Raw genomic sequence first — 230,686 nt, 5'->3', positions numbered from 1 at the left:
TTGTAGGCGCACTGACAAACAGTGGTATTAAAGTTTTTAACAAAGATGCCTCTCAAAATCAGGAGCTACAAGCAGGGCAACTGATAGTTATAGTTAAAGGTAAATTTAAGGGTTTATACGATTTTGATCTAAGAACTTTTTATCAAACGAGTGACCTGGTTCAGGGACTAGATCTGACTCTAAAATATGGTGTACCAAATTCAGATCCGGCGATCGCCAGCGTTCAAGCTGAAACTGCTGCTGCTGTTGCGGCACAGTCGCCAGTTAATGGTCAAGGAGTCGTTGAAAACCCATCTTTTGTAAAGCTAACGACTACTTTCCCAAGTTCACCCAATAACAACATTATTAGAGATGAATCCCCAGTTGACACCTTGCTGGAAACAGGACAAGTCCTATCCAATACTGGTGAACAGTCTGGCAATAGAGATAGAAGAAATCCTAATCCAAACCCTCGCAACGACAGTGGTTCTGGTCAACCTCCATTAGATGACAAAAAACCTGTTCAAGAACAACCACCATCTAATCCACCGACAACCACACCACCATCTAATTCACCACCATCCAATCCAGCAAGCTCCTCGTCATCGCCAGAGACGAGCTCTTCACCAACGGTAACACAGCCTAATCCCGCAGTTCCGTCACAGCCATCTAGTGAGCCAGCACCTTCTAGTCCTCCAACTACCTCACAGCCAACAGTGACAACACCAACAGGCACAACATCACCTACTCCGGCTAACCCGTCAACACCACCAACAACTAGTCAACCTTCACAGGAAACGCCGGTCAAACCAAGTACTTAAGTTCCTTTAAGAGATATGAGTTGTCATATTATGTCCGGTTAAATAACCTTAATAAATTCGTAGTGAGGACAAGAGTCCTCTTGCTCTTTGAAAGCAAGGACTCTTGTCCTTACTACAAACAAGTTTTATTATGGGTAATTTCCCGAACATGATATCACTTATCCTCTGTTCACTGATTTGGTCACTTTTATTTAGAAACAAAAAAACGCGGGGAATTAAGTATTCTCCGCATTTTTTATTTTCAACGACCTCGCCCTACTTGGTTGAGGGAGGGAAATCCTTGCGGTCTTTTATTAAATTTTTATAATGAGATGGCAGTATAGAACCCATTTGAGATCTTTTTGCTAGCTAGCAGCTAATCGTTTGAGCATCAATCGGATAAAACAAAGTTTGAGCTTGGCATTGGCACGAGCGAGTGTGCGGTCAAAGTTTTTGACTAAACTTTTACATCGCTCTACCCAAGCATTGGATCTCTCTATCACCCATCTAGCAGCCACCGGAACAAATCCGGATTGTCCTTTGGCTTGCTTTTCAGCTTTTGATGGCTTGGCAGAGAGTTCAAATTGGATTTTGGTCATGATCTGGGGATAAATTTGCTCTAAGGCCGGGATAATTTTTTCAGGATGATAGCCATGATCTACCAAGATAGTTGTTTTGGGCAATTCCAGTGGTTTAGATTGGAAATAATCGATATTTTGTGAGAGCATTTCAATCAACCCCTGGTCATCAGATACGTTGGCGGTGGTGCAGTGAGTGAAGAAAGGGAAACCCAATATATCCACTGCTAGATGTCTTTTAATCCCGTTGGTTGCTTTGTAAAAACAAAACCCTTTCGACTCAACACTGGCATTACAAGTATTTTTGACCGCTTGTGAATCAATCAGGATCAGGGTTGTCCAGTGTGGTTTTTTTTTACTTGTTCACGCACTCCCTGATGTAAATTAGCCATAATTGAGTCCAGGATGCCATCTTCACACCACTGCTTGTAATGCCAGAACACAGTAGAATAGGGCGGCAAATCTCTGGGTAAGTCTGCCCAGTTGCAACCATTCTTAAGTTGATAAAATATCCCGTTCAATATTTGCCTCTTTGTCCACACAGGAGGTCTTGTTTTCTTCTTGGTCGGCAATAACGGCTCGATAATTTCCCATTCCAAGTCTGTCACGTCGCTTGAATATCCCATTTTTCGCCCTGACCTGATTCTATTCCACTGTTTGTGCCGATTTTACTTCTTCACCTCAAAGATCTCAAATGGGTTCTATAGATGTGGAAGAAGTTGAGTGTGCAGTGTTTTCAGATATTCCTGTCCAAGGTGTGGTGGGAATGTCCGACTCTTCTAAAGAAATCTGGAGTGATGAGTCATCCTCCAGCAAAGTTTGTGTATTGTCAGAACCAGCTAACTCTTGCAGCGCCTCAAGAGCAGCAGATGCAGATTGGTAACGTTCTTGGAAGTCTTCCCGCACCATTTTACTAAGAATCTTTGATAAAGAGTGGCTCACGTCTGCCTTGTCAATCCATTTCAACTCTCCATTAGCATCTCTTTCTATTTCGTGGGGTGCCATGCCTGTCAAAGCTTTTATGCCAATCATACCGACCGCATAGATATCACTACTATATTGTGGACGTCCGTAGCACTGTTCGCTTGGTGCATAACCCCTAGTCCCAATCCCAATAGTGAAGGCAGTTTGCTCTAAATTGTCAAGCACCTGTGTAGTGACTTCTTTAACAGCTCCAAAGTCAATCAGTACCAGCTTGCTGTCTGAACTTCGTCGTATGATATTGCTGGGTTTGATGTCTCGATGAATGACGCTATTATTATGGACAAATACTAATGTTTGCAATAAGTCACGTAAAATCTCAATGACTGCTGTTTCAGTGAGCTGTTTATCTGGAGGCATTTCCAGGCTTAGAGCATGACCAACTATATATTCTTGAACTAAATAAAATTCTTCTTCCTCTTCAAAAGAAGCTAAAAGCTGTGGTATCTGTTTGTGAATTCCGAGTTTTTGGAGCGTTTGAGCTTCTGAACTAAATAAACGTCTGGCAACCGCTAACTGGTCTGGTTTCGTGTTGGCTGGTTTTAGTTGCTTGACAACACACAAAGGATTGCCTGGAAGTTTGGTATCTTCAGCAATATAAGTTTCGCTGAATCCACCTGCACCGAGAACTTTAACAATTTTATAGCGCCCATCCAAAATTTTTCCTGATATTGCCATCTCCCGTTGCTGTAGCAAGTCTTTCAGGTCATCCTGCTGGCTGAGAATTTCTTGGACAACACGGTGAGAGGAATATTTTTGAAAAATATCCAGCAACTGGCTTTTTCTGATAATCTCCCTAGCCACTTCTGTTCCCAGATAACAGAGTCCGATAGTGGCGATCGCCACCACAGGTATAGCAGTAGGTAAGATGAGCAAACCGGAGACAAAGGTGAGATAGCTGATTCCTCCCCAAGTCATAGCAAGGGCGATACTAAAGAACAACCTAGTCATACCTCTTTTTTTTGAGGCAACTATCAGCGCACATCCACTCACTAAGCAAAGCACAAATAAACCGCGCCCTTGTGGACTTGGAATTGCTTGCGCGATTGCTTTATCTTGCATTAAAGTTGCGATCGCGTTGGCGTGAATTTCCACCCCTGACATTCGCTCTGAATGCAACCAGCTGCTCATAGAGGCTACTGGATGATAATCATCTCCCTGATCTGACTTAGCTGTTGCACCAATCAGCACAATTTTGTCTTTGAAAAACTTTCCCTGCTCCAAATAGTTGTTCCAGTTTTCTGGGTCGAGAACGTACCAAAAGGGAATTTGCTCAAATGTCCCTGCTGCTCCGTAAAAATGTATGCGATCGCCTTTTGGTGGTGGATAATTCACTTGGGCTGCTCTCAAAGCTGCTTCATCAAAAGAAAGCATCTTCACCGTTAAAGCATCTTCTTCACCTATAACCTTGGAAAACTCACCAGCCAGGTTGTGAATCCTGCCATCCACCTCTAGGGGAAAATTGACAGAACCAATTGCTACAGATCCAGTACGAAACATCTGCTGAGGCTGGGTCAATTGTAGAAAAACGCCTTGATGTGTCTCAAAATCTTCATAGAGCGCAGCTAGGGTCACTTGGCTGCCATAGCGTTGCAATGAATGGCGCAACTTTTGATCATCTTCAACTCCATAACTACTTGGTGTATCAAAAACTATATCCAAAGCCACAGAACGTGCCCCTGCCTTGATCAGCTTCTCAATAACCTGGGCATATGCAGCACGTTTAAAGGGAAAAGCTTGCAGTGGTTCCAAATAGGCATACTCTTTTGGATCTGTTTTATAGTACTGCTCGCCAACTGATATCGACTGTTCGTCTATTGCCAAAATCACGATGTCTTTTGGAGGAGCTACTGGTCCGCGTAGTAGATAAAATGTGCTTTGGGCTTGATTTTCCATAAATTTAGCCAAGTTCACACTAGAAGTAGCCAACAGTGCTGCACTCACTACTGAAACACCAGCGAGGAGATGACCCAAGCGAGCCAATAGTTTTGACCGACGTGCCGATCCCGTCAAAGTTACTTTTGTAGAGTTCTTTGACAGTCGATTGGCAGCAGAGACGTTTTTTTTGGTTAATGTAGATGTAGATTCTTCTGCCATATCGTATTGCTGATTAATTTATGTACAACGTCTTTATTTCTTCACACACTCTTTAAGTGCTACACACTTGAAATTAGACTTAAATGAAAATCCTATACATTTGTAAACTAGTCTGTATTCCTCCCCAATTGTTTGTAAGTGAAGCTGTCCCCGTACGCGGTAGTTGTTGCGGTAAATGCACCGAAGGCGGCTCCTCTTAGGTGGGAGTTCACAATAGTTTAGATTTGCTCATTGTTTCCCGTAAACGGGATGAACAATTTCCTACAGATAAAAAATCTTGCAAGTATCATTTGGAGAGCGTCTAATTGTAGAATCTCTTATTGTCATCAAACCCGTAGACAGCACGGACGCTTTCCAAGGGCGGAGTTTCCCGCAGCACGGAAGCGTCCTCCAGAGGGTTGCTTCCCAAAGGGGAGATTAGGCTAGGACATAGGAGGTACGCAACAACAGACACTGCCTAACCTCTTGCCTGACTTACTTAACTCATAATAGTTATTATTTCACGGACAAAGAGGTTGCGGCTAGTAGATTCTACCACCATAAGTGCGCTGTTATTTTACCTAACAGGTACGCTTTTTTTCAAAAGCTGATCGCTCTCTGGGGCTGGCTACTTTGCACAATAGCTCGCAACACGGTTCGGTTAACCAAAAGCCTCAACTTTTGGAATGCTGAAAAGTCAATTGTTTGGCTTAACTATTGAGAATAATGTCAATTGTCAAATATACGAATCGTATTGCAATATCTCCCAAAATAGCGTAAATCCTCAGAGGACGTCTTCCCGTAGACACCCGTAGGGCGGCTTCTTGTAGAGTAGGGTAGAGTAGGGTAGAGTAGGGTAGAGTAGGCTCGCCGAAGCCGGCTTTGAAGAATTCTTGTGGAACTCTAGGAAAGGCTCTTTGTACAACATTTACGAATGCTCTGTTGCATCATACTGTTGATAACAAAATCTATAAATGTGCGATCGCCCTTGGCGGGGCTTTGCCCATCGCGAAGCGGGCGCTCTGCGCCATCGCCGAAGGCGGATGCTCCGTACCATCGCTTGACCCTAGCCTTGACCTATTCCATACCTCTTTAGGAGTAAACTTGACTGGTACGGAGTTAAGAATAGTGTTACTTAGTCAATTTTATTGGTAGATTTTGATCACGGGGGCATTAGACCGAGCTAAAAGAGAAAAAAGTTAGTACTACTAGAGGGAGGAGAGAACTACTACTCTAATGTTTCAGTTAATTTTCTAATATGCCAGAGGTTAGAGAAAAGCTATATATGACAATATAATTTATAGATGTTAGCAAAAATATTATTTTATAATTGCTATAATCTATTGTTCAATCTAAATTCTTTTATATTATTAGGTGTAACTTTACTATGGGTTCTACGATGAATCGTCTGTCTATTTTTGTAGACGGAAACAATATGTTCTATGCTCAACAAAAAAATGGCTGGTTCTTTGATCCGCGAAGAGTCTTAGAATATTTTAGACACGAACAATCAGACACAATCTTAATCAATGCTTTCTGGTACACTGGCTTAAAAGACCCACAGGATCAGAGAGGATTTAGAGATGCTCTAATTAGTCTAGGATATACAGTCAGAACTAAAATATTAAAAGAATATTATGATGATTCATCTGGTCGTTACTCGCAAAAAGCTAATTTAGATATAGAAATTGTTGTAGATATGTTTAATACAGTAGATCAGTACGACCGCGTCGTTTTATTTAGTGGAGATGGAGATTTTGAAAGAGCAATAGAACTGTTACGGTCAAAAAGTACCAATATTACAGTAGTATCAACAGAAGGAATGATAGCCAGAGAACTACGTAATGTTACTGATAGATATATAGATTTGAATGATATTCGAGATCAAATAGAAAAAGTAGATTCTCAGTAATCTTAGCAATTATTTACATAATTAGTAGCAAAAAAACTAAGGTAGAAGGTATTTTAAGTCACAAGTTAAAACTCAACAACAAGCCGCAAATGAATACCAAATCACAGAGAGTAATTATCTTTGACACTACACTTCGAGACGGGGAGCAGAGTCCGGGAGCGACACTGAATATAGACGAAAAACTCACTATCGCCAAGCAACTAGCGCGTCTGGGTGTAGATGTTATTGAGGCAGGTTTTGCTTTTGCTAGCCCTGGAGATTTTGCAGCCGTTACTAAGATTGCCCAAATTGTGGGCATAGAAGATGGTCCAGTTATTTGCTCTTTGGCAAGAGCGCGACAAGAAGATATTAAAGCAGCAGCCCAAGCAATTAAGCCAGCCGCAAAAAGTAGAATTCATACCTTTATTGCGACAAGCGATATTCACCTCAAGTACAAGCTGAAAAAGACAAAATCAGAGGTTTTGGCAATTGCTGAAGAAATGGTAGCTTACGCCAAAACATTCACTGATGATGTAGAATTTTCTCCTGAAGATGCAGGACGCTCTGATCCAGAATTTCTCTATCAAGTTTTAGAACGAGTTATTGCCGCAGGCGCAACAACAGTTAATATTCCTGATACTGTGGGTTACACCACACCAAGTGAATTTGGGAAGCTTATCAAAGGCATTAAAGAGAACGTTAGTAACATTGATAAAGCAATTATTTCTGTTCACGGACATGATGATTTAGGTTTAGCAGTTGCTAACTTCTTAGAGGCTGTGAAAAATGGAGCAAGGCAGTTAGAATGTACGATCAATGGTATTGGTGAACGTGCAGGAAATGCAGCTTTAGAAGAGTTGGTCATGGCTTTGCATGTCCGGCGGCAATATTTTAACCCCTTCTTAGGACGGCCAGTTGATTCGGAAGAACCTTTAACAAATATTGACACCAGACAAATTTACAAAACATCCCGCCTAGTTTCCAACTTGACAGGAATGCTAGTGCAGCCCAATAAAGCAATTGTCGGCACGAATGCTTTTGCTCACGAGTCTGGAATTCATCAAGATGGTGTGCTGAAAAATAAGCTCACCTATGAAATTATGGATGCCCAATTAATTGGATTGACAGAAAATCAAATTGTCTTGGGCAAACATTCAGGAAGAAATGCTTTCCGTAGTCGCTTAAAAGAATTGGGATATGAACTGACAGAAACTGAATTAAATAAAGCATTTGTTAGATTCAAAGAAATAGCTGATAAAAAGAAAGAAATTTCTGATTGGGATTTGGAAGCAATTGTTAATGATGAAATTCAACAAGCTCCCGATTTGTTCCGTTTAGAATTAGTACAAGTTTCCTGCGGTAGTAACGCCCGTCCCACTGCAACGGTCACACTCCGTACTCCAGAAGGAGAAGAATTAATCGATGCAGCGATTGGTACAGGACCAGTGGATGCGGTTTACAAAGCCATCAACCGTGTCGTTAACGTATCAAACCAGTTGATTGAGTTTTCCGTGCAATCGGTCACAGCAGGTATTGATGCAATTGGGGAAGTCACCATCCGTCTCAAGTACGAAGATAGAGTCTTTTCCGGTCATGCGGCAAACACAGATATCATCGTGGCATCAGCTCAAGCTTACGTAAATGCACTGAATAGGTTGTATGCAGCTTTGCAAAATCAACAACAGCAACAGCAAGTACATGTAAATAATTAATAATTCGTAATGACTTATTAGACTTCTTGCAAAAGTCTGTATTTAATATTTAGAATCACCGATGGACACAGATAATTTATCTGTATTGATCTGTGGTTTCATTTTCATAGCAATTGACTTTTACAAGAGGTTTATTCCTTACGAATTACTAATTATTATTAATTATCTTGCTCCGGCTGTCTCAAAATCAGTACTTGCTGCTAATTGCTCCCAAGCATCTAACTCAGCAGTTAAGGACTCAATCTTCTTGCGAAACTTACTATAAGCATACTTTCCAAGCACCAAACGTAGTGGTGGATTGTCGGAATTCACAACTTGAATTAGGGCTTGTGCAGCTTTGTCTGGATCTCCTGGTTGGCTTCCATTAATCTTGTCAAGAAACTGGAGGAACTTGCCGACGGTTTCTTGGTATTCATCCATACTGTGTTCGGCTCGGTCTAGGGAACGCCCGATAAAATCAGTACGGAAAGGACCAGGCTCAACAATTGTCACTTTGATACCGAGAGGTGCAACTTCACCATACAATGCTTCGGAAACCCCTTCTAGAGCGAACTTAGCCCCACCGTAGATAGAAAAGCCGAGTTCGTTAGAAAATCCTGCAATTGCAGACATATTGACAATATGTCCTGATTTCTGTTGGCGCATAACTGGCAGGACAGTCCGTATCATGTTGATTGCACCGAAAAGGTTAGTCTCAAAATTACGCCGGATCTGCTCATCGCTGACTTCCTCCAGTGCGCCAATCAAACCATATCCAGCATTGTTGACAAGGACATCAATGCGTCCAAAAGCTTGTATGGCGGTATCCACGGCTGCTTGGACTTCCGTTTGGTTGGTAACATTCAGGCGGACAGCTTTGGCAGTTTCTGGGTATTGGTTGACAAGCTCGTTCAATTGTTCAGGCTTGCGGGCTGTGGCGACGAGGGAATCACCATGCTTGAGGACGGCTTCTGCTAAAGCGCGTCCAAACCCGGTGGAACTCCCTGTAATCAACCAGACTTTTGGGTTGCTATTAGACATTGTAAACCTCTTCCTCTTTGTTCTGTGCGTTTTTTGTAGTTCATTAAATTTATTTCTTGCAAAAATCCCATTTCCCATTTAAGGATAATTGGAACCGCAGATGCACGCAGATAAACGCAGATAAATTATCTGTGTCCATCTGTGTCCATCTGTGGTTTTTTTTCAAAAAAATTGACTTTTGCAAGAGATATATTTAACAATAAATCTGGTATCAATCAGCAAACAATTCCTTAAGCCCTGTAAAAGGAACGAGGGGAAGGACTTCGCACTGCAACACTCCAGCTTGCACCATTGGCAACTGTGCGATCGCCTCATTCACCGCTTCCACACTTGTAGCTTCAAACAGAAGCACTGCACCGCTGTGATCAGCAATGTAGTGTACCGTGCGAACTAGATCCGCTGCAACGTACTCCCAAACTTTAGCGGCTTCAGGTTTTATAAGAGGTAAAATCTTCTCTCTTGCAGTACCTGCAACGATTCGTGCAATGACCAAAACTTGCATAAAATCCTCCTTCACTTCATAAAAAAAGGTGGGTTCTGCCCACCTGTGTAATAAATTACCAAGGAATTGGCTTGCGAGAATTAAAGAAACCACCCGTTGGGCCATCTTCTGGCAATGTGGCAAGTCACACAGGAGTGTCAGCACCTTCCTCTACTGTTCCTGGTGCATCTGCACTACCCATGTCTGTTTGCACCCAACCGGGACAAGCAGAATTAACTTTAATTGGCGTATTAGCCAGTTCTTTGGCAAACTGGGCTGTGATTTCATTTAGCGCCGCTTTAGACGCTTGATATGACAGCCCTTTAAACTCGAAATAGTGTGAGTTTGGATCAAGCGTGTCGGTTAGGGAACCAAGCGTACTCGACATATTCACAATGCGACCTGCATTGCTCTTGCGAATTAGGGGTAGCATTGCCTTTAGTACTGCAAAAGCACCGAATAAATTTGTCTCGAATGTCTGTTTTAAAACATTTAACTCAAGGTCGCTCGGATTCACACCCCAGTCAAGTATGATACCTGCATTATTGACTAAAATATCGAGCTTACCGAAACGCTCCTCAATCTTTTTGCCTGCTGTTTCAATGGTAGAAGTATCTGTCACATCAAGTTTGATGGATTGCACATCCAGCCCTTCAGCCTGTAATTTCTCTGCCGCTTCAGCGCCTTTAGATTCATCACGAGCACCTATCAGCACGGTAATTTCTTGTTTTGCTAGTTGGCGGCTGATTTCAAAACCAAGTCCTTTGTTTGCACCTGTGACTAAAGCAATTTTTTTGTCATTACTTTGCATAGTTCTGTCCTAATTTTCCTGTTCAGATATTTATGCGTTATTTAGAAATTGATGAAGAATTTGTCATAACAATCCTCCATGTTTGGGAAGCGTGAGTATTTTACGTAATCTCAGCTACTGGAGTCTTGCATATTCTTGCGAAATCTATTCCATTCTTGTTCGCATCTCATTGCAGATGATTTTTACAACCTTCATATTTGTGAATTTAAACGAGTCGTATCGTCTGAATATTAACTAGCTCCCATCTGCTACTACTTTCTACTCATCTGTTGAGGATTTGAGATATCCTACAAATGCTCTCAACTAGGTGCTGCTCTGTCAGTTCACCGTAACCAAAGATAAACTCACCTTGAGAATGCGGTCTGAGATAATGAGGTGCAGCAGACATCATCCCGACACCAACCAAAGCAGCACGCTGCATAATCTCTTCATCACTAAAAGGGGTGTGTAATCTCACCATCACATGGATTCCTGCCTTTTCCCCTAAAATTGTTGCTTTCTCTCCAAAATGAACGTTTAACGCCTTTACAAGAGCCTGACGACGCCTATCGTAGAGCGATCGCATTTTTCTAATATGACGTTCTAAATGCCCTTCCTCGATAAAGTCTGCAAGCACCTGTTGTTCTAGAATTGGTAAGTGGCGATGGCGCAGAGCGCCCACCTTCGGTGATCGCTCAACCACTTCGCACGAGCAAAAGCAGAAACCAAATTTTTTGGCAGTACCAAATAGCCAATCCGTAGCGAAGGAAACAGAACTTTTGAAAATGTACCGATATAAAGTACAGAATCGCTGCGATCCAATCCTTGCAAAGCCGGAATTGGTCTGTCACCATAACGGTATTCGCTGAGATTTTAGATGAAGGGTTGATCTGTCATGTGGGATTTATTGTAGATAATCAGCCGTTTGTGATTCCAACTGCTTACGGTCGCGTGGAAGACAGACTATATATTCACGGTTCGCCAGCAAGTCGGATGTTGCGTTCTCTGCTTACTGGTATTGAAGTTTGCTTGACAGTCACTTTGCTAGATGGTTTAGTACTGGCACGGTCAGCTTTTCACCACTCTATGAATTATCGTTCTGTGGTGATATTTGGTACAGCTACCCTAGTGCAAGACGCTGGAGAAAAGCTAGAAGCACTGCGAGCTTTTACTGAGCATATTGTACCAGAAAGATGGGCAGAGGTGCGATCGCCTAATCGTCAGGAATTACAAGCAACTTTGGTGCTTTCCCTACCAATAACTGAAGCATCTGCCAAAGTGCGGACAGGTCCACCACTGGATGATGAGGAAGACTATAGTTTGCCTGTGTGGGCAGGTGTTCTACCTTTGCAAGTGGTTGCTGGTGAAGCAGTTGCTGACCCGCGTTTAAACACAGGGATTTCTTTACCAGATTATGTATGCAAGTACACCCGTGTCTGTTGAAATAAACAAACCGCATAGACACGAAGTGGCGTGCTGAAGGCTAGGACGCAAAGAACGCAAAGAAAAGAAAAAAGCTGGACGATAATACTGATAAAATCACTGAGCCAGTAGCGCAAAAGCAGAGGATATATTCAGTATCACCCCTATCTGTTATGGCTCATGAATCACTCTGCAACAACATCTTGGAATGAAGTCCGCGCTGCATTTCAAAAAATTTGGGGTTATGAAGATTTCCGTCCACCCCAGGGGGAAATCGTCCAGAGTTTGTTGGCAAAAAAAGATACGCTGATTATTATGCCTACAGGTGGGGGAAAGTCGATTTGCTTTCAACTTCCAGCACTGTTACAAACTGGATTAACGCTCGTTATTTCGCCTTTGGTGGCGCTGATGGAAAACCAAGTGCAAGAACTCCGGGAACGTCATTTACCCGCTGCACTTTTGCATAGTGAGTTGCCGTCTCACGAACGGCGTAAAACTTTGCAAGCGTTGGAACGACAACAGCTAAGATTACTTTACCTGTCTCCAGAAACTCTCCTCAGCAAACCCGTGTGGGAGAGGTTGTGTCAGCCGCAGCTTGTAATTAATGGCTTGATACTCGATGAGGCGCATTGTTTGGTACAGTGGGGAGAGACTTTTAGACCAGCTTATCGAAGATTAGGGACGGTGCGACCAGCGCTACTCAAATCAAAACCACCGGGAACAAATATAGCGCTAGCCGCTTTTACCGCCACCGCTGACCCCCTAGCCCAAAAAAAAATTCGAGAAGTTCTTCAGCTACGGCAACCAGAAGTTTTTTGCATCAATCCTTACCGATCTAATATTAATCCTTTTGTGCGTATAGCTTGGACACCAACAGGCAGAAAGCAACAATTATTAAAATTTCTTAAAGATAAGCCAAAACAAACTGGGTTAGTTTACGTTCGGACAAGACGAGACAGCGAAGATTTGGCTGCATGGCTGCAAGAAATGGGTTACGCCACAGATGCATACCATGCGGGGTTGGGTGCAGAGGAACGCCGCGCTATAGAAGCACAATGGCTGAGTGGAAAAATGCAGTTTGTCGTTTGTACTTGTGCTTTTGGGATGGGGATAAATAAGCCAGATGTGCGGTGGGTGGTTCATTTTCACCCATCGTTGTTAATTTCAGAGTACGTGCAAGAAATTGGACGCGCTGGACGAGATGGGAAACCAGCCGAGGCGCTGATGTTAATCAGTGAACCTACCGGGTGGTTAGATCCACAGGATAAGCAAAGACAAAAGTTTTTTGAGGAGAAGTTGCAGCAGCAACAACTATCTGCACAGCAAGTTCTGAAAAAATTGCCCAAAACAGGGGAAGTGAACTCTGTAGTGCGAGAATTTCCTGATGGTGCGATCGCCCTTTCTCTACTACACAGCAGCGGACAACTCCAGTGGCTTGACCCTTTCCATTACACTATCGTATCGGGTGCGAAAACTGAGCAAGTTACACAATTGCACGCTACGAAGCAGATGAATCAGTATCTTACGACGAAGCAGTGTCGTTGGGGTTTTTTATTGAGTGCGTTTGGTTTTGAGGAAGAAGTCAAAAACTGGCGTTGTGGTCACTGCGATAATTGTTCTCAAAAATAGCTTTTTATTTTTTTTACCGCAGATGAACGCAGATGCACGCAGATCATCATCTGCGTTCATCTGCGGTTCCAATTTCTTAAAACTGCCGCAGAAAGCGTAGGTCACTAGCATATAGGCGGCGAATATCATCAATTTGGTGTAAAACCATTGCGAAGCGTTCTACACCAAAGCCGGCGGCAAACCCTGTGTAAACTTCTGGATCGTAACCTACGGCTTTGAGGACATTTGGATCGACCATTCCGCAACCCATCACTTCCAGCCAGCGCCCATTCCACTGTAAATCAACTTCAGCGGAAGGTTCTGTAAACGGGAAATAACTCGCGCGGAAGCGAATGGGCAAGTCGCCAAACATTGCTTGTAAAAACACTTTAATGGTGCCTTTAAGGTCAGTAAACGTCAGTCCCTCGTCAATTGCTAAAAGTTCTATTTGGTGGAAAACCGCTGAGTGAGTGGCATCTACGTTATCTCTCCGGTAAACTCGCCCTGGCGCAATGACGCGGATGGGTGGTTCCTCGGTTTCCATGTAACGAATTTGTACCGAAGAGGTATGAGTTCGCAACAGATTCCCGTCTGGTAGGTAGAAAGTATCCTGCATATCACGGGCAGGGTGGTCGGGCGGGGTGTTCAGAGCCTCGAAGTTATAGTAATCTGTTTCCATCTCTGGACCTTGAGCTACGGTGTAGCCCAAACCGACAAAGATATCTAGCGCTTTATCGATGATGTTATTGAGGGGATGGACGCGACCTTGAGGACGGTAAATTCCTGGCATTGTCACATCCAAAGCTTCAGTCTCTAGCTGTGCCTGAATTTTCGCGCCTTCCAAGGCTGCGCGTTGCTGGTCTAGGCTGTTTTGCAGGGCTTCTTTGACTGTATTGGCGATCGCCCCAATTTTCGGTCGTTCCTCTGCACTTAGTTGCCCCATACTCCGCAACAGCGCCCCCAGCTGCCCCTTTTTACCGAGGTAGCCGACTCTAAGTTCCTCCAGCCGTTCTAGCGTATCAGCGGCGGCGATCGCTTTTTCTCCTTGCTCTCGCAGTTCTAAAAGTTGAGCCTCTAAACTGTTAGTCATTAGTTATTAGTTATTAGTCATTAGTCATTAGTCATTAGTCACGGGCCCAAACTTTTGGACTACTGGACAAATAACATCTAGTAATATGCCATTGATTTGTCAAGGACAATAGTATAACCCGAACTTCTTTCTACCAGTTTAGCCGCTTCGCAAGGAAGGCAGAAGGAGGATAATTGTTTACCAACAAAGAACTCAGGAGTCAGAACTCAGTCGTCAGAATATTAAACGCGCTCTTCGAGCATGAATTAAGAGTTCTGGTTTTGAGTTTTGGCTCTATTGCCCCCGAATTGATCCGTGGAGACCAAGAAAGTCTTTCCTTATTAAATCAAGAGGATTCTATCCGTGGGGATATTCTGATGACTGTGTTCTGTGTTCTGCGTTCTTCTTAACTGTGACCTCTCCTCTTGACTGTTGGCTCTTAACTCTTAACTATTAACTATTGACTACTAACTAATGTTTATGAAAATACTGATTAGCAACGATGATGGTATTTCTGCTCTAGGTATTCGCACCTTAGCAAACACTTTAGCTCAAGCAGGTTATGATGTCACTGTGGTTTGCCCAGATCGGGAGCGTTCGGCAACTGGGCATGGATTAACGATGCATCAACCAATTCGCGCCGAAATGGTCGAGTCGATTTTTGATCCCGCTGTCAAAGCTTGGGCTTGTGATGGGACTCCCTCAGACTGTGTTAAGTTGGCGCTGTGGGCTTTGTTAGATTCTCCACCAGATTTAGTTCTGTCTGGCATTAATCAAGGTGCTAATTTAGGAACTGAAATTCTCTACTCTGGTACTGTCTCTGCAGCAATGGAAGGTTTAATTGAAGGCATTCCCAGTGTAGCGCTGAGTCTGACCAGTCATATAAATAAGGATTTTCAACCTGCTGCCAACTTTGCCAAAATCTTGGTGGGACAACTGGCGAAAAACCCTCTACCAGACTTGATGTTACTTAATATAAATATCCCTGCTGTTAAATGGGAAGAAATTGCAGGAGTTGCTATCACCCGTCAGGGAGTACGGCGTTACGTAGATGTCTTTGATCAGCGAGTCGATCCCCGTGGTAAAACTTACTACTGGTTAACGGGAGAAGTTCTAGAAGATGTGGAACCTCCAGTTGGTTTAAACCTACCTCAAAATATACCTATAGATGTGCATATTATCCGTAAAAACTACATCAGTATAACGCCACTGCAATACAATCTTACTTATGCAAATGGATTGAATCAATTATCTCAATGGAACTTTGAGTTTCCGTAAAGTGTTTTTTGTATGAAGGCAACTGTATCACGCTCAATCAATGCATTGTAGGAAAATATAAGTTATAAAGTAGAAGCGTCACTGAAGAAAAACTATACGCAAACCTTCGGAAAATATGAGACTGACCTCTTGAAATTTTTCATTTATGAAAACAAAAGCAACCTTAAACGAGGTATGCTGTTTTACCAAGAAATCCCTCCTCCACCAAAAGCCGTGAGACAGAATAAACTTAACAAAATAAGTAATCCTTTTTTGTATTGATCGCCCGTTCAGATCAGCAAGCAACACCCATGTATAGGATAGAGAATCAATTTACTGTGCATTTTTGGGGCGTTCGCGGCAGTATCCCCTGTCCGGGAACACACACCGTTCGTTATGGCGGTAACACCCCTTGCGTTGAAATGCAAGTGGGTGGCAAACGCTTAATTTTTGATGGAGGCACGGGACTGCACGTTTTAGGGCAATCTCTGTTGGCTAAAATGCCAACAGAGGCTCATATTTTCTTCACCCACTCCCACTGGGATCATATGCAGGGGTTCCCTTTCTTTTCCCCAGGGTTTATTAAGGGAAATATCTTTCATATTTACGGTGCGATCGCCCCTGATGGTTCCACCATAGAACAGCGTCTCAATGACCAGATGCTGCACCCAAATTTTCCTGTGCCCTTGCAGATTATGCAAGCAGATTTAGATTTTTACGACGTTATACCGGGGCAAGCAATACACATTCATGACGTTACTGTAGAAACAGCTCTACTGAAACATCCAGGTGAAGCTATAGGGTATAGAGTTAACTGGCGTGGTGGCGCTGCTGCTTACATTACCGATACCGAGCATTATCCTGACAGGCTAGATGAAAATGTCCTATGGTTAGCTCGTAACGCCGACATTCTCATCTACGATTGTACCTACACTGATGAAGAATATCATTCTCCAACTAGACCTAAAATTGGTTGGGGGCATTCTACATGGCAAGAAGCTGTGAAGATAGCTAAAGCCGCTAATGTCAAAACTCTGGTCATTTTTCACCACGACCCATCCCACGACGATGAGTTTTTGGATCGTATAGGACAAAAAGCCGCCGAGAAATTTCCTGGTGCTATTATGGCACGAGAAGGAATGGTACTCCAGGTTCCTGTACCAGTCCCTTTATCAGAATCTTTTCCTGTTAGTAGATTTTCTGCTTATAGGTTGCAGTCGGAGCAACTTTAGATTTTCGATTAGATTGGTGATTAGGAGCTTTTAGCAGTCAGCTTACAGGAAGTTCTGAGCAATGAGGAGCTTTTTGCCTGCGGAGGTGTCCTCCGTTGTAAATGTCCTCGTGGCGGCTTCCCTTAGGGTTGGCTGATAGCTTAAAAAATCTTAAATCCCAGAATCGACGTGCTAAATTTGTCTCAAAATGGGTGTTCTGTGTGGGTTACTTCTTCGACCGAATTGGCTCGAACTCCAACTTGTGTTGCTCTTGGCAAATTTGACGGCGTACATCGTGGTCATCAAAGAGTTATTCAACCTATATTGCCCCCCGCTGGGCATGAGGGAGTGGGGGGAGATGAGAGAGCAAATTCCTCCTTGTCTGTCTTGTCCTCCCCGTCCTCACACATTTACTCGACGGTTGTCACCTTTAATCCTCATCCACAAGAATTTTTTACTGGGCGACCCCGTACTTGGTTAACACCATTGGATGAAAAAATCCATTCCTTGCGATCGCTAGGAGTAGAACAACTGGTACTACTGCCCTTTGATAAAGAATTATCTGCTTTAACTCCTGAACAGTTTGTAGAAAAGATTCTGGTGGAACAACTGCAAGCTGCACGAATTAGCGTCGGGCAAGATTTTTGCTTTGGTTCCAACCGGAGTGGTACTGCTGAGGATTTGCAATTACTCGCCGCCAAGTACGGCATTCCTGTTACCATTGTTCCTCTAGAAACTTGTGGATGTCATGAATCCACAGATAGCCGTGAAGCTAGCCTTTCGAGCCAGGAAGCTCGCATTAGCACTTCATTGATCCGGCAAGTATTACAAAGTGGCGACATCCAAAAAGCAAACCAACTGTTAGGACGTGCATACACGCTTATCGGTACTGTCATCCAAGGTCAACAACTGGGCAGAACTATTGGCTTTCCCACAGCCAATCTACAATTACCACCAGACAAGTTTTTGCCCCGTCATGGTGTTTACGCTGTTCGTATTTTTACCTTGGGAGAGACACTAGAGACTCCTGACAATACTTATTTGGGCGTGATGAATATAGGTCATCGTCCAACGGTAAACGGTACATATGAATCTGTAGAAGTCCATCTGCTTGATTGGTCTGGTGATTTGTATGGCAAAAAGCTGGTAGTGCAGATAGAAAGCTTTTTGCGACCAGAACAAAAATTTCCTTCTCTAGAAGCTCTGAAAACACAAATTCAACAAGATTGCGCTGTCGCTAGAGCTTTTTTTAGTGCCGAGTGTTAGTTTAGCTCTGCTGAGGGAAGACTAATTAAGGGAATGGGGAATGTCTAAGGGAAAAGCTATTCCCTATTCCCTATTCCCTTTCCCCTAATTAATGAGTGCATGAGAGAAAAAATTGACACTCTGACACAAAACCTGGGTCTTACCATTGTTGGCAAAAGCGAGGCAATACGCTTAGTGCTAGTCGCAGTGCTAGCTGGCGGTCATGCTTTACTAGAAGATGTTCCTGGGGTTGGCAAAACTCTCCTTGCTAAATCTTTGGCTCGTTCCATTGATGGAAAGTTTCAACGGCTACAATGCACCCCTGATTTACTGCCAACTGACATCACTGGTACCAACATTTGGAACCCCAAAAGCGGTGAATTTAACTTTCTCCCAGGTCCGGTCTTTGCCAACGTTGTGCTAGCAGACGAAATCAACCGTGCTACACCCCGGACTCAGTCGGCTTTGCTGGAAGTTATGGAAGAGCAGCAGGTTACAGTAGATGGCGTCTCTCGTACTGTTCCCACGCCCTTCTTTGTGATTGCTACTCAAAACCCCGTTGAGTACCAAGGCACCTTTCCCCTGCCAGAGGCGCAGATGGATCGATTCATGTTGTCATTGAGCTTGGGCTACCCCACTGAAGCTGAAGAACTCCAGATGCTGCAACGCCACCAAAAACCCCGTTTCTTTGAGAAATCAGGTTTGTTGGCATCTGATTTACAGCCCTGCATTACTTTGGCAGAAGTACAGGAATTGCGCCAAATCTGCGCCAAGGTAAAAGTAAATACATCGTTGCAACAGTACATACTCGACTTGGTACGGGCAACACGGCATGATGAAGAAATCACTCTTGGCGTTAGTCCTCGCGGCACCGTAGCATTACAACGGGCAAGTCAAGCTCTAGCTTTTCTTATAGGGCGTGATTACGCCATTCCTGATGATGTCAAATTTCTTGCTCCTCATGTTCTTTGCCATCGCCTCATTCCAACAGGAGGTCGAAGGGCAAGAACTGTGATGGAGCGGTTACTACGGGCAGTGCCTATTCCCTAAACGCCACATATACAAAAAGCCAGCAGTCGGATTTGAACCGACGACCTTCCGATTACAAGTCGGATGCACTACCACTGTGCTATGCTGGCATACTTCACTTTTCTACGATAAGGATTTCCTTATCGTTTTTTAGCTTCGCACTAATTTATAATTCTACCATAAGCAAGCTAATTTACAACATTAAGTGCAAAGTGTTATATCCGCCCAATAGCGCTGCAAAGACCTGGTGTTTGTCAGATCACGCGTTCCAAGTGTAATGAAATTACAACAAATTCCTGACTTTTTTCACTGCTGATATTGATAAACTAAATCATAGACCAAAGCCACCTTTGGGTACACCGAACAGAAAAACAAAAGTGTTCTTTGCACAACAAGCATGGCAGAGTTGAGCGGACGAGATTTATTAAGTCTGGCGGACCTCAGTCCAACAGAAGTTCTAGAACTTCTGCAAATGGCATCACAGCTAAAATCACAAAAACTGAGGTTGCGGTGTCATAAAGTGTTAGGGCTGTTGTTCTCCAAGGCTTCCACTCGGACACGAGTGAGTTTTACTGTAGCAATGTACCAACTGGGTGGACAGGTGATTGACCTCAATCCCAATGTTACTCAAGTGAGTCGTGGGGAACCATTGCAGGATACAGCGAGGGTTCTGGATAGATACCTAGATGTTTTGGCTATTCGTACCTTTGCCCAGCAGGAATTGGAAATTTTTGCCAACTATGCCAAGATTCCCGTCATTAATGCTCTCACTGATTTAGAGCATCCTTGTCAGGTACTGGCTGATTTAATGACTGTTCAAGAATGCTTTGGCTCTTTTTCTGGCTTGACTTTAACTTATGTAGGGGATGGGAATAATGTTGCTAATTCCCTGTTGTTAGGCTGTGCTTTGGTGGGAATGAATGTGAGAATTGCTACACCTAGTGGATTTGAAGCAAATGCAGCAATTATAGAAACAGCACGTTCCATTGCAGGCGATAAAACCGAAGTCCTCTTAACTCATGACCCCGAAGTCGCAACAAAGGGTACCAATGTCATTTATACTGATGTTTGGGCAAGTATGGGGCAAGAATCAGAAGCAGACGACAGAATGCCAATTTTCCAACCTTATCAAGTCAATGAACAGCTGATAAGCCTTGCTGACCCAGAGACAATTGTTTTACACTGTTTACCAGCACATCGTGGTGAAGAAATTACCGACGAGGTTATGGAAGGTTCTCACTCACGCATTTGGGATCAGGCAGAAAATCGGATGCACGCCCAAAAAGCTTTACTTGCAAGTATTTTAGGGGCAGAGGAAGTTTAAGTTATGAGTTGTCAATTATAAGTCGCTAAGTATTTACTCGTCACTCCTCACTCCTTTTTTCTAAATTTATTAAATTAAAAATCGAAAATACTCAAAATATATAGTGCATTGGGAGGTTTTTTGTAGTACTAATGTTCTATGAACATTTGTATTTACTTCCCTACAAATTTATGGAACGTTTAACAGAAGCTCAAAGAGAACTTTACGAATGGTTGGCAGAATACATACGAGTACACCAGCATTCGCCTTCTATTCGACAAATGATGCAGGCTATGAATTTAAAATCGCCTGCACCAATTCAAAGTCGTTTGGAACATTTACGTACTAAAGGGTATATTGAATGGAGTGAAGGCAAGGCACGGACAATTAGAGTTCTGCGACCTTTAAAGCAAGGTGTACCAGTTTTAGGTACGATCGCCGCTGGTGGATTAATAGAACCCTTCACGGAAGCTGTAGAAAATATAGACTTAGCAAATCTGTCGTTACCTCCCCAAACATATGCTTTGCGGGTGACTGGTGATAGCATGATTGAAGATTCTATTGTGGACGGAGATTTAGTATTTCTGCGCCCAGTACCAGAACCAGATCAGATAAGAAATGGTACTATCGTCGCCGCTAGAGTGGATGGTATTGGTAATACATTGAAGCGGTTTTATCGATTAGGCGATCGCGTCACCCTCAAACCTGCAAACCCTAAATATAATCCCATAGAAGTGGAAGCTTTGCAGGTGCAGGTGCAAGGTTCCCTTGTCGCTATTTGGCGTAATTACAACTGATAAATAGGGAATGGGGAATGGGGAGTAGGGAAGAGGTAGTGGATAGTGAAACAACAACTCACAAATGTAGAGACGCGCCATGGCGCGTCTCTACAACCAACAACTAACTACTAACAACTAACTACTAACAATTCCCACTCCCCACTCACCACTCCTCGGACGTTATTGCCTTTGTATGTATTTGCTACGAAACCAAGTTAAGCAACCACCCACATTCAAACTAAGATTACCTTTTGTAGGCGAAAGTAGGGGCGCTTATCAGACACAACCATTACCAGGATGCCCTAGAATGCCACCATCTCTGCAATTGCGGGGATATCAGCGACAAGCCGTTAATAACTGGTTTGGCAACAACGGCAGAGGTACCCTGAAAATGGCAACTGGTAGTGGGAAGACAATTACCGCGCTGGCTATTACCAGCGAATTATACAAGCAAATAAACTTGCAAGTCTTACTGGTAGTTTGTCCTTACCGACATCTCGTCACTCAATGGGCGCGAGAATGTGAAAAATTTAATTTGCAGCCTATCTTAGCTTTTGAAAACGTACGCAATTGGCAGAGCCAACTTTCCACACAACTTTATAATGTACGTTCTGGTTCTCAACGTTTTCTCACGGTTATTACTAGCAACTCTACCTTAATTGGAGATGGCTTCCAATCTCAACTTAAGTATTTTCCGGAAAAAACTTTAATTATTGGAGACGAGGCACATAACTTAGGCGCACCCAAGTTAGAAGAAAGTTTACCACGTCGTGTTGGGTTGCGACTCGCTTTATCTGCTACGCCAGAAAGGTATTTTGATGAAGGCGGAACCCAATCTTTATTTGATTATTTTGGTCCTGTTCTCCAACCAGAATTTACTTTAAGAGATGCTATTAATCAAGGTGCTTTAGTACATTATCTTTATTATCCCATCTTAGTAGAATTAACAGAAATAGAAAGTCGTGCTTATGCTAAATTAACGCAAAAAATTGGACGGGCGCTGCTGTATCGGGAACGAGAAAATGTTGAATTGGGAAACATCGAAGATAACGAAGATTTAAAGGCGTTATTAATGCAGAGGGCGAGGTTAATCGGTGCCGCAGAAAATAAGTTAAATGCTTTACGTGAGTTAATGTCAACTCGTCGAGAAACAACTCATACACTTTTCTATTGTAGTGACGGTTCACAAGACGTGGAACAGCCTTCTAGCTTGCACCAACTAAAAGCCGTCGCCAAAATTTTGGGAGTAGAACTAGGTTACAAGGTAAGCACCTACACTGCCCAAACATCTTTAGAAGAAAGAGAAGTTTTGCGTCGTCAATTTGAAAGCGGAGAATTGCAAGGTTTAGTAGCAATTCGCTGTTTAGATGAAGGGGTAGATATTCCAGCAATTCAGACGGCTGTAATTTTGGCAAGTTCTGCTAATCCCCGCCAGTTCATTCAACGGCGTGGAAGAGTTTTGCGTCCTCACCCAACAAAGGAACGTGCAACGATATTTGACATGATTGTTTTGCCACCCGATTTAGACAGGAAAACTTTAGAAGTTGAGCGCAATTTACTGCGAAAGGAATTACTGAGATTTGTTGAGTTTGCTGATTTAGCTGATAATGCTGGTGAAGCTAGGATGAAGTTATTGAACTTACAGAAGCGATACGGATTACTGGATATTTGATTTGTGAGTATTAGGCAAAGACACCAAGAAAAACTTTAGTTAATTTGATGAAAATGGAACCACAGATACACACAGATGCACACAGATGACTTATCTGTGTTTATCGGTGTGCATCTGTGGTTCTAAATACCTTAAAACTCGATTTTTGCAAGAAATCTATTGTATGTTGTTGCAAACGAAACGAAGTGAAGTGAAGCAATGCCACATACCTGCGATTGTTTTGCTATGCCTGCGGCACGCTACCCGAAGGCTCACAAGGACACTATTCAATCGGATTTCATACGAAATAATATTACCATCAGTTCATCAAAGTTTTATGATATTTTCAAATTTTGATGAAATCTTATCACCAGTGTGTGTACTGATGATTGTGAAACCATATAATATGAAAATCAAAAAAAATATTTAAAAAGCAAGATGACAAAGGAAACCAATATTGATTATGTTCAAGAGCCAATTACCAGTGCTCCGCCAGAAGTGCGGCAAATTATTGATCGCGTATGGCAATTAGAAAAAAGCCGACTAGATAAGAAAATTAACAGCCATATTAATGATGATATTCTGGCGATTGTGAAGGAAGCGGTGCGATGAAGCTGACTTCAATTAAGCTTTGCAACTTTCGCTCTTTTTATGGCAAGACGCCGGAAATAATTCTTGCGGGAGGAGAAACTCGCAACACAACGATAATTCACGGCAATAATGGTTCGGGAAAAACCAGTCTCTTGAATGCGTTTACTTGGGTGCTGTATGAGAAATTTAGTGCAGCTTTTGCATCAGTTGAACAGTTGGTGAATAAGCGGGCGATCGCCGAAGCAAAACCAGGGCAAGCTGTAGAATGTTGGGTAGAGTTGGAGTGGGAACATGAAGGCAAACGCTACAACGTGAAACGCGTGTGTCGGGTTTATAAAAATGAAACCGACGTCAACGTTACCAAAACAGAATTGCGTATGCAGGTAGCTGGAGATGATGGACGCTGGTATTTTCCACCTCAGCAACCAGAGGACGTGATAGCGCAAATTTTACCTGTTAGTTTACATCAATATTTCTTCTTTGACGGCGAGCGCATTGAAGAGATAGTCCGTTCTGATAAGAAAGCGGAAATTGCTGAAGCCACGAAGATTTTCTTAGGTGTGGAAGTCATTAACCGTTCCATCACTCACCTCAAGGAAGCTAAAAAAAGTTTGGAAAATGAGTTAAAGGCAATTGGTGATTCAGAAATTAAACAGCTTTTGAAACAGCAGGACAATCTAGAACAGGAAATTGAGCGAATCAGCAAGCGACAAACAGAAATTAAACAAGAGTCGGAATATCAAGAAACTTTTAAAAAAGAGACAAGCAACCTTTTAAGAGAACTCAGTGCTGCCAAGGAATTGCAAGAAAGACGGCAAGAGTTAGAAAAACAAAAAGCATCAAATCAGGAAAACCTGAGAGAAAGTAAGGAAGCCATAAAAAAAGCGATTTCTGCACGCGGTTACACTGTGTTGCTAACAGAAACGACAGCCCAATTTCGGGAAATCGTGAATGAGTTGAAGCAGCGAGGCGAGTTAACCTCTGGAATTTCGCGGGAATTTGTGAATGAATTACTTGACTCTCAACGTTGTATTTGTGGTGCAGACTTATGCGAAGGAAGTCACTCGCATGAGAATGTAAGACAATTATTGGATAAAGCGGGTTCTTCTGTGGTGGAAGAAACAGCTATCCGCATGAGCGCTCAAGTCGATGAAATTGACAAGCAAGCAGTCAGCTTTTGGGAAGAAGTTGACAGAGAACAAGCAAGGATTAATCAGTTAAGGCAAACTATCTCGCAAATTGAAGGTGATTTAGATAATATTCAAGAACGGTTACGGAAAGATGCCAATGAAGAAATTAGCAGTTTACAAAAGCGGTTAGATGAGATTGAAGAGAAAATAAGAGATTTAATATTAGAACAGGGTGCCAATCAGCAGCAAATTGCTAACCTTAAAACTGAGTTGGAAGTTTTGAGAAAACAAATCGCCAAGCAAAAACTGAATGAGGAAAGGCAAGCACTGGCGCAGCGACGCATAGCCGCTACTCAAGATGCAATTGAACGTTTCACGGAAGTCAGAAACCGTCAAGAAAAGCAGTTTCGTTGGCAACTAGAAAAGCGGGTACAAGAAATATTCAGCGAAATTTCATTTACACCATATATTCCCAAAATCAGCGATAAATATGAACTGACGTTGGTAGAAAATACTGCTGGTTTAGAAATGCCAGTTGCAGCTTCTACAGGAGAGAATCAAATTCTCAGTTTATCTTTTATTGCCAGCATTATCGATATGGTACGGGAATGGAGTGAAAAGAAAAAAATGTTGCTGGTTCCTGATAGTAGTACTTTCCCGATTGTCATGGATTCACCCTTTGGCAGTTTAGATGAAATTTCTCGGCGACAAATTGCAAAGACTATTCCTAAATTGGCAAATCAGTTGATTGTGTTGGTGAGTAAAACGCAGTGGCGGGGTGAAGTAGAAGAAGAGATGGCACAAAGAATTGGTAGGGAATATGTGCTGACTTACTATTCTTCTAAGCCTGATTGTGAACAGGATTATATTCAGTTGGGTGGGGAACGGTATCCTTTGGTTAGGCAAAGTCCAAATGAGTTTGAGTATACGGAGATTGTTGAGGTGAACCGCGAGGGGTAGGGTTATGGTTGCGAGTCCAGACAGAAAATACATGACACCCCAGGAGTACCTGGAATGGGAAGAACGCCAAGACACCAAATATGAGTACGTCAACGGCGAAGTCTTTGCCATGACTGGGGGTACTATTCCCCATAATGATATAGCCCTAAATCTGGCTACAGCATTAAAAAGCTACCTCCGGGGTAGTGGCTGTCGTGTCAATATGGCGGACGCGAAAGTAGGCGTATCTGAAAAGGGACCATTTCATTACCCAGATGTTGTGGTGAGTTGTGATCAACGAGATAGACAAGCTATTAAATTCATTCAGTATCCTTGTCTAATTGTCGAAGTCCTTTCGCCTGGTACAGAAGCCTACGATAGAGGCGGTAAATTTTACCAGTACCGTCGCATCCAAACTTTGAAAGAATACGTTCTCATCGATGCTGAAAAAATCAGTGTGGAGTGCTTTCGGCTGAATAATACAGGTTTCTGGGAGTTACATCCCTACGAGGATGGGGATGAAGTTCACTTAACCAGTGTTGATTTTCACTTTCCCATATCCCTTGTTTACGAAGATGTTCAGTTTGCGAGGTAGGAGAAATGAACCGCCAAGACGCCAAGGACGCAGAGGGAAGAGAGGGCGATCGCTTGTCGCTTAGTATCAAATAGTGCGTTCTGGAGTGCGATCGCTCTATCTCCGAGTTAAGATTGTCACAAAGTAGATTTAAGTAAGATGGCTGCAAACAGAATCAAAATTGCTAAAGATAAGGCTGAGTTGGTGAAAGCTTTAGTAGCATCAAAAGAGACAACTGGACCTTTTCAAACTTATGTTGATGCAATGGTATTTGCGGCAGCATTGGGCGTGAAATATAAAAAGCGTGTTCCTTTAGGAGAAACCGTGAAAAGAGAACCTTCTCCAATTCCCCAAGAGAATTTTGCGTCAATGGGACATGACTGGATAATAAAATTATTAGCAATTAATGAGACACATGATATCAAAATACTCTCCTCCAGAGAAGAAGAATATGAGGATAAACGTACTCAAATATTTGAAGAGTATGCTAATGGAGGTCTTGAAATATTGCAAAATGAATTGCGGGGAGCCGTTGACTATTCAGAGCGACTTCTATTAGTTCTCATTTCTGAAATAGATAAACAAGAAAAGTCAAATAATGAATTTGATTTAAGCCGATTTTTAACTTAAATCATATGTGAATAAAAATAGTTTTTTCTCAAATGTAAATATTTTAAAAATAGCCTATATATATATTCAAAATGAAAAATATATTCTACTACTGCCAAAGGTTTTCTGCTCTAAATGTGAGCAGCAGCCAGAAACGTGGTAACGCTCATTACAAACCGCTTTTGCTCTTATCTGTAATTGATTTGATTGCACGAAATATAATTACTAATAATGAAATTATGGTTTCAAACGCACTTATTGAAACATTTGAAAGGTACTGGAATTTAATAGGCTCCAAGTCTTACAAAGGTGGTTTGCACTATCCATTCTTCCATCTGCAAAGTGAGGGTTTTTGGCACTTGCAGTTTAAACCTGAATTTAATGGTTTACAGCCTAAAACAACTAACAAGCTAAAAGAAGCTGTTGAATACGCATATTTGGATAGCGAACTATTTAGTTTATTACAAGATGAACTTACCAGAAAAGAATTAATTGATGCACTTGTGGCAGCTTTCTTTTCTGACAATGAACGTGAAATTGAAGAAATTTTACAAATAAATCAAAATTTTCAAGATTCGTCCTTAGAAATAGAATCATTAAATTTAGAGACAAATCCAAGATGGAGATTTAATAAAACAGTTATTAGAAATGCTTTTTTCAGAAAAGCTATTATACATATTTATGATTACAAATGTGCATTTTGTGGTCTAAAAGTAAATAAGTCTTTCCGTCAAAATATAGTGGACGGCGCACACATAAAACCATTTTCACAATTTTATGACAGTAGAATTAATAACGGAATATCGCTATGCAAAAATCATCACTGGGCATTTGATAGTGGTTGGTTCACTGTAGATAAACAATACAAAATTATAATTAGCAGGGATTTACAAGAGGAATCTCCACACGCTACACCTATGAAGGATTTTCATGGTGAAAAGCTCATACTGCCAAATTCAGAGAAATACTTTCCAGACAGTGAAGCACTTCAGTGGCATCATCAAAATTTATTTCAGGAATAAGGCAACATTTGATATTATTCACTAATTCGGATTTGTTAAACTGTATTAACCTGAGCTATAGTTTTGCTAGTTCAGAATATATGGAAGTCCTACTGCTTTAGGTTCAACAAATTTGCCATCAAAACCTATTGTTTTATTTTCAACAGTTCTAGCTTTAGCCAAATCCTTGCGAAGTTCTGCACGTTCCATCTGATCCTGAATCCCACCCAAGATGTAAATAAATAACTTCGCCGCCAAATCCCGTCCAGCAACCTGCACCCGCTTTTTGTTTGGGTCATACAAAATACCGTACCAGAGAGATTGCGGGTACTCCATACCGCTAAAGCCACCGGAACGGTCGAACTTTTGCAGCTTCTTAAAAATGTCTGCTAGCGAAAGCCCTTTCTTAAAAACCAGAATACCTAAAGCTTGCGCTAAAGCCACTTGACCAACAGGACGAAAAAGCATATTTCCTTCGCCCCCATCCTTTTCAAAGCTGAACCGTCGCAATGCAGGCGTACCCTCATCTTCAAGAAGCTTATAACTTGGAAGGCTTGCTAAACAATCGAATAACTTGTGAAACTCCTGTATCCCCTCCTCAAGTTCCTCATCCTCTGGACGCATGGGAATTAAACCTTTATCCAAAGGTTTCCAGTGAGAGTACTTTTGCCCCAAGTATCGTTCAGACATTTCTTTGACAGCTTGCAGCGTCGTCAAAACCGTTGAGTTCGCCGCAACTGTCGCACTATTCCAATTAACGCGAGGCTTTCGCGTTTCCTGTTGTTCCAAAAGCGGATGGTTGACAGCGATTTTTCTAGCAACAATCGAAAAACCATCATCCTCATTCAGCTGTGCTAACTGACCTTTACTCAAGGGCGCAGCCATCAGGTTAACATGAACAAAGATGGATCTCACCCGTCGCCTTGCTTCTTCGCGGGTTTCGCCAGCCGCAACCGCACAAATGAACTCAATACCAATTTTTTCCTTGGGCAAGCTTTGCAGGTAACTTGGTTCGACACGATATTGTTCTACCAAGTCAGCCAGCGTAATGAAAGTTTCGTAAGCAGTTTTATCCTTTCTGTATCGCTGGAGTTTGCCAGTTTTGATTAACTCCATCAAACCCTGCACCCCCATTAATCGGTGTTGACCATCCAAAGCATAAATGGTCACATTTTCCTCAGAAAGATTTAGCAGACCGACTTTATCATCTTTATCCAGTGGAGTGAATTCGGTGGTAGATTTTGTGGCGCGTCCCTGACTATCCCACTCAGCAGCTTTGGGATTATCCACCCACGGTTGGTTAATTACCACGAGAACTGGCGGAAACTTATGATTTTTCCGGGCTGCTAAATACTGCACTAGGGGTGCTTGACGTGACCAATCAAGGGGACGCTGTTGAATTTCATCAATGCTATCCGCGTCAATTTCGATGTTATCAGTCTCTGGATTGTACTTTTTTTGCAGCAGTGGTAAGCCAGACGCGAAGTGAACGCGACCCGCAAACCATTCTAGGGTGACAGAACCAACATAAGCCTCGGTACCACCCATCTCGGTTTTCTGAACGAGAATGCGATCTTTCCTCCCAAGAAACTTCTCTAGAAGTAAAGCGAGTAGCTGTTGGTCTTTGATTTCCCGTTGCAAGTACTCGCTAGCGATGTCAGTGGTTGGGTCAGATGCACTGTCCTTCATGGTAATTTTTAAAAACTGGGGGTTTGGTACAAATTAATTCTCTATAAAATTCGGTTAATATGAACAAGTTTTTAAAAACTTTACGTTCTACAATACTAGGGTTGCGTTGGCACGGAGTGCCCGCCTTTCCTGCGGAACGCTACGCGAACGGCGTATGCACTACGTATTAAGAAGGGTGACTAACGTCCGTGTTTAGACAGGGAAGGAGAAATGGCTACAGCACAACACTCAGAAAATCAAAGTCAGCAAGCCCGTACTGTGGCAGAGTTAGTCGATTATATCCAATCGCTCACCACTGAAGTACAAGAATTATACTGTCTGGATGCCATTCCTTGGGTCGTTGGATACTCTGGTGGTAAAGATTCAACAGCTACTTTGCAGTTAATTTGGAATGCGATCGCAGCACTCCCACCCGAAAAACGGATTAAGCCAATCCATGTCATTACAACAGATACAGGGGTAGAAAATCCCTATGTTTCTGCTTGGGTACGCAATTCCTTAGAGCAGATGAAAGTAGCTGCTCAAGAGCAACGAATGCCAATTGAACCTCATTTACTGCAACCAGAAATTAAACAGACCTACTGGGTGGGCTTAATTGGCAAAGGTTATCCAGCACCCCGCCATAAATTTCGCTGGTGTACTGGACGCTTGAAGATTGAACCATCTAGCCGTTTCATTCGTGATGTTGTGCGAGCCAGTGGTGAAACAATTGTTATCTTGGGAACTCGCAAAACTGAAAGCACCAATCGCGCTCTTATTATGAAGAAGCGCGAAGTAGGTAGGGTGCGTGATCGCCTCAGTCCTCATCCCGATCTAGTGAACTCTCTCCTTTACACACCTATAGAAGATTGGCGAACTGACGAAGTTTGGCTCTATCTGATGCAATGGCAGAACCCTTGGGGATACAGCAATAAAGATTTATTCGCCATGTATCGAGGTGCAACAGCAGATAATGACTGTCCGCTAGTTGTTGATACTTCTACTCCTAGTTGTGGCAGTTCTCGTTTTGGATGCTGGGTCTGCACATTGGTTAATAGCGATAAATCCATGCAGGCAATGATTCAAAATGATGAAGAGAAAGAATGGTTGCAACCTCTGGTAGATGTTCGCCTGGAATTAGATATTGAAAATGACCGCGATAAGAGAGACTTCCGTCGTATTTGGGGCGATGTCCAACTTTTTGAACGCAATGTGGATGGTGAAATTTCTGTTGAACCAATTCCTGGTCCTTATACAAAATATTGGCGGGAGTATTGGTTAACACGAGTCTTAAAAGCGCAAACACAAATCCGGCGCACAGCGCCAGAAAATATGCGCGACATAACCCTAATTTCCCTAGAAGAATTGAGCGAAATTCGTCGCATTTGGCTAGAAGAAAAACACGAATTTGATGATAGTTTACCCCGCATTTATATGGAAGTTACAGGCGAACCTTTCATCGACCCCCGCCCTGGCGCTGGCTATAGTCTGCTAGGTAGTGATGAATGGGCGGTGCTAGAAGAAATCTGTGAAGGTGATGCGATGCACTTGGAACTGATGGCGAAACTGTTGGACACAGAACGCCAGTTTCGCAAGATGGCGCGTCGCGTGGGAATATACGATGCACTAGAAAACTGTTTTAAAACAAGTTCCCGTTCCCAAGATGAAGCGATTAAAAATGCCCATTTGAAAAGGGATTTGAAAGAGGCTGTTGATAAAGGCGATGTTGCAACAGTTAAACAATTAACTTTGGGGGATGTTGCTGTTGGTGAAAATGTAGAACCAGCTAAACCGCCAGGTTGGGCAAACATTAAATTTAAAAAAAGCGAATAGAAACCAGAATAGAAACCAGGCGAATAAAATTCGCGGCTACACAAACGAAACCCGCCTACGCGGGTTTAAGAAATATGAGGTCACATTTTACGCAGTTGTATTTACATTATGTTTGGGCCACTTGGGATAGATTGCCCTTAATTACACCTGAGATTCAGAAGCTACTTTATGCAGCAATTATTAAAGAGTGTGAACACTTAAAATGTACAGTAATTGCCATTAATGGCGTTGAAGACCATGTTCATCTCCTCACAGGTTTTCCACCTACCCTAAGCGTATCTGAGCTAATCAAACAAATTAAAGGAAGTTCCTCTCATTTTATGACTCACGAAGTAAAGCCAGGTGAATTTTTCAAATGGCAAGGTAGCTATGGGGCATTTACAGTTAGTCATGATGCCATAGATAACGTAGCTAATTACATCAGGAACCAGGCTACACATCATAGCCAAAAATCAATCATTTCTACCTAGGAACCCAACTAACTGATAAATTCTACATTTAGTCCGCGTAGGCGGTGAGACAGCGCTGCAGGAGGGTCTCCCTCCGTAGGCGACTGCGAATCCGAAGGGACTTTGCCTGTGTAGCCGCGAATTTTATTCGCCCAGTCTATTAATTATCAAGACAATATATCCAGAAAATGATATTTCTTGAACTCGTTCTACAAAACTTTGGTCCCTACTTTGGGAAACAAATAATCAATCTTGATCCAAAAATTGATCAAGACAATTCTCACCCAATCATCCTTTTGGGGGGAATGAATGGTGGGGGAAAAACTACGCTGATGGACGCCATTCGCCTCGCGCTTTATGGATCTCGCGCCCAATGTTCGACCCGTGGAAATCTTAGCTACGGCGATTTTCTCACCCAATGTGTTAACAGCCACGCGCCGACAAATGAAAAAACCCGGATTGAATTGCTTTTTGAACACATTGAAAATGACAAGCTAGTCAAATATCGTATTGTGAGAACTTGGGAAAAAAATCCGAAAGATGGTAAAGACCATTTAGGAATTTTGGAATTAGACATTACTAGACAAAATGACTGGTTAAGAGAAGAATTAGTGAATACTTGGGACGATTACATCGAAAATTTGCTACCTTTGGGAATTTCTAACTTATTTCTGTTTGATGGAGAACAGGTTAAGGAACTTGCAGAACAGGAAATACCACCACCAATTGTAGTTGATGCAATTCGCGGACTTTTAGGGCTAGAATTGGCAGAACGTTTAGCAGTGGATATAGAAATTTTAGCTAACCGCAAACGCAAGGAAATAGCTAATACTAAAGATTTGGCAAACCTAGAAGAAATTGAAGAAAGACTCAGTCAACAACAAGCAGAATACGAAAAAAATAATCATCAGTTAGAAGAATTAAATATAGAATCACAAAAATCAGAAAAAGACAAGCAAGAAGCGTTCGATAAATTTGTTTCTGAAGGTGGTAAAATAGCGGCAGAACGAAATCAGTTAGAACTACAGCATAAAGAAAAGATTGCTGAGGTAGAACAAGCACGTCAGGGAATGTGTGAATTAGCATCTCATGTTCTACCACTCGCCTTGATTGAACCTCTCCTGAGTCAAGCACAACACCAAGGAGAAAAAGAATTTCGTATTCAACAGGCGCAAATCGCAAGGGATATATTATTTGAGAGAGATAAACGTTTACTCAATTGGATGACTCAAGTAGGTATCTCAGAAGAACAATTTGAAAAAATACAAACATTTCTACAACAAGATGAAGAGACATTACGAGCAAATTTGCTCCAAGCGGAAGAATCCTGGTTATTAGCTGACGCTGAAACTTTGAGTCAATTGGGTAATATTCTCTACTACTTGCAAAATTACAAGAATATCGCCAAGCAGCAAATCGGAATCCTTAAAAATAAGGAAGAAGAAATTATCACCCTGGAAAGACAAATACAGACAGCAGCAGAACCAGAAGCTTATAAAAAATTAGTTGATGCACTAGAATCAGCACAAAATAAAGTTTCAAAAACGAAAGCAGCCAGCGAAATAACAAAACGCCGCTGTGATGAATTAGAGGCTGAAATAAAAAATATTAAGAAGGACTTACAAGAATATACTAAGCAAAATATTGATCGCAAAAACTACGAACATATTATTGACTCTGCGACGAAAGTCCAAGAAACCCTCAAAATTTTCCGTGAAAAATTAACCCTAAGAAAACTCAACAAACTCGAAGTCGAAGTTACCGAGTGCTTCCGCTATCTCCTGCACAAATCAGATTTAGTGCATCGCGTGGCAATCGACACTCACACCTTTAGCCTCTCACTGTATGATTTGCAGGGGAAACCCGTTCCCAAACATCGCCTATCTGCTGGAGAGAAGCAACTCCTCGCGATCGCCTTCCTTTGGGGATTAGCCCGTGTTTCCGGAAGGCGCTTACCAGTTGCAATTGATACACCATTAGGACGCTTAGACTCTTCTCACCGCAGTAACTTAGTTGAACGTTACTTTCCATCAGCTAGCCATCAAGTCATTCTCCTTTCCACCGACACCGAAATCGGACAAAAGGAAGTGCAAGCCTTGCGGGAAAATGAGGCGATCGCCCGCGAATACCTCCTCAAATACGACTCATCCACCCGCCAAACAACTGTAGAACCAGCCTATTTCTGGTAACCCTCTTATTTCTCCTCTTCCTCTGCGTTCTCTGCGCCTCTGCGGTTCATTTTCCTAAAAATCATGGAACCACCAATCGACCGTATAAAACTCTCCCAAACAGCCAAAGACCAACTCCTCAAACTCAGACGCAACACCAAAATCGATCAATGGAACATCCTATGCCGTTGGGCATTTTGTCGTTCCCTAGCCGAACCAACCCCACCCTCACCCGTGCCAATTCCTCAAGATAGCAACGTCGAGATGACATGGCGCGTTTTTGGCGGTGAAATATCCGATATTTTGCTACTCGCCCTCAAGCAACGCTGCTACAACGACGGCTTCGGAACTGACAAAGAAACCCTCGCCACGCAATTTCGCCTCCACTTGCATCGCGGTATTGGTTATTTAGCAGGCGATCCAAATATCAAGAAGATTGAAGATTTGATAGAACTGGCGACGAACAAGATATAAGAATTAATAAACCACAGATGGACACAGATGGACACAGATAAAAAACATCTGTGTTCATCTGTACGGCAGTTTGCACGCTCGGGGGAACCTCGCCGTCGCCTGCGGAGGAGACAGTACTGTTGGCGTAGCCTAGCCTGCCCTGGGGCTTAGGCGGGTTTCCCGCCGTAGGTAACTGTCGTTGGAAACCCTCCAAAGAGCGCTGCTCCCAACGCACTGCCTTGTTTATCTGTGGTTCTTCTTAATATTATTATGTCGTTAGAGAGCTACGTAGAAATAGAACGCCATAGAGCCGCGATCGTTCGCACTGACTTATCAAGACCTGTGCGATTGGCAATAGAATGGGTAATTATAAATAAAGATACCACGTTTTTTGACTACGGATGCGGACATGGCGGCGATGTGCAGCGAGTGGCAAACTTGGGCTACAGCAGTGCAGGTTGGGACCCATACTACTACCCCGATGTTCCGCCCATTCGGGCTGATGTCGTCAACTTGGGCTTTGTCCTGAACGTGATTGAAGACCCGGAGGAACGCCGCCACGCTCTTTGCCAAGCATGGGAACTCACCCGCAAGGTCTTAATTGTTGCGGCACAAGTGCTGATAAATGCTCCTAGCAAGGCTCAACTCGCTTACGGCGATGGCATCGTCACTAGCCGTAATACCTTTCAGAAATATTACGAACAAGAAGAACTGAAAAAATACATTGATGAAGCCCTAAATGTAGATGCGGTACCAGTGGCGCTGGGTATCTATTTTGTTTTTCGAGATGAAGCCGAAAAAGAAGGATTTAAAGCGATACGCTTTTTCTCCAGAACCTCAACGCCAAGAGTACGCATTCCTACGAAACGGTTTGAGGACTACAAAGAGAAGCTGGAACCACTGATGGAATTTTTTACCAAGCGTGGGAGGCTTCCGGTAAAAGGCGAATTGGAAACCGAACAGGAATTACTCAGCGAATTTGGCAACTTCCGCCGTGCTTTTGCTGTGATTTTGCAAGCTACAGATGAAGCAGAATGGGATGCGATCGCCTACCGTCGTTCTCTTGATATCCAAGTTTATCTTGCCCTCACCCACTTCGATCAGCGCCCTGCATGGCAAAAACTCTCACCAGAAATGCGCCACGACATCAAAGCCTTTTTTGGTAGCTACGAGGAAGTTTGCCAAGTTGCTGATACCAAGCTTTTCAGTTTAGGGAAACCGGAAGTCGTTAAAAGAGCTTGTGAAAAAAGTAAAATTGGCAAACACACTCGTAGCGCCCTTTATGTTCATGTTTGCGCCCTTCAAGAACTCGATCCCTTGCTGCGAATTTACGAAGGCTGTGCTAGCCGCACCATTGGGCGTGTCGATGGCGCAACATTGATCAAGTTTTGTACAGATGAACCGCGAATCTCCTACCTGTTCTACCCCGAATTCGACACTGATCCCCATCCAGCATTGAAGGCAAGTATCACGATTGACTTAAAAACTTTGTACATAACTCACCGAGACTATGAACAAAGGGCAAATCCGCCAATTCTCCATCGTAAAGAAACATTTGTAACAAGCGACTACCCACTCTACGAGGAATTCGCTCAACTTACCCAACAAGAACAGGAATTAGGACTACTCAAGTACAAAAGCGATATCGGAACTCGTGAAGGTTGGGCAAAATGTCTCGCAGAACACGGAGTAGAAATCAGAGGTCATCAAATTCATTACTTTTAACAATTTTTATTGGTCGCAATTCATCTCACCGTTAAGGCGAAGCCTGTAACGGTGAGATGAATTGCGACATCCAAGATAGACGACAATATGGCGCATGACGCATTCCTTTACCATGCTTTTCTAGCTACGAGTGGAAATACATCTTCAAAAAACTGTAATGACTGGTTGCTCAATCCTTTCCTGTTGACCTAAGGCAGGATCTCGGCTTATCAGCCGCTCAGATTGAGAAGGTTGAAACTGTATTCAGACGTTCAAATATATGAAAAACGCTGTAAGCATTATTTCATCCTAATTTCATTTCTCAATGCAAGACTAAGAGGTGTGTGCATATTCAGCGCCTACAAACATAAATACGCTATCGCAACTTCTTTCCTCGAGTACTCAAGGACTTTTTAAGCGCGATGCTAAACTCTCTGCGTTCCCAACAACTTACAGCAATTCGTTGTGTTTCTGGTACACTCGTAAGCCTGCTGTTATTAGCTAATTCCTCAACTGTTTTAGCTCACGGCGGACATGGAAACGAATTTCAAGGAGGAAGTGAAGCTTCTCAAAATACTGGTTCTATTCAAGTTGATGCCCAAACCGCAAAACGTTTAGGAATTAAAATCGAGCCAGTGAAACGTCAGCGGCGAGCTGTTGGTATTAAAACCACTGGTCAAATTGAAACCCTGCCTAGTCAAAAAGTGGAAGTGACTACCCCAATTTCTGGGGCGAAAGTGGTTGAGTTGTTGGTAGAACCTGGTGCAGTCGTGAAAAAAGGTCAACCAGTTGCTGTTGTAACCAGTCCTGACTTGGTGGAACTACGGGTGAACTCTCAGGAAAAACTCGCTGAAGGTCAGGCTGATTTGCAGCAAGCGCAAGCTGACTTACAACTAGCACAACAAAACTATGAGAAATATCAGCAAATAGCCGCAGCTGAAATAGCCGAAGCCCAGAGCCAAGTCGCATTTGCTCAAGAAAAGTCTGACAAAGATAGGCAGTTAGCTGATAATGGCGCTCTCCCCCGTCGCGATGCCTTGGAATCCCAAACCCAACTAGCACAAGCTAAGGCAGAACTCACCAAAGCTTCGAGCCGCCGAGACGTTATTGATGCTGAAAATAAACTCAAACGTGCTGAATCAGCAGTTGAGGTAGCAAAAAAACGTATTCAACTTAGTAATGCCACTTATCAAACTCGATTGCAACAACTGGGAAACAGCGCCAATGCTAAGGGACTGGTGACGGTGACTGCTCCGATTTCTGGGAAAGTTGCTGATAGGGAAGTTACAATTGGTCAATCCTTTGAGGATGCGGGTGGCAAATTGATGACGATCGCCAACGACAGTCGAGTTTATGCTACTGCAAATATCTATGAAAAAGATTTGGGCAAGGTCAAGACGGGTCAACAAGTAAACTTGAAGGTAGCTTCTGTGCCTAATCGCACCTTCACCGGACGAATTGCCGTAGTTGGGTCAGTGGTGGAAGATGAAACGCGGGTTGTTCCTGTGAAAGCCGAAATAAATAACCTCGATGGAGTTCTCAAGCCAGGGATGTTTGCAGAACTAGAAGTTTTGACAGACCAAACATCGACAGCTATATTAGCTATTCCTAATTCAGCTGTGGTTGAGGCGAACGGTAAGAAACAGGTTTACGTGCAAAATGGGAACGCCTATCAGCCTGTTGAACTTACCTTAGGTCAAACTTCCGGGGACATGGTTGAGGTCAAGACTGGCTTATTTGAAGGGGATTTGATAGTGACTCAGCGATCGCCTCAACTTTATGCTCAGTCCTTGCGAGGTGGGGGAAAAGCAGAGGAGCATGGGAGCACAGGAGCAGGGGAGAAAGATGCAACTCCTCACTCAGGAGTGACGACTCAAACCTCAGCACTTCCTTGGTGGGTTGCAGCAGGAGGAGGAACTGCGGTAGCTGCTGTCGCTTTTGTGGCTGGTGCTTATTGGTCTGGTCGTTCCACAAAACCTCAGCTTCAGCTATCGACAGAAGATACCTATGTACTAGACGAAACTCCCACTCAATCACCAAGCTGGGATGACAACCACCGCGTCACCCATGAGGAGTCAAAAGTCACTAATGAGAAATAATAATAATCAATAAAAATGCTGAGTGCCATCATTAAATGGGCGATCGCCCGTCGTTGGCTAGTCATCCTGGGTGCAATTGTCGTCACCATTTGGATATTTCGTACAATTATCCAAATGCCCTTAGATGTTTTCCCCAGTTTTGCACCACCGCAGGTCGAAATTCAAACCGAAGCCCCTGGACTTGCTCCCGAAGAAGTTGAATCCCTAGTAACTTTACCAATTGAAAGTTCCATTAACGGGACTCCAGGAGTGACAGCAGTACGCTCTTCGAGTGCGTCGGGACTCTCGGTTGTTAAAGTCATTTTTAACTGGGAAACCGATATCTATCAAGCTCGCCAACTGATAACCGAGCGATTGCAACAGAGCTTTAGTAAACTGCCCCAAGCGGTAGAAACGCCGCAAATTTCTCCTACCACTTCTCCCATCGGTACTGTATTGCAATACGCTTTTACTTCTGAAACGACTCCTTTAATAGAAGTACGGCGTATAGTTGATTGGCAAGTGACAAACCGCCTTTTAGCTGTTCCTGGTGTGAGTCAGGTTATAGCGTATGGTGGCGATGTTCGCCAATATCAAGTATTAGTTGATCACCAGAAGTTGAAAGCATTTAATGTCACTTTAGAAGACGTAGTTGAAGCAACATCTGCTGCCAATGTCAATGCTCCTGGTGGCTATTTAATAACCTCTGACCGTGAAAAGTTAATTCGGGGTATTGGACGGATTGAATCTATAGAAGAATTACAGCAATCAGTGATTACTGCTCGCAACGGCACCCCTGTCAAAATATCGGATATTGCTGATGTACAAATTGGTGCATCTATTAAACGAGGTGATGGCACCTTTAATGGTCAACAAGCCATTATCGTCATGATAAATAAACAGCCTCAAGCTGATACTCCTACTGTTACTCGTGCCATAGAAGCAGCGATGGAAGAGATTAAAGCAAGCTTGCCGAAAGACATTAAGGTACAAGCTACCTTCCGTCAGGAAAACTATATCGATTCTTCGATTGAAAATGTTAGGGAAGCTTTAGTTGAAGGCAGTATTATTGTTGCGCTTATTCTCATTCCATTTTTAATGAATTGGCGCAACCTGGCTATTTGTTTAACAGCCCTTCCATTATCTTTATTAGTAGGAGTGCTACTACTTAATTGGGTGGGACAAGGTTTAAATACAATGACTTTGGGAGGTTTAGCAGTCGCAATTGGTTCTGCGGTTGATGATGCGATTGTCGATGCTGAAAATGTCTACCGCAACCTGCGAGAGAATAAGCACTCCCTCAACCCGCGTCCCATTTTAGATGTGGTATTTGACGGTTGTCAGGAGGTACGAGATTCGGTATTTGGAGCTACCATCATTACCATAGTTGTTTTCTCCCCAGTTTTTGCCTTGACAGGTGTAGAAGGTAACATTTTTATTCCTATGGGATTGGGCTATATGGCAGCAGTTATTGCTTCTAGTGTGACGGCATTAACTGTAACTCCAGCTTTATGTGCAATTCTACTACCTCATGGTAATTTACCAGAAACAGAGCCTTGGGTTGCAAGATTTTTTAAGGGACTGTATCGTCCTTTATTAACTTTTTCGATGCGCCATTCTGGAATTATCTTAGCCCTAGCTGCTGCCAGTCTGATTGCAGTAATTGTGATTGTTCCCTCTTTTGGAAGAGTGTTTTTACCAGAGTTTCAAGAGCAAACTTTAGTGAATACTTTAACGCTTTATCCGGGTGTGTCTCTTGAGGCGACAAATAGTGCAGGATTTGCTCTTCAAGATGCCCTAAAAAATGACCCCAGATTTCCTTATGTGCAATTACGTTCTGGACGTGCGCCTGGTGATGCGGATGCAGCAGGTGTGAACTTGGCACATTTGGATATCGAGTTAAGCGATGAGGGGATGAAAGACCGTGAGGGGACTATTAAGAAGCTGCGAGAAGAATTTAACAAATTACCAGGAGTTGCACCAAATATTGGTGGTTTTATTTCTCACCGGATGGATGAAGTTTTGTCTGGAGTTAGGAGTGCGATCGCTGTCAAAATTTTCGGTCCTGACTTAGAACAACTCCGCACCATCGGGAGTCAAGTTAATGAGGTAATGAAAACTGTTGATGGTATTGTCGATTTACAACTTGAACCCCAGGTTCCAGTAGAACAAATACAAATTAAGTTCAATAGACCTGCTGCTGCGAGATATGGTTTAACAGTAGGAAAACTTTCCGAAATCATTGAAACTGCACTCAATGGAAGAGTGGTATCTCAAGTTTTGGAGAACCAACAAACCTTCGACTTAGTTGTTTGGTTGAAACCAGAAGCACGTCAAAATCTGGATACCATTCGCGATTTGTTAGTAGATACTTCTGGCGGTAATAAGATTCCTTTGGCACAAGTTGCCACAATTGACAATGGCACTGGTCCCAACACTATTAACAGAGAGAATGTCTCTCGTTTAATTGTCGTTTCTGCTAATGCTAGCGGTAGAGATTTGCGCTCTATCGTTGATGAAATTCGAGACAAAGTGAATCAGCAGGTACATCCACCTAATGGGTACTATATTCAGTACGCAGGTCAATTTGAGGCACAAGAAAGAGCAACTCAGAATATCTTAATTTTCAGTATCATTGCCTTTGTTGTCATCACTGTCATTATGTATCTTTCCGTCAAATCTATTCCTTCTACTGGCATGATTATGATTAACTTACCTTTGGCATTGGTGGGGGGAGTATTTTCAGTGGCTTTGACTGGCGGCGTTATTTCTATCGCTTCTTTGGTTGGATTTGTCACTTTATTTGGAGTTGCTACTCGTAATGGTTTGTTGTTGGTAGATAATTACAACACCAAATACGCTGAAGGAATGCCACTTAAGGAACTGTTAATGAAAGGTTCAATGGAACGGCTTAACGCCATTTTGATGACAGCTTTTACATCAGCTTTGGGATTAGCACCCTTAGTTGTTGAAAGTTGTCCTGGCAAAGAAATTTTGCAACCACTTTCGATAGTGGTGTTGGGTGGTTTGTTTACTTCTACAGCATTAACTTTGGTGGTGTTACCCGCGTTGTATGCCAAATTTGGTAAGTTCTTGTTCCCGAAGCGAACTACGCAATTTGTAGACAATGGAAAGGCAGTTAGAGCAGTCATTGAGCGATAATTCCTAACTAGAAAATTGTGCTACCTTTTATTGTCCCAATTATTAAAGAATTACTAAGGAGTAAATCAATGAAATCGTTCAAATCAGGTCTTATTGTTCTAGGAACTATGGGGCTGCTTTTCTTAGGAGCTTGTAGTAACGGGGAGCAAGCAGGTAATACAGAAACTAGTCAAACAACTACTACCTCAACCACTCAGTCTCCAGCATCTTCAGCTTCAGTATCTGCGAAAACAGAGGGGCAGCATGGTGAATCTCATGGGGGTCAAGTTGTGGAGACAGGAGCTTATCACTTAGAGTTTGTCCCAGAAAAGGAAGCAAATGTAACGCACATGGATTTTTATTTACAAAGAGGGGACAATCACTCTGCGATACCGAATGCTAAAGTGACGGCTCAAGTTCAGTCGCCCGATGGGAAACAACAAACTGTTCCATTTACCTATGATCCAAAAGATAAACATTACACAGGTTTGCTATCTCAAACAGCAACTGGTCAATATCAAGTGAAAATTACTGCTAATGTTGATGGTCAAAAGGTAGACGGGCGTTTTAACTTTAATCGATAATTGTCTTAGATAACAGCGAGGCAGGCGTACTGAAAAAGTTTTGTGGGAAATGCTCCCTTTATCGCTGACAGGTTAATTCTATGAGAGTGCTGCTAGTCGAGGATGAACCAGATTTAGGTACTGCTATTAAGCGAACTCTTACCCACCAGAAGTACTTGGTTGACTGGGTGATGAATGGAACTGATGCATGGGCATATCTAGAAAATAGCTGGACGCAATATACGCTGGCTATTATTGATTGGATGTTGCCAGGAATGTCAGGCTTGGAGTTGTGCCAACGGTTACGTAATAAAAAAAATCCTCTGCCTGTGTTGATGCTGACAGCTAAAGACACAATGGAAGATAAAGTGACTGGGCTGGATGCAGGTGCAGATGACTACTTAGTAAAGCCATTTGGCATGGCGGAATTACTGGCGCGGTTACGGGCATTACAGAGGCGAGCCTCCTACGGAGGAGCTTCGCTAACGCCTCACTTCCAACCCCAAGAACTAACGGTTGGCAACCTGACTCTAGATTACGGCAGTAGCACCGTTGTGAGTCACAACGCTACGGGGGATAGACAGGTCATCCCCCTAACTAACAAAGAATTTCAGCTACTGGAGTATTTTATGAGGCACCCGAACCAAATTGTTACCACTGAACAGATTCGCAATCAGCTTTGGGAAGTGAGTGCAGAACCTATGAGTAATGTGGTGGCGGCTCAAATGCGTTTGCTTCGCCGCAAACTAGCCAATAGTGGCTGTGTCAATCCTATTGAAACACTGCATGGTATGGGATACCGTCTTATCTCGCGCCATGAATCAAAATAAACTATTTAGGCTAACCCGCTTGCGTTTGGCTTCGTGGTACGCGCTTGTCATGGCTCTTATCTTAAGCCTGTGCGGATTTGGCGTTTACCAAGCAGTATCCCATGCTCATTGGGTAACCTTAGACCGGGAGTTGGAATCCGTTGCAGGAACTCTGCATGACAGTATTGAACTAAAACTACAGCAACCCGGACGCTTGGAACCAGTTTTAAAGCAGCTTCTACCAAATATCTGTGTTGTTGGAGACAGGTGCATTCAAGAGCAATTAACTTTCAAACGCCATACGGAGAGCGCAATCAACCAAGGCTACTATTATGTACGTTTTTTCGATAACTCAGGACGCCTGTTTGCTATAGCAGGCTCTTATCCAGAAGGGCTGTCCCCAGTCTTGAACAAAGAACTTTGGCAAACTCTGAAAGACAGCAAAGGCAACCTTTACCATCAAATTTCCTTTGTGCTGCACACCCAAGACAATCGGGATTGGGGATATATCCAAGTGGGGCGAAGTCTCGAAGACTTTAGTAGTTATCTAAATGCTGTGAAATTGATTTTAGTGTTCGGATTGCCAGTGGCAATGGGTTTGGTAGGTATTGCTAGCTGGTGGTTAGCAGGATTAGCGATGCAACCGATTTATCAATCCTACAGACAAATTCAACAATTTACAGCGGATGTAGCACACGAATTACGGACACCTTTGGCTGCAACACGAGCAACAGTAGAATCAGCGCTTATGATGCCGCAACTGGATGAAACAGAAGCGCGGGACATTTTGCAAACTGTAGAACGTCAAAATCTGCGACTCACGACTTTGGTTGCTGACTTGCTGCTTTTATCCCGCCTAGATCGACAACCCATGCCAATGCGACGTGAACCTTGTTGCTTGAATGAGATTGTCAGCGACTTAATTGAAGAATTTGCAGCGATGGCATCCTCAGCACAAGTGAAACTGGCATCTTCAATACGAGTGCATCAACCTTTGAATATTACAGGCAATTGTGAGCAGCTTTATCGTCTGATTTCCAACTTAATTGTCAATGCTATCCAATACACTAGAGTGGGTGGTCAAGTAATAGTTGTTTTAGACCGTAATGGCACTCATGCTGTGATTTCGGTTCAGGATACAGGCATTGGTATTCCACAGCAGGAACTGAAGAGGATTTTTGACCGCTTCTATCGGGTGATGGGCGATCGCTCTCGTAGCACTGGCGGTTCTGGATTAGGGTTGGCGATCGCTCAAGCAATTGTTAAGGCACATTACGGCAGTTTAAATGTACAAAGTGAGCTAGGTAAAGGGAGCACTTTTACTATTCAATTGCCCTTCGATATCACCTCATTTGAAGGTGTTCGTTCTATCTACCAATTTAAAGGGTTGTATCGTTGCTTACGTAAATATCTTCGTCTTGTTGCCAGATGGGAAAGTCGGAAAGTTTATTATGAATTTTTTACCTACTGCTAGGTAAAATTGTGGAACTTTGCGTTATGTATTGGCATCTTTGCCTGACATTACACACTAAGTGTGGCAAGATATCGGAAATTCATCCTGGTCAGGAGAATTATATAAAACAGTGAAAACAATTTCATCGCTACTGCAAGTTTTTCAAAGCCGGAAGATGGCGGCTTTGTTGTTGTTAGGCTTTTCATCAGGTTTGCCGTTCTTTTTAACGGGTAATACCTTAAAGGCTTGGATGACAGTAGAGAAAGTGGATTTAACAGCTATTGGGTTGTTTAGCTTAGTGGCTGTGCCATATTCCTTTAAGTTTATTTGGGCACCTTTATTAGATAGATTTACACTGCCATTTTTGGGACGGCGGCGGGGTTGGCTAATTGGGATAGAAGTGGCGTTGTTGATTGCGATCGCCTTCATGGCTTTGCAACAACCCAAGCAAGCATTACAACTTTTAGCCATTAATGCCGTAGTGATTGCCTTTTTCAGTGCGACTCAAGATATCGTCGCCGATGCCTATCGTACTGATGTTCTTCACGAACTGGAGATGGGAGCTGGTGCAGCGGTTTTCGTTTTAGGTTATCGAATGGCGCTGTTGCTCACAGGTTCCTTGGCGCTCATACTTGCTGATAGAATACCGTGGTCATCGGTTTACTTGTTAATGGCAGCAACCATGGCAATTGGGATTTTTGGCACCCTATTAGCACCAGAACCAAAGCAAATTAGCCCACCACAGTCGTTAGCAGATGCGGTCATACTACCATTTGGGGAATTTTTCCAGCGCCAAGGCTTACTCCAAGCCTTCTTGGTTTTGGTGTTCATCCTTTTCTATAAACTGGGCGATGCTTTTCTTAGTAGTATGGCAACGACCTTTTTGCTGCAAACAGGGTTCACCCTAACTGACATTGGTGCGATTCAGACTGGTATGGGACTCATTGCTTCCATTGTAGGTGCTCTCGTAGGGGGAGTGGTTTTGAGTAAAATCGGTATTAATCGCTCGCTTTGGGTGTTTGGCATTCTGCAAGCAGTGAGTAATTTAGCTTACTTTGTTCTGGCTCAACTCGGTAAAAACTACCAGTTTTTAGTGCTTACAATCAACGTAGAAAACTTCTGTGGTGGGTTGGGAACAACAGCGTTCGCTGCCTTTATGATGAGTCAGTGTAACCCGCGTTTTTCTGCCACTCAATTTGCTTTACTATCAAGCATTATGGCTGTCAGCCGAGACATTTTGGTTGCCCCATCTGGCAGTTTGGCAAAAACTACGGGTTGGTCTATGTTTTTCTTAATTAGTATAGTCGCTGCTTTGCCGGGGTTATTTCTGTTGCCATTCTTTGCCCCTTGGAACCAACAGCCAGTGGCAATATCCAGACCAGGACTCGACGATGAGGAAGGAGATTTATGGGGCAGAAACTAATTATTGTTATTGCAACAGCTATTCTCTTAATTACTGGTGTCTTGCTTGGCTACGTGCTCTCCCAGTTAGTTCTGGGATTCCTGACGGCTAACTTACTAACTCTTCTAGGAACATTTAGTCTCATTGTCATTTTTGGTACACTTTATTACGTTTTATTTTGGGAGTTTAGAAGACAGCAGTCACAGACAGGACCAGGAAGAACTCGAGTCTCCCGAAGAGATGAGCGTGGACCTGATACACATCTCAAAAACAGGCTGATCTCTTTAGCTGGTGATGTTACTATCGCTGAACGTCTGGTAGATCGGGTAAAGCAAGACTTCCCAGCTATGCCAGAGAATTGGTATTGGGAAAAAGCAATTGCTGACTTGGAACGCGACCGTCCCTAGCCCCAGCGATGTTCCGTAAGCGCTATGGACTTCCTAGCCTCCAGCCTTAGAAAAACTAGGGGTGTAAGGGTGTAAGGGGGTGAGGGGGTAAGCGAAAGAATTCTTTAGCCGAAGGCAAGATGGGGTACTTCACAAGCACCTAAAACTCGCTAAAATAAACCAAGAAAGTTTTACAAATCTTAAGCTACCTTTTCATAGAAGAACCCTGTTCGTTGCAAACCACAATAATGGCTATATTTCGTCAGTACATCGCCCCGTTTATCGTGGTGTTGATATTCATCATTGCCCTTGTAGCAGTGAGCGCCCGCATCTTTTTACCCTCAGATATGGCTGCACCCGCACCTATTGAAGAGAATAGGGGAGTAGGGGAAGTGCGAGGAGTAAATACCCCCACTTCCAGCTTGTCCACCTTGTCTCCTTGATTAAGTGTAAGTGTCTGAGGAACTACTACCGGGTTACTGTATTCGCCGTGGCTCTACCTTGGATAAGGCGTTACTGGTGAAGTTCATGCAGCGAACCTATCAAGAAGCTTTTCCTCAGCAAGATTTCTCCCATTTAGCGCGAACAGTCGAGCAATACTTCTCCAAGGAAACCCCGGTGTGGTGGGTAGATTTTGTGCGAGTGGAGGAAGGGAGGAGTGGAGGTGTAAGCAAGAGTCATTCTCCCTTTCCCCCGCCCCCCCCGTCCTCATCTTCCCCCATCGCCTGTCTCTGGGTGGGAAATGCCATAGATCAAGTACGTGGCGATCGCCATGTTCACATCTTTTTACTCTACGTTTTGCCAGAACATCGGCGGCGGGGTATTGGGACAGCTTTGATGCGATATATAGAAGATTGGGCAAGGAGTAGAGGGGATCACCAGATTGGATTGCAAGTTTTTCAAACTAACACAGCCGCATTCAATCTTTACAATCAGCTACATTATCAAACCCATTCCTTGTGGATGATAAAATCTCTGGATGATATAGGGAAATAGGGATGTAGAAAAATTTCTGAATTTTGAATGCGTGAATTTTGAATGAATTTCTCCTACCGCCCTAGTTGAAAAATAAACTAATATTAAGAGTTTGACTTATTGACACGGGGGGTTATATGTTAATCCCTATCAGGGATTGAAACTATGTATGACGAAGACGACCTAAGCCTACTTGATGTCGAAGCAGAGCTAGAAAGCCCACTGGATCATATGGGAGCGCTCACTGCCGAAACAGAGACGCCTAAGCCCAATCCAGAGCATATGCTGGCATTATTGGAAGATCCTCAGCCGCAGCAAAGGATGCTAGCGGCTCGTGCTTTTTGCGACATAGAAGATGCTAGAGCTACCCCCCATTTGATTCGCCTGTTAACTGATACCTGTCCCTTAGTGCGGGTGAGTGCGGCATATGGTATTGGAAGAAACCCAAGTTCAGATGCGGTTGAACCGTTGATTACCCAGTTAAACCGAGATTGGAATGGCTACGTGCGTAAAGGAGCCGTTTGGGCATTGGGCAACTGTGGCGATCGCCGTTGCCTAGCACCTCTAGCAGATGCTTTGAGAACCGATATTTCCGCAGTGCGTTTGTGGGCAGCCAGCGCCTTGGCACAAATGGCAGTTGTGGGATACGAGGCAGTTGTGGGAGCAATACCACCGTTAATTGAAGCCTTGGTGCAAGACCCCGTAGCAGCGGTGCGAAGTAATTGCGCTTGGGCAATTGGACAACTCTGTCGCGAACTGCCTTCTAACGTGGTTTATGCCACCGCTATTGATGCGTTAATTCAAGCATTTGCCGAAGACCAAGATTTGGGAGTGCGGGAAGATACCAAAGCCGCCATTTTGGGAGTAGGCGACCCCCGTGGACTTCAATTGATTGAAACACTCGAACAGGAAGGATGGTTTTAGGGGATGAGTAGTTGTTAGTTGGTAGTACACAATTTTACCTCAACCGTTGATAATCTGTTCTACACAAACGGAAACATCAGGGAATGCAAGCGGTTGAATTGTTCCCGCAGTCAGTGTGAGTTTTGCAGCGTACTCTCCGTCTAAAGGTTCTCGGAACACCACCAAGTGTAGCTTTTTGAGGTTGACAACCCAATATTCCGGGATACCGACTTCTGCATAGATTTTGCTTTTTGTCTCTAAATCTTTCTCTAAACTGGAGTTCGCATATTCAATTAACCAGAAGATATTTTCTGGATAGGGGTGATGCTCTCGATACTCGCGCCCCAAGCGTTGGACAATAGCAATATCTGGTTCGGGTTCCGAGTCGTTTGGTAGTGTAATTGGTTTAGCATGACGAACTTTGGCACGTTCAGCCAATAAAGAAGCTAGATACTCTCCTGCTTCATCACTAGAATAAGCATGGGGTTCTCCTTCCGGCGACATTTCTACTATTTCTCCCTTAAGCAGTTCAAGTTTGCGATCGCCCAAAATGCCGGCGGCTATCATGCTGTGATATTCGTCAATCGTCCACTTAGCTGTGATAACAGTCATGGCGATTGATTCCTCCCAATGATTCTTTGTATTTTCTCATCTTAAAACCACTGCAACTCATTGCACTCTCGACTTAGCACCCGTTGTCCATTTGCCGATAGTTGATAATTGATAATTGTCAAAAAATAACTATTCACTACCCAGTACCCACTACCCACTAACCCCCCGTATACTGAATCCGATAAATCCGGTTATTCGCTTCCTCTGTGAGTAAAAGGCTACCGTCAGGTAAGACGAGCAAGCCTACAGGACGCCCCCAAGTAGTCGCTTCAGTAGGGTTTATCAGAAATCCTGTCAGAAAGTCTTCATAGTAACCTTGAGATCTCCCCTTGGCATCAAATGGGACAAAAACGACTTTGTAGCCAGTGCCGCGATCTCGGTTCCACGAACCACGAAAGGCAACAAAAGCACCATTACGATATTTTTCAGGGAACGTCCGACCGTCATAAAACTGCAATCCCAACGCGGCTGAGTGTGCTTGGAAGAGAACATCTGGGGTACGGGTGCGACCTACTAAGTCAGGCCGTTTACTGACCTCACCCGTCTTCTGACGTGGGTCGAGGTTTTTAGGTGCGAGGTAGGCATAGGGCCAACCGTAGAATTCTCCCTGTTGAATGCGTGTCAGGTAATCTGGTACTAGGTCATCACCTATACCATCGCGTTCATTGACAGTGGCATAAAGTTCCTTAGTCACAGGATGAAAGTCCAGACCAACTGGGTTACGCAAGCCAGAAGCAAAAGTCTGCTGCCCAGATCCATCCAAGTTCATGACCTGCACCGAAGCCCGTGGTAATGCTTCTTCATCTACATTGGATTCAGAACCAACGGAAACGTATAGCTTTTTCCCATCGGGTGATGCTACCACATTGCGAGTCCAGTGCTGATTGTAACCACCACCAGGAAGGTTAGCAATTTTTTGACCTGTACCAGTGAGTTGCTGTTGACCTTTTTTATAAGGAAATCGCCGTACAGCATTCGTATTGCCAAGAAAGAAGGAATCACCCGCAAAAGCCATACCAAAAGGAATATTAAGTCCATTGGCTTGAGTTGCAAATGTCTGTTTGACATCAGCCACACCATCACCGTTAGTATCGCGCAGTAAACGAATACGGTTTTGTCTGGTTTCTGTCACCAACACTTCCCCGTTAGGAGTTAAAGCTAACCAACGTGGAGCTTCCAAACCATCAGCAAAAACGTTGACCACAAAACCAAGAGGTACACGCAGAGTGGGCTTATCTGGAATTGGTACTACCTGAGGTGGGTTTGAGGCACTTTCAGTAGCAAAGGGTTGTGGCAAATTACGTACATTAATGCGGATGGGTGTGGGCGAAAGTGGTTCCGTACGAATGGTATTTTTTGGTTGTGTGCGATTCTGTGCTAGTTGAGCAGAAGCTGGAGAAGATTCGGGTGTAGGTTCTTCTAGGGAGGCGCGAGTCTGGTCACAGGCTGCTGCTGTAGTCATTAGCAGAAAAAGCAGCAAGCAACGCAGATATTTCATAGTTGCAATTTAAATAATTATTGATGCACAGCCCTTAAAATTTAAACTAGATGTGCTAAAAATATCACCCGTCTAAAGTCCGATTTTTCCTTTTGTTGAGGAACTGACCCTTGACTCTTGACTCAACTACACGGAAGCACCACCTGCACAACTGTTTTTTCTCCTAGTTTACTGTGAATAGTGAGTTCCCCTCCATGTAATTCAGCCGTACGTTTAGCGATGATTAAACCCAAACCCGAACCTTGTTGTTCGTAGAGTTGGCGCTCAAATTGCCGATATGCTCCCAATTCAGCAATTTGAGCGGCTGTCATACCTCGCCCGTGGTCGGTGACTGATATAGTAAGTAGATTGCTAACCAAAGTACTTATAATATGAATTATTGTTCCTGATTCTGAAAACTTAAAGGCATTATCAATTAATTCTTCAACAATTTTATAAAGTCTTGATTCACAAATTTGTAGACAACAAGGGGTTTTTAAATTTAGTTGTAAATCTGCTTCACGTCCCGCTTTTTTAGCTTTTTCGATAATTGTTTTTTTCAATGAAATTGTAGGAAAAATGGTTTTATAGCTTTGCAACTGCTTAATTCGCTCTGGATCTGTTGCTATAAGTTCGAGTTCTACATATAGTAAAAAGTTCTGAATCAATCTGTATAAACGTTCGCCCGACTTATGAATACCTTCTGCCATCTCACGGATTTCATCCCGAGAAAGGGTATCGACTTCTTTCATTAAAAGTTCTGAAAAACCCAAAATACCATTCAGTGGTGTCCTCATTTCGTGAGGAAGGGACATAGTAATACTACTACGCAAATCATCTAGCCTTTTTTGTGAGTGCTGATTAATAGTAACTTTTTTGTCTAATCGGGAGGAAATTGCAGCTAGTAATTCTGCGCGAGTAAAAGGCTTTGTTAAATAATCATCAGCTCCCAACTCCATTCCTTGACGAAAGTCAGTTTTGTCACTTTTAGCTGTCAAAAAAATCAACGGAATCGCTGCTGTTGTGGGTTGTTGACGTAATGTATTCAAAACACCATGACCATCTAGTTCTGGCATCATCACATCACAAATAATCAGGTCGGGAATTTCCTCTTGAGCTAACTGCACGCCGATGCGACCATTTTCTGCAGCAATCACATTGAAATCCTCATAGGTTAGTAATTCCAAAAGATTCTGTCGTACGCTTGTCTCATCTTCTATGACTAAAATTTTATGCATAATCCAAAAATATTAATTATATAAATTTTTTATTATATTTTTTTTTGAATAGACTACTAATGATTTGAATTAAATTGGTTATTAGTAGCGTTTAAGCATTGACTACAAAGCATTATCAGACTTATACATTCAATCGTTTGTTAGCAACCAAAATCTTTTCAAATTCTGCTACTGGTAACGGACGGCTAAAGAGAAAACCTTGCATAGCATCACATTTGTATTGACGCAAAAAAGCAAGTTCTTGTTCTGTTTCCACACCTTCAGCAATTGTCTGAACATTGAGATTATGTGCCATTTGAATCAATGCTGTTGTAATTGCTGATTTTTGGGAGTCGTTTGTAATATCTTTAATAAAGTAACGGTCTATTTTTAAGGTATGAATTGGTAATTGCTTCAAATAAATTAAAGACGAATAACCAGTACCAAAATCATCAATAGCAATTTTTACACCAAAAGAATGCACTTCCTTCATAGTGGCAATAGCGCTGTTGACGTCTTGCATGATCATACTTTCTGTTAACTCTAGTTCTAAGTAACCTGGTCTCAAATCATTAGCTAATAAAAACTTAAGTATTTTTTCACTAAAATTAGGTTGAATTAGTTGATGTACAGATAAGTTAACAGCGACACGCAACTCAGGAAATCCTGCATTGTGCCAGAGTTTAATTTGTTGACAAACATTTTTTAAGACCCACTCACCAATAGGGACAATTAAACCAGTGGATTCTGCCAAAGGAATCAATTCTGTAGGAGCAACCATCCCCAATTCAGGATGCTGCCAACGCAATAAACTTTCAGCAGCGATGATTTTACCAGAATGAAGATCGACTATAGGTTGATAATAAACCTGAAATTGTTGAAAGTCTCTCTGTTCTAAAGTACGGCGTAAATAACCTTCTATCATTTGTACTTTGGGAGAGATGGTCTGAGCCTCAAATCTTGTACATATTTGCTTTGCCAAATTCGCTTGTCTTGTCAAGCGGCTTGCGATCGCACTTAATAATTCAGTACGAGTAAATGGTTTAGTGAGATAGTCATCAGCGCCCAAATTCATCCCTTGACGAAAATCAGCCCTAGCAGATCTGGCTGTGAGAAAAATAAAGGGAATACTTGCTGTTATTGGTTCTTCACGTAATGCTGTCAGTACGCCATAACCATCAATTTCTGGCATCATCAAGTCGCATAAAATTAAATCGGGAACTTCAGAAAGTGCCAATTTTACTCCAATGCGTCCATTGGCAGCAGCAATAGTATCGAAATTTTCTGCTTCCAGCAGATCTAAAAGATTTTCTCGTACTGATTCTTCATCTTCAATGACTAGAATTTTGGTCATGGCTTGCTTATGGTTTAATGTGATTATTTAATGGCAGAGTTACAGTAAATATTGTTCCCACTCCGACCTCACTTTTCACTGTGATTTCACCATCATGGACATCCACGCACTTTTTTACAATTGCTAATCCTAACCCCGTGCCTTGGATGTTGCCCACATTTGTAGCTCGATGAAAAGACTCAAACAAGTGGGGTAAGTCTTCTGATGGAATGCCTATCCCATGGTCTTGAATTGTAAATACTGCTAACCCGTCTTTAAACGTAAGAGTAAATCTAACAGTGCTACCACTTGAAGAATACTTAATCGCATTTGAAAGTAAATTACTCAGGATATGTCCTAGCAATTTTTCATCCATACAGCACGGCATGGATTTATATTGACTGTTAAAGTTGATTGCATGTTGATTGTTAACATTCAGTTGTAATTCTTCCACAAGATAATGGCAATATTCGACTAAATCGAAAGGCTTCGGGATAAAACTTAATTTTCCTGCCTCTGCCTTGCCAATGACCAACACATTGTTTAACATCTCAGTCATATGTTGGACAGCAGTTTGAATGCGATGCAGGTGAGACAGTTGTTTTTCCTCTGTCCACTTATGGCGGTAGTGTTCTAGCAACTCCGACGAAGAAAGAATAGTACTTAAAGGCGTACGGAACTCGTGGGAAGTCATTGAGACGAAGCGAGATTTGAGTTCATTGAGTTCTTTTTCTTTGTGCAACGCAGCTTTTAGTTCTTCTTCTAGTTGCTTGCGTTCGGTGATATCTAACCAGTAACCGACAATTTCCAATGGATTACCAGCATCATCCTGCACTAGCTTTGCTTGGTCGTACATCCACTGGTAAGTGCCATTTTTGTGTAAAAAACGGTACTCGTGGCTATATTGTCCTTGTTCAAGAAGTTTTGATGCCGCAGCAAAAACCTGCTGTAGGTCTTCTGGGTGAACATGACTAGCCCAAAAGCTTGGGTTTTCCATAAATTCCTGTGCTTCATACCCCAACATGGCGATAACGTTTTCGCTCATAAAGGTAATGCCATAATCACTGTAAATTTTGCAGCTATAAATCACACCAGGACTAGAAGAAAGTAAATATTGTAGCTGCTCTTGCGATATTAAGAGCGCCACCTCTGCTTGTTTGCGCTCTGAAATATCATTTTGAATACCAATGGAATGAGTGTATTTACCATTGATGTCATACACCGGAGAAATACTGATCTCATTCCAAAACAAAGCGCCATTTTTACGGTAGTTACGTACAACCACGGTGCAGCTTTTTCCTTGGGCAATAGCATCATGTAGTACGGTTATAGCTGGTTGATTGATATCAGCGCCATGGAGAAAACAGCAGTTTTTCCCAATCACTTCCGCTACGGAATAACCAGTGATTTGCTCCAATGCCGGATTAGCATATATGATTGGTGAATTTGGCATTGTGACATCAGCAATCATAATGCCATTGCTACTAGCTGTGATCGCGCGATCGCGCAGTCGTAAACTTTCTTCTGCCTGCTTACGTTCGGTAATATCTCGGTCAATGCCACGATAACCCCGAAATTTACCTTCAGCATCGAATATGGGTACCCCACTGCCTTCGAGAATAACTAAATGTCCATCTTTGTGAATGACAGCAAATTCCAGACATTTGAATGGTTGTTGTACGGCAGCAATTGAGCCAAGTCTATTAGCAAAACGCTTAGCTTCTTCTGGTAGCATCAACTCAAAAAGGGTTTTGCCCAACACTTCTTGTGGCTGGTAACCCAAAATCTCGCATACTTTTGGACTCACATAAGTGTGAACAGCGTGTTCATCAATTTCCCAAACTAAATCGCTGCTCATTTCGACTAAATTGCGGAAACGCTCTTGGCTGCGTTGCAGCGCTTCTTCTGCTTGCTTGCGGTCGTGAATGTCTGTATTTGTCCCAAACCAGCTTAAAATTTGTCCTTGCTTATCGCGCAGGGGTAAGGCGCGTGCCAAGTGCCAGCGGTAACCTTGGTCAACTATCCCAAACAGGCGAAATTCTACTTCAAAAGTTTCGCCTGTTGCCAGTGATCTCATCCACAGGTCAAGACACCTTGGCAAATCTTCAGGATGTATCCATTGCTCCCATTTCCAGCCTTCAACCTCCTCGTGGGTGCAGCCGTGGTATTCGAGCGCTCGCTGGTTAACGTACTCAAGGTGACCATCCGCTCGGGCGAACCATACTTGTTGGGGTATGGATTCAACCAAGAAGCGAAAACGCTCTTCACTTTTTTCCAGCGCCTCCTGCGCCTGCTTGCGATCAGTTATGTCTTCAAAAGTGCCCAGAACCCCCATCACATTGCCTTCAGCATCATGAAGTGGGATTTTACTTGCTTCCAGCCAAACTTGTTTGCCATCGTTTCGTTGGTGTGCAAAGATGAGGCGATATTCTGGCGTATCGGTCTGCATCACCCTGAGGTCAGATTCAGTGTAGAGGTCTGCCTCCTCTTTGTTAGTCACTAAATCATACTCAGTCTTGCCCACAACATCTTCTGAACTCTCAAGACCAACTGTTTTAGCAAAGTTGCGATTGCTACCCAAGTACACGCACGCTGTGTCTTTCCAGAAAATACTCTGGGGGATGTTGTCCATAATTAACTGGAGCATTTCCTGCGATTGCCGCAGTTGCTCTTCTATGTATAGGCGATCGGTCATTTCAAAAATGATCTGCCGATTCATTTCTTTGACAACCCTTGTCCGCTCCTCAACTCGGGTTTCTAGCTCTGCGTTTGCCTGCTTCAACTCTGCCTGCGCCTGCTGCAGTGCTGCTTCTGCCTGTACGCGTTCGGTGATATCTGTAGAGCAGCCAATGTAACCGATCAAGTTACCGTCAGATGCAAATCTTGGAACTCCAATGTTGATCAGCCATCGATACTCTCCATCTGCATGCAAATAACGACAAACATACTGGAAACGCTGATGGTTTTTGAATGCTGATAGGTACATATCAAAATAGGGCTGCCTATCTTCAGGATGAATTCCTTCTACCCAACCTATACCGAGTAATTCTTCTAAAGGTCGTCCTGTAAACTCTACGCAAGATTTGTTGCAAAATGTATTTAAGCCATCAGTATTACTCATCCAAATCAGTACTGGTACCTCGTCCGCCAGTGTCCGGAACCGCTGTTCACTCTCGCGTAATGCCTCAGTCGCTCTTTTACGCTCGGTAATATCCTCGCTTATCCCAAAGATGCGGAAAACTTCTCCCAATTCATTTTTTAAAGGAACGGCGCGCGTCCAAATCCAGCGTTCCTCACCGTCAGGGCGGATAATGCGATATTCTTCGCTGTAAAGATGACCCAATTCCTGAGTCAATATCGCAGCTATGACGCGATCACGATCCAGTGGATGGATAGCTTCTAAAAAGTCAAAAGACTTTTCGTAGAGACGAGCGCGGCTGCGTCCCCAAATTTCTTCATAGGCTGGATTTACATAAATAATTTGGTCCTGCTTGGTGTCTCGCACAAACAAAACTTGGCGAATGTTTTCTGCTGTTTGTCTGAAGAGTTCTTCGCTCCACCGTAGCGCTTCTTCTGCCAATTTGCAATCAGAAATATCCCGGTGTATTGCCACAAAATGAGTGGTTTTGCCCTCTGAACTGGCAATTGGGGATATGCTGACCTCAACCCAGTAAGTGGAGCCATTTTTGTGGTAATTGATAAATTCTGTTCTCATTGACGTGCCATCTCCAAGCGTGACGCGAATTCTATCTATCTCGCTCTCGGAGGTTTTCTCACCATATAAAATAGGCAGCGTTTTACCAATGACTTCATCAGCTGACCAACCACTCATGCAGGTAAACGCTTCGTTCACATACACGATACGCCCACCTAATGGATCATCTGATGCATCATTCGCTTCAAAAATGACAATGGCATCGTTGGCATTGACAACAGCTGCCTCTAGTAACCGTTGTTGTGCCTCATTTTCTGATATAATAGGGTTATTCGATAAGTTGCTATTCTCTTGGAAGCGCACCCCCAAACCCTCCCCGTTTACGAGAAGGGATGTTCCAGGCGGGGAGGCTTCTTCGGAGAGAGGCCTAAACGGACTTGATATGATTTCCCCTCCCTGTTCCAAAACTTGACAAATACTTTCGTAACTAACTAATCCAACGAGTTGACCTTGTTCATCAACTATTGGTATAAAAAACAGACGATGCTGACGTAGAAATGACAGTAGCAATTTTATACTAGAAACTTCAGAAAGTTTGAGGGTAAGCACTGAAGTCTCCATCACTTCAGATATCTTAGCTTTTTGTATGTCTAAGTCTGAGTATAAAAGCCCCAATGCATCATGCTCTGTGAACCACCCCACTATGTGCAAATTCTCAACTATCAACACACAGCTGGCTTGCGGTTGACTCTTCCTCATCAGAGAAACGACTTCTGACAATGGTGTGTCGGGCGCAACCTTTAGGGGAGAAAAGTCAATTGCAGAATCAACAGATGGTAGTGAGATAAACTGAGCAAAGGCGTGCATAAATGATTGCAATAGCTATTAGCACAAAATTGTTCTCTATCTATCAAGTAATGTATTTAACTATCTTCTATTATTTTTGCTTTGTCTATAAGTAATTTCTTGCGTAAGATTCCCTAAAACTCTGTAAAAATTATACTAATTTTTACCCTATTGCATATTAAAAGGAAGTGGGCGAGAAATGACTTCCCCATCTCCCTCATCCCCATTTTCCCATCAATCTTTAGGGGTGCAACTGTACCCGTTCTCCGTAACGCAATAACTTTTCTATAGCAGCGAGACGATTTTCCCAAGCTCTAACTTGATATGGATTGTCAAGGGCTTGTAAACGCATCCACTCTCTAAATTGAGACTGCAACCTTACAAGCGAAGTTCTTGCTGTTAGTAACTTACTGTTATTTGGGTCAGTCGCCAGCTGCTTTAAAGCATTTTGCACAACTTCTGCTTGGGAGTTAAAAGTTGAAAACGTTGTGGAAGGTATTCTCAACTTGTTGTTTTGCACTGCCAACTTCCACTCACTTTGTAGAGCAGTGTAACGGACGGCAGCAGATTGAAAAGGTTGGCGGTGTGGAATGGGTTCTTTTTGTGCGCGTTGAACGCTACCTTGAGTATTACTAAAGACTTTGTTGAGGTCATTGCTAAAATTCTCTGCGGCAAACAGGGCGTAACCACTAACAGGTAAGTCTCTAAGCAGTTGAATTTGATCAAATGCTCCGACTGTTTGCAAAGAAAGCAGACGAATTCCTGGCACTAACAAAGAAGAACCTACTTGTGTAGATCTGTTTATCCAAGGTTGTGCCAGTCGCTCAAAGCGTGGAGTATCTTGAGCATAAGTCATGGGGACGATTAAATCGATATCACCACGCCTTGCCCAAACCTCCCAGTGTTGCTGTATTTTCTGAATGCGTTCTTGTTCTAGAAGGGGAAAGACAGCAACCGAAAAAATCAAATTGGGTCGCTTTTTTCGCAGTTGCTGTGACACTTGAGCAACAAAACTATCAATTTGCTGAGTACGGAATTCTGTCCACCTTTGCCATAGTTGCCTTTCCCTGGGGGAGATTTTCACTGGATCTACACCAGTCAGCTGCTGAAACTGCTCTCTGGCTGCCTTACCATAGCCATAAGTCCGGTTAGCGGCTGGGTCTTGGAAGGGATAGCGAATGTAGTCTAGTTGTAGACCATCCACGTTATAGCGGCTAACAATTTCCTCGTACAAGCTGAACAAGTACTGCCGCACTTGAGGATTAGCTGGGTCAAAGAATGGTTTGCTTTGTCCAGAAGGAACCATTTGACCACGATTATCGTATCCTGCCCAATCAGGATGAGCAGCAAGCACAGGTCCTGGGTAGTTAGGGTCTATGTTGAGCAGTTCATTATGCCGTCGATTGCCAGCAGCAAAAGCCCAAACCCAAGCGTGTAATTCTATACCTCGATCGTGCGCTAACTTAACAGCAGATGCTAGTGGATCCCAACCACGCACTAAAGGGTTTTGCTGGGGCACAATTTTGCTGGGATAAATAGTGTAGCCAGCATTTACCGTTTCAAAAAATATAGTATTAATTCCAGCTTGCGCCATCCGATCAAAAATCAGAGCAAGTCCCTGCTCGTTCCTCGCTCGGATAATCGTTCCTCGGTCGAGCCATATCGCCCTGATTTCTGGTTGCGCCAGCCTCCGATTCAGAGGAAATTGATTCCACAAATTTGCTCTTGTCGCCAACCATTGCTGACGAGCCTGAACGTAGTTTTTTTGTGCAATCAATTGGGGCAAGTTTTTCACAACTTGGCGAGCAGCATCTATAGCTTGCTCTGGGCTAAGAAGTGCTGTCCCTGGTCTTGTTGATGCCACCTGCGCGGACTGCGCCTTTGCTAGTTGAGGGTTATCGGCATTTTCAGAGATAGCTTGTGCTGCTAGATTGGCACTCTCAACTCTACCAATAAGATTTTCTAGCTCGTTCTGGAAAGCTAGCGCTTCAGTTTGGCTAATTGGTGCTTGTGAGTTAGGTGCAACATCAAACCGCACCGCTGTTTCGAGTTGGTCAATAGCCTCGTCTGATTTTGGGGGTGTGACACTAGGAAGAGGTCTGGGTTGAGGAGCGGTGGCGGTTTTGAGGGGAGTTGAGGAAGATGGGGAAGATGGGGAAGATGGGGAAGATTTTTCTCCCCTTACTCCCCCTGCTCTTGCTTGTCCGCTCCCCGTTGCTGGCGCTTTAGCCACAGTAGTAGAGCAGGTTGGAGAACCTCCAGCTACTTTATTTGGGGCAGTCGTAGGGTTTTTTACATAACGGTTGATGGTAGCTTGTAACCAAGCATTATCTAACTGTGCTGGTGAAGCAGAATCTACACCCCAGCGCCAGCCAAAAAAGGTGGAACGCTCATTAGCGACCACTGCTGCTGGATTATCTTTGCCAGCCCAAACAGCAGCAGCTTGAGATGTGATGTTGTCAGGGATCACGACGCCACCCCGTACCTCGCCAAAAAGTCCGTTTTGGTTTGCCCATTCTAGGAACTTTGCTTTTGGTGCTGGTTGCAGCTTTTGTGGTCTATCGAGGCTGAAGCCCCAATAACCCCCTAGTAGAGTTCGCAGTAGCTGCCGCACTCCCGGCGCTGACACACTCCCCACAGGACCGCTCGCAATTAAGCGTCCTCCCTTGCTCATCCACTCTTCGAGGGCAATAGCTTGTGCTGGCGTTAATAACTCTACATTTGGCAAAAATAAAACCACGCGATCGCCCCAATCTGCTGCATTCTTCACACTCGATAAAGGAATCACGCAGTACTTCACCCCAGCCGCCTGCAAGCGATTTGTTATCCCCGGCCACTGATTTGCATTCTCTTCGCTATGGACTATGCTCAATATTGGTTCTGAAGTCGTCGCGGTGGCAGGTAAAACATTTAGTAAATTAAATATTATGAAATTAAAATTTAAAATTAATAAACCCGCCTTTTGAATTTTCAATTCTATCTTTCTACTTCGTCTTTTTTGATTGATCACTCTACACTCCTCACCTTAAGTTTTTCAAAATTAAAAGTTTAAAATTAAACAAATTAGTGATTAGTTTTTGACTTAGGACTACAGACTCTTAACTATTGCTTCCGTTAAATGGTTTGATGCAGATTTGAATGAATTCTTCAACTCCCGCCACGGGAAATATTTTTGTATCCAACTTGCGAGCCACATCCTCAACACTTATATCATCTAAAAATATCAATTCGCCATGCTTGAGCATGACACTTGGCAGCAAAATTCCGTCTCCCAAATTCTGCCCCTGTAACTTCAAAAGCAAATCATGACCAGTCAGCAAGCCAGTAACAGTAATACTTTGTCCCCAATAATCGCTATTTAAAGCACGCATATTCACTTCTAGACCCTCGACCGAGTTCAACTGCTTCAGAATTGGCTGAAATGCTTGTTCTACAGCGTTGCCAACGACCCAAGTTAGTTTTCTCTGTGGAATTTTTGGCGGTAGCAACTTGTCTGCTGCTTGTGTAAATTGTTTGAGAAATAAACGAATAGAACCGACACCGTTATCTATTTGAGGATAATCTTTGTATTCTGCTTCAGTTGGCAATTCCTCACCAGCAATCAAAAACCATTCATCAGCCAGCCAAACGCAGCTTTGTCGAAATTTCTGACGAAATTCCTGCTGTAGCAATCGCACTTGGGAAATGACTTCCCGCGCTTTTTCTCTAGTGACAGGTGTGAGTTCATCTTGTTCTGGACGAAACCGCGTCAAACCGACTGGTACGACTGCCACAGAGGCAACAGCAGGGACTTCTCCCGTATGAAAAGAAGCTAAATCTCGTAATGTCTGTTCCAGGTGGATGCCATCATTGATATCAGGACAGACCACGACTTGTGCGTGAATTTGCAGTCTTGTTTTTTGGAACCACTTAATTTGCTCCAGGATTTGTCCTGCACGGGTATTTTTCAGCAGTCTAATTCTAACTTCGGGTTCAGTCGCATGGACAGACACGTACAAAGGAGATAGCCGCATTTTTTCAATTCGCTGCCATTCTCGTTCTGTTAAATTGGTAAGAGTTAAGTAAGACCCATACAAAAAGCTCAGGCGATAATCATCGTCTTTCAGGTACAAGCTTGAACGCTTACCTGGCGGTTGCTGGTCAATAAAGCAAAACGGGCAACGGTTATTGCACTGAATCAAACCATCAAATAGAGCCGTTTCAAACTCCAGCCCTAAGTCTTCATCATAGTCTTTTTCAATTTCAATAGAATGAGTTTTGCCAGTAGCGTCTAAAACTTCTAGTTCCAATACCTCATCAGCACACAAAAACTGATAATCTATCAAATCGCGAGGAGATGTACCGTTAATGCTAACAATTGCATCTCCTGGTTCAAATCCAATTTCTGCGGCGATGGAATCTGGTAGTACTTTAGTAATTCGGACAGGACGAATAGTAGTCATAAGTTATAAGTTATTGATTAAAATTGAATTATTAATAGTTTATGAAATTGTCATGCTTTGTTAGCTGATTGTTTATTCTTACTGAATTTTATTGTAGCTAAAAAAATATAATTTATAAGTTAGTAAAAGAGTGCCAGTAACTCGGACAATCACATTAAGGTAGTAGTCAATACTCCATAGTCATGAGATTGTGGACTATTGACTATTGACCATCAAATATTTTGCAAAACGCCCGTTCCAATTGCCACAAGTATAACTACACCAAACATCAGCTTATACCACAATACGGTTCAGTTAATGGGTATTTGTAATAATTTCATGCGTGTAGAGACGTGCCATGGCACGTCTCTACATTAAGAGTCGCACCTAAAAAAATCTTATCTGAATCGTATTGGTCTATACCAGATAAATACACCAGATAAATACCCAGGTGCTTGGCGTTTTCAAAAAGCGCAACAACCCGGCGATCACTATATAAGAAAACACCGCAAAACAAACTATTCCTGCATTCCCTAAATCTTGTCCTAAAACATCTTTCACTCGACTAATCCAGCGAGGGTAAAGGAATATGCAGCTTAAATGTGTTTTAAATGACTAAGTATTTTTTAATACCCCAGCCGCGATCGCACCCAGAATTGTAGCCCCAAATGCCAAGCGATACCAGATAAAGACCCAGTTGTTATGGGTTTGAAGATACCGCAGCAACCAAGCAATGGATATATAAGAAAATACAAAAGCTGAAAGTACCCCGACGCTCACCAATACCAAATCAATTTTGCCTAATGCCTCTTTTAAAAACTCATATAAAGTAGCAATTGTCAAGGATGGAATACCCAAAAGAAACGAAAATTTTGCCGCTGTTTGCCTTTGGAGTCCCAAAAACAAGGCAGTCGTTAAAGTCGAACCAGAACGGGACACACCAGGCGCTAAAGCCAGCATTTGACCCAACCCTATCAGCAGTCCATCTTGCATCTTCAAAGCGCTAAAATCCCGCTTGCGGCTACCAAATTTTTCTGCTGCTCCTAACAAAATTGCTAGCACAATTGAATCAATGGCAATGGTGGTCATGCTGTTAATCACGGAGTTTTCGTCATTAAGGGCATCCTTAAGCAAAAAGCCCACTACTAAAATCGGCAATGTGCCTATTGCTATACCCACTAGCAATTGCCATTCATCTCGCCGCCAGTCTTTTTGTTGGAAAGCGGCCCAGCTTCCACTCAAAATTTGACTGATGTCTTTGCGAAAATACAACAAGACAGCAATGACGCTGCCAAATTGAATCGTCGCTACAAATGACTTTTGTCCCAAAAGTTCCCAGCCGAATGCTTTGGTAAAAACTTCCAAATGAGCAGTACTACTAATGGGTAGAAATTCTGTTATGCCTTGGATGATCCCTAAGATAAATGCCTGAATGAGTTGCTGGATAAGGTTGGCTTCACCACTCGCTGTAGCGTTTTGAATTTCTCCCACCTGTGCCAGTTGTGCCCACACAGGATACAACAACCCGTACCACTGTGTACTACCCGCTTCTAATATTGTTGCCATAACTCGGATTCCCAATATACCTACGTGATTGTACTGGATTATCCAAATTTACGCTGTTTTTGTTGGTCTTTCCGGGCGGTATATAGGCTAATGGGCATTTCATTGACTCTTTTAGGCGATCGCATTGCCGAAGAAGCAAATTTGCGGATGTGGCATATGAGATTGGTAGAAAGTTTTGTCGCTGTCACAGGCAACTACGTACACGAGAAACCGACAGCAGAACGCTTTGCTGAAACAACATTAAACAACATTACCCCGTCAATTCTGATGGGTAATTTTGGGAAAAACCTTTGATATATCTAAGGACAAATCAGGAAAACACGGTAGATTAACTGATTCGTTAGGCAGGAAAAGTAACTTTCTCCGATAACCAAATTTACCTTGCAAATCTTGATAAGGTTCGCTGTAGTTTTCCAGATAATTGTCTACTAAATTAAATATCCAATAATGAGAAATACCCGCTTCAGCATAAATTGGTAATTTAACTTCTTGGTCATATTTTAAAGAGGAATCAGAAATCTCAATTAAAAGTAATATGTCATCTGGATGGGGATGAGTGCTGAGATAATCGTCTTCTCGATTTTTTACAATCACCCTATCTGGTTCAGGTTCGTTGTACTCAGGAATAATAATTGGTTGTTGTCCTCGTAGAGTTGCACGTTCCCCCACAAGCTTATATAACTCTCGTTCTAAGCGGGTTTCGCAAACAGAATGCGGTTTACCTTTCGATACCATTGGGATAATTTCTCCGTTGATCAGCTCGACTCGGTCATCCTCACGAAAGAAACCAAGTTCTGCTAAACGGTCAAATTCAGCTATAGTAAAGCGTTTAGCGGTGGTTATGCTCATAGCATTTTAGGAAGTGCAGGGCTATTTGAATCTTAATATTTAACAATGCAAAAACAGCCCAACCAAGACAAACCATGCTGGCACTTTGGGCTGATTTTGACTGATGATGAAATTACCCAGATAGATAAGCTTATCTATCTTTAGGTGAAACTAAATGCCAGAAGTCAGGAACTCATGACTCATGACTCATGAATAACACCTAAGAAGCTGTTTCTCTAGCTGCACTGGAACCTAGCTTTTTTGGAGACATGGAAGTCTCCCGGCGCCCTGTCCGCAATTTGGGCTTGGGAGTGCGTTTGTCTCCTTCTGTCGCGCTGGCGTCTGATGAGACCCAAGCGGAACGAGTGCGTTCACCAGAAAATTCGCCGCGACGGTTTGACCGCAGTCTGGGTTTGGGAGTTGGCTGCATGATCTCTTCTTCTGGAAGGTCAAGTTCTGATTGCAGCCAAGCAGGACGAGTTTGGTCGTAAGCGATTTGCAACGCCGCCGCAGCGATCGCCTGAGCATCGTATTCTTCACTCAACTTGCTGACAATCGGTAAAAATGAAGCCAAACGCTCACCAGCTAAGGCTTCTCTTACCTGAGTTTGTAGTTTATCTATATGCCGTGCTTCAATTTGTGTCCGTGTCGGAATCGACAGCAGTTGCCAACTTTGCCGGATATGGCGTTCAAACAGTTGCTGCTTGCGTCGCTCAAAGGGCTGCACTAGAGAAATTGCTGTGCCTTCTTTACCTGCTCGACCAGTACGACCAATGCGGTGGACGTAGGTTTCTGCGCTATCTGGTAAGTCGAAGTTAATGACGTGAGACAATTGGTCAACGTCCAAACCCCGTGCCGCAATATCGGTGGCTACCACCCAGCGTACTTGACGATTGCGGAACCTTGTCAGTAAGCGTTCTCGCGCTTGTTGTGACAAATCACCGTGGTATTCATCGACACTGTGACCTGCTGCTTGCAGTTGATTGGTGAGTTCTGCTGCTGTACGTCTGGTGCGGACAAAGATTAAAGCTGATTCTGGGTCTTCCATTTCCAGGATGGGCTGTAATGCTTTGGCTTTCGTCCAGTGGCGCGGGACAAGATAAGCGACTTGATTGATTTTGTTAGGAGCGGCTTTTGGCTGCTCAACGGTGACTGTGACTGGCGATCGCAAGAACTTATTCACCAATTGGCGAATCGAAGGTGGCATTGTTGCTGAGAATAAAGCTGTCTGACGCTCTTGTGGTGCTTGGGAGAGAATTTTGTCTACATCGTCGATAAAGCCCATGCTCAACATTTCATCGGCTTCATCTAAGACCAACCACTTCACCTTATCCAGCTTCAAACTACCTCTTTCCAGGAGGTCTATAACTCGCCCTGGCGTACCGACCACCATGTGAACGCCGCGTTTGAGTTGTGACATTTGGCGCTCAATCGATTGACCACCGTAGATTGCTAAAACCCGCAATCCTTGGTTTCCAATGAAGGTGCTGATAGCATCGTGAACTTGGATAGCTAACTCACGAGTCGGCGTCAGAACCACAGCTTGGACAACTTTTTGATTCACATCCAGCTGATCTACAATCGGCAGGGAAAATGCCGCCGTTTTTCCTGTTCCCGTGTGGGATTGACCTACGACATCACGACCTGCTAGTAGGTGGGGAATTGCTTGCGCTTGAATGTTTGTTGGTGCGGTAAAGCCTAGTGTTTCTAATTGCTGAACACGCTCTTGTGAAATTCCTAATTCTAGAAAAGAAAGATTCATCAACTCTCCTAATGTTTTAATTTGGTTTTTTTTGGATTGGTGATTCGTGAGTGGTTAGTGGGTAGTGGCGAGAACAACTAACGACTAACAACTCAGTTGCTGACAACTTGACCAAAAAGGTCGTATGCATCGGCTGTTTGGATAACTACTGGCACGATTGTTCCTAACCGTGCTTCCCCATCAACAAGAACCTGCCCATCGACTTCTGGGGAAAATCTACCAGAACGACCAATGAATTCTCCTGTTACGGGGTTTTCTTGTTCAATCAGAACACCGACCACTTTGCCAACTTCCTGCTGATTTTTCTTTAAAGAAATCGGCTGTTGGAGTTCCATCAATGCGTTTCGCCGCTCATTCATGACGAATTGGGGCAGTTGATTTGGCAGGTTATAGGCGGGCGTTCCTTCTTCTGGTGAAAAGGTGAACACACCTACATGGTCGAATTCATGACGCTGGACGAACTGCAACAGATGCTCAAAATGTTCCTCAGTTTCTCCTGGAAAACCGACAATAAATGTCGTTCGCAGCACAGCTTCTGGTAGCGCCTCTTTAATGCGTTCGATAATCCCATCATTCACCTGTCCTTGCCAGGGACGATTCATGGCGCGGAGAATGTCTGGATGGGAATGTTGTAAGGGTAAATCCAGGTAAGGTAAGACATTGGGTGTCTCCTGAATTGCCGCTATCACATCTGGGGTCAGTCCGGTGGGATAGGCATAGTGCATACGAATCCACGGCACATCAACTTTCCCCAAAGCACGGAGTAATTCGGCTAACTTTGGCTTGCCGTAAATATCAATACCGTAATTGGTGGTAATTTGGGAAATCAGAATAATTTCCTGTACCCCTTGAGTTGCTAACTGCTCTGCTTCGGTAACTATTGATTCAATGGTACGCGATCGCTGGTTTCCCCGCAGGTGAGGAATAATGCAAAAAGCACATCGGTAATCACAACCTTCGGCAACACGCAGGTAAGCCACGCCTTCTGTTGTGGTGCGGTAACGAGGTGTGGTTTCATCAGCAATGTAGGTTGGTTGTGAACTGACAAGCTTAACCCGCTTGCCTTGGTCTACCTGCTGAATGACATCTACTATTTTGTGATAATCCCCGGTTCCTACCACTGCTACTGCTTCGGGCAATTCTTCCAATAACTGTTCTTGGAAGTGCTGCGCCATACAGCCTGTGATAACGATTTTTTTATTTGCCTCTGCCAGTTCCACTAAAGTCCTGACAGATTCTTCTCTTGCTGCTTGAATAAAACTGCATGTATTAACTATAACATAATCTGCTAACTCTTCATTACAATCTACGCTATAGCCTGCTTTTACCAGCAGTCCTAACATATGTTCTGTATCAACTCGATTTTTCTCGCAGCCTAGGTGAGAAATTGCAATTGTTGGCTTGTCACCCATATTCAGAAAAAGTCTTTAGGTTTTCTCATGTACTTCAAGGTCTAGCGTTAGATTGTCGCTTTAGACACCTAATTTTAGAGGTCAAAACCTCTTGATCTGAGCAATGTCTCCAAGAGTCATACACACCCTGAGGGAACTACAACCATGATTATTATGGAGTTCATGCTATGATAGCTTTACTAATCTTTTTTTCAGGGAAAAATAGATAGATTTTAGATAAATTCGACACTAAGTAGTTAATCTTTGATTTAAGAAATTCCCTCTTGGTATTTTACATTACCGCAACGTGTATGTTGCTAATCAACATACTGGGAAGCCACTCTCTAAATGACACTGGTGAAGGACATAAGCGGAGCCATCCATCTCGCCGAAACCAAGTGTGTGTGGCGCATTTGAGAAGTCGCTACCCTTAAGGAAAATAGCGCGTGACTACGCCTGTAAGCGCGGTAATGCTACCCTTTTGCTCAGGCAAGACCTGTAAGTGTGGCAGGCGCGATGCCTTCTCCACGGGAAGCTGCCTCGCGTCTTGTGAGTGGCAAACTCCTGTTGTATCCAGATATTATCTTAACATATCTTATGGAAAGTGTTACGCCACATTCCATCCGAAGGTGGAGGCAAGTTATTCAAGATTGAAAATACAACAAACAAGTGCTAGCAAGCATCCTAACGACTTAATGGATGCCAAACAAATGCGTGAGAACAAGGTAAAGCAAAACGTAAGAAAAAGCAAATTTAATGAATTAGTCATGAGTCATGAGTAAATAGTCAATAGTCACCAGTGATAATAACTAAAGACTAAGGACTCTTTGGGTGATGCCTCCGGCACGCCTGACAGCGTTCGCCCAGCGTGTTCCAAAGGGACTCACGCGAGTGCGTGCGGTTTGCGCGAGAGTGTGCGCGCAACGCTTACAGAACTGGTCTCACTAAGGACTGAAGACTCCGCAAAGCGGGTTAAAGACGTGGACTTATATCAGCTATTTAAAACCCGAACACCAATTATTGGCGTAGTTCACCTACTACCGTTACCAACCTCGCCCCGTTGGGGAGGTAGCCTCAAAGCAGTGATTGACCGTGCCGAACAAGAAGCAACAGCCCTAGCAAGTGGAGGGGTTGACGGCATTATGGTAGAGAATTTTTTCGATGCGCCGTTTACCAAAAACCAGGTTGACCCGGCGGTTGTGAGTGCCATGACCGTCGTGGTACAGCGGATACAGAATTTGGTGATGCTCCCTGTGGGGATAAATGTTTTACGGAACGACGCCAGAAGCGCTATGGCGATCGCCACCTGCGTTAGAGCGCAATTTATCCGCGTTAATGTACTCACAGGTGTGATGGCAACCGACCAGGGCATAATTGAGGGAGAAGCTTATCAACTCCTGCGCTATCGGCGAGAGTTAGGCAGCGATGTGAAAATTTTTGCCGATGTGTTGGTCAAGCACGCTCGTCCGTTGAGTGCTGTCAATCTCACCACCGCAGTGCAAGACACAATCGAGCGTGGTTTAGCAGATGCGGTAATTATGTCTGGCTGGTCTACTGGTGATCCTCCAAACTTAGAAGATTTGGAATTAGCAACTGCTGCTGCTAACGGGACTCCAGTGTTTATTGGCAGTGGAGCAAGTTGGGAAAACATTGCTACACTCATGCAGGCGGCAGATGGTGTCATTGTTTCCAGTGCTTTGAAACGCCACGGTCGCCGCGAGCAACCTATAGATCCAAATCGGGTCAGTCAGTTTGTGGAAGCTGCACGCAAAAGTTGGAACTCTAAAGGTGAAACACAATCAATTCCTTCTGTAAAGCTACACTCGTAGGTACGGAATAGGTAATGGGGGATGGGTAGTGGTTAGTGGTTAGTAGAAAAAACAACCAACAACCAACAACTAACCAATTCCTAGTTCCCAATTCTCAGTTCCTAATTCTCAATCTCCTATTGCAGTTTATGAATCGCCGCCGTTCTACCCCCTGGATTCATAGATGGTCGCGGATATTAATTGCCGCGATCGCATCTGTTGGTGCATTAACAACGGGTTATCTTACCGTAGTTAAGTTCACACAAGGCTCTGCCGCTTGCCCCACCAATAGCTGTGATTTAGTCCTTGCTAGCGACTATGCTACAGTTTTCGGGCTGCCTTTAGCCTTGTTTGGCTTTTTAGCTTATGGCAGCATGGCTACCTTCGCCTTGGCGCCTTTAGCAGTTGACCCAGTACAAAATAAAGATACCCGGACAAAGCTGGAAAATTGGACGTGGTTGCTGCTTTTAGCAGGTGCGATCGCCATGACTGTTTTCAGTGGTTACTTAATGTACCTACTGTTTTTCAAAATCAAATCCCTTTGTATCTACTGTCTTGCTTCGGCTATCTTCTCCACCAGCCTCTTAGTACTGACAATTATCGGTCGCATATGGGAAGATATTGGGCAAATCTTCTTTACCGCTATTGTTGTAGGTATGGTAACTTTAATTGGTACTTTAGGCGTCTATGCCAATGTGAATAACCCTGAAGCTGCTAATGGTCCTACCTTAAGACCAAATGGAGATCCCACACAGGGCGTTGGCTGGGAAATCACCACCACCTCTGGTGAGGCAGAGATTCAGTTGGCACGCCACCTAACCAAAATAGGTGCTAAGGAATACATTGCTTGGTGGTGTCCTCATTGCCATGAACAAAAGCAACTGTTTGGTAAAGAGGCGTATCAAGAAATTAAGAAAATTGAGTGCGACCCGCAGGGCAAAGATGCCCAGCCAGATTTGTGCAAAGCAGCTGGCATTCAAGGCTATCCTACTTGGGAAATTAACGGTCAACTTTATCCGAACGTCCAATCATTAGAGAAATTGGCTCAAGTTTCTAGTTACCAAGGTCCTCGCAACTTTAAGAATTTTCCTGACGCTTTCAAGTAGTCTTCAAAAGCAGCATAACTTAACAAAAAAAGTCGGCTGGAAGAATGCATCACTCATGCACTACCAGTTGACTTTTTTGTTTTATAACGCGAAAGCAACTGTTGCCGTTTTAGGAAATGATGAGTAACTTATATCAGAGACATCTGAGATTTTCTTTAACAACTTCAAAAGTGGATAAAACGCTTATAAAGCATTAAGGCTAGCATATGAATTGCATTCGCCAGATAGTTAATAATTACGAAAATATAAAAATATTTCTCCCAACCGGGTTATGGGAATAAGTAAGCAGCTATGCCAGCCTCTGATGAGGTTACTGTTTGCTCTGCAACAATCACTTCATCAACGACGTAGGGAAATTTTTACCGCCTCTAGCGTAGCAGTCTGTATTCTCTTGCTACGCTCTTTTGGATTGATGCAATCTTCAGAATGGGCAGCCTTGGATTACCTTTTTCAGTTGCGTCCACAGGAGCCACCAGAAGAACGTATTACAATTGTAGCGATTGACGAAGCTTCTTTAGACCAAATCGGTTCATGGCCAATTCCAGACTACTATATTGCTCAACTGTTGCAAAAATTAAAAGATAACCAACCTCGAGCTATTGGCTTAGATATCTACCGTAATTTGCCAGTAGAACCGGGTTATCAGGATTTGGTTTATGCTTATAAGTCCACACCAAATTTGGTTGGTATTCAACTCCTATCCAATAATAAAAATGTCAGTGTTCCACCACCACCCCTATTGAATCAGCGGCACCAAGTAGGTTTTAACAATGTGGTGTACGATGCTGATGGCAAAGTACGTCGCAGCTTGTTGTACTGGCATGTTGATAATCAAGCACACGAAAGTTTTGCCTTGAAGCTGGCTTTACTGTATTTAAAAGCAAAGGGGATTACTCCCAAGAGAGCAAAAAGTAATCCTGAGTATTTGCGCTTAGGTAAGGCTGAGTTTCATCGTTTTCAGCCTAATTATGGTGGATACATAGGTGCAGATAACAAAGGATACCAAATGTTGTCCAATTTCCGCAAAGTTGACAGCAGAAACTCAACAGTGGAAGGTTATAGCTTCCGCAGGGTATCTTTGCGAGATGTGCTCAACGGTCAGGTTCAACCAAGCTGGATTAAAGACCGCATTGTGCTTATTGGTTCCACCGCTAGCAGTCTCCAGGATTTTGTGTTCTTCCCATATTCCAGCCGTCTGATTGGTACAGTCAAGCCTGTGGCTGGTATTGAACTACAAGCTTATTTTATCAGTGAGATTATTTCAGCCGCCCTTGAAGGAAGACCTTTACTCAAAGTTTGGTCTGATCCCATAGAATGGTTTTGGATTTGTGCTTGGGCTTATGTGGGAGCAGTCGTCAGCAAGCAAATAAAACGTCCTGGCATAAGCTGCCTAAGCATTCTACTATTTTGCTTTGTACTTACTGGAAGTGCCTACCTTGCTTTGTTATTTGCGTGGTGGATACCAATTGTACCTGCGTTGCTAACCTTTAATGGTTCAGCTATTGCAATCATTTATCAAGTTGCCTATCGTCAGGAAGAGTTGAAACGCTCCAAAGAGTTTTTGCACCAAGTCATTAATACAATTCCTGACCCAATTTTTGTCAAAAATGAAAAACATCAGTGGATTGTTTTAAATGAGGCATATTGTCAATTCATTGGTTATCCTGAAAATGTGTTAATAGAAAGGTCTGATTATGACTTTTTCCCCCAGCATGAAGCAGATATTTTTCGCGCCTCAGATGAGTTAGTTTTCCAAAGTCAGCAACCTCATGAAAACGAAGAAGAATTTACAGACTCTCATGGGATGACTCATGTGATTGCTACAAAGCGATCGCTTCATAAAGATGCTGCTGGCAATTTCTTCTTAGTTGGGGTGATCCGAGATATTACCATGCGTAAGCGGATGGAAGACGAACTCAGACGCGCTGCTGCTGACTTGTCGCGCATAAACCAAGAATTAAAAATAAAAGAAGACCACTTACGTTATCTTGCTTATCACGACCCTCTGACCGGTCTACCTAATCGTAAATTTTTTGCAGAACAACTTCAAGAGTCGCTTCTGTGGGCACAGGAGCATAATTTGTTGATTGGTCTGCTATTTATTGACCTAGATGGCTTTAAACAGGTTAATGATACCCTTGGGCATGAGATGGGCGATCGCCTCTTAGTCACCATTGCCCGACGCCTCACTCACTGCTTACGTAGCAGTGATACTGTTTCTCGCTTGGGTGGTGATGAGTTCACCGTCATTTTACGGGCAATTCCCAAGGTACCAGTTGCTGCTAGAGTCGCTGAAAAAATTCTAGCAACTATTACTGAGCCGATTCTTCTAGAAGGACATTTGACTATCATCTCTGCCAGTATTGGTATCAGTGTCTACCCAAGGAACAGCCAAGACAGTGAAATCTTGATTAAGCTGGCGGATAACGCTATGTACCGTGCCAAGCACCTCGGCAAAAATTGCTATGAGTTTGCCTAATAAGTCATTACTGGTTCCGTGCTCAAGTACTGCCTGAAAAGGGTGCGTTAACATAGCGTAACAAACTCCACTACATAACGTCGTATCTCGTCTTACAGCAATTTTCGGGTAAATAGACCACATTGTAGAGACGCGCCATGGCGCGTCTCTACAGAGATTGAAATGAGTGCAGATGTGGTTCATTGATTTGAAAACCGCTGTAAAATTAAGATTCTGTTAAGTGAAGCCTAGGATACAAATTCAGCCCTTTTAATCTAGTACAGGAAGTCCCTCTTAAGGTAGATGTGAATAGTTGTCTGTGAATAATAAAACTTAACTTAAGATAGAAAGTAGCAAAAATAGCATCGTCGTTAAGCTACTAGATATTACCGAAGGTTGCGAAAGTTAAGTGCTTATGCGGTTGACAGAGCTAATGTTAAGAAATATTAAGCAATACATACTTTTGTAAAGTATAAAAAAAACAAAATTAAAGCAACAACAAAGGGAATCTACATAGGGATATGAGAACTAGCTTGAGACTCACTAGCGTTGCGATATTATTTATCGGAGCTTGTCTGATAACTTCCAAAAAGGTTGATACTGCGGTTGCGATGGGTTTTAACACCAGACACAATTATGGCTTGATAAATCTCCAGCTTGATTCTCAATCAAAGCAAGTTATTTCGAGTGATAACTCTGAGAGTGAGTACGAGCCCCCAAATTATGGTGGTCCTGATAGCCAGCATGGTAGCGGGACTCGATAGACGATTCAAAATATGCTTTACGGGTACGCTACAAGTTCTTAATCAACAATGGGAGATTTCCACCAATTGGTTTGTTGTACAAGTGTGTGGACTTGCCAGTTAGGGTCTAGCTGAGGATAATCTAAGCGGTAGTGTCCTCCCCGGCTTTCGGTTCTAAAAGCAGCACTTTTTAGAATTAAATAAGCGACATCCAGTAAGTTGCGAGTTTCTGCCCATAGTCGCAATTGCCGTTCAACATTAGGTAAATCTAAACGAGCTGATTCTGTAGGACGTAAAGACAATAAGAATTGACTGACAGGCAAACCAGCAAAATCTTGCTGCCAAGATTCAATAGTTGCGATCGCACCTTCCAACCCTGATTGCTCCCGGCAAATACCTGCACTTTGCCAAACCAGACGCGGTATTTTCTGCCGTAGTAATTCTAAGTGTTCTTGCTGATTTTGCCATTCGTCTACATCGGCGCGAAATTCCTGCACAGGAACTGGCAAATCTGCTTGTGTACTGGCATCTTTAATCTGAAGATAAGCCATTTGAGCGCCAAATACAATACATTCCAGCAAGGAATTACTTGCAAGGCGATTTGCTCCATGCACTCCAGTACTTGCAGTTTCTCCCACTGCGTATAAACCGGGAATATTTGTCTGGTTCATTAAATCGCTAACAATACCACCCATCCAGTAATGGGCAGCAGGGGCAACGGGAATTGGTTGTGAGAAGACATCCACACCCCAGTGCTGGCAAACTTGGATGATATTAGGAAAGCGATGGCGAATCTTTTCGGCAGGGATGGGACGCATATCTAACCATACATGAGCAGTTGCTGGGTCAACGCAAGTGTGTTGCAAGTGCATAAAAATTGCACGACTAACCACATCTCTGGGAGCAAGTTCACCCGCAGGGTGATAGTCAAAAGTGAAACGCCGCCCTTCATCATCGACAAGGTGTGCGCCCTCGCCACGTACAGCTTCACTAATGAGAAAGCGGTCAGCACCGGGTTTAGTCAAAGCCGTGGGGTGAAATTGCACAAATTCCAAATCCCGGAGAATAGCCCCAGCACGCCATGCCATCGCTACCCCATCACCTGTACTAACCGCAGGGTTTGTGCTTTGGGCAAACACTTGACCGCCACCACCTGTTGCCAGAACCACGGCATTTGCTCTGATCCATCTGACTTGACCTTGATAAAACAGGCTAATTCCTTGACAACACTGTTTTTCTGGTTCTAGCCATAAACTTAACGCCAAAGCTTGTTGAATAACTTGAATGTTTTGGCGTCGTAGGACTTGGGCAGTCAGAGTCGTGATCACTTCCCTACCTGTGGTGTCTGCGGCGTGGAGAACGCGGTGGCGAGAATGAGCAGCTTCTAAGGTTAAAGCCAACTGGCTGCCATGACGGTCAAAGGCTACTCCCAATTTTACGAGGGATTGAATGCAGCTAGGAGCTTGTTTGGCAAGGAATTCTACAGCTTTTGCGTCGCACAAGCCAACACCTGCGTGTATTGTATCTTCAATATGTAGAGAAGGAGAATCTTGTGGGGCGATCGCTGCGGCAATGCCACCCTGCGCCCAATCACTAGCAGAAAGAGAAACTGTTTCTTTGGTAATCAAGCCGACTTGCAACTCGGCAGGTATGCATAGTGCTGTGTATAGTCCAGCAGCACCAGCACCGACAACGATGACATCAAATTGGCTAGGAATATCTATCACCAGGCAAGGCAGGGTGTGGGGTGTGGGGAGGGAGAGGGATGTATAGGAAGTAGGGGGAGTGGAGGAAGATGGGGAAGTGGGAGAATAGGGAGAAGTATTTTCTCCCTCTACTGCCCTTACTCCCCCCTACTACCCCTACTCTTACTTGCCCTCTTCCTGAATAAACTAATTCCCACTCCTAGAAAGGAGTGGGGGAAGTGCGGCTTAATCAGCTGCAAGTAGGATTACCTGTAGATACCGTTGTTGAAGCGGTCGTCACCTTCAGTGAAAACAGATTCCACTTCTGACACAGTAAAGTGATCTAAGTTACCTTGCAGAACTTGTTTCTGATGTTCACTCAATCCTGCAATTTCCAACACATCCTCGACTTTTTGGTAAGGAGCATTCTTAATGAGTGTCCTTGCGAGGGTTGGATACAGTCCCGGGTACTTTTGAAAAGCTCGCACGTTGGTATTATTCAAATCAATTTTTTTACCGTAAACCTCGGCCAGTTTAGCGTCTGCACGGTTGCGGAGGGTTTGAGTTCCCTCAACTGCTAGAACTGGAATTGAACGAAAAGCAATTGAGTTGAAGTCAGATGCTTGAGCTATCTGAGGAGTTCCCAGCCATCCCCAACATCCTAACAACAGACTAAACACTGTTAATAAACGCACCAATCGTTTCACTATTTTTTACCTCTTTCCATCCACTCTAATTGAAATTAAAGCCTTAAGCTAAAAGCAGTCAGTGCAAAGAAAGTGCTGAGCAATAAGTGCTAATTGTTGAGTATATTGACTCATTATCCCACTCTTTACTGTGTACTTTTTATGCTTTGACTGATAACTGATAGCTTAATCAACACAGCAGTATCAGAAACTAATATACAGCGTATTAATATCCACAAGACTTACCGCTACTAGGTTTGACCATAGTTTTGCCAAAAATTCTTCGTAAACACTGCTGTGGAGCTTAATAAACGCTAAAGCAGAAGAATTGCCCAATCCGGACTTTGGGTATCTGAAAATCTTTGAGGTAAAGTGAGGCGCTCTGAAAATGAGCCATGATTTTGCTAGACCTACATCAAACTTAGGCTTTTAATAAGATTTTTGTTTGGTTTGTTTGGTAAGAGGAGCCTACTAGATGTTGCGGTCGTTCACGCTAGAGCTGCAGCCAGTAAAAACAGGCAGTCTACCAAAATAGTACTTAAAACTGCTCCACTAAAAGCGTACCAGTGCCGCTGCTTCTTGGGTAAAGGCAAAATCCCGACCGTCAATAGGATTGTAGCGAGAATGAGCGCCCAGCCTTGTCCCCAAGGCGTTTGTACTTGCGCTACAGCACTTTGCAAAATTGATGTCACCTCAGCTGTTGATTCTACCTGCATAATTTGCTGCCAATAAGGAATTAAATCTACCAGGTAGAAATACACATCGGTCAACGCTGTACCAAGTAATGAACCTAAATAAAACCAGTGACCTATTTTGCCCCAGTTACGACTTAGACACCACAAAGCAAATGGCAAACCTATAGACTCCACAGGTAGATGCCATAAAGGTTCCCAGCGCAACCAGCCCCAATAAATTGAGCCTGCTAACCAACTCCAACTGAACCCTAAGAGCAAATCTCCCCACGTATAAGTGGAGGGATGCGACATTAATTTAAAACTTAGCCAGACCCAACCTACTGTTAGGGCTAAACTTAGCCACGGAAGCGATCGCACTAGTGGTGCTTCAATAAACACAGGCACAGACACCAGAAACACCGCCGCCGCAAATACTAACCATGCTGGTTGGGAGGCGACTTTCCACATCAAAGGAATTTCAGCGCTTTTCGTGGGCTGAACTTGTTGGATCGTAGAAGTAGAAGCAGCGTAAGAGGACAATGTATTGTTAACCAATGTTTTTAATATTTGTTACTTATCTTTATTTTATTTAAGATATCACAACATTAATCCCCCCTAGGGGCATTTTGATTTTAGCTTAATTTGAGATTTCATTTAGCCAATATGGTGGGAGCCAGCCCATAGAGAAATTCCACGATCATAGATAAAATGGGCATGAATCGGAGGCTGTAGCGCTCTACCCTTGTGTCATGCTACTTTTGGCAAAATCTGGGAAAGCAAGTAGACCAAACAAATTGGGTCTTCTGTCTTGCGATGGCGAAATGCTATTAAAAAAGGGATTTTACGATCCTGAAACTGACGATACAGATCCAGCAAAACCTCTACGTTGTCTGCTTCAATATGACTAATTGCCGCTTTCGAGTGTATTAAGCTGGGCAGAAACAACTGACAGACTTGTAGAAACAGGGGGTCTAGCGCGGGAGAGATAAATTCTCGGGGTGGCTATGCTTGATAAAAGACATCGGGCAAAGTGATTATCTCTTCAAGTCGCGAGCGAACATTTCAAAAGGGGTTTATAAAGTATGCTGGTTGATGTTTTAGCGACTGGAAGTTACACGGCTATCACACAGCAGTTGTTAAGAAAGCGGATGTATAGCCGCGATTTTAATCGCCTGGTACTTTATAAACAAGCTCCTAAACTTAAATTAACTGAGATAGAAATTATCGAATTTGGAAAGGGGATGAACGATGCGACTGTCACAAATGTTATTCGTCACACTTAGGGATGACCCAGCAGATGCGGAGATTCCCAGTCATAAACTCTTACTCCGCGCAGGCTACATTCGTCGCATCGGTAGCGGTGTATATGCTTATCTTCCGCTCATGTGGCGGGTACTGCAAAAAGTTTCTCAAATTGTTCGCCAAGAAATGAACGCCGCTGGTGGACAAGAATGTCTCTTACCCCAACTCCAACCTGCTGATTTATGGAAAGAGTCTGGACGCTGGGACACTTACACCAAAGCTGAGGGGATCATGTTCGCCCTCAAAGACCGTCGCGACCAAGAACAAGCGCTAGGACCCACTCACGAGGAAGTCATCACGGCAATTGCTCGTGATATGATTCGCTCCTACCGTCAGCTACCACAGTTGCTCTACCAAATTCAAACTAAGTTCCGCGATGAAATCCGTCCCCGTTTTGGTTTGATGCGTGGACGAGAATTCATCATGAAGGATGCTTACTCCTTCAATATAGATGAAGAAAGTCTGGAAAAAAGTTATCAGGATATGCACACCGCTTACTGTAATATACTACGGCGGTCTGGCTTGGCTTTTCGTGCCGTGCAAGCTGACTCTGGGGCAATAGGTGGTTCTGCTTCTCAAGAATTTATGGTGCTGGCGGAAGCTGGCGAAGATGAAGTCCTCTACACTGAAGATGGGCAATACGCGGCTAACGTGGAAAAGGCGGTTTCTTTACCACCTGAGGTGGAACCTTCGCCGTTTACCAGTTATGAAAAACGGGAGACACCAGAGAGCCAGACAATTGAGAAACTCTGTCAATTCTTGAAATGTTCCCCCACCCAAGTTGTGAAAAACGTCCTTTACCAAACAATTTTTGATAATGGGACAACAGTGTTGGTGCTGGTGAGCATCCGAGGCGACCAGGAAGTTAATGAGGTCAAATTACAAAATGAGTTGACGAAATTAGCTCCTAAGTACGGTGCTAAGACGGTGATCAAAGTTGCAGTACCAGATGCAGAAGACCTGAAAAAATTGGCAGTTGAGTCTTTGCCTTTAGGTTATATTGCTCCTGATATTGCAATTTCAATCCGTGATCGGGATTCAGACACAACAACCGCTACTATAGATACGATACCAGATTCAGTAACACGTAGTGTATTCGACTCAAATGAAAACCCCCATAAGTCCGCTAAGGATGTTGCCCCTCGCTTTTTATGTTTGGTAGATAAAACAGCAGTTGATTTAAAAAACTTTGTGACGGGTGCAAACGAATCTGGTTATCACGTCGTTGGGGCAAATTGGGGAGAGCAATTTCAGTTACCAGAACTGGCGGTAGATGTACGGAAGGCAAAATTAGGCGATCGCGCTATCCATAATCCCGAGCAAACTTTACAAAGTGCCCGAGGAATTGAGGTGGGTCACATTTTCCAATTAGGCATTAAGTATTCCATCGCAATGGGTGCAACTTATACCAATGAACAGGGTGAAGAGAAACCTCTATTTATGGGTTGCTATGGTGTAGGCGTGTCACGCTTGGCTCAAGCTGCTGTAGAGCAATCTTATGATCAAGATGGAATTATTTGGCCCGTAGCGATCGCACCCTATCACGCGATTGTTACAATTCCTAATATTAACGATACCCAACAAGTGGAAATAGCAGAAAAACTCTACGCCCAACTTAATCAAGCGGGAGTTGAAACCTTGCTTGATGACCGTAATGAACGGGCGGGAGTGAAATTCAAAGATGCGGATTTGATTGGGATTCCTTACCGAATTGTCACTGGGCGAGCAATTGCCAATGGCAAAGTTGAAGTTGTTGAACGAAAAAGCCGCAAATCACACGAAATTGCGATTGCTGAAGTTGTATCTACATTAAAGCAGTGGATGAATGAGGCAATGTCGTGAGTTTGTAGTAGGCGCTACCATCGCCTACTACAAACTATTTCCTAATCCAATAATTATGGACAAATGGAATTTTTCACACTCCTTGTATCTGGCTTATTGGGTTTAGTGACCCCGGTAGGACTGGTGGTAGATCGAACTGCTGAAAGTGCTATCCGTTCCCAGTTGGAGCAGGTTGAACAATTGCAAGTGCGAGTTGACAATGCCCCAACTCATCAATTGCTGCAAGGCAAGGTGGAAAGGGTGCGTGTTGCAGGACGTTCTTTGCAACTCAAGTGGCAAGAAATTCGCATCGCGGCTTTAGAATTAGAAACCGATGCAATTGAATTAGAACTGGGTAGTCTTGGGCAAAAACGACCTAAATTCAAACGACCTTTACAAGCTGGTGTCCGTTTGGTGTTAACTCAGCAAGATATCAATCAACTCTTACAATCACCAGAATTCATGACCTTGTTGCAAAAGCTAAAAATTAACACAGACGATTCGTCAAAGACAGGGGATAAGTCCGGATATAATTTTGCTAATCCAAATGTAAAATTTTTTGCAAACAACCGCTTTGGTTTCCAAGTAGAATTACAGGAGAAAGGTCTGGAGAAACCCTTGTTAATCAGGGTGGAATCAGGATTGCGTATTGTTGGTGGGAAGAATATCCAGCTAGTTGAGCCAGTTGTGACAGCCAATGGTGAACAGGTTCCACCTCAATTTGTCAATGCAATTGTGGACAATATCAACAAACGATTAGATTTAGGAAATTTGGAAGATGACGGTCTACAAGTGCGGCTTCTAAAATTGAATATAAGACCAGAAGAATTAGAGACTGCCGCATTTTTACGAATAGAGCCATCCTCTAGGTTTTTGGAAACCCCCGGCTCATGAGTATCGTCGTTAACCAGGCTTCTCCTCATAAAAATACTATTTCAGCCCAAAGGAAGGTTTTCAATATGAAAGAACAGCAAGGATCTCATCGTATTTCTCCAGGTGTTATTGCATCTGTTTCAGCAGCAGTGATTGCCGTGAGTAGTGGTGTTGCTTATTTTACGTGGAAATCCGCTAATAATCCTCCAGCACCAATCCCTGCTCCAGGAGAAACTCAACCTCCGCGCTCAACCAACCAGTTTGGTATTGAGCGAAATGCTGAAGTCTTTTGGCTGCAAGACACTGGCACTGGTTTTAAATTGGTTCCGCAAACAGTTCAAGTTAAAGCAGGTGGGAATTCGCCTAACCAAGTTTTAGAAGGAGCTTTCCAACAATTATTAGCAGGACCGACAGAAGGAACGGAGTCTACCACGATTCCAAAAGGAACCAAGCTGCTGGGTGTTAAGGTGGCAAATGATGGTATCCACGTTAATTTATCGGAAGAATTTACCAGTGGAGGTGGTAGTTCTTCAATGATGGGTCGCGTGGGGCAAGTTGTCTACACTGCTACAGCCTTAAACAATAATGCTAAAGTCTACATTGAGGTAAATGGCAAAACTTTGGACGTTTTAGGTGGTGAAGGTCTGGAGTTGGAACAGCCACTGACCCGTGAAAGCTTTGAGAAAAATTATTCACTTTAGTTATTAGTGAGTGGTGAGTGGTTAGTTCTAACCACTCACCACTAACAACTGACTACTTGCTATTTAAAATGCGAAAGTTACGGGCTTGCTGTTCTAACCTGGAGGCAAGCCGATCACAAACCCTGTTGCACAATTCAAAAATCATTTCATCTTCCACTCGGTAGTAGGCAGAAGTTCCTTCACTGCGGCGGCTGAGGATTCCTGCTTGCCACATTACCTTCAAATGTTTTGACACATTAGCCTGAGAAGTCTGTGTTGCCTCTACCAGTTCTTGCACACATTTTTCTTCATCCCGCAGCAAATGTAACAGCCGTAGGCGCATAGGTTCACTCAAGAGGCTGAAGTATTCAGCTACTTGTTGCACAACTTCTGGCGGTACAGGCAACGCTTGTTTCATCAGGGTAGACCCGTAAGGACTCAACTAAGACATTTAACAACGAGGCATAGAGACATAGATATATAGATTAATACTTAATCTGGGTTAATTCGCATCAAAGGCTGACCATATTCCACTGGTTCACCGTTCTGAACGAGAATTTCTATCACTTGTCCGGATACTTCTGATTCAATTTCATTCATGAGTTTCATGGCTTCTATGATACATACTGTTTGACCACTCCTTATGCGATCGCCCACTTCCACAAATGCCGATTCACTTGGACCAGGAGCGCGATAAAACGTTCCCACCATTGGTGAAGGGATGTCAACGAATTTCTGTTCTTTGACTGAGGGAATCAGTGGCGACTGTACGCCCCCTGTATTGCTATCAAAGGCGCGAGTTGACGCAGTTTCTGTTACGGTCGGAGGGGATACCACCAAAGGTACCGACGGTGAAACTGGCGTCAATCCCGCTCCTCCAACCGCGCCTAACACCGCTTGACCTGCTGACAACATTTGATGAGTGCTTACAGCCTTACGAACCGTTAGTTCAAAGTCGTCACTTTTGAGCGTGACTTCTGCAATATCGGTTTGTGCAATAGTTGTCAACAGTTGGCGGATTTCATTAAAGTCCAATGGCACAGCTTTTCTTACCTCATGCAATTAGGTAGTAGATATTTATCTAACTGAAAGTGAATTTGATAGTTAGGCAGGGATGTAAATCCCTGTCATAGATGAAAATCGGGATTTGCATCTAGAGGTGAGAATAAAGTTACTCCCTGCCAAGGTATGTATCGTTACGAGTGTCTATGCGGATGCGTTCTCCTTGGGAAATAAACAGAGGAACCATCACAATTGCTCCTGTTTCTACAGTTGCAGGCTTGGAACCACCTGTTGCAGTATCGCCCTTAACACCTGGGTCTGTTTGCACAATTTCCAACACCACAGAGTTAGGCAGTTCTACTTCTAGGACTTGGTCGCCCCAGCGAACGACGTTGACTTCCATACCTTCTTTAAGGTATTTTACGCGATCGCCAATCTGCGCCGCACTCAATCTGCCTTCTTCGTAGGTTTCCATATCCATAAAGACGTATTCGTCAGCCTCTTTATAGGTATGCTGCATTGTGCTTTTTTCCAGGTTGGCTTGCGGAACTGTTTCGCCGGCGCGGAACGTTTTTTCCACCACGCTCCCACTTTGGGCATTTTTTAGTTTCGTCCGCACAAAGGCAGAGCCTTTCCCTGGCTTAACGTGGAGGAATTCCACAACTCGCCACACAGACCCATCTAATACTATCGAGACACCAGGTCGAAAGTCGTTACTGGAGATCATGAAGCTTTCACATTTTGGAAGACAATCGGGATTTATTTTAACCCTCAATAGGAGTAATTAGTCATTACTCCAGCGTTATTAGTTATTAGTACTCATTGGCAAATCTAGCTGAGTACCAGTACTAAAGGATATGGGAGCTAGGGGCGTATAGTAGCTCAATAATATACCAACGTACTCAAAAGTTGCTATAAGCAACGACACACCTATCGTAGAGACGATTAATTGCTTGTTTTCAACTGTTGCGACTACTAAAAAACACAGCAGCAATGATCACTAAACCTAAAAGCGCTAAAGGCACCCAGAGATTGGGGAGATCCGACAGACTCATAAGAAGTTGTTTGAAAACAGAATTACAACCAATTTCCCACTAAGACGAACGATGCCCAATAAAAGGGATGGGAAAAATCTTCATTTTGCAAAAATGCCAATTGGGTTTGTCGCAAGGCTTCTGCTTTAGTTGCTCCTGGTTGGCTGAGTTGTTTATAAAACTCCGCCATAAATTTGGCTGTAGATTCGTCTTTGACAGCCCAGAGGGTTGCTAAGGTACTACGCACCCCGGAACGGACTGCAACTCCTGCCAATCCTAAGATAGCGTGGTTGTCCCCTTTGGCTGTATCGCAGGCGCTGAGAACCAATAATTCCACTGGGCTAGCTTTGTCTTCGTCTCTAGATTTAATTAATTCGGCTAAGTCCTTTATCTTAATCTTTTTATCCCAGGTAAGTATAAAAGTCTCATCAGACCTACTACTAAACTGACCGTGAGTAGCCAGATGCAAAATCGAGAAAGGCTTCGATTGGATGGCTTTTCGTAGATTGGCTGTGGTAAAAGTTTCATTTAAAAGGAGTTGGCCGTTAACTTCCGAGGCAATTTTTTTGACTTCCAACTTTACTGCAGGCAAGGCGTTAAACCCTGGGCGTGCTTCACTCAGTCCCGCTGTAATCACTTTCAAATTTTCCCCTTTGAGCGATCGCGCCTGCAATAGCTGCATCCCTGGTGAGAGAGCAAGGCTATATTTCTCTATCAGATACTGTTTGCCATCATGTAAAGCCGCCATCGGCAGATTTCGCAAGGAACCATCTAGCACGAATGCCAGAGTTTTCACCCCACTGGTGGCTAACTGAGGCTGGGCTGGACGAATCAGCCAGTCATAGAGCTGTTGATACAGCTCCAAACGTTCTTCATTGGAGTAAGCGGGATTGAGGGATTGTCGCATCTGTTTGATGCTGTTCTCGATATCAGCTTTCGGTAGAGAAGTTTTGTAGCTCGAAATAGGTTTTCCGGGAACAGAGACAATGACTTCCACGCGATCAGCCAAAATAATCGGATAAATAACCGCTGCTGTCTTATCTATTTGGTCAATCTGCTGCCGTTTGGCTTCTAAACAGGCTTCGCGAAGGAAATTGTCTAATTCGGCTAATTGCAGGGCTTCTATTGTTTCCCTGGCTTGCTTTAAGTTTTCTTGGCTGGGGTTGGATTCTAACAACAAATCCACTAATTCCCGATAAACCGGTTCCACACTCTGTTCAAAAGAAAATTGCACATCCTGATTAATCGTTACCAAGTCATTACGCAGAGACTTGAGGGCATTGACGGATAAATTGTATGCTACTATCGCAGCCTTAGTATCTCCCTGAATTTTGCGGATGCGCCCGATTTGCCAATAAGCTTGATAGGCAATATCAGCAGCGTTAATTCCCTCGGCAAGTTGTTGGGCTTGTTCGGTCAGTTTCAACGCCTCAGCGAGCTGCTGTGTTTGGAGGTATAATCCTCCTAACTCAGTTAAGGCATAGGCTTTGGCTCGCATATCCCCCAAGTTTTCTGCTTGCTGTACACCACGAGCCAAAACCCGCGCTGCTTGCTGGTGGTATTGTGCAGACTCTCCTCTATCCCGTCTCGCCAACTGAGAAAGACTACGGGCAAAGTTCACAGCTGCATAGATAGACGTGCGAGAGGGGGGAAGGTTATCCAGTTGAGATTTAATTGGCGCTAATAAAGACTGAGCTTGTCCCCACTGTGAGGTTTGTGTATAAAGACTGAGTTGATTCAACTGGGCTTCTACTTCCACGCGGGGATGAGTTGCCTTCGCTGCTGCTTGTTGATAGTAATTCAAAGCTACTTGCTTTTGCTGTAAGTCTCTTGCAGTATTTCCCAATCGAAAAAGAATATTACTGGTGTCTGCACTAGAATTGAGGCGCTCACTAATTGCCAAACTTTGCTTTAAGACTTCCTGGGATTTTTGTAAATCTCCTAGCACTTGTAAAGCAACTCCCAGACTTTGCAATGCTTGCACTTTCAATTGGGAATCAGGCTGAGTTTGCAGCTTTTTATTGACACTTACTAACAGATTCTGCGCTTTGCGATAAAATCCTAAAGATTGCAAGGCTTGGGCTTGGTTAATTTGGCTACCTATTTTCCCCACTGTATCGCCAGCAGCAGCATAGGCGCGTTCTGCTTTCTGCCAACTTTTTAGGGCGTCTTCCCCTTTTCCTAGTGCAAGTTTGAGATTTCCTTGGGTATTGAGAGCTACCGCTAGAGGAGCCGGATTCCCCTTTTGCTGTTGTAAGAGATTGAGGCTGTTGCTAATGGCTTTCTCTGCCTTTTGCCACTGCCCCAAATGTTGATAGGTTAAAGAAAGATAGCTCAAACTCCAAGCTTGATTAATAATATCGCCTTGGCGTTGATAACCAGCTGCCGCCTCTTCCCAAAGTTTAACCGCCTCAGCAAAGCGTCCTGCTTCAAACAACGTCTTGCCTTCATCAAGTTGGGATGTGGCATTTTTGCCTGGAGATTTTCCATTCTTTGCGGCATCAAAAGTTACCAAACCAGCCTTTCCAGTTTTTAACCTCAATCCCAAATCATTTTGTGCCAATGCTGGAAAATGACTCGTTAGCAGCAAAAATGTCATCAGTCCCCAGCAGGGAGTGTAGTTCACTGATGTCATCAGCTTACGCTTGTTACACATATTACTTTTATTTTTTTTAGCTAATCTAATTTGAAAAAACCTTCTGCCTTCTTATTTAATTGGAATTTCCATCACAAATTCTGTGCCTTCTCCTAATTCTGAAAAACAGCGAAGCTTACCATTATGCTTTTGTTCCACAATTTCTTGAGAAATTGATAATCCCAAACCTGTTCCTTTGCCTACAGGCTTAGTCGTAAAAAATTGTTCAAATATTCGTTTTTTGACATCGGGTGACATTCCTGGTCCATTGTCTTTTATGGAGATAATGATATGCGTCTCCGTTTCATTTACTGCTGTAGAAATATGAATAGTGCCTTTAATCTTTTTGCCTTCTTTAAAAATTTTATGAGCAGCTTCATCAAAAGCATCTATAGCATTACAAATAACATTCATCAATACTTGATTGAGTTGTCCAGGAAAGCATTCAATTTTTGGTAACTCACCATAATCTTTAATGACTTCCACTTCTAAACGATTTTTATGATTCTGCAGACGATACTTCAAGAGTACTAAGGTACTTTCAATGCCTTCATGAATATCAAAAGTGGTTTTCTGGAAAACATCGGAACGAGAAAAAATGCGTAGACTACTACTGATTTTGGTTATCCGTTCTACACCCACATTAATCGATGAAATCAGTTTTGGGATGTCTTTAATCATCCTGTCTAATTCTATGTCTTGAGCATCTTCTATAATTTCCTCTACTGGATTAGGATAATATTGACGATAAAGTTTCAAGTGATAAAACAGGTCAGATATAAAAATTTCCAGATAGCTTAAACTACCATCTATAAAAGTAAGAGGATTATTAATTTCATGGGCAACACCAGCAACTAACTGACCGAGGGAAGAAATTTTTTCATATTGCACTAGCTGGAGTTGAGATTGGTGTAATTTTTGGAGTGCTTTGGAAAGTTCTGCTGTGCGTTCTTGTACCCGTTTCTCTAGCTCTATATTTTGGACTGCAAGTTGTTGCGTCAAAAAATGCAGCTTTAAATGGACGTTAATTCTAGCTATGACTTCTTCTGGTTGAAAAGGTTTGGTAATGTAATCGACTGCTCCGAGAGAAAGACCTTTGACCTTATCAATGGTGTCTGAAAGAGCGGTCATGAAAATTATGGGGATTTCCTGAGTCATAGAATTCCCCTTGAGTTTCTGGCAAGTTTCAAATCCATCAATTCCCGGCATCATGACATCTAATAAAATTAGGTCAGGACGAGCATATTCTGCTTGCTCAATAGCACTTTCACCATCAGTAGCAACCAAAATTTCCCATCCCAAATGGGCAATGGCACTAGACAGGACTTTCAGATTTGTGGGATTATCATCGACAGCTAAGATGATGGCGTTTTGAGAGCTACTAGGATTCATGGAATTTTACTCTGGAAAGATTGAATGAATTTACGGATATTCTTGATTTGGAAGTTGTCAGCCAATTGACGAACTTCTGTAGTAAACGGTAGAAATTTATCATCTAATCTCTCCAGTTCATCCAACAATATCTCTATACCTTGAATATTCCCTCTCATAGCAAAATCTAACAATCTTTTCAGTTCCGCTGCTGCTGGGGGTATTAATTCTGTCTTGGAAACAGCAGATGGAGTAGGGGAAGATATTTGCTCTTGGCTAGTGGTTTCTTCATAAATCCATTCCAGTTGTAAATACTTCTTAAGCAGCTTCAGCAGCTCGTCGATCTGGATTGGTTTAGGCAAAAATTCATTCGCCCCTGCTTGCAAGCTTTTGTAGCGGTCAACCTCAAAGACACTGGCAGAGGAGGCAATAATTGGCAGATTTTGCAGTTTAAGCGAACTCCTAATGGTACCCATCATTTCCAAGCCATCCATCACTGGCATTGCGATATCAGTTAATATTAAATCTGGCTGAATTTCCCCGAATTTTACTAAACCCTCGTGACCGTTGGTAGCCTCAAAGCATAAAAATCCAATGGATTCGAGTAGTTGGATGACAACGGAACGATTGTGCGATTGGTCATCGACAATGAGAACTTTTGGCTTTTTCTCTTGAATACCAATAATCTTTTTATCTTGGACTACGGTGGCTGTATTGACCCAGTCGCAGGCTAGCAATAAGTCTAGATTTAACCAAAATTTACTGCCAACGCCCAAAGTACTTTCAACTTGGATTTTACTTCCCATTAACTCAGCAAGTTTAGAGCTAATTGTTAAACCCAAACCTGTTCCTTCTGTTCTGTTCTTTTTTTCGGACACCTGTTCAAAAGGCAAAAAAATCTTTTTTATTTGTTCTGGTGTCATCCCTACTCCGGTATCTTCGACTAGGAATCTCACTTTGTGGATCAGGGATTCGGCTTTTCTGTGTGTTTCTAATAACTCTACTTTGAAAGTGACTCCCCCATTTTCAGTAAATTTAATGGCATTACCCAGTAAATTAATTAATATTTGCCGCAACCGTTTTTGATCAGCGCAAACACATTCTGGGAGAAAGGGATCGCCTTGGTATATAAAAAATATACCTTTTTGGACAGCACGGATCCGACACATTTCCGCCACTGCCGTTAAGAAGGACGAGAAATGAAAATCACTCTTGTATAGTTCTAGTTTGCGAGATTCAATTTTAGACAGGTCTAAAATATCGTTGATCAGGGTTAGCAGGTGGGAACCACACTGATGAATGATGCGAATGCCATCCATCTCAGATTTCATCAGGGTGGAAGAGCGTTGCAGGATTTGTGCGTACCCTAGAATACCGTTGAGGGGTGTACGCAGTTCATGACTCATATTTGCCAGAAATTCGCTTTTGGCAAAGTTTGCAACATCAGCGGCGATTTTGGCTGCTTCTAATTCTTTGGTGCGCTCTCTGACTCTTTGCTCGAGAGTGCGAGAATACTCCTGTAGTTGCTTGTTGGCTTGTGCTAGTTTGAATTTTTTATAAAAGTTGGCAGTGATAATTGCACTGCCAATCAGAGCCAGTAAGGGTGAAACTGAGGGAATCCACCAACCTACAAGAAACGCCAGATAGGCAGTCATTAAGATAATCGATATTGCAAATATTATTCCTATAAACAGCAATCCCCGAAATCGTTGCTGACGGTTGGAGTTGATATACAGCAATTTCCAAGTAAGACCACTACTAATAAAAGACCAGCAGAAAATCCACAGCCACTCTGCATGATAAGACCAAACTCGTATCAGAGGTCGTCCATCAATTGCTGCACTGATGATTTGACTGGTTAAATTGGCGTGAACCATCACCCCTGGCTTGGGTGTTCGACTATTATGTTGTGCATTCTTCCTGTAGCCTACGTAAAACTCGTCACGGATACTCTTGGCTGTGGTACCAATCAAAACAATGCGATCGCGTATCCGTTCCGGAGCCACAGAACCATTTAGCACTTCCCGCAGAGTCACTATATCAAAGCTATCCCCAAAGCCCCGGTAGTTGAGTAAAATTTGGTATCCCCCGATATCTGATCGTTGATAATTAAACTCCGTGCCCTTAAGAGGTGTAAATACCGCTTTCCCCAACTGCAAAGAATCTCCATTGTCGTCGAGGGGCTTTAAGGAAATACCTTGGCGTTCTAGATACATTACACTTAAGCGAGACGCTAACCCCAAAAAAATTTCACCTTTGTCATCACCAGCAGACAGCAAGCCTCGCCGTACCTTGCCATCTCTATCCTCAACCCAATCCACAAGAGCTACTTGGTCTTGTTGCGATAAGGTGCGGGGTGGAGGCACCTTGTGCGCTCCCGCCAGTTTCATGACACCAATCAAGTTCGGTGTAGACTTCATCACCTTAACCAAGGTCTCATGACCTGGTTTTACAGGCAAATCTCGATAAATATCTAAGCCAATAACTGCTGGTTGTTGTGCTTTCAGCTTGATGAGCAAATCAGCTAAAACACGATCAGGAATTGGCCATTTACCGACTTGGGAGATGTCTGTTTCATCAATGGCGACGATGAGAATGCGCTTTTCCGGTGGTTCGCTGGGACGCAGATTATAAAATTGCTCTAGGGTTTCCCACTCCAGCAGTTGGAACAATCCAGCCATTCCCCCAACAATGACGCAAAACGCCACACTGGGAGCTGTAAGCAGTACAAAGCGAAAGCGCCACTGCGTTTTGACCACCCTACGGATGAGTCTAGACTTCCAGAATGGCGAGACACGTTGAAATAAGGTTTTCCAATTGAACCGCATTTTGCTTTTGCTTGGGGTAAAGGACGGAGGGAGTGTTTGAGTGGGAGAAATTCGCTTTTTCTCACCCCTGCTCCCCTCATCCAAATTGCCAAGTTAGAAGGTCAGTGCCTAGGAGTCCCAGTCTGTTGATTAATTCGTCAAAGGAGCATGGGCGATCGCATTCAAACCCACATCATTTAACAGTTGTTTCCAGGAAGCTGTTATGGTTGCATTCTTAGGTTGGGCTTGCCTTAATCGGGCATGTTCAAAGATGGTATCATACCAAATACCACTTTTGGCTAAGTGAGAAACCAACTCTAAGGAAGGAGACGAATGACCGTGATTTTTCAAGCTAACAGGGGGATGGACTCGCTGAATCCATCCACTGACCAACGGACTATCCGGCTCTAATAATTCACCAGAGCAAATCATTGCCAAAGACCATTGATAATTCTTGCCTGTCTTGAGTCCAGGCACGGATTTTGGGAGTTTGATTGCCATCACACCAGGTTTTTCTGGCAAGTCGATGGTTGTTTGGTAGAGGTTTGTGTCTTGTTCATCTTGCACACTAAACAATGCTTTTTTGACGGTAGTTCGCGGAATGTAGACAAGTATTGCCGGACGCTCCTTGACAGTTAAGCCGATTCTGCTTGATGGAAGTAGGGGTGTTACCGAGTTGGTAGCGCTTGTTGTCTGAGCAAACAGGCAGTTGTCAGCTTGCCGGGAAGCTCCGCCTGTGGACTCCTTCGGTGCAAGTATCCGTGGTGGTTTGAATGTCACTTGGGCTGCACCTAGTGTTACCCACATAGGGGTAAAAGACAATGACATGAACAAGGCGCTTCCGAATAGACGGTATTTAAGCATAGAGTTACGCTGCTTTTGCATACAATACTTATGTCTATCGCTGGTAATAAAATACCAGTAATCATAATAGTTTAGTGTCTTTTTTTGTTCTAGACCATCAGTCAAACTGGTATTTTTTTTATGAGAAATAAACTTTTAAAGAAAACAGCACTTTTCTTATCAAAAAATGATGAGGTTATAATCAGGTTAACGAAGTCGTAGAAGAAATATGTAAATTGATAATCGCTAAATACTAGTTATAGCTCAAGCAACATAAATTTCATTCCCACTCTTAGGTTTAATGGGTTTGAAAATATACAAAATTATTATCTTTAACGTAATCATTATATCCCACTGACCCAATGTTTCGTATTTTTATAAAAAATTTATATCTCTACATAAATTTTTACAAAAAGTTTATATTTAACACTAGTGGGACTTTGTAAAAAACTAGGCTCAAAAGCGCCTCAGTCCCACAATAGCAAGGGTTTAACATTGATTAAACACCTTTGCTAGTGCTAATTGGGTTTGAGGTGCTTTTATCCCTATTGATGTATTTTCCTTATCCATAGAGCCTTTCAAGCAATTTTCATGCCTGAAAGTTTCAAAGTCTCACTAGATATGCTGATAATGGATATCACTCATTTTCAGTATTTTTACGTAAAATTTTCAATTTGAATATATTAATTCGATTAAAGAAAAATCAACATGAATTACATTAAAAATATAGAAATAGTAAGGCAGAAGATTTTCATGATTCTGAAAATAAAGCATTTCTTGTCAGTTGCAAAACTCGCGATGAAAAGCATTAGTAATCAGAAATCTACCATCTACAGTCGCTCAAATAAGAGAAATCGAGGGACTCGTCGTTGGAAGTTATCTTTGCTAACCTTCATTGTCTATGTTGTAGCTATTGCTAACCTCAAGTTAGTACAGGCAGACACAACATATACTACAACTGGAGCAACAACGACAACAAAATTCCAAATCTACTACGGACCTGAGACTACCCTAGACCAGATGATTGGTATGGAGTTGGCAGCCAATGTGTGGAGCGAATTCCTTGCCGATGATGTCACCATCAAACTGTTTGCTACGACCACTGATGCGGTACCTGAAAACGTTCTTGGAAGTGCAACAGCAGAGATGCTGGTTCCAAAGACTTCTTACCAAACTTTTCTCTCTAAGTTTAATGCAGATAGAAAATCACAAAATGATGGTACTGCCTACACAAACTTTCAGAAGATAGACGACGACGATGATGATTCTGGGTTGAGGGTGATGGTCAATAATCAGAAGGTATCGGATATTGGCTACATCAACTTTACCCGTGCTAATGCCAAAGCCCTAGGAATGCTTTCCAGTACAGACGCTGGTTTTGATGGACATATTGTCTTAAATAAAGACCTCACAAACCTAAATAGTGACCCAAACAACCCATTGACATGGAGTTATAACTACACAAACAACTCGATTCCGTCTAACAGCTTAGACTTTTTGACTACGGCGGTACATGAAATGGGTCATATGCTAGGCTTTCTTAGCGGGGTGGATAATCCCAACTTAATAACAGCGATAAAAAACAAAAAAAACTCTGGTGCAACCATAACAGATTCTGTTGTAGAGAAAAGTATCACTCCACTAGACCTATACCGCTTCTCTACTCAAAGCAAAGACAAGGTCATCTCAGGTGACGATGACAGTCCCGATATCAAGGGAATACCAGACTTATCAATTGGTGTCGATCCTTTCTTTACCTTTAACAGAGGCAATTCAAAGATTGAGGACATGACAAAAGGAGAAGATATCACCTTAGGTGGCGATGGTGAGCAGGCTTCTCACTGGCAAAAAGGCAAAGCCGGCATCATGGAACCCTATCTGGAAGCAAGTAAGAGAGAGGTCATCGCAAATACAGATCTCACTGCATTGGATTCAATTGGCTGGGATATAGATTCGACAGCTATAGAATTAGACCAATTAGGGGCTATCCTACCAACTCTATACAATCAAGCCAAGGCTACAGCAGAAAACAAGATGGCAAATTCCTCTACTTGGTTTCTGACCTCTCCCCCAGAACTGGTCAATCCTATAAGCGTGGATAACAGTAGTTATACAGGAGATGACGACGATGGTGATGATGATGAGAATGATGACGATGACGACGCAACCTCTCCCTTACTGTCTCCACAAGACCCATCTCTAACAAGTTATTGCAATGATACAACAAATTACAACACATCCGAGTGCATAATATGGCGCTCCTCTACTTACCAAGAATATTGGAAAGAGTATTTCCAAAAATTAGGTTTTCTGAACCAAAAATGGCAGCCAAATGCACTAACCACCTCTGATACCAAATCCGTGCCAGAACCATCTGCTACTAAAGCACCCCTCCTTTAGTAGGGAAGAAAGTAAGGAGGTAGGGGGTTAGGGTTCCCCCACTAGAATTGCGATAACTCTCTATTTTCTACACTTTAAAAACTATCAGATGCATGCTACCAATCACTTTATTAGAGGGGAAATACTTGTTTCCCCTTATTAGGGTCTTTCTGCTTTTGAATGCTCCTTTTATACTCTCTTACGAAAGTTTGTAATAAGGGCTTTAGCCCTAAAAACCCTTGCCCTGAGTACTAAAGTACTCACTACAAACCAGCTTGAGTACTTTAGTACTCACTACGAGCTAAGAGTGTATTTTACGTTTAATTTCGCCCACTTATAGCGGTTTGCAACTGGGTGAGGTACACAAAGAAAGAATGAACCACAGATGGACGAGGCAGTGCGTTGCGGGGGTTCCCCCCGTTGAAGCAACTGCCGTACTGATGGACACAGATAAATTAGTACTTCATTCAGATGAGAAACGCTATATATCATGTTCGGGAAATTACTCATAATAAAACTTGTTTGTAGTAAGGACTTTAGTCTTTGCTTTCAAAGAGCAAGAGGACTTTAGTCCTCACTACGAATTTATTAAGGTTATTTAACCGGACATAACATTACTTATATGTTTTTTGAGTTGACAACAATTTTACAGAAAGCTTTTATTTCCTTTGTACAAATGAAATACTTGTTTCCTCTTATTACTCTCTCTCTCCTGGTGAAAACTCCCTTGCCAGTTAGAGCGCAAACCCAAATTAGCCCCGATGGCACTTTACCTACCAACGTCAATAATGTTGGTGAGGGAGTCTATGAAATTACTGGCGGTACCCAACCTAGTAATGGTGCTAATCTTTTCCACAGCTTAAAAGATTTCTCTGTACAATCAAGGGATACAGCCCGTTTTGTCCATTCCCAAGGTGTTGACAACATCATCACCCGCATCACTGGCGGGTTGCCTTCTGAAATTAACGGCACCATCCAAACACTGATCAACGCTACCACAGATATCGGTCAAGCTAACCTGTTCCTCCTCAATCCTAGCGGTATCATCTTTGGAGAAAATGCCAGTTTGGACATCGGCGGTTCCTTTTTTGCCACCACCGCAGATAAAATGACATTTGCCGATGGTACAGAATTTAGCGCCACTAACCCGACAGCCAGCCCAGTGCTAACAATTAGCGTTCCCATTGGGTTGCAATACGGGTCAAATCCTAACAGTAGCATTCGTGTCAACGGTAATGGCAACAATTTATTAGTCGATTTTAGTTCTGGTTACGTAGACCGCACTAACCGCCCACAGGGACTGCACAACGAAACCCAAACGGGTAAAACTATAGCTCTGGTGGGTGGGAATGTGGTGTTGGATGGCGGAAATGTCACACATCCAGAGGGAAGAGTGGAAATTTGGTCAGTCAAGACTGGTGAAGTTTCTTTAGTCAATAATAATCAACAGTTACAACTTCAACCAGGACAAGGAATTAACTACGGTGACATAGAATTGTTGAATGCAGCATCTGTTGATACCAGTGGCAACAGTGCAGGTAGTATTCAACTGCGAGGTGGAAACATCAGCCTAACTGATGGTTCAGTCGTTATCACAGATACTTTGGGGAATGGCACACCAGGAACATTGAATGTCTTTGCTTCTGAATCTTTGAAGGTACAAGGGATAGTTGATAATCCAAATAATCAATACTACAGTGGCATATTTGCTGATGTGGCACCAGACGCAACGGGAAATGGCAGCAACATCGTCATTGAAACCAAAGACTTGCAGGTGAGTGATGGTGGTCAAATACAAAGTGCAACTTTTGGGGCTGGTTCTGCGGGCGATTTGAGCGTGAGAGCTAAAGATATTCAAGCCATCGGCGATTCCTTTTTAGGAGCCAGTGGCATATTTTCCCCAGTTAATCCAAGTGCCACTGGCAATGGGGGTAACTTAAATATTGAGACTGGAAGCTTGCGAATTGAAGCAGGCGCTCAGATATTTACTACTACCTTTGGCTTGGGTAAAAGTGGAGAATTAAATATTAATGCTTCTGATATAGAAGTTACAGGCGTCTCAGAAGGAGGTTCCAGCCAAATTTCAGCCACAGTGGAAAAGATATCAGGATTTTCAGATTCTGGGACTGGTCAGGGTGGGAATGTGAATATTCAATCCCGAAGTTTACGCCTTGTAGATGGCGGTCAAGTAGCTTCTGCTACCACTGGCTCAGGAAATGCTGGGAATTTGCAAATTAACGCTGACAATGTTGAGTTGGTAGGTACTAGTACATTGGGCCGTAGTGGGTTATTTGCTAGCGCTATCCAAGACAGTGGCAATGGAGGCAATATCACAGTTACTGCTAATCAGTTAACAATTCGCGATGGTGCCACCATTAGTGTGAGCAACTTCCAAAGCCAAGACCCAAATAACAAAGGCACAGGGGCAGCGGGTAGTATTCAAATTAACGCCCCTACCCTGCTACTGAAAAACCAAGGCTCAATTACTGCTGATACTAATGCTGGCGATTTTGGGGACATCACTATCGAATCGCAAAACTTGGTGATGCGTCAAGGGAGTAAAATCAGTACCAATGCCCTTAACAGTTCCAATGGCGGTAATCTTACCATCTCCACTGATACTTTAGTCGCCGTGGAAAATAGCGACATCACTGCAAACGCCCAAAAAGGTTTTGGCGGACGGGTGGTGGTGAATGCTCAAGGTATTTTTGGTACCCAGTTCCGCGAACAAGATACCTCAGAGAGTGACATTACCGCTTCCTCGGAACTAGGTTCGGAGTTTAATGGTACGGTGCAAATCGACACGGTAGATGTGGACCCATCACGCGGGTTAGTGAAACTACCAACAAGTTTAACCGACTCCTCCCAGCGAATTGCTACAGGTTGTGCTGCTACGGCGAAAAATAATAGTTTAGTCTTCAGTGGTCGGGGTGGAATACCAGAAAATCCCAACTATACCTTACGAGGTCAGACTTTATGGTATGATACCCGGAATTTTTCAGAGCCACAGAAGGCAGAGAGAACTCTGAGCGGCGGAAGCCCCCGCTCAGAAGTTCAGTCGGACAGAAGGCAGACACCAGAAGAAACTATTGTGGAGGCGCAAGGATGGGTTGTCGATGCCGATGGTAAGGTAGAGTTGGTGGCGGTGGTACCCAATGCTAGTCCTAAGTTGCAGGCTCCTGGTTGTGGTGGAGCGTAGTGGATATGATTGCTCATTTTTTGCCAGTTTTGTCAGTATCTGCTCACGAGCAAACACAGTATTGACATGAACAATATATGTAATCAAAGCTAGATGCCACTTTTCAGTAAAATTTGGGAATAGCGTTCTTCGTAGCTTGAAATGGCTAACATCGTCAAACAGCCGTGTGATGAGGGAGTGATTCGCTCAGCACCATGCACTGACCCCTGTTCTAGAAACGTTGGACGGTGGGTACTAGCAGCAACAATCCTCGGTTCGAGCATGGCAATGATTGATGGTACTGTTGTCAATGTGGCACTTCCAGTATTGCAATCACAATTGAATGCAACGACTACTGATGTGCAGTGGATTGTTGAGTCCTATGCCCTGTTTCTGGCAGCATTGATCTTGGTAGGTGGGTCATTAGGCGATCGCTTCGGACGACGGCGCATCTTCGCCTATGGTATTGCCCTCTTCGCTTTAGCCTCAGTCTGGTGCGGTCTGTCACCAAATGTCAATCAACTCATTATAGCTAGGGCAGTTCAGGGAATTGGTGGTGCGTTGCTAGTTCCGGGAAGTTTAGCCATCATTAGCGCCTCATTTAGCGCGGAACAACGTGGACAAGCGATTGGAACTTGGTCAGGTTTCACAGCCATTACCTCGGCACTTGGTCCGGTTCTTGGTGGTTGGTTAGTTGAAAATGTCTCTTGGCGCTGGATATTTTTTCTCAATGTTCCCCTCGCTGGCATTGTACTGGGTCTTTTGTTTTGGCGCGTGCCAGAAAGTTACGATGAAGAGTCTGCAAGACTTGACTGGTGGGGGGCTGCTTTGGCAACTCTCGGCTTAGGGGTGATTGTTTATGGACTCATCGAATCATCTCACCTAGGATTGTTCCATCCCCTGGTTCTAGGTTGCTTGGTTGTTGGCGCACTTATCTTGAGTGCGTTTATTTTTGTGGAAGTGAACAACCGCGCCCCAATGATGCCGTTATCTTTATTTCAATCACGCACCTTCAGTGGTGCAAATTTGCTCACACTGCTGCTTTACTCCGCTTTGGGTGGGGTGTTTTACTTTGTCCCCTTCAATTTAATTCAAGTGCAAGGCTATTCGGCAACAGCGGCTGGCGCGGTATTCTTACCTTTTATTGTAATTATGTTCCTGCTTTCACGTTGGTCTGGGGGATTGGTCAGTCGCTACGGCGCAAAACTCCCCTTGACAATTGGTCCGATAATTGCATCCATTGGATTTGCCTTGTTTGCTCTCCCAGGAATTGACGGTAGTTACTGGACAACATTTTTCCCCGCTATAGTCGTGTTAGGTTTGGGTATGGCAATGAGCGTTGCCCCCTTGACAACAACAGTGATGGGTGCAGTCAAGCAACGCCAAGCTGGTATTGCTTCGGGAATTAACAATGCTGTTGCTCGCACTGCTGGATTGCTGGCGATCGCCATTTTCAATATCTTTGTTTTCAATACATTTAATCGCAGCCTCAATGGGCGTTTAGCAACACTAAACATACCGCCTGAAGTTCAAAAACAGTTGAATGAACAGCGCATCAAGCTAGCGGGTGCTGAAGTTCCTGCTGGTGTGGATGTTGAACTGAGTGCAAAGTTAAAACAGGCGATCGCTCTTGCATTTGTAGATAGTTTTCGCTTGGTGATGTTTATTGCTGTGGGGTTGGCGTTGGCGAGTGCGATCGTTGCCTTTGTGATGATTGGGAGAAGTAAAAGGCAAATGCAGCAACAGATAGGCGTAGGGGGCGCTGACAGTTAAAATATAAAATGACACACACCTACAAATTATTCTTTTTGGCGACTAGAAGTCGCGGCTACACAAACAAAACCCCCCTACGCGGGTTAGCCTAAACCCAGAAACTTGGAAATCAGCGGCAACAGTTTACTACACGCCTCAGCCAATGTTGCCGCAGTGGGTAAGCCAGCTATTGTCCCTTTTAAAATCTTGATAGCCGTTTTCGCCTCTTTTTGCTTCTCCCCTTCTTGGGGATTTTTCCCGGCTTCTGCTAAGGTTTTTACTTGTTCTAATGCTTCAGCTTTATCTTCTTCGGGTAAATCCTTCTCAGCCTCTATTGCCTCTTGCAATTGCGTCAACAATTCCTTAATTCCCGGTTTTTCGGGTTCTGGAGACTTGGGTAACTCGTTGATGGTATTTATTACCGTACCGCTGATGTCACCTAAATTCAAAGCTTGTCCGCTGGCATTAAAATCTCTGCCGACACTGCCAATTTCAATTTTGCGGCTGGCATCATTGCTGTTAGTCATATTTTTATTATCTAGTTTATTTTCAAATTGAACATTAACAGGCTTACTCGCCAATAAGCCAACAATCTCTTTCATATCCGCATATTTTTGGCGATGCTCTTCTATCTGCTTATCTTTAGCTTGTAATTGGGCTTTATATTTTTCTTCTATGGCTTGTAGTGCAAGTGGATAATTTTGCGTAAAATCACGATAAAGCTTTTCTTTATTAGCATCAAGAGGTACATTTACCTTAACAACAACGACCCCATCGCCTTTATTTTCAATACTCTGAATAACGAGTTCCGTGTCTTCATTTTCGACTTGCACTTGTTTGAAGGCGGTAACAAAAGCTTTCCAGTCTATGCCGTCGCGGAAAATTAAATCAACTGTATTTAAAACTTCTTCAAATAGCTTGGTAAATTCTCCTGGTTGAAATTCGCCACTGCTGGGACGGCGTTCGCGATCATCGGTTCCAGGTTTGAAGTTTTCTAGAAGATAGACAAAGTGACAATCGACATTATCTAACTTAGTTGTACTTTCAATATTCCATGCTTCCACACAAACACCAGTCATGTGAGCGTTGGTAAAATTAGTGCCAACAGCTTGAGCGAGAGTCAGGTTTGCCCACTCTAAACAAGCGCCTTGGAAGGTAGCTTCACTAATATCAGCGTCTTTGAGATTTGCTTCTTTCAGGTCTGCGTCTCTGAGGTTTGCACCTTTGAGGTTAGCACCAACATAGGATTTTCCTCGACCATTGCCAGTAACAAGTAAATTGAGAATAGCTCGTTTAGCCAATATTGAGTCCCCTACTCGGGCAAAGTCAAGTTTTTTTGCTTCATAAAAACAAGTGCGTGTCAGGTTTGCTTTTCTGAAATCTGTGCTTGTGAGGGTTGCACCAGTAAAGTCAGCATCGGTTAAGTCAGCACCATGAAAACTGGTTCCACCTGTAGAGCCAAATGCGATCGCTCTTTTATAAATTAAGCCGTATCTTTCATCTCCTTGCATCGCATTCTGTGCAATATGAACGCTCAATATCAGAATAGAGATAATAACTATACCAGTGACAACACGAAAATACGATGGATGATCAATATTATGTCTTGTTGCACTCACCACTATTGAGCTAGAAAAAGCAGCACAGCCGACAATAACAGCAAGTCTCCAGAAAATAGAAGATTTAACTTTATTGGCACCAAGAATAATTATGGCACTATTAATAATACCTGCATCAACAATAGTCGCAGCAACGACACCAGCAAATGCAGCCCCACTGCTACGCTTATAGTCGTCAATATTTAAGGTGGTAATAGTAGCAGTAAGAACAGAACTAGCGATCGCACTAATGAAGATTGAGACGTTTAGAGATGTATCTAAATTTTTATAAGTAGTAAGAAAAGAGAAAAATATAAGTACTACTAAGGTAGCAACACCAGATGTTATTCGATACCTGAAGTCAGTATTAGGATCAATCAAGCGGTATAGCACGTATATAACGTACTCGGAGGCAAATCCTGATAATGCTGATAAGAACAGTAATGCTATGAGCAACCCAATTGTCCAACGTCGCTGTAGTCCAGCCTTAGCACCTGTGAAGTTAGCCTCTTTGAGGTTAGCATTGCTAAAATCTGCCCCTCTAATATCTGCACCGCTAAAGTTTGCTCCAGTCAGGTTTTGACCTTTAAAGGAGCGACCTCGGAGATTTTGACCGGAGTAGTCTGGCGGCATAACTGGGTCATGAAGAGGTTGTTGCTGAGATTTTATACAATTTCGCTGTGTAATATTCCGGATTTTGTAAAATTTTCATCGATATTACTCGTAATGAGTCCACATACTTAGAACTTTCACGACTCGCTCAACTTCGGCGCACTTCATATACAAGCCGATGTTGAATATTAATTCTTCGAGAATACGCCCCTTGCAAATCTCCTTTTAACTTTTCATAAGAAGGAGGATTTTCATAGGGATTTTGCTCCAAAATTGCAAGAAGCTCTTCTGCTTTCGGCTTGAGTCTAGATCCAGCAAGCTTCTTTGCATCTTTTTGTGCTCGCTTGGTAAAGCGTAATTCCCACACTACCAATCAAGCTCCTCTTTGGTCACACATTCCTCAACAGGAGTACGCATTCCTTCAAGGATATCCTCTCCCATTCGGTGGAACTTGGAGTATATGCAACGTTTCTTGGATTGCGTTCCAGTCCTCAAGAGCAACAAGTACCGCTTGATTTTGATGACCAGTAATTATGACTGGTGTATGAGATTTTGCACTTTCATTGATAACAGCATCAAGGTGCTGTTGTGCGTCGTTGACATGAACAACATCCATGATTGGAACCTCTTTTCTATCCAGTTGACTTGGCGTTGGCGAGTGCAATTGTTGCCTTTGTGAGATTGGGAGAACTAAAAGGCAGATATCGCAAAGGATGATAAAAAGTTGATTTACCTTATTTAAGACATAACGAGACTTGAGCAGAGTTATTTTTGAAATTTCCTGCAAAAAATAAGTTTTTTTATTTAGGGTGAATTCTAACGCAGGACTGGAATTTTAATGATAAACTCAGTCCCTTTTCCAGGTTCAGAGATGCAGTACATTTGACCACCGTGTTTTTCAACAACGATTTGATAGCTAATAGATAGTCCTAATCCAGTTCCTTTACCAACAGATTTGGTGGTGAAAAAGGGATCGAATATATGCTTCTTAACATCCTCTGTTATACCGGGTCCATTGTCTGCAATGCTAATGACTAACTGGGTGGAGTCTGCCATCTCAGTACGAATTCGGATCAAGAAGCTTGGGAGTTGAACATTGGGGATTTGGTTTTGTTCTTTGCCAAATCTTGACCTCCGATTTTTTATTTCCTCTTCAAGTGCATCAATGGCGTTACAGAGAATGTTCATGAAGACCTGGTTTAGTTGCCCTGCGTAGCACTCGACCAAAGGGATGTTGCCGTATTCCTTGATGATGGTAATGCTTTCTGAGCCTGAATAAGGCTTGAGGCGACTGTGTAAAATGAGCAGGGTACTGTCAATACCTTCATGAATATCAACGGCTTTTTTCTCAGCTTCATCAAGGCGGGAAAAGTTTCGTAACGAGCGGACAATTTCCTGGATACGCCCAGTGCCGACTTTCATAGAGGTAAGGAGCTTGGGAAGATCTGCAGTTAAAAAGTCTAGTTCAATTTCATTGATTGCAGCTTGAATTTCTGCTGCCGGTTCGGGATAGTACTGTTGGTACAAGCTGATTAGCTGGAGTAGATCCTGAATATTATAGTTGGCATGGTCAATGTTACCAGCAATAAAGTTGACGGGGTTATTAATCTCATGGGCAACACCGGCAACGAGTTGTCCTAGGGCTGCCATTTTTTCATTCTGTACTAATCGTGTATGGTTATCCTGAAGGTCGCGCAAGTTAGTCCTAACTATTCTAGATTGCTCTTCTGTCTGTTGTAGTTGAGCAAGTGTTAAGACATGAATTTGGGAGTGAGCTAGGAGTAACTGGTAAAAATCGAGTACTCCATGCCTTCCAGACTCAGCTTCTATTAAAATCGGCTCATAGACGAGTTGGGTTGCTCGTTGCAGTGCCATCTGAGTCGCTTTCACAATCGGCGTATCCTCAGAAAGTACAAAAATTTCTAGCTCTAGCAAATTGTAGAGATTATCGATAGGCCTTTTAGAAAACAGCCCTAAACTATAAGGGCGGGTCATGTACTCAAAAAATACCCGCCGCGAAATCATCCCCACATAACGCTGATTCCTTGTCAGAATAATTCCTGGGAGTAAAGGCTCTTGCTCAAAGAGCTTCATCAAGTTACCTCCAGGACAGTCTATCTCAATGTAAATATGCCAAAGTGGTAACTCTTGCACAGTAGACTTCAATCCCAGGTTTAGCTCAGTTGCATTTTTGACATCATACATAGTTATCATGTTCTGAGTCCTTTACCTTTTAGAAAATGTTTCTGGTTGCACTCTGCTGTGCATACACAAATTACAAAGGAAATTATTAATGGTCGTTTCTGGTGTTGGTGTTACCCCAACTCCAGAGAGATTAACTATCAGTATGAGCAGCCAAAACCTAGAGTTTCTTTTGCCAAAAGGCTGACACATACTAAATGAAATTCATGAATTTGGGTGCTTTTTGTGTTTAATATTATCAAAAGGCAAAAGGTAGTCACTCTGCTTAAGTAGGAAGACACTTCAAAATGTGGGTGAACCAGGGCTGCATAGGTTGTCTAACTCTCTTTCTTGGGCTTCTCTAGAACAAGCCGTAGTGTTATTTTTAGCCTTCCCAAATCTAAGTGACAAAATTTTGTGCTAATAGCACTTACACACATCTCGGACAGTCGTAATACACCTTAATTTAACCACAAGTCTTTTGATACTCCTTTCAGAGATAATCCTTTTATCAGGCAGTGCTCAGTAGGAGAAATAATCATGACATCTCCAGAAATAGAAATATGGCTACAAGAACGCACAGCTTTAGGAATTTTATCGCCTGCGGTGTTGAGCGCGCTAGCTCAAGTTATACAAGAACAAGTTTTTCCAGCAAACTACCATTTAGTCACTGAAGGGACTCCTCCAGAAGCGCTTTATATTCTCCAACAAGGTCAATTGGAAAGCGATAGCAGCAATAAAACCAACCCTGCCTTAGCTATTGGTTTCCTCCCTGGGGCAGTTATTCACCTGCAAGAACTCCTGTTGGATGAAGTGGCGCAGCGTACAATTACAACAGTCACAGAATCCCACTTGTGGGTTGTGGCTGCGGCTAAATTTCGGGAACTCGTCAGCCAGTATCCTGAAATTGCTCAGGCTGTTTCTCGCCAGATGGCTCAAGAATTAGCTCAACTGACATCTGCTCTTACCTATGAACAAGAACGTTCCACAGCGTTGCGACCCTATTTAGTCACCAAGGCGCAGCGCGGAATTGTGGGGACAAGTCGCTATGCTGTGCGTTTGAGACAAGAAATTCGAGAAGCAGCTGATGAGCGCAAATCAGTGTTAATTTTTGGCGAACCAGGGTTAGGAAAAGACATTATAGCAGCACTGATCCACTTCGGTTCCAAACAGCGGCGAGAACCAATTATCAAAGTGAACTGTGGTATTCTCCAGACGAGCGGTACTGATTTGTTTGGTCGTGCTGGAGGCAAACCAGGACTGCTGGAATGGTTGGGGGAAGGCACTTTAGTTCTGAACAACATTCAAGAAACACCCCCGGAGTTGTTGCCAGCATTAGCAAACTTGTTAAAAACGGGCAAATACACCCCTGTAAGTCGTTCGGGAGAACCAACCCCCGAACCCCGCGTCAGTAATGCTCGCATCTTGATAGTTGCAGAAAAAATTCAGCCAGCAATTGAGCGTGCTGTTGGTCAAGTTATCAAAGTGCCACCACTGCGGGTGCGGAAAGCTGATATTAAAGCGCAGATAGAATACTACATTAGTCTATACACGCGAGCGAGAGGTATTGCACGACCGAAAGTCACGCCGGAAGCTTTGCGTCGCTTGCAGTCCTATGATTTTCCAGGCAACTTAAAAGAGTTGCAAAATCTGGTGGAACGGGCGATAGTCCAAGCAGGGGAGGCAAAAGAACTCACAGAAGAAATTTTTTGGTCAGCAGACACCAAGAAAAAGCAATTTCGGGTAAATCTTTTGAATGCTTATCCCAATTTGCGAAAGTTTCTTCGCAGTCCTTGGTGGCCAGATCGCATCAACTACGGTTTTACTTTAACAGCGTTTGCCCTCCTTGTCGCAGTGTTATTTCTTGGTCCGCAAACACGCGATCGCAATTTTGCTTTAAATTTATTTTGGGCTTGGTGGTGGCCCTTCTTCCTATTCGCATTTCCCTTTTTAGGTCGCGTTTGGTGTTCTATCTGTCCCTTCATGATTTATGGGGAAATTACACAAAAGTTCTCCCAAAAGTTCTTTCCTGGAAAACTCAAACGTTGGCCGAGACAGGAGGCTGAAAAATGGGGCGGATGGTTTCTCTTTGGGCTGTTTACTCTCATTTTCTTATGGGAAGAACTTTGGAATTTAGAGAATACGGCATATCTTTCTGGTTGTTTGTTGCTTTTAATTACTGCTGGGGCAATGATTTTCTCTGCCATTTTTGAGCGGCGGTTTTGGTGTCGATATCTTTGCCCCATTGGTGGAATGAATGGTTTATTTGCCAAACTCTCTATGACCGAATTACGGGCGCAACAAGGTATTTGTTCTGCCACTTGTACCACATATCAATGCTACAAGGGTGGACCGCAAAAGGGCGAGGGTATGGAAACTGGTGGGTGTCCGTTATACTCTCACCCAGCGCAGTTGCAAGATAATCGAGACTGCGTGCTGTGCATGACTTGTCTGAAAGCTTGTCCCCATCGTTCGGTTGAGTTTAATTTACGTCCTCCGGGGATTGAATTGTGGACAACTCATGTACCCCACAGCTACGAAGTGGCACTATTGTTTTTACTGTTGGGGGGAGTATATCTCCATCACTTACCGAAATTGCAATCTTGGCTAGGGTTACATCTGGATTTAACCCAGTTTTTGCCTCACTTAGGATTATCTTTACTGGCTCTGATTATCCCAGTAGCTATCCCTTTTTTGGCATATGGCGTGATGCAAATACTATATATAAGTAACAAAGGTTTAAAATCTACATCCCAAAATCCTAAGCCGCGACGATTTGTAGAGCTTGCCTATGGGTACTTACCACTTGTACTAGGAGGAAACTTAGCTCATTATCTGCGTTTGGGCTTGAGTGAAGGAGGGCGTATTCTCCCCGTAACTGTTGCCACTTTCGGTTTAAATGGTGAACAATTACCTATACTTGTGGCTCATCCAGCTGTGGTTGCCTTTTTGCAAGGTACTACCCTGATTTTTTCAGTCCTGTTATCGGTGGTGTTAACACAAAAAATTGCTCGTCAGCCGACGCGATCGCTTTTTTGGCAGCACCTAGCAGCTGTTACGCTGGGAGCTAGTCTATGGGCAATTATTGTATCTAGTTAATAAGTTTGTAGTGAGCGCTTAAGCGCTTACTACAAACCATTTCCCGATTACCAATTACCAATATGGCAAGTTTTCTAGAACCACCACGATTACGTATTGGAGAAGACAGCGAAGAAGAACGACGCGCCACTTGGCTAGAACTTTTTTATGATTTGGTGTTTGTCGTTGCAGTCTCTCAACTCGCCCACTATCTTCACGATCATGTTTCACTATCAGGAGTGTTGGGCTTTGTAGCTCTTTTTATACCCGTATGGTGGTCATGGATTGGCACCACATTCTACGCCAACCGGTTTGATAGCGACGACGTGGCACATCGGCTATTGACTGCTGTGCAGATGCTTGCCATTGCTGGACTTGCTGTTAACGTCCATCACGGCTTGGGTGAAAGTTGCACTGGGTTTGCCCTTTCCTATGCTCTTGGTCGTGTTGTGCTTGTCATTGAATACGTCCGCGCTGGATGGCACATTCCTACAGCACGTCCGTTGACAAATCGTTACGCCACAGGTTTTGCAATAGCTGCTATCCTTTGGGCTATATCAGCATTTGTACCAAGTCCATGGCGGTTTGTATTCTGGACATTGGGACTGATTATTGACTTCGCTACACCCATCTCGGCACGCAAGCTGCAGTTAGAATTACCTCCCCACTCCTCCCACTTGCCAGAGCGTTTCGGGCTGTTTACTATGATTGTCTTGGGCGAAGCAGTTGTCGCGGTGGTCGATGGAGTTTCTGAGCAGAACTGGGATATTTTAACCGTAATCGCCGCAGTTTTCGGTTTATGTATCGCTTTTAGCTTATGGTGGGTCTATTTTGACAACCTCGGTGGCACACCTATTCAGAGGGCGCGGACAGAAGGACGAATAGCCATTTTCAATGTCTGGCTTTACACCCATCTACCTCTCGTTATGGGCATTGCTGCTACCGGAGTTGCCGTAGAACTCGTATTATTGAGTAAGCCAGCGATCGCACTACCCGATACTGTTCGTTGGCTGCTTTGTGCTTCTGTAGCGCTATGCTACCTAGGTTTAGGTATTCTCCACCGTGTAGGGGTCATCCGTTACTGTAAAATCCGTACCAAGTTTCGCCTTGGGGCAGTGCCTATTATCCTGGCGATCGCATTTTTTGGCAAAGGTTTGTTACCTGTTGCGGTCATTGGGCTTGTAGCTGTAGTTTGTGCTATGCAAGTGGTGCAAGATTTATCTCAGAGTCGTCCTACGACCCGCTTGGTTGACCCAGAAATTTAGTCTTGTCCCTTGCAGCAACCCTTTGAATACTTAGTCTGCAATTGCCCACCGTACAAAAGGACGGGAAGCCACTACAGTTTTGTATGTGATTTCGGTAGCAGGTGCGTTAATTTTTCGCAAGTCTACACGGAAATAAGCCTGCTTGTTCTTGAATTGCACATTGTAGAAAGTATATTCTTGCGCTTGCGTTTGCCCAACGCAGGAAGCGTAGTTACTGCGTAAGGGTGAAACGAATTCCACAAACTGCTTATTCGTTGCTGAGACTAACTTAGTTGAGTCCGCAAAAGCTCTAGTATCTGCAATCACCGTATGTTCAGCACCGCCTTCATAAGGTAGTGTAATCCACCACAATCCTACTGTTTTTGGGCAAGTTCCAGAACTACGCTGCACTTTCAGCGTCACATTGGGTGTAGTTAGGGGTTCCGGTGCTGTTTGGGATTGCTTGCTTTGTGCTGTAGCAGACATCATTCCTGCGACAACTATAGGGGATAAAATTCCACAAAAAGTTATTATTTTAGCTAAATTTTTCATTATAGCAGTCGCCAAAGCCGTTAGGACAAGTCGGCGGTAGACACCTTCAACAGCGTACATTGTGAATTGATTGTTGTCCTAAGCTTCTTGTCCGTTGCTATATCAGCAGTTTTTCACCATAAAGTATCGTTGACTTTCGTCGTTTTGTGAAAGTGTCCTAAAATTTGAACTTATCGTGTTGTCAGCTACAGTTCTACCAAAGATAAATGAGCAAGAATGGGAATAAATGTCTCATAATGCAGCTTTTCCCGTAAGTCATGCTGCCATTACATGAAACCTCGAATCATTGTTTGTGGCTTAGGTCGCACCGGATATAAAGTCTTTCGTTTGCTGCGACAACAGGGGGCATTAGTCGTTGGCATTCATCATCAACCCATTCCAGGCGAAGCAGCAGGAGATGTGATTGTTGGCAATTTACACGCAGCTAGTACCCTGACAGCAGCGGGAATTCATCAGGCGCACACTTTGGTGATAGCTGGACCTGATGATGAACTGAATTTGTCAATTATGATGCAAGCGCGGGTGTTGAATCCGCGAATTCGGATTATCAACCGCTTTTTTAATACAAATTTGGGCGATCGCCTCGATCAAAGTGTTCCCAACCACTTGACTATGAGTGTTGCAGGTTTGGCAGCACCAGTTTTCACCTTTGCGGCTTTAGGAAACCAAGCAATTGGACAAATTAAACTCTTTAAACAAACTTGGCCTATTCACGAAGAATATATAGATGAAAATCATCCGTGGCTAGGTCGCAAGCTGAGTGATTTGTGGAACGACCGTTCACGGATGCTGATTTACTATATCCCAGTAAAAGGTGAGATGGATTTGGTCGCTGCGGTGTTGTCCGGACAAGAGTTAAGGGTGGGCGATCGCCTCATCGTTGGTACCCAACCCCGTGTCCGTTCTACCCGCAAATCGCTGATTGCAAAACTTCTGAAAGTCCTGACTAATTTGCGGCAGTTTAAGCAACACGCTCAATCAGTGCTGGTGGGGGCTATGGTACTACTCGTGATTATTCTGATTGCCACACTCACCTACGTGTCAAGTGAATTGAAAATGTCTGTTGTCGATGCCCTGTATTTTTCTGTAGGTATGCTCACCGGAGCAGGTGGTAATGACAATCTGATAGAACACGCTCCCAATAGTATTAAATTATTTACCGTTGTCATGATGTTAATTGGGGTAGCGGTGTTTGGTGTTTGGTACGCGTTGCTCAACGATTTTATTTTGGGAACCCGCTTCAAGCAATTTTGGGATGCAGCACGAGTCCCCCACTGCCATCACTACATCGTTTGTGGATTGAGTGGTATTGGTATAAAAATTGTCCAGCAACTTTATGCTAGCGGACATGAGGTGGTCGTCATTGAGCGCGACTCTAACAACAAATACGTCAACACTGCCCGTGGAGTCGGTATTCCCGTCATTTATGCAGATGCTAGCTTCTCAGCCACACTCAAAGTCGCCAATTTAGATTGTGCTGCAGCAGTGCTTGCCGTGACTGGGAACGATGCGACTAACCTAGAAATTGCCCTCAAAGCAAAATGCATGACACCCAATGTACCAGTAATAGTCCATTATGCAGATCCCGATTTTGCCCGCATGGCACAAGAAGTATTTGATTTCGAGGCAGTCTTGAGTCCTGCTGAACTGGCAGCCCCAGCCTTTGCCGCCGCCGCATTGGGTGGAGAAATACTCGGCAACGGCATCACAGCAGATAGTCTTTGGGTAGCTTTTGCAACCTTGATTACACCATCACACCCCTTTTGCGGTCAGCAGATGAAAGATGTTGCCATGTCCGCTGACTTTGTTCCTTTGTACTTGGAAACCAACAGCCAAACTATTCACGGCTGGGATTTATTGGAAACAAGCCTCAGCGGCGGCGATATTTTGTATCTAACGATGCCAGCGACACGGTTATATCAGTTGTGGCGTTATACGCCGTCGCAGGTGATGGCAAGTTAGGGGGCAATACGGTTCACATAAGATGGTTTGCAGACATGATTGCTTATGTAGAGACGTTGCAATGCAACGTCTTTCTATGCTTTTAGCTGATAATTTTCCAGCTTTAGCCCAAAATATTGATACAGTTAATCATCTCGCTAACTATTTACAAAAAACATCCTTTTTCCGGAATCTCCAGCCCTACGTCCACCAAAAATCACTTTTTCCAAGAAATGATTGAAGGAACTGCTACAGAAGATGATGTCGGAACTCTTGTGTCTTGTTAAATTTTAGCTCCTACACTAAACGCCTTCCATCCACGCAACACACTTCTGTAACGGTCTGCTAATATGATTTTCACTCATTTCAGTTCTTAAAAAAACAAAAAAACCCCTAATGGGGTTTTTATTAAGTGAAGAGAACAATTAGTCTCTACAGTAAATACAGTAAACCGAAGAGGATAATCCAAATCACGTCAACGAAGTGCCAATAGATTTCGGCGGCTTCTACACCAAAGTGATGTTCTTGGCTGTAGTGACCCTTTTTAAACGATCTCCACAATACAGCAAGAATTGCCAAAACTCCAATAGTAACGTGCAGACCGTGGAAGCCAGTCAAGACATAAAATGCACTGGCAAACAAGTTGGTGGTGAGACCAAATTCCAGATGGGTGTATTCATACACCTGGCCCACCAGGAAGGTGATACCCATCGCGGCAGTTATGGCGAACCAAATTCTCATTCCCCACACATTGTTCTTTTTGATAGCGGTATCGGCATTGTGGATGACGAAACTGCTAGCAATCAGGTTAATGGTGTTAACTCCGGGTAGCAATAGTTCTAATTCTGGTGTGCCTTCTGGAGGCCAAACAGGTAGTGTAGAACGGAAAGCCAGATAGGCTCCGAACAACCCCATAAAAATCATCCCTTCAGCAACCAGGAACATAATCAGCCCAAAGAGGCGATGATCCGGATGTTCTTCGTGATGAGCCTCTGCTGTGGCATGGTGGTGATAATTCAGGTCAGCCTTAGCTGGGTCAATAGTTTGGCTTTGCATGAATCTTCCATTGAATTGTGAATTATGAATTATGAGTTATGAATGAAGAAATCTTTTAGCATTCATCATTCATAATTCATCATTGCTCAGCGTTATTCTTTCTCAGCAGCGATAGATGGATATGGCTCGTCAGGAGCGGCGCGTAATACTGAGTTAGGACCGGCAGACAAGACTGGATTGGGATCGGATAAGGGTACACCCTCTTTAGCATGTTCCAAGCCATAGTCGTAGGGACCTGTAGCCAGTACCGGCAGTTGGTCGAAATTCTCAATTGCTGGCGGTGAGGTCGTCATCCACTCTAGGGTCAGTGCATTCCAGGGATTATTACCTGCTTTGGGTCCGTACATCCAACTCCAAATCGCATTGAAAATGAAGGGGAATGTCGAAACCGCTAGCAGATACGCACCTATGGTGCAAAGTTCATTCAGAAACGTGAATTTGGGGTCATACTGGGCAACACGACGGTTCATACCCAACATCCCCAGCTTGTGCATGGGCAAGAAGGTCAGATTTAGACCAACGATAGTCAAGGCAAAGTGAACCCTACCCCAAAATTCATTTAGCATCCGCCCCGTCATTTTCGGGAACCAGTGGTAAATTCCCGAGTAAATGCCGAGAACACTACCCGCAAACAGAACGTAGTGCAGGTGGGCTACCACAAAATAGGTGTCGTGAACGTGAATATCAAACGGTACCGCCGCTAACATGACGCCACTGATACCACCAATCACAAACATCCCGACAAAGCCCATTGCGAACAGCATGGCACTATTGAGCCGGATTTTCCCACCCCACATGGTTGCCAACCAACTGAAAATCTTAATTCCTGTGGGTACGGCGATAATCATTGTGGTGATCATGAAGAACATCCGCAACCAACCGGGGATACCGCTGGTGAACATATGGTGCGCCCAGACGATTAGACCTAAAAAGCTGATTGCCAAACTAGAGTAGGCGATCGCTTTATATCCAAAAATCGGCTTGCGGGAATGAACGGGGATCACCTCGGAAATTGCCCCAAAGAAGGGCAAAATCATGATGTAAACTGCTGGGTGGGAGTAAAACCAGAACATATGCTGGTAAACTACTGGGTCACCACCGCCAGTCGGGTTAAAAAATGTCGTTCCTGCAAGTAAGTCAAAAGCCAGCAGAATTAGACCAGATGCTAGCACTGGCGTAGCTATCAGAGCCAGTGCTGAAGTAGAAAACATTGCCCAGCAAAACAATGGCATTTGAAAGAAACCCATACCTGGGGTACGCATCTTGATCAGGGTGACGATAAAATTGAGTCCCCCCAGAATCGAAGATGTACCCAGCAGCAGCAGGCTCATAATCCAAATTCCCTCACCCACTTGACCTGTTACCAGGCTCAGGGGAGGATAGGAAGTCCAACCCGCATCTGGTGCATCGCCCAGCAGTAAACTGCTAATGAGCAATAACCCAGCAGGGGGAATGATCCAAAAAGCAACAGCATTTAGGCGTGGGAATGCCATATCCTTTGCCCCAATCATCAACGGGATCAGGTAGTTAGCAAACCCCACGCCCGCCGGCACGATCCACAAAAAAATCATGACCGTGGCGTGCAGCGTGAACAAGCTGTTATAAACTTCTGGGCTGACAAAATCCACTTCTGGGGTTCGCAGTTCCGTGCGAACCAATTCAGCCAAAACCCCGCCAATACAGTAAAAGATGAACGTTGTGACTAGGTATTGAATCCCAATTACCTTATGGTCGGTGTTAAATGTAAAGTAGTCTCGCCAATGCCTTACCCCTGGTTCCTCAATCAGAGCAGGGATATTGGCTGTTTCTTGTACCTGTGCTTGTGTCATAAAAACTTAGTTGTCCTTGTTGTCCGTTGTCCTTTGTCCAATGACTAATGACTAATGACTACTTGTGAATTTGTTGTACGATTTCTGGATGAATTCCCATCTCGCTGGTGTAAGGTGCAAGAAATTCATGTGGGGATAGCTCGGTAGGATTAACAGCAACTGCTTGCTTTAGCACTTCAGCGCTGGCTACTTGCTGTTCTTGCATCCACTGTTCAAACTTTTGAGGAGTTTCGACAACAACTTGTGTCCTCATAGCACCGTGGTAAGGACCGCACAGTTCTGCACAGATGAGTGCATAATCTCCTTCTTTGCTTGGGGTAAAGCGAATTTCGGTCTGCCGACCGGGGATAACGTCTTGCTTCAGGCGAAACTCTGGCACCCAAAAGGCGTGAATAACATCGTTTGCTGTCATATTCATTTGCACTTCGCGCCCCATAGGAACGTGCAGTTCCCCAGAAGTAACACCTGTTTCAGGGTAGGTAAAAATCCAGGCGTACTGCAAAGCTGTGACGTTCACTACAAATTCGGGTGGTTTGCCTTCTTTTCCAGGAACAGGACCAATCGTGGGAGCAACACTCCCTATGCCGGGAGCATTCTGCTTTTGGGGAATTTGGTCAGCATTGCGGACTGATGCTGTGGCTGGGTCTTGCATTGCCTCATCAGATTTTTCCTGATTGAGGTTGGGTTCTGTGCTTGGGGGTGTATCACTTAAAGTTGCCGCTATAGCTGCCCCTGGTATTTTCATTGCTTGTGGGGTGACAGGAGCTTCATGCACAGCATGGGGATTGAAGCCGCCTATTTCATTGTAAACATCGAAACTGTAAACTGAAATACCAAGGACGATAATAGCCGGGATCGCCGTCCAGAGGATTTCTAGAGGTACGTTGCCCTCAACTGGTGGTCCGTCTGTATCGTCACCAGCACGCCGCCGATATTTAAAGGCACAGTATACCAGAACACCTTCGACAATTAGAAAGATACCTGTGGAGACGACCATCATCGCGTTGAACAGACCGTCCACTAGGGTGGCTTCCTCGGAGGCTGCTGTCGGCAGGAGACCATGATTTTGACCGTACCACAGGCTGACGAGGGTCAGCAAAATGCCAATGAGTAACGTCCAGATTGAACTTGGAATTTTCACGGGTTAAAGGAGTTAACGACTTTACTACGTTGCACAGAGCTGCTCACTCATTTACTACAGTAGTCCAGCCTAAAAGACATGGAGAGTTTAGGTGTAAAATTTTTATTAATTTTTAGGCTGATTTTTTTATTTTCAAACTATGTGCAGCTTTCAAGCTCCTCGACTTCTACAGGTCGAAGAGCTTAAAGACTATATGAGTTGTCTCAACATGAGGCAGAACAGATATTTACTCAGCAACACTCATTAAATCTTGTACTTCAGAAGTGGCTAATGTCGGTGCTTGAAAAAGACGGGAGTACAGACTTGATGGCTCCTGCTGGGCGATAACTGGCAGAACCTGACGGGCATGGGCGGCTACGACCATCGTTGTCCTATCATATGTCTGAGTCATCAACTTCGGATACAAGCCAATGCCGATGATGGGAAGCAACAGGCAAGCAGTGATAAACACCTCACGTGGCTTGGCATCCCCAAAATATTTCTCAATCACTAACTTTGAATTCTGTTGACCATAGAACACTTGGCGCAGTAGGTCAAGCAAATAAATAGGAGTTAAAATCAGCCCCACAGCTGCCAGCAGCAGCACCACAACATTGAAAGTAGGGCTGTAAACATCACTCGTTGTCATGCCCAAAAACACCATCAACTCACCAATAAAGCCACTCATCCCTGGTAACGCTAGAGAAGCCATTGCACCGGCAGTGAACAGAGCAAAGGTCTTAGGCATAACCTTCGCCAGTCCCCCCATTTCATCCATCATCAAGGTGTGGGTGCGTTCGTAAGTGACTCCAGCCAGGAAGAACAAGCTTGCGGCAATCAAACCGTGGGAAACCATTTGCAGCATGGCACCACTGATGCCAAGTTCTGTATAGGAGGCAATCCCAATCAGCACAAACCCCATGTGGGCAATGGAAGAGTAAGCCAAGCGGCGCTTGAGATTGGTTTGAGCAAAGGCACAGCAAGCACCGTAAATAATGTTTACCACACCTAAAATGACCAACACTGGGGCAAAGTAAACATGGGCATTGGGAAGCATTTCCACGTTGATGCGGATGAGCGCATAACCACCCATCTTCAACAACACGCCTGCCAAAATCATCGAAACAGGTGCTGAAGCCTCACCGTGAGCATCAGGGAGCCAAGTGTGTAGAGGGAAAATCGGCAGCTTCACACCAAAGGCAATCAAGAAACCTGCATAAGTTAGCAGTTCAAAAGCTTTGGGATATTGCCTCATCCCCAGAGTTGCCATATCGAAGGTGACGCTATCTCCAGAGAATGCCATTGCAAAGCCTGCTACCAAGATGAATATTGATGCAGCGGCAGTGTAGAGAATGAATTTGGTAGCTGCATAGCGCCGTTTTTGCCCTCCCCAGATGGAGATGAGTAAGTACACAGGAACGAGTTCTAGTTCCCACATCAGGAAGAACAACAGCAAATCCTGGGCAACAAACACGCCTATTTGAGCGCTGTACATCGCCAGCATCAAACCATAAAACAAGCGCGGTTTCTCAGTGACATTCCAAGCTGCCAAAATTGCCAAGGTCGTTATTACGCCTGTTAGCAGCACTAAAGGCATTGAGAGTCCATCGACCGCCACAGACCAATTCAAACCTAACTGGGGTATCCAGGGATAACTTTCAACTAGTTGTAATGTAGGGTTTTTTAAGTCGTAGTGCTTCCAAAAGGTATAGGTGATCAAGGCTATGTCTGCTATCCCTACTCCCAGAGCATACCAACGGAGAGTTTTCCCCTCTTTATCTGGAATGAATGGAATAGGCAAAGCAGCAAGTAGTGGAAAAAGAACAATTGTAGTTAGCCAGGGAAATTGATTAAGCATGGTTTTGTTTGCTCATTAATGAAAAATGCACATATGGCTTTCGCAGATTGATTCGAGCAACTACAGTTACAACTCTATGTGCAGTCGAGTTGTGTAGTCATCAAATTTGTTAAGAGCGCTATTCACGTTAGACGCAATTTGGGAATAGCCAAATTTTGTTAGGAAATGCAACCGCAAAGACAAAAAAGCTAGTAGTATCCCAAAGCGATACGCTGTCAAGGCAGTAGAAAAACTGTCTGTTGAGAAAAGAAGACTCATATTTTCACCGTCATGAAACACAGAACCGCAGCGTATTAAAAGGAGACTGGACAGAATTAAATTTGTACAAGCAACATTTTTGAGGTTATTCACCCTTGTGGTTTTAAGCCACTTTTGCGAAGGATTTGCGGATAAAAACTAAAAAATGATTACGGCTCTGCTTGGTATTTGTATGTGATAGACATTTGCTTATTATTGACCAGACCTACGTTTCTCTGCATCACGAAAATTTCACCTGCTACTTCAACTATGACTTCGTAAACCAGTGCGTTTTCTCCACGGGATTCTAAGTTGTTGTAGTGCATCATACTGCCTTTTTTTTGGGATTACTTTTGGTTTGACAACGACAAACTCAGCTACCTAACAGGTAACAAAGATTGTGAGATGTCTGTTGGTTAATCAAATCTCGTAGGGCAGATGCCAGGCGCCATAAACTTGGAGTATTAACCAAGTCACGCTGCTTGATTTATCGAACTTAATTTAAAGGATAAGCTTAAAGTAGTGACAAACTCGTGACAAAGTAGAAAGCTTTTTGAAAATAGACAGAATGTGCAATTTTACCTAATAAAAGTTTCATCCTCAGTTTCTAGAGGAATTCTAATTCTCCTATGAGTCAAGGAGGAAAGAATATTCTCTATAATGAGAAGGGCTTGAGGCAAGAAATATTGTGGTATCAGATAAACCATCTCCCAATATAGAGGAGAAAGGTTTTATCAGATCCGGAAAATGGGTGTAAAGCTACAACAATATTTAAGAAAAAATGAAACGAAGTTAGAGAAATAGCCATAAATGACAATCAACTCCGCACAAGTTGAAAAATATCTAAAGCTTCACGCTAAAAGTAGCTATGGTGATTCACAGTATAGTAGAGCCAATCTCAAACCTGGTAGATACGCTAAGGTGGAGAAGGGGAGGACACTTGCGTGCCAAGAGTTGTCCGAGCGGAGGTTTCCTGCGAAGCGCGTTAGCTCCGAAGCGGAGCGAGGCTCGGAACTATGCCCTAAGCCCTTTGGGCACTCTACGCAAACGCTAACGCGTAGCGTGCGCCTTTGGCGCTCAGCTCCTTCTTTAGGAGGCACGGAGGGTTCCCCCACCGTTGCACAGTGGAGGACAGTGCCGTGCGGGGGGAACCTTCGTTGAGGCAACTGTCCGTTCTGTTCAGTACTGACAAATATTGGAACGTAGATAGCTCTTAAAGAGCGGCAGAAGGTATCCTTCATGAGCGAATTTGTCCTAGAACAACAAAACATAACGACTGCGCCGCAGCAGGTTCCACAGGAACGAATTCGTCGCTTGGTGTGGAGAATGTGTGTAGCCACCCTGATTTTGATGGCAATAGGCAGTGCCACCCGTGTGATGAATGCTGGGCTTGCTTGCCCTGATTGGCCTTTGTGCTATGGGGAACTTGTGCCAACCAAGCAAATGAATTTCCAGGTTTTCTTGGAGTGGTTTCATCGGTTGGATGCGGCATTGATTGGTGTAAGCGCGATCGCACTTGTTGGATTGTCTTGGTGGCATCGTCGCTCTCTACCTAAATGGCTTCCTTGGGCATCGACATTCGCCCTATTTTTAATCGTTTTTCAAGGTGTCTTGGGCGGACTGACTGTAACTGAACTTTTGCGGTTTGATATAGTGACTGCCCACTTAGGAACAGCGCTGTTATTTTTCACGACGCTATTGGTCATCGGCACCGCACTCATTCCCTACCAAGGAACAGGAACCGTTGGTAACTTGCCGTATGTTGGTTTAACAGCAGCTATTTTGGTTTATCTGCAAAGTCTACTAGGTGCCTTGGTAGGTTCTCGCTGGGCGCTACACCAATGCTTTGGCATATCTCAACTGTGTGCTGTGATGTACAGTCATATTGCTGGTGTCGTGCCGCCAACAGTGGCAACATTAGCAGTCGTGTTTCTTTCTTGGCGTACACCAGCACTGCATCCTACTTTACGACGACTGGCAAATGTAGCAGCTGGGTTATTGATTATACAACTTATCTTAGGAGTTGCTACTTTCCGGTTGCATCTTCAAGTCGAACCACTCACCGTCTCTCACCAAGCTGTAGGAGCGGCTTTGCTAGGTACTTTAGTCGTTTTCACAGTTCTAGCACTGCGCGACTGGGCGACTAGTCGTGGGATCAACGCTACCAGCATCAGTATCGAAGCAAGCACTACAAGCGAACAAGCAACTGGATTGAATCCATAACGTAGGAAAACGTAGGAAAAGTTAGGAGTAACTCATGTACAGACGCGCTCTGATCAAAGCGTCTGTACAGCTCTGTGCCAATTTGAACAGAGCAACTTATTAAGTTGTTGAACAAAGGAAATAGTGCCAAAATGATTGAGACTAATGTCTCTCGCCACCATCAAACATTTCTACAAGTTATTCAAAGCTACTACCAGCTAACAAAGCCTAGGATTATCCCTTTGCTACTCATTACTACTGCTGGAAGTATGTGGATTGCAGCTAAGGGAGAGGTGAACCCATTGCTGTTGCTAGTTACTCTTACTGGTGGCACTTTGGCAGCTGCTAGCGCCCAGACGATTAACTGTGTCTATGACCGAGATATTGATTATGACATGGAGCGCACGCGCCATCGTCCTCTGCCTTCCGGTAGAATCCAGTCGCGAGATGCTCTGATTTTTGCTAGCGCTTTGGCTGTCGTTTCCTTTACCTTACTTTCCGTATTTGCCAACCTACTAGCCGCCCTGCTAGCAATGTCGGGCATTGTGTTCTATGTACTAATTTATACGCATCTCTTAAAACGCCATAGCACTCAAAATATTGTGATTGGTGGGGCAGCAGGTGCAATTCCGGCATTGGTAGGTTGGGCTGCTGTGACAGGTACGTTAAGTTGGGCAGCATGGTTAATCTTTGCGATTGTCTTTTTGTGGACACCGCCTCATTTTTGGTCGCTTGCTTTGATGATTCGGGATGATTACGCAAAAGTTGGCGTACCAATGCTACCAGTGGTAGAAGGGACTACAGTAACAGTACGCCAGATTTGGATCTACACCCTAATTACGGTAGCAGCAACGTTTTTACTGGTTTATCCCTTACAGGTAAGTGGGATTGTCTATGGGACAGTTGCCTTATGGCTAGGGGGACTATTTACTTACAAAGCTTGGCAATTGTTGCAAAATCCAGAAGACCGTAACTTAGCTAAAGGGCTATTTCTCTTTTCCATCTCATACATGATGTTGTTGTGTCTTGCCATGGTAGTTGATAGCCTTCCCATCACTCATCATGTGATTGACGTTGTGGTAGATAAGGTGCATCTACTTGTAGGCTAAGACTTAGCTGTAAATTTTGGCGATCGCCTAAAGGGCGATCGCTCTACACCATATTGACTTTTGAGGAAGTAAAATCCACGCCTCTGCATAAGTCGATTTCGCTTCCACCTATTAATAATTAGTCTGCTCATGGCTGGAAAATAAGATAACCTCCCCCCTTAACATGAAGGCAAGGGGGTTTTTATTTTTGCCCTCCTCCATAGAAGACCTCCGCCAAATTCACAGTAGTTGCAATAACAACACGTCATTCCAAGAGACGCTCTCCAACTTGCAAAAAAATAAATCGTTGATTTCTGGAAACGCAAGCAGACGCGTTGAGGATATATATATCGACGAACACAAATTACAAAATTGAGGAGAAAACAATGAAAACAGTTTTAAATTTCATTTATCGCTTAATTGGTCTAGAAACTGAAGAATCACGGCTTACCGATTCGTATAAGTAGTCCCGAGCAACCAAGCCCCTTAATTATCTCAATTGTGCGTATGCTACAGAGAAAATGAAACTGCTGTAAAAAATTTGGAATTTTGAACCTTCCTATCTGGATAAGCAAATTGTGTCTGTGTGAAGTTGCGCCATTTCCTTCTATCAAATATCACCCCCCAACAGTCAGATAGCGCTTTTGCTAACGTGGTGATATAGGGTTCGTCGCCCTTCCTAGTCAGAGGTTGGGTGAAAGAGGTTTAATATGGCTCATTTAAATCTGCGTCGTCCGCAAAATGTCAGTGGCGATTTTTATGTCGATACTTCCTGCATTGATTGTGATACCTGCCGCTGGATGGCCCCAGAGGTGTTTACGGAAGATGATGAACAGTCGGCGGTGTATCACCAACCAACTAACGAAAAGGAAAGATTGGCAGCACTCCAAGCTCTTTTAGCTTGCCCCACCAGTTCTATTGGTACAATTGAAAAGCATCAAGATGTTAAAATTGCTCAACTGAGTTTTCCTATTGCTGTAGAGGATAATGTCTACCATTGCGGCTACCACTCGGAAAATTCCTACGGTGCTGCTAGCTACTTTATTCAGCGACCTGAAGGTAACATTCTGATAGATTCCCCTCGATTTACGCCGCCACTAATACAGCGTTTGGAAGAGATGGGGGGAATTCGTTATATGTACCTGACTCACAGAGATGATGTGGCAGATCATCAAAAGTTTGCTGAACATTTTCAGTGCGATCGCATTCTCCACAAAGATGACATCTCTGCTGGTACTCGCAGTGTAGAAATTCAGCTGACAGGGACAGAACCATTTGAGTTTGCTCCCGATGTATTAATTATCCCGGTTCCTGGGCACAGCAAAGGACACACCGTTCTACTTTACAATAAAAAATTTCTGTTTACTGGCGACCATCTTGCTTGGTCTGAGAGACTCAAGCAACTAATTGCTTTCCGCGATTACTGCTGGTACTCTTGGTCAGAACAGATTAAATCCATGCATAAGCTAGCTCATTACTCTTTTGAGTGGGTTCTACCTGGTCATGGTCGCAGGTATCATGGTGATGCTGAAACGATGCGTCAGCAAATGCACAAGTGTCTTGAGTTGATGGAAACTGTTTAAATCAGTCAATTCTAAATCTGTAGGGTGCGCTCAGGTAGTGTAACGCACCTTACCCAAAATTTATCCGTGAGGATTTACAATCCTTGCCAAATATTGACTCTTCTGTCAAATCCACCACTGGCAAGCTTTGTGCCATCAGGACTAAAGGCTATAGCGCTCACCCAGTCTGTATGTCCGTAAAGTGTATTTAATAACTCGCCTGACGGTAAATTCCACAACTTAATTCCATCTCTACCAGCACTTGCAAGAGTTTGTCCGTTTGGGTTGATAGCAATAGCATTGACCCAACTGTTGTGTCCTGTCAGGGTGCTAACTAATTCTCCGGTGGTGACATTCCAGAGTTTAATCGTGCGATCGCGGCTAGCACTAATCAAGGTATTGCCATCTGGGGTAAACGCTAGTTTAGTGACTGTATTGGAGTGTGCGGCTGGAACTGTACGGATTAATTTTCCAGTCCCCAAATCCCATAGTTTAATGACACCAATGTTGTCACCACTTGCTAGAGTCTGACCGTCAGGACTAATTGCCAGTGTATAAATCAGGTTATCAAAGCGTGTTAGAGTAGCAAGTGGGCGCTGCTGTAGCAAATCCCACATCCGAATCCCGTCTAATGCACCGCTGACGAGAACTTTACCATTTGGAGTGACTGCTAAGGAGAGCACATTGCTCGTATGACCTACAAAGGAGCGGGTAAATTTATTGTTTTTCAGGTTCCACAGGTTAATGGTGTTGTCGTCACTGCAACTAGCAAGAGTTTGACCATCTGGCGAAATGATCATAGATTCTACCGCTGTTTTATGTGCTCTGCTGATAATTCCAGTCCTTTTGCCAGTTGTTGTATCCCACAAACGAATGACACCATCGTTTTGGGAGCCACCGCTGACAAGAGTGCGGCTATCTGGAGTGAAGGCAAGGGATGTAATAGTTCCCAAATGCTCTGTTAGAGTGTAAATCAGTTGTGGATTAGCAAAGCTCGTGGTAGGTTGGGCGACAGGTATAATTTGAGCCTGAGCAGGGATGGCAGATGGTATTCGGATCAGGGGAGCAATGGCAACAGCACCTGCTACGCTCATAAACATCATAAAATTTTTGGCACTGGTCATCTGAGAATCAGGACGGTTCGCCTTTTTGATTTGGGAATTGTGAGAGTTATTCATGATATTTCAAATATCTCAAACTAGCCTGTACCAAATTTTAGGGCGGGAAAGCCCCGCCCGGAAATGTAGATACTGATGCTAAAGGTAGCAAAGCCGACTGCGTTATAAATAGACATTTCCTAAAAACAATGTAGAGACGCGCCATAGCTCGTCTCTACAAGGGTTATGGACAACGCACAATTAATTTCTGGAGATGTCTAATGGTTCTCTTAGTAACTATGTAACCGCCTCATCTCAAATCTCAGATACAAAAACTACTGATATGGCGGCTTTTTCTTAGAAACACTCAGCATGGGTAAAGCAGAACTTGACGAGCGGGAAGGCAGGTAATGTTGCACCACTGGCTCCTCAGGTAGGGGTTGGCGCTGCTGGGTACGCCACCACTTGTAAGCTAGCGTTACCCCTGCTGTTCCCAAGCCAAAAGCGAACAACGACCAGCTATCATCAAATCCACCAATTAATGCATCTACGACTCCCATCGTAATCAATACACTGATGAGTGGTTCTTTACGGTAGATTGACTTCAAAAAACGAGGAAAGACAGCATTCATCACAGCTTGGTTGGTTCCTGTTCACCTTTTGTGTAAATTTACTGAGAATACCTCACCTGCAATTGGCGCTTTTGATGAGAGCCTCTATGATCATTATACTTTTCTTAAGTAGAGGAGGGTGTAGGGGTGTGAGGGTGTATAACGATTCAAAATTTAAAATTATTTTTTTGACTTTAATTTTTGTACATCCTTACTCCCTGCAAAGGCTTAATTAAGTCAAAACCAGCTGGGATATCCAACTGGTTCGAGCTTCTTGTTATTTATATCGTACAATTAGCACTCTTGTGCCTTGAGAAAAGTTTATCTAAGACCGAGCCATGATAACACGCCTTGGTTGGTGACGTATTCAATCACCACCATAATCATGAAGCCAACCATAGCAGCTCGACCATTCAAACGTTCAGCATATTCATTAAACCCGAACTTTGGCTCCTCCAGTTTGGGAGTCACGCTCGGCTGTGGTTGTGTCATCATTGGGAACCTCTTTTTGGCAAATGAACTTTTAACTAAATATCTAAGTGACAACACACCTTGAAATCTCAAGCAGGATTGCCACTGTTTACATTTATTTACGATTCTTTGTTTATTGTAGAAGTACTTTGGCAATCATCAAGAACAAAAGTTTTGAAGTACATTATGTGGTATAAGAGGAAGTTCAGTAGTCCCGTGTTTCGAGTACTAAGCCCGAAAGAAAGTCTTGAGTTTTGAGCAATGAGGAGCCAGCATTCACCACTGTCTTTGCCCTCAGGACTTTTCACTCAGAATGACTTATGAAATTCGTAGTCTCTGATTCAAAAGACTAGGGATGAGACTGACAAACTATAGCTACATAAAAATTCATAAGAGGCAGTAAATGGAAATTGGTGTTCCTAAAGAAACGAAGGATCAAGAGTTTCGGGTTGGGTTAAGTCCTTCTAGTGTACGAGTCTTACAGGAAAATGGTCATACAGTTTTCGTAGAAACTCAAGCAGGTCTTGGTGCTGGCTTTACAGATGATGACTACACAAGCGCTGGCGCTCAGATAGTTACCACCCCAGATGCTGCTTGGAACCGCCAACTCGTTATTAAAGTCAAAGAACCACTCGAGCTTGAGTATAAATTTTTGCAGAAGGAGCAAATTTTGTTTACCTATCTGCATTTAGCAGCAGACAGAAAGTTAACCGAACATCTGATTGATTGCGGTGTGACGGCGATCGCCTACGAAACCGTAGAACAACCAGGAAACAACAAATTACCTCTGCTCACTCCCATGAGCATTATTGCGGGTCGCTTATCGGTACAATTTGGGGCAAGGTTCCTAGAGCGCCAGCAAGGTGGTAGAGGGGTTTTGTTGGGCGGTGTTCCCGGAGTCAGACCAGGCAAAGTCGTGATTTTGGGTGGCGGTGTCGTGGGTACAGAAGCCGCTAAAATTGCTGTGGGTATGGGTGCTGCTGTCCAGATTATAGATGTTAATGTCGAGCGCCTAGCCTATCTAGAAAGCTTATTTGGTTCTAGAGTAGAACTACTTTACAGCAACTCCGCCCATATTGAAACCGCAGTCAAAGACGCTGACTTGCTCATTGGTGCTGTTTTAGTACCGGGACGCAGAGCACCCATCCTTGTATCACGCAATTTGGTTAAACAAATGCGTCCTGGTTCTGTGATAGTCGATGTTGCTGTTGACCAAGGCGGTTGCGTGGAAACTTTACACCCCACATCCCACACGAATCCTGTCTATCTTGAAGAGGGTGTGGTACATTATGGTGTCCCTAATATGCCAGGGGCAGTCCCTTGGACTTCCACCCAAGCACTGAACAATAGCACTCTACCATATGTATTGCAGTTAGCGAATTTGGGTATAAAGGCACTGGCAAATAACCAAGCATTAGCCAAAGGTTTGAACGTACAAGATCATCGCTTAGTTCATCCGGCTGTGCAAGAGGTTTTTCCTGACTTGGTGGCGTAGTTAGTTATCAGTTTACGATAAATAGTGACTATGTCACTTACAAAATGGATGCTAACCAGTGAATATTGAACAACTAATAATTGTACACTATTAAAGTGGACAGTTGCGTTGCGCCATTTTTGCTATTGCATTAATCAAGTTAGCTGGTTCTACTGGCTTGGTTACGTACATCTGAAAGCCAGACTCCAATGCTCGCGTACAATCTTGTTCTCTGACATAGGCTGTCAAGGCAATAGCTGGTATATGCCCTCCTATCTCAGGTTCCAGGTTTCTCACTTCACGAATTAAGGTGTAGCCGTCCTCCTCTGGCATTCCAATATCACTTACCAGGACATCAGGTAGCGATTTTTCGATGGCTGAAAGTGCTTGTCGTACTGAAGCAACAGATGTCACTGTAGCCCCAAATTGTTGCAACATGGTAGTGACGAAATCTCGTGTATCGGTATCGTCATCAACGACGAGCACCTGCAAATCCTTAAGGGGAGAGCGATGAGGGGATGAGGTGACGAGGTGATGAGGTGTTCCCGTAGCGTCTTTGTTCGGCCTAGCCGTGCTGCAGGCATAGGATGGGGAAAGGTTTTTCTCCACACCACCCCATTGCCCCCCAACCCCAACGCCAGTCGCCTCAAGCTCGGAAACTTCCGCACGGTGAGACAGCGAGCAGTGCCTCGCTCCGCGAGGAGCTACCGCTAACGGAGGAGGGTTTCCCTCATGTAGAAACTGCGGCGCAGCAGGAGGGTTTCCCGACCCAGGCGACTGCGTTGGCGCAGCCTCTCCGTTCGCCGTAGGTGTGCCGTAGGCATAGGAAATACCCGAAGGGTGCTGGCTCCTTCCTGAAGACCCCAAACCCTCCACCTCCCTATCTCCCTCTACTTCGCCTACGACCCAGCCCCCCCTCTCCCCCTCCTTTTTTGCTGTCCCTGTTTCTACAAGCGGCAGCTTCACGGTAAAAGTTGCTCCCTGTCCTACTCCGGGACTTTCGGCATGAACGCTACCCCCATGCATTTCCACTAGATAACGTACAATTGCTAGTCCTAGTCCCAGCCCACCTTGGTTTCTGGTAATGCTACCATCAGCTTGACGAAAACGGTCAAAAACATGGGGAAGAAAATCTGGGCTGATGCCACTACCTGTATCGCTTACCTGAAGCAGTACTGAGGAACTTTTTGCCTGGGCGAGTTCTCCTCCTATTAACTCCTGAGGTTGCTGTGGGCTAATGAGTTTTGAGCTAGACTCTGAACTCAGGACTGGGAACTCAGGACTGATTAACAGCCGCACTTCAACCTTTCCGCCTTCGGGTGTGAACTTAAGCGCATTATTTAGTAAATTCCAAACAACTTGCTGCAAGCGGTTTATATCGCCAAAAACGAGAAAGGGAGAGGGCGCTGCCTGTGATGGAGTGACTTGTTCTGCCAATCTCTCCATCTCCCCATCTCCCGACCTCCCATTCTCTTGGGCGGCGGGTTCAATGACATACCCAAGTTGAATATTTTTTGCCTCAGCTTCTGGGCGCACGCTATTGACAACTGTTGAAATGACAGATGTTAAGTTAACCGGACAGAGATTCAAATGCAGCTTGCCACGTATAATCCGCGAGACATCTAAAATATCGTCAATGAGTTGTGCCTGTAAAGAAGCGTTGCGTTCAATTGTTTCTAAGGCGCGAGCAATGGCTTTTTCATCAAATTTTCGCTGGCGCAGCAGTCTAGACCAACCTAGTATTGAAGTTAAGGGTGTACGAAGTTCGTGGGAAAGGGTTGCTAAAAACTCGTCCTTGAGGCGGTTTGCTGTCTCAGCCTCTTGTCGTGCTGTTTGTTCGCGGATTAACTTGATGTGTTCTTCTTCTGCTTGTTTGCGCTCCGTAATATCTTCTATTGTGCCAACATAACCAATGACTTCGCCTTGATCACAGAGCATCGGAGATGAGGACATATGAACCCAACGCTCAATTCCTGCAGGGGTCAGTGTGCGAAATTCTCCCGTGTATTCCTCACCTTCACTGGATACGGCATACCAGTCGGCAATAATCCGTTCTCGGTCTTGTGGATGAATTGCACGCGTCCAACCGTCGCCTAAGCTCTCCTCAAGCGTCATACCGTAGATTGCTTGATAGCGTGGGTTAATATATGTACATCGACCTAATGTATCTGTTAGAAAAATTCCTACTGGCGAGCAAGCACTTAAAGAGCGAAACATCTCTTCACGCTTTCTTAGTTCGCCATTCATTGCTGCTAGTTGTGCCGCTTGTCGCTTGACCTCATTCGTTTTCTGGAACAGATCAACAAATGCCGCTACCTTGGATTTTAAAATTTCTGGCTCTATGGGCTTGAAGAGGTAGTCCACAGCCCCAAGGGAATAACCTTTATACACCATCTTGTCGCTGGTGCTATAGGCTGTGAGAAAAATAATTGGCGTATAACGCGATCGCTCTCGCTGTCGAATGAGTGTTGCTGTCTCGAACCCATCCATATCTGGCATCTGCACATCCAGCAGAATGACCGCAAAATCCTGATTGAGCAAACATCGCAGGGCTTCCGCACCGGATGTCGCCCTCACCAAATTTTGACCCAGGCTTTCTAAAATTGCCTCTAGGGCTAATAAATTTTCTGGATGGTCATCTACCAACAGGACGTTTACTTTCGGTTCAAATGACATTTTTATCTGTATGCTTTAAGAAAGATATTAAGGCGTTTTCACGTCTTTCTATAGACTGTGACGCTTGCGCTTATTCTATTCCCACTATCTTAAGTTAGAAATTTCTCTGTTGTTAATAGTGATATTTTAGAGCTTCTTTCTATGAAGAATTAGACAAGAATTCTCTCAAAAAGTACAAATTTTCAGTAAGAAAGGGGCAATTTCTACCAAAGGTAGAACTTTATCAACGACACCAGCTGCTATTGCCGCTTGAGGCATTGTCGGACATACTGCTGTTGAAGGTTCCTCTACCACAGTTTTGCCGCCGCGTACCTTGATTTTTTTCATTCCTTCAGTACCATCCTGATTCGCTCCTGTCAAGAGTACACCAAGCAATTTTTCTGCATAAGCATCCGCTGCGGTTTCAAATAGCACATCTATTGACGGTCGCGAATAAGTCACAGGAGCATCAATAGACAAGGAAAAGTAAGGATAAGGAACCGTGTCACTTTTGGCTTCTACCATCAAATGATAATCTGCTGGAGCTACATAGATGTAACCAGGCACGATTTCTTCTTTATCTTGAGGCTCCATAACAACCAAACCAGTATGCTGCTGCAATATGACTCTCAATTTATTGTCCGAAGTTTTGTGACGATGTTGGACAATTGCTATAGGTACTGGGAAGTTTGTTGGTAATCCACCCAGCAAGACTTCAAGGGCGTGTAACCCTCCTAAGGAGGCACCGACAACAATGAGTTGACAAGTCATTCTAATACTAGAGATTATAAAACTTTATAATTGTTCATTTCAGCATTCAGCATTCATAATTCATCATTTTACCAAATTCTCCGGTAAAGTTTTTCCCCACTTTCTAACTCCTCATAGTCTTTCTCATGCGGAGTGAACTTGAGCGTTTCCTGACGTCCCAAACCTAAAATTCCAAACTTAACAAAGCTTTCATAAAAAAGATTATGAACCCTTACTTGTAACGATTGATTAAAGTAAATTAAGACATTGCGACAAAAAATAATATTAAATTCATTAAAGGAATTATCTGTAGCCAAATTATGCTGTGAGAAAACCATATTTTCTTTAAGATATGAAGAAAATATAGCATTATTGTATGCTGCTGTATAATACTCTGAAAAAGATTTTTTTCCACCTGCTTGTAAATAGTTATGAGTATAACCTTTCATCAATTCAAGTGGAAAAATTCCAGCTTTAGCTTTTCGTAATACCATGTCGTTGATATCAGTAGCGTACAATCGGCAACGGTGATAAAGCCCCTCTTCATGTAGTAAAATTGCCATAGAATAAACTTCCTCACCAGTGGAACATCCAGCGTGCCAAATACGAATAAAAGGATAAGTTCGTAAGAGTGGCACCACTTTTTTTCTAAATGTTAGAAAAAAGCTAGGGTCACGAAACATACTCGTTACGTTAACCGAGAGAGCATACAAAAATCTCTCCATACATTCGGGGTTATGGAGAACTTTTTCTTGCAGTCCTGAAACACTGGTTAAGCCTTCAGCTTGAATTATGTTCCAAATGCGCCGTTTGAGTGAAGCCAAAGCATAATTTCTAAAATCAAACCCGTAGTAACGATATATCCCTTCTAATAGCAATTGAATTTCAATATCTTCGAGCTGCTCCCTTTGCATATAGATATCTAATTATGGTAGCTGCCCAACAAGCTCAACCGTTCCCCCAGTCCCTATCTTGTTAACAGAGTATAGGCTTGTGGGTGGGGTCATGGGCTGGCGCAACATTTATAGTGGTTTTCATTTGTATTCAATATAGCTCTTGTGGGGCGGGTATTTTGCCAACCATAATTAAGGACAGGCGAAACGCCCTTCCCATAATAAAGCCCGAACAGTGAGAAGATTGGAGCGCGCGCCCCATGCTTCTCACTGCAAAAACGTACTATCAGAATTAATTGGGAAGGTCAAAGCGGTTCACACAAGACGCAATGACAATCATCACCCAACTGAACCTACAGACAAATAATCTATTGGTTTAGAATCATTGGAGACCTTTTGAACACTGAATTCATCAATACAGAATGATTGAAAATGCTCTGTAATATCAGTGCCACAACAATATTAAATTTTTACTTAACAATCTAAAATGGGCAGTACAGGACTCGAACCTGTGACATCCTGCTTGTAAGGCAGGCGCTCTACCAACTGAGCTAACCGCCCGGTCTTGTACACAAGAACTTATGTTAGCACATAAATTCTCAGAACGCGATAGTATTTTTGAGAAAATTTTTTCTGCCCGATGCCCAATCCCTTCTATGCTGTCCTGTGTATTGAATTGACTGCCTATTGACTAGCAATGGCTGGGAAAATTTTGAATGAGTGAATTTTGAATTGCTTATGCCCTCTGGTCGGACTCACGATCGCATTACTTTATGGGCTTTGCCGTTCGTGACTGGCGTCACTTTCTGGCAAACCAACAGCGGTAACTTAACTTTGTTAGTTGCCGGTGGGTTTCTGTTGGGAGGGCTGATGTTCGGTCCTGACTTGGATATTTACTCCCGCCACTACCAACGGTGGGGTTTCTTGCGCTTTATTTGGCTACCTTATCAAAAAAGCCTGCGCCATCGTTCTTTTTTATCTCACGGACCAATCATCGGCACGACACTACGTGTATTTTATCTGGGCAGCTTCATAGCGATCGTAGGAATTTTCACTTTGTTCGTTGTTCAAAAGCTGTGGAATTTTCAGTTAAATTGGCAGACTGTAGGCGCAACTGTTACACACACGCTCAATCTCTACAGTACGGAGTTTCTCGTCCTATTTTTAGGGTTGGAACTTGGTGCTATGAGCCATTCTCTCAGCGACTGGGGCGGTTCAGCATACAAGCGTTTCCAAAAGCAGGGAGTTCGCGGATTGCTGCCGCCACGTGCGAAAATGAAGAAACGTAAAGTGACAAATCGCGGTAGTAGTAGGGGTAAAGTAAAAGCAAGAAATAGCCGCGCAAAGTCATAAAATAGGGCGAGCTAGAAGCCTACCCCACAAGAATCATAAATGTATTGTGAGGTGGGTATGCTGTCCACCACAACAGAGTAAGATTTTGAACCGCAGAGGACGTAGCGAAAAGTTGTGAGGAGGAGCCAGCACTGCAGGCGGGTTTCCCGCCGTAGGTGACTGGCGTTGGTTAGCCCAACCTAGCAAACCTTTCAAGACAGAGGACGGAGAGTTTTTATTAATTATGGAAACGAATCAAACCCAGAGGAAAGCTGAGACTTTGGCGGCGTTAGAAGAATTGATTAATGTGGTGGCAAAGTTGCGATCCCCGGATGGGGGTTGTCCGTGGGATTTGGCGCAAACGCCCGAAACGCTGACACCATATGTGATAGAAGAAGCTTACGAAGTGGTAGACGCTATCAAGAGTGGGGATAAAGACGCTATTGCTGAAGAACTGGGTGACTTACTGTTACAAGTTGTCCTACAATCACAAATTGCTAGCGAATACGGAGAATTTTCGTTCAAGGAAGTAGCCGAAGGCATTTCACAAAAGCTGATTCGCCGTCATCCTCATGTCTTTGGTGATGTGTCGGTGCAAAGCGTTGATGAAGTGCGGCAAAACTGGGAACAAATTAAAGCTGCGGAAAAAGGAGAACTATCGCCAGAGAGTCAAAAACTCAGTCGCAAGCTAGGTGGCTATGTACGTAAGCTTCCCCCGTTGGTAGCGACGATGAAGATTTCTCAAAAGGCGGCGGCTGCTGGATTTGAGTGGGACAATATTGATGGGGTATGGGACAAATTTAATGAGGAATTGACGGAATTTCAGCAGGCGTTAGCTCACGAAACACCAGAACGACAACAAGCTGAGTTAGGTGATTTACTATTTTCTGTTGTTCAGCTTGCCCGTTGGTATAATCTCGACCCGGAAGCAGCTTTGCAAGGCACAAATCAGCGCTTTGTTCAGCGTTTGCAAAAAATGGAAGCTTTTGCTGACCGTCCCCTTTCTGATTACACTTTAGAGGAATTAGAAACTCTGTGGCAACAAGCTAAAGCCCGACTTGCACAAGAGGAGTAGGGGGAGTAGGGGAAGAAAACTAATGACGAGTAACTAATAACGATAGGATTGGGGAAAGGCATAGATTGATGTGATTTTCTGTCATGACTATTTCTGGTGAGAATTCATCTAACTTAATTGCAGTTGCTAAAAAAACTCGACTGGCTGCACTCAAGCTGGCAGTTCTCTCAACTGATGCGAAAAATCAGGCTATAGAAGCGATCGCCCAAGCTTTAGAAGCTGCAAAAGATGAAATTTTGCAAGCAAATATTGCTGATTGTGAAAGGGCGACAACTGAGGGAATTGCTAAACCTCTTTATAAGCGTTTGCAGTTAGATGAACATAAGTTAAGAGATGCCATTACTGGTGTCAGAGATGTAGGAAAACTTCCTGATCCAGTTGGGGAAGTGCAAGTTCATCGTGAACTAGATAAAGGGTTAATTCTTAAGCGTGTCACTTGCCCTTTGGGAGTTTTGGGTATTATTTTTGAAGCCCGTCCTGAAGCAGCAATTCAAATAGTTACTCTTGCTATCAAGTCGGGAAATGGCATTATTCTCAAAGGTGGGAAAGAAGCAACTCTTTCTTGCGAAGCGATCGTCAAGGCAATTAAACAAGGATTATCTCAAACTGCTGTTAATCCAGATGTCGTGCAGTTGTTAACAACAAGAGAAGAAATCCTGGAACTATTGAAATTAGATAAGTACGTAGATTTAATTATTCCTAGGGGTTCTAACTCGTTTGTGAGATTTGTGCAGGAAAATACTCGCATACCTGTATTAGGTCACGCTGATGGAATTTGTCATCTTTATGTAGACAAAGCCGCAGATATTGAGAAAGCTATTGCCATTACAATTGATGCCAAAACGAACTATCCTGCTGCTTGCAATGCGATTGAAACTTTGCTAGTTCACGCCAACATTGCCCGAGAATTTTTACCAAAAGTGGGTGAGATGCAACAACTCAATGTGGAATTAAGAGGGGATGAACGTACCCGCGAAATTCTACCAAATATTGCAGCCGCAACAGAAAAAGATTGGGAAACAGAGTACTCGGATTTTATTTTATCGATTAAAGTTGTGGATTCATTGGAGGATGCGATCGCCCATATTAACGATTATGGTTCCAAGCACACCGATGCCATTGTCACTGAAGATGCAGAGGCTGCTGAAACCTTCCTCTCGCTGGTGAATGCAGCTGGAGTTTACCACAACTGTTCTACCCGATTTGCTGATGGCTTCCGCTATGGTTTTGGTGCAGAAGTTGGAATTAGCACTCAACAAATGCCGCCTCGTGGTCCGGTTGGTTTAGAAGGTTTGGTAACATACAAATATCAAATGACTGGCAATGGTCACATTGTGGCTACTTACACAGGTGCAGAAGCCAAATCTTTTACTCACCAGGATTTGGAATGACTCAGCAATGACAAGACACTAAAATGCTTTATTTTATGAGTGTTTTGTCTTAGGTTGATTGGTGAATACCGGATAAGTGTTGAAAAAGTAAATAGGTTTCAAGTCGCCTTACAATTGAAAGGCTCAGTTTTTCTTATTATTTTACCTCGTATCGTGTTGTTTAGTGGATTTGAATTTGTGAGCCATAATCCACTATTACGGGTTGTCTCTCCCACAGCAAAATGATTTGCCATTAGATGAAATTTGTAATTTTTTAGTCAAAAAAATAGAATATTTAATGAGCAAAAGTGAAGTTAATTTGATTTCTTAAAAAGAATAATAGTCAAGATAAGTTGGAACAGTAGCAGTACTTTTACTTGTGTTATATCATGAATTCACTAAACTTGAAGTGGCTAGGTACAATGCTGCTATAATTTGACTGATGCGGTAAAAATTTACTAACTTTTGCTAAAAAGGCTCAATATTTATTGAAAAAGAGCCTTGAAATATCGTGCCATTGGATGTTGGCTAAAATTGCTTTCATCTGTAGGGTTGTCTCTGCCTTTTAAAGTATACTGCAAAACGTTTGACAGTAGTTAACACTGGCAAAGCATAAAACATTTTAACAAACCTTATTATCTTTTACTTTAAGCAGAATTTGTGCTTAGAAATCAGGGCGATGAAAGATGAGAACAAGACAAAAGAACAGTTAATTGAAGAGTTAGCTACACTGCGCCAAAGATTTTCTCAGTTGGAAAAATTGGTTTCTCAACAGCAACTGGCAGAACAAGAAAGTGAAGAACGATTTCGCACAATGGCAGATACAGCCCCAGTGATGATATGGATGGCTGGTAGTGACAAGCTTTGTAATTATTTCAATAAGAGGTGGTTGGAATTTACTGGATGCACACTGGAACAAGAACTAGGTGACGCTTGGGTAGAACTTATCCATCCCGAGGATTTACAGGTTTGCTTAGATATCTATACGACTGCCTTTGATGCTCGCCGAAGTTTCACACAGGAATACCGCCTCAGGCGTTTTGATGGTAAGTATCGTTGGGTATTAGATACAGGCACCCCAAGGTTTCATTCAGACGGAAGTTTTGCTGGTTACATTGGTTCCAGCATTGATATCACAGAGCAAAAGCAGATGCTCGAAGCACTGCAAGACAGCGAAGCGCGACTGAGATTAACCCTAGAAGCAGCTCGCATGGTGACTTGGGACTGGAACATCGTGACCAATAATGTTGTGGATTATAACCCAATGGAACCACTTTGTGGTCTTCCCTTAGGGTCCCATGAGCATAGCTTTGAAACTTTTCTGAATGCTGTTCATTTTGAAGACCGCGATCGCGTGACTGCTGCTATAAGGGATGCTATTGAAAATAGAACAGATTATGAAGTTGAATTTCGATTGGTATCACCTGATGGTGCCTTGCATTGGATAGGAAATAAAGGGCAAGTTTACTATGACCAAACTGGTAGACCAGTGCGTATGGTCGGTGTCGCCATGGACGTTACCGAGCGCATACGAGCGGAACACAAAATCCGTGAACAAGCGGCTTGGCTTGATGTCGCTACAGATGCCATTGTGGTCAGAGATTTAGAAAATAAAATTGTCTTCTGGAACAGAAGCGCTGAACGTCTTTACGGTTGGAAAGTAAAAGATGCTTTGGGTAAAAACGCTAACGAGCTTTTGTATAAAAAAAGTTCATCACAACTGAAAGAGGCTTTGTATCAAGTTAACCTGGTAGGCGATTGGTATGGTGAGTTGAGCCAGATCCGAAAAGATGGCAAGCAAGTCATTGTTGAAACTCGCTGGACACTGGTACGTGATGAACATGGGAACCCAAAATCAATCCTCACTGTCAACACTGACATCACACAAAAGAAACAACTTCAGGCACAGTTTCTTCGCGCTCAACGACTGGAAAGCCTTGGTACGCTTGCTAGTGGCATTGCCCACGACCTCAATAATATATTGGCTCCCATGCTCATGTCCGCTCAACTTTTGCGGATGAGAATTTCTGATGAGCGCAATCAGCAGCTCCTTGCGACATTAGAAACAAACGCTCAACGTGGTGCGGCTTTGGTTAAGCAAGTGCTATCGTTTGCGCGCGGTGTCGAAGGTAGGCGCACGATTTTGCAACTGCGGCACTTGATATTGGAAATTGAGCAGTTTGCCAAACAGACATTTCCCAAATCTATCGAATTTTGCACTGATATTGCACCAAATCTTTGGACTGTTTCTGGAGATGCTACACAACTGCATCAGGTGCTGATGAATTTGGTCATTAACGCTCGCGATGCGATGCCAAACGGCGGTGTTTTGAGTATTTCTGGCGAAAATTTCTTGATTGACGAAAACTATGCTCGGATGAATCTTGATGCGTCTGTTGGACCCCACATTGTGATCACCGTCAAGGATACTGGAATTGGTATGTCTCCTGAAGTATTGGATAGAATTTTTGAGCCTTTTTTTACAACCAAAGAAGTTGGAAAAGGGACAGGACTTGGTCTTTCAACAGTGCTTGGCATTATGAAAAGCCATAACGGTTTTATCAGTGTTTCTAGCACCGTTGGTCAAGGAACACAATTTCAGGTCTTCTTAAAAGCAGTCTTAGAGAACCAACCACCGCCAGCAGAATCTTTGGAATTGCCTACAGGAAATGGAGAATTGATTTTGGTCGTAGATGATGAGGCTGAAATTCGAGAGATTACCAAAATCACGCTGGAAAGCTATAACTATAAGGTGTTGACTGCTGGTGATGGTATTGAGGCAATTGCATCGTACGCTCAAAATCGCCAAGAAATTAGAGTCGTGTTTGTGGATATGATGATGCCAGTTATGGATGGTTTAATCACCATCCGTGCTTTGCTAAAAATGAATCCATCTGTTAAGATTATGGCTGCCAGTGGACTTTCAGACAGTAAGCAATTGACGCAGAGCCTCGGCGTCGAAACATTTTTGCCAAAGCCTTACACACTTACGCAATTGTTACACGCATTACACAGAATTCTAAACTAATGCTTTTAGCAACGCTTGCAGTTTGAGTTGAACTTCTGCAAGTTCTTTGTCGGGATCGGAACCAGCAACGATACCAGCACCTGCGTAAAGTCTGGCGCGATCGCCATCTATAAGTGCTGAACGAATTCCCACAATAAACTCACAGTTTCCCTCCAAGTCTACCCATCCAAGCGGCGCAGCGTATAAACCTCTTTCAAAGCTTTCGTAACGACGAATTTCGCGACAAGCAACTTCTTGGGAAGCACCAGCAACTGCTGGCGTAGGATGTAGTTGAGCGACTATCTTTAAAGGATGTACGTTAGCAGGAACGACCGCCCTAATAGGTGTCCACAAGTGCTGAATATTAGATAATTGCCGCAAGCGGGGTGCTAAAACTTGAGGTAATAAACCCAGTTGAGACAGACGTTGAGTGATGAAATCAATCACCAACGAATGTTCGTGCCTTTCTTTCTCGCTATTGAGCAAACGACTGGCATTAGCAGCATCTTCAGCAGGTGTTTTGCCCCGTGGTGCAGAACCAGCTAAAGCATCAGTCATTAACTGTTGTTGTTGAATACTAATTAAGCGTTCCGGACTTGCCCCAATAAAATTCTGTCCCTTACCGTTTCCTAGAGAAAACACATAACAATTAGGATGCAATTGTCGCAAATTATTTAAGGATTGAATTAAGTTAAAATGAGCATTTGACCTAACATCAAGTACATCGGCTAAAACAATTTTATTTAAATGATGAGAATGAATTTTCTCCAACGCTGACAAGACTGAACTCTTAAACTTTTGAGGATTCGCCACAGATTTTTTGCTGAATCTAGGCAAAGAATAATCAAGAGTTGGCGAGTCATATCCTAGAGAATTGATAATTTCGATTTTGTGCCAGAAAATTTGTAATATTCTTTCAATATTTACGTCAGCATTGATAATTGTATTTAAAACTAATACGCAACGCTCATCTTTAACAGCCACTTGCCAACGTGGAAGAAAAATGGTAGCTGCTGGAAATGGATAGTCTGCTTGGGTATTTTTATCAAAAAAACTAAAACTACATAAAAATTGAGTCCCAGAAAAAGCTTGGTTTGTCCTAGAAAAGGAAATTATATTTTGAACACACTCTTTGATAAACTCTTCTGATTTAGCGAAACGGTCTTTCCCTGCAATCTCTAATTTGGCGACAGCATCAACAGCAGCAAGCGCTTCCTTTTTCCCCTTATTCTCGCAATAGAAATTAATTTTATTTGATTGTGCCAGTTTATCAAGGACAACGAGGGGGTCAACCCAGTCAATCTCCAGCGAAAGACTAGCAATTTGCGTGACATTATTCCTTATGCAATTTTGCTGAACAGCTAAAAGAAAGCGGCATAGTTCCTTATTATATACAAAAAAGTCAGCGTTACATGGAGAAACTGTCATGGATCTAGAAAGAGTAAATTTTTTTGAAGTTAACTTCCAAAAGAGTGATAAATCGTGGTCGTATTTCTACAGGTAACACAAAACAGTCGCCTTTTAACCAGCATAGTGGCTCTGCTAGATTGTGGTTTGGCAAAAGCCTGATTGCAGTGCTGAGTTTGTGCTGTCATTTAAGAGTGAGAGACAATAGCCAGGTGACAGCGTTCAGGAACCTGATTAATGCTTCGCTCTTACAGAAAAAGTGGCTTTTTGACTATGTTGACTGGATCTGGTGTATTTCCAAACCATGAAATCTTGCAAAAAGTTCTGGCAGTTTCATTAATCACGAATGATGACTACAAAGCTGATTTCTTATCCCAACACTAAGTTATGGATGGCGGCAATAAAACCGCCAATGTACAGCGTTGCTATTATGCCCATCTGGGTAGGAACGGCTGTCGCTTTTGCGGAAACTAAAACATTTCATGGAGCAGTTTTTTCTACTTTCTTGGGCGCTGCAATTTTGATTTTAGCTTGGGAGAATCTCAGTAATGATGTCTTTGATTCAGAAACAGGGATTGATAAAAATAAACACCATTCTTTGGTGAATTTAACAGGTAATAAGCTATTGATATTTTGGTTAGGAATTTTATTTTTAAGTCTGGGTTTGCTGGGAATAGGAGCAATAGCTTGGTGGCAACAAGACCTAACCGTCATCGGAATAATTCTGCTTTGTTGTGCTTTGGGCTACATTTACCAAGGACCCCCCTTTCGCTTAGGATACCAGGGTTTAGGGGAAATCATTTGCTTTTTTGCTTTTGGTCCCTTGGCTATAGCAGCAGCATATTACAGTCAAACTGCTAGCTGGTCAATAAGGAGTTTTGCTGCCTCGATCATTGTCGGAATTGCGACAAGTTTAATTTTGTTTTGTTCGCATTTTCACCAGGTTGAGGATGACATAGCAGCAGGAAAACGCTCCCCCATTGTCAGGATAGGAACACAAAAAGCAGCCCAACTTTTATCTTGGCTTACTGGTAGCATTTATGCCCTAACCTTGCTGTTTGTACTTTGTGGAGTTTTCCCCGCATGGACTTTACTCAGTTTTGCGAGTTTACCCAATGCCCGAAAATTATGCACTCATGTCCAGCAAAATCACAACCAGCCGGAAAAAGTGAGTAACTGTAAATTCATTGCCGTATCAGTGCATTTTTGGAGTTGCTTGCTGTTGGGTGTGGGATTTTTGCTCGCAGGCTTTTGATGCGATATCGATTTCAGTTTCGCCCCTATCAGCAGAGATTTGTGAAAGCACTCATCACAAGTCATGGTATCTGGGATGTTCGCGAAGGCATTATCCTGTGTCTCACTGATGAAACAGGAAAAATCGGCTGGGGAGAAATTGCACCCATCAGCTGGTTTGGTTCCGAAACTCTAGAACAAGCCCTACAATTTTGCCACGAGCTTCCAGAGGAGATTACAGAAGAGACGATTTTCTCTATTTCTGACGAGTTACCCGCGTGTCAATTTGGGTTTGAGTCAGCGGCTTGGGGAGTGGGGAGAAGAGGAGTTGGGGGAGTGGCGGAAGTAAGGGGAGTGGAGGAAGAAATTTCTCCCCCAACCACTACTCCTTTTTCCCTCACCTACAGCGGCTTATTGCCTGCTGGGGAAGCGGCGCTAGAGGTATGGCAGAAGCTGTGGAAGGAGGGATACCGCACGTTTAAATGGAAAATTGGTGTCTATCCCATTGCCAAAGAATTAGAAATTTTTGAATTACTTACTCAAATACCAGCCTCAGCAAAACTGCGATTAGATGCCAATGGTGGACTCAGTTATGAAGAAGCTAACTTATGGCTGCGGACTTGCGACAATATCAAGGCAGATCATGAATTACCCATAGAAATTGAATTTATTGAACAGCCTTTGTCTGTGGATGAATTTGAGGCGATGTTGGAGTTGAGTTATTGTTATGAAACTGCGATCGCCCTAGATGAGTCTGTCGCCACACTTAACCAACTGACAAGCTGCTTCAAACAAGGTTGGCGAGAAATTTTTGTGATTAAGCCTGGGATAGTTGGTTCACCATCTCGTCTGCGTCAGTTTTTTCAACAGCATGAAATTGATGCTGTGTTTTCATCTGTGTTTGAAACCGCCATTGGTAGACAAGCTGCACTTGAGCTCGCAGCTCAATTATCTCAGCGCAACAGAGCAGTAGGTTTTGGTGTCAACCATTGGTTTGCCCAAGAAGAAATTTTGCCAGAAGATTTATGGAAAAAACTTTAGAAAATTTTGTAAAACTGGGATTTTATCAGTCTCTGCCTAATGACTGGCTAATTTGTGATGATAGCCATTTATTTACCCAGTTAACCAAACAACTGTATTTAGAATTAACGCAGTTTTCATATTATCGGGGCACACCACTAAGAATCATCCTAGCTGAACGCGAACCAGTGCGGTTTTTAGCAGGTTTTATCGCCGCTTGTGCAGCTCGTTGTCCAGTTTTTCTTTGTAACCCCGATTGGAGAAAACAAGAATGGCAACAGGTTTTTGATTTAGTCAAACCAGATTTAATTTGGGGACTAGGGACTAAGAATTGGGGAGTAGGGGGAGTGGAGGAAGTCGGGGGAGAAAAAGCTTCCCTATATTCCCCCACTTTCCCATCTCTCCACTCAGCACTTATCATGATTCCCACTGGTGGTTCATCGGGAAAGATGAAGTTTGCCATTCATACTTGGGAAACTCTAATGGCATCTGCGCGAGGATTTACAGAACATTTTCTGCGAAATCAAATTAATTCCTTCTGCGTTTTACCGCTCTACCATGTCAGCGGTTTAATGCAGTTTCTGCGCTCCTTCACCACTGGTGGTAAACTAGTTATTCAGCCATTTAAAGAATTAGAAGCTGGTCAAATAGATAATATTGAAACCTCAGATTTTTTTATTTCTTTAGTACCAACGCAGTTACAGCGTCTTCTACAAAACCCAAAATTAACTGAGTGGCTATCTCGATTTCAAACCGTACTCTTAGGAGGTGCGCCAGCTTGGGATGAACTTTTGGAAAAAGCAAGATATTACAACATCCGGTTAGCTCCTACATATGGCATGACAGAAACTGCTTCCCAAATTGCCACCCTCAAACCCGATGATTTTCTTAATGGTAAAGATAGCTGTACTCAAATTCTCCCTCATGCTCATATAAAAATTTGTAACGAGCAAGGCGAGGAATTGAATTCAAATCAAATAGGAAATATCACAATTTATTCTCAATCTCTAGCCCTAGGTTACTATCCTAAGATTTGGGAGAATCAGGAATATTTACAAGTCGATGATTTGGGTTTTTTAGATACCCAAGGTTATTTACATATCGTTGGACGTAACAGCGACAAAATCATTACAGGTGGTGAAAATGTTTATCCAATAGAAATTGAATCAACCATTAGAGCAACAGAAATGGTAGCAGATGTTTGTGTTATTGGCATAGCAGATAAACTTTGGGGACAAGCAGTCACAGCAATTTATATTCCCAAAAACCCAAATACCTCTGCCTTAAAAATCAAAACTTTACTTAAAGAGAAACTATGTAAATTTAAAATTCCCAAATACTGGATTCCACTACAAAACTTACCTCGCAACTCTCAAGGTAAAATCAATCGCCAACAGCTAGAGAAAATAGCTACAAAATTTCTTCAAACTAGTGGTTTATCGCATTAATTATGATGGTTGAACAACTTCGTAGTAAGGACTTTAGTCCTAGATTCTTTGAGCGCTCTTGCGCTCACTACGAAGCCTTTAAAATAAATGCGATAGACCGCTAGCCTTACTGATTAGAGGATGTCTGAAAAGTTTTGGCGCATGTAATATGCGCTAAGGCGCACGCTACACGGAGCGCGTTAGCTCCTCCGCAGGAGGGACGCTACTACACAAATTACAGCGGTTTGCAATTGGGTAAGGTACACAAAGAAATAATGAACCACAGATGCACACAGATACACACAGATAAATCTGTACTTCATTCAAATGAATTACAATTCAAAATTCAAACAACTTTTTAAAGAACCTCTCTTGACTTTCTTCTCTCTGCGCTCTCTGCGCCTCTACGGTTCCTTTCTAGCCATTCCTTCATGTCTTCTGGCAACTCTGTTTTAGTTCTGCTATTTGTCTCAATACAAACGTGCCTAGTCACTGCCTGAGCAGCCATCACCTCACCAACTATCACCTCATAAGCCACTTCAAACTTATCAATGTTTAGCTGTTGGGGCATTAATCTAATCACGGAATTATCTCCACAATGCAGAGGACGAAAAAAATCCACGCTAGTATGAACAATGGGAAAAGCAACAGATGGATTGGTAAAAAAATCTTTGAGATTAATGCCAGACGCAATTAGAGATTCTTCATAAGCCTCATGGCAAATAGCCAAAATATTGGCAAAGTAAACAACCCCAGCAGCATCAGTATCTTGAAAGCGAACGGTGCGGTTATAAGTAAAGGGCATATTTAAAAATTCAATATTCAAAAATATATAGTAGGCTTTTAGCCTGCTATAGTAAATAATTTTACCGCAACCATCTCTATTTATTCAGTTTAATGGGTAGTAAATATCTTCAGAGCTAGGATTGAGGTAGGGACGCTGTAAATCAATACCGAACCGAGCAAAATGTAGTTGAATTGCCCTTATGCGTTCCTCAGTTGAATCGTTACCTTGTTGCCAAACTTCCAACAAAGCATTAGCCACAATTTGGCAGCGGTTGATTCCGAAACTTTCCTGCGCCGCAAATTTTTGGCTTGGTTCTTCAGCTAAACTCAGCCCTGGTGCTAAAAACTTGGTAAACAAAGGGATTTCTTTGTGGAAATGAGATTGATGCTCTGCATAGGCAGCCTGTAGGACTTTTCTGACTGCTGAATAGTCTTCGCACTCAAAAGACAGCACTCCTGAATCGTAGCGTCCATAGGCAGATGGATTGTGTAAAACCTGAAAATTAAAGGGAATCGCAGCAGCATTCAGTTGCTGTGTGAAGTTGTCCATGAGGGCGATCGCACCAAATGGGGTGACATTGAAGTAAATTCGCCCTGTACCCACAGCATCTGGGTTAGACTGCAAATCCTGTCCGACATTACTAACCGCTACATAAAAACCGTTTTGCAGCCGATTTTTAGGCATCCAGATATCAATAACCGCTCCTACTTTAGCGGTCTGCGTTGCTGATTCTAGGTTGCTATTGTACTCAACATACAATGTCAAACCACCTTTGGTCACTGCAATACTACCATCTGGTTCCCGTCGCAACACTTGCCAACCTGGGTCAAAGTAACCTGTACCGTGATTGCTATTGTGTAGTTGCTCGTAAAATTGGCAATCCATCTCCCAAATAGAATGACTTTCCACGTTTTTATGTGACTGGTCATTCATCCTATCACCATTGAGTGACAATGTGTTTTGTAGGGAGCCATTGTAATAAATACCGTGAATAAAATTTCGCAGTAGTAGAGCAAGATACTTGTGTTGTAATGCTGGCGAATTTTGCCGAAATCGTTCTGCGATCGTACTCGGTAGAGCAAAGGGTTGATATTTGGGATGGCGAATGCAAAAGCTGGATTCAATCTGGATATTGCCAGCAATCTCTAATAGAGAATTTAGCAGTGGTTTAGTATAAGACTCTAGCATTATTTCAACTTATCAAAAGAGAGATAAGGGGGATGAGGAAGATGAGGGAGAGGAGTCAACTTCTCCATTCTCCTCGCTTTCTCGCATTAACAACCACGCAGACGAGTTTTTTCGTAATAAAGGCGAAGTAGATTATTTTCCCTTTTAGGGTTATAGAATTGACCTAATTTTGCAAAAGGTTTTATGATTTCTGACTCTGCAATACCGAAAACAGTCAGCACAGACTCTTGCGGTCTGGTGAGTAAACTTTTGGCAACTTGGAGCATATAAATACTTGAATTATCAAAGTATTTCTGATGCTTCATCTTTTCCTCAATTTGATGAATCAGAACTAAACCTGCAAACTGGATAACTCGTTGAACAAAGTCACAACGGTACTCAAGAATCATTGGGAAACTATCAAGATAACCTAGAGTTAGGGCTATTATTGAAGGTTGGAGAACTTCTAAAGGTACTGCTGCCAGAAGCAGAGATTCTTCTAACTCGATAGTGGGATCTACCACTAGACTTTCTAACCAAATTTTCAAGTAGCTTGCCACTAAGGTTCCCAAATCATATGCAGGATCTCCCCAACCACAAGCTTCCCAATCAATGAGTCTTATAAGACAATTGTCTAACTGATCCCACCTGGAATGCACTAAAATGTTTTCCAATTTCAAGTCATTGTGAGTCAAGCAGCAAGGATTCCACTCATACGCCAATTCCGCAATTGCTGCTTCCAAATTTTCATAACGTTGATAGAGAACGTAGAATTTCAGTGCATCTGTGGGAACATGACCAAAAATCTCTGGTGCAATTGACCCTATCCCTTGCGCTGGATTATGAAATTGATAGCGAAACTGTCCTTGGGGAGCAGTTGCCATAAAATCACGATACTCCCGACGATTAAAAGTGGCACGATGTAGCGCTCCCAAACTGATACCAATAGCGCTTGCAATTGCCTTTGGAAAGGACAGATTTTTTTGATAAAAGCTGGCTAGTTCAAAATATTCCTTTAGGTAATTCCGAACAAGGATAGATTTTTCTTCATCAAAATGCACTACTAAAGATGCGATTGCCGAAGGCGGGGCTACGCCCAGCGCAGAAATATTCTTTAAAACTGGAAACCGCTGAAGCAATTGGTGAAACAGCCATTCATTGAACAATTCATGGGGGTTTCCATCATTGTCAACGCTGCGTTCCTGTTTAACCAGCAGCTTGCGATTTCCAGCCAGAGTAACGAGTAAATTGGAATTTTTCTTGCTACTTTGTGGTAATTCAGAATCAGCATTTGCGCCTTCTTCTGAGCTACACAGACCTGCTTTATGCAGATACTGGATAACATTATGAGAAGACAGTGAAAGTACCATGTATTATTTCCTAAAGCGTAAAATTGCCTAGAGAATCTGCTATTTCATTATCTCGGCTGTTAGCCTAGAAATTTATTCTTGGCTAATCGTATATAAAATGAAATAGTTTTATTTCAAGATTAACTTTTCAGCAGAATTCAGTAGATATCAACAAGCGTGAGAGTATCAAGAAAGATTGGCACAATCTACTAATATCCGATTTTTACGAAACAAACCTGCCAAAATGCCAATACTACTTTGTTCAACACTAGCCAAATCTTTAAACTTCTGTTCATACAAACTTATGTATATAAATAAAGTTTTGTAAGCGTGCATTTTGATTCCTGCCATTGCTTCTAACTTTTGGATGATAAATATACATTAATAGACCTATCGACCTTTTTAAGGTAACACTTTAAAGCACATAACATCTTAGTTAATTTCGGGATAGTTCAATTGACTGTGTTATACAGCAAGATGGCTGTTGGGAATGACGAGTGACTGAGATTCTTGCAGAAACGCTGTTGCTAAGTCTAAATCTTTGTAAAGTCCAAAATGACTTGAGAAAAGCCAATAATTGTGCCCTTGACCAACGCAATTTTATAATGGAGATCAGAATTCTATTTTCTGTAGTTTATGCAACAATTTATCCATTATCCTAAGAAAGCTAATCTGCTAATTCTTTACATTTTATTAAGTTAAGAATTTTTTTTAATAAACTATAAAAACAATTGAATGCATGACATCTTGTGGGATAGGTGTCTTACCCGTCTTGAACCCTGAACGAGCTTTCCGTCCCGTCCCACAAGAGTTAGATCTCATACAAATCAGAACTGCTTTGAGGTTGTCTTGGCAAACAGCTCTTTCGGGAGTCCTTTGTAATGTGACAAAAGCAACTTTGCAGTAATGTAAATGTACTAACTTAGTGACCTTGAGAAGGCATGGTAGAACCTATGTCAAGAATCGAGAATAGTTATGACTGGGAAGCTGATGCTACCTCAATACCGCCAGTTGATTCACCATCGTAGCTAGTGCTACCACACCTAAAATAGCCATTAATCCCGCAGGCATAAACTTGCGTGTTTTAGTCACTCGCAATGCAAAGAAAACGACTAAAATAGCTGTGACAACAGCTGCTAATATCAAACCCCAGGTTTGACCTTGGAGTTGGACAAAAGCAGCAATAATGAGTAGTAAACCGCTAAGACTACCACTGACCAGAGAAACTTTGCTATTCGCTTTACGGTAGCCAATAATACCACCGACGATAGCTAGAATGCCATAGGCAAGGGCTGCAACAACACCTAAAGTCATTGTTAAAACCTATGTAGATTTTGATTTTGCTGCAAGCATCGGCAGACAATTTACCATAGCTATTTAGCTACATCACCCTTTTGATTGATGGATAATCAAGCAATCGCAAAGGTTCAATTCCTCCAACGCCAAGCAGCGTCTCTCTTACTCTACCAATCTGTCCTACAAACAGAAGTGGGGAGCGCATTTCTTGATCTGTTGCAAGCTATACGTTACACTGATGCCGATGCACAGAGTTGCCTCCAGGCATACGGCAATTACTTCAGGTGCTTGGCTGCCAGACATCAAAACTGGGAGGAATATCTCATTACTCAAATTCTGAGAGCAGAGAATCCTTTTACTCAGCTAGCTCAACAGCAAGAATTTGAAAATTTGCCTCATGCTTTAATAGCAGCAGGTCAGCATGATTTACAAGCGTTGCAGAATCTTTATGAGTGCAGCAGCGCTGCTTTGAGTCAGTGGGTGCAAGCTGTAGCTTATCTACCCGTTTCACCAGTCGTGTGGTATGTAGAGCAGGATAGGGTAGCAGAAATTCACGAATTACCACTTATAAACAAACTACAACAGTTAGAAAATTGGGCTGATGCCGTGAAAGAATTGTCAGCTTATTATCGCCAATTTGGTACAGGTTTATTTGCAGAGTATAAAGCGCTGCGCTGGCACGCAGGGCAGTTTATCGGAATACGCTATGCTGATCGAGTTGAGTTGAGTCAACTCGTAGGCTACGAGTCGCAAAAAGAAGCTTTGTTAAAAAATACAGAGTTTTTATTATCCGGACAAGCAGCGCTGCACGTCTTACTTTACGGTAGTCGCGGTTCCGGAAAATCTTCTTTGGTGAAAGCCTTGCTGAATGAGTATGGCAATTGCAACTTACGCTTACTGGAAGTGGCAAAATCTGAATTGAAAGACCTCCCAAAAATTGTGGAACGGTTGCGCGGTGTCCCACAGAAATTTATCATCTTTGTCGATGACCTGTCTTTTGAAGAAGATGATGATGCTTTTAAGGCACTCAAAGTAGTTTTGGAAGGCAATTTAACTGCACGACCTCAAAACGTTGTCTTGTACGCCACTTCCAACCGCCGCCACTTGATAAGAGAGTTTTTTGCCGATAGACCATCTCCCAAGGACAACGACGAAATTCATGCGTGGGATACCATGCAAGAGAAACTTTCGTTTAGCGATCGCTTTGGTTTGACCTTAACTTTTGAAGGTGCTAACCAGAAAACTTACTTACAAATTATCCGGCATCTTGCGGCACAAGCTGGAATTAATATCAGTCCAGAAGATTTGGAACGTCAAGCTTTACAATGGGCAACTCGCCATAATGGTCGTTCTGGAAGAACAGCAAGACAATTTATTGATTTCTTGAAAGCCGATTTGACCCTGTCTAGTTCAACCTACCATGCAGCCAACACAGAATTATGAAATTGATAGATTTAATTTTTAATTTTTCTGTTCTCTATCCTAAGGTGTTACAAATGATTACATTAATGGCTTTAAAAGCAACAATGTGAGTGTTAGGGATTTAAAAAATGCATAGGTTAATGACTTAATTATGCTAAAAACAAGCAATATGCAATCAGCAATGGTGAGCAATCGATTTATTATAGGTATAATTGCCTTTGGCGTGAGTTTCGGTCTTAGTCTCGTCCTTAGCTGGGATGTAAGTAAGGCTTTTGTCACAGGTGTCATCACTGTACCTGCTACGTATCTATCGGCATTGTTTGTAGATAAACGCAGAAGAAATCATGAAATGCTCATTTTAGATTCTTTACAAAAACGAATTAGAGAGCTAGAGGGATTAAAGTCTCGGTTTGTTGCAGAAACTAATCAGATTGAAGCAAACAACGCTTTATTGTATGCAGAGTCAAACAAACTCCAAAACCAAGTTTTAGAACGACGGAACCAGAAAGAGACTCTTAGTAGAGAGTTAAGCAATTACGTAATAGAAAAAAAACATTTAGAATCGGAAATCAATTATCTACAAAATGAATTTCATAAATTAGAGAAATCAAAAGTAGAACTCAACAATTCTCTTTCTGCCCTAACAGTAGATAAACGTCGTTTAGAATTAAACTACAATGTATCGCGTTCCGAGATCACTCAACTGCAAACTCAAATAAGTGAACTTCAGCAGCAAAAAGAAGAACTAGAAAGCAACTTAACTCTACTAAATAGACTGAAGCCTCAACTAGAAGAAAAATTGTACGAGTTGCGAGTACAAATACAGGATTTAGAAGTTCAAGGAACCCAGCAAAAACAACTGATTGTAGAGAAAAAAGCTGAAAAAGAACTTATAGAAGCAAACTTGAATTCTTTGCAAACCCAACTAGCAGAACAACGCACACATTTACAACAGTTACAAGAACAAGTTACCTTATTACAAGAGGAACGCGACCAGTTACAAAGCCAAGTTTGGGAACTCCTCTACCAGATGGAAACCCTGACGACTCAAGAACAATTGAATGAGAACAGACTGGAAGATAGCGAAGAGTTCTTCCCTTTCTCAGAATTAGTAGAATTTTTAGAACCAATAGAGACTGCTGATCAGCTAGAAAATTTTTCTGAAGAATGGACTGAATTCGTTGAGCAGCTACACGGTTATGAAATTCAGGTATTAAAAGCTATCCTAGAGCAAAATAATCCTAATGCTGCTATTAAAAAGATTGCTGAAGAAAATATCACCATGCCAAATCTACTGATTGATGCTATCAATGAACGTGCTAATGATACTATAGGTGAATTAATAATTGACCCAAGTTCTGAAAATCCAGAAATTCATCAAGAATATATGACTAATGTGAAAAAAGTGATTGCAATGTATGAGGACAAAATGGCTGGGCAAATCTCATCAAAATAAATACTAATACCATACTCTCTTTCTCTTGTTTAGTCTGGAAATGCTTTCACCATAGGGTCTACTTGTGGTAAATTGCAGAAGGCAGTAGCCCTCTAAATGTGCTTTCCTGCCCTAGTGTAGGAACGAGAAAAGTGAGGTGCAGCAATCTACAATGACAAAGCTCAAAATCACAAAAAAAGTATCCACTGCTTTGATAAATTCTCTAGGTGCGGGGGTCGTCCCAAGAGTGGGACTCGAACAAATAGCAGTAGGACGGGAAAAAGAACTCAAAAGTTTATTGCAGAATCTTGATGACATAGCAGAAGGGGTAGCAGCATTTCGCTTTGTAATCGGCAATTACGGTTCAGGCAAAAGCTTCATGCTGCAACTGATTCGCAACCGTGCTATGGAACAAGGTTTTATCGTAGCTGATGCTGATTTATCTTGGGAACGCCGACTAGCAGGAGGCAAAAATGAAGGGTTAGCAACATATCGAGAATTAATGAGTCACCTCGCCACAAAAACTCGTCCTGATGGTGGTGCGTTGGTATCTATCTTGGAAGGATGGATTAATAAAATCCAACAAGAAGTGGCTAAAGAAACCGGAATGCGTCCCAACGACGATGGTTTTGATGACCAAGTTGAAGAGAAAATTAGGGAAATTGTTCAGTCTATTGAAGACTTAGTTCACGGATTTGATTTTGGCACTGTTATTGTTGCTTATTGGCGCGGCTACCGCTTAGATGATAATGATTTGAAAAATGCTGCACTGCGATGGTTGCGGGGAGAATTTAGCACTAAAAGTGAGGCAAAAGCAGCCTTGGGAGTACGTATCATCATTGACGATGAAAGTTGGTATGACTACATCAAACTAACAGCTAAGTTTGTTGCTGAAATTGGCTATAAAGGTCTTTTAGTTCTACTTGATGAAGCTGTACATTTATACCAGATATCTCCTACAGTGACTCGTGAAAAAAACTACAATAGACTGCTGGGGATGTTCAATGACACTATGCAGTGTAAGGCAGAGCATCTTGGCATTTTTATTGGTGGTACCACAAAATTTTTAGAAGATCCAAATCGGGGTCTTTTTGCAGATGCTGCTTGGCGAAGACGCACACAGGAAAGCCGTTTTGCCACTCAAGCAGGTGTTCAGGAACAGATGGGACCTGTGATGCGGCTTAATCCCCTAACAGAAGAAGAAATCCTCAAACTTTTGCAAAGCTTAACAGAAATTCACGCTATCAACTTTGGCTATGAAAAGATATTAACAACTCGTCATTTGAAAGATTTTGTTAAAGAAATCGTCAACCGCTTGGGTGCAGAAGCTTTGCTAACTCCAGGTGAAATTGTACGGGATTTTATTAGTGTTTTAAATATTGTTTATCAAAATAAAAATATTTCTTTTAATGAACTCATTCATGGTGCTAATTTTAAACCTACAGTAGTGGGTAAAGATGTAGATGTGGATGAGGAGGATGCGGAGGAATTTAGTTTATGAAATGAACCTTACAAGATATAGAGGAAGCATAGTTGTAGGGTTCGTTAAGCTCATCCTGTCGATGTATAGGTAAAATATGAGTGATGCTATATTTTCCAGACTCGCCCCCTTTATTCAAGAATATATTTACAATCACAAGTGGACTGAATTAAGAGCAGTTCAAATCGAAGCTTGTCAAGTTATCTTTAATACTGATGCTCATTTGCTCGTTGCTGCTGGGACTGCTTCAGGAAAAACGGAAGCAGCGTTTCTACCAGTATTGACTCTATTACATGAAAATCCTTCTAATACAATTGGCGCACTTTACATTGGTCCTATTAAAGCTTTAATTAATGACCAATTTGAACGTCTCAATAATTTATTGAGAGAAGCAGATATCCCAGTTTGCCATTGGCATGGTGATGTCAGCCAAAGTCATAAAACCAAGCTTCTTAAAAATCCTCAGGGTATTCTGCAAATTACCCCGGAATCTTTAGAAAGTTTGTTAATTAACAAACATTATGAGTTAGTGCGTTTGTTTGGTGATTTGCGGTTTGTCATCATCGATGAAATTCACGCTTTCATGGGTTCGGAACGGGGTTGTCAGATTCTTTGTCAATTGACACGTTTGGCAAGGCTGACGCAAACACAACCGCGAAGAATTGGTTTATCAGCGACTCTCGGTGATTACTTATTGGCAGAAGAGTGGTTGCGTTCTGGGACTGATAAGTCGGTGATGACTCCGAAAATTGAGGGGGGTAAACGTCAAATTAAACTTGCTGTGGAGCATTTTTATATTTTTAAAACGAACCACACAGACGCACAGACAGGAAAACAGGAGATAGAAGCAAGTATCAGTGCATATGATAGATATATTTTTAATCTGAGTAAATCGCGTAAGTGTCTGATTTTTGCTAATAATAAATCGCAGACGGAATCTGTCATTGCATCTTTGCGTCAAGTAGCTGCTGAAGGAGGGTATCCCGACATTTATTATGTGCATCACGGTAGTATCTCTGCGAGTTTGCGTCAAGCGGCTGAAGCTGCTATGCGCGAACCGAATCATCCAGCGGTGACTGCTGCTACCTTGACTTTAGAATTGGGTATAGATATTGGTTATTTAGAGCGAGTTATTCAGTTGGAATCGCCTCTTTCTGTTGCTAGTTTTTTACAGCGGTTGGGACGTACTGGAAGAAGAGGTGAAGCTGCTGATATGCGGTTTGTTTGCGCTGAAGAGGAAGTATCACCAGAAGCATCATTACCGGAACAAATTCCTTGGCAACTTTTGCAATGCATTGCAATTATTCAACTTTATTTAGAAGAGCGTTGGATTGAACCGATACAACCCCTAAAATACCCTGTAAGTTTGCTATATCATCAAACAATGAGTATTTTAGTCGCAATGGGAGAACTTTCACCTGCTGCTCTTGCTAAACAGGTTTTAACTCTACCAACTTTTGCTGCTATTTCTCAAGAAGATTTTAAACTATTGCTGCGTTATCTCATTGATATCGACCATATTCACCTCACTGAAGAAGGTAAATTAATCATCGGTTTGGCTGGGGAAAAGGTGGTGGGAAAATTTCAGTTTTACGCTGTCTTTCCTGATAACCAGGAATATGTTGTTAAGCAAGGAACGACAGAAATTGGCAGTATCGTCACGCCATCTCCTGTGGGAGATCTATTTGCATTAGCTGGTAAAACTTGGGAAGTTATAGATATTGAGTTTAAAAAAAAGGTTATTTTAGTTAAGCAGGTAGAGGGTAAAGCAAGTATTTATTGGCGCGGTGGTCGTGGGACGATTCATACAAAAATTTTGCAACGAATGCGACAAGTGCTGTTTGAAGATGTAGAGTATAGCTATTTACAAAAAAATGCTTTAGAACGTTTACAGTCAGTTCGTGAATTAGCAAGAGATGCTGGACTAGATAAACGTCATATTTTGCAATTAGAAAAAGGTAAATGCTGCATTTTCCCTTGGATAGGTAGTGTCGCTTACCTCACCCTGGAAAGATTACTAAACTGTTTTTGCCGCGAGTCGTTGGAAATCAGCAGTATGAGTGGCGATAATCCTTATTTTTTGACTATTAAATTAACTCCAAAAAAAGCTAAATATCTTTATTCAGAGATTCTTTCCTTATGTGAGCAAAGAATAAAAAATGAGGATTTACTTAGTCATGCTGAAGCCCCACAAATCCAAAAGTATGATGAATTTATTCCTTACCCACTTTTACGTAAAGCGTTTGCCAATAATAATTTAGATATGTCAGAACTGAGACAGCAAGTAGCTCTTTGGGAAAGTTATAATAATTAGCATTTCTACTTAAACTTCCTAGGCATCTTGGTGAAAGCTTGTAGTAGGGACTTTAGCCCTTAAAATCTTTTCTATGAGCGGCTAAAGCGCTTACTACAAATTGCAGATACAATAACCCTCAGTAGTTCACCCTAACCATAGAAACCCGGTTTTGTAAAGAAACCGGGTTTCTGATAAGCTAATGACTACTTAGCGCCCATTTCTTGTACTGCGCTACGAGTAAAATCAATTCGCTGCTCAAAATCCAAGCCTTTAATTTTATTTACAAAATCGTTAGTTTCTTCAGGCAACTTATAGTCAGAGGGTACTTGAGTAACAGTACCATCTTCCATAGCTCGTGCCAGTCTGAGCCACACATCCAGCTTACCGCTAGAACTCAAAGCTTTATAGGAGTGGCTAACATCGCTATTTGCACCAGCAACGATATCGCGCTGTGCTTGAAGCTGTTGTTCCTTGGGTAGTGCTGCGATTGTGTCGTATAAAGCTGCAGCGGTGTCTTGTGCAGAAGTCTGGTTTGCTGGTGTCAGTTGATCTTTGATGTCTAGGTAGCCGAACCACAGCAAAGCTAGCTGTGTATCCGCATCAAAGCGGCGAAACTGTTGTACAGATTCTTTTGTTGTTGAGTCGCTAGTGAAAGTCATAAAAATCTCCAATTGCTTACTGAATACGCAGTTGCCTACATTACTGAAATGGTTTATCAGCAACTGCTTTACAACGCTTAATAAACATTTAATAAATTAAGCATTGGAGATTAACCCCGCCATAGACAGAAAAGGTGATACTCCCAGAGGGAGGCGCTCCACAGGAGCGATCGCAGCTTAAGACAGATGTAAATAATACATTCTTAGTTAGAAATGTGCTCACTGTTACAGAAAAACTGAAATTATAATTTAATTTTTTAAACCCATACAGCTTTAGGCAAGATAATTTGCCCATCTTTAATGTAAGTAGAGATTTTGCAATGCAACATCTCTACTTAGTGATCTCGCAGAATTCCGATACCAGCTTTTCTTTCTATGTAATCTGCCAAGCTGATAAAATCATCACGCGGATAGGACTTTCCCCCAATCAAGTCAAAGGCTAATCGGCTAGCGGGGTTTTCTGGGTTTTCCAGAATATGTATTCCCCAGTAATAAAGTTGTTCACTAGCACGAATACAAACTTCTTTTGGGTCTATACAATGAAATTTATTATCTGTTTTGATAATGTCTTTATATGTCTCGTAATAAACTTTTCTGAGAAGGCTTAATTTCTGAAAGCCAGGATTTTTGAAGTTATTAACCAGGACAAACAAGTGGGCATTTTTGTTAATGCGACGTATTTCTGTCACAGTATCTCGAATAACTTTACCATGCTTATTTATACCTAATGGATTTAAGGTTGTTGGTATGATGCAATAGTGAAAATTTTCTACTAAATTTGTAGGATTGCGCTCAATTGCAGGCGAACAATCGCAAATAACTATTTTACAATCACGGGCGGAATCTTCATGCCAATCTCTGCCATCAAACACTTCAATCGTTGTTCCCATACCTCTAGGATTAGGAACAAAAACACCATCTCCTACTAGCTTTTGTAAATTTTGTTCTGGATCTAAGTCTACAAGCGCTACATTGAATCCTTGCAGTGCAAATGCTCCAGCTAAATGCCCTGCTATAGTCGTTTTACCGACTCCTCCTTTACAGGTAAAAATGCCAAAATAAATCTTTTTTGAGCCAGTTGAGTCATCATGAGATTTATCTTCATAATCAGCGCCATCTATCCCAACAAGCGTATTTTCCTTGGCAATCCCACAGCGGATTTTAGTATCCTTACCCCAGGATCTAATTAAAGCCAGTGCAGGTCCGCTGAAACCTTTTGTCGTTATGAACAAGCCAAAATTAAATTTTTTACCTTCGTTAGAATCTAAAAAATTAGCAAATTTTAAAAGCTGTGGTGCTGCTACATGGTTTCTTAACCACTTGATCGCAACAGCGCCAACTAAGTGTCCTTTTTTGACAACTAAATCATAACCAGGCTGGTTTGATTTGGTGGTTATAACTGTCCAACCTGCCTTATGGAGAAGTTTTGCTACGTGCTGTTCAAAGTGGATAAAGTCTTTTATGTAAGCAGGCTCCATAGATTTAGTCTAGAGGTTCAGTATAGCTTATAGTAGCTTAAATCACTTTGATGTAAAGACGGAATCTAATTTAAGATTCACAAGAACTTTCATAAATTTTTCAAAAAGTCGTCCAGTATTCTATACTCATTCAGAGATGATTTGTTAAGCTGTAAACGCTGGTAAGAGGAGTGATGTCAGCGCAATGCACTGGTTGTTATCTGGACCTCTAAGCGTCGAAAAGTTGACAGTTCATATTGCAGGGTTGCCAGCATCGTTACAAGGTACGAAGCTGGTACATATGTCAGACCTGCATTACGATGGTAAGCGGCTGTCGGAACAAATGTTGGAAGAAGCGATCGCAGTGAGCAACGAAGCTGAACCTGATTTGGTTCTATTAACAGGCGACTATGTAACTGACGATCCATCACCCATTCATCAGCTGGTGCTACGACTCAAACATCTACAAAGTCGCGCTGGTGTCTATGCTGTACTCGGTAACCATGATATATATTTCGGTCGTTCAAAAGCAGAAGTGACAGCTGCATTAAATAGCATCGATATTAAAGTTCTTTGGAATGAAATAGCTTATCCTTTAGGAAAAGAATTACCACTCGTTGGGCTAGCTGATTACTGGTCACGGGAATTTAACCCTAAAGCTGTGATGAATCAGCTAGATGGTGCTACACCTTGCATCGTACTATCCCACAACCCAGATAGTGCTGAGATATTACAAAAATGGCGAGTGGATTTGCAACTGTCTGGTCATACCCACGGCGGTCAAATAGTTCTTCCAGGAATTGGTCCTGTGGTGATGTACTACAAGAAATTTGTTCGCAAACTTCCTAGAAAAGTGCGGCGATGGGTGCCCTTTTTGCGAGGAGACTGTTCTAAAGTGGTGAAACACTGGGAATGGGCGCAGGGTTTTCACAAAGTAGGAATGAATCAGCTCTACATTAATCGTGGGCTAGGAACTTATTCCCCAGGACGTTTATTTTGTCCACCTGAAGTGACTGTGATAACTTTAACGAGTCATTAACGATTAAACCCCCAAAAGCTACGAGGGATTCATATCAGCAGCTTTCGGCGGTTTATTAAATATAGATGATTGAGACGAGTGAAAAATCAGAGGAAAGTGACTCAACTAAGGTGGACAAGCTTCGCAACCAAACCTATTAACAATTGTGTGTCCTTTATTCAACAGCTAGGCAGGCATTTTTGCTGTCTGTTCAAAAACCTCCAAAACAACTTACTCAACGTCAGGCGAAAACACAATACTACAAGAACACCACAATTGAGAAGTGATTGCGAATTGATTAGAGCGGGAGGCACAGGCTCTAACACTAGGATTTAGAGGAATTTCTAACTTCCATCGTGCCTATGTTTTGAAGGTAGCATCGTCCTGTTGAGACAGGTCTATAAATTTACTAAATTTTATGACGATTAATCCGTCTTAACATTTTCTAAAATTTGTTATAAATATACTCTTTCTTTACAATGTGACTCGAGTTGCGTTTGTTGAGCTAATATGCTATAGAACTTGCAGTCTTGACTAGCTCTACCCGCCTCAATCACAAGGCAATAGCATGACAGTATTATTTCCATTGCCACCAGCAGCTAGCGTCCTACCATCTGGGCTGAAGGCAACACAATAAATCGGCTCTTCAGTCTCTGTGAAACTACGGATTTCTTGTCCTGTATCCACCTGCCAAAGTCTCACCGTCTTGTCTTTACTAGCACTTGCGAGAGTTTTGCCATCAGGGCTGAAAGTTACAGAACAAACATCATCGGAGTGCCCGGTAAGAGTGCGGAGTTCTTGCCCAGTTGAGAGTTGCCAAATCTTAATTGTCTTGTCTGTACTGCCACTAGCCAGAGTCTTACCATCTGGACTGAAAGCAATAGAATGAATTCCTCCCAATTCCTCAGAATGACTTTTAAGAGTCAAAAATTTATTTTCAACCAGATACCAAACTTTGATAGTTTGATCGTTCCTAGCGCCACCACTAGCTAAAATAGTTCCATTAGGACTGAAAGCAACGCATAAAACTTCGTCACAATGCCCATGGAGTGTAGATGTTTCTTTATGTGTATCTATCGACCAAAGTTTAACAGTTCTATCTCGACTGCCACTGGCTAAAGTTTTTCCATCAGGGCTAAACGCAACAGAATAAACCTTTTCTTTATGTCCTCTAAAGGTGCTCATTTCCTTTTCTGTAGAGATATCCCACAACCGAATGGTTTTGTCATCACTTCCACTCGCTAAAATCTTGCCATCAGGGCTAAATGCTAGGGAATTAACTCCTCCAGAACAGGAAAATTCTCCCTTTTCCTTAAGAATGTGGGTTTCGTTGTTAGCTAAATGCCAAATTTTTATAGTTTTGTCATCACTGCCGCTAGCCAATGTTTGCCCATTAGGACTAAAGGCGACAGACATAACAGTATGTGACAGTTCCTTAACAGTATGTGACAGTTCTTTAACAGTGTTTTCTAGTGTTAAATCCTCTGTTGTTGGCGGCAATGTCGGTACAGTCACAACGGGTGTAGAAACTTCATTTGTTGTGTTATTTACCTCAGGCTTCGGGGTTTGCACTAATGTAATTGGAGATAAGTTTGGCACAGAAACGGGTGTAGAAACTTCATTTGTTGTGTTATTTACCTGAGATGGGGTTTGGATTACCGTAATTGGAGATAATGGCGGAGAATTTGTGGGTGGCTTCTTTTGCGAGACGGGTGTTGATGATTTAGTCGTTGCTTGAGGTTGCTGAGGCTTGAAACCTTCTGGTTTCTTTTTTCTCTCTAACCCATTTTGGTATTGCTGCTTTATCTGCAACAACTCTTGTAGTTCCGTCTGAAGTATGGCGATCGCGTACTGAAATTCCTGTATCTCTTTTTGAGTATTTGTACTAAGTTGTTGCGTGAGGGCGTCGAGTTGAGTTAGATGTTGTCTAATCTCATCAACATTTTGTTCCTGCTGGGTTCTTTGTAATGCCTGTATCTGCTGCTGAGTGTATTGATTCAATTGCTGTGCAAAGGAGTCCAGTTGAGAAAGGCGCTGATAAAGTGGGTCAATCTGCTGTTGCGTCGTTGTACTCAACTGTTGCGTGAGAGTGTCAAGTTCAGCCAGGCGTTGTCTAATAGCATCAATATTTTGTTCTTGCTGGGTTTGTTGTAATTCTTGTATCTGCTGCTGAGTGTATTGACTCAACTGTTGTGTCAACGCATCTAGTTCTGCAAGGCGCTGATAAAGTGGGTCAATCCGCTGTTGTGTTGTTGTCCTCAACTGTTGCGTGAGGGTGTCGAGTTCAGTCAGGCGTTGTTTAAAGGAGTCGAAATTTTGTTCTTGCTGATTCCGCTGTAATTCCTGTATCTGTTGTTGAATTTGTGTCCTTATCTGTTGGAAAGAAGCATCAAATTCTTCAAACCGCTGTGTAAAAATATTAACGTCTTGCTGCTGGTTCTTTCGTAATTCCTCAAGCTGCTGTTCAGTTGTTGCACTTAGCTTTTGAGTGAAAGTATCAAAGTTTGCCAGCCGCTGTCGCAGTGGGTCAATGAGTAGATCCAGTTTGTTAATTGTTGTTTGTTGATGCTGCTGGGTTAAATACTTTAACCTTTCCCGATTAGCGACGTTCAAGCAAACTGTCATCGTCAAGGGAGCAGCTGCATAAACCATCTGTTGCGTGACAGCCGCTGTGACTAATCCTAGTGCAGAGAGGGAGAGGGTGGCGTATTCGCTAACTTCTAACCAGTGGAGTTTGGTCATAGTAGGTTGACTGCTGTGCTTGGTTCTCGAAGAAAAAAACAACTGGAGGGGGTAACGCGATTTCACCCTCACGGGTTCGCCAGTTACCTGCGACGGAGAGAAGTTGTCAGGAGGGTTTCCTCTTTTGCAAGCTTCGGAGAAACCCGTCTATGGGAGTTCGTGCCACGCAGTCGCGTTTGTTAACGCGACTGCGTGCGCTTTGCGCTTAGAGCGCTGGACTCACTCACCTATTCTCATCTTCTTCCAATAAATTTCTCGAAACTATGCTGATCATTTCTTATGTCAATGAGCCATGACAAAAACAAGTGCATTGATGGGTAGAGACTTTATCAGAATCATCGATTGAACCTTAGCAAGCACTTTATCCACCGCCAAAACCTTTCTAAAAGGGATTTGAGCTTTGATTTGTGTCGGGACGTGCTGGAGTGTCTTGATGATGGCGATGCAGAATCAGCCTGTTTATTGTTCAACTTCCCTTCCATCTGTGCAGCTTTGTTTAAATCTGAGTTGGCTCGATATTCATATCCCAGTAGGGAGCAGATAAAGCCACGGTATTTGTATGCTTCAACGTAATTAGGATTGAGGCGAATTGCATGAGTAAAGTCTGCAAGTGCTTCCTCGTATCTTCCTAGTTTTGCATTCTCTGCTCCCCAGTTGTAGAAAATTTCAGCATTGGAGCTATTTGCATAAATTTTTGTTTCTTGTGTTTGACCAAGCTCATTTGCAGAACTGGGCAGATAATATCTCAGCTTGTTGTAAGCCTCGTTGATTTGTTTAATTTTTTCTTCTGCTTCCTGTTTTTTCTGGGGATGGGAAAACTGATCAGGATGCCAAATCTTAACTAGTTTACGATAAGCTTGCTTAACCTGTGCTGCCGATGCACCTGGTTTTAGTCCCAGGATAGAGTAGGCATCATTTATGTTAAGGCGATCGCTCATACTGGGAAATAGGCAGCAAGGTAAATCTATGTTAACTATTCCCATAAACTCTCATCATTCCATTCAAACACCCCACAGTGCTTACCACTGGGATGGTAGTAGCCGTCGCTTCTTTGAAGGTTGGTATTACCGCGTCACTTTGCCCACAGAAGGTCAAACTTTTGCCTTCATGTATTCTATGGAAGACCCCATCGGCGGTAAACCCCATAGTGGCGGTGCAGCACAAATCCTTGGCCCCAATGATGAGTATCTGTGCCGGACGTTTCCGGATATCAGCAAATTTTGGGCGAGTCGTGACGTTTTGAGCCTGGGTCATTGGGGCAAAACAGACCTACAAATTCAACCTCTCTACCTACTACCACCCGAGTTTGAACGCCATGTTCAAGAAGGCTATCAAGCAACAGCCACCTTGAATCAGGGCGCAATTCACGACCCAGCGACTGGTCGTTACTGTCGTTGGCAGTATGAAATTCACCCTATCTACGGATGGGGTGATAAAGGAAGTATTCAACAATCCACCGCAGGTTGGCTGTCATTCTTGCAGATTTTTGAACCCGGATGGCAAATTTTGATGGCGCACGGCTTGGCTTCTGGTTGGATTGACTGGAATGGCAAACGCTACGAATTTACCAACGCCCCAGCTTACAGCGAGAAAAATTGGGGAGGCGCTTTTCCTCAGAAATGGTTTTGGATGAACTGCAATAGCTTTGAAGGCGAAGGCGACCTCGCCCTGACTGCGGGTGGCGGGCGGCGTGGTGTTTTGTGGTGGATGGAATCAGTAGCCATGATTGGCATACACTATCAAGGCAAGTTCTATGAATTTGTGCCCTGGAATTCGGAAGTACACTGGGATATTCAGCCTTGGGGTAGATGGCAAATGAAAGCGCGAAATTTGCAGTACGAGGTTGAGGTAACAGGAACTACCGATTTACCTGGTACTCTTTTACGTGCGCCAACAGCCAACGGTTTGATATTTTGCTGTCGTGACACCATGCAGGGACAGTTAAATTTAGAACTGGGAGAATTAGGTATTGGAAAAAGAAAAATTATCCTGAAAGCACGTACTTTTCTGTGTGGATTAGAAATAGGCGGCGAACCCTGGGATAATTCTTGGCAGTCCCACTAAAACTGCTATTATACAAAATAGTGGTTATTATTTGGGGCTGTAGCTCAGCAGGATAGAGCGAGCGCCTCCTAAGCGCTAGGTCGCCGGTTCGAATCTGGCCAGTCCCGTCGTCTCATAAATTCGATAAAATCGTCGGGAAAGCTTTGTATCTGTTTAAATAGCGGGTACAATCGTCCTTTGAATCTGGAGATGTTTGTGATTTTTAGGCACAGATAATACCAAATCTGCGTCTATGACCTCTAGTCACCTCGATCACATTGCAAGTCGCGGTTTGTCAAAAAAAGTCCGTCTCAGCGGACTTTAGAAAACAGAGGTATCTACACCAGATTTGGTATGAGCACTCATGCAACTGAAAAATGACTCAAATACAAATTTGAGTAAATTTTTCAGGACTCTGATAATCTTCATTATTATTCGTTTTAAGGAAAAATCTCTGTTCAAGCAACCGAAGTGATAGACCCTTGAAAAAGACAGGATTTAAAGGTATTTCTTCTCGGTTTATGCTCCTAGCCCTACCACTGATGATGTTGTGGGGTTATAAGGAAATTCAAAGCCAATTTGTCCAGCCCCAAGCAATTTTAGTCTTGGGTGGTTCAACATCTAAATTAGAGCGAGAGAAGTTTACAGCAGATTTTGCCCATAAGTACCCGAATTTACCTATCTGGATTTCTGGAGGTAGTCCTCCGAAGATAACTAGACAAGTATTTATCAAAGCCGGAGTCGATACAAAGCGGTTGCGCCTAGACTACAGAGCAAACAATACTGTCGAAAACTTCACCACATTAGTAGATGATTTGGAAAAAAGAGACATAAAGAGTGTGTATCTCATTACTTCTGACTACCATATGCGCCGCGCTAAGGTTATCGGTGAAATTATTTTGGGTAGTCGAGGGATTGATTTTAAACCTGTAGCAGTTCCTTCTGAGGGTACTCCCGAACCAATTGAAAAATCCATTCGTGATGGAGTCAGAGCTATAGTTTGGGTAGCAACTGGTTATGGAGATATCAATGAATTTCAAAACAAGCAGTGATTAAATCAGTCAACTTATAGCGCTTCTGGCTTGAATGAAGTACAAATTCATCTGTGTGCATCTGTGTGCATCTGTGTGCATCTGTGGTTCATTATTTCTTTGTGTACCTTACCCAATTGCAAACCGCTATAACTCTTAAATGAGCTTGTTAAGCAACAGCTTTTTCTTGTACAAGCACGTAAGGCTGTACAATCAGAGTGTTAAACCGCTTTGTACGCTGGGTATTCCACTCTCCCACTTGTGTAGTAGAGGGTTTGGTAAGCAGTGCCTCATCTATCCAGATTTGCACTTTTGAGACGTTATCGCTAGCAATTGCTACCCCTACATCCAGTAAATCCAGTTCTACCGCCACGACAATCACTGCATCTCTTTGTACATGGGGGATTAACCATTCCCACTCCGCCTCATCCAGGTTTTCTATTAATTCCGCTCTTAAATCTGTATTAGTCATTAGTCATGAGTTATTGTCATTAGTTACTATTTTAAACAAATCTAAATCTCTATTCAATATTTTTTCTGATAACGAACGAATAATAACTATTTACTAATAACTATACTTCTGATTTCATTTCATCAATTTCAAATAAAGAAACGAGTACTCCAGCAATAGGAATAGAAATAAAAATTCCCAGCAACCCCGCAACTCTTGCCCCAACGAGCAAAGCAAAGAATACAACCACAGGATTAAGATTGAGAGCACCTTGCATAATTCGAGGTGAAATCAAGTTGTCTTGTATCTGTTGAAGTATGATACAAGCCACCAAGACTTTGAGCGCCATCCAAACGCTTTGTGATAGCACAATGAGTGTAATAACACCAACTCCTAAAGTTGCTCCTATACCAGGAATTATGTCAATAATTCCAACTATAACTGATAAGATCACTGCAAAAGGTACCTTGAGTACCAAGAAAACAAGGAAAGTTGAAGCTGTCAGGAATAAGGTTAATATCAACTGACCCTGAAAAAAACCTAAAAAGTTGCGCTTAATGATCTTTGTAAATCTATCTCTTCGTCGCTGTGGCACTATTTTTATAATAAACTGCCAAAGCTTTTCGCCATCTAGTAACATAAAAAAAGCGACGACTGCAATCAAGATAAAAGTTACAAAATTCGTGATAAAGCTTTGAAAGATGTTTAAACTAGTAACAAGTATAGATATAGCTTGATTTCGTAATTGCTCTTCAAGCGCACTTAAATCTATTTGCAAATTACGATTACGAAAAAACTCCTCAACTCTCTCAATAAGAGGTATTAAAGAGTTTAAAAATGCAGTGACACTATCAATTAATTGTTGTCCTTGAGATAAAACTGTTAAGCCTACAGTAATTGTTAAACCACCAAGAATGAAAATGCTGAACAAAAAAACTACGATAACCGCTATACCGTGAGGTAAAAACCGTCGTAGCCATTGTACAGGATAGCTTAACAAAAAAGCCAAAATTGCAGCAAATGTGAAAATAACAATGACTGATTGAAAGTATTCTAGAAGTAGTACAATTGCCCACCCAGAAGCAACTAAAAGCAAAAAACGGACTAACACCAGATTATTTAGGCGAGTCCAAAAGTTGTTGGCTTCAAAACCGCTCATATACTTTTTAGGGAGAGCTTAATTAGAGTTAATTCTGTCCAGCAAGGGTGGAACAAACATAAAACATAAGTTTGAACCTGAAATTTTAGATTAAAAAGGTAGACGCAAAAAATCTCCTAAAATCGCATGATTTTAAATTGACATAAATTTAGCGGCTCTTGCCACTTCCTTTAAGCATATTTTCTGGCTTTTTCCAATTAGCGTCCCAAATCGTGGAGCGAGTTAATGGCTATTGCACACTTTTGCGTGAGCGCCTCCAATTCCTCTTTATTAGCAGAACTGGGAGCATCAATCAAATTGCCAATCCGCACTGTGATTGGAACTGGACGGGGAGTTATGGAACCTTTTTGCTCGATCGCCTGGGTTCCCCACAAACACACAGGCAAAAGTGGGACTTTTGCTTTAGCAGCAATCAGTGCTGCACCTCGTTTAGGATCTGTAATGCGTCCATCTGGGGTGCGAGTCCCTTGCAAAAAAATACCTACAGCCCATCCGTCATCAAGATACTTCAATGCGGCACGGATAGCAGTGCGATCGCTACTACCTCGACTCACCGGATAAGCACCATACAACTGAATTGCTTTGCTGAAAATCGGGATTTTAAACAGTTCTTCCTTTGCCATATACGCCACTGGACGGCGTACGCAATTAGAAACAAGGGGTGGGTCATAGTTACTTGCATGATTACTTACGACAACCAGTGGTCCCGTTGGCGGGACATTTTCAGCACCATAAATCCGCCCTTTAAAATAAGCGTGGAGTATGGGACTGACCACTGACCACTTAAAGGCTTGGTAGAGTAACAAACTTACATACGGTTCGCGGTTTCGAGACATAGTGAAATGGGGAAGGGGAGTGGGTAGTAGATAGTGGAACAAATAACATCTGTAGAGACGTGCCATGGCACGTCTCTACAACAATCAACAACTAACTAAATAGCTAAATCATCAGCACCGCGGACGTTTTCTAAAATTAAGTCAGGGCATATGCGTTTAATTAAACCAGTTAGCACGTTACCAGGACCAATTTCTACCACTCGCTCAATACCATTTTCTGGGAGTGCTAGTGAAATTTCTCGCCACCGCACTCCCCCAGTCATCTGTTGGATCAAGCGCTGTTTTAACACAGTAGCATCAACACTTGGAAGTGGTTCTACGTTAGATAATACTGGTACAAAAGCTGGCTGAAATTCGATAGATTCTAAAATATCTTGGAATTCAGCGGCTGGTGCTGCCATTAAGGGTGAGTGAAATGCTCCAGAAACGTTTAAGGGAATAGCACGCTTTGCCTTAACTTGGGACATGACGGCTTGTACTGCTTCTGGACTCCCGGAAATGACAACCTGCGCTGGACTGTTGTCGTTTGCTAGCACCACGTCAGGAGTTTCGGCGATGACTTTTTCTAACTCTTGGCGATCAAAGTTCATTAAAGCCGCCATCATACCACCTGCGGCGCAGTCCATCAGTTCGGCACGACGCTTCACCAGACGCAACCCAGCTGACCACTCAAATACCCCTGCCACATAGAGGGCAACGTATTCTCCTAAACTGTGACCTGCAACTAAATTTGGTTTTTCCTTTTCTCGTACGATATCAGCGAGAATGGTTTCTACAACGTATAGACAAGGCTGTGTATAGAGAGTATGCGATAGCTTTTCGGCATTGTTCTGACAGATTTCAATAACAGACCAGCCTAATATGTCCTCAGCTTGGGCAAATTTTTCTTTCGCCGATGGTATATCTAATAAGTCTATTCCCATTCCCTGGGACTGCGAACCTTGTCCGGGAAATACCCATGCGGTTTTAGTCATTAGTCAGTGGTTAGTGGTTAGTGGTTAGTAGTCAGTGGTTAGTAGTTATTTATTTATCACACTGACACCCAACAACTAACAACTATCTATTAACAACTATCTACCTTCCCCATTGGAAGATTGCTGCACCCCAAGTCAGTCCAGCACCAAAGCCAGAGGTGGCAATGATGTCACTCGGCTTGATTTTGCCCTGGCGCACTGATTCATCTAAGGCAAGGGGAATGGAGGCGGCAGAGGTGTTGCCATAGTTGGCGAGATTACTAATAACTTTGTGTTCTGGAATGTTGAGGCGCTCTCGCACAGCGTCAAGAATGCGCTGGTTTGCCTGGTGCAACAATAACCAATCTATTTGCTCCACACTTAGGTTGGCGCGAAACAAAGCTTTGTCAATAACTTCTGGCACTTTTTGTACAGCAAAGCGGTACACTTCTTTGCCGTTCATAGTGATAGGTTGGAAATTGCCTTTACCAACTTTGACGCCTTGGGTAAGTTCTGTGGGTTCAGGTGTGCAGGCAAGGTTGAGGCAATTGTTTTGAGTTCCATCGCTTCTAAGTTCAAATCCCAGCAAGCAATCCTTCTCATTTGCCTGTATAACCACAGCACCAGCACCATCACCGAACAAGACACAAGTACGTCGGTCTTGCCAATCTACCCAACGAGAGAGAATATCCGCTCCAATGAGCAGTACGTTTTGATACACTCCAGTCCTGATGTATTGGGCAGCAGTGACTAATCCAAAAACAAAACCAGAGCAGGCTGCTGTTAAGTCAAAGGCTACCGCTTTGGTAGCTCCCAATTGAGCTTGAATTTTACAAGCACTGCCAAACAAGTCATCAGGAGTAGAGGTTGCAAGCAGAATCAAATCCACATCGTGTGGGTTGATTCCAGCCATGGCGATCGCTTGCCGACTAGCAGCAGTGGCAAGATCAGTTATGGTTTCGCTTGGTTTTGCCAATCGGCGTTGACGAATTCCCGTTCTTATGGAAATCCACTCGTCTGTTGTCTCAACCAGTTGTGTGAGTGACTGGTTATCTAGGAAGGTTGCTGGTACTGCCGACCCACTTCCTGTGATTGCTATTCCTAAATTTTGCACTCTGGCATCTCCAAAGCTATCAGCTTTTAGTCATTAGTCATTAGTCATTAGTCATTAGTAAAAGACTTTTGACTTTTTACTTTGACTTTTGACTTTGAACAGTTAACTGCTAACCACTCTCGCACTGAGTGCTTTGATATTGGGACTGAATTCTGTCCAGCACTTGATTATCTACAGCTTCTTTTGCTATGCGAATTGCATTAAAAATCGAAGGTGCTTGGGAGCTACCGTGACTAATAATGCAAATTCCGTCTACGCCCAAAAGTAAGCCTCCTCCGTGTTCTGCATGATCCATGCGCTGCTTAATTCGCTTGAGGTTTGGTTTTAAAATTGCTGTACCAATTTGACCGTGCAATCCTTGGGGTAATTCTTCTCGCAAAATCTGCAGAATAACTCCCCCAACCGCCTCGGCAAATTTTAGCAACACATTACCCACAAACCCATCACATACAATCACATCAAAGCGACCAGAAAGGACATCACGTCCTTCAGCATTGCCAATAAATGAAATTTGGGGATTTTCACGCAGCAGTTGGTTAGCGCGGACAGCCGCGTCATTGCCTTTGCTGTCTTCTTCACCGATATTCAACAAACCTACTAATGGTTGTTCAATACCCAAAACATATTGACTGTAAACCGACCCCATGACGGCAAACTGTTCTAAAAACTTAGGACGGCAGTCTACGTTTGCGCCGACATCAAGTATCAGCACTGGCTTATTTGCGACTATCGTGGGGAAAACCGCACCAATTGCGGGACGGTCAATCCCTCGCAGTCGTCCCAGGCGGAGCAAAGCTGCTGCCATAGCTGCCCCAGAGTGACCGGCAGAAACCACAGCATCTGCCTGTTGACGTTTCACCAAATCCATCGCCACGTTGATCGAAGCCTTGGGTTTGCGTCTGATGGCGCTTAAAGGCTCCTCGTCCATTGCGATCGCATCCTCAGCAGGAACGATCTCCACCTGCCCCAGATTTGTGTTTGGCGGCAGTTTCCTTTCTATTTGTTGGGGATCGCCCACCAGTAAGACTTTTACACCCAATTCTTCTCGTGCCCGCAGTGCGCCAGCCACGATTTCACCGGGTGCGTGATCCCCTCCCATTGCGTCAATTGCGATCCGTGCGCAAGTCGATCCCATTGCTCAGAGCTTCTAGAAACCTTACAAATTTTACCAGATGCCTCTGCTGAAAGTCGTAAATGTTCTGATAAAGGCAAAAGCACGAAGTATAAAGTATGAAACATGAAGTCTAAAGTTTTCATCCTTTATCCTTCATCCTTGATGCTTTGTTTCATTCTTTCTTTAGAGGTTCTCACAAGCCCAACATAGCATGAATCACCTCTGTAACTGAGGAGTTAAATCACGGCATGGAGGAGAAAATTTACTTACTTTCACAAAAAAGTGCACTTTTGCCGTACAAAAAGCAGAAGATTGCTTAAAATCAAAAAATTAGCCTGATGGAAGTGCTGACATCAGGAAAATGTTGGATAGACAAAACCGAGTTACTTGAAGACTCAATTGAGAAGGATGAAATATGAACTGAAGGCAAAAGCCTGTAGACAGCGAGACAGGGGCTTCCCAAAGGGTAGCAGGAAGTACGAACTGAAGGCAGAGGAATCAGGTAAGAGGTATAAACTGGTCATCTTTCATCCTGTGTTCTTCATTTTTTTTCCTTTCCCATCATCTATTTTTTACCCTTTGGGAAAATCTAAGTTCTCCTAAAACAGTATAATCACCAAATGACAAAGTTGCTCTTTTGTACCTTAAGGGCAAAAATCTTGGTGCATGCTTTAGAGAAAAGGCAGATGAGAATCTGGAAAACCAGAAAGTGCGAGTCCAGAAATGGCTACTCTGACACGAAATACTAGATTTCGCAACAGTGTAAGATGAAAACCCCTATTTCCAGGTATTTTGAAGTGAGGGTTATGGTTTCTACAAACACTTTATTACACACTCTACTTCCGCAAGGCAAAATCATCTGGTATCAAGGCTCAATGCTTAACAGCATGGAACACTTACATAATAATACAGAAAACAAAGTAGCACCTTCTACAGAGGAATGAAGCATGCTGGAATTGTTTGGTTCAGGTTTGATTTCTATTTGGCTCGAAATGGCTGGGGTAAATGTCAAGCCGATAAATGCTTTGGATATATTGGCTTGGCAAGGTAGCCCTGGCTTGGTTCTTGCCGCCGATCCAAATCCAGTTGGGGCTACTACAGTGCTGGAATATCTCAAGGGACTGCAAACATTGAAATTAGTAGCAGCAAATCAAACCCAAAGCCAGGGAATTTGGATACAGTCAGGACCTATGCTGATGGCTAATCACCAAGGTACAATTCCTCTACCTGCTGCTTCCTTAACCAAAATTGCCACCTCACTTGTTGCTTTAGACAATTTTGGACCAGACCACCAATTTCAAACTTTGGTCAGCGCTACAGGACCATTGCAAAATGGGGTGTTACAAGGCGATTTGGTGATTACTGGCGGTGGTGATCCGTTGTTTGTCTGGGAGGAAGCGATCGCCATTGGGAATAGTCTCAACAAGATGGGCATTAAGCGGATCACAGGAAATTTGGTCATTACTGGCAATTTTGCCATGAATTTTCAACGGCATCCGCTGCTAGCAGGTCAGATGCTCAAGCAAGCATTAAATACTGCCACTTGGTCGCGTGCAGCCGCTTTTCAACACTCGCTCATGCCAAAAGGAACTCCCAAGCCTCAAGTTGTCATTGCAGGGGTAGTGAAAGTCGAGGCTCAAGCCAATCCTCAACAGATGTTGCTCCTGCGTCACTACTCGCTCCCGTTAAAGCAAATCATCAGGGAGATGAACGTTTTCAGTAACAATGAGATGGCTCAGATGCTAGCAGAGGCTGTTGGGGGAGCGCAAGTCGTCCAATTTACAGCTGCTAGGCTTGCAAGGGTACCCCAGTCAGAAATTCAGTTAATCAACGGTTCAGGTTTGGGACAGGAAAATCGCATTTCCCCCAGAGCAGTTTGTGCTATGTTAATGGCAATTCAACAGAAAGCACTTGTTCATGAGTTGACTTTGGCTGACTTATTTCCAGCCTCAGGGTTGGACCATCGGGGAACAATGCACTCCAGACACCTACCTGCTGCCACTATCATGAAAACTGGTACTCTCCGGGATGTCAGTGCTTTAGCAGGAGTGATGCCTACACGCGATCGCGGTTTGGTTTGGTTTGCCATTATTAACCGTGGTACAAACATTTCAGGTTTTCGCGCTGGGCAAGACCAATTGTTGCAACGTCTTTCGCAGCAACTCCAAGTAGCTCAAGGTGTTCCTGCTACCCTTGCTCCCCACATAGCCATCAACACATTACCCCAATTTGGAGCAGATGAGCGTAATGAGATGTTATATGGAGGGTAGTTGTTAGTAGGTAGTTGTTAGTTGTTGACCACTACCCACTAACTATTGACTTTTAACTTTCCGTTCTTGCGGAATAATTTCTGTCACTACCTTATTACCAGAATTGCCACCAGTGACAACAATAGTTTCTCCTTGTAGATTACCAGAAGCTTTTTCACCTGTAAAAGCTAACGGAGGGTCTACTTGGCGATAAACCACATCGCCTTCAGCCTCAACCAATTTTTTGTCAAGATACCATGTTAAGGTCTTCGATCTAAGAGTCTGGCGACGCTGTCCAACACTGTAAACATTGCCTGTTAAATAAATGGTTTTTTGCGCTATCTTCATTTCACCTTGATTAGCACTTACCGTCGTATTTTCAGCGCGATGGAATACCCGCACAGGAGAATTTGTGGTGACAGTTTCTGTGTTTAGGTTCCAACTCATAGAATTACTAGCTATTTGCACTGGTGGGTCTAGTAATTCCATCTGACCATTCTTCGTAACAGTGGCAATTTTTGTTTTCAAGTTGACTTCAGCAGCGTCTCCTTTACCTCGGTCGGTAATTTGGTTATTTTTATAGTGGTCAATCTGGAGGGGGCGATCGCCTATTAATTTTTCCTCTTTTATTCGCCAAATCAAATGCTCAGTTCGCATTTGCAATTGCGGTTCAGAGGAGTTTGCAACCACCCCTCCAGAAAATTCTATGCGCTGTTGACGAGTTGTGACTCGTGCTTCGGTCGCCACCGCTTGTAGTTGTTTATGGGTGCCGTTGAGCTGGTTGCGGACAATGAGCAAATCTTCTTTGGGTCGCCATTCCAATTCATTACCGCGCAACACAACACCATTGCGCGGGTCTGTAGCAATTATCTTTCCTTTGAGAAACAACTGCTTACCATCTTGCTCAATGTCTGCCTTTTGAGCTTGTACTTGATATACGACTTTGCCATCTTGGTAGAGTTCACCATAGGGACTCTCAGCCTCACCAATTTGTTTTTCTTTGGTGTATTTCGCCTGTTTAGCTTTGACTCTCCAAATAGGTCGTCCGACTTCATCAGCCTGTTCCAAGGTGACATCAAAGAAAGTCAAATTATTTTCCTTGTTCAGTGGTGATGGACTCTCAGAAGGAGTTTTGGTGACTACTTGGTTTTTGCTTCCACCACACGCCGCTAACCCAATTGTTAGGCAAAGGGTTAAAAAAAGGAGCCGGGGAGTGAAGGAGTGGGGAAAATTTCTTCTACTTCCCCCCCTCTTTTTTTCCTCCCCTCTCCCCCTCTTCTTTTCTTGCTGCTTCATTACTCTTGAATTTCTAAATGACCGTCACTTTCCCTAGGGTCTTCCAAAAAACCCATACTGGATAATGGTCGATAAGGATAGCTTTGGCGAGGGGTTTTTTGAATATCTTCTTTTATTGCTTCTAAATCAATATAGCGATCGCTAACATTGATTAAACTGTCGCTCGTCATTGAGCGCAAACTCACGACTTCGACCCGCACGCCGCGATAGCTCACCGAATTGACCGCATACGCCAAATCTCCATCGCCGCTCACTAACACCGCTGTATCATATGAATCTACTAAAGCCATCATATCTACCGCAATTTCTACATCCAAGTTGGCTTTTTTTGATCCATCTGGCAACTGTACCAAATCTTTAGCAATGACTCGATACCCGTTGCGTCGCATCCACAACAGAAAACCCTGCTGTTTCTCGTTGGTGCGGTCTACTCCAGTGTAAAAGAAAGCTCGCAGCAGTCTAGAGCCAGCTGTCAATCTGCATAGTAACTTCGTGTAATCAATTTCAATTCCTAGTTGCAGTGCTGCATAAAATAAATTTGAGCCATCAATAAATATTGCAACACGACCCCGATTTTCTAAAACTTGTTCTGGCGTGAATATTGAGTCGTTTTCCAGATTATTCAACATTGTTGTCATACCTCTTTTTTTATCCTTGTAATAATTGATACTTTTTTTCTACTTCTAAAGACAAGGTTAGAGCGGCTTATGATAAGCTTTCAGGACTAATCAATTTAGTCCCGATAAATTCAGACAAAATCCGAAATTGAAATTTCAAACAACTAATCGTTTTTAGGAGGTTCTATTCGCTTAAAAATTGGTCGGGGTTCAGCCAGCTTTTGTTGATTGGTTAGCACCCCCCATTTCCCATGAATGGCAAAAGGAGCAGCTATGGCAGTTTTTATTTGCTCGTTAAAATTTATTTCAAAGCCCAATTGCTGGTAAATATCACTACTGATATCAGGAATCACTGGAGACAAGAGATAAGCTGCTAATCTCACTGATTCAAGTACTGCATATAGAACCTTTTCTACTGCTTGCTGCTGTCCTTGTTTATACAATGACCAAGGAGCTTGTTCATCAATAAACTTATTGCTGGCTTGCACCAGTGAAAGGATAGCTGCACAAGCTTGATTGAAAGCTAACGCTCCATACGCATTTTTCACCTGTTCCTCAAGACGTAAACCAATCGCTTTCAAAGGATGTTCAAAAGGAATATCTTCATTTGTAATTGTCGGCACATTTCCAGCACAGTATTTCTTCACCATGTTTAGAGTTCGATTTAGCAAATTACCTAAATCATTCGCCAAATCTGCATTCAAAACATTAATGAATCTACTTTCATTAAAGTCGCCATCCTTGCCAAATTCGATTTCCTTAAGGAAGTAATAACGAACAGCATCACTACCATAACGTTCTACCAGAATTATGGGATCAAGGGTATTACCCAGACTTTTGCCCATTTTCTGACCATCTTTGGTCAAAAAGCCATGCACAAAGACTCGCTCTGGCAATGAAATGCCCGCTGACATGAGCATTGCAGGCCAGTACACTGTGTGGAAGCGCAGGATATCCTTACCAATGAGGTGCAGGTTTATAGGCCACCATTTTGCTAGGGCATTTTCTAACGTTGGTTCTTCGTCCGGTTCTAGCAAAGCGGTGACATAACCTAAAAGTGCATCGAACCAAACATAAATAGTATGGTTGGGATCGACTGGTACTGGAAAACCCCAGTCCAAGTTCACCCGCGAAATAGAGAAGTCCTGCAACCCTTGATTCACAAAGTTGAGGACTTCATTTCGCCGGCTTTCTGGTTGGATAAAATCCGGTCGAGACTTGTAAAGTGCTTGCAGGTTCTCTTGATATTTAGATAAGCGGAAGAAGTAGTTCTGCTCGTCGCGCCACTCGACTTGTTTGTTTGGATGGAGGGGACAGCGGTGCGCTTCTAACAGTTCTCTTTCTTCTTTGAATTCTTCACAGGAGACACAGTACCAGCCTTTTTGTTGTCCTTGGTAGATGTCCCCTGCTTCCCATACTCTCTGGAAAAATTCTTTAACGATCGCTTCATGACGAGGAGCTGTGGTGCGACTAAAACGATCATATTGAATGTTCAGCAACTTCCACAAAGAAACGAAACTAGGCACAATATCATCACAGTATTCTTGTGGCGATCGCCCTTTACTTTCGGCTGTCCGCTGAATTTTTTGCCCATGCTCATCTGTCCCCGTAATCAGCAGTACCCTATGCCCCAAAAGTTTTTGAAATCGCGCCACCACATCTGCTGCCATTGTTGTATAAGCACTGCCAATATGGGGTAAGTCGTTTACATAATAGAGCGGTGTGGTGAGCGCAAATGTCTTTTCTGTTTTATTCACTTCATTCATGCACAATAAAAAATGAGTTGTTAAAAATGTTTTCTACCTTACTTTTATCAGTAAAACCACGCCATTATATAACATAACTATCATATTTTCAATCAACTCCTTAATACTAGCAAATTTCTCTGGTTTGAGTTTTTTGATGATAAGTATAATTTCAGTTAATGTCTCTAAAAAAACAGGAAGTTCCTGCTAATATTCCACAGAAAATTTGTGATTAGATTTCATATCATTGGAAGACAAACCTCTTTTCCCCAAAGGATTTTAACGATTTTGTTGATATGACATTTCTACCTTAAGGCAGTCGTCCTTCTTGGTTAAGAAATGTAAAAATTTCATCAAGATATGCTGCGAACTTCTCTGAAAATTTATATTGAAAAGACATGAGTGTAAATAGCCCCCTTGAGATTTCTCGCTGGTTACTGGCGGCGCTATCAACAAAAATATTTCGCTACTACGAGGATCGCATTCCTCAAGATGCCAGTGTGTTAGTAGTGAGCAATCACCGCAGCTTTATGGATGCACCAATTTTAATGGCGGTGCTATCGAGTCCAATTCGCTTTGCTTGCCATCACTACATGGGACAAGTCCCAATAATGCGGGAGATTGTCACGGGACAATTGGGCTGTTTTCCCCTAGAGGAGGCAAATCAACAACGCCAGCAAAGCTTTTTTCAGCAGTCACAACTCCTGTTGCAGTCAAAGCAAATAGTAGGAGTCTTTCCCGAAGGAACAAAACCAATGGTGGAATTTACCCAACCGAACCGGGTAGGTGAATTTCAACGAGGTTTTGCCCATTTGGCATTGCGAGCGCAGGTGCAGGACTTAGCAATTTTGCCAATCGCGATAGCGTCCCTTGAAGAAGTTAACACATCTGCCGTACCTTTGAGGCTGTTAAGTTTGTTTGATCCGTCAGAACCTTTATTTAATCAATCAGGTTGGCATCCCTTAGTCACATATCGTCGCGTTGCCGTACTGATTGGTCGCCCATATTGGATTAAACTCTTAGAAAAAGAAAAATATCAAGGGAAAAAAGCCAAAACTGTGGTGACGGAATTGACAAATCATTGTCACTCCGAAATTACTAACTTACTGCGTGAAGGCTGCTATTAAAAACCTTAGTCATTAATCCTTTATCGTTTGTTTTTAAGTTAGCTGATAACTAATGACTAATGACTAATGACTAATGACTAATGACTACTAACTAATGACTAATGACTACTCCAAAAGTTGAGCTTAAGCCGTGTTTCCTAACTCCCAGAAGACTACAGCCAGAGTTTCCACTATTTGTATATTTGCCAGGGATGGATGGAACTGGTCAACTATTGCGATCGCAAACTGCCGGATTAGAAGTTGGCTTTGATGTCCGCTGTTTAGCAATACCACGGGAAGACTTCACCAGTTGGGATGTGTTAGCTAATAACGTATTGGACTTGATCCACGCCGAATTGGAAAAAAGCTCCCAGCGTTCTGTTTACCTGTGTGGAGAGTCGTTTGGAGGTTGTTTGGCGCAGAAAGTGGCGATCAAAGCACCACAGTTATTTAAGCGTATCGTTCTTATTAACTCAGCAAGCGCCTTTAATCTTCGCCCTTTGTTAAGTTTGTCTTCCCAACTGACTTACTTCGTCCCATCCAACCTTTATGACATCGGCGCACTGGGTTTAATGCCATTTCTAGCATCATTGTCCCGCATTTCTAAGAGCGATCGCCATGAACTCCTAAAAACCATGCGTTCCGTACCACCACAAACAGTGCTTTGGCGGATCTCGTTACTGAGAGAGTTTCATGTTGATGATGTGCAGTTACGCCGCCTCACTCAACCCGTTTTGGTTATTGCCGGTGCCAATGACCGACTTTTACCTTCTCTTGATGAAGCAAGACGTTTAGTCAATATCTTTCCTAACTCCAAGATGGTTGTGCTACCTGAGAGCGGACACGCCTGCTTACTAGAAACAGACACTAATCTCTACGAAATTATGAAAGCAAACAATTTTTTAGAAAGTCTTGCTCAAATAGCGAATGAGTTAGAGGTTAGGAGCTAGGCAAAAGGTGAGGGGCACTTGCATTTCATGCAAAATAAAAAATCGCATCCCCTGATGGGGATACAGCATAAACACAGATAAATACAGATAAATATTGGTGTAGTTTACGGCACGGCTTACGCCTACATCAGTGTTTATCTGTGGTTTAATCTCAAAAACCTCAGGGGGCTGCATCCGCTGCTAAAAACACTCGCCCTATTCGATAGCGTTCAGCAACTCATCTGCAAACTTCCTCTTACGACGTACCCTTATAGAAGGAAGCCAAGCAGAGCAAACCTTCGTTACAACCAGAATAGAAAGACTTTCAGAAGGTGCCAATCAATGGCAGATAAACCCCAAAAAGAAAAAGAGGATAAAAAACTCAATAATTCACCTCCTTCCGAAGCACAAGAAGATAAGCCGTCTTTGTTAGAATCCGTTGCCGAAACATTAGGCTGTGTCGTCGGAACAGCAGTAGGTGTAGGAGCAGCGGCTGGTAGCACTGCGGTGGAAGCAGGTAAAGCAGTTGTAGAAACAGCAGCTGAAGTGGGAGAAGCGACGGCAAAACAAACTCACAAGCTTATTGAGCTAGCAACTCATACAGCAGGACAAGTTACAGAACGCCTTGGCGAGAATTGGTTAATCCGCAGGGTAGCTGGCGTGTTAAATCTGAATTGGTTGGTTGGCGCTGCTGACAACGTTGATTTAGAAAAAGCCGCAGCGGCGGTGAAAAAGCTTCAGCAAGAGCATCCGAATGAATCACCCAGCCAAATCGCCCACCGTATCATGGTGGAAAAAGCCACAAAAGCAGGTGGAATTGGTTTTGCAAGTAGCATTTTGCCAGGATTCGCGGCGGCGCTGTTGGCAATTGATTTGGCAGCCACAACGCAATTGCAGTCAGAAATGATTTATCAGATTGCAGCTGCCTATGGGTTAGATTTGAAAGATACTGCCCGTAAAGGTGAAGTTTTGGCGATTTTTGGTTTGGCATTAGGTGGTGGACGCCTCTTGAGAACTGCGGGTTTAGGCTTACTGCGAAACGTGCCTTTTGCCGGTGCGATGATTGGTGCTAGCTCAAATGCAACGATGGTTTACTCGTTAGGATATGCGGCTTGTCGATTTTATGAAGCTAAACTCGATGAATCAAAATCGCTGACATCCGAAGAAACACTGGCGCAATTGAAGCAGGAAAGCGAAAATTATCTGGAAAAAGCTATTGCTCAAGAAGCGGTGATGGATCAAATTTTGGTTCATTTTATCCTTGCCAGCTATCCAGAAAAAACGTGGTCAGAAATTTCGCCACAGTTGCAAGGTTTGAACCTGAGTTCAACTTCCTTGGAAGCAATATCTCAAAATATCGAATCACCTCAGCCTTTGGAGACACTTGTTAATCAACTCAACCGTGATTTCGCTGTACCATTGTTGGCTCAATGTTACAAAATAGCCAGAATCAAAGGTGAAACGACTCCAGCCGCACAAGATATCATTAATACTCTTGCCACCAAGTTTGACCTTGATATTAATTTTATTCGGTCTACTGTTAATGCATCAAGAAACGTTGTCGGCAAGAAGTAATTGAATTTTTCTTGGGCAAGATGCTTAACTAAAAAACCCGGTTTCTTAGAGAAACTGGGTTTTTTGTTGATATTTAAAAACCGGAATAAATAATAAATCTATCTCTGGGTAAATTTATAAAAATTGCCATCAATCTTAAGGTAGATTGTAGCAATATTTTCAAACTTTTTAATTTGGCAAAGCAATGTAGGAAACTATGTCCTGCAACTATCGTATCAGAGCACAAAACCCTAATGCTGGGGTGAAGGTTTATGCCTAACTTCACCGTTACTAGAACCCTTTCACAAGCTGCAAGTGTCTTTGTTATTTTCGTCGGTTGTATCGTGTTGATTGGCTGGATAGTTGACATTGCCCTGCTCAAGAGCGTACTTCCAGGACTCGTGACAATGAAAGCCAATACCGCGATCGCTTTTTTACTGTCTGGGGTGTCACTTTGGCTTTTGTTAAAAACACAGGAGCGCAAAAGGGGAGGTTTCCCCATATCCCCGCGTTTTCATGTCCTTATAGCCCAAAGTTGCGCCATCGCCGTAATGCTTTTTGGACTTCTCACCTTATGTCAATACCTCTTTGGATGGAATATTGGTATTGACGAACTCCTGTTTCGTGACTTACGGAAAGCTGTAGAAACATCTCATCAGGGTCGGATGGGCACAAATACTGCCGGAAATTTTGTGCTCATAGGTGTAGCGCTGTGGCTGTTGGGGCAAAAGACTTACCGCTGTTATTGGCTAGCTCAGGGTTTGACCTTGGTTGTTGCTTTAATTTCTTTGCAAGCATTCATTGGCTATGCCTATGGGGTGAGAAATTTTTACCAGTTCGGAGCTTATACTACCTCCATGGCGTTACATACGGCACTAACGTTTGGGGTGCTTTGTTTGGGAGTATTGTACACCCGTCCCAATCACGGATTCATGCAAACGATTACCAGTGAACTGAATGGCGGTGCAATCGCGCGTCTGTTGATACCAAATGCAATCGTCCTGCCTCTGGCTGTGGGCTGGTTGATTCTTCAAGGACAAAGAGCGAAGCAGTACGACTCCGCTTTTAGTATATCGCTGCTAGTGGTGTCGCTGGATGTGATGTTTTTAGCACTCATTTGGCGGAACGCAACTTTCCTTAATAAGCTAGATAGCAATCGCAAACAAGCAGAAGCTGCACTGCGCCAAAGTGAAGAACGCTATCGATTGCTTGCGGAAAACGTTCCTCAAATGGTTTGGATGACCAACGCTGATGGCTTGGTAGAATACTTCAATCAGCGTTGGCTGGACTACACTGGACTAAAAATCCACGAAACCTTGGGATGGGATTGGCAACAGGTTGTTCATCCTGACGACTTGCCAACAGCTATAGAAAAATGGACAACCGGACTCCAGACAGGAAATCGAGTTGAGGTGCAGTACCGCCTCAGACGAGTTGATGGCGCTTACCGTTGGCACATAGCGCAAGCTTTACCATTACGTGACGAGGGCGGCACAATTATCAAGTGGTTTGGCACCAGCACCGACATTGATGACCAAAAACGGTCAGAACAAGCATTACGGCAGAGCGAAGCACGGCTGCGGCTATTTGTAGAATCAGACATCATTGGTATTCACTTTGGCGATGTGTATGGAGGAGTGAGTGAGGTCAATGATGCCTATCTCCGTATTGTTGGCTATACCCGTAAAGATTTCCAACAAGGTCGAGTGTGCTGGAGAGATATAACGCCACCAGAGTATATCCCGTTGGATGAGGCGGCGATCGCCGAGGCAAAGGAGAAGAGAGTTTGCATTCCTTACGAAAAAGAGTACATCCGTAAAGATGGGACTCGTGTTCCTGTGTTAATTGGCTTTACTTTGATAGGGGAGAAACGGGAAGAGGCGATCGCCTTCATTCTAGATCTAAGCGATCGCAAGCGGGCAGAAGCCGCCCTCATTGAAAGCGAGCAACGCTTCCGTTATGTCACCGATACTGCTCCGATGATGGTTTGGATGTCCGGGAAAGATAAACTATTTAACTACTTCAATAAACCTTGGTTAGATTTTACCGGACGGACGATGGAGCAGGAGCTTGGCAATGGCTGGTTGCAAGGTGTGCATCCCGATGATTTCCTGCGTTGTCTAGAAAGATATACTCATGCATTTGATGCCCGCCAAGATTTCCGAATGGAGTACCGCCTCCAGCGATTTGATGGAGAGTATCGTTGGATTTTAGATATTGGTGTGCCTCGATTCACCCCTGAAGGCGAATTTCTTGGTTATATCGGCTCTTGTATAGACATTGAAAACCGCAAGCAAGCCGAAGCTCAAATTCGACAACTCAACGAAACCCTCGAAGAACGGGTAAAACAGCGGACATCTCAACTAGAAGCTGCCAACAAAGAACTGGAATCCTTTTCCTACTCAGTTTCCCATGACCTGCGGGCACCCTTGCGGCACATCACTGGATTCGTGGACTTGCTGCAAAAACGTCTCGGCTCAACAGCGCTGGATGAAACTAGTCAACGTTACCTCAACATTATTACCGAAGCCACCAAACAAGCAGGTAAATTAATTGATGATTTGTTAACATTCTCCCGTATGGGGCGCACAGAAATGCGTCATACCACCATTGATATGAATCTACTGGTGCGGGAGGTGCAAGGAGATCTCGTACCAGAAACCAAAAACTATCAGGTTTCCTGGCAAATAGAATCCTTGCCTCAGGTACAAGGCGACCCTTCTATGTTGCGGCTAGTTCTTCGCAATTTGCTAGAAAATGCTCTTAAATATAGTAAAACCCGCCCCACAACAGAAATAACTTTAGGCAGTATCAGCAGTGAGCAAGAAGTGGTATTCTTCGTGCGAGATAACGGCATTGGTTTCGATATGAAATATGCTCACAAACTCTTTGGCGTTTTTCAACGGCTGCACAGTGACCCACAATTTGAAGGAACGGGAGTTGGATTGGCAAATGTCCAACGCATTATTCACCGTCATGGTGGACGGGTTTGGGCAGAGAGTGAAATAGACAAGGTCGCGACTTTTTATTTTTCGCTACCAAGGAGATTTGAAGTGAGTAGTGGAGAGTAGAGAGTATACGATGGAACTAAAGCGCATTCTCCTAGTTGAGGACAGCATTAACGATGTTGAGTTAATCCTGACTTCACTGGCAGAAAACCATTTGGGCAATGAAGTCGTTGTCGTTCGTGACGGCGAAGAAGCATTGGATTACCTACACCGTCGAGGTTTATATCGTTTGCGCCGTGAGGGTCATCCGGTTGTGGTACTGCTGGATCTCAAGTTACCAAAAGTTGATGGCATAGAAGTTCTGATGCAACTCAAGGCTGATCCACAATTGCGAGTGGTGCCAGTGGTTGTGTTAACCTCTTCCCGTGAAGAGCAGGATCTAGCTCGCTGTTATGACCTTGGCGTCAATGGCTACGTGGTTAAGCCTATCGATTTTCATGAATTTGTTGAAGTCATTAGAGGGCTGGGGTTATTTTGGGCAATAATTAATGAACCACCCCCCGGTTCGTTACCTCCGGCACGAAGTACTCAAGGAGTTGCAGGAATATAGCAATGTCAGGTCTAAGATTTCTTTTGCTGGAAGATAGTTTGCTGGATGCAGAACTCATCTATGCCCTGCTGAGTGAAGGCGGTATTGCCTGCGAACAGGTACAGGTGAAGACGCAAGCTGAATTCCAGATGGCGCTAGAGCAAGATAGCTTTGACCTCATTCTTTCAGATTACTCCTTGCCTGGGTTTGATGGTATTACAGCCCTAAAGATGGCGCAGCATTACTGCCCGGATATCCCCTTCATTTTTATCACCGCAACAATGGGAGAAGAAGTCGCTATCGAAACCCTTAAAAGCGGTGCGACTGACTATGTCCTCAAGCAACGGTTAGACCGTCTGGTGCCCTCGGTACGCCGTGCGCTACGCGAAGCCCAGTATCAACGCGCCTGTAAAATTGCAGAGGCAGAACTACACCGCCGCGAACAGGAGTTTAGAGCTTTAGCGGAAAATTCACCAGACGCGATCGCCCGCATTGATGGAGAACTCCGCTACTGCTACGTAAATCCCGCAACAGAACTAGCAACAGGGATACCACTAGAAAAGTGGCTGGGTAAAACCGTTGCCGAAATGGGGTATCCAGAGAAACTTCATGAAGCTTGGGAAGCGAGATTGCGCCAAGTCTTTGCCACGGGATCTGGCTGCTGGATGGAGTTCAATTTTCCCTCACAAAAGGGACACATTTACTACCAAGTAAGGATTGTGCCAGAATATACTCAAAATGGCAACGTACAATCATTACTGAGCATTGCTCGTGACGTAACAGAGTACAAGCTGGCAGAACGAGCATTACAGGCAAGGGAAGCTGAGTTACGACAACAAAAGGAAGAATTGGAACGGGCAAACCGGATTAAGGATGAGTTTCTGGCAGTGCTTTCCCATGAGTTGCGATCGCCACTCAATGCCATCCTAGGCTGGTCAAAAATACTACGTACCCGCACATTGGATGCAACAAGCTTAAGTCGTGCCTTGGAAACAATTGAGCGCAACGCCAAGTTACAAACACAACTTATTGAAGATTTGCTCGATGTGTCTCGCATTATTAGTGGTAAGTTGACTCTGCGTCCCCATCCAACAAATCTGATTCCAGCAATTGAAGCCGCTATTGACACAATGCGTCTAGCAGCTCAAGCCAAATCAATCAATTTGCAATTTACAATTTTAGATTCTGGATTGGCAACGGCAGACAAGATGGCAAGCGGACAAGGAGAGATCTCCTGTCCTCCTCAATCCACAATCCAAAAGCCAAAATTCCTTGTTTTAGGCGACCCGAGCCGATTACAGCAAATTGTCTGGAATCTCCTGTCTAACGCCATTAAGTTTACCCCACAGGGAGGACGGGTAGAAGTGGATCTCAAAAGAGTGGGGGGAGATCAGGAAGATGAGACAAGGTCCTCTCCATTCCCGACTCCCCACTCCCCAGAGTATGTCAGAATTACGGTGAGAGATACAGGTATGGGGATAAATTCTAACTTTCTTCCTTACGTGTTTGATTCCTTTCGTCAGGCAGATGGTTCTACCACTCGTAAACATGGGGGTTTGGGATTGGGTTTGGCAATTGTACGTCACCTGGTAGAACTGCATGGTGGAACTGTCACAGCAGAGAGTGCAGGAGAAGGACAAGGAGCAACATTTACTGTGCATCTGCCAATCCTTGAGAAGAAAGGCGCAGGCAAATCAACATTATTATCTTCATTATCTTCATTATCTTCCTCATCTCCCTCATCTCCACTTGAAGGTGTGCGCGTCTTGGTCGTAGACGATGACGCTGACTCACGAGATTTTGTGGTATTTGCTTTGCAGGATTTTGGAGCAATTACCACTGCTGTCACCTCCGCTGCCTCAGCATTAGAGGTTCTGGCAACATTTCAACCAGATGTGCTCATCAGCGATATTGGTATGCCAGAAGAAGATGGCTACAGCCTGATTCGCCAAGTTAGGGCATTGCCACCCGAAAAGGGAGGACACATTCAGGCGATCGCCCTCACGGCATATGCTGGAGATAGAGATCGCCACTTGGCGATCGCGGCAGGTTTCCAAAAACATCTCTCTAAGCCCGTTATGCCAGATGAATTAGCGAATGTCGTAGCACAATTGCTTAGTCATTGAGTTAGTTGATAGTTGATAGTTGTTAGTTGTTAGTTGTTTTTACCCACTACCTACTACCTACTACCCACTTTCATAAGCATAAATTGTTTATTTTAAGCAATACTGGTACAAGAAGTTTTACGCAGAACACAAGAAATGGAAATTCGTGGAACTGATACCCCCCTTCTAAAATGGACGGGGGATGGTTTGGCAATTGGATTATTTGAAGATGCTGTAGAATTAACTGGCGAACTGGCAACTTTAGATGAAAATTTGGCTGGCAGTATAAAAGAGCTGATTACCGAAGAGGAATTTAAGGGTAAACAAGGCAGCAGTATTGTTACGCGAGTAGGTGCTGGTAGCCCGGTTCGTAAAATTATACTAGTAGGTTTAGGGAAACCCGAAGCTCTGACAATCGAAACCTTACGCAGAGCCGCCGCCGTCGTTGGCAGATTAGCTAAAAAGCAGAAGTGCAGAACTCTAGGAATTAGCCTGCCAATTTGGAACAACGACAGGGCGCAAACCGCGCAAGCACTTGCCGAAGGAGTTCAATTAGCTCTATACCAGGATAATCGCTTTAAATCTGAACCAGAGGATAAAGGTCCCCAAGTCGAACAAGTCGATTTACTAGGACTAGGTGGACAGGAAGCGGCTATTACCCGTGCCAATCAAATTTCCTCTGGTGTATTTTTGGCACGGCAGTTGGTAGCAGCGCCGGCTAACTCTGTGACACCAATAACTATGGCAGAAACTGCGGTTGCAATTGCCTCCGAACACAGTTTACAAGTAGAAATTCTCGAACAGGAAGACTGTGAAAGATTGGGTATGGGAGCTTTCTTGGGAGTTGCAAAAGCTTCTGAACTGCCACCTAAGTTTATTCACTTAACTTACAAACCAGCAGGGGCACCAAAACGCAAGATAGCGATTATTGGTAAAGGTGTAACATTCGACTCTGGTGGACTAAACATAAAAGGTGCTGGCAGCGGTATTGAAACGATGAAAATGGACATGGGTGGTGCTGCTGCCACCTTAGGTGCGGCAAAAGCCATTGGGCAACTCAAGCCAGATGTGGAAGTTCACTTCATCTCCGCTGTCACGGAGAATATGATCAGCGGTCACGCCATGCACCCAGGCGACATTCTAACTGCTTCCAACGGCAAAACTATTGAAGTCAACAATACCGATGCAGAAGGACGTTTGACCCTAGCAGATGCCTTAGTCTTTGCTGAGAAACTGGGAGTGGATGCAATTGTTGATTTAGCGACTCTCACGGGTGCTTGTATAATTGCCTTGGGAGATGAAATTGCTGGTTTGTTCTCTCCGGATGATGCTTTAGCTGGGCAGCTACAGAAAGCTGGTGAAACCGCAGGGGAAAAGTTTTGGCGGCTGCCAATGGAAGAAAAATACTTTGAAGGGCTGAAGTCCGGTATTGCCGACATGAAGAATACCGGACCGCGTGCTGGTGGTTCAATTACCGCTGCTTTATTCCTCAAGCAGTTTGTTAAAGAAACTCCTTGGGCGCACTTAGACGTTGCTGGTCCTGTTTGGACAGAAAAAGAAAATGGTTACAACAGTCCAGGTGCAACTGGCTTCGGTGTTCGTACCCTAGTCAATTGGGTTTTGAGTGAAGTTGAGTCAACGACTCCCGCTAAAGCCTAAATAGTTCTGATTGTCATATGGGACAGGTGTCCTCACCTGTCTCCTCAATTTAGGGCGGGCTTTCCAGCCCACCCCATAAGAGGTTGTTGAGAAGCTACTTCCTTTCCGGATGTGCCTTTTCTTCTGGTGAAGGAGTACCCATTTGGTTAATCACTTTGATCAGCTGGTACAACCGCCCTAAATCTCGTTGATTGAAGTACAAAATCAGACGAGGTAGCCCAAAGGTTTCATCTTGCGATTCTTGCGGTAAAGCCTGACTTTTTTCAATACGTCCTGTAACAAGAATGTCGCTGAAATCAGCATTGAGTTGTTCTACTTCCGCATCTGATATATCTATCTTCAGACGGATGACCAAGCGATCGCCCACGTAGCGGCAGGAGTGATAGACTTGGTAAAAGCTGGTAATGGCTTTGCAAGCTATATCCAGGTTGTCTGTCACTGTATAAAGGCTGGGGTCATCAGGACTGACTAGACCTTTTTGCACGAGTTGCTTCTCAATGTATTCGCTCCAAGACCGCCAATAATCGCCTCCTGGGTGGTCAATTAAAACTAGAGGTACTGGACCAAATTTACCTGTCTGGCTTAAGGTCATGCACTCAAATGCTTCGTCTTGAGTGCCAAAACCACCAGGAAACAAAGCTATAGCATCGCTTTCTTTTAAGAGAAACAGCTTGCGCGTGAAGAAATACTTGAAGTGTATCAGCTTAGGATCTCCCTCAATAATCGGGTTTGCCTGTTGCTCAAATGGGAGTTGAATATTTAAGCCAAAAGAATTTTCTCGTCCCGCACCTTCGTTACCCGCCTGCATAATTCCACCGCCACCGCCTGTCATGACCATAAATCCTAACCGACAAACATAACGAGCAAAGTCATATGCCATGAGGTATTCTGGTGTTTCTGGCGATAGGCGAGCAGAACCAAAGATCGTGACTTTGCGAACGTGTCGGTAGGCATAAAATAGCTGGAAACCCTGCTCCATATCCGCTAAAGCAGACGACAATATCTTCCAATCGAGACGCTCTATTTCTGCACTCTTGTGAGCTAAACGCACTATGGTCGCTAGTGCCTGCATGATATATTGCCGATGCTTCAACGTTGGTAAATGTTCAAATAATTCAGCGAGATCCGCTTGGAGAGATTCTAATGTGTCAAACGACGCTTCGGAGATCATGAGAACTGCTGCCAAAATGGCATTACATTCTATCTCAATTTAATGTTAAATTTATAAACCCCTAAGGAAAGTCGAAAGTCTAAAGCTTTTTGACTATTGACTCTTAGAACACTTGTTCACAATAAAATGCACCTTTGGTTAAATACGAACAAAGGTGCTGGTGACGATTCATGTTTACTTTACAAATAACTGCTATGATAGCCTACGCCCTGCCAAAGATACCTTGAACCACAAAGGTAACAAACCGATGAAGAGGCGAAACTTGCCGCCTCTCCACTGTTTACAAAAAATTACCTGACGCCCTTTACAAATCGAATACTCTCTAGCAGTTGTAAGGCAGTTGTGTTCAAAGATACTTTTCCAAAGTATTAGCTAGTGTCGTTTTCGGTACGGCACCAACCACCATATCAACTTTTTGTCCACCCTTAAAAATCATCAATGTAGGAATGCTGCGAATGCCGTATTGGCTAGCAACATTCGGGTTCTCATCGGTATTGACTTTAACTACCTTGAGTTGGTTTTCGTACTGGGAGGCGATTTCATCTACAACAGGGGCAACCATTCGGCAAGGTCCGCACCATGGTGCCCAAAAGTCAACTAAAACAGGAACCTCGCTATCTAGTACTTCCTGTTTAAAGGTGGAGTCTGTAACTTGTGCGGCTGCTGACATGCCTAAAAACCTTCGCCTATGATTATTTTGCTGTTTGCTGAAGATTCTACCATAGCAAAAACCACTGCCAAGCAGTCAGACACATACTTTTGCATAAGAGTGATGAACTTATTCAAAAATAGTTAATTAAGGAACCGCCCGAACAGTGTCCGGGCGGAGTGTGGTGTGAGGAGTGAACGGAAACATGCGTCTCCGCTATCTCTATTTTAGGCGACATATGCGATTTTTCCAGTAAGAGTTCGAGAGTCTGGAAAAATTTCTTTAAGATTAGGGGATGAGTGATTGGGCATTTTGAGTATTGGGTATTGAATATTTTTAAATGCCGGAATATAAGAATTTTCTTCCCAGTTCCCAAGTATCCAGCCCCCAGTACCCAGTTCCTTCACTTGCCCATACCTAATTGTTGTGCTTTTTGGTACACCTTGCCTTCGGTCAACAGAGAAGGAGCAATGACAACTTCTACTTGCTGCATTTCTTTAATGTTTTTGGCTCCCAAAGTGCCCATACTCGTCTTCAAGGCTCCCAAAAGATTATGAGTCCCATCATCAAGTTGTGCAGGTCCGGTGAGGATTTGCTCTAGGGTACCAGTGGTGCTGACACGAATGCGCGTACCACGAGGTAAGACTGGACTCGGAGTTGCCATTCCCCAATGGTATCCCCGTCCAGGAGCTTCAGCAGCTCTTGCAAAGGGAGAGCCAATCATCACTCCATCAGCACCACAGGCAATGCACTTGCAAATATCGCCACCTGTGATTAAACCACCATCAGCAATGACTGGCACATATTTGCCAGTTTCTTGGTAATAGTCATCCCGTGCAGCAGCACAGTCGGCGATCGCCGTTGCTTGTGGTAAACCTACACCTAGCACACCACGCGAGGTACACGCTGCACCAGGACCAATTCCCACAAGGACTGCTGCAGCCCCTGCTTTCATCAAATTGAGGCTGACTTCATAACTCACGCAGTTCCCTAATACCACAGGTATTGGCATTTCTTGGCAAAATTTTGCCAAATCCAGTGGTACAATAGACTCCGGTGACAGGTGTGCAGTAGAAACCACGGTTGCTTGCACAAAAAATAAATCTGCACCAGCTTTTGCCACCACTGAACCAAATTTACTTGCCCCTACAGGAGTTGCACTCACGGCTGCAATGCCACCTTGTTGTTTAATTTCCCTAATCCGTTGTTCAATTAATTCTGGTTTAATAGGTTCAGCATAAAGTTCTTGCATCAAGGGAACAAATTCATCTTTTCCCACTGAGGCAATCCGGTCTAAAATTGGGTCTGGGTTGGCATAGCGAGTGTGAATTCCTTCTAAGTTTAAGACACCCAATGCTCCTAGCTGTGATAAAAGGATAGCCATGCGAACATCGACTACGCTATCCATTGCACTAGCAATAATTGGGATTTCGCGCTCTATATTGCCAATGCGCCACTTAGTATCTGCCAAACTTGGATCTAGAGTTCTGTTACCCGGTACTAGGGCAATTTCATCTATTCCGTAAGCTCTACGAGCTGTCTTTGCTCGCCCAATTTGAATATCCACGTTTCACGTTCCCCGATCTATTTTAGCTAGGGTATCAAAATTATGAGGGTCTTTGCAGCGTTTTTGATTGAACTAAACAACGGTGATTCGTGGCTCCTGTAGAGGCATCAATCATGTCTAGTTTATGCCTATCAAGGATACCGGATTTCTCAAGGGTAGGCAGAGAAACAAAAATGAACAGCTGAACAGAGCAAATTTTGTTAATTGATTTTATAATTTTTAGGACTTACGCGCTGTATAAATATCTTCACCTCGCATACAGATATATAGATATTTTTTAATATTTTATATTACTTTTTTTTCTAAAAATAAAAAAATAATAGAAATAAATTAAATATTTCTGTTACGGAATCCACCCAAGATTGTTTGAAGTTTATTTTGGCAAGCTTGAAAGGTTATCTGAAAAGACCGATTTGCCATTCTATGAAACAAAGTGAAGCATTGAATACTTTTAAAATCTCCTCTTCAATAGAAGATTTATTTGTATTTAAATTAACTTTCTGTCAATGCGTAAGTTCTAGTTTTTTGTAGAAAATATTGCTTTTTAAACTTTAAATGCAATTTAATTTTACAAAAATGCATATTTTGTATCTGACAAATTTACAACTGAAAAAACTTGTAATTAGTGACGATATAGTTAGAGGATTAGAACAATGAGCGCAACTTTACAAAATCCACCTTCATTACAGTGGTCTATCTCTTTAGAATGGGAAGAAAATGGTCAACTAAAAACTCAGGAGATTTTCCAACAGCAGACCAAGAATGGTGAAATTACTGTTGGTCGTGCTGATTGCGATGTAAAACTGAATCATATGAGTGTATCAAAGGTACATGTTGAAATACGTTTTGATTTACAGCAACAACGCTTCTTTATTAAGAATTTGAGTCCACAAAATCTTTCTCTTATAGATGAGAAAGAACTAGAGTATAATAAAGAATTTGGCTTAAATGAAAATAGCATCATTACTCTAGGTGAGCAGAATCTCAAAGTAAATTCTATTGTCATTAGCACTCTTCCATCGACAGATTACTCATTTAAAGGAACCAAAGGAAGAAATTCCAGTACTTCAAGTGTAATTAGTCCAAGTGCTCATCCAAATCAGGCTAATTCTAACCCAATTTCAAGTCAGGTTAATCCTAATCAAAATTCACATCAGGTTAATCCCAGCCCCAGTGAAGATGATAAAAAGAAATCTTGTAATGACAAAGTGATTGTAACAGCAATAATAGCAGCTACAGCAACAATAATGGCATCGGGTATAACTGCACTATCTAGTTATTATGTAAGTAAAAATACTGCGAATCCGCAGATTCATCAGACAAAAGGACAAACAAATTTACGACCTGAAAAATAAAAACTCTATTTAGAGAGATATTTAAAACATAGAGAAAAAGTTCTCCAACTCAAGGAAAAAAATCCAGCTTACAATAAATTAGCTCTAAAAAATAATTGTCCTCAGTCTGTACTACCTGTAGCAGCTAGCTTTACTGCTTTAAATAACGTATTAGAGGCTGACTATTTAACCACTAGGAGGAGATATACCCCCTGTTTATATGATCAAGATATAATTGGATATTTTTACATATTAAAACTGAAAATAATAATCCGATTCTGTAAAAAAGTTTATTCAAGATGAGAATTTGAATTATATTGAATAACCTTTTCTTACTCCAAATATAAAAAAAGAACCAGTAGAATTTTACCAACTTAAATTTGATCCTAAAAGGTTAAGGTTAATGATTATACAACTAAGACCTTTACTTGTGAGGGAGATAAATTAGAGTTAAAATAAGGATATGCAAGACGAAAGCATTTAAAATCGCGACAAATGTCAAATAGCAAGTGAATTCTTAAGGTAGGCACAACAAAAAGAAAGCACTCAATTAACATTTACCACTTTCCAAAATACCTCGTAAATTTTAATTCCAGTGCTTCATTTCTTCTCACAACTTAACTATCTACCAAGTACGGATACAGCCTTGCAAGAACATCAAAAATTATGTTAATAACTTTATTGTAAGCATTTGCCAAAAGTGATAATCTAAAAATATAGGCAGAAAGGGTTCAACATAACTGAAGTATCCTTTAGGATAAAATGGATGCTAGTAGGCACAGTTCTCCGTAAACGCTACAAAATAGTAGGACGTTTGGGGGGTGGCGCTTTTGGCGAAACTTATTTAGCTGAAGACTTGGATTTGCCTTACCATCCCAAATGTGTAGTTAAACACCTTAGATCCAAAAACACTAAGTCAGAAGTTTTATATGTTGCTAGACGGCTATTCGAGAGTGAAGCAGAAAGTTTATCCCGCTTAAGTCAGTTTAGCAACCAAATCCCCAAATTGTTCGCTCATTTTGAGGAAAATGGCGAATTTTATCTAGTGCAAGAATTTGTAGACGGGCATGATTTGAGTGCAGAAATCATTCCTGGAATAGTCTGGAGTGAGAGTGCAGTTGTTAAATTGCTACAGGAGATTTTAGAAGTTTTGGTAGTAGTTCATCAGCAGAATATTATCCACCGGGATATTAAGCCTCAAAACTTAATGCGTCGCCGTGAGGATAACAAGATTGTGGTGATTGACTTTGGAGCAGTTAAAGAAATTAAAGGGTTGGTGGCGGATACTCAAGGTCAAGTAACTTCAACTATTATTATTGGCTCTCAGGGCTATATGCCAAATGAACAAGCTAATGGTAAGCCAAAACTATGTAGCGACATCTATGCAGTTGGAATGATTGGCATTCAGGCATTAACAGGCATAATACCTCATCAGCTTCCGGAAGATCCTAGTAGTGGGGAAGTCATTTGGCGAAAGTGGGCAAACGTAAGCAATAAACTGGCTGATGTTTTAACAAAAATGGTGCGTTACAACTTTAGCCAGCGATACCAGTCAGTACCAGAGGCGTTGGAAGCTTTGGCTCTTGTGTCTCCACCAACATCACTATCAGCAAACTGGTGGAAATTGCTATTTCCAAAGCAAGCTTTAGTTGGGACAGGAGTGCTTGCAATGCTTATGATCATTACTTTGACTTGGCTTACAAAAACGACACCACACACAGATGACAATGACAACTTTACTCAACTACCGTGTGATTCTAAGTTATCGCCAGATTCTTTACCTCCTCTACCAAAAAAATCACCAGACAAAGAATTTAAAGATTCCAAATATTATGGATCTTTCGATAATAATTTGAATGGCAAAGGGAGTTTAATGTTTGAGAATAATAGATTCTACGGAAACTTCATAAATGGTAATCTTACTGGCTGTGGAGTGATCTTATACTCTCCAACAGTAAAGGGAGAGAAAAAGTATGTATCTGTAGGTCAGTTTGTTGATAACAAATTAAATGGACTAGGAAAAATAACATGGGAAGATGGTGTGGAATATAGAGGTAACTTTAAAAATGGCAAATGTGAGGGATTAGGAATCCTTAAGTTTGCAGATGGAACATTAAAAAAAGGAATTTGGAAGAAAGGAAATTTGCCAGGAAGTCAATCAACATGCAACAGATAGGAAATTTAAATAGTGTAACTTATAGCATTAATTTTAATGATTGATCCTGGTAGATATTAATAATGACTATAAGCCGGGTATATCTAGGAAAAATGAATCAAAAATTGTTGAAATTGAAATTGATATTTCCCACAGCTTTTTTACTCTTTGTAGCGGCTTGTTTTATTGCTGCTATTCCTCTACAAAGAGTTTTGGGTCAACCAACACCAACACCTCCAACACCACCAGAGCCAACCACAGAACCAACCACAACACCCACTACAACACCCAGCACAGAACCAACCACAACACCCACTACAACACCCAACACAGAGCCAATCACAACACCCAACACAGAGCCAACCACAACACCCACTACAACACCCAACACAGAGCCAACCACAACACCCACTACAACACCCAACACAGAGCCAACCACAACACCCACTACAACACCCAGCACAGAACCAACCACAGCACCCACTACAACACCCAACACAGAGCCAACCACAACACCAACTACGCGTAAAAAACCAACAACACCAACTACGCGTAAAAAACCAACAACACCAACTACACGTAAAAAACCAACAACACCAACTACACGTAAAAAACCAACAACACCAACACAAACAACAGAGCCAACTACACGTACAAAGCCAATTCGAGGAAAAGGGTAAACCTTTTTAAGTTGTGAGATTGGAAAAACTAGTGAGTTCCAAATTGGAACTTAGACTTCAAGATAGTTGATTTCTAAGTTCTAAATTCTTTTTGGTAAATAAAGGCGATGTTAAAACCTAAGTAGATTTACTATAGACTTAATATATAAAGAACGTATGAGTAATACCTTGTATTACCGCAGTGCTTTCAAATTTGGTTTGACGACGATCGCACTACTTTTCTCGGTGCAACTACATGCTACAGCCCAGACGACAGTCGAGCAAAAAATAACTGGTGACGAAACCATTAATCAGTTAAACTCTCCTCCAATGCAGTCAACCCTTCCCAGTACTGCTGAACGAAGGCGTCGTTTACTTCTCAGGCTCAAGCGTCCAGTTCAGCCAGGTTCTCCTCCTATACAGCCAACTATTCCTAATACTTCCGAGCAAAAGATCCGTTTACTACTTAACCTTAAGCAAAGGAGACTTTACGTTTATAAAGGCGATACTTTACAAGCGAGCTACCCCGTGGCTGTAGGGAAACCGGGATGGGAAACGCCTACAGGCAAATTTACAGTTATTAATAGGGTTGAAAACCCAGCTTGGGAAAACCCATTCGTTGCCAACAGAGAAGTCGTCCCTCCAGGTCCAAAGAACCCTCTAGGAGAACGTTGGATTGGATTTTGGACCGATGGAAAAGACCAAATTGGATTTCATGGCACTTATAACAGAGACACTGTAGGGAAAGCAGTTTCTCATGGTTGTATTCGTATGTATAACGAGGACGTGCGAAAACTGTATGAGATGGTGACAATAGGAACCCCTGTAGTCGTGATCCGTTAACAAGACTAAATAACTCTTGACTTTTGAATGCTAATCGGATATGGGAAGCATTGCACGTGCCTAGTGTTGCAAACCCTCCTGTAGCGCCGATACCTTTCGCCTAATTTCACCCAAAAAGGTGAGCACCATAGGGGATAGAGTTGTTACTATAATTTCATATTTCATTCAGGTTAGATGTTTTTGAAGCCTTGATCCAATCTGAGACTTTAGAACTACTGGAATGGTCTCGCCTCTGCCAGCACTTGTCTACCTTTGCGGCAACTAAACTGGGGGCTATTGCTGCACGCCATCTCAGAATTCCTGCTACGCAATCGCAAAGCGAGGATTTGTTAGTCCAAACAAAGGAAGTCTACGAACTGGAAAGCCGCCTAGGTACGGGGCTTTCGTTTGATGGAATTCAAGATATTGGCGATTCTTTGGAACGCGCACAACTGCAAGGAATTTTGACAGGCGATGAACTATTGGCGATCGCCACCACTCTGGCTGGCACAAGAAACGTACGCCGTGTCATCGACAATCACCCAGATTTGACGATATTAAATGAATTGGTTGCTGATTTACGGACTTATCCAGAATTAGAGCAAGAAATTCACCGATGTATAGATGAAAGAGGACAGGTTACTGACCGCGCCAGCCAAAAACTCACTGAAATTCGCACTTCTCTACGGCAATTACGCAGTCAAATTACCCAAAAACTGCAAAATATCTTACAGGTAAAAGCGAATGCAGTTCAAGAACAAATCATTACTCAAAGAGGCGATCGCTTTGTGATTCCGGTAAAAGCGCCCCAAAAAGACGCCATACCGGGCATTGTCCACGATACTTCCAGCAGCGGCGCCACGTTGTATGTGGAACCGAATTCCATAGTTCCTTTAGGAAACCAATTGCGGCAGTTGGTAAGAAGAGAGCAAATAGAAGAAGAGGCAATTCGCCGCATTATAACTCAGCAAGTGGCTGCAGTCACGCCAGATTTAGAAAGGTTGTTAGCAATTGTCACTACCTTGGATTTGGCATTGGCAAAAGCACGTTACAGTTTATGGTTAAAAGCAAATCCCCCCCGCTTTATTAAGCGCGAGGAAAACGAAAGCATTACCTTGCGGCAGTTGCGTCATCCGCTTTTGGAATGGCAGCATCACCACGAACAAGGACATCCAGTCGTTCCTGTAGATTTGCTCATTCAGCCGCAAATTCGGGTAGTTACGATTACCGGCCCAAACACTGGCGGTAAAACTGTGACTTTGAAAACCCTGGGTTTGGCAGTATTGATGGCGAAAGTAGGTTTATTTGTGCCTGCTCGCGAACCAGTAGAATTACCTTGGTTTGACAAGGTGTTGGCAGATATAGGAGATGAACAGTCCCTACAGCAAAATTTATCCACCTTCTCTGGGCACATCCGCCGCATCAGCCGGATTTTGGAAGCGATAGACGAAGAGGAGACACGGGGACACGGGGACGAGGAGAATAATTCTTTCCCCCCCTCCTCCCTCATCCTCCTCGACGAAGTGGGTGCAGGAACAGACCCAGCGGAAGGAAGTGCTTTGGCAATATCACTCCTGCAATATCTAGCAGACCATGCCCTGTTGACTATTGCGACCACTCACTTTGGTGAACTCAAAGCGCTGAAATACCAAGATGAGCGGTTTGAAAATGCCTCTGTAGAATTTGATGAAAGTACCCTTTCACCCACTTACCGTCTGCTTTGGGGAATTCCAGGACGTTCCAACGCCCTCACAATTGCCCGTCGCTTAGGGTTGAAACTAGAAGTTGTGGAACAGGCGAAAACCCAACTGGGAGGAGCAACAGACGAAGTCAATCAGGTGATTGCTGGTTTGGAAGCGCAACGCCGCCGTCAGGAAACTAAAGCGGAACAAGCACAGGATTTGTTGCAGCAAGCAGAACGTTTATACAAAGAGGTATCCGCAAAAGCCACAGCACTAGAGGAAAGGGAACAAGGTTTGCGTGCCTCACAAGAGGTGGCAGTGCAGCAGGCAATTACCCAAGCAAAAGGTGAAGTAGCCCAAGTGATTCGGCGCTTGCAACAAGGGAAGCCAACAGCACAAGATGCCCAACAAGCAACAAATGCTTTGAACCAGATAGCGGGAAAATTTATACCAGAACCCCCACCAAAACCAAAAGTGGGATTTATTCCCAAAGTGGGCGATCGCATCCGTATACCCAAGTTGGGGCAAACAGCAGAAGTTTTAACTGCTCCTGATGAGGATGGTGAGTTAACTGTCCGTTTTGGGATCATGAAGATGACGGTGAAGCTAGAAGACGTAGAATCTTTAGATGGTCAAAAAGCTGAATCAGTCGTCAAGCCGAAAGCGATGTCAACAACAGCCTCAGTGCCTTCTGCACCACAACCAACCCTCGCAATTCGCACATCCCAAAATACAGTAGATTTGCGCGGACGTAGGGTGTCTGATGCGGAATTTATCTTAGATAAGGCAATTTCGGAAGCCACAGGATCAGTATGGATTATTCACGGACATGGCACGGGTAAGCTGCGACAAGGTGTTCACTCCTTCTTGCACCAGCATCCCAGAGTCAGTCGCTACGAAGCAGCAGAACAAGCCGACGGCGGCACTGGTGTAACAATTGCTTACGTTAAATAAAACGTAAAATAAAACTAATAGTATTGGATAACCTGGTTTCTTAGAGAATCCGGGTTTTTATTGTGCAAGAATTATAACTGAAATAATCACTTGTGAACAATTGCGCTACGATGAATAGCGATTGGCTACTAGCGATTATCTGTATTCACCAATGTTTATTTTTACCAAAGAATAAAAATTTACCATATGTGTCTGGCAGACTAAGCAGAATTAATGAAGCTTATAGTTTTTTCAAAAAACTTTATACTTTTTCGTCCTAGAGTAAGACAAAGACCTCTGCTGTTGACCAAAGTAATAGAAGCTGTAGCTCCCGGCTTCAGCTAATAGTGATTGGAAACCAATCTTAACCCTTGAGAGTCTGGTTTCAAAATGGGTAACAGCAACAGCCCCTACCAGCCTGATCACCTATGCTAAAAGTTATGCACTCTGCCGCTGATTCACCCGCTCCAACTTCTCAGTGGGAGGATTTAATTAACCTCCCAGCCCCAAACTCAGTTCAATGGGACAATATCAAGACCCAGCTGGACTTGGTGCTGTTGGCGTTAGAAACATTAACTGGCATTGGCTCCGAGGCAATGCTACAAGCGGCAGTTCATCTGAATTTAGAGTCAAGAGTGCCAGACCGTGTAGCGCTATGGCGGCTGCGCCAATCAAATCCGCTACGTAAAGGTCAAGGAGGGCGGAAAAAACTAGATGTGGAGGAAGCTAGAGCGCTTGTTCTCATTACTTGCTACCTTGCCAAACAGCACCAAGAATTAATTCGCCGTGCTGTTGGTCTTTTAGAACAAATGGCGGAAGACAAGCGCGAACCTCATCAGGCTGCTTTACTTGGAGATTATATTGATGCTTTCTGCAACACCTACCAAGAGCGGATGGAGGAAGACTCGACAATCTCCACTGATGAACTGACCCACCTAGCACTGAAACTGCTCATAGATTTACTTTTTTACAGTGGACCCGGTGGACACCGCCGTCTCTGGTTAGCACTTATTGACCGTTCAACCAATTTCTAGATTTGAGATTTCTGAGATTTTAGGTTTCCCAAACAAAAATCAAAATCAAAAAATCAAAAATCAAAAATATCCTGCTCGCAGTTCTTGCCATGCCTGTATCAAATTCTGTGATCCGTCGGTATACACCGCCCACTTGCACGCTAGAAGTCTTGGCGCAGAGCTCAGCTTTGTCTCAGTGGATGGGTAAATCTATCCTCAAGCAGCTACAGTTTGAGCTTCGCTTTGACGACCCGCGATTGCCAGAGGAAAAGAGAATCGCAATTCGAGGCGACAGCAACCAGCTGGAGGCTTTGTGTGCAGTGGTGACAAACTACGTCCAAGAGTTCCTCCAAATGTCTCCTGAAAACTTTTGGAGAATCTCTACAACAAAGGATGCAAGCATAGCCTTTGATGACCCTGAAGAAAAAGATTTTAACAATCCCCCTTCACAACAAACTCACACAGTAAACTCCTTTACCGAAATACCGGGTGCAGACATACAAATAAAACCGAGTAGTCACTTAACTCACAATTTGTTTCTTGGTTCTCTAGCAACCCAAGCATCAGGTCATGTCATTGAACTTAGTTTGCTGCAATTATTCGATTTAGCAACTGCCCTGGATGAATATTCTGCTGATGTCATGGCACTGCCAAATCTCACCCCTCGTTCTGCGAGGAGTCGCATACCCACTTGGGCACCTGTGGCAGCAGTTCTGGTGATTGGTGTGGGTTTAGCACCAGTCACTTGGCAGTATGCTAACCACGTCAGACAACAGGAGACAGCTAAAAAACAAACTTCGACACAAGAGAAAATTGCCTTAGAACCCTCGCCTTCACAGAACCTATCCACACCAACGGCTGTACCGACATTCGCTCCCCCAGATCTTTTGCCCTCGCAGTCACTGCCACCCTTTGGTTCTACCTTACCAGTGCCTAATTCTACTGGTTCCCCACCGATAGCTCAAACATTGCCAAGCGTGCCTGCGACACCTCAAACATCTGCAACCTCACTCCCTGCTACACTCCCAACATCCCCAAGTCTAGGTAATTTCTCCACAGCCCCTTTACCATCTTCAGGAAGTACGCTGAATATACCTGGAACAACAAAACCTCCAAGTCTGTCAACCTCTCCACCGAACCTAGAACCAAAGCAACGAATTGCCATTCAGTCTAATCCTCGGCTCAACAATACGACACCAACTCCAAACAGCGGCGCTTCTTCTGGATTAACTCAACAGAATTTGCCACCTAGCAATTTACCCAGCAACATACCTCCCGATACCTCACCAGTCTCCCCCCCATCAATAGCCACCTTACCAGATTCCAGTATTGGTGCTAACCGTGAGCCATCGTACTCGCAACCAGGCACCTCTGTACCAAGTGGTACTGATATATTAATCTCTAGATTGCGGGAAGCTCGCAGAAGCAGGAGTCCTCTTTCGACAGAAGTTGCTACTACCAGTACCAGTAGTGAAACTTTGTTTGATACGGCTCAAGTGTCACAAGCTCGAGATGTGTTGAAAAAACGCTGGCAACCGCCGTCTGGTTTAAGGCAAAGCATTGAGTACAGCTTAGTAGTTGGTGTTGACGGCAAAATTGAGCGAATTTTACCCTTAGGAAAAGCTGCAAGAGATTATGTTGACCGCACAGGGATGCCCCTCATTGGTGAACCTTTTGTTTCACCTAATAAAAATGGACAACCTGTAAAAATTCGAGCTGTTTTTAGTCCCGATGGCAAGGTGCAGGCTTTTCCAGAAACGGAATAGAAGGCATTGCACAGCGAGAAAAATTAAGGCTTGAGACCTTGTACAAAACTTTTAATAGGACTGAAAATGATGGAGTAAAGTAGTAAAGTTTCTCATCTTTCAATGTCAAAAAAATTTAAGTCTGTGGACTGGTTTGATGTCCTTTAATATAAAAAACAGGAGGACAGTTCAAGCCAGCCCTCCATTTTGGAATAGTATAGTTTGTACTTTAATAACGGGATTTTTTACGGGTTAGTTTTCGCTTTTTGCGTCGCCGTTCAGCAGAAACAACAGCTTGATCCACTGGATATCCAATCAAGGGTATTACCTGATATTTGCGCTCTTCTTCTAGCTTTCTCAGTTCAGTGTAATCAACCCAATGGATACAATCAACTGGACAAGTATCGATCGCCTCTTGAACAACCTCTTCTGGGTCGCCATCTTGACGGATGACGCGCGATCGCCCGTAATCTGGTTCAATATAAAATGTGTTACGGGCAACATGGGCGCAGTGCAAACAGCCAATACAAGTCACTTCGTCAACGTAAACACCTTTTTGCCGAACCACGCCGCCTAATTCCGGTTCTAAGCCAGAACGTTCTGGGTTATCCCGTAAAAAACCGCCCAATTCTGGTTCCAAACCAGAACGGTTTTCTTCCCCTTGTTCCGGCGGCAAAAAATCAGACATTACGCACTCCAGCGCTGTACGACTAAACGGATAGAACCGTCTTCATTTTTTTGTTGTTCAGCAACCTGAAATCCAACCCGTGCAGTTTCTTTAACGACTGTTTGATACGCATAGCGTTGCGTTACTTTACGCAAGAAACCTTCAACAGATAAGTCTTGCTGCCAATATTGTAGATCAGCAACTAATTCGTATTCTTTGCCATTCCATCTAAAGCCGATATCGTAACCATTTTCCTGCTCAATGGTAACTTCGGCATCATGGGTTTGACCGCGATAACCACGCACTTTGCGTGGACCTTGATTCCAGTTTACACCCAAGTCTGTCAGAGCATCTTTCAAGGAATCAATGTTACGGATTTGGGTCTTGATTTGGCTAAAGTGTGACATGGTAGTTGTAAATTAATCTAACTAAACTATTGTGAATATTGTGAAAACTTACCAATCGCTAAAAGTTGTTTGCGTATTTACCACACCAGATTGGTGCATCTTGGTAGCAAAGTATTCTGAAGTTTGCTCGTGAGTTAGTACCTGTCCTAGCTGTGCTTCTATCGCTGCTGTGACTTCAGCGCAGGAAGCACCCACAATACCAGTGACTTTCTCTTGTACCCGACCATCTGGATAAATTACGAACTCTAAAGTCTCCATACTTTTGCCAACCAAAATACTTAGCTTAGACAGTACTGCTGTAGCCAATTGCTACAAAGGTAGCCGTTTGGAATAGCGTTTTCCCTTAGCTACAAATTTGCCATTTGTTAATTAATGTTCCATCTCTCAAAATATATATCTCAGAAAATTTACAAAAGTTATTGATTTTATTAGTTCTTACCTCTGTTACTTGTAAGTTTCCCTTAACCTTATCAATTTAGTCAAGCTAAAAATTCGACTGACAGTTTAAGTGTCAAAACGCTAGAAACAAGCAGCAGCAGTAACAGAAAGAGCAGGAATTCTGAATTTTATTGAAAATATTTATCATTTTCATCAAATTTCAGCCATATCACAATTTTGCACTTTGGCTTGCTCTCAGAATTTGCAACTCATACCTACTGACAATTAAAGGGTAGGGTAAGCTGTTATTTAACTCTACAAAGTTGACCATGAATGCAGAGCAAGTGACAGGTTCTACTCATCTCCCCAAAGCGATGCGCGTAGGAGTACTGGGCTTTGGCGGACTGGGGCAAGCTGCTGCCAAGGTACTTGTCCCAAAACGTGAAATGATTTTAGTGGCAGCGGCAGACAAACAAGGCTACGCTTACGCCGCTGATGGTTTAAATGCTCAAGAATGCATTGCAACTTACCAATCTCAAGGTTCGGTGGGTTATTTAGAACCATTCGGGACTTTAACAAATCGCAGTATTGAGGATTTAATAGAAAAATCTCATCCTGTAGATGGATATTTTCTGGCTTTACCCAACTTACCTAATAATTTCATTCCCACTGTAGCTCAACAATTTATCAAATCTGGTTGGCGCGGGGTACTGGTGGATGCCATTAAACGCACTAGTGCCGTGGAACAACTGCTGGCGATGAAAGAGGAACTACAAGCAGCAGGAATTACCTACATGACAGGATGTGGGGCAACACCAGGACTGTTAACAGCAGCAGCAGCAATAGCCGCCCAAAGTTACGCTGAAATTCATAGAGTGGAAATCACTTTTGGGGTGGGAATTGCTAACTGGGAGGCGTACCGCGCCACCATCCGCGAAGATATTGCCCATATGCCAGGTTATACAGTAGAAACTGCTAGGGCAATGACGGATGCGGAAGTCGAAGCGCTACTGGATAAAACCAATGGCGTGCTGAAGTTAGAGAATATGGAACACGCCGATGATGTGATGCTGGAGTTGGCAGGAATTGTGGGACGCGATCGCGTTACTGTTGGCGGCATAGTCGATACACGCAATCCCAAGAAGCCCATTAGCACCAACGTTAAAGTCACTGGTCGCACCTTTGAAGGGAAAATCTCTACCCATACCTTCACATTAGGCGATGAAACCAGTATGGCAGCCAATGTCTGTGGACCCGCCTTTGGCTATCTCAAAGCTGGTATTAGATTGTACCAGCAGGGTATTTACGGATTATTTACCGCTGCGGAAATTATGCCTCAATTTGTAAGATAAAGCTTCACATCCCTTGGTATTACCAGGGGATTTTTGTTTCATTTATGACTTGTCTCATTATTTCTAAGCTAAAAAAGCTAACCGTAGTTGTCAGTTTATTAGCATATTCGTTCCCCATATTTTCTCCTTTAACAGTTCAGGCGGAAACTCCACAGGAGTGGGTGAAATTAGGGCAACGAGTTCATGGTGGGTTTGGGACGTATATTGCCTTGGGCATCCGCATTGGTTTAGATGCGAAGGAAAGGCTGAAAGCACAAGCGCGTGATTTGGACGTGACTTATCAAGATGGACCCAACTCACCCTGTCCTTGCGTTGTCGATGGCATTATGATTGCGACAGTCGCCACACCTGGCCAAAATTCGCTGCACGTTCTACCAAGTAAAACCAATGCGGGTTTGTTTGGAGTCGTCGTCATTAAGCACAAAAAGACAGGGGAATCTTTTCGCTACACCATACCAAATTCTGCTAGAGTGCTGCTAGATGGTTGGAACAAAGACCAAAAGGGGCGCGCTCGCTATGATGCAGTTATGAACGCTTCTCAAGAATCTCTTTTTCATGTAGAAAAATTATCTTAATATTTACTTAGAATCCGGCTGGAACAGGTCCTGACGATTCTCGCACAACTAGTTTTGTCTCAAGTACCTTAGAAGTCATTAGACCCGCGTCACAAAGCAGCAGTTTAGCTGCGATCGCCCCTTTCTCAATAAGTGGTTGCTGGATTGTCGTTAGGGATGGTCGGATCTGGGATGCTAATGGGATATCGTCGAAACCAACAATCGATAAATCTTTTGGAACACTCAAACCAAAATGTTCTGCGGCACGCAAAGCCCCAATCGCCAAGACATCGCACATGGCAAGAATCCCAGTCGGTCTTGGCTCTTGCTTGAGCAAAGTAAGCGCAACTTCAAAGGCATCATCCTCACTGTTTCTTGGAGGACACTCTACAATCGGAACTTTGCTGAGGTCAAGACCTGCCTTAAGCATCGCATCCTCGTAACCGCGCAGGCGCAGCAGCGAAATCTGAAACGCTGTGCGTTCGAGTCGTTGGGTATTGACTAGACCTACATAGGAGTCGGGCAATAAAGCCATCGAGATAATCGCCAGTCGTCTGTGATTGAGACGGAGTAAGTGGAGGGCTGCTTCACGGGCAGCTTGGCGATCATCAAGGCAAACCAACGGAACACCGCTTAGGTTTGGCTGATCGACTGCGATGACTGGCAACTTTCTTTCCAAGACTTTCGCCACTGCCTCGCTATCATCTGGCATGGAGTAAACGATGAACCCATCTACTGCTGCTTGCTGGATTGTCATTTGTGCTGCATCACTTTCTAGGGTAGGTACGAGCAGCAAACTTGCTTTCACCTTCTCACACACACTGGAAACACCTTGTAAAAAGGCGATCGCCACAGGATCTTGGAAAGCGTATGGCAGTGCTTCACAGAAGACTAAGCCAATCACACCTGTTCTTCCTGTTCGCAACATCCGCCCCATGGGATTTGGACCTGCATAGCCCATTTCCTTTGCTACTGCTAGCACCCTGTCCCGCAATTCTGGAGAGAGCTGGTCAGGTCGATTAAATGCGTTCGATACCGTAGTTCGCGACACTCCCATCGCTTTAGCGACATCCTGTAAAGTCATCGATTTCAGTGCTTTATCGTGGTGCATACCTCTGACAACAATCTTTCCTCAATTTTGCCGCGCTTATAATCTCAAAGACGACTTGATCGTTCAAGAAAAGGTCTTTAAAATAGTCTGTGTGCTAATCTGAATCGATTCAGAAACCCTATTAACCATACATGAGGATTTCTCATGAGAACTTACCAACAGGGACGCTGGATTGGGGTGGTGATCGCATTCTATGCCTTTATCGCCATTGGCATTGCAGAGGGAGGTCTGGGAGTGCTGTTACCCTCAATCCTATCTACCTATCACCTCACCCCTGCAACTGTTACGCTCTTGTTCATTAGCCAAATTGCGGGTTATGTCGTTGCTGCATTGACCAGTAGCCTAATCAGCAGTCGATTAGGACTTGCCCGGATGCTCTTGTTCGCCTCCATCACGCTTACTACTGCGCTGATCACCTATGCGCTCACTGCTTACTGGTTTGTTATGGTTGCCGCTGGAACCCTACTAGGTCTTGGAATCGGGCTTATTGATGCTGGTATTAACACATACATCGTTAACGATCAGCGCAATAGTCATCTCATTGGTGCGTTGCATGGCTTCTATGGGATTGGTGCATTACTTGGACCTGCTACAGCAACTACGCTTGTGGCGCTAGGACTTGGTTGGCGACTCATCTACCTCGTGTTTGCTAGCGTTGTAGGACTGCTGGTTGCAGGTGTTTTGTGGACTGTTTTGCAGCAATACGCTCCCATGACCGTGAAAGTTACGCCATCCGGTACCAATGCTTGGGCAAACCTGCGTTTAGCCCTTAGGACACCTGTAGTTCTTGTAACAGGAGTGTTGCTGCTAGTCTACGTTGGTACGGAAGCATCTTTGGGCAACTGGGCTTACACAGTTCAGCATATTGGTCGTGGCACACCAAAGCTAGTTGCAGGTTACAGCGTCAGTGCTTACTGGCTAGGGTTAACAATTGGGCGCTTCTGCCTTGGGCACTTCATGCAGCGACTTGGTGCAGTCCGCACAGTTGATATTTCTCTGACATTGCTAGCAGGTGGTTTAGTGGTTTGGTGGTTACTACCAAATCAATTGTTGAGCTTGCCTTTAATTGGTTTTGGCTTAGCTGCCATTTTTCCAGCAACAATCTGGTTAGTGCCACAGCGCGTACCCACTACGCTGGTGCCAGCAACAATTGGGTTTGTAACGAGCGTTGCTAGTTTGGGTGCAGCCACTGTACCAACTGTAGCTGGTTGGGTAGCGGCTCGTGCTGGTTTGGAGAGTATTCCAGCGCTGATGATACCAATAGCTGTTCTTATGGCTGCGCTGCATCGCTGGTTGGTACGGCATACTTTGGGATCTGGAAAAACGTAATCCGGCAATGTATTTATTAGATGTATTTTTTAGAAGCTTATCTTCATGCCGTCTTTATGAAAGTTTTACAAATTTTTCCCCATTATCATTGACGAATTAATAATATTAAGAAAAGTGTTCTTTTCCCTTTTGTTAATTACTATTGTTTAACCGTCTACCTGTAATTAGCCGTTCAATTATCTATTACTAGCAAGACAGAGAACATGGGTCATTATGAATAGACGTAAAAACTTTAACCAAGCATCTAAATTGAATAAATTATTACTTTCGGGAGATTTCTTCCTAGTCATCTTTAGCATCTTATTGGTTCTATTAGCTACGCTTTATCCCTTTAATTTCTACTTTCCAGAAAGTTTTTCGCTACCAGAAATTGTTGCTAGTTTTGACAACAGTAGTTTTTTTAAAGACCAAGTAAACAATATTTTGTTGTTTGCACCTTTAGGTTTCGGTTTCGCCAGTCTTTTACAGAGGAAAAGGGTAAAAGCGATCAGTCAATTTTTAACAGTGATACTTGTTAGTGCAGGCTTATCATTCACAGTTGAAGCACTGCAAGTGTTTCTACCTTCAAGAGCACCTACTCCTGCTGATATTTTTAACAATTCCATAGGTGGATTTGTGGGTTTAATCTGCTTTTATTTATGTAACTCACAAAGTTTTATATATACCTTAATACGTATAGAAAATAGTAGGGCGAGCAACTCTATCAAAAAATTAACATTATTTTTTTTAGGATATATACTCATAACATTTTTGATGTCAATTGCATGGCAATCTACAACTACTCTCAGCAATTGGTCTTTGAATTATCCACTTTTAATCGGCAATGAGCAAACAGGCGATAGACCTTGGCAGGGATATGTTTCAGAAGTTGATATTGCTGATAGAGCCATTTCTAAAAATGAAGTTTCACAAGTTTTAAATCACAAAAACTACTTAAAACCTATCGGAAATTCCTTGCTAGCTTCCTATCAATTAACTGGCAAAGGAAGTTATCAAGATCGTACTGGTCAACTTCCGGAACTATTGTCACTAGGGCAGTCACCAGACATTGAAAATGAAAAAGGTATTGCCTTGAGTTCCAATCATTGGCTAAAAACAAGAGAGCCTGTGACCTTCTTGAATGAAAGGATACGTGAAACTTCTCAATTTACAATAATTACTACCGTTGCTACTGCTGATACGACTCAGATTGGACCTGCACGCATAATCTCACTATCAGGTGATTCTCTTCATCGAAATTTTACGCTAGGACAGCAGGGAAGTAACCTAGACTTGCGAATACGAACACCGATGACTGGAGCAAATGGGGCAGACACAAAATTAAGTATCCCTGGTATTTTTGCAGATACTCGTCCCCATCACATAGTCATAACTTATTCTGGGGCAACTATCCAAGTTTACGTAGATAAACCACAGAATTCCTACTCTTTGAATTTACTGGAATTGGTTCCGAAAGAGCAGAGAATTTTTTACTATGGACTGACATTTATCCCTCTAGGTCTTTGTTTAGCATTCCTGACGACTCTAGCTAAAAGAAAGTTAACTTTTAATAGGTTATTGCTTCCTAGCGGAATATTATTACCTTCTCTGATACTGGAAGGTATTTTAGTAAATGATACCGGCAAAAGCCTCAGCTTGAAAAACCTGTTACTTGGGATATTATTTACAGCTGGGACAACACTGATATTGAGATGGCGGGCTTCGATGGTGCTTAGAAAAGCAGCTAAGTCAGGTTCATAACAGGATGCGTCATTGGTGGGCGAGCATCGCCCATCACGAACAATTATACCTGTGGACTTTCTGAAGAGAAAATTTCCATTGTGTTCTCCTCTACAAGTGATTCTGGTATTTGCATTATAAATGGCAGGTTAGCTCCCGTAAGACCCCGTTTGATGCGTTCCGGTGTTTCACCAAAAACCACAAACAGAGGGTGTATGGTATTCGTCCCCTCACTGAGTATATGTGTGTAGCGCTTAGGCATAAGCCACTCATAGTCCTTGTCCAGCCAAACCTGAGTTTGTCGCCAGCGTCCCAAAAAGTCAGAAAAATCTTCGTGGGGACGATGAATAAAGATAAGAATTTCGGGTGCTGTTTTGATTTTCCACTCCGGATCACACATCAAAATTGCTACATCACAGGGTAAGCGAGTCGCTTCTGCGGCTATTGTCACGTCAGCACGAAGACGGACAATAGGCAATGGGATAGTAATAACGCTTTCATCCGGACGGCGCAGACTAGGAATCATTTCCAGGTACGGGCGGTGCTGCTTCAGCAGGGCGATCGCACTCATATGATTGCTGTACTCTGCCAAGCAAGCTTCGTAATGCGATTTTTGTACGGGCATGGATAAAGAAATTCAAAATTCAAAATTATTGGACTGATACGAAAATTGGTTCAACGATAACCTTTTTCCAGACGTGCCATAGCACGTCTGGACACGCATAAAATCTCTACACTTTTCATCCTCTAGCCCAACTGATCAAAGACCTTAAACATAGGCAGGTACATCGACAGCAAAATAGTACCAACCATCCCCCCCAAAACCACAATCATAATCGGTTCCAAAACGCTGGTTAGTGCTTTGACTGCCTGTTCGACTTCATCTTCATAGAAATCGGCAATTTTCATCAACATACCATCTAATTCACCAGTCTCTTCACCGATACTAATCATCTGAATTGCCATCGGAGGAAAAACTTTATCTTTTTGCAAGGCAATACTAATCATCCCTCCTTGTTGAATTTCTGCACGGGCTGCATTAATAGCATTAGCAACCACTTGATTTCCTGATGTATCCCGCACAATTTCTAAGGAAGTTAGAATTGGTACACCCGAACGAGTCAAAGAACCAAAGGTGCGGCTAAAGCGGGCAACGGATGATTTTTGGATTAAGTCCCCAAACAACGGCATTTTTAGAGAAAGACGGTCTATGGTTTCACGCCCAACACGGGTTTTGTAGTACTGTTTATAAGCAATTCCTGCTCCTACAAAAATGCCAATTAAAACCAAAATCCGCCAACTTCTCAAAACTTCACTACATATCAACATGAATTGTGTCAGCGGAGGCAACTCTGTTCCCAATTCTTTAAAAATGTTGGCAAAAATTGGGATCAGAAAAACGGTCATACCGATAAATATTGAGACTGCTAAAAATCCCACAACAAAGGGATAAGCCAGTGCTGATTTAATTTGGTTTTGTAATCGAGCAACATCCTCTAACAACTTGGCTAAACGATTCAGCACCTCGTCTAAAACACCCCCGACTTCACCAGCTTGAACCATGCTGACATACAAACCATCAAAGCAATCAGGATATTTTCGCATTGCTTCAGAAAGATTAACTCCACTTTGGACATCGGTGCTAATGCCCAAAAGAGCTTGTTTCAGTTTAGGATTGCTACACTGCTCAGATAGCACCCCCAAACTTCTGACAATTGCCACTCCCGCATTAACCAAAGCAGCAAATTGACGGGAAAATACGGCTTTATCCTTAACTGAAACGCTGGTAAATTTGGTTTTAAGTTGTTTGAAGTCAAAGCCTTGATCTTGTTTTTTAAGGTCTTGGACGACATAACCTTGCTGTCTAAGATTAGTACGGGCTTGAGCCAAGGAGCCAGCCGCAATTTTTTCTGTTCTTGATTTTCCTTGCGAGTCCCTAACACGGGCAACAAATGTTGGCATGAGCTAAAAATTCAAAATTCAAAAGAGTGAATTAGTCATTCAACAAGAATGCAAAAGTGAAATTTATAAAAATGAAACCACAGATGCACACAGATTGACACAGATGATTTATCTGTGTTAATCTGTGGTTCTAAATATCCATTAATCATACTTTTGCAATAAGTCGATTAAGCATTGCGTTCAGCCAAAACTGAAAAGTCAAAAGCGGTTTTTTATAGTTTTCTGCCTTTTGACTTTAACTTTTTAATTTGCTTTCACAGCGACTCCTGGTTTTGCGCCTGCTTGTGGTGCTACACCGCCGATAAGACGCTGAATTTCATCCGGCTTGGAAGTCTTGGAAATTGCCGCTTCAAAGGAGATAACTCCCGCTTTATATAAATCTGCTAAAACCTTTTCTAGAGTTTGCATCCCCAATTTCCCGCCAGTTTGGATAGCTGAGTAAATTTGAGATGTTTTTCCTTCACGAATCAAGTTAGAAATAGCAGGAGTTACAATCATAATTTCTTGAGCCATTGCTCGACCAAACTCACCTGGCTTGGGATTTTTTTTCGGAACCAAAGTTTGGCTAAATACTGCCACTAGTGAGTTAGATAACTGCACCCGCACTTGGGTTTGTTTTTCATGTGGAAAAACGTCGATAATCCTATCTACAGTCTGTGCTGCTGAACTTGTGTGCAAAGTGCCAAACACCAAGTGTCCTGTTTCCGCTGCGGAAATAGCCAACGAAATTGTTTCCAAGTCGCGCATTTCCCCCACCAAAATGATATCTGGATCTTCCCGCAACGCAGCTTTTAGGGCATTCGCAAAACTTTTCGTATCCTCACCAAGTTGCCTTTGGTGAACCAAGCTTTTAATAGGTTCATAAACAAATTCTATCGGGTCTTCTACTGTTAAAATATGCTCTGCCTTAGTGCGATTAATCAAGTCGATGATAGCCGCTAGGGTTGTTGTCTTACCAGAACCTGTCGGACCTGTCACCAGAATAAGTCCTCTGGGCTTATCAGCCATTTCCCGTACAACGTCAGGCAAACCTAATTTTTCAAAGTTGGGAATTTTAGAACTCAACGCCCGTAAACAGGCAGCGTAAGCACCACGTTCTTTGTAAACATTGACCCGGAAACGAGCCAATCCCTTGACACCATAAGAGCAATCCAATTCCCAGTTCTGCTCTAAAGTTTTACGCTGGGAATTATTGAGCATACTGAAAATCAGCCTTTGGCACTGATCTGCTGACAATGGCTGATCACCAATGGGCGTCAGTTTGCCACTAAGGCGGAAGTAGGGAGGTAAACCAGCAGATAAGTGCAAATCTGAGCCACCCATTTCAATCAATTGCTCCATTAAATCTTCAATCATCATTTCCATTGTTGTGATTCCTTTTATGGTTGGTAGTTGATAGTTGGTAGTTGATAGTTGATAGTTGGTAGTTCATAGTTGGTAGTTGATGGTTATTCATTACCACTAACCACTACCTACTAACCATTAACTACTAACTAATCTTGAAAACGTGGTGTCATACAGTAAGGACAATCCAACCATTCAGGTTGCACTCCAGCATGACAAGTTTGACAGGTCAGACTGCTCTTGCGTTTGGCTTTTAACTCTGCTTCCAAACCCGTATCGGTGAACGTCACCCGTTCTACTTCTTCTAAGGTGGTGGAACCTTGGCGCACTAAGTCCAAGCTGTAAGCCAGCAAGGTTTTCATCCCTTCTTCCACCGCCACTTCTTTAATGCGTTCCGTTGGTGCTTCTTCGGTAATGAGGGCTTGGACACGTTCAGTGATTCGCATGACTTCATAAACACCACAACGTCCCTTGTAGCCAACACCATTACACTGTGAACAAAGCTGATTTTGAGCTTTGGCTTCTTGAATTTCCTCTGTGGTGAGGGAGTTTGCTTTGTAGAAGATGACATCTGCTTCTTGGCTTGCTGATAAACCGTAGCGAGCTAGTTCTTCTAGAGTGGGAGTATAGGGAATGCGACAACTGGAACAGACACGCCTTATTAAGCGCTGTGCCAACACACCAATCAGAGAGCTAGAAATCATGAAAGACTCAATGCCCATTTCTCCCAAACGGGCGATCGCTCCTGGAGCATCATTAGTATGTAAGGTCGTTAAAACCAAGTGACCCGTCAATGCTGCCTCAATCGCGGTTTTTGCCGTTTCCTTATCTCGCGTCTCACCCACCAGAAGCACATCGGGGTCTTGTCGCAAGAAGGCTCGCAAAGCGGTCGCAAAATCCAGCCCTTTTTCTCGAATCACCTGCACTTGAGTAATCCCAGGTAAACTGTACTCAATTGGGTCTTCTACCGTACTAATATTGATCCCAGGAGAATTGCGTTCTGCTAAAGCAGAATACAGTGTTGTTGTTTTACCAGAACCCGTGGGTCCAGTTACCAGGATCAGACCAAAGGGACGACTGACCATTTCCTGGACAATTTGCAAAGTTTCTGAGTCAGTAATTAACTTATCCAATCCCAGTTGGGTTGCAGAGTTATCCAAAATTCGCAGTACGACCTTTTCGCCGTAGCGACTGGGCAATGTATTCACGCGGAAGTCCACCTTGCGTCCCTCGAATAACCGTCTAATGCGTCCGTCTTGAGGTAAACGCCGTTCAGCAATATCTAGGTTGGAAATAATTTTGAAACGAGCTGTCACTGCAAGAATGATTTTTTTCGGCAGAGGGTCGAAAGCCTCACGCAGCACCCCATCCTTACGAAAGCGAATGCGTAAGTTTTCTTCCTGCGGTTCTACGTGAATATCAGAAACTTTCTCATGCAGTGCTTTAGCAAGAATTCTATTAACCAGATTAATAACCGGAGCATCTTCAGCACCCTTCATCGCTGCGCCCAAGTCAGCCTCCGCATCATCGGGCGCATCATCTATATTAAGATTTTCTAGATTTTCTAAATCCTGGTTGATATCTGTAGACTTCTCTTGTTCCAGATGCTTTTGCCGAAGAGTGAGTTCATCCAAGTATTGGTTAATGAGTTGCTGGTAATCCTCTTGGGTAATGACCATCCGCTGCAATGCCAATCCTTGAGGACGCAGAATGCGGTTCAAGTCATCTGAAGCCTCTAAATTATCCGGATCTACCATCGCCACTAAAATGGAGGGCGGGGTTTGGTCTTCATTCTTCGCCAGTGGTACCAAGCGATGGCGACGACAGATATCCACCGTAATTAGGGTTTCAATCAGTTGACCAATCGTTGCTTTGCCAACCTGGCTAACTTCCAGATCCAGTGATTCAACGCCGTATAGTATTTTGAGTTCAAATAGCTGCTGCTTCTTGTGTAGCCTAACTAACTCTGGTGATAACTTTCGTCCTGAAATGGATTCCAGCACTTGTGTCAAGGGTATGCCAGACTGGCGACTATCAATCAGCGCCTGTCTCATCTGTTCGCTATTGACAAAGCCAGATTGCACGAGCTTATTGGCGAAGGACGAGAACTCCGTTCTTGTAGTAAGAGCCGTACTACGCCTTTGTGGTGACGATTGAGTCATATATGAGCGATGAGTTGCGGAAACCTCTGATTAGAGTATTCCCAAGCTCTCAATCAGAATTGACATATATGCTTAGTCAAATTGAGGCAAAAATTTCTTAATTTATAGTTTAAGGGTGGTGTTATTTAAGGCTGACCTCTCAAATCTACAACTATAGAGATCATCATTTTTAACTGTGGAAGATCCACCTGAACAGCTTTCCAAATAATTTCTACATCTGTGTTGAAATAATTGTGAATCAGCTTATCCCGCATTCGTGCAATATCTTTCCACGGAATATCAGGATATTTGCTTCTCACAGAGTCAGGTATCCGCTTCACGGCTTCACCAATAATTTCAATGGCTTTTGAAACCGCAAAGACTTTTTCTAGGTTTTGTGAGAATGTCACAAACTCGATACCTCAGGCTATTACCCCGCCAGTAACCTCCGAATATGTTCTCACTGATAACCTAAATCGTTTAGGAGTTAAGCATTGACAAATTAATATAGCGGTCACTCCTCCTCTAAATCATCCACAGTCATTGGTGCTTGAATACTATGGCGCACGTACAAAACGTACACCGTCGTATCTCGAATCGTAAATAGCACTCGATAGATGTTTTTAGACTTTCCATAAAGTAGTTGTCGGACTTCTTCAGGGAAAATCTCGTGTTCAACTGCTAGGGCACAACGCAGGGGCTTTTCTTGAAGCGTTGCGATGGCGTTCATCAATCCTCGGAACCATCGATCAGCAAACCCTAAATTACGTTCTCGATACCAACGATAGGCTTGCTCAATTTGGGCTTCAGCAATAGGGGTGATTTCAACCTGAAATGCCATATTTCTGCTGCATTTCTTCGATGAAATCCCCAAGAGGGCGAGTTTGTCCAGCATCGAGTTCCTCAAAACCTTGCTGGATACCTGCAATCGTTTCTAATTGATCAATCAATTGACGCAGTTTCTCAGGATTAACTCTGCCCGGTTCAAGAAAAGTAACGAGAACTTGGGCATAATCGCTCACATCTTGCGGTAGCTCGGCGAGTTCAATTTGTCCATTCTGATAAACGCCTTCGACTGTTTTCAGCATAGGTTGCTATAGGGTAAATAACTCTCTCAATTTTACTGGCTATCAATTGATAACTTACCGATGCCCTCGCAGCATGATTTCCGACCCTTTTTTAGGGTGACATATACTAAGCAGCCAGACTAACTCTCTCATTAATTTGAGATAATCGCTCAAGCCACAGTTGTTTATAGAATGTCATCTGTTGTGGAGTGAAAAGGAATTCATTACAGGAACCATCGCTGATTAAATAAATTAAAGCTGCTTGTTCAAGCTGATACAGTGTTTCAATTGGAATGTAATAAGCTGCCAACTGAATAATTTTGTCCTCAATCCAATCCAGAGAAAGTTTAGGCTTTAGGGATGTTTTCAAGTCACTAAGAGTTAAACTTTCTCGATACAAACCTAGCTGATCAAATTTTCCAAAGTATTGATACTTGAAGCTCACAATGAACTGCTCTGAAAAAAGACAAGTTCCGAAATTAGGTAATAAGCTGTTGAGAGCCTGGAAGTAGGATTCATAAGATTTGCTAATTGATTTAGCTTCTCCCTCAGTCAAGTAAGAGTGAAGATAAGAATGAACAGCATTTCCAGCACCAATCGCTTCATCTCGAATACGTTTAGCTTCTTTATTGCCAACTCTAGCTTCCCATTTGCGAAGAGCCTCCCTAGATCTATCATCTTGCGTCAGTTTAAGAACATTGCTAACGCTATAGAAGACATTCTGCTTACTTAGTTCTGCACTTTGAGGCACGTAACAAAACTCACTAGCAAACTTCGCTCTAGTGAGAATGGGTAAGTTGTTCTCGCTAGAATTTAGAGGATGAAGTGTACCATCGAAACTACGACGGTAGAGAGCTGCTTCTGGTAGCACTTTTTTTTCAGTCATAGACATTACACCCAGTATCTATCTAAATGTCATTCGCTTTCTTAATTTGTTGTGCTTGTGCTTCTAAACCCTTTAAAGATTGCATCAATTTTACTCGTTTATTAGGGTCTGTTTCTTTATGGATTAATTGGCGAAGCTGATGCATTTTTAGATGTTGTCGATTAGGAAGCTTTAACTCACCTTCTTTAACAATGACTCCAGTTATTTCACGCGGTTTGTTGCCAACATAATGCTTTTCCTTTTCCCTGTTATCGTGTAGTCCACAACGATGAAACTGCTTCTCAACTTGCCAAATCAACCCACCTGGTATCTGTGTACCCGAAATCGTGACATCATCCATGTAGACAGTTAAAGTGCAAGTTGCACCCTCTACGATTTCATTGATTGCCTCCCACATATCCATATGGGCAAAGTAGGAAAGTATAGGACTTAATGGACTTCCAGTCGGCAGATGATTTTTGAAAGTCGAGAGTTTTGTTAGGATGCCAGCAACATCTGAAGAACATTTCATTTGTTTGTGGAAGAACCAATAAACACGCCTCGATGGTGTAGAAGGGAAATATTTTTTGATATCAAGACTCCTGACTACAGCAGCATTTACATGAGCTTTAGCATTACTGATATAGCAACGTCCCTTTCCTGAAGCATATATGTAATCCGGAATCTTGATTCGCTTCAAAAGCTCTTCAATCCGCTTCTGAACTCGCTTTAAGGGGAGCTTTGGCTCTTCCACCAGACGGGACTTTTTTTTCTTTGGATCAAATCTGTCTCGCTCTATGTACAAATCCTCTGAAAGGGTAAGTATTTCGAGTTTGTTTTGGCTTATCTGCAATAGCTTTGCAAGTCTTTCTTTAGATTTCAAGCAGTAAAAGGGTGACTGGTCTAATTGATACTCTTTATATCTACTCCTCAGCATAAGAATGACCAGACCTTTCAGCAATGAAATTGAGGATTGCAAGAATCTTAGAGGATACAAATGTCCTCAGCTTTTCTGTTTTCACATCTTTGTTCAAGCTTTCCGAGAAAAACATAATCGAGGATACAGGTATATCAAAAACCCCTGAATAACGATTGAGCAAATCAAGTGTTGGAGCCTTTTTCCCGGACTCAATTTCCGAAAGATACGACTTGGATATTCCTAGTTTTTCCGCTAACTCTTTTTGCGATAATTGATAGAACACCCTCATCAACTTTAGAGCTTCATTTAACATATCTAACCTCCCTTGGCTAGAAGGTTTCTTAAAAGGTTATATAGAAAGATTAGCAGTCTAGTTCTGCCAAAAATCGATCAGCCATTTCAACATTCTGAAAATATCCGGACCAATTTGAAATAGTAGACGGAGCGTTTCAGGTTTGCAGAGCCATTTTAGCCACTGCTTATACTTACGCTTTTTCAACTGCTTCTGCCGTTTGTCAGGGTTTTGGCTGTTCATAAGAACTCCTTAACGTGGGTTTGATTGCACTCATTCACAAGACTGCGAATGAGGCTTGCCTCAAGCAAACCGGAGAACGGCAGATTAAACTCTCGCTATACCAAACGCAGCAAGTTGCCTGGGCTGCGCTAGTGTGCTTAGTACTCGTCAGCGTGTGGGGGTGGGCGGGCTTTGGGGTTCGTTTGTTGGATGGTTGCCCACGGTCGTGGACGTTTCCGACCCTGATTGATGACGAGTTGTACTTAGTAATGCAGTAGTAGATTTCGGTGGTTGTTTCAGCGTGGACTCGCATTGATGCTTGCGCTTATGCGATCGCTGGAGTTTCTACCAATCTACCAATACTGTATTACTGATAAACACGGCAGAAGCTGGTTTCCCATCTTCCTCAGACCACAAAGTGATCCAGTGAATGGCAAGTATCGTCCTTTCAACCTGACTGAATCTAATATAGCATAGTTCTACGAATTTTGTTCGCTATTAGCGAACATTTTCCAAAGATTGTCAGTTTTGGGGGTGTTCACATCCCACAGCTAAGCTTACAACTGCGTTCCTAATACTTACGAAAATACCCTGAAATCTATATATATTTCATGCTGGCTTTGTCTAGCAAAAAAACAATAACTTGTCAGAGAAAGCAAGCTTTTGCTCTTTGCAGCTACTCTAGCTTACGGTAAGCCGTCCTTGGAGCGTATACGCTAACGCACTCAGCATTTGTCAAAATAGATGACGGTGATCAAATAAAGGCTAAAGGATGAAATACTCCGTACTTCATACTACCTACGGGAATCCATCCGCAGGGCGTCTACACACTTTTGCCTTCAGTTCATACTTCATACATCAAGAAACCGCTTTTTGCTAGCTAAATTTAATGGCTGCAAGATATAGGGGTAACTGCACAATACAGTATCTGGGAAGAGTGCAAAATGATAGACGAAGAGCAACAGCAAAACAATACAAGCCAGCAATTAGATGAACAAACCGAGGAAAAGCAAGCAATGACGAGCGACTCTACAGCCCAAATAAATGCCAATGCAACTCAAAGCGAAGTGACTGAGCAAGTGGTAAGCCAAACCGACGAATCTCGAGAAACAGCTACGCAAAAGCAAGACAATGGTGTGGCTGCAACTGAGGCTGCTGCTCATGAGTCAACAGCCACACAAGGAGAACTCACTCAACAAATTGAGTCCCTCAAAGCGCAGCTAGAAGAACGCAGCACTCAATATATGCGGATTGTGGCTGATTTTGAGAACTACCGCAAACGGAATCAAAAAGAGAAAGAAGACTTAGAACAGCAGATTAAGCGCAATACGATTACTGAATTATTGCCAGTTGTCGATAATTTTGAACGAGCAAGAGCGCAAATCAAACCCCAAAACGATGGGGAGATGACCATTCATAAGAGTTACCAAGGCGTTTACAAGCTATTAGTAGATTGCTTAAAGCGCTTGGGTGTCGCACCTATGCGTCCTGAAACTCAGCCTTTCGATCCTAACCTGCACGAAGCAGTATTGCGGGAACCTACGGATGAATATCCTGAAGGAACAGTGTTAGAAGAGTTAGTACGCGGATATTACTTGGGCGATCGCGTACTGCGCCATGCAATGGTCAAAGTAGCTGCTCCGAAGGAAGAGGCATCCTCTTCTGAGGAAAATCAGTCGAGCCCAGCCAATAGTTAAGCTGTAGTCGCTCGCCTTACTGACCAAAAGTGCCTGGGAAACTTGGGCGAGCATCGCATATCTAACCAAAAAGTAAAGATAGTCCGCGAAACATCACGCCCGAAGTTGAGCAGCCTTTACCCGGTGGGAGCAGATGCTAACACCGGACTCTGCTGCTTGAAACTTTAAGGGAACACTCAGTAAAAATACCGATATTTATGGGAAAAGTTATTGGGATCGACTTAGGCACTACCAATAGTTGTGTCGCGATTCTCGAAGGTGGTCAACCGATCGTCATTGCTAATTCAGAAGGTGGGCGAACCACTCCTAGTATTGTAGGATTTGGTAAAGGCGGTGAACGCTTGGTCGGTCAACTGGCAAAGCGTCAAGCTGTCACTAACGCCGAGAACACAATTTTTAGTATTAAGCGATTTATCGGTCGTCGCTGGGATGATACCGTAACAGAACGCGAACGTGTACCTTACACCTGTGTCAAAGGTCGAGATGATACCGTTGATGTCCAGATTCGCGGACATAATTACACACCACAAGAACTCTCCGCAATGATCCTGCAAAAACTCAAACAGGACGCGGAAAACTTCTTGGGTGAGTCTGTCAATCAGGTAGTGATTACAGTACCTGCCTATTTTACAGATGCCCAAAGACAAGCGACTAAAGACGCTGGCACCATTGCCGGACTAGAAGTCCTACGGATTATCAATGAACCAACCGCTGCTGCCTTAGCCTTCGGGTTGGACAAGCAAGACCAAGAACAGATGATTCTGGTATTTGACTTGGGAGGTGGTACCTTCGATGTCTCCATCCTACAACTTGGGGATGGAGTGTTTGAAGTTAAGGCGACTTGTGGCAATAACCACCTGGGTGGGGACGACTTTGATAACTGTATCGTGCTCTGGATGATGGCACGCTTCCAGCAGGAAGAGAAAGTTGACCTTGCTCAAGACAAAATGGCTTTGCAACGCTTGCGAGAAGCAGCGGAAAAGGCAAAGATTGAACTTTCCAGTATGGTCAGTACTTCAATTAACTTACCTTTCATCGCCGCTGATCAAACTGGGCCTAAGCACCTGGAGATGGAACTCAGCCGCGCCAAATTTGAAGAGTTAACGGCACATCTCATCGAGGCTACCATTGAACCGATGAGCCAAGCGCTCAAAGATGCGGAACTCAAACCACAAGATATCGACCGGATGATCTTGGTGGGCGGTTCCACTCGCATTCCTGCTGTTCAAAATGCTCTGAGCAAATTTTTCAATGGCAAAACTCCAGATCGCTCTGTCAACCCTGACGAAGCAGTAGCATTAGGAGCTGCTATCCAAGCTGGAGTGCTGGGTGGTGAAGTTGATAATTTACTTTTGTTAGATGTCACGCCCTTGTCTTTGGGACTTGAAACATTGGGAGAAGTGTTCACCAAAATTATCGAACGCAACACCACAATTCCAACCAGCAAGTCTCAAGTCTTTTCCACAGCAGTTGATGGGCAAAGCTCGGTGGAAATTCACATCCTTCAAGGTGAACGGGCAATGGCCCGGGATAACAAGAGTTTGGGGAAATTTCTGCTTGCTGGAATTCCGCCAGCTCCCCGTGGTGTACCGCAAATTGAAGTCTCTTTTGAAATTGATGTTAATGGCATTCTCAAAGTTTCAGCACAAGACAAAGGCACTGGTCGAGAACAAAGCATTCGGATTACCAATACAGGTGGCTTGAGTGCCAACGAAGTTGAAAGGATGCAGCAACAAGCTGAAATGTTTGCCGAAGAAGATAGAAGACGCATACAACTGGTTGAACTTAAAAACCATGCGGATAATCTGTTGTACAGTTACGATTCGACCTTAAAGCTTAACGGAAACTTGATTAGCGAACAAATGATAGCTTTGGCAGATGAAAAACTGTCACATCTCAAAGCAGCTATGGCTGATGAGCGCATCTCCGTCGCAGAATTCAAACAACGCTTGGATGATTTCCAGCAAACTCTATTTGCCATTGGTGCTGAGGTATACAACCGAGATTACAACCAAACTGATGAGGTTGCTGAAGCTTCAGATAGTCCATTGCCCTCAGAACTAGCAGCACCTGTTGATGGAACGCCAACACCGCAATTTAATTTTGATTTTGAAGACGAGAGTACGATGCCGGCTGATTATGAGGCAATAGACTAGTACATCACGGGGGAAATAATCGGAGCGTTAAAAAGACACAAAAAGCTTATGTTGTTAACGTTTGCGCCTTCTGCCTTGTTGTACTAAAGGATTTTGAAGAGGAGGTGGGGTGTAACGGAGTATGAGGGTTGTGTGCAAAAATCACAGATTCTAAATACAGACTCTTTTACACTCTTAAATAATTCAATCTCCCAAATTGACTTGTGGGATTCCCCCATACACTGACTCCCCTAGGGACAGCCAACCTTTAATGAACGGTTTTCCACACTTTTTAGTGCGGCTAGCCCCTTTGTAAAATGAGCGGACTTTTTGCAACCTACGTAGCACAATTGTAAAGGAGACAGCCTCAGGATAAACGCTTTTGTCGTCTACTATGAAGAAAGTATCTGTTACTGTTATCAGTGCAGAGCAATGAGTACTGAGGAGTCACTGCGTTGCGAAGCCAGCGCTATGCAGGAGGGTTTCCCACGCCACTCCGGGCGTGGGGTTCGCCCCGTTCTAGCAAGTGGCGTGCCTGAGTAAAAATTTTGCTGGTTTCAATTTAGTGTTTGATTTCAAAACTAATTCCAGATGATTATTACTCGGCGCTCAGGACTGTTATGGTGATTTTTGTAAAGGGTAAAAGGTAAAATTTAGTATTAATAAAACTTAACTACTGCCTTCTGCCTTCTGCCTTCTTGAACTTCTAAGTGGCGAAAGCCGTCGCTTTTGAGTTCTCTGTGCATAGCTGCTTTCTACCTTTTAACTTTCACCTTTGCTATATGGCTCGCGATTATTATGAAGTTCTAGGTGTCTCTCGTGACGCCGACAAAGAAGAAATCAAACACGCTTACCGCCGTTTAGCCCGGAAGTATCACCCCGACGTGAACAAAGAACCGGGAGCGGAAGAGCGCTTTAAAGAAATTAACCGTGCTTATGAAGTGCTTAGCGAGCCGGAAACCCGTGCTCGTTATGACCGCTTTGGTGAAGCGGCTGTGAATGGTGGGGCTGGCGTAGGCTTCCAAGATATCGGTGATATGGGTGGCTTTGCCGATATATTTGAAAGCATTTTCAGCGGCTTTGCTGGCAGCGGCATGGGTGGTACAACGCAAAAACGGCGCAGTGGACCTGTGCGGGGTGATGACCTGCGGCTAGACCTGAAGCTAGACTTTCGGGAAGCAGTATTTGGTGGAGAAAAAGAAATTCGCATTTCTCATCTAGAAACTTGTGAAGTCTGTAGCGGCTCCGGTGCTAAACCAGGAACTCGCCCTCGCAGTTGTTCGACTTGTGGCGGAACGGGTCAAGTACGCCGCGTCACCCGAACACCCTTTGGTAGCTTCACCCAAGTTTCGACTTGTCCCACGTGTAATGCTACGGGAATGGTCATCGAAGACAAATGCGATGCTTGTGACGGTAAGGGTGCAAAACAAGTTACGAAGAAACTGAAAATATCCATTCCGGCTGGGGTGGACAACGGCACACGTTTGCGAATCTCTGGAGAAGGGGATGCAGGTCAACGTAGTGGTCCTCCTGGAGATTTGTATGTTTACTTGTTTGTGAATGAAGATGAGGAATTCCACCGGGATGGCATCAACATTCTCTCAGAAATCAAAATTAGCTACCTGCAGGCAATTTTGGGCTGCCGCTTGGAGGTAAATACGGTAGACGGTCCAGAGGAATTGTTAATTCCACCAGGAACCCAGCCTAATACTGTAATGAAGTTGGAAAGCCGTGGCGTACCCCGCTTGGGTAATCCCGTCAGTCGTGGCGACCATATGATTACGGTGTTAATTGATATTCCCAATAAGATCACTCCGGAGGAACGGGAACTCCTGGAAAAGCTCGCTAAAATTAAAGGAGATCGCACAGGTAAAGGCGGTCTAGAAGGATTTTTGGGAAACTTGTTCCACCAACGATGAGTCTATCTTCCCTCTCAACTCCTAATGTTCAACTGGATTTGCGCGGCACCCCTTGCCCGATAAATTTTGTACGTACGAAACTCCGTTTGGAGCAAATGAACCCGGGAGAGTTACTAGAAGTCTGGTTAGATCCAGGGGAACCGATTGAGCAAGTTCCTGATAGTCTGGCAATGGCAGGCTATCAGGTAGAGCAAATTACAGACTGCGTTGGTTACTTTTCCTTGCTAGTGTGCCGTCCTGATAGTGCCTCATGAGAGGGGAAGGGTTAAAAACTACTGAGCATCTACTGGGCACGGTCTTAGCCGTGCAAGCTAATTTTTACCGAGTACAGCTAGATCAAGAGGAGGGGGAGAGGGGGAGAATGGGAGAGAGGGGGAAGAGTAACAGTTCACAGACTCCCCTAATCCCCCACTCCTCGACTCCCCCACTCCTTTTGTGCACCCGCAGAACCCGTTTGAAAAAAATTGGGCAACAGGTCATGGTGGGCGATCGCGTGGTCGTGGAAGAACCTGATTGGGCTGGTGGACGAGGAGCGATCGCTGAGATATTACCCCGTAAAAGCCAATTGGATCGTCCGGCGATCGCTAATGTCAACCAAATCCTATTAGTATTTGCCGTGGCAGATCCCCCCTTGGAACCTTACCAACTGAGCCGTTTTCTTGTGAAGGCTGAATCTACAAGTTTAGATGTCGTTTTGTGTCTCAATAAGTGCGATTTAGTTTCAAAAGAACAGCAAGTAAAAATTAATGAGCGCTTAACGAATTGGGGTTACCAACCTGTATTTATTAGCGTGGGTAAAGGCATAGATATTGACCAGGTAGCCAACAAGCTCAAAGATAAGATGACTGTGATAGCCGGACCTTCTGGGGTTGGTAAGTCTAGTTTTATCAACGAGATGATTCCCAATGCTAACTTACGAGTGGGAGAGATTTCTGGGAAACTAGCCAGGGGTCGCCATACAACTCGTCACGTAGAATTATTTGAATTACCTAGCGGTGGTTTGCTAGCAGATACTCCCGGCTTTAATCAACCTGACCTTGATTGTGCCCCTGAAGAATTAGCACAATATTTCCCAGAAGCAAAGCAGAGATTAACGGTTGATAGCTGTCGTTTTGGTGATTGTCTGCATCGAGACGAGCCAGGATGTATCGTTCGTGGAGAATGGGAAAGATATCAACATTATTTAGACTTTTTAGAGACAGCAATTGAGCACCAGACTCAGCTTAACCAACAGGCAGACCCTGAATCCACTGTAAAAGTGAAAACCAAGGGCAAAGGACAGACTCAGTACGAACCGAAGCTAGAATCTAAAAAATATCGCCGGAGTTCACGCAGAACGCAGTTGCAGGAGTTGCAGCAGTTGTATCAGGAGAGTGAGGAATCGTAGAACAAGAGCGGATTTACGACCTACTGATGGGGAGTCACGATAGCAACACACTCATTTTGTGCTATTCAAGTATTGTGAAATTCTGGTGGGGCAACTTTTCTTCCGATATAGCTGAAGTTGGGATAGTTTGAACATCTATCATCTATGATGTAGAACTTACAATCGAGTGAATTTCAACCACTGGTGGAGTGAGATCATTAAGATCCCCATAAAGTCTTAAAATATTCTTAACATCTGCCAAACCCCCGACCTTCAATCTACACGTACCACCCCGGAAGTATTCATTATGGCTATCGGCTACGTTGCGCTTGTACTTCACGCACACCTGCCCTTCGTCCGTCACCCAGAAAGTGATTATGTGCTGGAAGAAGAATGGCTTTATGAAGCCATTACCGAAACCTACATTCCTTTGCTGCGAGTATTTGAAGGCTTAAAGCGAGACGGCGTTGACTTTAAAATTACGATGAGCATGACACCGCCTCTTGTGTCAATGCTGCGTGATCCTTTGTTGCAAGAACGCTACGACGCTCACCTAGCCAAACTAGAAGAACTTGTAGAACTAGAAATCGAGCATAATGTCCACAATGGACATATTCGCTATTTAGCCGAGCATTACGCCAGCGAGTTTAAGGCGACGCGAGAAGTTTGGGAACGCAACAAGGGGGACTTGGTAACGGCTTTTAAGCAGTTCCAAGACACAAATAACGTAGAAATCATCACTTGCGGTGCTACCCACGGCTACCTACCGCTGATGAAAATGTATCCGCAAGCTGTGTGGGCGCAAATTCAGGTAGCCTGTGAACACTACGAGGAAAACTTTGGACGCCCGCCCAAAGGCATTTGGTTGCCAGAATGCGCCTACTATGAAGGTGTAGATCGGATGTTAGCCGATGCAGGGTTACGCTACTTCCTCACTGATGGACATGGCATCCTTTACGCTCGTCCTCGTCCTCGCTTTGGCAGCTATGCCCCAATTTTTACAGAAACTGGTGTCGCTGCCTTTGGTCGAGATCATGAATCTTCTCAGCAGGTGTGGTCTTCTGAGGTAGGCTATCCTGGTGCAGCAGAATACCGCGAGTTTTACAAAGACTTGGGCTGGGAAGCTGAATATGAGTACATCAAGCCCTACATTATGCCCAATGGTCAGCGAAAAAATACGGGCATCAAGTATCATAAAATCACCGGTCGCGGCTTAGGACTAGCAGATAAAGCGCTCTACGATCCCTACTGGGCAAGGGAAAAAGCAGCGGAACACTCTGCAAATTTCATGTATAACCGTGAACAGCAAGTAGGGCATCTTTATGGTATAATGCAACGCCCGCCAATTATTGTTTCTCCCTACGATGCCGAGTTATATGGACATTGGTGGTATGAAGGTCCTTGGTTCATCGATTACCTATTCCGTAAGTCCTGGTATGACCAAAAGACCTATGAAATGACTCACTTGGCAGATTATTTACGGGAAAATCCAACTCAGCAAGTCTGTCGTCCTTCACAATCGAGTTGGGGTTATAAAGGATTCCACGAGTATTGGTTGAACGAAACGAATACATGGATTTACCCACATTTGCACAAAGCCGCAGAACGCATGATTGAAATATCAAACCGGGAACCAGAGGATGAGTTGGAATGGAAAGCACTCAACCAAGCGGCGCGGGAATTGCTGTTAGCGCAATCTTCCGACTGGGCGTTTATTATGCGAACAGGAACGATGGTACCCTATGCGGTAAGAAGGACGCGATCGCACCTGATGCGCTTTAATAAACTCTACGAAGATATCAACATTGGCAAAATTGATAGTGGTTGGCTGGAAAAAGTTGAGATGATGGACAATATTTTCCCCAATATCAATTACCGAGTGTATCGTCCGTTGTAATTATTTCGCATAAATTCGCATCAATATGTAAAGGTGTAAAGACTTTCTTTGCACCTTTTCAGCCATTGGCTTACCATCCTCATCTGGGTATTCAATTGGGCATTGAGCCGAAAACCCTGCAAAAACGGAAATAGAAGCTGAAAAAGCTTCTTCTATATAGGTTTCAGATTTTTAACTCTCCAATTTTACCCAAACATAAGAAGGCTACAAGCAGACACATTGTAGTACATAACTACTAATTAGACAGTCAGAACTCAAATGCCAACTTATGACCCTAAGTTGGGAAAACACACTTATGTGGTGACAATGCTCACAACCACAAGAAATTAACACTTTTCGCCACCCATTCTACGTTATGGCTCAAACGTTAACCGCTCCCCACTTGTCGGTAACGAGTGCAAATACTCTGCTACTTGAGGGGTAGAAATATGTCGGTGATAGCCTCATACTCAGGCACATCAGGAAAAAAACTGACTCTCTGGAGATACAGTGGAAAGTCTCGCGGTTCTTCTCCGCTCAGCGGGAGCCATATAGAGTACAGAAAGAGCCATATTCTCTAGACTACTCACTCGGAATTAATAAAGCTTGACAGAAGTTGCTCAACCAGTGCACCTTAGGGTATTTTGTTGTACTGCACACTCATAGCGGGTTATTTTTGACGAGCTTATCGAAAATAATCCGCAACCATGAAGGTAATTGGTAATCAAAATAAACGCCCTTAAAGATATTTTGTAAATCCCAACAAATAACCGAATGTTGGTAATAACAGGCGAAACAACATTCATTTTTTAGGGGTTCTGAGTATGACTACTGGAACTATTCAATAATCGAAAGTTGGTAAAATGCAAAATTTTTGACTCACATCTCTCAACTCTAGCCAGTTTGATAGCAGCTTTAAGTCCTTACACACCAGACATATCAAGCGGTATGGCGATTATGTTATGAACGAGCAAAATATTCCCCAACCATTTGGAGATACAATTCATCTCTCTCCCCAAATCTCTAAAACCTAGAATTGGCAAGGCTTTTCAGCTTCTATTTCCGTTTTAACGCAGATCTCGGCTCAATGCCAATTGGAGTCATAGGAAAGTACTCTACTGCGGCTGTCATTGGCAATCCCTCAACTCATTTGGAGTTTAGGTTATATGGTATCGCTAAAAAAAGACAGGCAAAATGCCTGTCCAATAACTGATAATTTGGCTCTTAATTTAGAAATTCATTTCCGCAGCTTGAACTTTTTCAACCTGCTTCTTCTTGAGAACGAGCATAACTTGAGCCAACATCACAAGTGCGACGAACGCAATCAACCATTGAACTCTGCTTGCATCTTGCAGCACGATTTCCCCGTCATCTTGACCGAATCCACCAACGTTAGGGTTGTTGGTCAAAGGGTCATCTTTTTTGACCGCTTGTCCTTCGGAAACAATCAATTCTGGTCCAACAGGTATAGTGTCAACCACTGTGTTTCCAGATTCTGGCTGGATGCTGACTTGATACTTGACGTTACCGTCTTCATCTTCTGTTTTGGCGATCTTGCTAATCGTACCAGTGGCAGAAGCAGCATACACCGCGTTGTTGCTCTTTTCACCAGTTGGGTAAACTTGTCCGCGTCCCCGGTTAGCACCTAAATGGACAGCATATTTACCAAAATGGATATTCTTGTCAGTTGCGGGGTTGGGAGAAAGAACGGGGAAGACGATTTCCTGATATTGTTCACCAGGTAGCGGTCCGACGATAACGACGTTTTCCGCATCTTCTTTGTATGGTTGGTAGTATAAACCTTCGACTTCTTCCTTCCACTCTTCGGGAATGCGGTCTTCAGGAGCAATCTTGAAGCCTTCTGGTAGCATCAGCACTGCACCGACGTTTAAGCCGACTTTGGAACCATCAGCACCCACCTGCTGCACGCTTGTATCGTAGGGAATTTTTACCACGGCTTTAAACACCGTGTCAGGTAGAACAGACTGGGGAACTTCTACTTCGGTTGGCTTTGCTGCTAGGTGACAGTTGGCACACACAATCCGTCCTGTTGGTTCGCGGGGGGTTTCAGGGTAGGTTTGCTGTGCCCAAAAAGGATATGCTGAAGCTGCTTGAGGAAAGGCTAAATCGCTGGTGAAGAAAAATGTCACTGTAGCGATCGCCACGAGCAATGTTCTCACAATTGCTTTTGCACTGCGAGCTAAACTCGCTGTTTGACAAACATTTCTCATCTCTATAAGGACAACAAGGACAACAATTCTCTGATATTAGTTATTAGTCATTGGTCAAGAGTCAAATTTCGACTCCAGACACAGCACTGATTAAGCCCACCAAGGGTCGTCACCTGTGCGGAAGTCGGTTTCAGTCCAAGAAGTTAGGACGATTTTGTCTTCTTCGACTTTTGCATGGCTCAAAGCCAATGATAGAGGTGCTGGACCCCGGACAACTTTGCCAGTAGCATCGTACTGCGAACCATGACAGGGACACTTAAACTTGTTCTCTGCTGCGTTCCAAGGAACAACGCAACCCAAGTGAGTGCAAACAGCGTTAATGCCGTAATCGGTAATCGCTTCTTTGCTATCTACCACAATATAGGTGGGGTCTCCCTTGAGTCCCTGAACAAGAACGCGATCGCCTACATTATGGCTTTCTAAAAACTTGCTAACGCTGACATTGTTGCCCAACTCGTCCTTTGCAGTTGTACCACCACCAGCAGCACCAGTAGACGGTGGAATAAAGTACTTGACAACGGGATACAATGCTCCCAGAGCCACTCCGGTTACAGTTCCAAAAGTCAAAAGATTCATGAATTGACGACGCCCCATATCGGGTACGTCCATTGATTCAGAAAATTGAGCCATAACCTACACGTTCTTTGTGTATTTTGTTAACAAATTTGACTAGAGTTCTAATACTTCAGAAACTCTTGTCTGGGTCAAAATGATAATGCCTACGTAAAGATACCAGAATGTTCTTTGTAAAGATATCTCTAGTATCTTTTTTGGTAGCATTACATTTCTTTATAGTCTTATGATACTTGAGCAAAGGAACTTAACATCATAACTAAATGTAAAATCTTTGAGAAAGCCTATGACAGGACAGGAATTACGCCAACTGTTGCTTGAGAAGTGGGGACGCTCCTACGATGTCCAGTTACGCCGAACACAGGGTAAAATATTTTTACAAGTCATGTGGAAATACCTAGAACAAGCTTCTTTCCCCTTGAGTGAGGTAGAGTATCAAGAGCATCTAGATAGTGTCGCCAATTATCTGAGTGGTTTGGGTGGTGAGACACAGGTGAAAACATATATTAGAGAAACACGAGAACGCCCACGACTTGGTAAAGCTGTGAGCATTCCGTTAGATTTGGGCGAACGGTCTGCGGAATGGTTGATAGAGTAGTGAAAAATATGAGCCGCCCCGAAGGGTAGGCTAGAACGCCAACAGAAGAATAGGAGATGTTAGAAAATTCTTTTGCCCAGAGGTACGTCTCTATCTGGCTGAATTAAAACGACTTTACCATCGTCTAGCACTACGCCTAAGACAAGAACTTCAGACATAAAATCAGCGATTTGACGAGGTGGAAAGTTGGTGACAGCTAATATTAACCTATGTGTTAAATCCTCTTTTTGATATAGCTTAGTAATTTGAGCGCTAGATTTTTTGATGCCCAAATCACCAAAGTCTATCCAAAGTTTGTAAGCTGGTTTTCGTGCTGTAGGAAAATCTTCTACTTTAATGACTTTGCCAACACGAATTTCTACTTTTTCAAAGTCTTCATAGGAAATTTGTTTCATTTAAGGGTCTAGCAAAAGTCAAAAAAATAATAGAACTCTTGCAAAAGTCTATTTTTTTATAGAGAACCACAGATGTAGGCGTAAGAGTCTGAGAAGTCTTATTTTTTACTCTACGGGGCGACTAGAAGTCGCGGCTACACAATCAAAACCCGCCTACGCGGGTTTAAAATCCCTTATTTTCATTAGTCTGCGTAGGCAGACTTTGCGTGTGTAGTAGCGTTCGCGTAGCGTGCGCCTTAGCGCATATTATATTCGCCCAAAACTTTTCAGACATCCTCTAAGCCGTGCCGTAGGGTACACTGATGAACACTGATGAATTATCTGTGTTCCTCTAAGGTTTATTTTTAAAGATGATTGACTTTTGCAAGCACGTCTAATTTAAAATTTACCGTTTTAAATTACCGTTTTAAATTTTAGATGATTTGTCCCCTACACCTTGTCCCTATGACAGACTTTGTCATTTGCCTGTCAGCTTAACCAAACCAATCCCGCCAAAGTAAAGTCCCAGAACTGCTCCTGCTAAGAGACTTTGGGTGAAGGGGTCAGTGGAAGGTGTGAGAATTGCGCCTAAAACCACTGCTCCCAAAATGACGTAGCGCCAACCAGAAAGCATTTGTTTAGAAGAGACAATCCCTAAAGCACCAAGCAGCACTTGGATGATAGGGATTTGAAATGCTAACCCAGTACTAAACAGCAGCAACAAGACAAATTCAAAATATTTGTCAATCGACCAAAGCTGCTCTACTACGTCTGCACCATAGCTGATGAAGAATTTCAAAGCAGCTGGTATTAACAACAAGTAAGCAAATACTATCCCCCCTGCAAACAGAAAACTTGACCCCAAAACCACAGGTCCCACCAAACGGCGTTCGCGACGAGTCAGTCCAGGGAGGACAAACTGGATAATCTGGTAGAGCACAAACGGGCTAGACAACAGCAACCCACTGTAGCCTGCAACTTTCACGGAGACAAAGAAATATTCTCCAGGAGCCAGTTGCAGAAATTTTACTCCCTGTGCTGGTACTTCTAGCAGCTGAACAATTGGCTTAACGGCTAAGAAGCAGCCAATAACACCCACTGCTACAGCAATAAGCGAGTAAAAAATCCGCTGTCGCAACTCGTCTAGGTGATCAAAAATTGACATTTCGACTTCACCAGGCAACTCATCGAGAGGATCTATAGGATCTTCTTCTGGTTTTGAGTCGCCATGTACTTTAAGGTCAATGTCAGGAGTTGTTGTGTCTACGTCTTGTGAAGATGTCATGAGTCAGCTACAGGGCGTCACTTGTTAACCATTGTATCTAGGGGAGCAACCTAGGGTGTTGATTTGCAATGGGAATGTCATTAAGTTTGCACGACAATTGAAATTTAGGGGACAACAAACAAAGCAGTGAAGTATCGCTCAGTTCATGACTTCAGCAATTGATTAAATTGGTGCTTGCCTGATTGCTCAAGCTATATATCAACTACAAAAAGGAGAACAGGCTATGACAAGCAATTCTGTAAAAATTGATGCATCTGCCGCTGGCACTTTCCAACTGGGAGGAGATTTAAGCGTTAACCGCTTGGGTTACGGGGCAATGCGACTGACTGGACAGCCTGGTAATTTCGGCTCCTATTCTGACTGGGAAGGCGGAGAGAAACTGCTGCGCCGTGCGGTTGAATTGGGAGTAAACTTTATTGACACCGCAGAGGCTTACGGTCCTGGCTTTAATGAAGAACTGATTGCATCTGCCCTACATCCTTACAGACAGGGAGTAGTGATTGCTACCAAAGGCGGCATTATCAAAACTGCGCCAAATGATATTCAAGCAGATGGCAGACCGGAGAACTTGCGGCGTGGTTGTGAAGCAAGCTTACAAAGGCTCAAGGTTGAGCGGATTGACTTATATCAACTGCATCGCCCAGACCCAAAAGTGCCATTTGCAGAATCAGTAGGTATGCTGGCACAACTACAACAAGAAGGCAAAATTCGTCACATTGGATTGTCCAACGTGACCATTGAGCAAATCGAAGAAGCACGTCGCATCATGGCGATGCTCCCAGAGGGAGCCGCGCAAGGCACCATCGCCTCTGTGCAAAACCGATTGAACCTGGCAGAACGCCGCGGGGAAGAAGTGCTTGATTACTGCCTAAAACATGGAATTGCCTTCATTCCCTACGGTCCATTAGGGGCAAATCCGCTGAAACAAGGTGCGCCATTGGCTTCTGAAGAAGGAACGCTTGCAGAAATTGCTCGTAAGCGCAATCTCAAACCCAGTCAAATTGCATTGGCGTGGATGCTGCATCGTGCGCCCAATATCGTTGTCATTCCAGGAACCACAACCATTGCCCACCTTGAAGAAAATATAGCCGCTGCCTCAATTGCGCTGACACAACAAGAGATAGAAACGCTAAATCAAATCCAGGCTGCTTGAACTATAAACGCGATTCACTAGACTTTTTGCAAAAATCTGGTTAATAAATTTTGGAACCACAGATGCACACCGATTAACACAGATAATTCATCTGTGTTAATCAGTGTTAATCGGTGGTTTTTTTTCATAAAATTGACTTTTGCAAAAGGTTGACTCACTATCGGGGAAGGCAGAGGGGAAATTCAAAATGCAAAATTCAAAATTCAAAATTTTCTCTTAATTTTGAACTGAATTGCCCCTTGTCTCCTTCCAACTTCACTGAAGCGGTAGTTGTGGGTGTTCAGCTGAATATTTTGCTACCAACTGGGAAATTTCAGGGTTGTAGAGTCTTAGGTAATTCCAGTAGTTACCAAACACCTGACGCACGTAATTTTTAGTTTCATCAAAGGGAATTGATTCCACAAATTCATCTGGATCTTGCTTAGGCAAAGTAGGCAACCACTTGGAAACGTTACCAGGACCGGCATTGTAACTGGCAATTGCTAGCAGGGAGCTATTACCATACTGCTGATGGGTGTGATCCAGATACCAGGTTCCCACCATGATGTTGTCGTTAGGATTTTGTAAATCTATTTTTTTGCTGTCTAACTGAATTTGTGGGGCAATCCATTTGGCTGTATCTGGTAATACCTGCATTAAACCAACTGCACCAGCGTTAGAACGGATTTTTGGCTCAAACTGCGACTCCTGACGTATGAGGGCAGTGACGAGCAGGGGGTTTAGCTGACGTTTTTGGGACCACTTCTCAATCTGCTTAAGATAGGGGAAGGGATAACGAGCTTGCCAGTAGGTGATTTGTTTACTTAGAGTCTGAAATTCGGCTTGTTCTTGGGGCGTTTCTCGGTCTTCCAATTTGGAAATTTTATCAATTCCGATGATATTTTCTCCCTTTGCCTGCCGCATCAAACCCTCGGTAAATTCCTCTGCAACCGTTGGCTGCATTTTGTTCTGAAATTCTGTCTGCCATTGCAACCAAGCATCCCTGTCTTGACCGAGCAGATATAATTCCTTAAAAGTTTCAGAACCAGCGGTTGGTACTGGACGCTGCAATGGAACGACATCGGGGTTCATTTGGCGCACAGTGTTGAAATTGCCAACATTTAGTCCCAAAGTGACCGCTGCTCGCCACGAATAGTAAGAGTGGGGAAAATTGCTGATTGTATACTCGTAAGCCTGTTTAGCTTCCTGGTTTTTCCCCAGTTTCGTTGCCCACTTTCCCACCCAAAAGCTTGCTCTGGGAGCCAAAATACTGTTGGGGTTATTTTTGGGAATAGGTTCTGCCCATTGCCATGCAGCTTGATAATCTTTGGCTTTTGCCTTTTGTTGTGCCATTTTCCAGCGATACTCTGCCGCTTCCTCAGAGTTGCCGTACTTGGTGAGAAGTAACTTCAGAGCCTCAGTCGCTGCTTTTGGATCTTGAGCCTGAAGAATTTTGACTTTTTCTACCAGCGCTGTCCCTGCTTTGTCAGGAAAGTTACTAATAACCTGGTCAAGATAGGGAAGAGCGTCTTTGCGTAGTCTTGCCATTTCTGCTAAACGCATCAGAGCAGTGCCAGTTTCTTTTGCATCAGGAAATTCATTCACCTGTTGTTGATAGCTAGCAAGGGCTTCTGCTTGTTTTCCGCTGATTTGCAATCCCCGTGCAACGCGGTAGAGGTTACGGGGCGTCCGGGCGGCTTTGGCGTATGCTAAAGCCGCTTTAGTAAATTCACTATTTTCCCAGTAAGCTGTACCAATGATTTCCCACTCTTCGGGTTTCAGGCTAGGGTTGTTTGCCAGCTGATCCAATACGGGCACAATACCAGGTCGGTCATAGGCGTATTTTGCCAACACTAACTGTAATTGCGGCTGATTGGGATTTTCTTGCAATCGCTGACGAATAATTTCCCAAGTGAGGGGATTAGAGGGAAATTCAGCGATCGCTTTGTCCTGATGCTCGCTTTGCCCGATAAGATACAGCGCTTTAGCAGCAGCTGGTTGTTTGGAGTACTCTTTGAGCACTTTTTGCCTCAGATCCGAGGCTTTACCTTCTTGTCCTAAGATGTCCTGTGCCTGCGCTTGTTTTAGCAACACATAAGGCGCAAGGAGTGAGTAATCTTTTTCTAGTCCTTCTAGTAACTCGAGTGCAGGCTTCGCTTGTTTTCTTTCAATTAAGTCACTTGCTAAAAGATAACGAGCGCGATTTCGCTCTGCTAATTTTGACTCCTCCTTGAGCGCTTCTAGTTTTGCAGCGCGTTCTTGTGGGGATTTTGCCACCAAGGCAAAAACGGGTGATTTAGCTTTGCTTTCTTCCGAGAGCTGTTCAGGCTGATTGTTGCTCGGTTTAAGCCATTGCCCTACGGATTTTCCTATCTCGGGAGCTGACACGAATGCCCCTGCTAGAAAGGCACACAGTCCTGCTCCCGCAATTAGAGAAATATGCTTTGTTTGTAGCTTCTTCAGCATCGATTCCCGCTGAAAATTTCACATGAATTTCTTGCCACTTTAGCATCACTAGTGGTCAACGTCGCCAGTTTTAACTTTTGTATTTTTAATTTTTGGGGATCAATCATTAGATGTAACTTCAAAATCCTACTGAATAATCGACACTCTATAGGGGTAAGTCATATTTGTCATCATCCTAATAACATAGATCTAGTGCATTCAAAGTATCAGATCTAACTTTCTTTCATTTCTGATTATCTGTATATTTTGTAACTTAGATACAGCTTAGAAAAAAAGAGTAAAGTGCAAGATGCTTAATGTCTATTTGCTTCTCTATCCCTCTGATGGAGAATGCTGAGAAACCCCAGATAGCAATGACTTAATTTTTTTTCAAAAAAGTATTCTAGGCACATGAGCGAGTGATAGCCAAGTCCCAATTTTTGGCATTTTTGCATTATTTTTTGCACAATTATCTTTATTATCTCTAGGGTTGTCCTTGTTTTGTCTAAGTACAAATGACTCACAAGAAATCACAACCATAATGAGCAATATACAATTGAATAGCTGTCAGCTTACTACTATTCAATAGACATCTCCGGAAAATAAATAATTCCTGGTAAAATCATATACAAATGTATTTTTACCAAACTATTGTGGGTTCTCTATTTGAGCATATTCAACATCATCCTCTAGATGCACAGCGTTTAATTGGTCTCAAGTATGAGCAATTAGAGCAACTTTTAGAACAAGCGAG

The 230,686-nt window shown here is 43.3% G+C and carries 181 protein-coding genes, 3 tRNA genes and 3 pseudogenes (2 of these 187 only partly in view); 95 read left to right on the top strand and 92 right to left on the bottom strand.

The annotated features are described in order from the left end of the window. Nucleotides 1-800, top strand: the 3' portion of a protein-coding gene (locus tag MAS10914_RS29945; protein ID WP_017315899.1) for a FecR family protein. 442 nt of this gene lie to the left of the window's left edge; 800 of the gene's 1,242 nt are visible here — the last part of the coding sequence; its start codon lies off the left edge, out of view; the stop codon is at nucleotides 798-800. Nucleotides 801-1,144: 344 nt separating this feature from the next. On the opposite strand, the gene MAS10914_RS0110540 is transcribed toward MAS10914_RS29945, so the two are convergent. The 3 genes from MAS10914_RS0110540 to MAS10914_RS0110530 all read right to left on the bottom strand — a co-directional run bounded on the left by MAS10914_RS0110540 (nucleotide 1,145) and on the right by MAS10914_RS0110530 (nucleotide 4,435). After that, nucleotides 1,145-1,681: a transposase gene (locus MAS10914_RS0110540; RefSeq protein WP_232224257.1), complete on the bottom strand. Its 537-nt coding sequence runs from the start codon at nucleotides 1,679-1,681 to the stop codon at nucleotides 1,145-1,147. Between the two features lie 5 nt (nucleotides 1,682-1,686). Beyond that, nucleotides 1,687-1,983 (bottom strand): transposase, encoded by a 297-nt coding sequence (locus tag MAS10914_RS0110535; protein ID WP_017314682.1) that lies wholly within the window; start codon nucleotides 1,981-1,983, stop codon nucleotides 1,687-1,689. Nucleotides 1,984-2,047: 64 nt separating this feature from the next. Beyond that, nucleotides 2,048-4,435 (bottom strand): serine/threonine-protein kinase, encoded by a 2,388-nt coding sequence (locus tag MAS10914_RS0110530; protein WP_017315898.1) that lies wholly within the window; start codon nucleotides 4,433-4,435, stop codon nucleotides 2,048-2,050. An 861-nt stretch (nucleotides 4,436-5,296) separates the two neighbouring features. On the opposite strand from MAS10914_RS0110530, the gene MAS10914_RS34065 reads away from it, so the two are divergent. The 3 genes from MAS10914_RS34065 (at nucleotide 5,297) to MAS10914_RS0110520 (ending at nucleotide 8,017) form a co-directional block, all read left to right on the top strand. Next, nucleotides 5,297-5,569 (top strand): hypothetical protein, encoded by a 273-nt coding sequence (locus MAS10914_RS34065; protein ID WP_156818127.1) that lies wholly within the window; start codon nucleotides 5,297-5,299, stop codon nucleotides 5,567-5,569. 232 nt (nucleotides 5,570-5,801) lie between these two features. Beyond that, complete coding sequence (locus MAS10914_RS0110525; RefSeq protein ID WP_017315897.1) at nucleotides 5,802-6,326, top strand: LabA-like NYN domain-containing protein; 525 nt, start codon at nucleotides 5,802-5,804, stop codon at nucleotides 6,324-6,326. An 89-nt stretch (nucleotides 6,327-6,415) separates the two neighbouring features. After that, nucleotides 6,416-8,017, top strand: a complete 1,602-nt coding sequence (locus MAS10914_RS0110520; protein ID WP_017315896.1) for a 2-isopropylmalate synthase — start codon at nucleotides 6,416-6,418, stop codon at nucleotides 8,015-8,017. Nucleotides 8,018-8,179: 162 nt separating this feature from the next. On the opposite strand, the gene MAS10914_RS0110515 is transcribed toward MAS10914_RS0110520, so the two are convergent. From MAS10914_RS0110515 to MAS10914_RS31540, 4 genes and pseudogenes are all read right to left on the bottom strand, one after another. Continuing rightward, on the bottom strand, nucleotides 8,180-9,037 hold the full coding sequence (locus MAS10914_RS0110515) for an oxidoreductase (protein ID WP_017315895.1): 858 nt from the start codon (nucleotides 9,035-9,037) through the stop codon (nucleotides 8,180-8,182). A 211-nt stretch (nucleotides 9,038-9,248) separates the two neighbouring features. Beyond that, on the bottom strand, nucleotides 9,249-9,539 hold the full coding sequence (locus MAS10914_RS0110510; protein WP_026082467.1) for a hypothetical protein: 291 nt from the start codon (nucleotides 9,537-9,539) through the stop codon (nucleotides 9,249-9,251). 124 nt (nucleotides 9,540-9,663) lie between these two features. Then, nucleotides 9,664-10,329, bottom strand: a complete 666-nt coding sequence (locus MAS10914_RS31545; RefSeq protein ID WP_017315893.1) for an SDR family oxidoreductase — start codon at nucleotides 10,327-10,329, stop codon at nucleotides 9,664-9,666. A 262-nt stretch (nucleotides 10,330-10,591) separates the two neighbouring features. Next, nucleotides 10,592-11,175 (bottom strand): annotated as a pseudogene (locus MAS10914_RS31540) (aminotransferase class I/II-fold pyridoxal phosphate-dependent enzyme); the annotation flags it as partial. Here MAS10914_RS31540 and MAS10914_RS0110495 point away from each other — a divergent pair. Next, nucleotides 11,134-11,751, top strand: coding sequence for a pyridoxamine 5'-phosphate oxidase family protein (locus MAS10914_RS0110495; RefSeq protein WP_017315891.1), 618 nt, complete (start codon nucleotides 11,134-11,136; stop codon nucleotides 11,749-11,751). The pseudogene MAS10914_RS31540 and the gene MAS10914_RS0110495 sit on opposite strands and share 42 nt — an antisense overlap. A gap of 159 nt (nucleotides 11,752-11,910) precedes the next feature. Continuing rightward, nucleotides 11,911-13,359, top strand: coding sequence for a RecQ family ATP-dependent DNA helicase (locus MAS10914_RS0110490; RefSeq protein ID WP_017315890.1), 1,449 nt, complete (start codon nucleotides 11,911-11,913; stop codon nucleotides 13,357-13,359). Nucleotides 13,360-13,435: 76 nt separating this feature from the next. Here MAS10914_RS0110490 and pheS read toward each other — a convergent pair whose 3' ends face one another. Beyond that, a complete protein-coding gene (gene pheS / locus MAS10914_RS0110485) occupies nucleotides 13,436-14,428 on the bottom strand; it encodes a phenylalanine--tRNA ligase subunit alpha (protein ID WP_017315889.1) in 993 nt (330 codons plus the stop codon). A 459-nt stretch (nucleotides 14,429-14,887) separates the two neighbouring features. Between pheS and surE the strand changes: the two genes are divergently transcribed. From surE to MAS10914_RS0110465, 4 genes are all read left to right on the top strand, one after another. After that, a complete protein-coding gene (gene surE, locus MAS10914_RS0110480; RefSeq protein WP_017315888.1) occupies nucleotides 14,888-15,685 on the top strand; it encodes a 5'/3'-nucleotidase SurE in 798 nt (265 codons plus the stop codon). A gap of 290 nt (nucleotides 15,686-15,975) precedes the next feature. Further along, nucleotides 15,976-16,896, top strand: a complete 921-nt coding sequence (locus MAS10914_RS0110475; RefSeq protein WP_017315887.1) for an MBL fold metallo-hydrolase — start codon at nucleotides 15,976-15,978, stop codon at nucleotides 16,894-16,896. Between the two features lie 168 nt (nucleotides 16,897-17,064). Next, a complete protein-coding gene (locus tag MAS10914_RS0110470; RefSeq protein WP_017315886.1) occupies nucleotides 17,065-18,141 on the top strand; it encodes a bifunctional riboflavin kinase/FAD synthetase in 1,077 nt (358 codons plus the stop codon). A gap of 99 nt (nucleotides 18,142-18,240) precedes the next feature. After that, nucleotides 18,241-19,170: an AAA family ATPase gene (locus tag MAS10914_RS0110465; RefSeq protein WP_017315885.1), complete on the top strand. Its 930-nt coding sequence runs from the start codon at nucleotides 18,241-18,243 to the stop codon at nucleotides 19,168-19,170. 17 nt (nucleotides 19,171-19,187) lie between these two features. Here MAS10914_RS0110465 and MAS10914_RS0110460 read toward each other — a convergent pair. Further along, nucleotides 19,188-19,259 (bottom strand) — tRNA-Thr (locus MAS10914_RS0110460). Between the two features lie 287 nt (nucleotides 19,260-19,546). Here MAS10914_RS0110460 and argF point away from each other — a divergent pair. The 8 genes from argF (at nucleotide 19,547) to MAS10914_RS0110420 (ending at nucleotide 27,747) form a co-directional block, all read left to right on the top strand. Further along, nucleotides 19,547-20,473, top strand: coding sequence for an ornithine carbamoyltransferase (gene argF / locus MAS10914_RS0110455; protein WP_017315884.1), 927 nt, complete (start codon nucleotides 19,547-19,549; stop codon nucleotides 20,471-20,473). A 170-nt stretch (nucleotides 20,474-20,643) separates the two neighbouring features. Further along, nucleotides 20,644-21,249 (top strand): transcriptional repressor LexA, encoded by a 606-nt coding sequence (gene lexA / locus MAS10914_RS0110450; protein WP_026082466.1) that lies wholly within the window; start codon nucleotides 20,644-20,646, stop codon nucleotides 21,247-21,249. Nucleotides 21,250-21,424: 175 nt separating this feature from the next. Next, entirely contained in the window at nucleotides 21,425-22,903 is a 1,479-nt protein-coding gene (locus tag MAS10914_RS0110445) for a DNA phosphorothioation system restriction enzyme (protein WP_026082465.1), read from the top strand. A 417-nt stretch (nucleotides 22,904-23,320) separates the two neighbouring features. Continuing rightward, on the top strand, nucleotides 23,321-23,494 hold the full coding sequence (locus tag MAS10914_RS34910; RefSeq protein ID WP_017315881.1) for a hypothetical protein: 174 nt from the start codon (nucleotides 23,321-23,323) through the stop codon (nucleotides 23,492-23,494). Then, entirely contained in the window at nucleotides 23,491-25,563 is a 2,073-nt protein-coding gene (locus tag MAS10914_RS0110435; protein WP_017315880.1) for an AAA family ATPase, read from the top strand. The genes MAS10914_RS34910 and MAS10914_RS0110435 overlap by 4 nt, the downstream gene beginning before the upstream one ends. Before the next feature lie 4 nt (nucleotides 25,564-25,567). Then, a complete protein-coding gene (locus MAS10914_RS0110430; RefSeq protein ID WP_017315879.1) occupies nucleotides 25,568-26,137 on the top strand; it encodes a Uma2 family endonuclease in 570 nt (189 codons plus the stop codon). A gap of 138 nt (nucleotides 26,138-26,275) precedes the next feature. Continuing rightward, the gene (locus MAS10914_RS0110425; protein ID WP_017315878.1) at nucleotides 26,276-26,746 is read left to right on the top strand and encodes a DNA phosphorothioation-associated protein 4; all 471 of its coding nucleotides are present in this window, start codon (nucleotides 26,276-26,278) and stop codon (nucleotides 26,744-26,746) included. A 71-nt stretch (nucleotides 26,747-26,817) separates the two neighbouring features. Beyond that, nucleotides 26,818-27,747, top strand: coding sequence for an HNH endonuclease (locus MAS10914_RS0110420; protein WP_017315877.1), 930 nt, complete (start codon nucleotides 26,818-26,820; stop codon nucleotides 27,745-27,747). A gap of 66 nt (nucleotides 27,748-27,813) precedes the next feature. Here MAS10914_RS0110420 and MAS10914_RS0110415 read toward each other — a convergent pair whose 3' ends face one another. Continuing rightward, on the bottom strand, nucleotides 27,814-29,415 hold the full coding sequence (locus MAS10914_RS0110415; protein ID WP_017315876.1) for a DGQHR domain-containing protein: 1,602 nt from the start codon (nucleotides 29,413-29,415) through the stop codon (nucleotides 27,814-27,816). Nucleotides 29,416-29,625: 210 nt separating this feature from the next. Here MAS10914_RS0110415 and dndC point away from each other — a divergent pair, with 210 nt between their 5' ends. The 15 genes from dndC (at nucleotide 29,626) to MAS10914_RS0110340 (ending at nucleotide 47,732) form a co-directional block, all read left to right on the top strand. Beyond that, nucleotides 29,626-31,227, top strand: coding sequence for a DNA phosphorothioation system sulfurtransferase DndC (dndC, locus tag MAS10914_RS0110410; protein ID WP_017315875.1), 1,602 nt, complete (start codon nucleotides 29,626-29,628; stop codon nucleotides 31,225-31,227). 74 nt (nucleotides 31,228-31,301) lie between these two features. Then, nucleotides 31,302-31,697: an IS200/IS605 family transposase gene (tnpA, locus tag MAS10914_RS0110405; protein ID WP_017315874.1), complete on the top strand. Its 396-nt coding sequence runs from the start codon at nucleotides 31,302-31,304 to the stop codon at nucleotides 31,695-31,697. Nucleotides 31,698-31,864: 167 nt separating this feature from the next. Further along, on the top strand, nucleotides 31,865-33,865 hold the full coding sequence (gene dndD, locus MAS10914_RS0110400) for a DNA sulfur modification protein DndD (RefSeq protein WP_017315873.1): 2,001 nt from the start codon (nucleotides 31,865-31,867) through the stop codon (nucleotides 33,863-33,865). A 63-nt stretch (nucleotides 33,866-33,928) separates the two neighbouring features. Beyond that, on the top strand, nucleotides 33,929-34,318 hold the full coding sequence (dndE, locus tag MAS10914_RS0110395) for a DNA sulfur modification protein DndE (RefSeq protein ID WP_017315872.1): 390 nt from the start codon (nucleotides 33,929-33,931) through the stop codon (nucleotides 34,316-34,318). Nucleotides 34,319-34,567: 249 nt separating this feature from the next. Beyond that, entirely contained in the window at nucleotides 34,568-36,022 is a 1,455-nt protein-coding gene (locus MAS10914_RS0110390) for a DNA phosphorothioation-associated putative methyltransferase (RefSeq protein ID WP_017315871.1), read from the top strand. Between the two features lie 401 nt (nucleotides 36,023-36,423). Continuing rightward, nucleotides 36,424-38,100 carry an efflux RND transporter periplasmic adaptor subunit gene (locus MAS10914_RS0110385; protein WP_017315870.1) on the top strand — a complete coding sequence of 559 codons (1,677 nt, stop codon included), beginning with the start codon at nucleotides 36,424-36,426 and terminating at the stop codon, nucleotides 38,098-38,100. A 15-nt stretch (nucleotides 38,101-38,115) separates the two neighbouring features. Continuing rightward, nucleotides 38,116-41,241, top strand: a complete 3,126-nt coding sequence (locus MAS10914_RS0110380) for an efflux RND transporter permease subunit (RefSeq protein WP_017315869.1) — start codon at nucleotides 38,116-38,118, stop codon at nucleotides 41,239-41,241. A 68-nt stretch (nucleotides 41,242-41,309) separates the two neighbouring features. Beyond that, the gene (locus tag MAS10914_RS0110375) at nucleotides 41,310-41,804 is read left to right on the top strand and encodes a hypothetical protein (RefSeq protein ID WP_017315868.1); all 495 of its coding nucleotides are present in this window, start codon (nucleotides 41,310-41,312) and stop codon (nucleotides 41,802-41,804) included. An 80-nt stretch (nucleotides 41,805-41,884) separates the two neighbouring features. Beyond that, nucleotides 41,885-42,613, top strand: coding sequence for a two-component system response regulator RppA (gene rppA, locus MAS10914_RS0110370; protein ID WP_017315867.1), 729 nt, complete (start codon nucleotides 41,885-41,887; stop codon nucleotides 42,611-42,613). Beyond that, nucleotides 42,600-44,066 carry a two-component system sensor histidine kinase RppB gene (gene rppB, locus MAS10914_RS0110365; RefSeq protein WP_017315866.1) on the top strand — a complete coding sequence of 489 codons (1,467 nt, stop codon included), beginning with the start codon at nucleotides 42,600-42,602 and terminating at the stop codon, nucleotides 44,064-44,066. Before rppA ends, rppB begins: the two co-directional genes overlap by 14 nt. Nucleotides 44,067-44,175: 109 nt before the next feature. Continuing rightward, nucleotides 44,176-45,468, top strand: coding sequence for an AmpG family muropeptide MFS transporter (locus MAS10914_RS0110360; RefSeq protein WP_017315865.1), 1,293 nt, complete (start codon nucleotides 44,176-44,178; stop codon nucleotides 45,466-45,468). Next, complete coding sequence (locus tag MAS10914_RS0110355; protein WP_017315864.1) at nucleotides 45,453-45,854, top strand: hypothetical protein; 402 nt, start codon at nucleotides 45,453-45,455, stop codon at nucleotides 45,852-45,854. Before MAS10914_RS0110360 ends, MAS10914_RS0110355 begins: the two co-directional genes overlap by 16 nt. Nucleotides 45,855-46,081: 227 nt before the next feature. After that, nucleotides 46,082-46,276: a hypothetical protein gene (locus MAS10914_RS32705; RefSeq protein WP_071599814.1), complete on the top strand. Its 195-nt coding sequence runs from the start codon at nucleotides 46,082-46,084 to the stop codon at nucleotides 46,274-46,276. Between the two features lie 10 nt (nucleotides 46,277-46,286). Continuing rightward, nucleotides 46,287-46,829, top strand: coding sequence for a GNAT family N-acetyltransferase (locus tag MAS10914_RS0110345; RefSeq protein WP_026082464.1), 543 nt, complete (start codon nucleotides 46,287-46,289; stop codon nucleotides 46,827-46,829). Nucleotides 46,830-46,973: 144 nt separating this feature from the next. After that, nucleotides 46,974-47,732 carry a HEAT repeat domain-containing protein gene (locus tag MAS10914_RS0110340; protein ID WP_017315861.1) on the top strand — a complete coding sequence of 253 codons (759 nt, stop codon included), beginning with the start codon at nucleotides 46,974-46,976 and terminating at the stop codon, nucleotides 47,730-47,732. A 39-nt stretch (nucleotides 47,733-47,771) separates the two neighbouring features. Here MAS10914_RS0110340 and MAS10914_RS0110335 read toward each other — a convergent pair whose 3' ends face one another. The 8 genes from MAS10914_RS0110335 to MAS10914_RS0110300 form a co-directional block, all read right to left on the bottom strand. Further along, complete coding sequence (locus MAS10914_RS0110335; protein ID WP_017315860.1) at nucleotides 47,772-48,323, bottom strand: Uma2 family endonuclease; 552 nt, start codon at nucleotides 48,321-48,323, stop codon at nucleotides 47,772-47,774. A 157-nt stretch (nucleotides 48,324-48,480) separates the two neighbouring features. Then, nucleotides 48,481-49,821 carry a PQQ-dependent sugar dehydrogenase gene (locus MAS10914_RS0110330; protein ID WP_017315859.1) on the bottom strand — a complete coding sequence of 447 codons (1,341 nt, stop codon included), beginning with the start codon at nucleotides 49,819-49,821 and terminating at the stop codon, nucleotides 48,481-48,483. A 122-nt stretch (nucleotides 49,822-49,943) separates the two neighbouring features. Then, complete coding sequence (locus MAS10914_RS0110325; RefSeq protein WP_017315858.1) at nucleotides 49,944-51,038, bottom strand: hybrid sensor histidine kinase/response regulator; 1,095 nt, start codon at nucleotides 51,036-51,038, stop codon at nucleotides 49,944-49,946. Between the two features lie 121 nt (nucleotides 51,039-51,159). Next, the gene (locus MAS10914_RS0110320) at nucleotides 51,160-52,371 is read right to left on the bottom strand and encodes an EAL domain-containing response regulator (RefSeq protein WP_017315857.1); all 1,212 of its coding nucleotides are present in this window, start codon (nucleotides 52,369-52,371) and stop codon (nucleotides 51,160-51,162) included. A gap of 7 nt (nucleotides 52,372-52,378) precedes the next feature. Continuing rightward, nucleotides 52,379-56,872, bottom strand: coding sequence for a PAS domain S-box protein (locus MAS10914_RS0110315; RefSeq protein WP_017315856.1), 4,494 nt, complete (start codon nucleotides 56,870-56,872; stop codon nucleotides 52,379-52,381). A gap of 220 nt (nucleotides 56,873-57,092) precedes the next feature. After that, on the bottom strand, nucleotides 57,093-59,861 hold the full coding sequence (locus MAS10914_RS0110310; RefSeq protein ID WP_017315855.1) for a family 10 glycosylhydrolase: 2,769 nt from the start codon (nucleotides 59,859-59,861) through the stop codon (nucleotides 57,093-57,095). An 88-nt stretch (nucleotides 59,862-59,949) separates the two neighbouring features. Continuing rightward, a complete protein-coding gene (locus tag MAS10914_RS0110305) occupies nucleotides 59,950-61,293 on the bottom strand; it encodes a TIGR03279 family radical SAM protein (protein WP_017315854.1) in 1,344 nt (447 codons plus the stop codon). Between the two features lie 594 nt (nucleotides 61,294-61,887). Beyond that, nucleotides 61,888-62,838 carry an undecaprenyl-diphosphate phosphatase gene (locus MAS10914_RS0110300; protein WP_017315853.1) on the bottom strand — a complete coding sequence of 317 codons (951 nt, stop codon included), beginning with the start codon at nucleotides 62,836-62,838 and terminating at the stop codon, nucleotides 61,888-61,890. A 90-nt stretch (nucleotides 62,839-62,928) separates the two neighbouring features. Between MAS10914_RS0110300 and MAS10914_RS32700 the strand changes: the two genes are divergently transcribed. After that, on the top strand, nucleotides 62,929-63,132 hold the full coding sequence (locus tag MAS10914_RS32700) for a hypothetical protein (protein WP_071599813.1): 204 nt from the start codon (nucleotides 62,929-62,931) through the stop codon (nucleotides 63,130-63,132). On the opposite strand, the gene MAS10914_RS0110295 is transcribed toward MAS10914_RS32700, so the two are convergent. The 3 genes from MAS10914_RS0110295 to rimO all read right to left on the bottom strand — a co-directional run bounded on the left by MAS10914_RS0110295 (nucleotide 63,097) and on the right by rimO (nucleotide 66,840). After that, complete coding sequence (locus MAS10914_RS0110295; RefSeq protein WP_017315852.1) at nucleotides 63,097-63,687, bottom strand: Uma2 family endonuclease; 591 nt, start codon at nucleotides 63,685-63,687, stop codon at nucleotides 63,097-63,099. The genes MAS10914_RS32700 and MAS10914_RS0110295 overlap by 36 nt on opposite strands. Nucleotides 63,688-63,886: 199 nt before the next feature. Then, a complete protein-coding gene (locus MAS10914_RS0110285) occupies nucleotides 63,887-65,428 on the bottom strand; it encodes a DEAD/DEAH box helicase (RefSeq protein WP_017315850.1) in 1,542 nt (513 codons plus the stop codon). 92 nt (nucleotides 65,429-65,520) lie between these two features. Then, the gene (gene rimO / locus MAS10914_RS0110280; RefSeq protein ID WP_017315849.1) at nucleotides 65,521-66,840 is read right to left on the bottom strand and encodes a 30S ribosomal protein S12 methylthiotransferase RimO; all 1,320 of its coding nucleotides are present in this window, start codon (nucleotides 66,838-66,840) and stop codon (nucleotides 65,521-65,523) included. Nucleotides 66,841-67,799: 959 nt separating this feature from the next. On the opposite strand from rimO, the gene btpA reads away from it, so the two are divergent. The 3 genes from btpA to MAS10914_RS0110260 all read left to right on the top strand — a co-directional run bounded on the left by btpA (nucleotide 67,800) and on the right by MAS10914_RS0110260 (nucleotide 72,212). Next, on the top strand, nucleotides 67,800-68,648 hold the full coding sequence (gene btpA / locus MAS10914_RS0110270; RefSeq protein ID WP_026082463.1) for a photosystem I biogenesis protein BtpA: 849 nt from the start codon (nucleotides 67,800-67,802) through the stop codon (nucleotides 68,646-68,648). 128 nt (nucleotides 68,649-68,776) lie between these two features. Next, nucleotides 68,777-69,733 carry a vitamin K epoxide reductase family protein gene (locus MAS10914_RS0110265; RefSeq protein ID WP_026082462.1) on the top strand — a complete coding sequence of 319 codons (957 nt, stop codon included), beginning with the start codon at nucleotides 68,777-68,779 and terminating at the stop codon, nucleotides 69,731-69,733. A gap of 304 nt (nucleotides 69,734-70,037) precedes the next feature. Further along, nucleotides 70,038-72,212: a CHASE2 domain-containing protein gene (locus tag MAS10914_RS0110260; protein ID WP_017315846.1), complete on the top strand. Its 2,175-nt coding sequence runs from the start codon at nucleotides 70,038-70,040 to the stop codon at nucleotides 72,210-72,212. Nucleotides 72,213-72,993: 781 nt separating this feature from the next. Here MAS10914_RS0110260 and nadB read toward each other — a convergent pair. From nadB to MAS10914_RS35470, 4 genes and pseudogenes are all read right to left on the bottom strand, one after another. Then, the gene (gene nadB, locus MAS10914_RS0110250; protein WP_026082460.1) at nucleotides 72,994-74,664 is read right to left on the bottom strand and encodes an L-aspartate oxidase; all 1,671 of its coding nucleotides are present in this window, start codon (nucleotides 74,662-74,664) and stop codon (nucleotides 72,994-72,996) included. 221 nt (nucleotides 74,665-74,885) lie between these two features. Beyond that, entirely contained in the window at nucleotides 74,886-75,326 is a 441-nt protein-coding gene (psbU, locus tag MAS10914_RS0110245; protein WP_017315843.1) for a photosystem II complex extrinsic protein PsbU, read from the bottom strand. Nucleotides 75,327-75,793: 467 nt separating this feature from the next. Further along, on the bottom strand, nucleotides 75,794-76,534 hold the full coding sequence (locus tag MAS10914_RS0110240; protein WP_017315842.1) for a DUF3120 domain-containing protein: 741 nt from the start codon (nucleotides 76,532-76,534) through the stop codon (nucleotides 75,794-75,796). 111 nt (nucleotides 76,535-76,645) lie between these two features. Further along, nucleotides 76,646-76,966 (bottom strand): annotated as a pseudogene (locus MAS10914_RS35470) (1-acyl-sn-glycerol-3-phosphate acyltransferase); the annotation flags it as partial. Nucleotides 76,967-77,061: 95 nt separating this feature from the next. Between MAS10914_RS35470 and MAS10914_RS0110230 the strand changes: the two are divergent. The 4 genes from MAS10914_RS0110230 to MAS10914_RS0110215 all read left to right on the top strand — a co-directional run bounded on the left by MAS10914_RS0110230 (nucleotide 77,062) and on the right by MAS10914_RS0110215 (nucleotide 80,676). After that, on the top strand, nucleotides 77,062-77,262 hold the full coding sequence (locus MAS10914_RS0110230; RefSeq protein ID WP_017315840.1) for a hypothetical protein: 201 nt from the start codon (nucleotides 77,062-77,064) through the stop codon (nucleotides 77,260-77,262). Beyond that, nucleotides 77,243-79,123, top strand: a complete 1,881-nt coding sequence (locus MAS10914_RS0110225) for a proline--tRNA ligase (RefSeq protein WP_017315839.1) — start codon at nucleotides 77,243-77,245, stop codon at nucleotides 79,121-79,123. The genes MAS10914_RS0110230 and MAS10914_RS0110225 overlap by 20 nt, the downstream gene beginning before the upstream one ends. Nucleotides 79,124-79,186: 63 nt before the next feature. Continuing rightward, nucleotides 79,187-79,996 (top strand): LmeA family phospholipid-binding protein, encoded by an 810-nt coding sequence (locus MAS10914_RS0110220; protein WP_017315838.1) that lies wholly within the window; start codon nucleotides 79,187-79,189, stop codon nucleotides 79,994-79,996. A 65-nt stretch (nucleotides 79,997-80,061) separates the two neighbouring features. Beyond that, entirely contained in the window at nucleotides 80,062-80,676 is a 615-nt protein-coding gene (locus tag MAS10914_RS0110215) for a GerMN domain-containing protein (RefSeq protein ID WP_026082459.1), read from the top strand. 52 nt (nucleotides 80,677-80,728) lie between these two features. Here MAS10914_RS0110215 and MAS10914_RS0110210 read toward each other — a convergent pair whose 3' ends face one another. The 7 genes from MAS10914_RS0110210 to MAS10914_RS0110180 form a co-directional block, all read right to left on the bottom strand. Continuing rightward, nucleotides 80,729-81,073, bottom strand: coding sequence for an ArsR/SmtB family transcription factor (locus MAS10914_RS0110210; protein WP_017315836.1), 345 nt, complete (start codon nucleotides 81,071-81,073; stop codon nucleotides 80,729-80,731). A gap of 74 nt (nucleotides 81,074-81,147) precedes the next feature. Beyond that, on the bottom strand, nucleotides 81,148-81,696 hold the full coding sequence (accB, locus tag MAS10914_RS0110205) for an acetyl-CoA carboxylase biotin carboxyl carrier protein (RefSeq protein WP_017315835.1): 549 nt from the start codon (nucleotides 81,694-81,696) through the stop codon (nucleotides 81,148-81,150). A 130-nt stretch (nucleotides 81,697-81,826) separates the two neighbouring features. Then, a complete protein-coding gene (gene efp / locus MAS10914_RS0110200) occupies nucleotides 81,827-82,384 on the bottom strand; it encodes an elongation factor P (RefSeq protein ID WP_017315834.1) in 558 nt (185 codons plus the stop codon). A 350-nt stretch (nucleotides 82,385-82,734) separates the two neighbouring features. Then, complete coding sequence (locus MAS10914_RS0110195; RefSeq protein WP_017315833.1) at nucleotides 82,735-85,347, bottom strand: CHAT domain-containing protein; 2,613 nt, start codon at nucleotides 85,345-85,347, stop codon at nucleotides 82,735-82,737. Between the two features lie 51 nt (nucleotides 85,348-85,398). Beyond that, nucleotides 85,399-86,718, bottom strand: coding sequence for a hybrid sensor histidine kinase/response regulator (locus MAS10914_RS0110190; protein ID WP_017315832.1), 1,320 nt, complete (start codon nucleotides 86,716-86,718; stop codon nucleotides 85,399-85,401). Further along, nucleotides 86,715-89,525 carry a CHASE2 domain-containing protein gene (locus tag MAS10914_RS0110185; RefSeq protein ID WP_017315831.1) on the bottom strand — a complete coding sequence of 937 codons (2,811 nt, stop codon included), beginning with the start codon at nucleotides 89,523-89,525 and terminating at the stop codon, nucleotides 86,715-86,717. The genes MAS10914_RS0110190 and MAS10914_RS0110185 overlap by 4 nt, the downstream gene beginning before the upstream one ends. A gap of 129 nt (nucleotides 89,526-89,654) precedes the next feature. Continuing rightward, nucleotides 89,655-90,311 carry a DUF928 domain-containing protein gene (locus MAS10914_RS0110180; RefSeq protein WP_232224142.1) on the bottom strand — a complete coding sequence of 219 codons (657 nt, stop codon included), beginning with the start codon at nucleotides 90,309-90,311 and terminating at the stop codon, nucleotides 89,655-89,657. 834 nt (nucleotides 90,312-91,145) lie between these two features. Between MAS10914_RS0110180 and MAS10914_RS0110175 the strand changes: the two genes are divergently transcribed. The 3 genes from MAS10914_RS0110175 to MAS10914_RS29925 all read left to right on the top strand — a co-directional run bounded on the left by MAS10914_RS0110175 (nucleotide 91,146) and on the right by MAS10914_RS29925 (nucleotide 97,677). Next, nucleotides 91,146-92,747 carry an NF038122 family metalloprotease gene (locus MAS10914_RS0110175; protein WP_033365812.1) on the top strand — a complete coding sequence of 534 codons (1,602 nt, stop codon included), beginning with the start codon at nucleotides 91,146-91,148 and terminating at the stop codon, nucleotides 92,745-92,747. Nucleotides 92,748-93,348: 601 nt separating this feature from the next. Further along, entirely contained in the window at nucleotides 93,349-95,925 is a 2,577-nt protein-coding gene (locus MAS10914_RS0110170) for a two-partner secretion domain-containing protein (RefSeq protein WP_017315828.1), read from the top strand. Between the two features lie 141 nt (nucleotides 95,926-96,066). Further along, nucleotides 96,067-97,677 carry an MFS transporter gene (locus tag MAS10914_RS29925; protein ID WP_051151118.1) on the top strand — a complete coding sequence of 537 codons (1,611 nt, stop codon included), beginning with the start codon at nucleotides 96,067-96,069 and terminating at the stop codon, nucleotides 97,675-97,677. A gap of 83 nt (nucleotides 97,678-97,760) precedes the next feature. Here the strand turns inward: MAS10914_RS29925 and MAS10914_RS0110160 are convergent, their stop codons facing one another. The 4 genes from MAS10914_RS0110160 to MAS10914_RS0110145 form a co-directional block, all read right to left on the bottom strand. Further along, nucleotides 97,761-99,887: a pentapeptide repeat-containing protein gene (locus MAS10914_RS0110160; protein WP_017315825.1), complete on the bottom strand. Its 2,127-nt coding sequence runs from the start codon at nucleotides 99,885-99,887 to the stop codon at nucleotides 97,761-97,763. A 127-nt stretch (nucleotides 99,888-100,014) separates the two neighbouring features. Further along, complete coding sequence (locus MAS10914_RS31535; RefSeq protein ID WP_017315824.1) at nucleotides 100,015-100,233, bottom strand: Txe/YoeB family addiction module toxin; 219 nt, start codon at nucleotides 100,231-100,233, stop codon at nucleotides 100,015-100,017. A gap of 54 nt (nucleotides 100,234-100,287) precedes the next feature. Continuing rightward, nucleotides 100,288-100,482 carry a type II toxin-antitoxin system Phd/YefM family antitoxin gene (locus MAS10914_RS31530; protein WP_017315823.1) on the bottom strand — a complete coding sequence of 65 codons (195 nt, stop codon included), beginning with the start codon at nucleotides 100,480-100,482 and terminating at the stop codon, nucleotides 100,288-100,290. Nucleotides 100,483-100,682: 200 nt separating this feature from the next. After that, complete coding sequence (locus MAS10914_RS0110145; protein WP_026082457.1) at nucleotides 100,683-102,080, bottom strand: sensor histidine kinase; 1,398 nt, start codon at nucleotides 102,078-102,080, stop codon at nucleotides 100,683-100,685. A gap of 507 nt (nucleotides 102,081-102,587) precedes the next feature. On the opposite strand from MAS10914_RS0110145, the gene MAS10914_RS0110140 reads away from it, so the two are divergent. Both MAS10914_RS0110140 and MAS10914_RS0110135 read left to right on the top strand, forming a co-directional pair. After that, nucleotides 102,588-105,146: a sigma 54-interacting transcriptional regulator gene (locus MAS10914_RS0110140; protein ID WP_017315821.1), complete on the top strand. Its 2,559-nt coding sequence runs from the start codon at nucleotides 102,588-102,590 to the stop codon at nucleotides 105,144-105,146. A 62-nt stretch (nucleotides 105,147-105,208) separates the two neighbouring features. Continuing rightward, the gene (locus MAS10914_RS0110135; protein ID WP_017315820.1) at nucleotides 105,209-106,390 is read left to right on the top strand and encodes a low temperature requirement protein A; all 1,182 of its coding nucleotides are present in this window, start codon (nucleotides 105,209-105,211) and stop codon (nucleotides 106,388-106,390) included. Between the two features lie 30 nt (nucleotides 106,391-106,420). Here the strand turns inward: MAS10914_RS0110135 and MAS10914_RS0110130 are convergent, their stop codons facing one another. Then, entirely contained in the window at nucleotides 106,421-106,981 is a 561-nt protein-coding gene (locus MAS10914_RS0110130) for a hypothetical protein (protein WP_017315819.1), read from the bottom strand. 210 nt (nucleotides 106,982-107,191) lie between these two features. On the opposite strand from MAS10914_RS0110130, the gene MAS10914_RS0110125 reads away from it, so the two are divergent. Beyond that, on the top strand, nucleotides 107,192-108,883 hold the full coding sequence (locus MAS10914_RS0110125) for a potassium channel family protein (protein ID WP_017315818.1): 1,692 nt from the start codon (nucleotides 107,192-107,194) through the stop codon (nucleotides 108,881-108,883). A gap of 411 nt (nucleotides 108,884-109,294) precedes the next feature. Here the strand turns inward: MAS10914_RS0110125 and MAS10914_RS0110115 are convergent, their stop codons facing one another. The 5 genes from MAS10914_RS0110115 to MAS10914_RS34060 form a co-directional block, all read right to left on the bottom strand. After that, the gene (locus tag MAS10914_RS0110115; protein ID WP_017315816.1) at nucleotides 109,295-109,918 is read right to left on the bottom strand and encodes a cytochrome c oxidase subunit 3; all 624 of its coding nucleotides are present in this window, start codon (nucleotides 109,916-109,918) and stop codon (nucleotides 109,295-109,297) included. 92 nt (nucleotides 109,919-110,010) lie between these two features. Beyond that, nucleotides 110,011-111,747, bottom strand: a complete 1,737-nt coding sequence (ctaD, locus tag MAS10914_RS0110110; RefSeq protein WP_017315815.1) for a cytochrome c oxidase subunit I — start codon at nucleotides 111,745-111,747, stop codon at nucleotides 110,011-110,013. 58 nt (nucleotides 111,748-111,805) lie between these two features. Continuing rightward, entirely contained in the window at nucleotides 111,806-112,888 is a 1,083-nt protein-coding gene (locus MAS10914_RS0110105; RefSeq protein WP_017315814.1) for a cytochrome c oxidase subunit II, read from the bottom strand. A 226-nt stretch (nucleotides 112,889-113,114) separates the two neighbouring features. Continuing rightward, on the bottom strand, nucleotides 113,115-114,725 hold the full coding sequence (locus MAS10914_RS0110100) for an NAD(P)H-quinone oxidoreductase subunit 4 (RefSeq protein WP_017315813.1): 1,611 nt from the start codon (nucleotides 114,723-114,725) through the stop codon (nucleotides 113,115-113,117). Between the two features lie 407 nt (nucleotides 114,726-115,132). Further along, nucleotides 115,133-115,291 carry a hypothetical protein gene (locus MAS10914_RS34060; RefSeq protein WP_156818125.1) on the bottom strand — a complete coding sequence of 53 codons (159 nt, stop codon included), beginning with the start codon at nucleotides 115,289-115,291 and terminating at the stop codon, nucleotides 115,133-115,135. A gap of 910 nt (nucleotides 115,292-116,201) precedes the next feature. On the opposite strand from MAS10914_RS34060, the gene MAS10914_RS0110085 reads away from it, so the two are divergent. The 3 genes from MAS10914_RS0110085 (at nucleotide 116,202) to MAS10914_RS0110075 (ending at nucleotide 119,835) form a co-directional block, all read left to right on the top strand. Further along, nucleotides 116,202-117,185: a COX15/CtaA family protein gene (locus MAS10914_RS0110085; RefSeq protein WP_017315810.1), complete on the top strand. Its 984-nt coding sequence runs from the start codon at nucleotides 116,202-116,204 to the stop codon at nucleotides 117,183-117,185. 131 nt (nucleotides 117,186-117,316) lie between these two features. After that, complete coding sequence (locus MAS10914_RS0110080) at nucleotides 117,317-118,273, top strand: heme o synthase (protein WP_017315809.1); 957 nt, start codon at nucleotides 117,317-117,319, stop codon at nucleotides 118,271-118,273. A 689-nt stretch (nucleotides 118,274-118,962) separates the two neighbouring features. Continuing rightward, a complete protein-coding gene (locus tag MAS10914_RS0110075; RefSeq protein WP_017315808.1) occupies nucleotides 118,963-119,835 on the top strand; it encodes an MBL fold metallo-hydrolase in 873 nt (290 codons plus the stop codon). A 74-nt stretch (nucleotides 119,836-119,909) separates the two neighbouring features. On the opposite strand, the gene MAS10914_RS0110070 is transcribed toward MAS10914_RS0110075, so the two are convergent. The 3 genes from MAS10914_RS0110070 to MAS10914_RS34055 all read right to left on the bottom strand — a co-directional run bounded on the left by MAS10914_RS0110070 (nucleotide 119,910) and on the right by MAS10914_RS34055 (nucleotide 122,014). After that, nucleotides 119,910-120,992: a WD40 repeat domain-containing protein gene (locus MAS10914_RS0110070; protein ID WP_017315807.1), complete on the bottom strand. Its 1,083-nt coding sequence runs from the start codon at nucleotides 120,990-120,992 to the stop codon at nucleotides 119,910-119,912. Nucleotides 120,993-121,246: 254 nt separating this feature from the next. Continuing rightward, nucleotides 121,247-121,543 carry a hypothetical protein gene (locus MAS10914_RS0110065; RefSeq protein ID WP_017315806.1) on the bottom strand — a complete coding sequence of 99 codons (297 nt, stop codon included), beginning with the start codon at nucleotides 121,541-121,543 and terminating at the stop codon, nucleotides 121,247-121,249. Between the two features lie 300 nt (nucleotides 121,544-121,843). Then, nucleotides 121,844-122,014, bottom strand: coding sequence for a chlorophyll a/b-binding protein (locus tag MAS10914_RS34055; protein ID WP_026082455.1), 171 nt, complete (start codon nucleotides 122,012-122,014; stop codon nucleotides 121,844-121,846). Between the two features lie 382 nt (nucleotides 122,015-122,396). Here MAS10914_RS34055 and ald point away from each other — a divergent pair, with 382 nt between their 5' ends. After that, complete coding sequence (gene ald, locus MAS10914_RS0110055) at nucleotides 122,397-123,488, top strand: alanine dehydrogenase (RefSeq protein WP_017315804.1); 1,092 nt, start codon at nucleotides 122,397-122,399, stop codon at nucleotides 123,486-123,488. A 90-nt stretch (nucleotides 123,489-123,578) separates the two neighbouring features. Here ald and MAS10914_RS29910 read toward each other — a convergent pair whose 3' ends face one another. From MAS10914_RS29910 to MAS10914_RS0110035, 4 genes are all read right to left on the bottom strand, one after another. Beyond that, nucleotides 123,579-126,143 (bottom strand): hybrid sensor histidine kinase/response regulator, encoded by a 2,565-nt coding sequence (locus tag MAS10914_RS29910; protein ID WP_017315803.1) that lies wholly within the window; start codon nucleotides 126,141-126,143, stop codon nucleotides 123,579-123,581. A gap of 165 nt (nucleotides 126,144-126,308) precedes the next feature. Next, nucleotides 126,309-126,893 carry a chemotaxis protein CheB gene (locus MAS10914_RS0110045; protein ID WP_017315802.1) on the bottom strand — a complete coding sequence of 195 codons (585 nt, stop codon included), beginning with the start codon at nucleotides 126,891-126,893 and terminating at the stop codon, nucleotides 126,309-126,311. 68 nt (nucleotides 126,894-126,961) lie between these two features. Further along, on the bottom strand, nucleotides 126,962-127,786 hold the full coding sequence (locus MAS10914_RS0110040; RefSeq protein WP_017315801.1) for a CheR family methyltransferase: 825 nt from the start codon (nucleotides 127,784-127,786) through the stop codon (nucleotides 126,962-126,964). 467 nt (nucleotides 127,787-128,253) lie between these two features. Beyond that, a tRNA-Val gene (locus MAS10914_RS0110035) sits at nucleotides 128,254-128,326 on the bottom strand. A 177-nt stretch (nucleotides 128,327-128,503) separates the two neighbouring features. Here MAS10914_RS0110035 and MAS10914_RS0110030 point away from each other — a divergent pair. The 4 genes from MAS10914_RS0110030 to MAS10914_RS0110015 all read left to right on the top strand — a co-directional run bounded on the left by MAS10914_RS0110030 (nucleotide 128,504) and on the right by MAS10914_RS0110015 (nucleotide 134,570). Continuing rightward, nucleotides 128,504-129,118 (top strand): metal-binding protein, encoded by a 615-nt coding sequence (locus MAS10914_RS0110030; RefSeq protein ID WP_017315800.1) that lies wholly within the window; start codon nucleotides 128,504-128,506, stop codon nucleotides 129,116-129,118. 223 nt (nucleotides 129,119-129,341) lie between these two features. After that, nucleotides 129,342-130,172, top strand: a complete 831-nt coding sequence (gene mazG, locus MAS10914_RS0110025) for a nucleoside triphosphate pyrophosphohydrolase (RefSeq protein WP_017315799.1) — start codon at nucleotides 129,342-129,344, stop codon at nucleotides 130,170-130,172. Between the two features lie 83 nt (nucleotides 130,173-130,255). Continuing rightward, a complete protein-coding gene (locus MAS10914_RS0110020) occupies nucleotides 130,256-131,563 on the top strand; it encodes a glutamate-5-semialdehyde dehydrogenase (RefSeq protein ID WP_017315798.1) in 1,308 nt (435 codons plus the stop codon). A 658-nt stretch (nucleotides 131,564-132,221) separates the two neighbouring features. Then, nucleotides 132,222-134,570, top strand: a complete 2,349-nt coding sequence (locus MAS10914_RS0110015; protein WP_017315797.1) for a PAS domain-containing hybrid sensor histidine kinase/response regulator — start codon at nucleotides 132,222-132,224, stop codon at nucleotides 134,568-134,570. Here MAS10914_RS0110015 and MAS10914_RS0110010 read toward each other — a convergent pair. Further along, a complete protein-coding gene (locus MAS10914_RS0110010) occupies nucleotides 134,562-135,977 on the bottom strand; it encodes an isochorismate synthase (RefSeq protein WP_017315796.1) in 1,416 nt (471 codons plus the stop codon). The two genes, MAS10914_RS0110015 and MAS10914_RS0110010, sit on opposite strands and share 9 nt — an antisense overlap. Nucleotides 135,978-136,305: 328 nt before the next feature. On the opposite strand from MAS10914_RS0110010, the gene menA reads away from it, so the two are divergent. Genes menA through MAS10914_RS0109995 form a run of 3 tightly spaced genes read left to right on the top strand, consistent with a single transcriptional unit; the run spans nucleotide 136,306 to nucleotide 139,657 of the window. Then, nucleotides 136,306-137,211, top strand: a complete 906-nt coding sequence (gene menA, locus MAS10914_RS0110005; RefSeq protein WP_026082454.1) for a 2-carboxy-1,4-naphthoquinone phytyltransferase — start codon at nucleotides 136,306-136,308, stop codon at nucleotides 137,209-137,211. Next, a complete protein-coding gene (locus MAS10914_RS0110000) occupies nucleotides 137,211-138,230 on the top strand; it encodes an o-succinylbenzoate synthase (protein WP_017315793.1) in 1,020 nt (339 codons plus the stop codon). Before menA ends, MAS10914_RS0110000 begins: the two co-directional genes overlap by 1 nt. Beyond that, nucleotides 138,215-139,657 carry a 2-succinylbenzoate--CoA ligase gene (locus tag MAS10914_RS0109995; RefSeq protein WP_017315792.1) on the top strand — a complete coding sequence of 481 codons (1,443 nt, stop codon included), beginning with the start codon at nucleotides 138,215-138,217 and terminating at the stop codon, nucleotides 139,655-139,657. The genes MAS10914_RS0110000 and MAS10914_RS0109995 overlap by 16 nt, the downstream gene beginning before the upstream one ends. A 337-nt stretch (nucleotides 139,658-139,994) precedes the next feature. Here the strand turns inward: MAS10914_RS0109995 and MAS10914_RS0109990 are convergent, their stop codons facing one another. From MAS10914_RS0109990 to MAS10914_RS0109965, 5 genes are all read right to left on the bottom strand, one after another. Then, a complete protein-coding gene (locus MAS10914_RS0109990; RefSeq protein ID WP_017315791.1) occupies nucleotides 139,995-140,441 on the bottom strand; it encodes an acyl-CoA thioesterase in 447 nt (148 codons plus the stop codon). Nucleotides 140,442-140,525: 84 nt separating this feature from the next. Further along, nucleotides 140,526-141,611 carry a T3SS effector HopA1 family protein gene (locus tag MAS10914_RS0109985; RefSeq protein ID WP_017315790.1) on the bottom strand — a complete coding sequence of 362 codons (1,086 nt, stop codon included), beginning with the start codon at nucleotides 141,609-141,611 and terminating at the stop codon, nucleotides 140,526-140,528. An 86-nt stretch (nucleotides 141,612-141,697) separates the two neighbouring features. Next, nucleotides 141,698-142,960, bottom strand: coding sequence for an aminoglycoside phosphotransferase family protein (locus MAS10914_RS0109980; protein ID WP_017315789.1), 1,263 nt, complete (start codon nucleotides 142,958-142,960; stop codon nucleotides 141,698-141,700). 165 nt (nucleotides 142,961-143,125) lie between these two features. Next, nucleotides 143,126-143,275, bottom strand: a complete 150-nt coding sequence (locus MAS10914_RS34045; RefSeq protein WP_156818124.1) for a hypothetical protein — start codon at nucleotides 143,273-143,275, stop codon at nucleotides 143,126-143,128. Between the two features lie 657 nt (nucleotides 143,276-143,932). Continuing rightward, on the bottom strand, nucleotides 143,933-144,253 hold the full coding sequence (locus MAS10914_RS0109965) for a TMEM14 family protein (protein WP_017315786.1): 321 nt from the start codon (nucleotides 144,251-144,253) through the stop codon (nucleotides 143,933-143,935). Nucleotides 144,254-144,340: 87 nt separating this feature from the next. Between MAS10914_RS0109965 and MAS10914_RS0109960 the strand changes: the two genes are divergently transcribed. From MAS10914_RS0109960 to MAS10914_RS0109945, 4 genes are all read left to right on the top strand, one after another. After that, on the top strand, nucleotides 144,341-145,678 hold the full coding sequence (locus MAS10914_RS0109960) for an ATP-binding protein (protein ID WP_017315785.1): 1,338 nt from the start codon (nucleotides 144,341-144,343) through the stop codon (nucleotides 145,676-145,678). Between the two features lie 130 nt (nucleotides 145,679-145,808). Next, nucleotides 145,809-147,113 (top strand): tellurite resistance TerB C-terminal domain-containing protein, encoded by a 1,305-nt coding sequence (locus MAS10914_RS0109955; RefSeq protein ID WP_198014969.1) that lies wholly within the window; start codon nucleotides 145,809-145,811, stop codon nucleotides 147,111-147,113. Nucleotides 147,114-147,264: 151 nt separating this feature from the next. Continuing rightward, nucleotides 147,265-148,593, top strand: coding sequence for an ATP-binding protein (locus tag MAS10914_RS0109950; protein ID WP_017315783.1), 1,329 nt, complete (start codon nucleotides 147,265-147,267; stop codon nucleotides 148,591-148,593). A 76-nt stretch (nucleotides 148,594-148,669) separates the two neighbouring features. Continuing rightward, nucleotides 148,670-150,886, top strand: coding sequence for a DEAD/DEAH box helicase (locus MAS10914_RS0109945; RefSeq protein WP_017315782.1), 2,217 nt, complete (start codon nucleotides 148,670-148,672; stop codon nucleotides 150,884-150,886). Between the two features lie 185 nt (nucleotides 150,887-151,071). Here the strand turns inward: MAS10914_RS0109945 and MAS10914_RS0109940 are convergent, their stop codons facing one another. Both MAS10914_RS0109940 and MAS10914_RS0109935 read right to left on the bottom strand, forming a co-directional pair. After that, nucleotides 151,072-151,527 carry an orange carotenoid protein N-terminal domain-containing protein gene (locus tag MAS10914_RS0109940; protein ID WP_017315781.1) on the bottom strand — a complete coding sequence of 152 codons (456 nt, stop codon included), beginning with the start codon at nucleotides 151,525-151,527 and terminating at the stop codon, nucleotides 151,072-151,074. A 335-nt stretch (nucleotides 151,528-151,862) separates the two neighbouring features. Continuing rightward, the gene (locus MAS10914_RS0109935) at nucleotides 151,863-153,005 is read right to left on the bottom strand and encodes a nucleotide-binding protein (protein WP_017315780.1); all 1,143 of its coding nucleotides are present in this window, start codon (nucleotides 153,003-153,005) and stop codon (nucleotides 151,863-151,865) included. Nucleotides 153,006-153,189: 184 nt separating this feature from the next. Between MAS10914_RS0109935 and MAS10914_RS0109930 the strand changes: the two genes are divergently transcribed. Next, nucleotides 153,190-154,023, top strand: coding sequence for a metallophosphoesterase (locus tag MAS10914_RS0109930; protein WP_017315779.1), 834 nt, complete (start codon nucleotides 153,190-153,192; stop codon nucleotides 154,021-154,023). Between the two features lie 528 nt (nucleotides 154,024-154,551). Here MAS10914_RS0109930 and MAS10914_RS0109925 read toward each other — a convergent pair. Then, nucleotides 154,552-156,744 carry a WD40 repeat domain-containing protein gene (locus tag MAS10914_RS0109925; RefSeq protein WP_017315778.1) on the bottom strand — a complete coding sequence of 731 codons (2,193 nt, stop codon included), beginning with the start codon at nucleotides 156,742-156,744 and terminating at the stop codon, nucleotides 154,552-154,554. 335 nt (nucleotides 156,745-157,079) lie between these two features. Then, nucleotides 157,080-157,682 (bottom strand): J domain-containing protein, encoded by a 603-nt coding sequence (locus MAS10914_RS0109920; RefSeq protein WP_017315777.1) that lies wholly within the window; start codon nucleotides 157,680-157,682, stop codon nucleotides 157,080-157,082. A 28-nt stretch (nucleotides 157,683-157,710) separates the two neighbouring features. On the opposite strand from MAS10914_RS0109920, the gene MAS10914_RS0109915 reads away from it, so the two are divergent. The 3 genes from MAS10914_RS0109915 (at nucleotide 157,711) to MAS10914_RS0109905 (ending at nucleotide 159,839) form a co-directional block, all read left to right on the top strand. Then, a complete protein-coding gene (locus MAS10914_RS0109915; protein ID WP_017315776.1) occupies nucleotides 157,711-158,808 on the top strand; it encodes a tocopherol cyclase family protein in 1,098 nt (365 codons plus the stop codon). 33 nt (nucleotides 158,809-158,841) lie between these two features. Next, nucleotides 158,842-158,915, top strand: a tRNA-Arg gene (locus MAS10914_RS0109910). A 393-nt stretch (nucleotides 158,916-159,308) separates the two neighbouring features. Continuing rightward, complete coding sequence (locus MAS10914_RS0109905) at nucleotides 159,309-159,839, top strand: YdcF family protein (RefSeq protein ID WP_026082453.1); 531 nt, start codon at nucleotides 159,309-159,311, stop codon at nucleotides 159,837-159,839. Nucleotides 159,840-159,987: 148 nt separating this feature from the next. Here MAS10914_RS0109905 and MAS10914_RS0109900 read toward each other — a convergent pair whose 3' ends face one another. The 6 genes from MAS10914_RS0109900 to plsX form a co-directional block, all read right to left on the bottom strand. Beyond that, nucleotides 159,988-160,290: a DUF2288 domain-containing protein gene (locus tag MAS10914_RS0109900; RefSeq protein WP_017315774.1), complete on the bottom strand. Its 303-nt coding sequence runs from the start codon at nucleotides 160,288-160,290 to the stop codon at nucleotides 159,988-159,990. A gap of 100 nt (nucleotides 160,291-160,390) precedes the next feature. Continuing rightward, nucleotides 160,391-161,428: an AI-2E family transporter gene (locus MAS10914_RS0109895; RefSeq protein WP_017315773.1), complete on the bottom strand. Its 1,038-nt coding sequence runs from the start codon at nucleotides 161,426-161,428 to the stop codon at nucleotides 160,391-160,393. A 197-nt stretch (nucleotides 161,429-161,625) separates the two neighbouring features. Continuing rightward, the gene (locus MAS10914_RS0109890) at nucleotides 161,626-162,264 is read right to left on the bottom strand and encodes a lysophospholipid acyltransferase family protein (protein ID WP_017315772.1); all 639 of its coding nucleotides are present in this window, start codon (nucleotides 162,262-162,264) and stop codon (nucleotides 161,626-161,628) included. 95 nt (nucleotides 162,265-162,359) lie between these two features. Continuing rightward, nucleotides 162,360-163,238 (bottom strand): ACP S-malonyltransferase, encoded by an 879-nt coding sequence (gene fabD, locus MAS10914_RS0109885; protein WP_017315771.1) that lies wholly within the window; start codon nucleotides 163,236-163,238, stop codon nucleotides 162,360-162,362. A gap of 100 nt (nucleotides 163,239-163,338) precedes the next feature. Next, complete coding sequence (locus tag MAS10914_RS0109880) at nucleotides 163,339-164,331, bottom strand: beta-ketoacyl-ACP synthase III (RefSeq protein WP_017315770.1); 993 nt, start codon at nucleotides 164,329-164,331, stop codon at nucleotides 163,339-163,341. A 109-nt stretch (nucleotides 164,332-164,440) separates the two neighbouring features. After that, on the bottom strand, nucleotides 164,441-165,466 hold the full coding sequence (plsX, locus tag MAS10914_RS0109875; RefSeq protein ID WP_026082452.1) for a phosphate acyltransferase PlsX: 1,026 nt from the start codon (nucleotides 165,464-165,466) through the stop codon (nucleotides 164,441-164,443). A gap of 926 nt (nucleotides 165,467-166,392) precedes the next feature. Between plsX and MAS10914_RS0109865 the strand changes: the two genes are divergently transcribed. Beyond that, nucleotides 166,393-167,715, top strand: coding sequence for a D-alanyl-D-alanine carboxypeptidase (locus tag MAS10914_RS0109865; protein ID WP_017315768.1), 1,323 nt, complete (start codon nucleotides 166,393-166,395; stop codon nucleotides 167,713-167,715). A gap of 42 nt (nucleotides 167,716-167,757) precedes the next feature. On the opposite strand, the gene lptC is transcribed toward MAS10914_RS0109865, so the two are convergent. The 3 genes from lptC to metG form a co-directional block, all read right to left on the bottom strand. Further along, on the bottom strand, nucleotides 167,758-168,990 hold the full coding sequence (gene lptC, locus MAS10914_RS0109860) for an LPS export ABC transporter periplasmic protein LptC (protein ID WP_017315767.1): 1,233 nt from the start codon (nucleotides 168,988-168,990) through the stop codon (nucleotides 167,758-167,760). Further along, complete coding sequence (locus MAS10914_RS0109855; RefSeq protein WP_017315766.1) at nucleotides 168,990-169,619, bottom strand: LabA-like NYN domain-containing protein; 630 nt, start codon at nucleotides 169,617-169,619, stop codon at nucleotides 168,990-168,992. The genes lptC and MAS10914_RS0109855 overlap by 1 nt, the downstream gene beginning before the upstream one ends. Nucleotides 169,620-169,771: 152 nt before the next feature. Further along, nucleotides 169,772-171,373: a methionine--tRNA ligase gene (metG, locus tag MAS10914_RS0109850; protein WP_017315765.1), complete on the bottom strand. Its 1,602-nt coding sequence runs from the start codon at nucleotides 171,371-171,373 to the stop codon at nucleotides 169,772-169,774. A 377-nt stretch (nucleotides 171,374-171,750) separates the two neighbouring features. On the opposite strand from metG, the gene MAS10914_RS0109845 reads away from it, so the two are divergent. The 7 genes from MAS10914_RS0109845 (at nucleotide 171,751) to MAS10914_RS0109815 (ending at nucleotide 182,242) form a co-directional block, all read left to right on the top strand. Further along, nucleotides 171,751-172,479: a lysophospholipid acyltransferase family protein gene (locus MAS10914_RS0109845; protein WP_017315764.1), complete on the top strand. Its 729-nt coding sequence runs from the start codon at nucleotides 171,751-171,753 to the stop codon at nucleotides 172,477-172,479. Nucleotides 172,480-172,580: 101 nt separating this feature from the next. Next, complete coding sequence (locus tag MAS10914_RS0109840) at nucleotides 172,581-173,408, top strand: alpha/beta fold hydrolase (RefSeq protein ID WP_026082451.1); 828 nt, start codon at nucleotides 172,581-172,583, stop codon at nucleotides 173,406-173,408. 321 nt (nucleotides 173,409-173,729) lie between these two features. Then, nucleotides 173,730-174,962 carry a hypothetical protein gene (locus MAS10914_RS0109835; RefSeq protein WP_017315762.1) on the top strand — a complete coding sequence of 411 codons (1,233 nt, stop codon included), beginning with the start codon at nucleotides 173,730-173,732 and terminating at the stop codon, nucleotides 174,960-174,962. A 251-nt stretch (nucleotides 174,963-175,213) separates the two neighbouring features. Further along, nucleotides 175,214-178,012 carry a PAS domain-containing sensor histidine kinase gene (locus MAS10914_RS0109830; RefSeq protein ID WP_017315761.1) on the top strand — a complete coding sequence of 933 codons (2,799 nt, stop codon included), beginning with the start codon at nucleotides 175,214-175,216 and terminating at the stop codon, nucleotides 178,010-178,012. 10 nt (nucleotides 178,013-178,022) lie between these two features. Continuing rightward, nucleotides 178,023-178,499, top strand: coding sequence for a response regulator (locus tag MAS10914_RS0109825; protein ID WP_017315760.1), 477 nt, complete (start codon nucleotides 178,023-178,025; stop codon nucleotides 178,497-178,499). A gap of 2 nt (nucleotides 178,500-178,501) precedes the next feature. Further along, entirely contained in the window at nucleotides 178,502-180,604 is a 2,103-nt protein-coding gene (locus MAS10914_RS0109820; protein ID WP_017315759.1) for a hybrid sensor histidine kinase/response regulator, read from the top strand. 135 nt (nucleotides 180,605-180,739) lie between these two features. Then, nucleotides 180,740-182,242: a leucyl aminopeptidase gene (locus tag MAS10914_RS0109815; RefSeq protein ID WP_017315758.1), complete on the top strand. Its 1,503-nt coding sequence runs from the start codon at nucleotides 180,740-180,742 to the stop codon at nucleotides 182,240-182,242. 94 nt (nucleotides 182,243-182,336) lie between these two features. On the opposite strand, the gene MAS10914_RS0109810 is transcribed toward MAS10914_RS0109815, so the two are convergent. From MAS10914_RS0109810 to MAS10914_RS0109795, 3 genes are all read right to left on the bottom strand, one after another. Next, on the bottom strand, nucleotides 182,337-183,413 hold the full coding sequence (locus tag MAS10914_RS0109810) for an LOG family protein (RefSeq protein ID WP_017315757.1): 1,077 nt from the start codon (nucleotides 183,411-183,413) through the stop codon (nucleotides 182,337-182,339). A 346-nt stretch (nucleotides 183,414-183,759) separates the two neighbouring features. Then, a complete protein-coding gene (gene trxA / locus MAS10914_RS0109805) occupies nucleotides 183,760-184,128 on the bottom strand; it encodes a thioredoxin (RefSeq protein WP_269635088.1) in 369 nt (122 codons plus the stop codon). Between the two features lie 337 nt (nucleotides 184,129-184,465). Further along, nucleotides 184,466-185,629, bottom strand: a complete 1,164-nt coding sequence (locus tag MAS10914_RS0109795; protein ID WP_017315754.1) for a GuaB3 family IMP dehydrogenase-related protein — start codon at nucleotides 185,627-185,629, stop codon at nucleotides 184,466-184,468. A 653-nt stretch (nucleotides 185,630-186,282) separates the two neighbouring features. Here MAS10914_RS0109795 and MAS10914_RS32060 point away from each other — a divergent pair. The 3 genes and pseudogenes from MAS10914_RS32060 to MAS10914_RS36385 all read left to right on the top strand — a co-directional run bounded on the left by MAS10914_RS32060 (nucleotide 186,283) and on the right by MAS10914_RS36385 (nucleotide 189,139). Continuing rightward, entirely contained in the window at nucleotides 186,283-186,984 is a 702-nt protein-coding gene (locus tag MAS10914_RS32060) for an FHA domain-containing protein (RefSeq protein ID WP_017315753.1), read from the top strand. A 745-nt stretch (nucleotides 186,985-187,729) separates the two neighbouring features. Then, a pseudogene (locus MAS10914_RS35465) lies at nucleotides 187,730-188,566 on the top strand (protein kinase domain-containing protein); the annotation flags it as partial. Nucleotides 188,567-188,632: 66 nt separating this feature from the next. Beyond that, nucleotides 188,633-189,139 (top strand): MORN repeat-containing protein, encoded by a 507-nt coding sequence (locus MAS10914_RS36385; protein WP_332248835.1) that lies wholly within the window; start codon nucleotides 188,633-188,635, stop codon nucleotides 189,137-189,139. Nucleotides 189,140-189,335: 196 nt separating this feature from the next. Here MAS10914_RS36385 and MAS10914_RS32695 read toward each other — a convergent pair whose 3' ends face one another. Beyond that, nucleotides 189,336-189,629, bottom strand: a complete 294-nt coding sequence (locus MAS10914_RS32695) for a hypothetical protein (RefSeq protein ID WP_084786340.1) — start codon at nucleotides 189,627-189,629, stop codon at nucleotides 189,336-189,338. Nucleotides 189,630-189,954: 325 nt separating this feature from the next. Between MAS10914_RS32695 and MAS10914_RS32045 the strand changes: the two genes are divergently transcribed. The 4 genes from MAS10914_RS32045 to MAS10914_RS0109760 all read left to right on the top strand — a co-directional run bounded on the left by MAS10914_RS32045 (nucleotide 189,955) and on the right by MAS10914_RS0109760 (nucleotide 195,993). Further along, entirely contained in the window at nucleotides 189,955-190,620 is a 666-nt protein-coding gene (locus MAS10914_RS32045) for a L,D-transpeptidase (protein WP_017315750.1), read from the top strand. 188 nt (nucleotides 190,621-190,808) lie between these two features. Beyond that, nucleotides 190,809-193,235 carry an endonuclease MutS2 gene (locus tag MAS10914_RS0109770; protein ID WP_026082450.1) on the top strand — a complete coding sequence of 809 codons (2,427 nt, stop codon included), beginning with the start codon at nucleotides 190,809-190,811 and terminating at the stop codon, nucleotides 193,233-193,235. Nucleotides 193,236-193,642: 407 nt separating this feature from the next. Next, on the top strand, nucleotides 193,643-194,248 hold the full coding sequence (locus tag MAS10914_RS0109765) for a DUF3038 domain-containing protein (protein ID WP_026082449.1): 606 nt from the start codon (nucleotides 193,643-193,645) through the stop codon (nucleotides 194,246-194,248). Nucleotides 194,249-194,337: 89 nt separating this feature from the next. Further along, entirely contained in the window at nucleotides 194,338-195,993 is a 1,656-nt protein-coding gene (locus tag MAS10914_RS0109760; RefSeq protein ID WP_026082448.1) for a DUF4335 domain-containing protein, read from the top strand. A 208-nt stretch (nucleotides 195,994-196,201) separates the two neighbouring features. On the opposite strand, the gene MAS10914_RS0109755 is transcribed toward MAS10914_RS0109760, so the two are convergent. The 3 genes from MAS10914_RS0109755 to MAS10914_RS0109745 are packed head-to-tail and all read right to left on the bottom strand — an operon-like array spanning nucleotide 196,202 to nucleotide 197,304. Then, on the bottom strand, nucleotides 196,202-196,660 hold the full coding sequence (locus MAS10914_RS0109755) for a ferredoxin (RefSeq protein WP_017315745.1): 459 nt from the start codon (nucleotides 196,658-196,660) through the stop codon (nucleotides 196,202-196,204). After that, on the bottom strand, nucleotides 196,660-197,046 hold the full coding sequence (locus tag MAS10914_RS0109750; RefSeq protein ID WP_017315744.1) for a DUF1257 domain-containing protein: 387 nt from the start codon (nucleotides 197,044-197,046) through the stop codon (nucleotides 196,660-196,662). The genes MAS10914_RS0109755 and MAS10914_RS0109750 overlap by 1 nt, the downstream gene beginning before the upstream one ends. Before the next feature lie 48 nt (nucleotides 197,047-197,094). Continuing rightward, the gene (locus MAS10914_RS0109745; protein WP_017315743.1) at nucleotides 197,095-197,304 is read right to left on the bottom strand and encodes a DUF2997 domain-containing protein; all 210 of its coding nucleotides are present in this window, start codon (nucleotides 197,302-197,304) and stop codon (nucleotides 197,095-197,097) included. 449 nt (nucleotides 197,305-197,753) lie between these two features. Between MAS10914_RS0109745 and bioU the strand changes: the two genes are divergently transcribed. Then, nucleotides 197,754-198,776 carry a (S)-8-amino-7-oxononanoate synthase BioU gene (gene bioU / locus MAS10914_RS0109735; RefSeq protein WP_017315741.1) on the top strand — a complete coding sequence of 341 codons (1,023 nt, stop codon included), beginning with the start codon at nucleotides 197,754-197,756 and terminating at the stop codon, nucleotides 198,774-198,776. Between the two features lie 44 nt (nucleotides 198,777-198,820). Further along, the gene (locus MAS10914_RS0109730; RefSeq protein ID WP_017315740.1) at nucleotides 198,821-199,351 is read left to right on the top strand and encodes a formylmethanofuran dehydrogenase subunit E family protein; all 531 of its coding nucleotides are present in this window, start codon (nucleotides 198,821-198,823) and stop codon (nucleotides 199,349-199,351) included. A gap of 7 nt (nucleotides 199,352-199,358) precedes the next feature. Here MAS10914_RS0109730 and MAS10914_RS0109725 read toward each other — a convergent pair whose 3' ends face one another. Then, nucleotides 199,359-200,441 (bottom strand): substrate-binding domain-containing protein, encoded by a 1,083-nt coding sequence (locus MAS10914_RS0109725; RefSeq protein ID WP_017315739.1) that lies wholly within the window; start codon nucleotides 200,439-200,441, stop codon nucleotides 199,359-199,361. 144 nt (nucleotides 200,442-200,585) lie between these two features. Here MAS10914_RS0109725 and MAS10914_RS0109720 point away from each other — a divergent pair, with 144 nt between their 5' ends. Beyond that, nucleotides 200,586-201,770: an MFS transporter gene (locus tag MAS10914_RS0109720; protein WP_017315738.1), complete on the top strand. Its 1,185-nt coding sequence runs from the start codon at nucleotides 200,586-200,588 to the stop codon at nucleotides 201,768-201,770. 213 nt (nucleotides 201,771-201,983) lie between these two features. Further along, nucleotides 201,984-203,510, top strand: coding sequence for a VanZ family protein (locus MAS10914_RS0109715; RefSeq protein ID WP_017315737.1), 1,527 nt, complete (start codon nucleotides 201,984-201,986; stop codon nucleotides 203,508-203,510). 43 nt (nucleotides 203,511-203,553) lie between these two features. Here MAS10914_RS0109715 and MAS10914_RS0109710 read toward each other — a convergent pair whose 3' ends face one another. The 10 genes from MAS10914_RS0109710 to MAS10914_RS0109665 form a co-directional block, all read right to left on the bottom strand. Next, nucleotides 203,554-204,114: a hypothetical protein gene (locus tag MAS10914_RS0109710; protein WP_017315736.1), complete on the bottom strand. Its 561-nt coding sequence runs from the start codon at nucleotides 204,112-204,114 to the stop codon at nucleotides 203,554-203,556. Between the two features lie 122 nt (nucleotides 204,115-204,236). Then, a complete protein-coding gene (locus MAS10914_RS0109705) occupies nucleotides 204,237-205,451 on the bottom strand; it encodes a type II secretion system F family protein (protein WP_017315735.1) in 1,215 nt (404 codons plus the stop codon). A gap of 243 nt (nucleotides 205,452-205,694) precedes the next feature. Further along, nucleotides 205,695-206,816, bottom strand: coding sequence for a type IV pilus twitching motility protein PilT (locus MAS10914_RS0109700; protein ID WP_017315734.1), 1,122 nt, complete (start codon nucleotides 206,814-206,816; stop codon nucleotides 205,695-205,697). 128 nt (nucleotides 206,817-206,944) lie between these two features. Further along, nucleotides 206,945-208,957 (bottom strand): GspE/PulE family protein, encoded by a 2,013-nt coding sequence (locus MAS10914_RS0109695; protein WP_026082447.1) that lies wholly within the window; start codon nucleotides 208,955-208,957, stop codon nucleotides 206,945-206,947. 125 nt (nucleotides 208,958-209,082) lie between these two features. Beyond that, the gene (locus tag MAS10914_RS29885; RefSeq protein WP_017315732.1) at nucleotides 209,083-209,346 is read right to left on the bottom strand and encodes a HepT-like ribonuclease domain-containing protein; all 264 of its coding nucleotides are present in this window, start codon (nucleotides 209,344-209,346) and stop codon (nucleotides 209,083-209,085) included. Between the two features lie 104 nt (nucleotides 209,347-209,450). Further along, nucleotides 209,451-209,777, bottom strand: a complete 327-nt coding sequence (locus MAS10914_RS0109685; RefSeq protein ID WP_017315731.1) for a type II toxin-antitoxin system RelE/ParE family toxin — start codon at nucleotides 209,775-209,777, stop codon at nucleotides 209,451-209,453. After that, complete coding sequence (locus tag MAS10914_RS0109680) at nucleotides 209,761-210,024, bottom strand: hypothetical protein (protein ID WP_017315730.1); 264 nt, start codon at nucleotides 210,022-210,024, stop codon at nucleotides 209,761-209,763. The genes MAS10914_RS0109685 and MAS10914_RS0109680 overlap by 17 nt, the downstream gene beginning before the upstream one ends. Nucleotides 210,025-210,130: 106 nt before the next feature. Next, nucleotides 210,131-210,889, bottom strand: a complete 759-nt coding sequence (locus tag MAS10914_RS0109675; RefSeq protein WP_017315729.1) for a hypothetical protein — start codon at nucleotides 210,887-210,889, stop codon at nucleotides 210,131-210,133. A 22-nt stretch (nucleotides 210,890-210,911) separates the two neighbouring features. Continuing rightward, a complete protein-coding gene (locus MAS10914_RS0109670; protein WP_232224138.1) occupies nucleotides 210,912-211,751 on the bottom strand; it encodes a reverse transcriptase family protein in 840 nt (279 codons plus the stop codon). Nucleotides 211,752-211,791: 40 nt separating this feature from the next. Beyond that, the gene (locus tag MAS10914_RS0109665; RefSeq protein WP_017315727.1) at nucleotides 211,792-212,100 is read right to left on the bottom strand and encodes a helix-turn-helix transcriptional regulator; all 309 of its coding nucleotides are present in this window, start codon (nucleotides 212,098-212,100) and stop codon (nucleotides 211,792-211,794) included. Between the two features lie 516 nt (nucleotides 212,101-212,616). Here MAS10914_RS0109665 and MAS10914_RS34040 point away from each other — a divergent pair. The 7 genes from MAS10914_RS34040 (at nucleotide 212,617) to MAS10914_RS0109625 (ending at nucleotide 221,315) form a co-directional block, all read left to right on the top strand. After that, the gene (locus MAS10914_RS34040; RefSeq protein WP_156818121.1) at nucleotides 212,617-212,778 is read left to right on the top strand and encodes a hypothetical protein; all 162 of its coding nucleotides are present in this window, start codon (nucleotides 212,617-212,619) and stop codon (nucleotides 212,776-212,778) included. Nucleotides 212,779-213,245: 467 nt separating this feature from the next. Continuing rightward, nucleotides 213,246-213,998: a nucleotide exchange factor GrpE gene (gene grpE / locus MAS10914_RS0109650; protein WP_017315724.1), complete on the top strand. Its 753-nt coding sequence runs from the start codon at nucleotides 213,246-213,248 to the stop codon at nucleotides 213,996-213,998. 197 nt (nucleotides 213,999-214,195) lie between these two features. Then, nucleotides 214,196-216,154, top strand: a complete 1,959-nt coding sequence (dnaK, locus tag MAS10914_RS0109645; RefSeq protein WP_017315723.1) for a molecular chaperone DnaK — start codon at nucleotides 214,196-214,198, stop codon at nucleotides 216,152-216,154. Between the two features lie 761 nt (nucleotides 216,155-216,915). After that, on the top strand, nucleotides 216,916-218,052 hold the full coding sequence (gene dnaJ, locus MAS10914_RS0109640; protein ID WP_017315722.1) for a molecular chaperone DnaJ: 1,137 nt from the start codon (nucleotides 216,916-216,918) through the stop codon (nucleotides 218,050-218,052). After that, nucleotides 218,049-218,306, top strand: a complete 258-nt coding sequence (locus MAS10914_RS0109635; protein WP_017315721.1) for a sulfurtransferase TusA family protein — start codon at nucleotides 218,049-218,051, stop codon at nucleotides 218,304-218,306. The genes dnaJ and MAS10914_RS0109635 overlap by 4 nt, the downstream gene beginning before the upstream one ends. Then, nucleotides 218,303-219,439 (top strand): small ribosomal subunit biogenesis GTPase RsgA, encoded by a 1,137-nt coding sequence (rsgA, locus tag MAS10914_RS0109630; protein ID WP_017315720.1) that lies wholly within the window; start codon nucleotides 218,303-218,305, stop codon nucleotides 219,437-219,439. The genes MAS10914_RS0109635 and rsgA overlap by 4 nt, the downstream gene beginning before the upstream one ends. A gap of 286 nt (nucleotides 219,440-219,725) precedes the next feature. Next, complete coding sequence (locus tag MAS10914_RS0109625) at nucleotides 219,726-221,315, top strand: glycoside hydrolase family 57 protein (protein WP_017315719.1); 1,590 nt, start codon at nucleotides 219,726-219,728, stop codon at nucleotides 221,313-221,315. Nucleotides 221,316-221,724: 409 nt separating this feature from the next. On the opposite strand, the gene MAS10914_RS36635 is transcribed toward MAS10914_RS0109625, so the two are convergent. The 3 genes from MAS10914_RS36635 to petC form a co-directional block, all read right to left on the bottom strand. Then, the gene (locus tag MAS10914_RS36635) at nucleotides 221,725-221,856 is read right to left on the bottom strand and encodes a hypothetical protein (RefSeq protein ID WP_408605894.1); all 132 of its coding nucleotides are present in this window, start codon (nucleotides 221,854-221,856) and stop codon (nucleotides 221,725-221,727) included. Nucleotides 221,857-222,523: 667 nt separating this feature from the next. Further along, on the bottom strand, nucleotides 222,524-223,525 hold the full coding sequence (gene petA, locus MAS10914_RS0109620) for a cytochrome f (RefSeq protein WP_017315718.1): 1,002 nt from the start codon (nucleotides 223,523-223,525) through the stop codon (nucleotides 222,524-222,526). A 90-nt stretch (nucleotides 223,526-223,615) separates the two neighbouring features. Then, nucleotides 223,616-224,155, bottom strand: a complete 540-nt coding sequence (gene petC, locus MAS10914_RS0109615; protein WP_017315717.1) for a cytochrome b6-f complex iron-sulfur subunit — start codon at nucleotides 224,153-224,155, stop codon at nucleotides 223,616-223,618. Nucleotides 224,156-224,384: 229 nt separating this feature from the next. Between petC and MAS10914_RS0109610 the strand changes: the two genes are divergently transcribed. Continuing rightward, a complete protein-coding gene (locus MAS10914_RS0109610) occupies nucleotides 224,385-224,696 on the top strand; it encodes a DUF3067 family protein (protein WP_017315716.1) in 312 nt (103 codons plus the stop codon). Between the two features lie 59 nt (nucleotides 224,697-224,755). Here the strand turns inward: MAS10914_RS0109610 and MAS10914_RS0109605 are convergent, their stop codons facing one another. Together MAS10914_RS0109605 and tatC are read right to left on the bottom strand one after the other, a co-directional pair. Continuing rightward, entirely contained in the window at nucleotides 224,756-225,091 is a 336-nt protein-coding gene (locus MAS10914_RS0109605; protein WP_017315715.1) for a tRNA-binding protein, read from the bottom strand. A gap of 457 nt (nucleotides 225,092-225,548) precedes the next feature. Beyond that, nucleotides 225,549-226,355 (bottom strand): twin-arginine translocase subunit TatC, encoded by an 807-nt coding sequence (gene tatC, locus MAS10914_RS0109600; protein ID WP_017315714.1) that lies wholly within the window; start codon nucleotides 226,353-226,355, stop codon nucleotides 225,549-225,551. 223 nt (nucleotides 226,356-226,578) lie between these two features. Here tatC and MAS10914_RS0109595 point away from each other — a divergent pair, with 223 nt between their 5' ends. Continuing rightward, a complete protein-coding gene (locus MAS10914_RS0109595; protein ID WP_017315713.1) occupies nucleotides 226,579-227,508 on the top strand; it encodes an aldo/keto reductase in 930 nt (309 codons plus the stop codon). Between the two features lie 255 nt (nucleotides 227,509-227,763). Here MAS10914_RS0109595 and MAS10914_RS0109590 read toward each other — a convergent pair whose 3' ends face one another. Continuing rightward, nucleotides 227,764-229,953, bottom strand: a complete 2,190-nt coding sequence (locus tag MAS10914_RS0109590; RefSeq protein ID WP_017315712.1) for a lytic transglycosylase domain-containing protein — start codon at nucleotides 229,951-229,953, stop codon at nucleotides 227,764-227,766. A gap of 611 nt (nucleotides 229,954-230,564) precedes the next feature. Here MAS10914_RS0109590 and MAS10914_RS0109585 point away from each other — a divergent pair. Continuing rightward, nucleotides 230,565-230,686, top strand: the 5' portion of a protein-coding gene (locus MAS10914_RS0109585) for an IS5/IS1182 family transposase (protein ID WP_017314084.1). It continues 799 nt past the right edge of the window; only the first 122 of its 921 coding nucleotides appear in the window; it begins with the start codon at nucleotides 230,565-230,567; its stop codon lies beyond the right edge, outside the window.

The organism is Mastigocladopsis repens PCC 10914 (genome assembly GCF_000315565.1).
GTDB classification, from domain to species: domain Bacteria; phylum Cyanobacteriota; class Cyanobacteriia; order Cyanobacteriales; family Nostocaceae; genus Mastigocladopsis; species Mastigocladopsis repens.
This window is presented reverse-complemented; position numbering and strand designations above follow the sequence as displayed.

Bases quoted from the DNA above. Each gene is read 5' to 3' on its own strand.
- MAS10914_RS0110535 (WP_017314682.1), bottom strand. From the start codon at position 1,983: ATGGGATATTCAAGCGACGTGACAGACTTGGAATGGGAAATTATCGAG.
- MAS10914_RS0110530 (WP_017315898.1), bottom strand. From the start codon at position 4,435: ATGGCAGAAGAATCTACATCTACATTAACCAAAAAAAACGTCTCTGCT.
- MAS10914_RS0110525 (WP_017315897.1), top strand. From the start codon at position 5,802: ATGGGTTCTACGATGAATCGTCTGTCTATTTTTGTAGACGGAAACAAT.
- MAS10914_RS0110520 (WP_017315896.1), top strand. From the start codon at position 6,416: ATGAATACCAAATCACAGAGAGTAATTATCTTTGACACTACACTTCGA.
- MAS10914_RS0110515 (WP_017315895.1), bottom strand. From the start codon at position 9,037: ATGTCTAATAGCAACCCAAAAGTCTGGTTGATTACAGGGAGTTCCACC.
- MAS10914_RS0110510 (WP_026082467.1), bottom strand. From the start codon at position 9,539: ATGCAAGTTTTGGTCATTGCACGAATCGTTGCAGGTACTGCAAGAGAG.
- MAS10914_RS31545 (WP_017315893.1), bottom strand. From the start codon at position 10,329: ATGCAAAGTAATGACAAAAAAATTGCTTTAGTCACAGGTGCAAACAAA.
- MAS10914_RS0110490 (WP_017315890.1), top strand. From the start codon at position 11,911: ATGAATCACTCTGCAACAACATCTTGGAATGAAGTCCGCGCTGCATTT.
- pheS (WP_017315889.1), bottom strand. From the start codon at position 14,428: ATGACTAACAGTTTAGAGGCTCAACTTTTAGAACTGCGAGAGCAAGGA.
- surE (WP_017315888.1), top strand. From the start codon at position 14,888: ATGAAAATACTGATTAGCAACGATGATGGTATTTCTGCTCTAGGTATT.
- MAS10914_RS0110475 (WP_017315887.1), top strand. From the start codon at position 15,976: ATGTATAGGATAGAGAATCAATTTACTGTGCATTTTTGGGGCGTTCGC.
- MAS10914_RS0110465 (WP_017315885.1), top strand. From the start codon at position 18,241: ATGAGAGAAAAAATTGACACTCTGACACAAAACCTGGGTCTTACCATT.
- argF (WP_017315884.1), top strand. From the start codon at position 19,547: ATGGCAGAGTTGAGCGGACGAGATTTATTAAGTCTGGCGGACCTCAGT.
- lexA (WP_026082466.1), top strand. From the start codon at position 20,644: ATGGAACGTTTAACAGAAGCTCAAAGAGAACTTTACGAATGGTTGGCA.
- MAS10914_RS0110445 (WP_026082465.1), top strand. From the start codon at position 21,425: ATGTATTTGCTACGAAACCAAGTTAAGCAACCACCCACATTCAAACTA.
- MAS10914_RS34910 (WP_017315881.1), top strand. From the start codon at position 23,321: ATGACAAAGGAAACCAATATTGATTATGTTCAAGAGCCAATTACCAGT.
- MAS10914_RS0110435 (WP_017315880.1), top strand. From the start codon at position 23,491: ATGAAGCTGACTTCAATTAAGCTTTGCAACTTTCGCTCTTTTTATGGC.
- MAS10914_RS0110430 (WP_017315879.1), top strand. From the start codon at position 25,568: ATGGTTGCGAGTCCAGACAGAAAATACATGACACCCCAGGAGTACCTG.
- MAS10914_RS0110425 (WP_017315878.1), top strand. From the start codon at position 26,276: ATGGCTGCAAACAGAATCAAAATTGCTAAAGATAAGGCTGAGTTGGTG.
- MAS10914_RS0110420 (WP_017315877.1), top strand. From the start codon at position 26,818: ATGAAAAATATATTCTACTACTGCCAAAGGTTTTCTGCTCTAAATGTG.
- MAS10914_RS0110415 (WP_017315876.1), bottom strand. From the start codon at position 29,415: ATGAAGGACAGTGCATCTGACCCAACCACTGACATCGCTAGCGAGTAC.
- dndC (WP_017315875.1), top strand. From the start codon at position 29,626: ATGGCTACAGCACAACACTCAGAAAATCAAAGTCAGCAAGCCCGTACT.
- tnpA (WP_017315874.1), top strand. From the start codon at position 31,302: ATGAGGTCACATTTTACGCAGTTGTATTTACATTATGTTTGGGCCACT.
- dndD (WP_017315873.1), top strand. From the start codon at position 31,865: ATGATATTTCTTGAACTCGTTCTACAAAACTTTGGTCCCTACTTTGGG.
- dndE (WP_017315872.1), top strand. From the start codon at position 33,929: ATGGAACCACCAATCGACCGTATAAAACTCTCCCAAACAGCCAAAGAC.
- MAS10914_RS0110390 (WP_017315871.1), top strand. From the start codon at position 34,568: ATGTCGTTAGAGAGCTACGTAGAAATAGAACGCCATAGAGCCGCGATC.
- MAS10914_RS0110385 (WP_017315870.1), top strand. From the start codon at position 36,424: ATGCTAAACTCTCTGCGTTCCCAACAACTTACAGCAATTCGTTGTGTT.
- MAS10914_RS0110380 (WP_017315869.1), top strand. From the start codon at position 38,116: ATGCTGAGTGCCATCATTAAATGGGCGATCGCCCGTCGTTGGCTAGTC.
- MAS10914_RS0110375 (WP_017315868.1), top strand. From the start codon at position 41,310: ATGAAATCGTTCAAATCAGGTCTTATTGTTCTAGGAACTATGGGGCTG.
- rppA (WP_017315867.1), top strand. From the start codon at position 41,885: ATGAGAGTGCTGCTAGTCGAGGATGAACCAGATTTAGGTACTGCTATT.
- rppB (WP_017315866.1), top strand. From the start codon at position 42,600: ATGAATCAAAATAAACTATTTAGGCTAACCCGCTTGCGTTTGGCTTCG.
- MAS10914_RS0110355 (WP_017315864.1), top strand. From the start codon at position 45,453: ATGGGGCAGAAACTAATTATTGTTATTGCAACAGCTATTCTCTTAATT.
- MAS10914_RS32705 (WP_071599814.1), top strand. From the start codon at position 46,082: ATGGCTATATTTCGTCAGTACATCGCCCCGTTTATCGTGGTGTTGATA.
- MAS10914_RS0110340 (WP_017315861.1), top strand. From the start codon at position 46,974: ATGTATGACGAAGACGACCTAAGCCTACTTGATGTCGAAGCAGAGCTA.
- MAS10914_RS0110335 (WP_017315860.1), bottom strand. From the start codon at position 48,323: ATGACTGTTATCACAGCTAAGTGGACGATTGACGAATATCACAGCATG.
- MAS10914_RS0110330 (WP_017315859.1), bottom strand. From the start codon at position 49,821: ATGAAATATCTGCGTTGCTTGCTGCTTTTTCTGCTAATGACTACAGCA.
- MAS10914_RS0110325 (WP_017315858.1), bottom strand. From the start codon at position 51,038: ATGCATAAAATTTTAGTCATAGAAGATGAGACAAGCGTACGACAGAAT.
- MAS10914_RS0110320 (WP_017315857.1), bottom strand. From the start codon at position 52,371: ATGACCAAAATTCTAGTCATTGAAGATGAAGAATCAGTACGAGAAAAT.
- MAS10914_RS0110315 (WP_017315856.1), bottom strand. From the start codon at position 56,872: ATGCACGCCTTTGCTCAGTTTATCTCACTACCATCTGTTGATTCTGCA.
- MAS10914_RS0110305 (WP_017315854.1), bottom strand. From the start codon at position 61,293: ATGACTACTATTCGTCCTGTCCGAATTACTAAAGTACTACCAGATTCC.
- MAS10914_RS0110300 (WP_017315853.1), bottom strand. From the start codon at position 62,838: ATGGCAACAATATTAGAAGCGGGTAGTACACAGTGGTACGGGTTGTTG.
- MAS10914_RS32700 (WP_071599813.1), top strand. From the start codon at position 62,929: ATGGGCATTTCATTGACTCTTTTAGGCGATCGCATTGCCGAAGAAGCA.
- MAS10914_RS0110295 (WP_017315852.1), bottom strand. From the start codon at position 63,687: ATGAGCATAACCACCGCTAAACGCTTTACTATAGCTGAATTTGACCGT.
- MAS10914_RS0110285 (WP_017315850.1), bottom strand. From the start codon at position 65,428: ATGAATCTTTCTTTTCTAGAATTAGGAATTTCACAAGAGCGTGTTCAG.
- rimO (WP_017315849.1), bottom strand. From the start codon at position 66,840: ATGGGTGACAAGCCAACAATTGCAATTTCTCACCTAGGCTGCGAGAAA.
- MAS10914_RS0110265 (WP_026082462.1), top strand. From the start codon at position 68,777: ATGAATCGCCGCCGTTCTACCCCCTGGATTCATAGATGGTCGCGGATA.
- MAS10914_RS0110260 (WP_017315846.1), top strand. From the start codon at position 70,038: ATGAGGTTACTGTTTGCTCTGCAACAATCACTTCATCAACGACGTAGG.
- MAS10914_RS0110230 (WP_017315840.1), top strand. From the start codon at position 77,062: ATGCTGGTTGATGTTTTAGCGACTGGAAGTTACACGGCTATCACACAG.
- MAS10914_RS0110225 (WP_017315839.1), top strand. From the start codon at position 77,243: ATGTTATTCGTCACACTTAGGGATGACCCAGCAGATGCGGAGATTCCC.
- MAS10914_RS0110220 (WP_017315838.1), top strand. From the start codon at position 79,187: ATGGAATTTTTCACACTCCTTGTATCTGGCTTATTGGGTTTAGTGACC.
- MAS10914_RS0110215 (WP_026082459.1), top strand. From the start codon at position 80,062: ATGAAAGAACAGCAAGGATCTCATCGTATTTCTCCAGGTGTTATTGCA.
- MAS10914_RS0110210 (WP_017315836.1), bottom strand. From the start codon at position 81,073: ATGAAACAAGCGTTGCCTGTACCGCCAGAAGTTGTGCAACAAGTAGCT.
- efp (WP_017315834.1), bottom strand. From the start codon at position 82,384: ATGATCTCCAGTAACGACTTTCGACCTGGTGTCTCGATAGTATTAGAT.
- MAS10914_RS0110195 (WP_017315833.1), bottom strand. From the start codon at position 85,347: ATGTGTAACAAGCGTAAGCTGATGACATCAGTGAACTACACTCCCTGC.
- MAS10914_RS0110190 (WP_017315832.1), bottom strand. From the start codon at position 86,718: ATGAATCCTAGTAGCTCTCAAAACGCCATCATCTTAGCTGTCGATGAT.
- MAS10914_RS0110185 (WP_017315831.1), bottom strand. From the start codon at position 89,525: ATGCGGTTCAATTGGAAAACCTTATTTCAACGTGTCTCGCCATTCTGG.
- MAS10914_RS0110180 (WP_232224142.1), bottom strand. From the start codon at position 90,311: ATGTGGGTAACACTAGGTGCAGCCCAAGTGACATTCAAACCACCACGG.
- MAS10914_RS0110175 (WP_033365812.1), top strand. From the start codon at position 91,146: ATGAAAAGCATTAGTAATCAGAAATCTACCATCTACAGTCGCTCAAAT.
- MAS10914_RS0110170 (WP_017315828.1), top strand. From the start codon at position 93,349: ATGTTTTTTGAGTTGACAACAATTTTACAGAAAGCTTTTATTTCCTTT.
- MAS10914_RS29925 (WP_051151118.1), top strand. From the start codon at position 96,067: ATGGCTAACATCGTCAAACAGCCGTGTGATGAGGGAGTGATTCGCTCA.
- MAS10914_RS0110160 (WP_017315825.1), bottom strand. From the start codon at position 99,887: ATGCCGCCAGACTACTCCGGTCAAAATCTCCGAGGTCGCTCCTTTAAA.
- MAS10914_RS31530 (WP_017315823.1), bottom strand. From the start codon at position 100,482: ATGGATGTTGTTCATGTCAACGACGCACAACAGCACCTTGATGCTGTT.
- MAS10914_RS0110145 (WP_026082457.1), bottom strand. From the start codon at position 102,080: ATGATAACTATGTATGATGTCAAAAATGCAACTGAGCTAAACCTGGGA.
- MAS10914_RS0110140 (WP_017315821.1), top strand. From the start codon at position 102,588: ATGACATCTCCAGAAATAGAAATATGGCTACAAGAACGCACAGCTTTA.
- MAS10914_RS0110135 (WP_017315820.1), top strand. From the start codon at position 105,209: ATGGCAAGTTTTCTAGAACCACCACGATTACGTATTGGAGAAGACAGC.
- MAS10914_RS0110130 (WP_017315819.1), bottom strand. From the start codon at position 106,981: ATGTACGCTGTTGAAGGTGTCTACCGCCGACTTGTCCTAACGGCTTTG.
- MAS10914_RS0110125 (WP_017315818.1), top strand. From the start codon at position 107,192: ATGAAACCTCGAATCATTGTTTGTGGCTTAGGTCGCACCGGATATAAA.
- MAS10914_RS0110115 (WP_017315816.1), bottom strand. From the start codon at position 109,918: ATGCAAAGCCAAACTATTGACCCAGCTAAGGCTGACCTGAATTATCAC.
- ctaD (WP_017315815.1), bottom strand. From the start codon at position 111,747: ATGACACAAGCACAGGTACAAGAAACAGCCAATATCCCTGCTCTGATT.
- MAS10914_RS0110100 (WP_017315813.1), bottom strand. From the start codon at position 114,725: ATGCTTAATCAATTTCCCTGGCTAACTACAATTGTTCTTTTTCCACTA.
- MAS10914_RS34060 (WP_156818125.1), bottom strand. From the start codon at position 115,291: ATGATGCACTACAACAACTTAGAATCCCGTGGAGAAAACGCACTGGTT.
- MAS10914_RS0110085 (WP_017315810.1), top strand. From the start codon at position 116,202: ATGAGCGAATTTGTCCTAGAACAACAAAACATAACGACTGCGCCGCAG.
- MAS10914_RS0110080 (WP_017315809.1), top strand. From the start codon at position 117,317: ATGATTGAGACTAATGTCTCTCGCCACCATCAAACATTTCTACAAGTT.
- MAS10914_RS0110075 (WP_017315808.1), top strand. From the start codon at position 118,963: ATGGCTCATTTAAATCTGCGTCGTCCGCAAAATGTCAGTGGCGATTTT.
- MAS10914_RS0110070 (WP_017315807.1), bottom strand. From the start codon at position 120,992: ATGAATAACTCTCACAATTCCCAAATCAAAAAGGCGAACCGTCCTGAT.
- MAS10914_RS0110065 (WP_017315806.1), bottom strand. From the start codon at position 121,543: ATGAATGCTGTCTTTCCTCGTTTTTTGAAGTCAATCTACCGTAAAGAA.
- MAS10914_RS34055 (WP_026082455.1), bottom strand. From the start codon at position 122,014: ATGACACAACCACAGCCGAGCGTGACTCCCAAACTGGAGGAGCCAAAG.
- ald (WP_017315804.1), top strand. From the start codon at position 122,397: ATGGAAATTGGTGTTCCTAAAGAAACGAAGGATCAAGAGTTTCGGGTT.
- MAS10914_RS29910 (WP_017315803.1), bottom strand. From the start codon at position 126,143: ATGTCATTTGAACCGAAAGTAAACGTCCTGTTGGTAGATGACCATCCA.
- MAS10914_RS0110045 (WP_017315802.1), bottom strand. From the start codon at position 126,893: ATGACTTGTCAACTCATTGTTGTCGGTGCCTCCTTAGGAGGGTTACAC.
- MAS10914_RS0110040 (WP_017315801.1), bottom strand. From the start codon at position 127,786: ATGCAAAGGGAGCAGCTCGAAGATATTGAAATTCAATTGCTATTAGAA.
- MAS10914_RS0110030 (WP_017315800.1), top strand. From the start codon at position 128,504: ATGCCCTCTGGTCGGACTCACGATCGCATTACTTTATGGGCTTTGCCG.
- mazG (WP_017315799.1), top strand. From the start codon at position 129,342: ATGGAAACGAATCAAACCCAGAGGAAAGCTGAGACTTTGGCGGCGTTA.
- MAS10914_RS0110020 (WP_017315798.1), top strand. From the start codon at position 130,256: ATGACTATTTCTGGTGAGAATTCATCTAACTTAATTGCAGTTGCTAAA.
- MAS10914_RS0110015 (WP_017315797.1), top strand. From the start codon at position 132,222: ATGAAAGATGAGAACAAGACAAAAGAACAGTTAATTGAAGAGTTAGCT.
- MAS10914_RS0110010 (WP_017315796.1), bottom strand. From the start codon at position 135,977: ATGACAGTTTCTCCATGTAACGCTGACTTTTTTGTATATAATAAGGAA.
- menA (WP_026082454.1), top strand. From the start codon at position 136,306: ATGACTACAAAGCTGATTTCTTATCCCAACACTAAGTTATGGATGGCG.
- MAS10914_RS0110000 (WP_017315793.1), top strand. From the start codon at position 137,211: ATGCGATATCGATTTCAGTTTCGCCCCTATCAGCAGAGATTTGTGAAA.
- MAS10914_RS0109995 (WP_017315792.1), top strand. From the start codon at position 138,215: ATGGAAAAAACTTTAGAAAATTTTGTAAAACTGGGATTTTATCAGTCT.
- MAS10914_RS0109990 (WP_017315791.1), bottom strand. From the start codon at position 140,441: ATGCCCTTTACTTATAACCGCACCGTTCGCTTTCAAGATACTGATGCT.
- MAS10914_RS0109985 (WP_017315790.1), bottom strand. From the start codon at position 141,611: ATGCTAGAGTCTTATACTAAACCACTGCTAAATTCTCTATTAGAGATT.
- MAS10914_RS0109980 (WP_017315789.1), bottom strand. From the start codon at position 142,960: ATGGTACTTTCACTGTCTTCTCATAATGTTATCCAGTATCTGCATAAA.
- MAS10914_RS34045 (WP_156818124.1), bottom strand. From the start codon at position 143,275: ATGCACGCTTACAAAACTTTATTTATATACATAAGTTTGTATGAACAG.
- MAS10914_RS0109965 (WP_017315786.1), bottom strand. From the start codon at position 144,253: ATGACTTTAGGTGTTGTTGCAGCCCTTGCCTATGGCATTCTAGCTATC.
- MAS10914_RS0109960 (WP_017315785.1), top strand. From the start codon at position 144,341: ATGGATAATCAAGCAATCGCAAAGGTTCAATTCCTCCAACGCCAAGCA.
- MAS10914_RS0109955 (WP_198014969.1), top strand. From the start codon at position 145,809: ATGCTAAAAACAAGCAATATGCAATCAGCAATGGTGAGCAATCGATTT.
- MAS10914_RS0109950 (WP_017315783.1), top strand. From the start codon at position 147,265: ATGACAAAGCTCAAAATCACAAAAAAAGTATCCACTGCTTTGATAAAT.
- MAS10914_RS0109945 (WP_017315782.1), top strand. From the start codon at position 148,670: ATGAGTGATGCTATATTTTCCAGACTCGCCCCCTTTATTCAAGAATAT.
- MAS10914_RS0109940 (WP_017315781.1), bottom strand. From the start codon at position 151,527: ATGACTTTCACTAGCGACTCAACAACAAAAGAATCTGTACAACAGTTT.
- MAS10914_RS0109935 (WP_017315780.1), bottom strand. From the start codon at position 153,005: ATGGAGCCTGCTTACATAAAAGACTTTATCCACTTTGAACAGCACGTA.
- MAS10914_RS0109930 (WP_017315779.1), top strand. From the start codon at position 153,190: ATGCACTGGTTGTTATCTGGACCTCTAAGCGTCGAAAAGTTGACAGTT.
- MAS10914_RS0109925 (WP_017315778.1), bottom strand. From the start codon at position 156,744: ATGACCAAACTCCACTGGTTAGAAGTTAGCGAATACGCCACCCTCTCC.
- MAS10914_RS0109920 (WP_017315777.1), bottom strand. From the start codon at position 157,682: ATGAGCGATCGCCTTAACATAAATGATGCCTACTCTATCCTGGGACTA.
- MAS10914_RS0109915 (WP_017315776.1), top strand. From the start codon at position 157,711: ATGTTAACTATTCCCATAAACTCTCATCATTCCATTCAAACACCCCAC.
- MAS10914_RS0109905 (WP_026082453.1), top strand. From the start codon at position 159,309: ATGCTCCTAGCCCTACCACTGATGATGTTGTGGGGTTATAAGGAAATT.
- MAS10914_RS0109900 (WP_017315774.1), bottom strand. From the start codon at position 160,290: ATGACTAATACAGATTTAAGAGCGGAATTAATAGAAAACCTGGATGAG.
- MAS10914_RS0109895 (WP_017315773.1), bottom strand. From the start codon at position 161,428: ATGAGCGGTTTTGAAGCCAACAACTTTTGGACTCGCCTAAATAATCTG.
- MAS10914_RS0109890 (WP_017315772.1), bottom strand. From the start codon at position 162,264: ATGTCTCGAAACCGCGAACCGTATGTAAGTTTGTTACTCTACCAAGCC.
- fabD (WP_017315771.1), bottom strand. From the start codon at position 163,238: ATGACTAAAACCGCATGGGTATTTCCCGGACAAGGTTCGCAGTCCCAG.
- plsX (WP_026082452.1), bottom strand. From the start codon at position 165,466: ATGGGATCGACTTGCGCACGGATCGCAATTGACGCAATGGGAGGGGAT.
- MAS10914_RS0109865 (WP_017315768.1), top strand. From the start codon at position 166,393: ATGCTGGAATTGTTTGGTTCAGGTTTGATTTCTATTTGGCTCGAAATG.
- lptC (WP_017315767.1), bottom strand. From the start codon at position 168,990: ATGAAGCAGCAAGAAAAGAAGAGGGGGAGAGGGGAGGAAAAAAAGAGG.
- MAS10914_RS0109855 (WP_017315766.1), bottom strand. From the start codon at position 169,619: ATGTTGAATAATCTGGAAAACGACTCAATATTCACGCCAGAACAAGTT.
- metG (WP_017315765.1), bottom strand. From the start codon at position 171,373: ATGAATGAAGTGAATAAAACAGAAAAGACATTTGCGCTCACCACACCG.
- MAS10914_RS0109845 (WP_017315764.1), top strand. From the start codon at position 171,751: ATGAGTGTAAATAGCCCCCTTGAGATTTCTCGCTGGTTACTGGCGGCG.
- MAS10914_RS0109840 (WP_026082451.1), top strand. From the start codon at position 172,581: ATGACTACTCCAAAAGTTGAGCTTAAGCCGTGTTTCCTAACTCCCAGA.
- MAS10914_RS0109835 (WP_017315762.1), top strand. From the start codon at position 173,730: ATGGCAGATAAACCCCAAAAAGAAAAAGAGGATAAAAAACTCAATAAT.
- MAS10914_RS0109830 (WP_017315761.1), top strand. From the start codon at position 175,214: ATGCCTAACTTCACCGTTACTAGAACCCTTTCACAAGCTGCAAGTGTC.
- MAS10914_RS0109825 (WP_017315760.1), top strand. From the start codon at position 178,023: ATGGAACTAAAGCGCATTCTCCTAGTTGAGGACAGCATTAACGATGTT.
- MAS10914_RS0109820 (WP_017315759.1), top strand. From the start codon at position 178,502: ATGTCAGGTCTAAGATTTCTTTTGCTGGAAGATAGTTTGCTGGATGCA.
- MAS10914_RS0109815 (WP_017315758.1), top strand. From the start codon at position 180,740: ATGGAAATTCGTGGAACTGATACCCCCCTTCTAAAATGGACGGGGGAT.
- MAS10914_RS0109810 (WP_017315757.1), bottom strand. From the start codon at position 183,413: ATGATCTCCGAAGCGTCGTTTGACACATTAGAATCTCTCCAAGCGGAT.
- MAS10914_RS32060 (WP_017315753.1), top strand. From the start codon at position 186,283: ATGAGCGCAACTTTACAAAATCCACCTTCATTACAGTGGTCTATCTCT.
- MAS10914_RS36385 (WP_332248835.1), top strand. From the start codon at position 188,633: ATGCTTATGATCATTACTTTGACTTGGCTTACAAAAACGACACCACAC.
- MAS10914_RS32045 (WP_017315750.1), top strand. From the start codon at position 189,955: ATGAGTAATACCTTGTATTACCGCAGTGCTTTCAAATTTGGTTTGACG.
- MAS10914_RS0109765 (WP_026082449.1), top strand. From the start codon at position 193,643: ATGCTAAAAGTTATGCACTCTGCCGCTGATTCACCCGCTCCAACTTCT.
- MAS10914_RS0109760 (WP_026082448.1), top strand. From the start codon at position 194,338: ATGCCTGTATCAAATTCTGTGATCCGTCGGTATACACCGCCCACTTGC.
- MAS10914_RS0109755 (WP_017315745.1), bottom strand. From the start codon at position 196,660: ATGTCTGATTTTTTGCCGCCGGAACAAGGGGAAGAAAACCGTTCTGGT.
- MAS10914_RS0109750 (WP_017315744.1), bottom strand. From the start codon at position 197,046: ATGTCACACTTTAGCCAAATCAAGACCCAAATCCGTAACATTGATTCC.
- MAS10914_RS0109745 (WP_017315743.1), bottom strand. From the start codon at position 197,304: ATGGAGACTTTAGAGTTCGTAATTTATCCAGATGGTCGGGTACAAGAG.
- bioU (WP_017315741.1), top strand. From the start codon at position 197,754: ATGAATGCAGAGCAAGTGACAGGTTCTACTCATCTCCCCAAAGCGATG.
- MAS10914_RS0109730 (WP_017315740.1), top strand. From the start codon at position 198,821: ATGACTTGTCTCATTATTTCTAAGCTAAAAAAGCTAACCGTAGTTGTC.
- MAS10914_RS0109725 (WP_017315739.1), bottom strand. From the start codon at position 200,441: ATGCACCACGATAAAGCACTGAAATCGATGACTTTACAGGATGTCGCT.
- MAS10914_RS0109720 (WP_017315738.1), top strand. From the start codon at position 200,586: ATGAGAACTTACCAACAGGGACGCTGGATTGGGGTGGTGATCGCATTC.
- MAS10914_RS0109715 (WP_017315737.1), top strand. From the start codon at position 201,984: ATGAATAGACGTAAAAACTTTAACCAAGCATCTAAATTGAATAAATTA.
- MAS10914_RS0109710 (WP_017315736.1), bottom strand. From the start codon at position 204,114: ATGCCCGTACAAAAATCGCATTACGAAGCTTGCTTGGCAGAGTACAGC.
- MAS10914_RS0109705 (WP_017315735.1), bottom strand. From the start codon at position 205,451: ATGCCAACATTTGTTGCCCGTGTTAGGGACTCGCAAGGAAAATCAAGA.
- MAS10914_RS0109700 (WP_017315734.1), bottom strand. From the start codon at position 206,816: ATGGAAATGATGATTGAAGATTTAATGGAGCAATTGATTGAAATGGGT.
- MAS10914_RS0109695 (WP_026082447.1), bottom strand. From the start codon at position 208,957: ATGACTCAATCGTCACCACAAAGGCGTAGTACGGCTCTTACTACAAGA.
- MAS10914_RS0109685 (WP_017315731.1), bottom strand. From the start codon at position 209,777: ATGGCATTTCAGGTTGAAATCACCCCTATTGCTGAAGCCCAAATTGAG.
- MAS10914_RS0109680 (WP_017315730.1), bottom strand. From the start codon at position 210,024: ATGCTGAAAACAGTCGAAGGCGTTTATCAGAATGGACAAATTGAACTC.
- MAS10914_RS0109675 (WP_017315729.1), bottom strand. From the start codon at position 210,889: ATGACTGAAAAAAAAGTGCTACCAGAAGCAGCTCTCTACCGTCGTAGT.
- MAS10914_RS0109665 (WP_017315727.1), bottom strand. From the start codon at position 212,100: ATGTTAAATGAAGCTCTAAAGTTGATGAGGGTGTTCTATCAATTATCG.
- MAS10914_RS34040 (WP_156818121.1), top strand. From the start codon at position 212,617: ATGCTTGCGCTTATGCGATCGCTGGAGTTTCTACCAATCTACCAATAC.
- grpE (WP_017315724.1), top strand. From the start codon at position 213,246: ATGATAGACGAAGAGCAACAGCAAAACAATACAAGCCAGCAATTAGAT.
- dnaK (WP_017315723.1), top strand. From the start codon at position 214,196: ATGGGAAAAGTTATTGGGATCGACTTAGGCACTACCAATAGTTGTGTC.
- dnaJ (WP_017315722.1), top strand. From the start codon at position 216,916: ATGGCTCGCGATTATTATGAAGTTCTAGGTGTCTCTCGTGACGCCGAC.
- MAS10914_RS0109635 (WP_017315721.1), top strand. From the start codon at position 218,049: ATGAGTCTATCTTCCCTCTCAACTCCTAATGTTCAACTGGATTTGCGC.
- rsgA (WP_017315720.1), top strand. From the start codon at position 218,303: ATGAGAGGGGAAGGGTTAAAAACTACTGAGCATCTACTGGGCACGGTC.
- MAS10914_RS0109625 (WP_017315719.1), top strand. From the start codon at position 219,726: ATGGCTATCGGCTACGTTGCGCTTGTACTTCACGCACACCTGCCCTTC.
- petA (WP_017315718.1), bottom strand. From the start codon at position 223,525: ATGAGAAATGTTTGTCAAACAGCGAGTTTAGCTCGCAGTGCAAAAGCA.
- petC (WP_017315717.1), bottom strand. From the start codon at position 224,155: ATGGCTCAATTTTCTGAATCAATGGACGTACCCGATATGGGGCGTCGT.
- MAS10914_RS0109610 (WP_017315716.1), top strand. From the start codon at position 224,385: ATGACAGGACAGGAATTACGCCAACTGTTGCTTGAGAAGTGGGGACGC.
- MAS10914_RS0109605 (WP_017315715.1), bottom strand. From the start codon at position 225,091: ATGAAACAAATTTCCTATGAAGACTTTGAAAAAGTAGAAATTCGTGTT.
- tatC (WP_017315714.1), bottom strand. From the start codon at position 226,355: ATGACATCTTCACAAGACGTAGACACAACAACTCCTGACATTGACCTT.
- MAS10914_RS0109595 (WP_017315713.1), top strand. From the start codon at position 226,579: ATGACAAGCAATTCTGTAAAAATTGATGCATCTGCCGCTGGCACTTTC.
- MAS10914_RS0109590 (WP_017315712.1), bottom strand. From the start codon at position 229,953: ATGCTGAAGAAGCTACAAACAAAGCATATTTCTCTAATTGCGGGAGCA.